This window comes from Dactylosporangium maewongense, from assembly GCF_039531485.1.
In the GTDB taxonomy this organism is placed as follows: domain Bacteria; phylum Actinomycetota; class Actinomycetes; order Mycobacteriales; family Micromonosporaceae; genus Dactylosporangium; species Dactylosporangium maewongense.
In genome coordinates, this window is sequence record NZ_BAAAQD010000026.1 from 1 (window position 1) to 171,480 (window position 171,480).

Annotated in this window: 164 protein-coding genes, 4 pseudogenes and 1 riboswitch; of the genes and pseudogenes, 62 read left to right on the forward strand and 106 right to left on the reverse strand. The window is 71.9% G+C overall.

Annotated features, from left to right (window positions below; genetic code table 11):
- The 3 genes and pseudogenes from ABD332_RS45640 to ABD332_RS45650 form a co-directional block, all read left to right on the forward strand.
- Positions 1-230 (forward strand): annotated as a pseudogene (locus ABD332_RS45640) (carbohydrate ABC transporter permease); the annotation flags it as partial.
- Positions 231-830: 600 nt separating this feature from the next.
- A pseudogene (locus ABD332_RS45645) lies at positions 831-1,171 on the forward strand (transposase); the annotation flags it as partial.
- A 179-nt stretch (positions 1,172-1,350) separates the two neighbouring features.
- Positions 1,351-1,983: a hypothetical protein gene (locus ABD332_RS45650; RefSeq protein ID WP_344510798.1), complete on the forward strand. Its 633-nt coding sequence runs from the start codon at positions 1,351-1,353 to the stop codon at positions 1,981-1,983.
- A gap of 301 nt (positions 1,984-2,284) precedes the next feature.
- Here the strand turns inward: ABD332_RS45650 and ABD332_RS45655 are convergent, their stop codons facing one another.
- The gene (locus ABD332_RS45655) at positions 2,285-3,133 is read right to left on the reverse strand and encodes a LysR family transcriptional regulator (protein WP_344510800.1); all 849 of its coding nucleotides are present in this window, start codon (positions 3,131-3,133) and stop codon (positions 2,285-2,287) included.
- Positions 3,134-3,203: 70 nt separating this feature from the next.
- On the opposite strand from ABD332_RS45655, the gene ABD332_RS45660 reads away from it, so the two are divergent.
- Together ABD332_RS45660 and ABD332_RS45665 are read left to right on the forward strand one after the other, a co-directional pair.
- On the forward strand, positions 3,204-4,172 hold the full coding sequence (locus ABD332_RS45660; protein WP_344510802.1) for a DMT family transporter: 969 nt from the start codon (positions 3,204-3,206) through the stop codon (positions 4,170-4,172).
- A 187-nt stretch (positions 4,173-4,359) separates the two neighbouring features.
- Complete coding sequence (locus tag ABD332_RS45665; RefSeq protein ID WP_344510804.1) at positions 4,360-4,929, forward strand: sulfatase/phosphatase domain-containing protein; 570 nt, start codon at positions 4,360-4,362, stop codon at positions 4,927-4,929.
- Positions 4,930-5,084: 155 nt separating this feature from the next.
- Here the strand turns inward: ABD332_RS45665 and ABD332_RS45670 are convergent, their stop codons facing one another.
- Positions 5,085-5,570 carry a hypothetical protein gene (locus ABD332_RS45670; RefSeq protein WP_344510806.1) on the reverse strand — a complete coding sequence of 162 codons (486 nt, stop codon included), beginning with the start codon at positions 5,568-5,570 and terminating at the stop codon, positions 5,085-5,087.
- Between the two features lie 426 nt (positions 5,571-5,996).
- Between ABD332_RS45670 and ABD332_RS45675 the strand changes: the two genes are divergently transcribed.
- Both ABD332_RS45675 and ABD332_RS45680 read left to right on the forward strand, forming a co-directional pair.
- Entirely contained in the window at positions 5,997-8,003 is a 2,007-nt protein-coding gene (locus ABD332_RS45675) for a hypothetical protein (RefSeq protein WP_344510808.1), read from the forward strand.
- Positions 7,984-8,883 carry a hypothetical protein gene (locus ABD332_RS45680; protein ID WP_344510810.1) on the forward strand — a complete coding sequence of 300 codons (900 nt, stop codon included), beginning with the start codon at positions 7,984-7,986 and terminating at the stop codon, positions 8,881-8,883. Before ABD332_RS45675 ends, ABD332_RS45680 begins: the two co-directional genes overlap by 20 nt.
- A gap of 51 nt (positions 8,884-8,934) precedes the next feature.
- Here ABD332_RS45680 and ABD332_RS45685 read toward each other — a convergent pair whose 3' ends face one another.
- A complete protein-coding gene (locus tag ABD332_RS45685) occupies positions 8,935-9,189 on the reverse strand; it encodes an ROK family protein (RefSeq protein WP_344511118.1) in 255 nt (84 codons plus the stop codon).
- Positions 9,190-9,435: 246 nt separating this feature from the next.
- Between ABD332_RS45685 and ABD332_RS60255 the strand changes: the two genes are divergently transcribed.
- Positions 9,436-9,570, forward strand: a complete 135-nt coding sequence (locus ABD332_RS60255; protein ID WP_354894683.1) for a hypothetical protein — start codon at positions 9,436-9,438, stop codon at positions 9,568-9,570.
- 437 nt (positions 9,571-10,007) lie between these two features.
- Here the strand turns inward: ABD332_RS60255 and ABD332_RS45690 are convergent.
- From ABD332_RS45690 to ABD332_RS45740, 11 genes and pseudogenes are all read right to left on the reverse strand, one after another.
- A pseudogene (locus tag ABD332_RS45690) lies at positions 10,008-10,448 on the reverse strand (acyl-CoA dehydrogenase family protein); the annotation flags it as partial.
- 1 nt (position 10,449) lies between these two features.
- Positions 10,450-11,700: an acyl-CoA dehydrogenase family protein gene (locus ABD332_RS45695; RefSeq protein WP_344511108.1), complete on the reverse strand. Its 1,251-nt coding sequence runs from the start codon at positions 11,698-11,700 to the stop codon at positions 10,450-10,452.
- 29 nt (positions 11,701-11,729) lie between these two features.
- The gene (locus ABD332_RS45700; protein WP_344510812.1) at positions 11,730-12,704 is read right to left on the reverse strand and encodes an NADPH:quinone oxidoreductase family protein; all 975 of its coding nucleotides are present in this window, start codon (positions 12,702-12,704) and stop codon (positions 11,730-11,732) included.
- A 12-nt stretch (positions 12,705-12,716) separates the two neighbouring features.
- The gene (locus ABD332_RS45705) at positions 12,717-13,505 is read right to left on the reverse strand and encodes an enoyl-CoA hydratase family protein (RefSeq protein WP_344510814.1); all 789 of its coding nucleotides are present in this window, start codon (positions 13,503-13,505) and stop codon (positions 12,717-12,719) included.
- A gap of 132 nt (positions 13,506-13,637) precedes the next feature.
- Positions 13,638-14,093, reverse strand: a complete 456-nt coding sequence (locus ABD332_RS45710) for a MaoC/PaaZ C-terminal domain-containing protein (RefSeq protein WP_344510816.1) — start codon at positions 14,091-14,093, stop codon at positions 13,638-13,640.
- Positions 14,090-14,563 (reverse strand): FAS1-like dehydratase domain-containing protein, encoded by a 474-nt coding sequence (locus ABD332_RS45715; RefSeq protein ID WP_344510818.1) that lies wholly within the window; start codon positions 14,561-14,563, stop codon positions 14,090-14,092. The genes ABD332_RS45710 and ABD332_RS45715 overlap by 4 nt, the downstream gene beginning before the upstream one ends.
- A 60-nt stretch (positions 14,564-14,623) precedes the next feature.
- Positions 14,624-15,418, reverse strand: a complete 795-nt coding sequence (locus ABD332_RS45720; protein WP_344510820.1) for an SDR family oxidoreductase — start codon at positions 15,416-15,418, stop codon at positions 14,624-14,626.
- Positions 15,411-16,286: an SDR family NAD(P)-dependent oxidoreductase gene (locus tag ABD332_RS45725; RefSeq protein WP_344510822.1), complete on the reverse strand. Its 876-nt coding sequence runs from the start codon at positions 16,284-16,286 to the stop codon at positions 15,411-15,413. Before ABD332_RS45725 ends, ABD332_RS45720 begins: the two co-directional genes overlap by 8 nt.
- A 2-nt stretch (positions 16,287-16,288) precedes the next feature.
- Entirely contained in the window at positions 16,289-17,398 is a 1,110-nt protein-coding gene (locus tag ABD332_RS45730; protein ID WP_344510824.1) for an NAD(P)H-dependent flavin oxidoreductase, read from the reverse strand.
- A complete protein-coding gene (locus tag ABD332_RS45735) occupies positions 17,395-18,222 on the reverse strand; it encodes a CoA-transferase subunit beta (RefSeq protein ID WP_344510826.1) in 828 nt (275 codons plus the stop codon). The genes ABD332_RS45730 and ABD332_RS45735 overlap by 4 nt, the downstream gene beginning before the upstream one ends.
- Complete coding sequence (locus ABD332_RS45740; RefSeq protein WP_344510829.1) at positions 18,219-19,079, reverse strand: CoA transferase subunit A; 861 nt, start codon at positions 19,077-19,079, stop codon at positions 18,219-18,221. The genes ABD332_RS45735 and ABD332_RS45740 overlap by 4 nt, the downstream gene beginning before the upstream one ends.
- Before the next feature lie 174 nt (positions 19,080-19,253).
- Between ABD332_RS45740 and ABD332_RS45745 the strand changes: the two genes are divergently transcribed.
- Complete coding sequence (locus ABD332_RS45745; protein ID WP_344510831.1) at positions 19,254-20,015, forward strand: enoyl-CoA hydratase-related protein; 762 nt, start codon at positions 19,254-19,256, stop codon at positions 20,013-20,015.
- A 4-nt stretch (positions 20,016-20,019) separates the two neighbouring features.
- Here the strand turns inward: ABD332_RS45745 and ABD332_RS45750 are convergent, their stop codons facing one another.
- On the reverse strand, positions 20,020-20,835 hold the full coding sequence (locus tag ABD332_RS45750) for a sugar phosphate isomerase/epimerase family protein (protein WP_344510833.1): 816 nt from the start codon (positions 20,833-20,835) through the stop codon (positions 20,020-20,022).
- A gap of 116 nt (positions 20,836-20,951) precedes the next feature.
- Here ABD332_RS45750 and ABD332_RS45755 point away from each other — a divergent pair, with 116 nt between their 5' ends.
- The gene (locus ABD332_RS45755; protein ID WP_344510835.1) at positions 20,952-22,028 is read left to right on the forward strand and encodes a phosphotransferase family protein; all 1,077 of its coding nucleotides are present in this window, start codon (positions 20,952-20,954) and stop codon (positions 22,026-22,028) included.
- 52 nt (positions 22,029-22,080) lie between these two features.
- On the opposite strand, the gene ABD332_RS45760 is transcribed toward ABD332_RS45755, so the two are convergent.
- Positions 22,081-23,697 (reverse strand): FadD3 family acyl-CoA ligase, encoded by a 1,617-nt coding sequence (locus ABD332_RS45760; protein WP_344510837.1) that lies wholly within the window; start codon positions 23,695-23,697, stop codon positions 22,081-22,083.
- Positions 23,698-23,881: 184 nt separating this feature from the next.
- Here ABD332_RS45760 and ABD332_RS45765 point away from each other — a divergent pair, with 184 nt between their 5' ends.
- On the forward strand, positions 23,882-24,697 hold the full coding sequence (locus ABD332_RS45765) for an SDR family oxidoreductase (RefSeq protein WP_344510839.1): 816 nt from the start codon (positions 23,882-23,884) through the stop codon (positions 24,695-24,697).
- A gap of 93 nt (positions 24,698-24,790) precedes the next feature.
- Here the strand turns inward: ABD332_RS45765 and ABD332_RS45770 are convergent, their stop codons facing one another.
- From ABD332_RS45770 to ABD332_RS45780, 3 genes are read right to left on the reverse strand one after another with little or no spacing between them, the layout of a single operon-like run.
- Complete coding sequence (locus tag ABD332_RS45770; RefSeq protein WP_344510841.1) at positions 24,791-25,912, reverse strand: acyl-CoA dehydrogenase family protein; 1,122 nt, start codon at positions 25,910-25,912, stop codon at positions 24,791-24,793.
- A gap of 10 nt (positions 25,913-25,922) precedes the next feature.
- Positions 25,923-27,071 (reverse strand): acyl-CoA dehydrogenase family protein, encoded by a 1,149-nt coding sequence (locus ABD332_RS45775; RefSeq protein ID WP_344511110.1) that lies wholly within the window; start codon positions 27,069-27,071, stop codon positions 25,923-25,925.
- Between the two features lie 37 nt (positions 27,072-27,108).
- Positions 27,109-28,008, reverse strand: coding sequence for an SDR family oxidoreductase (locus ABD332_RS45780; RefSeq protein ID WP_344510843.1), 900 nt, complete (start codon positions 28,006-28,008; stop codon positions 27,109-27,111).
- Between the two features lie 96 nt (positions 28,009-28,104).
- Here ABD332_RS45780 and ABD332_RS45785 point away from each other — a divergent pair, with 96 nt between their 5' ends.
- Both ABD332_RS45785 and ABD332_RS45790 read left to right on the forward strand, forming a co-directional pair.
- Positions 28,105-29,322, forward strand: a complete 1,218-nt coding sequence (locus ABD332_RS45785) for an MFS transporter (protein ID WP_344511112.1) — start codon at positions 28,105-28,107, stop codon at positions 29,320-29,322.
- Positions 29,323-29,365: 43 nt separating this feature from the next.
- The gene (locus tag ABD332_RS45790; protein ID WP_344510845.1) at positions 29,366-30,004 is read left to right on the forward strand and encodes a nuclear transport factor 2 family protein; all 639 of its coding nucleotides are present in this window, start codon (positions 29,366-29,368) and stop codon (positions 30,002-30,004) included.
- Between the two features lie 30 nt (positions 30,005-30,034).
- On the opposite strand, the gene ABD332_RS45795 is transcribed toward ABD332_RS45790, so the two are convergent.
- Together ABD332_RS45795 and ABD332_RS45800 are read right to left on the reverse strand one after the other, a co-directional pair.
- Positions 30,035-30,841 carry an SDR family NAD(P)-dependent oxidoreductase gene (locus ABD332_RS45795; RefSeq protein WP_344510847.1) on the reverse strand — a complete coding sequence of 269 codons (807 nt, stop codon included), beginning with the start codon at positions 30,839-30,841 and terminating at the stop codon, positions 30,035-30,037.
- Entirely contained in the window at positions 30,838-31,641 is an 804-nt protein-coding gene (locus tag ABD332_RS45800; protein WP_344510849.1) for a hypothetical protein, read from the reverse strand. The genes ABD332_RS45795 and ABD332_RS45800 overlap by 4 nt, the downstream gene beginning before the upstream one ends.
- Before the next feature lie 121 nt (positions 31,642-31,762).
- Here ABD332_RS45800 and ABD332_RS45805 point away from each other — a divergent pair, with 121 nt between their 5' ends.
- Both ABD332_RS45805 and ABD332_RS45810 read left to right on the forward strand, forming a co-directional pair.
- Positions 31,763-33,028 (forward strand): FAS1-like dehydratase domain-containing protein, encoded by a 1,266-nt coding sequence (locus ABD332_RS45805; protein ID WP_344510851.1) that lies wholly within the window; start codon positions 31,763-31,765, stop codon positions 33,026-33,028.
- A gap of 10 nt (positions 33,029-33,038) precedes the next feature.
- Complete coding sequence (locus ABD332_RS45810) at positions 33,039-33,992, forward strand: quinone oxidoreductase family protein (protein ID WP_344510853.1); 954 nt, start codon at positions 33,039-33,041, stop codon at positions 33,990-33,992.
- On the opposite strand, the gene ABD332_RS45815 is transcribed toward ABD332_RS45810, so the two are convergent.
- The 16 genes from ABD332_RS45815 to ABD332_RS45890 form a co-directional block, all read right to left on the reverse strand.
- On the reverse strand, positions 33,979-34,527 hold the full coding sequence (locus ABD332_RS45815) for a nitroreductase/quinone reductase family protein (protein WP_344510855.1): 549 nt from the start codon (positions 34,525-34,527) through the stop codon (positions 33,979-33,981). The genes ABD332_RS45810 and ABD332_RS45815 overlap by 14 nt on opposite strands.
- Complete coding sequence (locus ABD332_RS45820; RefSeq protein ID WP_344510857.1) at positions 34,524-35,999, reverse strand: MmgE/PrpD family protein; 1,476 nt, start codon at positions 35,997-35,999, stop codon at positions 34,524-34,526. Before ABD332_RS45820 ends, ABD332_RS45815 begins: the two co-directional genes overlap by 4 nt.
- Before the next feature lie 3 nt (positions 36,000-36,002).
- Positions 36,003-36,836, reverse strand: a complete 834-nt coding sequence (locus ABD332_RS45825; protein WP_344510859.1) for an ATP-binding cassette domain-containing protein — start codon at positions 36,834-36,836, stop codon at positions 36,003-36,005.
- Positions 36,836-37,903: an ABC transporter ATP-binding protein gene (locus ABD332_RS45830; protein WP_344510861.1), complete on the reverse strand. Its 1,068-nt coding sequence runs from the start codon at positions 37,901-37,903 to the stop codon at positions 36,836-36,838. Before ABD332_RS45830 ends, ABD332_RS45825 begins: the two co-directional genes overlap by 1 nt.
- Positions 37,904-37,930: 27 nt before the next feature.
- Entirely contained in the window at positions 37,931-38,905 is a 975-nt protein-coding gene (locus ABD332_RS45835; protein WP_344510863.1) for an ABC transporter permease, read from the reverse strand.
- Positions 38,902-39,843, reverse strand: coding sequence for an ABC transporter permease (locus ABD332_RS45840; protein WP_344510865.1), 942 nt, complete (start codon positions 39,841-39,843; stop codon positions 38,902-38,904). The genes ABD332_RS45835 and ABD332_RS45840 overlap by 4 nt, the downstream gene beginning before the upstream one ends.
- A gap of 170 nt (positions 39,844-40,013) precedes the next feature.
- Positions 40,014-41,591, reverse strand: a complete 1,578-nt coding sequence (locus ABD332_RS45845) for an ABC transporter substrate-binding protein (RefSeq protein ID WP_344510867.1) — start codon at positions 41,589-41,591, stop codon at positions 40,014-40,016.
- Between the two features lie 107 nt (positions 41,592-41,698).
- Positions 41,699-42,880 carry a lipid-transfer protein gene (locus ABD332_RS45850; protein ID WP_344510869.1) on the reverse strand — a complete coding sequence of 394 codons (1,182 nt, stop codon included), beginning with the start codon at positions 42,878-42,880 and terminating at the stop codon, positions 41,699-41,701.
- A 1-nt stretch (position 42,881) separates the two neighbouring features.
- Positions 42,882-43,307 carry a MaoC/PaaZ C-terminal domain-containing protein gene (locus ABD332_RS45855; RefSeq protein WP_344510871.1) on the reverse strand — a complete coding sequence of 142 codons (426 nt, stop codon included), beginning with the start codon at positions 43,305-43,307 and terminating at the stop codon, positions 42,882-42,884.
- Complete coding sequence (locus ABD332_RS45860; protein WP_344510873.1) at positions 43,304-44,419, reverse strand: acyl-CoA dehydrogenase family protein; 1,116 nt, start codon at positions 44,417-44,419, stop codon at positions 43,304-43,306. The genes ABD332_RS45855 and ABD332_RS45860 overlap by 4 nt, the downstream gene beginning before the upstream one ends.
- Positions 44,419-45,456 (reverse strand): bifunctional MaoC family dehydratase N-terminal/OB-fold nucleic acid binding domain-containing protein, encoded by a 1,038-nt coding sequence (locus ABD332_RS45865; protein WP_344510875.1) that lies wholly within the window; start codon positions 45,454-45,456, stop codon positions 44,419-44,421. Before ABD332_RS45865 ends, ABD332_RS45860 begins: the two co-directional genes overlap by 1 nt.
- A complete protein-coding gene (locus tag ABD332_RS45870) occupies positions 45,453-46,637 on the reverse strand; it encodes an acyl-CoA dehydrogenase family protein (protein WP_344510877.1) in 1,185 nt (394 codons plus the stop codon). The genes ABD332_RS45865 and ABD332_RS45870 overlap by 4 nt, the downstream gene beginning before the upstream one ends.
- Positions 46,638-46,692: 55 nt before the next feature.
- A complete protein-coding gene (locus ABD332_RS45875; RefSeq protein ID WP_344510879.1) occupies positions 46,693-48,333 on the reverse strand; it encodes an AMP-binding protein in 1,641 nt (546 codons plus the stop codon).
- Between the two features lie 145 nt (positions 48,334-48,478).
- Positions 48,479-49,627, reverse strand: a complete 1,149-nt coding sequence (locus tag ABD332_RS45880; protein WP_344510881.1) for a CaiB/BaiF CoA transferase family protein — start codon at positions 49,625-49,627, stop codon at positions 48,479-48,481.
- Between the two features lie 85 nt (positions 49,628-49,712).
- Complete coding sequence (locus ABD332_RS45885; RefSeq protein WP_344510883.1) at positions 49,713-51,353, reverse strand: AMP-binding protein; 1,641 nt, start codon at positions 51,351-51,353, stop codon at positions 49,713-49,715.
- 75 nt (positions 51,354-51,428) lie between these two features.
- Positions 51,429-52,997: an ABC transporter substrate-binding protein gene (locus ABD332_RS45890; RefSeq protein ID WP_344510884.1), complete on the reverse strand. Its 1,569-nt coding sequence runs from the start codon at positions 52,995-52,997 to the stop codon at positions 51,429-51,431.
- Between the two features lie 403 nt (positions 52,998-53,400).
- Between ABD332_RS45890 and ABD332_RS45895 the strand changes: the two genes are divergently transcribed.
- From ABD332_RS45895 to ABD332_RS45920, 6 genes are all read left to right on the forward strand, one after another.
- A complete protein-coding gene (locus ABD332_RS45895; RefSeq protein ID WP_344510886.1) occupies positions 53,401-54,048 on the forward strand; it encodes a PaaI family thioesterase in 648 nt (215 codons plus the stop codon).
- 83 nt (positions 54,049-54,131) lie between these two features.
- Entirely contained in the window at positions 54,132-55,007 is an 876-nt protein-coding gene (locus tag ABD332_RS45900) for an SDR family NAD(P)-dependent oxidoreductase (protein ID WP_344510888.1), read from the forward strand.
- Entirely contained in the window at positions 55,004-56,149 is a 1,146-nt protein-coding gene (locus ABD332_RS45905; protein ID WP_344510890.1) for a TIGR03617 family F420-dependent LLM class oxidoreductase, read from the forward strand. Before ABD332_RS45900 ends, ABD332_RS45905 begins: the two co-directional genes overlap by 4 nt.
- The gene (locus ABD332_RS45910) at positions 56,146-57,042 is read left to right on the forward strand and encodes a TIGR03619 family F420-dependent LLM class oxidoreductase (protein WP_344510891.1); all 897 of its coding nucleotides are present in this window, start codon (positions 56,146-56,148) and stop codon (positions 57,040-57,042) included. The genes ABD332_RS45905 and ABD332_RS45910 overlap by 4 nt, the downstream gene beginning before the upstream one ends.
- 53 nt (positions 57,043-57,095) lie before the next feature.
- A complete protein-coding gene (locus tag ABD332_RS45915) occupies positions 57,096-57,614 on the forward strand; it encodes a nuclear transport factor 2 family protein (RefSeq protein WP_344510893.1) in 519 nt (172 codons plus the stop codon).
- Between the two features lie 85 nt (positions 57,615-57,699).
- Complete coding sequence (locus ABD332_RS45920) at positions 57,700-58,578, forward strand: TIGR03619 family F420-dependent LLM class oxidoreductase (RefSeq protein WP_344510895.1); 879 nt, start codon at positions 57,700-57,702, stop codon at positions 58,576-58,578.
- 50 nt (positions 58,579-58,628) lie between these two features.
- On the opposite strand, the gene ABD332_RS45925 is transcribed toward ABD332_RS45920, so the two are convergent.
- Genes ABD332_RS45925 through ABD332_RS45935 form a run of 3 tightly spaced genes read right to left on the reverse strand, consistent with a single transcriptional unit; the run spans position 58,629 to position 60,852 of the window.
- Complete coding sequence (locus tag ABD332_RS45925) at positions 58,629-59,459, reverse strand: SDR family NAD(P)-dependent oxidoreductase (protein WP_344510897.1); 831 nt, start codon at positions 59,457-59,459, stop codon at positions 58,629-58,631.
- Positions 59,456-59,932: a nuclear transport factor 2 family protein gene (locus ABD332_RS45930; protein ID WP_344510899.1), complete on the reverse strand. Its 477-nt coding sequence runs from the start codon at positions 59,930-59,932 to the stop codon at positions 59,456-59,458. The genes ABD332_RS45925 and ABD332_RS45930 overlap by 4 nt, the downstream gene beginning before the upstream one ends.
- Entirely contained in the window at positions 59,929-60,852 is a 924-nt protein-coding gene (locus tag ABD332_RS45935) for an NAD-dependent epimerase/dehydratase family protein (RefSeq protein WP_344510901.1), read from the reverse strand. The genes ABD332_RS45930 and ABD332_RS45935 overlap by 4 nt, the downstream gene beginning before the upstream one ends.
- A 254-nt stretch (positions 60,853-61,106) precedes the next feature.
- Between ABD332_RS45935 and ABD332_RS45940 the strand changes: the two genes are divergently transcribed.
- On the forward strand, positions 61,107-62,213 hold the full coding sequence (locus tag ABD332_RS45940; protein ID WP_344510903.1) for a diaminopimelate decarboxylase family protein: 1,107 nt from the start codon (positions 61,107-61,109) through the stop codon (positions 62,211-62,213).
- A 13-nt stretch (positions 62,214-62,226) separates the two neighbouring features.
- Here ABD332_RS45940 and ABD332_RS45945 read toward each other — a convergent pair whose 3' ends face one another.
- Together ABD332_RS45945 and ABD332_RS45950 are read right to left on the reverse strand one after the other, a co-directional pair.
- The gene (locus tag ABD332_RS45945) at positions 62,227-64,038 is read right to left on the reverse strand and encodes a S9 family peptidase (protein WP_344510905.1); all 1,812 of its coding nucleotides are present in this window, start codon (positions 64,036-64,038) and stop codon (positions 62,227-62,229) included.
- On the reverse strand, positions 64,035-65,393 hold the full coding sequence (locus tag ABD332_RS45950; protein WP_344510907.1) for a M20/M25/M40 family metallo-hydrolase: 1,359 nt from the start codon (positions 65,391-65,393) through the stop codon (positions 64,035-64,037). The genes ABD332_RS45945 and ABD332_RS45950 overlap by 4 nt, the downstream gene beginning before the upstream one ends.
- Positions 65,394-65,520: 127 nt before the next feature.
- Between ABD332_RS45950 and ABD332_RS45955 the strand changes: the two genes are divergently transcribed.
- Together ABD332_RS45955 and ABD332_RS45960 are read left to right on the forward strand one after the other, a co-directional pair.
- Complete coding sequence (locus ABD332_RS45955) at positions 65,521-66,135, forward strand: TetR/AcrR family transcriptional regulator (RefSeq protein ID WP_344510909.1); 615 nt, start codon at positions 65,521-65,523, stop codon at positions 66,133-66,135.
- 213 nt (positions 66,136-66,348) lie between these two features.
- Complete coding sequence (locus ABD332_RS45960; protein WP_344510911.1) at positions 66,349-68,223, forward strand: GAF domain-containing sensor histidine kinase; 1,875 nt, start codon at positions 66,349-66,351, stop codon at positions 68,221-68,223.
- A gap of 91 nt (positions 68,224-68,314) precedes the next feature.
- Here ABD332_RS45960 and ABD332_RS45965 read toward each other — a convergent pair whose 3' ends face one another.
- Positions 68,315-68,707, reverse strand: coding sequence for a hypothetical protein (locus ABD332_RS45965; RefSeq protein ID WP_344510913.1), 393 nt, complete (start codon positions 68,705-68,707; stop codon positions 68,315-68,317).
- On the opposite strand from ABD332_RS45965, the gene ABD332_RS45970 reads away from it, so the two are divergent.
- The 4 genes from ABD332_RS45970 to ABD332_RS45985 all read left to right on the forward strand — a co-directional run bounded on the left by ABD332_RS45970 (position 68,706) and on the right by ABD332_RS45985 (position 72,106).
- Positions 68,706-69,086 (forward strand): hypothetical protein, encoded by a 381-nt coding sequence (locus tag ABD332_RS45970; RefSeq protein WP_344510915.1) that lies wholly within the window; start codon positions 68,706-68,708, stop codon positions 69,084-69,086. The two genes, ABD332_RS45965 and ABD332_RS45970, sit on opposite strands and share 2 nt — an antisense overlap.
- Before the next feature lie 124 nt (positions 69,087-69,210).
- Entirely contained in the window at positions 69,211-70,008 is a 798-nt protein-coding gene (locus ABD332_RS45975; protein ID WP_344510917.1) for a HEAT repeat domain-containing protein, read from the forward strand.
- Between the two features lie 292 nt (positions 70,009-70,300).
- A complete protein-coding gene (locus tag ABD332_RS45980; protein ID WP_344510919.1) occupies positions 70,301-70,930 on the forward strand; it encodes a hypothetical protein in 630 nt (209 codons plus the stop codon).
- Between the two features lie 456 nt (positions 70,931-71,386).
- On the forward strand, positions 71,387-72,106 hold the full coding sequence (locus tag ABD332_RS45985; RefSeq protein ID WP_344510921.1) for a hypothetical protein: 720 nt from the start codon (positions 71,387-71,389) through the stop codon (positions 72,104-72,106).
- 35 nt (positions 72,107-72,141) lie between these two features.
- On the opposite strand, the gene ABD332_RS45990 is transcribed toward ABD332_RS45985, so the two are convergent.
- From ABD332_RS45990 to ABD332_RS46000, 3 genes are all read right to left on the reverse strand, one after another.
- A complete protein-coding gene (locus ABD332_RS45990) occupies positions 72,142-72,486 on the reverse strand; it encodes a hypothetical protein (RefSeq protein ID WP_344510923.1) in 345 nt (114 codons plus the stop codon).
- Positions 72,487-72,829: 343 nt separating this feature from the next.
- On the reverse strand, positions 72,830-72,973 hold the full coding sequence (locus ABD332_RS45995) for a hypothetical protein (protein ID WP_344510925.1): 144 nt from the start codon (positions 72,971-72,973) through the stop codon (positions 72,830-72,832).
- 334 nt (positions 72,974-73,307) lie between these two features.
- Entirely contained in the window at positions 73,308-74,399 is a 1,092-nt protein-coding gene (locus tag ABD332_RS46000; RefSeq protein ID WP_344510927.1) for a hypothetical protein, read from the reverse strand.
- A gap of 787 nt (positions 74,400-75,186) precedes the next feature.
- Between ABD332_RS46000 and ABD332_RS46005 the strand changes: the two genes are divergently transcribed.
- Complete coding sequence (locus ABD332_RS46005; protein ID WP_344510929.1) at positions 75,187-76,794, forward strand: cellulase family glycosylhydrolase; 1,608 nt, start codon at positions 75,187-75,189, stop codon at positions 76,792-76,794.
- Positions 76,795-76,931: 137 nt separating this feature from the next.
- On the opposite strand, the gene ABD332_RS46010 is transcribed toward ABD332_RS46005, so the two are convergent.
- Positions 76,932-77,279 carry a DNA polymerase ligase N-terminal domain-containing protein gene (locus ABD332_RS46010; protein ID WP_344510931.1) on the reverse strand — a complete coding sequence of 116 codons (348 nt, stop codon included), beginning with the start codon at positions 77,277-77,279 and terminating at the stop codon, positions 76,932-76,934.
- Here ABD332_RS46010 and ABD332_RS46015 point away from each other — a divergent pair.
- Positions 77,244-77,657, forward strand: a complete 414-nt coding sequence (locus ABD332_RS46015) for a GNAT family N-acetyltransferase (RefSeq protein ID WP_344510932.1) — start codon at positions 77,244-77,246, stop codon at positions 77,655-77,657. The two genes, ABD332_RS46010 and ABD332_RS46015, sit on opposite strands and share 36 nt — an antisense overlap.
- Before the next feature lie 156 nt (positions 77,658-77,813).
- Here the strand turns inward: ABD332_RS46015 and ABD332_RS46020 are convergent, their stop codons facing one another.
- On the reverse strand, positions 77,814-78,848 hold the full coding sequence (locus ABD332_RS46020; RefSeq protein ID WP_344510933.1) for a hypothetical protein: 1,035 nt from the start codon (positions 78,846-78,848) through the stop codon (positions 77,814-77,816).
- A gap of 355 nt (positions 78,849-79,203) precedes the next feature.
- On the opposite strand from ABD332_RS46020, the gene ABD332_RS46025 reads away from it, so the two are divergent.
- The 3 genes from ABD332_RS46025 to ABD332_RS46035 all read left to right on the forward strand — a co-directional run bounded on the left by ABD332_RS46025 (position 79,204) and on the right by ABD332_RS46035 (position 80,223).
- Complete coding sequence (locus ABD332_RS46025; RefSeq protein WP_344510935.1) at positions 79,204-79,617, forward strand: hypothetical protein; 414 nt, start codon at positions 79,204-79,206, stop codon at positions 79,615-79,617.
- Positions 79,618-79,699: 82 nt separating this feature from the next.
- Positions 79,700-79,885 carry a winged helix-turn-helix transcriptional regulator gene (locus tag ABD332_RS46030; RefSeq protein WP_344510937.1) on the forward strand — a complete coding sequence of 62 codons (186 nt, stop codon included), beginning with the start codon at positions 79,700-79,702 and terminating at the stop codon, positions 79,883-79,885.
- A 2-nt stretch (positions 79,886-79,887) separates the two neighbouring features.
- Entirely contained in the window at positions 79,888-80,223 is a 336-nt protein-coding gene (locus tag ABD332_RS46035; protein ID WP_344510939.1) for a hypothetical protein, read from the forward strand.
- Here ABD332_RS46035 and ABD332_RS46040 read toward each other — a convergent pair.
- A complete protein-coding gene (locus ABD332_RS46040) occupies positions 80,200-81,168 on the reverse strand; it encodes an NAD(P)H-dependent flavin oxidoreductase (RefSeq protein WP_344510941.1) in 969 nt (322 codons plus the stop codon). The two genes, ABD332_RS46035 and ABD332_RS46040, sit on opposite strands and share 24 nt — an antisense overlap.
- Positions 81,169-81,191: 23 nt before the next feature.
- On the opposite strand from ABD332_RS46040, the gene ABD332_RS46045 reads away from it, so the two are divergent.
- From ABD332_RS46045 to ABD332_RS46055, 3 genes are all read left to right on the forward strand, one after another.
- A complete protein-coding gene (locus ABD332_RS46045; RefSeq protein WP_344510943.1) occupies positions 81,192-82,166 on the forward strand; it encodes a hypothetical protein in 975 nt (324 codons plus the stop codon).
- Positions 82,167-82,187: 21 nt separating this feature from the next.
- Positions 82,188-82,703, forward strand: coding sequence for a P-loop nucleotide/nucleoside kinase family protein (locus ABD332_RS46050; RefSeq protein WP_344510945.1), 516 nt, complete (start codon positions 82,188-82,190; stop codon positions 82,701-82,703).
- Positions 82,704-82,941: 238 nt separating this feature from the next.
- Positions 82,942-83,619: a GAF and ANTAR domain-containing protein gene (locus ABD332_RS46055; protein WP_344510947.1), complete on the forward strand. Its 678-nt coding sequence runs from the start codon at positions 82,942-82,944 to the stop codon at positions 83,617-83,619.
- 157 nt (positions 83,620-83,776) lie between these two features.
- Here ABD332_RS46055 and pyrF read toward each other — a convergent pair whose 3' ends face one another.
- Positions 83,777-84,484, reverse strand: a complete 708-nt coding sequence (pyrF, locus tag ABD332_RS46060; protein ID WP_344510949.1) for an orotidine-5'-phosphate decarboxylase — start codon at positions 84,482-84,484, stop codon at positions 83,777-83,779.
- A 27-nt stretch (positions 84,485-84,511) separates the two neighbouring features.
- Here pyrF and ABD332_RS46065 point away from each other — a divergent pair, with 27 nt between their 5' ends.
- The gene (locus tag ABD332_RS46065; protein ID WP_344510951.1) at positions 84,512-85,105 is read left to right on the forward strand and encodes an HIT family protein; all 594 of its coding nucleotides are present in this window, start codon (positions 84,512-84,514) and stop codon (positions 85,103-85,105) included.
- Positions 85,106-85,113: 8 nt separating this feature from the next.
- Here ABD332_RS46065 and ABD332_RS46070 read toward each other — a convergent pair whose 3' ends face one another.
- Positions 85,114-85,527, reverse strand: a complete 414-nt coding sequence (locus tag ABD332_RS46070; RefSeq protein ID WP_344510953.1) for an ASCH domain-containing protein — start codon at positions 85,525-85,527, stop codon at positions 85,114-85,116.
- Positions 85,528-85,590: 63 nt separating this feature from the next.
- On the opposite strand from ABD332_RS46070, the gene ABD332_RS46075 reads away from it, so the two are divergent.
- Positions 85,591-86,190 carry a hypothetical protein gene (locus tag ABD332_RS46075; protein WP_344510955.1) on the forward strand — a complete coding sequence of 200 codons (600 nt, stop codon included), beginning with the start codon at positions 85,591-85,593 and terminating at the stop codon, positions 86,188-86,190.
- Between the two features lie 26 nt (positions 86,191-86,216).
- On the opposite strand, the gene ABD332_RS46080 is transcribed toward ABD332_RS46075, so the two are convergent.
- Positions 86,217-87,455 (reverse strand): PP2C family protein-serine/threonine phosphatase, encoded by a 1,239-nt coding sequence (locus ABD332_RS46080; protein WP_344510957.1) that lies wholly within the window; start codon positions 87,453-87,455, stop codon positions 86,217-86,219.
- 118 nt (positions 87,456-87,573) lie between these two features.
- Positions 87,574-87,879 carry an STAS domain-containing protein gene (locus tag ABD332_RS46085; protein ID WP_344510959.1) on the reverse strand — a complete coding sequence of 102 codons (306 nt, stop codon included), beginning with the start codon at positions 87,877-87,879 and terminating at the stop codon, positions 87,574-87,576.
- 101 nt (positions 87,880-87,980) lie between these two features.
- Between ABD332_RS46085 and ABD332_RS46090 the strand changes: the two genes are divergently transcribed.
- Entirely contained in the window at positions 87,981-88,394 is a 414-nt protein-coding gene (locus ABD332_RS46090) for an ATP-binding protein (protein WP_344510962.1), read from the forward strand.
- Positions 88,395-88,590: 196 nt separating this feature from the next.
- Here the strand turns inward: ABD332_RS46090 and ABD332_RS46095 are convergent, their stop codons facing one another.
- From ABD332_RS46095 to ABD332_RS46110, 4 genes are read right to left on the reverse strand one after another with little or no spacing between them, the layout of a single operon-like run.
- The gene (locus ABD332_RS46095) at positions 88,591-90,168 is read right to left on the reverse strand and encodes a glycoside hydrolase family 43 protein (protein ID WP_344510964.1); all 1,578 of its coding nucleotides are present in this window, start codon (positions 90,166-90,168) and stop codon (positions 88,591-88,593) included.
- Positions 90,169-90,189: 21 nt separating this feature from the next.
- On the reverse strand, positions 90,190-91,080 hold the full coding sequence (locus ABD332_RS46100) for a carbohydrate ABC transporter permease (RefSeq protein WP_344510966.1): 891 nt from the start codon (positions 91,078-91,080) through the stop codon (positions 90,190-90,192).
- Positions 91,080-91,970: a carbohydrate ABC transporter permease gene (locus ABD332_RS46105; RefSeq protein ID WP_344510968.1), complete on the reverse strand. Its 891-nt coding sequence runs from the start codon at positions 91,968-91,970 to the stop codon at positions 91,080-91,082. The genes ABD332_RS46100 and ABD332_RS46105 overlap by 1 nt, the downstream gene beginning before the upstream one ends.
- Positions 91,967-93,280 (reverse strand): extracellular solute-binding protein, encoded by a 1,314-nt coding sequence (locus ABD332_RS46110; protein WP_344510970.1) that lies wholly within the window; start codon positions 93,278-93,280, stop codon positions 91,967-91,969. The genes ABD332_RS46105 and ABD332_RS46110 overlap by 4 nt, the downstream gene beginning before the upstream one ends.
- 145 nt (positions 93,281-93,425) lie before the next feature.
- Here ABD332_RS46110 and ABD332_RS46115 point away from each other — a divergent pair, with 145 nt between their 5' ends.
- Complete coding sequence (locus tag ABD332_RS46115; RefSeq protein ID WP_344510972.1) at positions 93,426-94,451, forward strand: LacI family DNA-binding transcriptional regulator; 1,026 nt, start codon at positions 93,426-93,428, stop codon at positions 94,449-94,451.
- On the opposite strand, the gene ABD332_RS46120 is transcribed toward ABD332_RS46115, so the two are convergent.
- From ABD332_RS46120 to ABD332_RS46140, 5 genes are all read right to left on the reverse strand, one after another.
- The gene (locus ABD332_RS46120) at positions 94,448-94,918 is read right to left on the reverse strand and encodes a hypothetical protein (protein ID WP_344510974.1); all 471 of its coding nucleotides are present in this window, start codon (positions 94,916-94,918) and stop codon (positions 94,448-94,450) included. The genes ABD332_RS46115 and ABD332_RS46120 overlap by 4 nt on opposite strands.
- Entirely contained in the window at positions 94,915-95,385 is a 471-nt protein-coding gene (locus tag ABD332_RS46125) for a hypothetical protein (RefSeq protein ID WP_344510976.1), read from the reverse strand. Before ABD332_RS46125 ends, ABD332_RS46120 begins: the two co-directional genes overlap by 4 nt.
- Positions 95,386-95,529: 144 nt before the next feature.
- A complete protein-coding gene (locus ABD332_RS46130) occupies positions 95,530-96,993 on the reverse strand; it encodes an RICIN domain-containing protein (protein WP_344510978.1) in 1,464 nt (487 codons plus the stop codon).
- Between the two features lie 199 nt (positions 96,994-97,192).
- Positions 97,193-98,923, reverse strand: coding sequence for a carbohydrate-binding protein (locus tag ABD332_RS46135; protein ID WP_344510980.1), 1,731 nt, complete (start codon positions 98,921-98,923; stop codon positions 97,193-97,195).
- Positions 98,924-98,979: 56 nt separating this feature from the next.
- Positions 98,980-100,593, reverse strand: a complete 1,614-nt coding sequence (locus ABD332_RS46140) for a ricin-type beta-trefoil lectin domain protein (RefSeq protein WP_344510982.1) — start codon at positions 100,591-100,593, stop codon at positions 98,980-98,982.
- Positions 100,594-100,724: 131 nt separating this feature from the next.
- Between ABD332_RS46140 and ABD332_RS46145 the strand changes: the two genes are divergently transcribed.
- Complete coding sequence (locus ABD332_RS46145; protein WP_344510984.1) at positions 100,725-103,487, forward strand: AfsR/SARP family transcriptional regulator; 2,763 nt, start codon at positions 100,725-100,727, stop codon at positions 103,485-103,487.
- A 65-nt stretch (positions 103,488-103,552) separates the two neighbouring features.
- Positions 103,553-104,326 (forward strand): hypothetical protein, encoded by a 774-nt coding sequence (locus ABD332_RS46150; RefSeq protein ID WP_344510986.1) that lies wholly within the window; start codon positions 103,553-103,555, stop codon positions 104,324-104,326.
- 61 nt (positions 104,327-104,387) lie between these two features.
- Here the strand turns inward: ABD332_RS46150 and ABD332_RS60260 are convergent, their stop codons facing one another.
- Genes ABD332_RS60260 through ABD332_RS46170 form a run of 4 tightly spaced genes read right to left on the reverse strand, consistent with a single transcriptional unit; the run spans position 104,388 to position 106,843 of the window.
- Positions 104,388-104,837 carry an SDR family NAD(P)-dependent oxidoreductase gene (locus ABD332_RS60260; RefSeq protein WP_425552395.1) on the reverse strand — a complete coding sequence of 150 codons (450 nt, stop codon included), beginning with the start codon at positions 104,835-104,837 and terminating at the stop codon, positions 104,388-104,390.
- A 46-nt stretch (positions 104,838-104,883) separates the two neighbouring features.
- Entirely contained in the window at positions 104,884-105,690 is an 807-nt protein-coding gene (locus ABD332_RS46160) for a DUF72 domain-containing protein (protein ID WP_344511114.1), read from the reverse strand.
- 20 nt (positions 105,691-105,710) lie between these two features.
- The gene (locus ABD332_RS46165; protein ID WP_344510988.1) at positions 105,711-106,181 is read right to left on the reverse strand and encodes a nucleotidyltransferase domain-containing protein; all 471 of its coding nucleotides are present in this window, start codon (positions 106,179-106,181) and stop codon (positions 105,711-105,713) included.
- Complete coding sequence (locus ABD332_RS46170; protein ID WP_344510990.1) at positions 106,178-106,843, reverse strand: LysR family transcriptional regulator substrate-binding protein; 666 nt, start codon at positions 106,841-106,843, stop codon at positions 106,178-106,180. The genes ABD332_RS46165 and ABD332_RS46170 overlap by 4 nt, the downstream gene beginning before the upstream one ends.
- 23 nt (positions 106,844-106,866) lie before the next feature.
- Between ABD332_RS46170 and ABD332_RS46175 the strand changes: the two genes are divergently transcribed.
- Positions 106,867-107,337, forward strand: coding sequence for a DUF5997 family protein (locus ABD332_RS46175; protein WP_344510992.1), 471 nt, complete (start codon positions 106,867-106,869; stop codon positions 107,335-107,337).
- 5 nt (positions 107,338-107,342) lie between these two features.
- Here the strand turns inward: ABD332_RS46175 and ABD332_RS46180 are convergent, their stop codons facing one another.
- The 6 genes and pseudogenes from ABD332_RS46180 to ABD332_RS60265 form a co-directional block, all read right to left on the reverse strand.
- A complete protein-coding gene (locus ABD332_RS46180) occupies positions 107,343-107,813 on the reverse strand; it encodes a DinB family protein (protein WP_344510994.1) in 471 nt (156 codons plus the stop codon).
- Between the two features lie 44 nt (positions 107,814-107,857).
- The gene (locus ABD332_RS46185) at positions 107,858-108,805 is read right to left on the reverse strand and encodes a cysteine peptidase family C39 domain-containing protein (protein ID WP_344510996.1); all 948 of its coding nucleotides are present in this window, start codon (positions 108,803-108,805) and stop codon (positions 107,858-107,860) included.
- Between the two features lie 12 nt (positions 108,806-108,817).
- Positions 108,818-109,618: a MerR family transcriptional regulator gene (locus ABD332_RS46190; RefSeq protein WP_344510998.1), complete on the reverse strand. Its 801-nt coding sequence runs from the start codon at positions 109,616-109,618 to the stop codon at positions 108,818-108,820.
- Between the two features lie 53 nt (positions 109,619-109,671).
- Positions 109,672-110,553, reverse strand: coding sequence for a UbiA prenyltransferase family protein (locus tag ABD332_RS46195; RefSeq protein WP_344511000.1), 882 nt, complete (start codon positions 110,551-110,553; stop codon positions 109,672-109,674).
- Between the two features lie 75 nt (positions 110,554-110,628).
- Complete coding sequence (locus tag ABD332_RS46200; RefSeq protein ID WP_344511002.1) at positions 110,629-110,766, reverse strand: hypothetical protein; 138 nt, start codon at positions 110,764-110,766, stop codon at positions 110,629-110,631.
- A gap of 131 nt (positions 110,767-110,897) precedes the next feature.
- Positions 110,898-111,173, reverse strand: a pseudogene (locus ABD332_RS60265) (hypothetical protein); the annotation flags it as partial.
- A riboswitch (ZMP/ZTP riboswitch) is annotated at positions 111,145-111,229 on the reverse strand. Its footprint overlaps the pseudogene before it by 29 nt.
- Before the next feature lie 114 nt (positions 111,230-111,343).
- Between ABD332_RS60265 and ABD332_RS46205 the strand changes: the two are divergent.
- The 3 genes from ABD332_RS46205 (at position 111,344) to ABD332_RS46215 (ending at position 113,241) form a co-directional block, all read left to right on the forward strand.
- Positions 111,344-111,892 (forward strand): SigE family RNA polymerase sigma factor, encoded by a 549-nt coding sequence (locus ABD332_RS46205; RefSeq protein WP_344511004.1) that lies wholly within the window; start codon positions 111,344-111,346, stop codon positions 111,890-111,892.
- Positions 111,889-112,680 (forward strand): hypothetical protein, encoded by a 792-nt coding sequence (locus ABD332_RS46210; RefSeq protein ID WP_344511006.1) that lies wholly within the window; start codon positions 111,889-111,891, stop codon positions 112,678-112,680. Before ABD332_RS46205 ends, ABD332_RS46210 begins: the two co-directional genes overlap by 4 nt.
- A 135-nt stretch (positions 112,681-112,815) precedes the next feature.
- Positions 112,816-113,241 (forward strand): hypothetical protein, encoded by a 426-nt coding sequence (locus ABD332_RS46215; protein WP_344511008.1) that lies wholly within the window; start codon positions 112,816-112,818, stop codon positions 113,239-113,241.
- On the opposite strand, the gene ABD332_RS46220 is transcribed toward ABD332_RS46215, so the two are convergent.
- Together ABD332_RS46220 and ABD332_RS46225 are read right to left on the reverse strand one after the other, a co-directional pair.
- A complete protein-coding gene (locus ABD332_RS46220; protein ID WP_344511010.1) occupies positions 113,213-113,911 on the reverse strand; it encodes an SDR family oxidoreductase in 699 nt (232 codons plus the stop codon). The genes ABD332_RS46215 and ABD332_RS46220 overlap by 29 nt on opposite strands.
- 54 nt (positions 113,912-113,965) lie before the next feature.
- A complete protein-coding gene (locus ABD332_RS46225; protein WP_344511012.1) occupies positions 113,966-115,402 on the reverse strand; it encodes an MFS transporter in 1,437 nt (478 codons plus the stop codon).
- A gap of 78 nt (positions 115,403-115,480) precedes the next feature.
- Between ABD332_RS46225 and ABD332_RS46230 the strand changes: the two genes are divergently transcribed.
- The 5 genes from ABD332_RS46230 to ABD332_RS46250 all read left to right on the forward strand — a co-directional run bounded on the left by ABD332_RS46230 (position 115,481) and on the right by ABD332_RS46250 (position 120,054).
- Positions 115,481-116,167, forward strand: a complete 687-nt coding sequence (locus ABD332_RS46230; RefSeq protein ID WP_344511014.1) for a TetR/AcrR family transcriptional regulator — start codon at positions 115,481-115,483, stop codon at positions 116,165-116,167.
- A 150-nt stretch (positions 116,168-116,317) separates the two neighbouring features.
- Positions 116,318-116,632 (forward strand): muconolactone Delta-isomerase family protein, encoded by a 315-nt coding sequence (locus tag ABD332_RS46235; RefSeq protein ID WP_344511016.1) that lies wholly within the window; start codon positions 116,318-116,320, stop codon positions 116,630-116,632.
- A 4-nt stretch (positions 116,633-116,636) separates the two neighbouring features.
- Positions 116,637-117,557, forward strand: coding sequence for a zinc-binding dehydrogenase (locus ABD332_RS46240; RefSeq protein WP_344511018.1), 921 nt, complete (start codon positions 116,637-116,639; stop codon positions 117,555-117,557).
- A gap of 44 nt (positions 117,558-117,601) precedes the next feature.
- Positions 117,602-118,444: an alpha/beta fold hydrolase gene (locus ABD332_RS46245; RefSeq protein WP_344511020.1), complete on the forward strand. Its 843-nt coding sequence runs from the start codon at positions 117,602-117,604 to the stop codon at positions 118,442-118,444.
- A 62-nt stretch (positions 118,445-118,506) separates the two neighbouring features.
- Positions 118,507-120,054, forward strand: coding sequence for a hypothetical protein (locus ABD332_RS46250; RefSeq protein WP_344511022.1), 1,548 nt, complete (start codon positions 118,507-118,509; stop codon positions 120,052-120,054).
- Here the strand turns inward: ABD332_RS46250 and ABD332_RS46255 are convergent.
- The 4 genes from ABD332_RS46255 to ABD332_RS46270 are packed head-to-tail and all read right to left on the reverse strand — an operon-like array spanning position 120,047 to position 124,211.
- Positions 120,047-121,102: an LLM class flavin-dependent oxidoreductase gene (locus ABD332_RS46255; RefSeq protein ID WP_344511024.1), complete on the reverse strand. Its 1,056-nt coding sequence runs from the start codon at positions 121,100-121,102 to the stop codon at positions 120,047-120,049. The two genes, ABD332_RS46250 and ABD332_RS46255, sit on opposite strands and share 8 nt — an antisense overlap.
- A gap of 10 nt (positions 121,103-121,112) precedes the next feature.
- Complete coding sequence (locus ABD332_RS46260; protein ID WP_344511026.1) at positions 121,113-122,108, reverse strand: LLM class flavin-dependent oxidoreductase; 996 nt, start codon at positions 122,106-122,108, stop codon at positions 121,113-121,115.
- Positions 122,105-123,148: a phosphotransferase family protein gene (locus ABD332_RS46265; RefSeq protein WP_344511028.1), complete on the reverse strand. Its 1,044-nt coding sequence runs from the start codon at positions 123,146-123,148 to the stop codon at positions 122,105-122,107. The genes ABD332_RS46260 and ABD332_RS46265 overlap by 4 nt, the downstream gene beginning before the upstream one ends.
- Before the next feature lie 4 nt (positions 123,149-123,152).
- On the reverse strand, positions 123,153-124,211 hold the full coding sequence (locus ABD332_RS46270; RefSeq protein ID WP_344511030.1) for a methyltransferase: 1,059 nt from the start codon (positions 124,209-124,211) through the stop codon (positions 123,153-123,155).
- A 138-nt stretch (positions 124,212-124,349) separates the two neighbouring features.
- Between ABD332_RS46270 and ABD332_RS46275 the strand changes: the two genes are divergently transcribed.
- Complete coding sequence (locus ABD332_RS46275) at positions 124,350-125,192, forward strand: NAD(P)H-binding protein (RefSeq protein WP_344511032.1); 843 nt, start codon at positions 124,350-124,352, stop codon at positions 125,190-125,192.
- Positions 125,193-125,361: 169 nt separating this feature from the next.
- Here the strand turns inward: ABD332_RS46275 and ABD332_RS46280 are convergent, their stop codons facing one another.
- Positions 125,362-126,879 carry an MFS transporter gene (locus tag ABD332_RS46280; protein WP_344511034.1) on the reverse strand — a complete coding sequence of 506 codons (1,518 nt, stop codon included), beginning with the start codon at positions 126,877-126,879 and terminating at the stop codon, positions 125,362-125,364.
- A 123-nt stretch (positions 126,880-127,002) separates the two neighbouring features.
- On the opposite strand from ABD332_RS46280, the gene ABD332_RS46285 reads away from it, so the two are divergent.
- Positions 127,003-127,302, forward strand: coding sequence for an antibiotic biosynthesis monooxygenase family protein (locus ABD332_RS46285; RefSeq protein WP_344511036.1), 300 nt, complete (start codon positions 127,003-127,005; stop codon positions 127,300-127,302).
- 46 nt (positions 127,303-127,348) lie between these two features.
- Positions 127,349-128,242 carry an MBL fold metallo-hydrolase gene (locus tag ABD332_RS46290; RefSeq protein ID WP_344511038.1) on the forward strand — a complete coding sequence of 298 codons (894 nt, stop codon included), beginning with the start codon at positions 127,349-127,351 and terminating at the stop codon, positions 128,240-128,242.
- A 61-nt stretch (positions 128,243-128,303) separates the two neighbouring features.
- Here the strand turns inward: ABD332_RS46290 and ABD332_RS46295 are convergent, their stop codons facing one another.
- Entirely contained in the window at positions 128,304-129,389 is a 1,086-nt protein-coding gene (locus ABD332_RS46295) for a glycoside hydrolase family 19 protein (RefSeq protein ID WP_344511040.1), read from the reverse strand.
- 315 nt (positions 129,390-129,704) lie between these two features.
- Between ABD332_RS46295 and ABD332_RS46300 the strand changes: the two genes are divergently transcribed.
- Complete coding sequence (locus ABD332_RS46300) at positions 129,705-132,791, forward strand: hypothetical protein (protein ID WP_344511042.1); 3,087 nt, start codon at positions 129,705-129,707, stop codon at positions 132,789-132,791.
- 45 nt (positions 132,792-132,836) lie between these two features.
- Here ABD332_RS46300 and ABD332_RS46305 read toward each other — a convergent pair whose 3' ends face one another.
- Both ABD332_RS46305 and ABD332_RS46310 read right to left on the reverse strand, forming a co-directional pair.
- A complete protein-coding gene (locus ABD332_RS46305) occupies positions 132,837-133,496 on the reverse strand; it encodes a response regulator (protein ID WP_344511044.1) in 660 nt (219 codons plus the stop codon).
- Complete coding sequence (locus tag ABD332_RS46310) at positions 133,493-135,457, reverse strand: histidine kinase (RefSeq protein ID WP_344511046.1); 1,965 nt, start codon at positions 135,455-135,457, stop codon at positions 133,493-133,495. The genes ABD332_RS46305 and ABD332_RS46310 overlap by 4 nt, the downstream gene beginning before the upstream one ends.
- Positions 135,458-135,651: 194 nt before the next feature.
- Here ABD332_RS46310 and ABD332_RS46315 point away from each other — a divergent pair, with 194 nt between their 5' ends.
- The 3 genes from ABD332_RS46315 (at position 135,652) to ABD332_RS46325 (ending at position 138,576) form a co-directional block, all read left to right on the forward strand.
- Positions 135,652-136,584: a septum formation family protein gene (locus tag ABD332_RS46315; protein WP_344511048.1), complete on the forward strand. Its 933-nt coding sequence runs from the start codon at positions 135,652-135,654 to the stop codon at positions 136,582-136,584.
- The gene (locus tag ABD332_RS46320; protein ID WP_344511050.1) at positions 136,581-137,531 is read left to right on the forward strand and encodes a septum formation family protein; all 951 of its coding nucleotides are present in this window, start codon (positions 136,581-136,583) and stop codon (positions 137,529-137,531) included. Before ABD332_RS46315 ends, ABD332_RS46320 begins: the two co-directional genes overlap by 4 nt.
- Before the next feature lie 103 nt (positions 137,532-137,634).
- Entirely contained in the window at positions 137,635-138,576 is a 942-nt protein-coding gene (locus ABD332_RS46325) for a septum formation family protein (RefSeq protein WP_344511052.1), read from the forward strand.
- A 6-nt stretch (positions 138,577-138,582) separates the two neighbouring features.
- On the opposite strand, the gene ABD332_RS46330 is transcribed toward ABD332_RS46325, so the two are convergent.
- From ABD332_RS46330 to ABD332_RS46375, 10 genes are all read right to left on the reverse strand, one after another.
- Positions 138,583-139,005: a nuclear transport factor 2 family protein gene (locus ABD332_RS46330; protein WP_344511054.1), complete on the reverse strand. Its 423-nt coding sequence runs from the start codon at positions 139,003-139,005 to the stop codon at positions 138,583-138,585.
- Complete coding sequence (locus ABD332_RS46335; protein ID WP_344511056.1) at positions 139,002-139,430, reverse strand: nuclear transport factor 2 family protein; 429 nt, start codon at positions 139,428-139,430, stop codon at positions 139,002-139,004. Before ABD332_RS46335 ends, ABD332_RS46330 begins: the two co-directional genes overlap by 4 nt.
- Entirely contained in the window at positions 139,427-140,335 is a 909-nt protein-coding gene (locus ABD332_RS46340) for an aromatase/cyclase (protein WP_344511058.1), read from the reverse strand. The genes ABD332_RS46335 and ABD332_RS46340 overlap by 4 nt, the downstream gene beginning before the upstream one ends.
- A 16-nt stretch (positions 140,336-140,351) precedes the next feature.
- A complete protein-coding gene (locus tag ABD332_RS46345) occupies positions 140,352-141,161 on the reverse strand; it encodes an SDR family NAD(P)-dependent oxidoreductase (RefSeq protein ID WP_344511060.1) in 810 nt (269 codons plus the stop codon).
- Positions 141,158-142,522: an acetyl-CoA carboxylase biotin carboxylase subunit gene (locus ABD332_RS46350; RefSeq protein WP_344511062.1), complete on the reverse strand. Its 1,365-nt coding sequence runs from the start codon at positions 142,520-142,522 to the stop codon at positions 141,158-141,160. Before ABD332_RS46350 ends, ABD332_RS46345 begins: the two co-directional genes overlap by 4 nt.
- 5 nt (positions 142,523-142,527) lie before the next feature.
- Positions 142,528-143,010, reverse strand: coding sequence for an acetyl-CoA carboxylase biotin carboxyl carrier protein (locus ABD332_RS46355; RefSeq protein WP_344511064.1), 483 nt, complete (start codon positions 143,008-143,010; stop codon positions 142,528-142,530).
- Positions 143,007-144,647: a carboxyltransferase subunit alpha gene (accA, locus tag ABD332_RS46360; RefSeq protein WP_344511066.1), complete on the reverse strand. Its 1,641-nt coding sequence runs from the start codon at positions 144,645-144,647 to the stop codon at positions 143,007-143,009. Before accA ends, ABD332_RS46355 begins: the two co-directional genes overlap by 4 nt.
- Positions 144,644-144,907 (reverse strand): acyl carrier protein, encoded by a 264-nt coding sequence (locus ABD332_RS46365; protein WP_344511068.1) that lies wholly within the window; start codon positions 144,905-144,907, stop codon positions 144,644-144,646. Before ABD332_RS46365 ends, accA begins: the two co-directional genes overlap by 4 nt.
- The gene (locus ABD332_RS46370; protein WP_344511116.1) at positions 144,904-146,151 is read right to left on the reverse strand and encodes a ketosynthase chain-length factor; all 1,248 of its coding nucleotides are present in this window, start codon (positions 146,149-146,151) and stop codon (positions 144,904-144,906) included. Before ABD332_RS46370 ends, ABD332_RS46365 begins: the two co-directional genes overlap by 4 nt.
- A gap of 80 nt (positions 146,152-146,231) precedes the next feature.
- Complete coding sequence (locus tag ABD332_RS46375; RefSeq protein ID WP_344511070.1) at positions 146,232-147,554, reverse strand: beta-ketoacyl-[acyl-carrier-protein] synthase family protein; 1,323 nt, start codon at positions 147,552-147,554, stop codon at positions 146,232-146,234.
- A gap of 107 nt (positions 147,555-147,661) precedes the next feature.
- On the opposite strand from ABD332_RS46375, the gene ABD332_RS46380 reads away from it, so the two are divergent.
- The 3 genes from ABD332_RS46380 to ABD332_RS46390 all read left to right on the forward strand — a co-directional run bounded on the left by ABD332_RS46380 (position 147,662) and on the right by ABD332_RS46390 (position 150,110).
- Positions 147,662-148,363, forward strand: a complete 702-nt coding sequence (locus tag ABD332_RS46380; RefSeq protein ID WP_344511072.1) for an SDR family NAD(P)-dependent oxidoreductase — start codon at positions 147,662-147,664, stop codon at positions 148,361-148,363.
- Positions 148,364-148,492: 129 nt separating this feature from the next.
- Positions 148,493-149,107, forward strand: a complete 615-nt coding sequence (locus tag ABD332_RS46385) for a TetR/AcrR family transcriptional regulator (protein ID WP_344511074.1) — start codon at positions 148,493-148,495, stop codon at positions 149,105-149,107.
- A gap of 202 nt (positions 149,108-149,309) precedes the next feature.
- Positions 149,310-150,110, forward strand: a complete 801-nt coding sequence (locus tag ABD332_RS46390; protein WP_344511076.1) for an AfsR/SARP family transcriptional regulator — start codon at positions 149,310-149,312, stop codon at positions 150,108-150,110.
- On the opposite strand, the gene ABD332_RS46395 is transcribed toward ABD332_RS46390, so the two are convergent.
- From ABD332_RS46395 to ABD332_RS46455, 13 genes are all read right to left on the reverse strand, one after another.
- The gene (locus ABD332_RS46395; RefSeq protein WP_344511078.1) at positions 150,088-151,710 is read right to left on the reverse strand and encodes a dipeptide ABC transporter ATP-binding protein; all 1,623 of its coding nucleotides are present in this window, start codon (positions 151,708-151,710) and stop codon (positions 150,088-150,090) included. The genes ABD332_RS46390 and ABD332_RS46395 overlap by 23 nt on opposite strands.
- A complete protein-coding gene (locus tag ABD332_RS46400) occupies positions 151,707-152,543 on the reverse strand; it encodes an ABC transporter permease (RefSeq protein ID WP_344511080.1) in 837 nt (278 codons plus the stop codon). Before ABD332_RS46400 ends, ABD332_RS46395 begins: the two co-directional genes overlap by 4 nt.
- The gene (locus ABD332_RS46405; protein ID WP_344511082.1) at positions 152,540-153,484 is read right to left on the reverse strand and encodes an ABC transporter permease; all 945 of its coding nucleotides are present in this window, start codon (positions 153,482-153,484) and stop codon (positions 152,540-152,542) included. The genes ABD332_RS46400 and ABD332_RS46405 overlap by 4 nt, the downstream gene beginning before the upstream one ends.
- A complete protein-coding gene (locus ABD332_RS46410) occupies positions 153,469-155,106 on the reverse strand; it encodes an ABC transporter substrate-binding protein (protein ID WP_344511084.1) in 1,638 nt (545 codons plus the stop codon). The genes ABD332_RS46405 and ABD332_RS46410 overlap by 16 nt, the downstream gene beginning before the upstream one ends.
- Positions 155,107-155,420: 314 nt before the next feature.
- The gene (locus tag ABD332_RS46415; RefSeq protein ID WP_344511086.1) at positions 155,421-156,278 is read right to left on the reverse strand and encodes a metallophosphoesterase; all 858 of its coding nucleotides are present in this window, start codon (positions 156,276-156,278) and stop codon (positions 155,421-155,423) included.
- 85 nt (positions 156,279-156,363) lie between these two features.
- Entirely contained in the window at positions 156,364-157,851 is a 1,488-nt protein-coding gene (locus ABD332_RS46420) for a family 43 glycosylhydrolase (RefSeq protein WP_344511088.1), read from the reverse strand.
- Between the two features lie 9 nt (positions 157,852-157,860).
- A complete protein-coding gene (locus ABD332_RS46425; protein ID WP_344511090.1) occupies positions 157,861-160,317 on the reverse strand; it encodes a glycoside hydrolase family 127 protein in 2,457 nt (818 codons plus the stop codon).
- Between the two features lie 74 nt (positions 160,318-160,391).
- Complete coding sequence (locus ABD332_RS46430; RefSeq protein WP_344511092.1) at positions 160,392-161,174, reverse strand: carbohydrate ABC transporter permease; 783 nt, start codon at positions 161,172-161,174, stop codon at positions 160,392-160,394.
- A 12-nt stretch (positions 161,175-161,186) separates the two neighbouring features.
- On the reverse strand, positions 161,187-162,113 hold the full coding sequence (locus ABD332_RS46435) for a carbohydrate ABC transporter permease (RefSeq protein ID WP_344511094.1): 927 nt from the start codon (positions 162,111-162,113) through the stop codon (positions 161,187-161,189).
- A 102-nt stretch (positions 162,114-162,215) separates the two neighbouring features.
- Positions 162,216-163,487 (reverse strand): ABC transporter substrate-binding protein, encoded by a 1,272-nt coding sequence (locus tag ABD332_RS46440; RefSeq protein ID WP_344511096.1) that lies wholly within the window; start codon positions 163,485-163,487, stop codon positions 162,216-162,218.
- Positions 163,488-163,525: 38 nt separating this feature from the next.
- Positions 163,526-164,557, reverse strand: coding sequence for a LacI family DNA-binding transcriptional regulator (locus ABD332_RS46445; RefSeq protein WP_344511098.1), 1,032 nt, complete (start codon positions 164,555-164,557; stop codon positions 163,526-163,528).
- An 18-nt stretch (positions 164,558-164,575) separates the two neighbouring features.
- Positions 164,576-167,884 carry a galactose-binding domain-containing protein gene (locus tag ABD332_RS46450; protein ID WP_344511100.1) on the reverse strand — a complete coding sequence of 1,103 codons (3,309 nt, stop codon included), beginning with the start codon at positions 167,882-167,884 and terminating at the stop codon, positions 164,576-164,578.
- Between the two features lie 26 nt (positions 167,885-167,910).
- A complete protein-coding gene (locus ABD332_RS46455) occupies positions 167,911-169,686 on the reverse strand; it encodes a glycoside hydrolase family 127 protein (RefSeq protein WP_344511102.1) in 1,776 nt (591 codons plus the stop codon).
- Positions 169,687-169,879: 193 nt separating this feature from the next.
- Here ABD332_RS46455 and ABD332_RS46460 point away from each other — a divergent pair, with 193 nt between their 5' ends.
- Positions 169,880-170,905 (forward strand): LacI family DNA-binding transcriptional regulator, encoded by a 1,026-nt coding sequence (locus tag ABD332_RS46460; protein ID WP_344511104.1) that lies wholly within the window; start codon positions 169,880-169,882, stop codon positions 170,903-170,905.
- On the opposite strand, the gene ABD332_RS46465 is transcribed toward ABD332_RS46460, so the two are convergent.
- The coding region (locus tag ABD332_RS46465) for an RNA-guided endonuclease InsQ/TnpB family protein (protein ID WP_344511106.1) at positions 170,895-171,480 on the reverse strand (586 nt) is incomplete at its 5' end. The two genes, ABD332_RS46460 and ABD332_RS46465, sit on opposite strands and share 11 nt — an antisense overlap.

Below are 171,480 nucleotides of genomic sequence, written 5' to 3' on the forward strand. Positions count from 1 at the left end.
TGCTCTTCTTCCTCGCCAGCTGGAACCAGTACCTGCTGCCCCTCGTCCTCGTCGACGACCCGACGAAGCGGACCGTGGCCGGCGGGCTGGGCGCGTTCCAGGGCCAGTACGGCACCGACATCGTGCTGCTCTGCGCCGGATCCCTGCTGATCATCCTGCCCTCGCTGGCGATCTTCCTGATCTTCCAGCGCAACTTCGTCAAGGCGCTGATGCAAGGAGCCGTCAAGTGACGGACCGAGTCCCGCCCCTGGAGGTTCCATCGCATCTGGCCGACCGACTGCTTCAACGACCCGGCAGGCCAAGCCGCCGCGGCCGTCGCCGCCTACGAAGCCGCCCTCGCTGCCGACTCCCAACCCAGGACCACAGTGATCGAGGAGAACTCGCCGACGGCGGATCTGTTGCCGGCCGAGCACCTCATGGACGCCGGTTACCCTTCCAACACGAACCTGCTGGCCTGCCGCACCGAGTACCAGGTCCGCCTGATCGCCCCGATGCGCGGCGACTCCTCCCGCCACGCCCGCACCAACAGCCCTACGCCCGAACCGCGTCCACCATCGACTTCGACCAGCAACGAGCGATCTGCCCGCGAGGCCACCACTCGGCCACCTGAAACCCCACCCGCCAAGACGGTCAGGACGTCATCGAGGTCAGCTTCCCCCTCAGCGCCTGCATCATCTGCCCGGCCCGCACCGAGCGCACCCGCTCACAGCAGCGCCGACGACAGTTGACGCTACGACCCGCCACCTGTACGAATCCCTCCGCGACGCTGCGGGTGCCAACAAATCATCCGGCCAGGTTACGGACTTTGATCGGCAATCTCTGGCATGACCGCCGACCGCCTGCTCGCCGTCGGCGACAACCCCGAACGCATGACCAGTGAGGCCCCTTTGCCGCCCTCTGCGGCGTCAGCCCGATCGAAGCCTCATCCGGCAAGACACAGCGCCGCCGCCTCAACCGCGGCGGCGGCCGCCGCGCCAACTCAGCCCTCTACACCATCACCCTCGCCAGACTCCGCTGGGACCAACGCACCCGCGCCTACGTCGAACGACGCACCAGCGAAGGCAAAACCCGACGCGAAGCCATCCGCTGCCTGAAGCGCTACATCGCCCGCGAGCTCTACCAACTCATCACCCGACACCAGCCCCTCAACCCCTTGACATCCATAGGGGCATCAAGCTCGCCACGCGCTACCAGGCCACCGTCACCATCACCGCGATCAACGAATGGCTCTGACCCGACCTACCAAACACGTCTTAGGTCCACCACAAACCTACATCGAAGGACCACCGACATTCGCGAACGCGCCGGAAAGACTGAAGCCCGTCAACGAAACGAGAAGGGCTTCGAATCATGAACCAGGCAGTCGTGCGTCGCGTCACCGGGCTCTGCGGGATCCTCACGGCGATCGCGCTCATCGTCGAGGTGCCCCTGTACTTCATCTACGACGGCCCGCCGCCGGACTGGAACGTGCTGACGCGCATCCTCATCGGGATCCTCGCGTTCGTCGCGTTCACAGGCCTCGTCACCGGCCTGCGCGAACTGGTCCGCCGGGCCGCTCCCGATCACGAATGGGCGGCGTCGCTCGTATCGGCGGCAGGCCTGATGTACATCACGGTCACGCTCGTCTCCATGGGCCTCGAGGCCGGTGCAGTCATCGCCGCTGACACGGCCATCGACCCGACGATCGACGTGTCCGGCACGTACATCCTGTATGGCACGATCGGCCGCACCACCCTGGCGCTGTTCCTGGCCGCGCTCGGCTCGCTCGTCCTGCGAACCGGCATCCTGCCCCGCTGGACTGGCGTCACCGCCGTGACGCTCGCCGTCGTCAGCGCCGCCTTCATCCCGTCCATCTACTTCGGCAACGACCCGGCGAACTTCTACGCCGCCAACGGTTGGGGGAGCACCGCCACCGTCGGCGCACTGCTGAGCTACTGGCTGCTCGCCTTCGGCATCAGCGTCACGCGCAGCGCGCGCCGGTAAGCCGGACACGCGGAGAACGACCGTTGCGCCAGCCGCAACGGTCGTCGCGTTCGTCGCCTGCGGCGGGCGGCACCGGCGGGGCTCCCGGCGTGCTCCGGCGGCGTCGGTCAGGCGTCGATGTTGCAGCGGCGCTCACCTTTCTACGAGTCCGTCGTCGGGCTCGACGCCGTCCATCGCGACGACGTCTCGGTCGCCCTGCGGTCCGTGCGACCAGACCGACGATTTGGTTGGCGGCTTGCCGACAGCGCGTCGCGTTGACCCGGGCGTAGTCGGTGCACAGAGTGCCGGCCACAAGGTTCGCTCATGCTGCGGCGTGCTCCACCAGGGCGGTCACTGCCGGATGCCACAGCCGGTCGATGGCGCCACGGAGCACCAGCCGCCGGGCCAGGACCGGCCGCAGCGGTACCAGCACCAGTCGCGGGTCGAGCATGGCGGCGGCGAGCCCGGGCACGATCGACACACCGATCCCGGCCCGAACCATCGCGAACAGGGTGCCCAGCTCCCGCACCTGGTGCGTCGGCGCGAACGGGACGCCGCTGCGGCGGTGCGCCTCGCGGACGTGCCGCTCGCAGCCGCCGCGCGAGAGCAGGAACGCGTCGTCCTGCAGATCGGCGACGCCGACGGCGTGCTCGCCGGCGAGGGGATGGTCGCGACGCAGTACCGCATGGAACGTATCCTCCGCGAGGACATGACCTGGTCCGGGTGGTGGGTCCACGACGACGGCCAGATCGACGGTGTGGTCGGCGAGCCATTCGGCGACCTCCTCGTCCTCACCCTCGAACAGTGCCACGTCGACGCCGGGCAGTTCGTCCCGCCAGCGGGCCAGCAGCCCCGGCATGAGGCCCTGGCACACCGTCGGTGGCGCGGCGAGCTTGATCGAGCCGGCCGGTCGGCCGTCACGCTGGGCGGCCAGCATCCCGATCGCCGCTGCGGCAACCACCGCCGCTCGGGCGTGCCCGGCGATCGCCGCACCGAAGGCGGTCGCACGAACCCCACCCTGCCGGATCAGCACCGGATGGCCGAGGGTCCGCTCGAGCGTGGCGATCGTGTGCGACACCGCTGACTGGCTGATGCCGAGCGTCGCCGCGGCGCCGCTGAAGCTGCCGTCGTCGAGGACCGCGACGAAGGCGCGGAGCTGTGCCAGATGCATGAGCACTCCTCATAGTGCACTGCGTGCCACTTGTTGGACTCATGATGTGGCGCGGACGCATGATCCGTCCATGCGCAACGTCCGCTGGCTGCCCTCATTCCTAGCGCTCTCCCTGATCTGGGGGTCTAGTTTCCTGTTCATCAAGGTCGCGGTCACCGCCGGCGTCGAGCCGGTGTGGCTCGCGTTCTGGCGCTGCGCCTTCGGAGCCATGGCCCTGGCGGTGTGCTGCCTGGTCCTGCGGGCGCCCCTGTCCCGGGACCCTGTCGTGTGGGGCCATGCCTTCGTCGTCGCCGCGCTGCTCAATGCCGTGCCGTTCGCGCTGTTCGCGTACGGGCAGACGCAGATCACCACCGTGCTCGCCGGCGTGTTCAACGCCACGACCCCGCTGACGACGTTCGTCTTCGCGCTGGTCCTGGTCCCCGCGGAGCGGCCGACCGCCCGCCGCATGGTCGGCCTGGTCGCGGCGTTTGCGGGAGTGCTCGTCGTGCTCGGCGTCTGGGACGGGCTCGCCGGGGCACCGCTGCTCGGCACGCTCGCCTGCCTCGGCGGGACCCTCTGCTACGGCGCCGGGTTCGCGTACACGCGCCGATTCCTCTCCGGCCGGGCGGAGTCGGCAGCAACGCTGTCGGTGATGCAGATCGGCACCGCGACACTCCAGCTGGCGCTGGTAGCCCCGCTCGTCGGCGGCGCGCCCAGCTGGCCCGGCCCGCAGGCGGCCCTCGGGCTCGTGACGCTGGGGGCGGTCGGCACCGGCGTCGCCTACATCCTGAACCTGCGCATCATCCAGGCCGCCGGCCCGACCGTGGCGGCGTCCGTCACATATCTCGTCCCGCTATGGTCGACGCTGTTCGGCGCGGTCCTGCTCGGCGAGCCGGTCGGGCCCACGACACTCGCGGGCGCGGCCCTGGTGATCGGCGGCGCGATGCTGACGGCCGCACGGAGGGACACCCCATCCACGGTCGGCGCCGACCAGGAGGCCCCTCCTCACCACGTGCCACCTCCGACGCCCGCTCCCGCCACGTCCCCCGCACAGCCGTGACGGGTGCTGCTTCAGCAGTGTCGGTGATCTGCTCGATGGCGTCGATCTGTTCGATCAGGGCGGTCAGCGCGGCCAGGGCGGCCAGGTAGGCGCGGTCCGCCGACCGGGGAACGGGCCGTTCGATATCGAGGGGTGTCAGCAGATCGGCGATCACCGTGTTCTCGCCGCGTTTGCCGGGGACCTGGCGTTGGCCCAGGACCACCCCGTGGTCGTGAGTGACCGCTGCGACGAGGAACACCTGCCCGGCCGGGGTGCGGGTGCCGTGCAACAGCTTCCCGTCGATCGCGGCGGCGGGCAGCAACCCAGCCGGGGCCGGGTGGGTCACCGCTCGCGTGGCGGCGCGGCGTTGCTCACGCTCGACCGGCACGCGGCTGATCTACCCCTTGTGGAAGGCAAGCAGACCGCGTTCGACCATGACGTCGTCGTGCCGCTGGTGATCGCCGGCCCCAGCGTCCCTGCCGGCACGAGCCGCCCCCAGATCGTGCAGAACATCGACCTTGCCCCCACGTTCCAGCGCATCGGAGACGCGCCCGTCGCAGGCGACGTCAACGGCCGCAGCCTTCTCACCCTGCTCACCGGCGGACAGACCGCACCGCGGCGCACCGGCTCGCTCATTGAGCACCACGGCCCAGGCACCAGCGTCGACGACCCTGACGTGCAGGATGCCCGCAACGGCATGCCGACCACCTATGAGGCGCTGCGCACGGCGACCTACACCTACATCGAATACGACAACGGCGAGCGGCCGGACTTGTAGGCAGTCCTCGTCACTGAGCACGGGATCTTCGCCGACCTCGGGTACCTCGAAGGCGCCGCACCGGGCCGCAACCGCCACACCGAAGGCACCGCCCCATGAGGGCGGTGCCGAAAGATTCGGACCGCCGGCCACCTTCGGGATCTGGGCCAACGGCGTCAACGGCTCGGCAGGGTCATCGAGGCTGAGCGCGACGGGACGTTTTCGTCATCATCCCCGGAGGCTCGGCGACGATACGGCGAGCACGCCTCGGCGACAGCACGTCGGCCCCGCTCTCCGTCGGCGTCAGGAACAGGGTCATCGGCCACCTGCTTAACCGAGCGGGCCCGTACTTCGTGCTCGGCAGGCTGGCCGTCCCGCAGCAACGGAACTTCGCCGGGCGTGACACGCTCACGCTGGCCGACCGTGGTGGTGAGCAGAACGACGTAGTCCGGGTCGTAGGTACGCGCGGCCTGCAGCAGCGCTGGCGCTACTTCACCTTGCACATGCGGTATGAGGAGGAATCCTCGCCCGCCCCACAGGTGGGTCGCCGCGTGAATGGCCAGCTGCGCCCAGTAGTGCCACGCGCCGCCTCCATCGAAGACGATGGCGACGCGGGGTGCGGAAAGCCCGATCTGGGCAACGATCGGCGCGGGTGTGGGCATCCTGAACACCCTAAAAGACAGTGATCTACCGGCGTGCCGAGGCGGGCCGGACGACCCGAGCCGCCGCGGCGGTGGGAGATGCTGAGCCGGCTGGTCCGGCGCTGGTTCTGCGCTGGTCGGCCATTGGTCGGCCGTCGACTTCCAGGCACGACGAGCGCCGGGCGCCTGCGACAACCCCGCTCGTCGTGAGAATGATTCGTGTCTACAGTCCGACAGCTGCGTTCCCGCTCCCGTCTGATCGGTACATGATCGGCGCCGCGGCGACCGGCAGCGGCCGCTTGTCCCGGCCCACCGGGACGGTGGTCCCTTACCGCTCGGGACAGGCGCGTGGTGTCCTGCTCGGGCCAGGCCGGATGCCGTCGCCCCGGCCGAACCGGCCGGTGCCTGGCCCGGGAAGCGTCGTGAGACCGTTGGTGAGGAAGTTCTTTGAGACGTAGCTCAACCGGCCGGCGTTGGCTGGCCCTGGCCGTCGTCGCGACACTGGCGGCGAGTGGCTGCACCGACGACAGCGACCGCGACGACACAGCCGCACGCGGCGCCGTCGACCGCAAGTCCGTCGCCGCCGCCGCCGCCGGCCTGCCCGCCGAGCCGGCGGCCGCGGCGGAGCAGCTCGTCGCGACGATCACCAGCGACCTGGCCGGCGCCCCGGCCGCCACCGCCGAGCTGCTGCGGCGCTCGGGGTTCGCGATCGTGTCCGCGAAAGGGCCGGTCGTCGCCGCCCCGGACGAGGTGACGCTGCTGGACGCGCCGATCTACGCCGAGCTGGTCCCGCTGCTCGCCGAGGCGACGCGGGAGGGCGACAGGTACACGCCGGAGCAGTTCTCGGCGCTGCTGGTGGCCGTCGGGCTGACCGACAAGGCGCCGACCTTCGCGCAGCTCGCCACGGCGATCGGCGGCTGGGGCAAGCAGCCCGGCGACGGCGCGGTGTTCACGACCGCGGGCGCCGCCGTGCGCGCCCTCGCCGCCCAGCACCGCCAGGTGATCCATCCCGCCGCCGACCCGGCCGAGGTGTGGTTCGACCCGTTGCAGACGATCCTCCTGCTCAGCCACGCGACGAGTCGGTTCGCGCTGGTAGCCAAGGGTGCCAAGAACGGCGCGGCCGCGCCCGCGCCCGGCCTGTTCGACCGGCTGGTCGGCGTCGGCGTGGCCCACGCGGAGGACCCGAAGGGCGCGTGCGGCGAGTTCGCGGCCCTGTTCGCCGCCCCGGACGACCCGGTCATCAAGGCCAACAGCGACTTCCTGAAAGGGGAGCTCAAGGACCGGCTGGCCGGCGCGATTCTCGGCGAGGGCGCGAAGGAGATCTTCGACAAGGCCAACGAGGCGTGGGGCAAGGCCGGCGCCACGGCCAGCGCGATCATGCTGATGCTCGGCACCCGCATCGACCTCACCGCCGACAAGTCCGCGACGCACTTCAAGCACGCCCCGGGCAGCCGCGGCGAGCATGTGACGCTGACCGCCACCGCGATCTTCGACATCAAGGTCGCCCTGGAGAAGCTCGAATGCTACGCGCTCGCCGGCGTCGAGATGCCGAAGGCCGGGCCGATGGAGGGCCTGACGGTCCGCTGGTCCAGCCAGCAGCCGCAGGTCGGTACCATCCAGAAGGGCGGCGGCCAGCTCTTGCAGGCGGTGGCCGCGGACAGCGCCAAGATGACCCGTGGCGAGAAGACCGGCAAGGACGGCAAGTCCACCCTGGAGGTCAAGCCGCCGGTCGAGGACCCGCCGGGCGAGGGGCCGGAGCTGCGCGGCAAGGCGACGTTCATCGCGGCGCTGGACAAGGAGAGCTTCCCGTTCGAGCTCGGCGACACCTACGGCCTGCTCGGCAACCCGGTCGGCTACGGCATCGGCAAGACCTTCGACCTGCTCCGCGACGTCCTGGTCAAGGCCGGGCTGCCGAGCCAGACGATCACGATCGCGGTCACCTACCACGGCTCGGACATCCTCGTCGCCAAGGGCAGCAACTCCGTGAACCTGATCCTCGCGTCGATTCCCAAGGTGTACGTCGACCTGGTGAGCTGCACCGGCCTGGCCGGGCCGTTCAAGGGCAAGGGCGGCTACAGCGGGGTCGAGTACAGCGAGTTCGAGCAGCTCGCCGGCGCCGTCGCCGGGATTCCCGTCCCGAAGAGCATCGGCGGCCAGGAGAACTCGAACCTCAGCGTCCTGACCAACGACCGGTCCGGCCCCAACCCGTTCTTCATCATGACCGGCGAGGGCGGCAAGCAGTTCCTGGACGGGGTCCTCGACCTCAACCCGGACCGCTACCTGAACACCCGCGCCGAGATCCTCGACGACTGGCGGGTCGGCCGCCCGGTCGGCGAGGTGGAGATCCTCCTGGCCGGCAACTCGTTCCCGCTCAGCGACCTCACCTGGCCCGTCCTGCGGGTCACCGAGGACCCGCGCTGCCCGAAGGTGACGTATGAGTACGACAACCTCTGACCACCGCCGCCGGGTGCTCACCGGACTGCTCGCCACGGTCCTCGCCACGGTCCTCGCCGCGTGCACCTCGGACCACACGCCCGCGCCGCGGCCGACGACCGGGGCGGGCGCGAACCCGCCGGGGGCCGCGCTGCCGGCCGGCTTCGCCGGTCTCTACGTCACCCCCGAGGTGATCGCGGTACCGCTGCCCGGCGACGGGCTGCGCATGGTCACGGCGCAGCGGTGCGACCGCCTCGTGGACATGCTGGGCGCCGGCCAGTGGTACGTCGCCGACGAACTGCGCTACCCCAAGGAAGCGGCGGCCTCCCAGGAGGTCTTCAGCGGTCTCGGCCTGATGCCCGCCCTCCTGCTGCGGCGCGGCGACCGGCGGGTGTTCGCCACGATCGAGGGCGCCACGGACTGCACGGCGACCCTCACCACCCTGCCGGCGCAGGAGATCACGGTCAGCGGTGCCGGGATGCCCGGCACCCGCCCGGGCTGGGCGGCCACCACCCGGTGCTACCGCAGCGGCGGCGACCTCAGCGTGTCGTTCTACTTCGACACGGACGCACACGTCGGCGCCATCGGCACCGTCACCATCGCCGCCGACGGCAGCGTCTCCGACGAGGACCTGAGCATCACCGTCGTCCAGCACACCGGCGCCCTCATGAACACCCTGTCCGGCCTCGACTGGTCCGCCCCGAAACCGAAGAAAGGGGTGACCCTCAGCGAACTGACGGCGGAGGACGTCGACGGCGCGAAGGCGTCGATGACCGGCCCGGCCGAGCGGCCCGCGGGCACACTGACCCTGCCGGCCCTCAGCGACGACGCGGGCAAGCTGGGCGAGGTCAGCATCACCGTGCCGTTCGCCTGCGCGGAGGTCGGTACCCTCGGCGCCTGACGCGTGCTGTCTCACGGGCGTGGCCGGCTCCGCCGGCCACGCCCGTCGCGGTCAGGCCTGCATCGCGAGCGGGATCGAGCCGAGCAGCGCGGCGTCCTGCGCGAAGTCGGACAGGACCACCTCGGGCGGGTACGGCAGCGCGTGGGAGAGCCTGTCGATCAGCAGCTCGCGCACCAGGTCGTCGCGGGCGACACCGCCGACGAGCACGATGCGCTGAGGGTCGAGCAGCAGGCAGCACGTGACGACGTGGCGGGCCAGGTCACCGACCCGGGCGACCAGCGCGTCGCGCACCAGCCCGGGCGACACCGCGGCCGCCGCAGGCCTGCAACGGGACCTTGCTGCGGTAACGGCCGGGCTGAGCCTGCCCTGGAGCTCCGGCGCGGTCGAAGGCCAGGTCAACCGCGTGAAGATGCTCAAAGACAGATGTACGGCCGAGCCAAATTCGACCTGCTGAGGCGGCGCATCCTCCAACCCAACTGACCGGCAGTCCCGACCGCCCCGCCACGCTTCGCGTGACAGAACCGAATTAGGTGATCGTCCACAACCAGAGGCTTGTCGTCCGTATTTGAGGGTGCAGGAGTCCGGGTCACGCTCACCACCGCCCGTTCGCATGACGTCGATTCGAGCGTGCCAGCCTTTCTGACAGTGGCGCGCTTGGCCGTCCGAGCTGCCATCGAACGCCGATGAAGGAGCTGAGGTTCGCTGCTCACGGCCATCGGGTACTGCGCAAAGCCAGTCCAACGTCTCGTCGAGGTCGAGGGTGGCCCGGTAGTGGCTGGCACAGTCGAAGCGGGTGGCCAGGCCGCGCCAGTGTTTGCGCCGGCAGATCGCTGGGACCTTGCCGAAATGCCTCGACGGCATTCCGACACTCGAGCAATTTTCGAGCAACTCAGGTCCACAGTGGACATTTAATTGAGGAGTTTCCGCAGCTCAGGCGCGTCAAGCAGCATTGAACTACACGCTGCCTGAGGATTAAAGACCTTGTTGAGGCTCGAACGCGCACCGACCTGGCGACCCTCGACGATGTCGGTGACCTGCGCGAGCGTGAACTGCTGGTGGGCGTGCGCCTGCATCCACGAGCGTGCCACACGGTCGCGGAGCAGATCGGTCGCCGACCCGGCCTGCTCGTCGCGCACCGCCCGGGATCGGATCCCCGCCAGGTCGCTGCCCGCGCCTGGCTCCGACCAGCCCTGGGCCCACAGGTCCTGCACCGCCGCCATCCGCGGCAGCAGCTCGTCCTGCTACTGCTTGGTGCCGAACTCGAAGATCGTCGGGGCCAGCAGGAAGATGCCGTTCTGCGTCACCCGCTGCGGCGCACCGGCCCGGTAGTACTCCTCCTCGAAGATGAGCCACTGCCATATCGACGCCTCGCGGCCGCCGTACTCCTTGGGCCACGACACGACCGACCACCGGTCCGCGTGCAGCGCCCGCTCCCACGCCAGGTGCGCGGCGAAGCCCTCCGCGGTGTCCCCCGAGGGCAGCGGCTGCCGCGGCACGTTCGCCGCCAGCCAGTTCCGGGCCTCCGCCCGGAACTGCTCGTCCTGCGCCGACCAGGTCAGGTCCATCTCAGCCCTGCCCCGCCTCGGCGGCGCCCGCTGGCGCCGTGTCACGGTAGCAGCGTAGTTGCGTGCGGGCCACCGTGCGCAGGTGCACCTCATCCGGGCCGTCGGCGATACCGAGGATCCGGGCGCTGGCCCACATCCGGGCGATCGGGAAGTCGTCGGTGACCCCGCCGCCGCCATGTGCCTGGATCGAACGGTCCAGCACGTTGCGGGCGACCCGCGGCGCGACGACCTTGATCGCGGCGATCTCGGTCGCGGCGTCCTTGGCCCCGCCCCGATCAATGAGCCACGCCGTCTTCAGCACGAGCAGGCGGGCCTGCTCGATCTCCATGCGGGACTCGGCGATCCAATTGCGGATCACGCCCTGCTCGGAGAGCGGGCCGCCGAACGCCTCGCGGGCCATCGTCCGGCGCACCATGAGCTCGAGGCCCCGCTCGGCCATGCCGAGGCAGCGCATCGCGTGGTGGATGCGGCCCGGGCCGAGGCGGGCCTGGGCGATCGCGAAACCGTCGCCCTCAGCGCCGAGCAGGCTCGTCACCGGCACCCGCACGTCGTCGAACCGGATCTCGCAGTGACCGTGCTGGTCGTGGTAGCCGAAGATCGGCAGCGAGCGCACGATCGTCACCCCGGGGGTGGCGACCGGCACGAGCACCATGGACTGCTGCCGGTAGACGGCCGTCTCCGGGTCCGTCTTGCCCATCAGCACGAGGATGTCGCAGCGCGGGTCCGCCGCGCCGGTCGTCCACCACTTGCGTCCGTTGATGACGTACTCGTCTCCGTCGCGCACGATCGAGGTGGAGATGTTCCGTGCGTCGGAGGAGGCCACGTCCGGCTCGGTCATCGCAAAGCCGGAGCGCATCGTGCCCTCGAGCAGCGGTGTGAGCCACTGCTGCTTCTGCTCGGGCGTGCCGAACATGTGCAGCAGCTCCATATTGCCCGTGTCCGGCGCGGCACAGTTGAGCGCCTCGGGTGCGAGGTAGGGCGAGCGTCCGGTCTCCTCGGCGAGGTATGCGTACTCGACGTTCGTGAGGCCCGACAGATCAGGCAGGAAGAGGTTCCACAGACCTAGCCTGCGCGCCGTGTCCTTCAGTCCTTCGACGACCGGCGGCAGGACGTGGGACACGCCCCCGTTCACGCGGGCCGCGGCACCGAGCTCGGCGGCGTACACCTTCTCGGCTGGGTAGACATGCTCGGCCATGAACGTGCGCAACGTCGCGAGCAACTCGCTCGAGCGCGGGCCGGGGCCGAGGTCCATCTGGGTCAGGTCGGTCGCGTCAGCCACCGTCACTCCTTGCCTGAGTTCACGCGGAGGGCGATCTTGCCGCGAGCGCCACGGTTCATCACCGTGGCGAGCGCGCGGGCAGCCTCCTCGAGCGGGAAGACTTCGCTGACGTGTGGCCTCAGCCGGCCAGCGGCGACCCACTCGAGCAGCGTCGTCATGTTCGCGGCGTTCGCCTCCGGGTTGCGCTTGGCCCAGGCGCCCCAAAGGACCCCCAGCACCGCGCCCTCGGTGAGCAACAGCCGGTTGAACTTGACCTGCGGGATCTCGCCCGCCGCGTAGCCGACGGTGAGGAACCTCCCAGCCCACGAGAGGGTACGCAGCGCCGCGGTGGCGGCGTCGCCACCGACGGGGTCGTAGACGACGTCGGCACCGGCGCCGCTGGTCAGCTCGCGCACCATCGCCGTCATGTCGTCGTAGCCGATGGCGTGGTCGGCCCCGTGCGCCAGGCACAGCTCACGCTTGTCCTCGCTCGAGGCGGCCGCGATCACGGTCGCGCCGAGGGCCTTGCCGATCTGCACGGCGGTGAGGCCGACGCCGCCGGAGGCGCCGAGCACAAGCAGTGTCTCGCCGGTTGCGAGGCCGGCCCGGTCGACGAGCCCGTGATAGGACGTGCCGTAGACAACGGGGATCGTGCTTGCCTCGACGAGGTCGATGCCCTCGGGCAACCGGTGGACCATACGGGCGTCGACGAGCGCCTGCGCGGCGTAGCCGCCGATGCCACAGAAGCCGATGACGCGGGTGCCGACGGGCGGGCCGGTCACCCCGTCGCCGAGCGCCGCGACCGTGCCGGCGACCTCACAGCCGGGCACGAACGGCAGCTCCGGCTTGGTCTGGTAGGTGCCGGCGACGATAAGGCCGTCGGGAAAGTTCACCCCGGCGCCGACGACGTCGACGAGCACCTGCCCGGGGCCGGGCTGCGGCTGCGGCCCGTCCGTCACCGTGAGCACCTCGGGATCCCCGAGCTTACGGACCACCATCGAACGCACGGCTCAGCCCTCGCTGCCCGAGCGCGCCGCCTTGTCGGTGCCGGCGAACTCGTCGCGGATCCGGTCGGCGACCCCGGTGAGGTTCAGCTCGAACGTGAAGCCCTGCTCGAAGCGGTAGCTGCGGTTGACGTCCCACAGGTCGATGCCGTTGAGCGAGGCCTTCGCGGCCCGGATGACGGTGGGGTTCTTCGCGGCGATCTGGGTCGCGACCGCGAGCGCCGCCTCGCGCAACTGCTCGCGGGGTACGGTGCTGTGGACCGTGCCGTACGCGTGCAACTCCTGGGCGGTGGCCGTGGCCGAGGTGTAGACCATGGCGCGCATCCGGTGTTGCGGCACTATCCGGGACAGGTGGGTCGCGGCACCGAGGGCGCCGCGGTCGACCTCGGGCAGGCCGAAGGTGGCGTCGTCGGAGGCGACGATGACATCGGAGTTGCCGACCAGCCCGATGCCGCCCCCGAGGCAGAAGCCGTTGACGGCGGTGACGACCGGGACGGGGCACTCGTAGACGGCCTTGAACGCGGCATAACAGCCGCGGTTGGCGCCGAGCAGCGCGGTGAATCCGTCGGTGTGCTGCATCTCCTTGATGTCGACGCCGGCGTTGAAGCCGCGGCCCTCGGCGCGCAGCACGACGACCCGCACCGACTCGTCGGCGCCGGCGGCGTCGAGGGCGGAGGCGAGTGCGAACCAGCCGGCCACGGGCAGCGCGTTCACCGGTGGGTTGTCCACGACGATCTCGGCGATGCCGTCGGTGTGGATGGTCGTCGTCACGGACGGGTGGGTGGTGGGGGTCATCCCTGCTCCTCGGTAGTCCCGGGCTGCTCGCTGGTCTCGGGTGTCGCGCCCGCGAAGGGTGGCGTCAATGCCTAGGGCGGCCTGTTGCACAAGGGGGCCCGCCGCAGCCGGCCATCCCTGATGGAAAAGGTCCTAGGGCAGCACGAACGTCGCCCATACGGTGACGGCCGTGTCGCCGGTCTGACGCCGGCAGGTCAGCTCGACGTCGACGCGGCCCTCACGACCGTCCTCGCCGTCGAGCACGTAGGTGCGCAGTGGAGCACCCTCGAGCGTGAGGGTGTCGCCCGGCCACACCTGGGCCAGGAACCGGATGCGGAAGTCCCGCACGTTGGGGCCGCCGAGCCAGTCGGTGGCGAAGGTGCCGAGCAGGCTCGCCTGCCACATGCCCACCGAGAAGGGGCTCGGGAACCCGGCGGCCGTGGCGAAGACCTCGTCGTGGTGGATCGGGTTCATGTCGCCCGAGGCGCCCTGGTAGCGGACGAAGTCGGTGCGGGTCACCGGGCCGTAGGTGCGCGCCGGAGGGGTCGCCGGGACGGGCAGGCCGGCCTCGGGCGGGCCGGGCCGGGCGGTGGAGGTCGTGTCGCTCACGCGGAGGCTCCGTCCTGTGTCGTGCCCTCGGTGTCCGGCGGGCGGGCCGTCTCGACACCGGTGAGCTTGGCCTGGGCGACGAGACGCCCGGTCTCGTCGCGGAAGTCGGTGTACATCACGGCGAAGGTCATCTCACCGCCGCGGCGACCCACCTTGGTGTAGATCTCGCCGATGCGCGACTGGCAGGTGAGCCTGGTCCCGGCGCGAGGCGGCTCGCCGAAGAAGGTGTACTGCTGCTCGGCGTGCAGGCCGCGCTGCTGGTCGAGGTCAACCGCGGACCACGGGTTGGAGTCCTCGTCCTGCCAGAAGAAGGTCGTCGTGAGGAACGTCGGCTGCACGACCGGGTGCTCCTCCTGCAGGTAGGCCGCGTCGGCCGCCCCGGTGGCAAGCGCGAATTCGCGGATCTTGCCGCGCTCGACGTCGAGCCGGAAGGGGGCGCCGGTGACGCCCTGCGCGTCGGGATTGGCCACGACGAGCTCCTTTCGCTGGTCAGGTGCGCGCTGGCGGCACCGCCGGCGCGCGCCGGGTCGTCACGGGTGCTGGCTCGAGACGGACACGACCTCGCCGGTCATGTACGACGAGTAGTCACTGGCGAGGAAGACGATGACGTTGGCGATCTCCCACGGCGTCGCCGCCCGGCCGAAGGCCTCCTGGGCCGAGAGCTGGGCGAGCAGCTCGTCACTGGTCACCTTGGCCAGGTGGGCGTGCATCGCGATGCTCGGGGACACCGCGTTGACCCGGATGCCGTGCTCGGCGACGTCGAGGGCCGAGCACCGGGTCAGCGCCATGACGCCGGCCTTCGCCGCGGCATAGTGCGCCTGCCCCTTCTGCGCGCGCCAGCCGATGACGGATGCGTTGTTGACGATGACCCCCTTGCCCGCCGGGATCATGTGCCGCAGCACCGACCGGGTCGCCTTGAACGTCGAGGTCAGGGTCACCGACAGGACGGAGTCCCACTGCTCGTCGGTCATGTCCTGCACGGCCGCGGTGCCGCCGAGGCCGGCGTTGTTGACCAGCACGTCGATGCCGCCGAACTCGGCGGCGACGGTGTCCATGAGGTGGTCGAGCTGGGCCTGGTCGGTGACGTCGCAGGGCACCGCGAGCGGCCGGTGCCCGGTGAGACGCTCGATCTCGTCGGCCGACTCGGTGAGGCGGCGCTCGTGACGGTCGCTGACGGCGACCCGCGCGCCTTCCTCGGCGGCGCGGCGGGCCGTCGAGAAGCCGATGCCGGTGCCAGCCGCGGCGGTGACGAGCACCGAGCGCCCGGAGAGCAGCCTGTGGGCGGGGCCGGCCCAGTCGGCGGTGGTGTGACCGGTGTCAGCCACGGGTGGCCATCTCCTTTGCGATCTCCTCGACGCTCCAGCGGGCGCCCTTGTCGACGGTCCAGTCGTAGCTCCATGGCGCGAAACGGCGGATCTCGCCACCCTTGGCGTAGTACACCTCGCCGGTCACCGGCGCGGCGGCGGTGAGCAGCCAGGCGACGAGCGGGGAGACGTTGCCCGGGTGGTAGACGTCGAACGCGCCCGCGTCGGCCGGGGCGGCGACCATTTCCCCGATGCCGGGCAGGTCCTGGGTCATCCGGGTGCGCGCGACCGGGACGATCGCGTTGACGCGTACGCCGTAGCGGCCGATCTCCTGGGCGAGGATGACGGTGAGGGCAGCGATGGCGGCCTTGCCCGCGCCGTAGTTCGTCTGCCCGACGGCGCCGATGAGTCCTGAGGTCGAGGAGACGTTGACGATCGAGGCGACCGGCTGGTTGCCGGCCTTGGACTCGGTGCGCCAGTGGTCGGCGAACACCCGGCACGGCGCGAACGTCGAGCGCAGTTGCCCACGGATCACGGCGTCCCAGTCGTCCTCGCTCATGTTGACGAACATCCGGTCCCGCAGGATGCCGGCGTTGTTGACGAGGCCGTCGACCCGCCCGTAGGTGTCGCGGGCGAGCGCGAGCAGCTCGCGGGCGCCCTCGGTGGTGGAGACGTCCGCGGTGCTGGCCAGCACCTGCCCGCCGGCGGCCGTGATCTCGGCGGCGACGGCCTCGACGACCAAGGGGTCGCTGCCGGTGCCGTCGGCGGCGGCGCCGGTGTCGGCGACGACGACCGAGGCACCCTCGGCGGCGGCGAGCAGCGCGTGCTCACGGCCGAGGCCCCGGCCGGCGCCGGTGATGACGACGACCCGTCCCTGCAGTGCTCCCATGACTAGTCCTCCTCGTGTGCGGCCGGGATCGACGCGACCGGCGCGGGCGCGCCGAGCCGGTCAAGGATCTGGGTGGCCTGGCCGATGATGCGGTCGATGAGCTCGGCGACGCTCGGGACGTCGTCGATGAGCCCGACGACCTGGCCGGTGGCCATGACACCGACGTCGGTCCTGCCCTCGAGCAGGGCCGACCGGTAGAGCATCGGAGCGTTGGCCGCCATGACGACCTGGCTCCACGTCAGGTCGTGGGCCTTGCGCATGGCCAGGCCCTCCCGGACCATGTCGCCCCACGGCGCGCAGGACAGCTTCCGGAAGGCGAAGGCGTTGCGCACCGCCCGCAGCAGCCGGCCGGGAGCGGAGGTGCGCTCCAGCGCCTCGACCGTGCCGGCCCGCAGCACGCGCTGCGGCACGCCGTCGACCTGCAGGGTCAGGACGGTGTCATTGACCGTCTTGGACAGGTAGACGTCCTTGACCGACGGCTGGACCGGCGAGTCGCTGGTGAGCAGGAAGCGGGTGCCCATGGCGATGCCCTCGGCGCCGTACGCGAGCGCGGCGACGAGGCCGCGGCCGTCGAAGAAGCCACCAGCGCCGATGACCGGGATGTCGACGGCGTCGACGACCTGGGGCAGCAGCAGGCTGGTGGGCACGCCGCCGGTGTGGCCACCACCCTCACCGCCCTGCACGATGACGGCGTCGGCGCCCCACGCGGCGACCTTCTCGGCGTGGCGGCGCGCGCCGATCGACGGGACGACGACGAGGCCGGCGTCCTTGCACTTGGCAATGAGCTCCTGCTTGGGGGCGAGCGCGAAGGAGGCAACCTTGACTCCGGCCGAGATGAGCAGGTCGATGCGCTTGACGACGTCGGGCTGGTCGGCGCGGATGTTGACGCCGAACGGCGCATCCGTGCCGGCCTGGATCTGGCTGACGGCCACGACGAGCTCGTCGTAGGACAGCAGGCCCGCCGCAAGGATGCCCAGCCCGCCGGCGTTGGCCGTCGCGGTGGTCAGGCGTACGTCGGAGACGTAGCCCATGCCGGTCTGGACGATCGGATACCGCACCCCGAACAGATCGGTCGCCCGGGTGCGCAACGTCGGATGCGATCCCTGGCTCATGTGCGGATCTCGCGGTCGCGCAGCGAGCGGGGGTCGATGACCTCGCGGATGAGGCGCAGCTCCTCAGCGCTCGGCTCGCGGGTGGCCGGGACCTCGTCCTCGACGTGCACGTCACAGCCGGTCGCCGCACGGAACTCCTCGAGCGTGACACCGGGGTGCAGGCTGAGCAGGCGCATCGCGCCGTCTGGGCCGCCGAAGTCGAGGACCGCGAGGTTGGTGACGACACGGCGCAGGTCGTGGTACGTGCTCGCGGCCGGGCCGGCGGCGCGGGCGTTGTCGGTGCCGACGCCGGAGACCATGTCGACGGTCGGGACGAAGACGCGCGTGGAGTGGTTGGGCACCCAGTAGCTGGTCGGGTGGTAGACGCTGTTGCCAGGGGCGCCGCGCACGCCGATCAGCTGGGCCTTGGGCTTGGCGTAGTCGCCGATGGCCGAGATGTTGGTGTTGCCGTGCCCGTCGATCTGGCTCGGGATCATCATGACATGCCGCTTGCCGTGCCAGACGAGGTCGAAGATCGTGCGGAACGGGCTCCAGCCCTCGACGACGACACCCTCGGTGGCGTGCGGGTCCGCGCCGATCTGCCAGCTGCCGGAGACGAAGCGGGCCTCACCGTCGGTGAGCAGCAGGTCGGGGGCGACGGTGAGCCGGGCGAGGCGGACGCCGATGGCCGGGATCGTGCCGAAGGCACTGGCGATGAACTCACCGTCGCCGGCGAACGCCTCCGCCACGGCGACCGCGCAGTACTCGGCGCGAGTCACCGGCGCGCCGGCAGCGGCGGCGCTGCTCGCGGGCTGGTCTGCGGATTCGGTCACGGTGCTGCTCATGCGGCCTCCTCGGCTCGGGCGGTCACGGCCGCCTGGTAGTCATCCTCGGTACCGGACAGGTACCGCTTCTCGAAGGCGGCCCAGGCCTGCCGGTCGCCGGCGGCCTTGACGTACTCACGCTGGAAGGCCTCGTCGCGCTCGTAGTCGGGGGCGCAGGAGGTGAAGTGCGCGCCGTTGGGGGTCTCGACGACGCCGGTGACGAGCTGACGGTTGATCTTGATGGTCGCCGGGTGCACGGTGGCGCTGAGCTCGGCCGTGGGCACGATCCGCTCACAGGACATGAAGGCCTGTTCGGCGGCGAGGCAGTAGAGGTCGTCGAAGTACGGGTCGGGCCCGAGGAACTGGCCGTTGCCCTGGGCGTCGGCGCGGTTCATGTGGACGAGTGCCACGTCGAGGCGCAGCGACGGCATGGCCACGAGCTGCTCGGTGCCGTAGGGGTCCTGGACGAGCTTGAGGGTCGGGTTCTGCTTCATCACGTCCGACCCGAGCCCGGCGCGGGTCGGCAGGAAGGGCAGGCGGATACCGGCGGCGTACAGCCCCCACTGGAGCATGCCCTCGTCGTACTCGGCGACCTCGACGGCGCCCTGCTGCCGCGCGGCGCGGAAGTGCGGGTCGAGGGCGATGCTGTCGAGCGAGACGAAGCCGAAGACGACCTTCTTGACCTTGCCTGCGGCGCAGAGCAGGCCGACGTCCGGCCCGCCGTAGCTGACGACGGTCAGATCCTTGAGGTCGGAGCGCAAGACCTCGCGGACGAGGGCCATGGGCTTGCGCCGCGAGCCCCACCCCCCGATGCCGACGGTCATCCCGGATTCGAGCCGCGAGACGACATCGCGGGTGGTCAGAGTCTTGTCGGCCATATGTCCCTCGTCGTTCCGTCTGTCGGGGCACTGCTCCAGCGCGGTGGCGAGCGGTGCGAGAGGTGAGTCACGTGCCGGACATCCGCAGTCGATACCGGCGAAGCAAGCGCTTGGTTGGTAGGTTAACAGCCGGCAGGAAAGGGTCAAGGCCCTGAGACGAAGGAGGATGCAACGATGGACACAGTCGTGTGCGAGCGCGTCGACGCGGTGGGTGTCATCAGGATCAACCGGCCACGGGTGCGCAACGCCCTCGACCCCGATACCCTCCTGGCGATGACCGACGCCCTGCTCGGGTACGACGCGGACCCGGGCGTGCGCACGGTCGTGCTGACCGGCACCGGCGAGCTGTCCTTCAGCGCCGGGATGGACCTGCGCGCCGCAACCGAGGGGCGCCTGGTCGACGTGGCCCGCTCCCCGCTGACGCTGCTGCGCGGCGGTTACCGCAAGCCGGTCATCGCCGCGGTGAACGGGCCCGCCGTCGGCGGTGGTTTCGAACTCGCCCTCGCCTGCGACCTCGTCGTCGCGGCCGAGCACGCCTACTTCGCACTACCCGAGGTGGGGCGCGGCATCGCCGCCTCCGAGGGCGGCACCGACCTGCCGCGTCGCCTGCCGCTCGCCGTCGCCCTTGAGATCGGGCTGACGGCCGAGCCGCTTCCGGCGGCCCGGGCCTATGAACTCGGCCTGGTCAACGCCGTGGTCCCCGCCGGCGAGGTCCTCCCGCGCGCGCTCACGCTCGGCGCCCGGATCGCGACCCACTCCCCAGCGGCGGTGCTGGCGACCAAGCGGCTCATGCACCTGAGCCTGGACACCCGCGAACACGACCTCGCCGCGGCCAACCGGATCGCGACCCTCGAGCTGCTCGCCGGCCCGGACGCCGCCGAAGGCGCGGCCGCGTTCGTCGCCAAGCGCCCGCCGCGGTGGGCGGACGTGCCCTGAACGTTCAGCGACGCGCCGCCGCGATCTGCTCGCGCATCCACGTGATCGAGCGGGTCACCGCCGGCTCGGCGCCCTCGGCCTCGATGGCCGGGCCGAGCAGCTCGACGTCGACGATGCCGAGGTAGCCGGCCCGCAGGACGGTTCCCAGCAGGTTCGCCATCGGCAGGTCAGCGTCCCCGGGCACCCACCGGTTCGGGAAGATCGAGGTGCCGACCCGGAAGTCGGACACCTGCAGGATCTCGATCTGCGCGACCCGCTCGCGGATCAGGTCGGTCAGGCCCCGCTCCTGCCAGCAGCAGTAGAGGTCGAGGCAGATGCCGATGCCGCAGAGGTCGGCCAGGGCGAAGGCGTCCCGCGCGGTGTGGGTGAAGCTGAGGTCGCACCTGACCGGCAGGGTGTTCTCCACGCCGAGGCGCACTCCGTGCTCGCGGGCGGTGGCCACGACCGGGGCGATCCGCTCGGCGAACCGGTCGGCCGCCTCCTCCCAGGTCAGGTGCGCCGACGTGCCCGACGTGAGGTAGACGAGGTCGGCCCCGAGCGTGCGGGCGTTGACGACGCCGGCCTGCAGCGCCGCGACCTGCTGCGCCCAGCCCGGCTCGTCGTCCGGGTGGGCGGTGAAGCCGTGGACGAGGTAGCCGAGCCGTACGTCGTGCTCGGCGAGCAGGTCCCCGAGGGCCGCCACGCCGAAGGCGGCGACCTTGCCGCACTGCAGGCCGACGAGGTCGGTGCCGGTGCGCCGGTACATCGCGATCTCCTCGGGCAGTGCCCAGGACATCGCGGCCATGCCGCTGACACAGGTCGGGTTGATCGTGGTGGACATCGGGCTCCTACCGGTTCGGGTGTCGGGCGTTCAGGTGTGGGGTCTGTCGAGGTGCACGGTACGCCAAAACCAACCAAGCGCTTGCTACGCTCGCCCGACAACGAGGAGGCGCTCCAATGACAGCAGCAGGCCAGGCGCAGACAGGTCCGGCCCCGAGCGGCACCACCCGGCCCGCCGGTCTCCCGGCGGGGGTCGACGCCTGGCTCGGCCGCGCCGTGCCCGAGCTGCAAGGGAACCTGCGGCACGAGCTCATCGCGGGGGGACGCTCCAACCTCACCTACCGGACCACCGACGCGGCCGGCCACGTCGTCGTGCTGCGACGCCCGCCGCTCGGGGACCACCCGGCCACCGCGCACGACGTGCTGCGCGAGGCGCGGATCCTGCGGGGGCTGCACGGTCACCTCCCGGTGCCGCGCGTGCTCGCCGTCGAGGAGACGGGCGAGGTGGCCGACGCACCTCTCGTCGTGCTCGAGCACCTCGACGGCACGGTCCTGCGCAGCCCCGCTGACGTCGAGCGGCACACCACCGAGGCTGACCGCGCGCGCATCGGCCCGACGCTGGTCGACGCCCTCGTGGCCCTGCACGGACTCGAGCCGGAGGTCATCGGGCTCGGGGGTCTGGCCCATCGCCGTGACTACGTCACCCGCCAGCTCGGGCGCTGGCACGAGAACTGGCACCGGACCAGGATCCGCGACCTGCCCGATCTGCAGACCGCGCACGAGCACCTCGTGGCCAAGGCTCCCGAGCAGTCCCGCTCGGGGATCGTGCACGGGGACTTCCGCCTCGACAACTGCATGCTCGACCGCCGGTGGCGGGTGCAGGGCGTGCTCGACTGGGAGCTGACCACGGTCGGGGACCCCTTGGCCGACGTCGGCCAGCTGCTCGTCTACTGGGCGCAGGCCGGCGACGCGGCGCGTGCGCTGCACGACCCGGCCACCGTCCCGCCCGGCTTCTCGACCCGCGACGAGCTGCTCGCCCGGTACTGCCTCGCCACCGGCACCGACGCGGCCCGGATCGACTACTTCGTCGCCTACAACTGGTGGAAGACCGCGTGCATCGTCGAGGGCGTGCACACCAGGGTCGCGCAGGGCGCGATGAGCGGTGGTGACCGCACAGCGGAGTCGTTCGCCGAGCAGGCGGCCGCCCTCGCCGGCCGGGCCGCGACCCTCGCGGCAGCGCTGCGCCGACGCTGACCCTCGCCCGGTCACGTTCGTGACCGGGCACCCGTCCGGGTGGGCGCAGGGCTCACCCGACCAGCTTGAACTTCTGGATCTTCCCGCTCGGGGTCCGTGGCAGGGCCGGCAGGATGCTGAAGCTGCGGGGGCGCTTGAAGTTGGCCAGCCGGTCCCGGCACCACTGCCCGAGCTCGTCGACGAGCACCGACTCGTCCCCGCTCCAGTCGGTCACGGTCTGCACGAAGGCCCTGCCGACCTCGCCCATCCGCTCGTCGGGAACCCCGACGACGGCGACGTCGAAGACCGCGGGGTGCTCGCGCAGCACGCGCTCGACCTCGGCGGGGTAGACGTTGAAGCCCCCGTTCATGTAGACGTCCTTGATCCGGTCGGTGATGCGCAGGTAACCGTCCTCGTCGACCCAGCCGACGTCACCGGTGTGCAGCCAGCCGTCCTCGTCGATGACCTCCGCGGTGGCGACCGGGTCCTCAAAGTAGCCCAGCATCACGTTGTAGCCACGCACGAGGACCTCGCCGGCCTCACCGGCCGGCAGCGTCCGCCCGTCGGCACCGGCGATCCGCAGCTCGGTGCCCGGGATCGCCCGTCCGCAGCTGGTCGAGATCCGCTCGAGGTCGGCGTCGGGCGGGCACACGGTCGCGGTGCCGCACGTCTCGGTCAGGCCATAGGCGGTGATGACGTCGCGGAAGCCGAGCTCCTCGCGCATCCGGTGCAGCAGCGGCACCGGCACGACCGTCGCCCCGGTGACGGCCAGCCGCACCGAGCTGGTGTCGTAGGCGCCGAACTCCGGGTGTTCGAGCAGGGTGGTGTAGATGGTGGGCGCGCCGGGGAAGACGGTGACGCGTTCCTGCTCGATGAGGCGCAGCACGGTCTCGACGTCGAACACGGCGACCGGGATGATCGTCGCGCGCATGAGGAGGCAGGCGAGGATGCCGGCCCGGTACCCGAAGCTGTGGAAGAACGGGTTGACCATGAGATAGCGGTCGCCGCGCCGCAGCCCGACCAGCCGGGCCCACTGCAGGTCGACGCGCAGGTTCGAGGCGTGCGAGACCATCGCACCCTTGGGGTAGCCGGTGGTGCCTGAGGTGAACAGGATGTCGGCCACGCCCTCGGGGTCGATGGCGGCGATCCGTCCGTCGATGACGCCGGGGTCGATCCGGTCGGCCGGCGCGGTGAAGTCGGCCAGGGACAACACGCCGTCACCGGCCTGCTCGCGGCCGGCGGCGGCGGACAGGTCGACAACGGTGCGCACCGAGGGCAGCGACGGCACGGGGTGCCCGGCGGCCGGTGGTGGCCCGTCGCCACGCAGCGTGGCCAGGTAGTTGGCGTCCAGGAAGGTGTCGTCGAGGATGACCATCGTGGCCCGGACCTTGGCGATGGCGTGCCGCGCCTCCTCCCCGCGGAAGCGGGTGTTGACGGGGCAGAGCACGCCCCCGGCGGCCAGTACGCCGAGGGCGCTGATGACCCAGTCGGCGCTGTTCGGGGCCCAGATGACGATGCGGTCCCCGGGCTCGAGACCGTGCGCGACCGCGGCCCTGGCGAACCGGGTGACGGCCGCGTCGAGCTCGGCGAACGTCATTCGCAAGGCACCGTCGACAAGGGCCTCGACCTCCGCGGCGTCCTGCGCGGCCTGCCGCAGCAGGGCAGGGATCGTGGTCAAAACGCCACTCACGGACATCTCCTCACGCTGAGCCGGCCACTGGTCAGGAACGGATCGTAGCCGACCAACCAAGCGCTTGCTAGACTCATCGCGGCGAGGCACCCAGACCCGACCGATCCGACGTCCGGCTCCGCGGCCCGCAGACGATGGGTGAGGGTGGCGGCCAGGCCAACGTCACGATCATTGAGAGGCTCTGATGACCCAGTCCCCCACTACGCCCGCGACGCACGGGGGCGTCGACCTGACCGGCCAGGTCGCCATCGTCACCGGAGGCACCCGTGGCATCGGTGCCGAGATCACCCGCGCCTTCCTCAAGGCAGGGGCGCAGGTGCTCGTGTGCGGCCGCAGCGAGCCCGAGCACCTGCCCGAGGCCGACGGACGCACGCCCGTCTTCGTCCAGTCCGACGTGCGGGACCCGGAGCAGGCCAAGGCCCTCGTCGCCGCGGCGGTGGACCGGTTCGGCCGGCTGGACATCCTGGTCAACAACGCCGGTGGCGCGCCGAGCGCCGACACCGCGACCGTCTCCCCGCGCTTCGTCTCGGCGATCGTCACGCTCAACCTGCTCGCTCCGTTCTACGTCGCCCAGCCCGCCAACGAGGTCATGCAGCGTCAGGGCGGCGGGACGATCATCAACATCGGCTCGGTCGCCGGTTCCAACCCGGCCCCGGACACCGCCGCGTACGCCGCCGCCAAGGCGGGCCTGACGATGCTGACCCAGTGCCTCGGCATCGACTTCGCGCCGGCCGTGCGGGTCAACCAGGTGACGGTGGGTCTCGTGCAGACCGAATTGTCGCACCTCTACTACGGCGACGAGGCGGGACAGCACCGCGTGGCCCGGACGATCCCCATGCAGCGGATGGCCACCCCGGCCGACGTCGCCGCGGCCTGCCTGTTGCTCGCCTCGCCGCTGGCCGGCTACATCACCGGCACGGAGATCGTCGTCGCCGGTGGCGGTGAGATCCCGTCGCGTCACCTGGCCGCCCAGCCGCCCGGCACCGGTCCGCTCGGCTGAGCCCGCAGGCCAGGCACGACAGAGGGGGTCCGCGCGTCGGTGCGGACCCCCTCGGTCGTGCGCTGCTGCCTGCCGTAGACGTCGGCGGCCGGCTCAGAGCCCGGCGAGCGCCGCCACCTCGGCGCGAACCGCCGACGGGTCACCGGCCAGCAGCTGGGCCGACTTCCCGCGTTTGAAGAACAGATGCGCGTCGTGCTCGAAGGTGAACCCGATGCCGCCGTGCAACTGGATCGCCTCGGCGGCCACGGTCATCAGCGTGTCGGTGCACACGAGCTTGGCCAGTGCCGCGTCGTGCGAGCGCGTGGCGGCGCCGGTGCGCAGCGTTGTGACCAGGTGGTCGGCCGTGGCCCTCGCCCCGGCGACCGCGACGGCGAGGTCGGCACAGCGATGCTTGAGGGCCTGGAACGACCCGATCGGGCGGCCGAACTGCTCGCGGACCTTGAGGTACTCGACGGTGCGGTCGAGGCAGGCGCGGGCGGCGGCGGCCGACTCCAGTGCGAGCATGGCGCGCACGTGGTCGAGCAGCACCCGGGTGCCCTCGCCGCCGGGGGCATCGACCCGGGTGGCGGCGGCCCCGCGTAGGTGCACCGTGCTCAGCCGCCGGGTCTGGTCGAGCGTCATGTGCGTCTGCACCTCCACCCCGTCGGCGGCCCGGTCCACGGCGTAGACGCCCAGTTCACCGCCCGCGTCCCGAGCGGTGACGAGGACGACCCGGGCGGCTTCGACCCCGACGGCGAGGGTCTTGGTCCCGGTGAGCGCCCACTCGCCGCCGGTGCCGCCGGCGCGGGTGGCGGTCTGCTCGAGGTCCCAGCCCGTGCCGTCCTCGGCGATGGCAATGGCCAGGGTCAGCTGCTCGTCCACGACGCGCGCCAGCAGGGGCTCGGCGCTCGCGCCGATGGCCCGGGCGGCGAGGATCGCGGTGAGGCTCGTCGCGAGCGCGCCGGGCACGAGCCGGGCCCCGAGCTCCTCGATGACGGCGGTCCCGGCGGCCACGTCGGCGCCGAGCCCGCCGAGGTGCTCCGGCACGACGAGTCCGAGCAGGCCCAGCTCGGCCGCGAGCAGCTCATGCAGCTGCGGGTCGTGGCCCGGCGCCCCGACCATGACCTCATGGGTACGGCGCAGGTCGGCCCGCTCGTCGAGGATCTCGGCGACGGAAACGCGGATCTGGGCCAGCTCCTCGGCCACCGGCTGAGGGTCGGCGTTCGCTTCGGGCATCGTCATCACCTCATCGCGGCAGGCCGAGCAGGCGCTCGGCGATGATGTTGCGCTGGATCTCGTTGGAGCCGCCGTAGATCGTGTTGGCGCGGCTGAAGAGGAAATGGGTCTGGGCGTCGTCCAGCTCGTACGCAGGCCCGGTGAGCAGCGCCCCGGCCCCCTCGACGTCGACCGCAAGCTCGCCGAGCGAGCGGTTCCACGTCGCCCACTGCAGCTTGGAGATCGACGCCTCCAGGCCGGACAGCCCCTCACCGGCGGACGCCAGCAGCCGCACCGCCGAGTGCCGCATCACCTGCAGCCCGATGTAGGCGTCGATCAAGCGGTCCCGCAGCGCCGGGTCCTGCCAGGCGCCGTTGTCGTGGGCCCGGGCGATGACGGCGTCGAGCCGCCGGCGGAAGCCGATCTGCTGACCGAGGGTGGACACGCCGCGCTCGAAGCCCAGCGTGCCCATGGCGACCTTCCAGCCCGCGCCCTCGGCGCCGACGCGGTGCTCGGCGGCGGCGACGGCTCCGTCGAAGAAGACCTCGTTGAACTCGCTCGTGCCGGTCAGCTGGGTGATGGGGCGCACCGTGATCCCGGGCTGGTCCATCGGCACGAGCAGGCAGGACAGGCCCGCATGGCGGGTCGAGTCGGGGTCGGTGCGGCAAAGGACGAAGCACCAGTCGGCCAGGTGCGCGAGCGAGGTCCACACCTTCTGCCCGGTGATGACGTAGGTGTCGCCCCGTCGCTCGGCGCGGGTGCGGACCCCGGCGAGGTCCGAGCCGGCGTCGGGCTCGGAGTAGCCCTGGCACCAGATGTCCTCGCCGCTGGTGATGCCGGGCAGGAACCGCGCCTTCTGCTCCGGCGTGCCGAAGGCGAGCAGGGTCGGGCCGAGCAGCTGCTCGGACATGTGCCCGAGCCGGCCGGGGGCGCCGGCGCGGGCGTACTCCTCGTGGAAGATGACCTGCTGGGCCAGGGTCGCCGGGCGTCCGCCGTACTCGCTGGGCCAGCCGAGACCGATCCAGCCGGCCCTGCCCAGGTGACGCTCCCACTCGCGGCGCAACTCGTGCGCCTCGTGCTCGCGCCCCTCGCCGCCGGTGCCGACGGCCTCGGCGAACGGCCCGGTGAGGGCCTCGTGGAGCCAGCCGCGGATCTCGGCCCGGAACTGCTCGTCGCTCACCGGTGCTCCGGTGGCCCGCGCCGCCTCCGAACCCATGTCAGGCGCCGTAGACGGGGGTCGGCGGCTCGGAGCGGGCGATGAGGTCCGCGATCGCGCCGGTGAGCTCCTCCGGCTCCCACCGCTCACCCTTGGTGGCGGCCAGCCCGTGGCGCCAGCCGTCGGCGAGCGAGACCTCACCGCCTGCGGCCTCGAAGACGGCGCCGGTCACGGCCCGCGCGGCGTCGGAACCGAGCCAGACCACGAGTGGGGAGACGTTGGCCGGGTCCATCGCGTCGAATCCCGTCTCGGGGGCGGCCATCGCCTCGGCGAAGACGGCCTCGGTCATCGGGGTGCGGGCCGAGGGGGCGATCGCGTTGACCACGATGCCGTAGCGGGCCCACTCGGCGGCCGCGATCTGGGTCAGGGCGGCGATCCCGGCCTTGGCGGCGCCGTAGTTGCCCTGCCCGACGCTGCCCATGAGCCCGGCGCCGGAGGACGTGTTGACGACGCGCGCGGCGACCTGGCGGCCGGCCTTGGCCTCGTCCCGCCAGTAGGCGGCGGCGTGGCGCATCGGCACGAAGTGGCCCTTGAGGTCGACCTGCAGGACGAGGTCCCACTCCTGCTCGCTCATGTTGACCAGCATCCGGTCGCGGTTGATGCCGGCGTTGTTCACGAGGGTGTGCAGCCCGCCGAAGGTCTCGACGGCCTCGCGCACGAGGCGCTCACCGTAGGACCAGTCGCTGACGTCGCCGGTGCTGACGACCGCTCGGGCGCCGGACGCGAGGATCTCGTCGACGACGGCCTGGGCCGCCGCCCGGTTGCTGTCGATGTCGTTGACGACGACGTCGGCGCCCTGCCGGGCGAACTCGAGGGCATGGGCCCGGCCCAGTCCCTGTCCGGCACCGGTCACGATCACCGTGCGTCCTGCGCAGAAGCCGCCCACCACACGTCCTTTCACTCGAGGTGCGGCCAGACAACCACACCCGCACTGGCGATGCAAGCAAGCGCTTGGTAGGGTGCGGAAAACGACCAGAAGGACGGCGATGACGTGGGAATGTTCTCGGCACTGCGATTCCGAGACTTCCGCTTCGTGCTCCTGACCCTGGTGCTGTCGCAGGGCGGCTACTGGGGCTGCAACATCGCCTTCCAGTCGGTGCTCTCCGAGGTCGACGGCACCCCGGCGACGATGGGCGCACTCTTCTTCTGCCTGCTCGTGCCGTACACCCTCTTCTCCATCCCGGCCGGGGTGCTCGCCGACGCCTTCGACCGGCGGCGGCTGCAGATCGGTGTGCTCCTGGCGGTCAGCGTCCTGGCCGGGGTCTGCGCGGCGACGGTCGCGGCCGAGATCGCCGACCTGCCCGTGCTGCTCGGGCTCGCCTTCCTCGCCGGCACCGGGATCAGCTTCCTGTCGCCGGTGACCCAGGCCCTCGTGGCCAACACCGTCCCGGCCGAGGCGCTCGGCACCGCCGTCCCGCTCCAGGCTGCCGGGCTCAACCTCGCCCGCTCGATCGGCCCTGCCGTCGCCGGGCTGATCCTCGTGGCCTGGGGAGCGCTGGGCACGTTCATGATGTACGCCACGCTCAGCCTCGCCTCGGTCGCGGCCGCGTTCGCCATCCGGACCCGTCGCGTCCCGCCGGCCGTCCCGATGGTCCGGGAGAGCCTGACCGCGCAGGTCAGCGCCGGCATCCGGCACGCCCTGCAGCGGCCACCGGCCGCCCTCTGCCTGACCATCGTCGGGGTGAACGCGTTCTTCGGGTGCGCCTTCACGACCCAGCTCGCCGTCCGGGCGGCCTCGACCTCGGACCACCCGGACACGGTCTTCCCCATGCTCGTGGCCCTGACCGGGCTGGGCTCGCTCATGGGGGTCCTCGTCGTCGCCCGGCTCTCCAAGCGCATCGCGACCGTGCGGCACGCCGCGATCATCCTCGGCCTGCTCGCCGTCAGCACCGCACTGCTCGGCACGGCACCGACAGTGCCCCTGCTCGCGGGGGCCGCGCTGCTGTGCGGCGCGTTCAGCATCGGCACCATGGTGACCCTGCAGACGATCGTCCAGCGGGTCGTCGACGACGCGCAGCGCGGCCGGGTGATGAGCCTCTACTTCCTCGGCTGGGGCGGTATGCCGTTCGGTGCCCTCCTGCTCGGCGGGCTGAGCACGTGGTTCGGCTCCGCGACCGCCTTCCTGCTGTACGCCGCCGCGTGCCTGGCCATGGCGGCCGCGGTGCTCGTGCGGTTGCGCCGCCGCGGGGACAGCGACCCCGTGCCCGCGACATGACCGACCTCCCCCGTTGTTCACCGCTCACTTCCAGGAGTTCGCCGTGACCGACCGGTCCCGCCCGACCACACCCGCGGCGACGCGGCCCGCGACCGCCGGCGTCCCCCAGCCCTTCCGGTCCGGCCCGGGCGAGCTGGACGTACTGCTCGCCGAGCGGGCCATCGAGCGGGCACTGCTGCGCTACGCGCGCGGGGTGGACCGGATGGACCGGGACCTGGCAGCGAGCGCCTTCCATCCGGACGCCCGGATCACCCTCGGCGGGACCGTGGCCGACCGGGACACGACGCTTGACGTGGTCTTCGCGCTCGTGGCGCGGCGCACCATGACGATGCACTACCTGACGAACGTCCTGGTCGAGCTCGACCCGGCGCAGCCGGACCGGGCCCGGGCCGAGACGTACGGCATCGCGTTGCAGCGCAGCACGTCCGAGCCGCCGCACGGCAACATCGTCAGCGGGTTCCGCTACGTCGACCTCGTCACCCGCCGCGCGGGTGAGTGGCGGGTGCAGGAACGCCTGACCGTCTCGGAGTGGCAGCGGGTCGACGACCTCGCCGGACAGTGGCCGATCCCCGACGCCTCGCTGCGGGGAGCCCGCGACGGGTCCGACCCGGTCAGCCGCCCGTGGCCGCCCGGCGGCCCGGGTCCCGGGGCCGGTGAGCCGGACCCGCACGGCGGGTCCTGAGTCGTCCGTGCGGGTCGTCGCCCCGGGCCGTCAGGTCGGGTCGGGGCTCGATCGGCCGAGCATCGCGCGCATCCCGCGGTAATTGCCGGCGACCAGGGCGGCCCGGTCCGCAGCGGAGCGCCGCGCGACGACCTCGGCCTGCTGGCGCACGACGTGCACCGGGCCGGCACCCATGGCGGCCAGCCCCTGGGCGGCGACATCGGCCGGGTCGGCTGCGCCGGTCAGGTCGAGGCCGGCCCGCTCCATGGCGGGGGTGGCGGTGAGCCCGAGCACGAGGTGCAGCACGTCGACGCCGACCTGTCCGAGCTCGAGCCACAGGCCCTCGGTGAAGATCCGGGCGAAGGACTTCGCCGCGGCGTAGATGCTGATGTCGGCGTGGCCGAGGTAGCCGGCCGAGGAGCCGACGACGAGGATGCCGCCGCGGCCACGCGCGGCGAGCCGGGCACCGAGCTCCCGGCAGAGCTCCAGCGGGCGGGTGACGTTGAGGTCGATGACGGCCTGGACCCGGGCGGGATCCGCCTCGACGAAGCGGCTGCGGTAGGTGTTCGCGCCGGCGTTGAGGACGAGCAGGCCGAGGTCGAGATCGGCGACGGCCTCGACGATCCTGGTGGTCGCGTCCGCGTCGAGCAGGTCCAGGGCGAGCGCGCGGCACGGGGCCCCGTGGGACCGGACCCGGTCGGCGACCTCGTTGAGGACCTCGGGCTTGCGGGCGACGAGCACGACGCCGAGGCCGGCCCGGGCCAGTTGGTCGGCGAAGGCGGCGCCGACCCCCTCGGAACCGCCGACGACCAGCGCCCATGGCCCGTAGCGCTCGAGCAGGCCGGTGACCTCGCTCATCCCCGGGCCACGCTGTCCGTCGCCGCAGCGGCGGGCTCGTCGAACCAGTCCCACACCCAGGGGGTGATGGTGGCCAGGGGCCCGGTGAGCAGCGGGCTGGCCGTGCCGGCGAGCGCCGCGGGCGGGGCGGGCAGCGGGTCCGCGGCCAGGGCCCGCGTGAACTCGACCGGGTCGGCCTCGAGGTAGATGAGCCGGATCCGCACGACCGGCCCGGTGGGGTTGCTGCCGCTCGGGGCGCTGCGGAAGGTCCACACGCCCGCAACGCCGTCGCGCGCGAGCAGGTCGGGCACCTGGGTCTCGTGCTCGAACTGGGACAGGTCGGCCACATCGGGGTGCTGCGAGGTCTCGACCCGGCTCACCTCGACGTGCACCCCGCGGTTGGGCCGGAACGGCAGCGCGGCGAGGGTGACGAGCGCACGAGGGGCCACGTAGCCCTGGACGGGGCGGAACATCCGGGTCATCGGCCGTTCGGTCCAGGCCAGCTCCGGTCGCCGGCCCTGGTGGATCGCCCGGTCGCCGAGGTCCTTCCACTCGCGGATCGAGTCAGCGGCCGGCTCGGCGAACCAGTACATCGCCATGTACTGACTGCCGGCGAGTGCGGCGTCGGGGTAGCTGCCGAGCCGCTCGCACGCGGGGGTGCGCACCCAGCGGTCACCGTGGACGACGCCGGGCAGGGCGAGGTTCTCGGGGCGGTGGTCGAGCTGGTGCCACGCGTTGTAGTCGCGGTGGCGGGCGGGGTCGGTCACCTTCGGGAACGAGAAGAACGCGCGGGTGGCGGTCTCTGGGGTGCTCGGGATCACTTCCGGCCCTCTCGCGGGTGGGCGGTGCGGCTCGTTCGACCGCTGAGCCTTGACCCTAGGGCGACCCCCTCCTACAGTCAAGCAAGCGCTTGGTTGACTGTATCGTCCGCGAAGGAGCCCCATGACCGCCAGCGACGCGGCCTTCCGTGCCCGGCTCGACGCCCTGATCGGTCTCGCTGACCCACCCCGCCGGGCCAAGGACCCGGTCACCGAGGCCGCCATCCGTATCTGGTGCGACGCCGTCGGCGACGAGAACCCCGCCTACCAGGACCCCCAGTGGGCCGCCCGCTCCGCCTGGGGCGGCATCGTGGCACCGGCGACCTCACTGAACATGTGGACCCTGCCGGGCAACCGGCGCAGCCACCGCCACGCCGAGAGCCTCGACCGGGTCAACGAGGTCCTCGCCGAGCGCGGCTTCACCTCGGTGGCCGCGGTGCAGACGGAGCACACCTACGTGCGCCCGCTGCGCGTCGGCGACCACCTCGAGCAGTTCCCCTCCATCGGCGCGGTCTCCCCGCAGAAGTCCACCCGCCTCGGCCAGGGCCACTTTGTCGACCTCGTCAGCGAGTACCGCACCGTCGAGGGCGAGCCGGTCGGACGCGTCGTCCTGCGGATGCTGCGCTGGAACCCGGCGACCCGCACCGAGGTCCCCGCGACACCCGGGGACCGCCTCGCCCGGCCGGTACGCCCGGTCGGCGCCGCCCCGGCCGACCTGCCGCCTGCCGGCACCACCGGCACCCTGACCGCGCACCTGCAACCCGGCTACGCCGCCGCCCCTCTCGACGAGCGCCCTTACCTCGTCGGCACCGCCGAGCTCGCCGACGGGACCCGCCTCACCGCAGACGTCGTGGACCTGCGCCCCGACCTCGTGCACGACGGCATGCCGGTCGTCGTGGCCCACCGACGCACCCGCGACGGCCAGGTCCTGCCGGTGCTCACCGCCCCGCGACCCGAACGCCGCACGGGCACCCGCACCGCAGCCGAGGTGAGCACCGGGCAGCGCCTCCCCCCTTGGCCGGTCCCCGTCACCCAGCTGTCCATCGCGGCACTGGCCACCGCGACCTTCGACTTCAACGACGTGCACCTCGACCGCGACGCGGCCCACGAACGAGGCGCCCGCGACGTCTACATGAACATCCTCGGCTCGAGCGCGCTGGTCAACTGCTACCTCACCGACTGGGCCGGGCCGGAAGCTCGCGTCGTCGGCTTCCGCACCCGCCTCGCCGCGCAGAACCACCCCGGCGACACCCTCACCCTCGACGGTGTCGTCACCGGCCTGCAGCGAGCGCCCGAGGCCAGCGGGGGAACGCACGTCACCGTCGACGTCCGCGGCACCAACAGCCTCGGTGACCACGTCATCGCCTCCGCCACCCTCGCCCTGCTCTGAGAGGAGCCCCGTGCTCGCCAGCTACGTCCTCGACTCCGGCTCCCCCGACAGCCTGCGTCTCGGCCGGCTCGAGGCCCCGACGCCCGGCCCCGGTCAGGTGCTCGTGAAGGTCCAGGCAGCGAGTCTGGACCGGGTCGACACCTACATCCGTCGCGGCACCCACGGCATGGCGGTCACCGGGCCGACGATCCTCGGCCGGGACGTCGCCGGCACCGTCGTACGGACCGGTCCCGGCGTCACCGGCTTCACTCCCGGCGACGCGGTCGTCGGGCTGACCACCGGCACCCACGCCGAGCTCGCCGTCGTCCCGGCCACGCACTGTTTCCCACGGCCGGTCGCGCTCGACGCCGTCCACGCCGCCGCGGTGCCCACCGCCGGACGCACCGCCTACGACGCGGTCATCAACCTCGCCGGGGTGCGCCCCGGCGACCGGGTCCTCGTCGTGGCCGCCGCCGGCGCCGTCGGCACCTTCGCCGTCCAGTACGCCCACCACCTGGGCGCGCGCGTCATCGGTACCAGCGCCCCGGCGAAGGCTGACGCCGTGCGCGCCCTCGGCGCCCTCGACGCCGTGGACCACTACCGCCCGGACGTCGTGGACGCCCTGCGTGCCGCCCTGCCCGGCGGCGAGGCCGACGTCATCGTCGAGTCGGTCGGCGGCACCTTGTGGTCCGACGTGCTTAAGATCCTCGCCCCCGGCGGGCGGCTGGTCACCTGCGGCGTCACCGCCGGCAGCCACGCCCACCTGCACCTGGGTCGGCTCATGGTCAAGGGCTGGACGCTGCGCGGCATCGGGCGGCCCGGGCCCGAGGCGGTGGCCCGCCAGCTGTGCGAGGCCCTCACCCTCTCGGCCGTCACCGCCGCCCCCGCGATCGCCGCCACGCACCCGCTCGATCAGGCCGCGGCCGCGCACGACCAGCTGGAGGCCTCCGACTTCGTCGGGCGGATCGTCCTCACGACCGCTTGAGACCCTGGGTGAGCGACTCACCCGACACGGCGGACAGCACGACGAGCGGGATCTGCCGTCCGAATCCCGCGGCCCGTTCGACGTAGCGCGCCACATTCGGCTTGTGCGCCACGACGTGCGCCAGCAGCTCCGGGTCGCGCTCCCCGTCGGTCACCCGCGCCCGCACCGCGATCGTCTTGCGCCGCAGGACGATCCAGCACAGTTCGTGGTGACGCGCATTGACCACCCAGGCCGGATCCGTCGGGCCGCCGCCCTTGGAGCCGACGACCACCAGGTCCGGCCCGTACGGCACGTACGGCAACGCCGCGTCGCGCAGCTGCCCCGACCGGCGGCCCACCGTCGTCAGCAGCAGCGTGGGGTTGTACGGGAACCTGCCCGCCAGCGCGTACTGCAACGACACGAGCGAGAACCCGGTCCGTCGCACGAGGAACCGGTCGAACGCCATCCCGCGCGGCCCACGGATGACCACCAGCCACGGCCGGCCGTAGGAGGCGAACGACCTCGTCTCCGCACCGATGCGGTCCCGGCGGCTCATTGCGCCGCCCGGGCCAGCAACGGTGACAACGTCTCGGCGACGTCGGCGACGTCCTCGATACCCCGGACCACCTCGACGAGCTGCTCCTGCGTGCCCGCATCGAGAATCCCGTCGCAGAACGTCGCCAGCTTGCCGGCCACGAAGTCCCAGTCCGCCCGGGTCGCCTCGTCCCACGGGTCGCCCTGGGCGAAGTCCGACTCGACAACGTACTCCCGGCCACCGGCCCTGATCGTCAGCGCACCCCGCGTCCGGCGGATCTGACCGCCCGGGTGCTCCTTGAGATCGGCCTCCCACTCCGCGTCGAGCACCGGGTCCGGCGCCGTCGTGATCCGGCGCGCCAGGTCCCACACCGCAGGGTCGGCCAGCCGCTGCGGGTCGTACCACTGCGGACCCGGGGCGTACCCGAGCAGCACCAGCGCCGCTGCGTACGGCATGTTGAAGGCGCCGTCCAGCGGCGCGCCGAGCGTGTCCGGAATCTGCTGGGCCGGCTCCCGGAACTGCAACGTCCGGTAGGCCGCCGGGCTCAGCCGGATCTCCATGGACTCGATCTGCGACACCGGCACACCGTGGGTGTTCGGGAACGCGCGGATCGCGTCGAGCGCGGCGTGGGTGAAGCGGCACGTCGGGTACGGCTTGAGCGAGGTCTCGCTGATCCACCACGTCGACCCCAGGCCGGCGACCATCTCGTGCCGCTCACCCCCGAGGAAGCCCATCGCCTCGATGAAGCCCGGAGTGCGGTCCAGCACGTCCAGGTCGCCGGTGTACCCCTCCTCGGCGAGCGCCGCGCCGAGCATCCCGGCCTGCGCGATCGCACCGTACGGGCCGTACTTGAACGCGTTGAACGAGCGCCGCTCGGCCAGGTAGGTGTTCTTCGCCGGCGGGGCCAGCCAGGCGATCAGGCCGAGCGCGTGCGCCAGGCGCTCCGGCTCCCAGCCGCCGACCACGGCGCACGCCGCGGCCGTGCCCATCGAGGCGTAGCCGTGCGACGACAGCGGCGACCAGCGGAACTGCCCGTCCTCGAAGGCCATGAGGGAGGTCGACAGGTTCAGCCGCGCGTTGATCTCGAAGGCGAGGATGCTCGCGCGCAACAGGCTCGCTCCGCCGGCGTGCAGCCGCTCGGCCTCGGCCAGTCCGGCCGCGACCCCGAACACCGCGAAGTGCGCCGAGTTGAAGAAGGTGTCGTCCGCATCCAACGCGTTCATCATGTCCGCGTTGGCGTGCACGGCGTTGATCGCCGCGACCCGCTGCCCCAACCCGAACACCGTCGCCTCGGCCGGGCCGCCGAACCGGGCGGCGACCTGCTGGACCATGCGGCTACGCCGTAACCGCACCGCCGCCAGACCACAGATGAGCGAGTCGAGCAGGACGAGCTTGCCGTAGTCACGCACCGGCGCGGGGATGTCCTCGTCGTGGGTCGTCGTCGCGAACCGCGCGAGCAGCTGCGTCCGCGTCGGTCCCGTCGTAGCGGTCACCGTTCAGCCCACCTTTCCCGGCGCGACGAGCCGGTTGCCCTGCGCGTCCCGCGGCAGCGGCAGCGGAATCGCCGCGAGCAGCTTCTTCGTGTATTCCTGCTGCGGATTGCCGAAGATCTGCGCCGTCGTGTCCGCCTCCACGACCTCACCGGACGCCATCACCATGACCCGGTCGGCGATGACCTCGACGAGCGCCAGGTCGTGGCAGACGAACAGGTACGCCAGACCCAGCTCCTCCTTCAGGTCCAGCAGCAGGTTGAGCACCTGCGCCCGCACCGACACGTCCAGCGCCGCGACCGGCTCGTCGCACACGATGAGGCTCGGCTTCATCGTCAGCGCCCGTGCGATCGCGACCCGCTGCAGCTGCCCGCCGGACAGCTCGGCCGGGTAGCGCCCCAGATAGCGTGATCCGATGCCGACCCTGTCGAGCAGCTCGGCCGCCTCCCGCTCACGCGTGGCACGGTCCTTGTCGGTGTGCACGAGAAGCGGCTCGGCGACCGCGTCCTTGATCGTCATCCGCGGATCGAGCGAGCTGTACGGATCCTGAAAGATCATCTGCATCCGCTGGCGCAGCTCGCGCAGCTGCTTCGGCTTCGTGGCCAGCACGTCGACCCCGTCGAAGGTCACCGATCCGGAGTCCGGCTCGATGAGGCGCAGCACCATGCGCCCGACCGTCGACTTGCCCGCGCCGGACTCACCGACGACCGCGAGGCACTCACCGCGCTCCAGGGCGAAGCTCACCCCCTTGACCGCGTGCGACCACTTCGTACGCCGGCCGAGCCAGTCCCTGCCGGAGCTGAACGACTTCGTGAGGTTCCTGACCTCGAGCAGGCTCATCAGACCGTCACTCCATCCAGAGAGAGCTCCGCGGCACGCACGCATCGCACGTCGTGCTCACCGGCGCCGTCCATACGGATCAGGCCCGGGTGGGCCACGTCGCACCGGCCCGGCTCGGCGAACGCGCACCGGCTGCTGAACCGGCACCCGTGCGGCCAGGCACCCGGGGCCGGGATACCACCGGGAATCGCGCGCAGCCGCCGGTCGGTGCTCAGGCCCGGCTTCGGGATCGACCCGATCAGGCCGGAGGTGTACGGGTGCCGCGGGTTGAAGAAGATCTTCTCGGCGGGCGCGTTCTCGGCCACCTCGCCGGCATACATGACCACCACCTGCTGGCACAGCTCGGCCACCACCGCGAGGTCGTGGCTGACGAACAGCAGCGCCACCCCGGTCTGCTCCTGCAGGTCGCGCAACAGCTCCAGGATCCGCTCCTGCACCGTCACGTCGAGCGCCGTCGTCGGCTCGTCGGCGATGAGCAGGCGCGGGTTGCACGCCATGACCATCGCGATCATGACACGCTGGCACATGCCGCCGGAGAACGCGTGCGGGTACTCGTCGACCCGCTGCGCCGCCCGCGGGATCTGCACCATCTCGAGCATCTCGACGGCGCGGGCCCGGGCCTGCTTGCGGTTCAGGCCCAGGTGCTTGCGCACCGACTCCGCGATCTGGTCCCCGACGGTGTAGGCCGGGTTCAGGCTGCGGATCGGCTGCTGGAAGATCATACCCATGCCGGGGCCACGCAGGTCCCGCCACTGCTTCTGCGTGCCTGCGGTGAGGTCCCGGCCGTCGAAGACGATCCGGCCCGAGGCGATCCGCCCGCCCGTCGCCCCGGTCAGACCCATCACCGCGACCGAGGTCACCGTCTTGCCGGAACCGGACTCGCCGACGAGCGCCATCGACCCGCCCGGCTTCAGCGAGAACGAGACGTCCTGGACGGTCGTCTGCCACCCACCCGAGGGGGAGCGGAACTCGACGTTGAGGTTCTCCACTCGCAGGAGGTCCGCCGCCGCGCCGGTGGCGTCGTTCCCGGTGTGGGCCATCACGCCGGCCGCCCGTTTCCCTGCCATGTCAGCTCCTGTTTGTTGCCGGACCGGTCAGTTGCCCGACCGGGTGCGCACGAGAGCGCGGCGGACACCGTCACCGACGTAGGTGAAGGCGAGGACGGTGAGGAAGATCATCATGCCGGGTGGCCACACGAGGTACGGCGCGAGGCGAATGTTCGAGGAGGCCGTGGAGAGCATCGAGCCCCAGCTGGCCGCGGGGGCCTTCACGCCCAGCCCGAGGAAGCTCAGGCTCGCCTCGGCCGCGACGGCGGTGCCCAGCGACACCGAGATGACGAGGATGATCGGCGGCAGCACGTTGGGCAGCACGTGCCGCACCGTCGTGCGCAGGGTGCTGCACCCCAGGGCGATCGAGGCCTCGATGTAGGTCTCGTGCCGCACGTCCATCGTGCCGGCGCGGGCCACCCGGAAGAAGCGCGGGGCCATGACCAGGCCGATGGCGAGCATCGCGTTGGTGATGCCGGAGCCGAGGACCGCGACGATGGTGATGGCCAGCACGAGCGACGGAGCGCTCATGATCGCGTCCATGATGCGGGTGAGGATCGTGTCGATCCAGCCGCCGCGGTAGCCCGCGATCATGCCGAAGGGCAGGCCGAGCACGAGCGCGACGGCCGCGGCCTGCAGCGCCGCCCACAGCGAGACCCGCGCCCCGAAGATGAGCCGGCTGAGCACGTCCCGGCCGTAGTCGTCGGTCCCCAGCCAGTGCTCGGCGCTCGGCGGCTTGAGCCGCAGCAGCAGGTTCTGCACGTCGGGGTCGTGCGGCGCCAGCACCGGGGCGAGGATCGCGATGAGCGTCAGCACGAGCAGGAAGGCTCCGGCCGCGATCGTCGTGGGGCGCCGCACGATGCTCTTGAGGATGCCGGGAGCCGCGGCCGGCTCCGGGTCGCCCGTGCCGATGTCCGCCGTGGGCACCTCGGCCGCGGTCCCGGCGAGGCCGTCCGCAGGCGTGCCGGCTCCGTGCGAGTCGTGCCCTGGCCCCGGGGACGTCGGGGTCCGCTTCGCGCTCATGAGCGTACCTTCGGGTTGAAGTAGCCGTAGGAGATGTCGACGATGAGGTTGACGAGCACGACGATCGTCGTGCTGAACAGGACGAAGCCGAGCAGGACCGGGACGTCGCGCCCCTGCACGGCCTCGACGGCGGTGCGCCCGAGGCCCGGCATGTTGTAGATCATCTCGATGGTCACCGATCCGGCGAGGACCTCCGCGACGCGGAAGCCGAGGACGGTGATGACGGGGATGCACGCGTTCTTCAGGGAGTGCTTGAACACGACGCTGGTGCGCGACAGGCCCTTGGCCTCGGCGTTGAGGATGTAGTCGGTCTTCATGACCTGCCCGAGCGCCGAGCGCAGCTGCAGGGTCACCTCGGCGGCCGGGAGCAGACCGAGGGCGAAGCCGGGCAGGATGAGGTGCGACAGCCACGGCCAGAAGCCGGCGGACAGCGGCTGGAAGCCGAACGCCGGGAACATCTGCAGCCCGACCGCGAACACCGAGACGAGCACGAGGCCGAACCAGAAGCCCGGGATGGCGATCGCGATCGAGGCGAACCAGTTGACGGCCCGGTCGACGATGCCGCCGGAGCGCAGCGTGGCCGCGAGCGCCAGGGCGGTCCCGAGCACGACGGCGAAGATCATCGCGACGAGCACCAGCGACATCGTCGTCGCCATCCGTCGCGTCAGCAGGTCGGTCACGCTCTGGTCCGAGACGAAGGACGTGCCGAGGTTGCCGTGCAGGACGCCGCCGATCCACTGGATGTAGCGGAGCAGGACCGGATCGTTGAGGTCGAGTTCCTCACGGATCGCCGCGATGCGTTCCGGGGTCGGTTCGTCACCGGCGAGGATGGTGGCCGGGTCCCCCGGGGCGAGCTCGATCAGAGCGAAGACGAGCAACGGGACGAAGAACAGCAGGGGTATCGCTGCGAGCAGTCGCCTGCCGGCGTATCGGAGCATCTCTTACCTCGGCTCAGAGCGTGGCACGCGGCGCCTGGTGGCGCCTGGGGTGTGAGTCCCGCACGGCCTGGTGCCGGCGAGGCCGTGCTGGGGTGTCGCCGCCGGCCCTGGCCACAGCGGGTGGCCCTGACCACCCGGCGGCGACACCACCGGGTGGTCAGGAGCGGCGGTTACTTCTTGACGGCGATGTTGCGCAGATCCCAGATGCCGATGTTCGACATGGGGATGTTGTCGATGCCGACGACGTTCGACTTCGCGACGTTCGCGATGGTCTGGTTGCACAGCGGCAGGAACCAGACCTGTTCGAGCGTCGTCTTCCAGATGTCCTGGTACAGCGGGGCGCGCTTGTCCATCGACAGCATGGGGTTGGCGGCCTCGGCTGCCTTGGCCTCGATGAGCGAGGGGTTCGCGGCGAGCTTGTAGGTGTTGAGCAGGTAGGTGTTCACCGTCGCCGCCGGGTCGGCCTTCGGGCTCCACGACGTGCCGACCATGAGCTCGAAGTCGCCTGCGATGAAGCGCGGCTCGTTCTCGGTGTTGGGCACGGGGTTGAGCGTCGCGTCGATGCCGACGGCCCGCAGCGACGCCTGCACGACGTTGGCCGGCTGCTCGGCGTTCGTGCCCGCGGCGAAGGTGACGGTCACCTTGGCGCCGCCGGCCTGTTGCACCAGGGCCTTGGCCTTGTCGACGCTGAACTCGAACGGGTAGGTGTAGTTCGGCACGCGGCTCGGGTCCGTCTCGGGGACGACCTGGCGCGTCGGCGTGCAGGTGCCGCTGAAGAGCGCGCTGATCGCCGCCGGGTCGACCGCGTGGGCGATCGCCTGGCGGACCTCGAGCTTGCTGACGTCGCCCTTGTTGGCGCGCAGGTAGATGCCGACGAGGTTCTTGAACTTCACCTCGTGCTTCTGCAGACCGCTGCCCGGGGTGACGATCTTCTGGACCGTGGCGATCTCCGTGGCCGAGCTGAGCGGGGCCAGGTCGATCTGGCCGCTCTGCAGGCCGTTGAGGCGGGCCGCGGCGTCGGGCACGCGCTGCAGCTCGATGCCGCCGAGGCGGCCGACGTTCGGGTCCCAGTAGCTGTCGGCCCGCTTGAGCACGAGCTTCTCCTGGGGCACGAGCTCGGTGGCGATGTACGGGCCTGAGCCGGCGGTGCCCGGCTTGGTCTTGATGTCGACGCCGTCCTTGATGGCCTTGGGGCTGACCATCATGCCGGCCGTGCCGGTGAAGGACGCGGGCAGCTGGACGCCTTTGCCCTTGACCAGCTTGAGGCGCACGGTCGTCGGGTTGGCGACCTCGACCGTCTCGATGTCGGCGAGGTCGCTCTTGAGGGTCGAGCCCTGGAGGGTCTTGCCCCGCTCGATGTTGGCCTTGACGGCCTCGGCGTCGAACGGCGTGCCGTCGTGGAACTTCACGTCGTCACGCAGCTTGAGCTCCAGGACGCTGCCGTTCTCCACGAAGTTCCACTCTTTGGCCAGACCCGGGACGACCTTGTCGTCCTTGTCCAGCATGGTCAGCCGGTCCCACACGAGGAACAGGTAGCCCCAGGCGCCGTAGCTCGTCTGGAGGGCCGGATCGAGGTCGCGTAACGGACCCGCCGACGCGAACTTGAGCACGGCCGATGTGTCGATCTCGCCTCCGGAACCGCTGCTGCTGTCCGTCGGGCTGGTGCTGGTGCAGCCGGCCACCATGGCGAGCGCCCCGGCGGCCGTCAGCGCGATGACGCGCTCCCAAGTTTTGTTGATGAAACCCATATCACCCGTCCAAAACACGAGCCGAATTGATCAAGAGGGGGTGTCCGCCCGGCGGTTGCCGGGCGGGATCCGTGGGGGGGGTGACCACCGGGCGCTCGCCCGGCGTTTCACCCGTCCGCGGACAAGATCAGGGCGCTGGTCGGTACTCCGACGCCCGCCGTCACAAGGACGTTGCGGACGCCGTCGGGCTGATTGGTCGAGGTGCCCCGGACGAGACGGACGCCCTCCGCGACGCCGTTCGTGCCGTGCAGGTAGGCCTCACCGATCTGGCCGCCGTGGGTGTTGGTCGGCAGCGAGCCGGTGACCTCGAGGTTGCCGTCGGCGATGAAGTCCTTGGCCTCGCCGCGGCCGCAGAAGCCGTACTCCTCGAGCTGGTTGAGCACGTACGGGGTGAAGTGGTCGTAGAGGATCGCCGCATCCATGTCGGCGGGTCCGAGGCCTGACTGGGCCCACAGCTGCTGGGCGCAGAGCTCGACCTCGGGGATCCGGGTCAGGTCCTCCCGGTAGTAGCTGACCATCTGGTACTGGTCCGGTCCCAGGCCCTGGGCCGCCCCGACGATGTACGCCGGGGTGGACGGCAGGTCCTTGGCGCGCTCGGCGCTGACGATGACCATCGCCTGGCCGCCGTCGGTCTCCTGGCAGCAGTCGAACAGGTGCAGCGGCTCGGCGATCCAGCGGGAGGCCTGGTGCTCCTCGAGGGTGAGCGGCTTGCCGTAGAACCACGCCTTGGGGTTGTTCGCGGCGTGCTTGCGGGCGAGCACGGCGACCCGGCCGTAGTCCTCGCTGGTCGCGCCGTACTTGTGCAGGTAGCGACGGGCGAACATCGCGGTGTGCTGGGCCGGCGTGAGCAGACCGTACGGGTTGACCCAGGAGCGGTACTCGTTGTCCGAGGTGGCCTGGGTCTTCGCCGGAGGCGGCCCCTGCCCGAAACGCACGCCGGAACGCTCGTTGAAGGCACGGTAGGCCACGACGACGTCGGCGATGCCGCTCGCGACGGCCATAGCGGCCTGCTGGACGGGGGCACAGGCGCCGCCACCGCCGTAGGGGATCCGGGAGAAGAACTTCAGCTCGGGGATGCCCAGGCTGCGGGCGACCATGTTCTCCGGGTTGGTCTCCATGGTGAAGGTCGTCATACCGTCGACGTCGGCGGGGCTCAGGCCCGCGTCGGCGAGGGCGGCCAGGACGGCCTCGGTGGCCAGCTGCAGCTCGCTGCGGCCGGAGTCCTTGGAGAACTCCGTCGCGCCGATGCCGACGATCGCGGTGCGACCCGACAGGAAGTTGTCCGTCACGTCACTGCTCCGTTCCGCGGGGCAGGCGCACGGTCACCTCGGAGATGGCGTGCGCGCCCTTGCTGTTCATGCCACGCACCGCGACCCGCACGGTGTCCTGCTCGACGCCGACGACCTCACCGGTCAGCCGCATCGTGTCGCCGGGGAAGTTCGGCACCCCAAGGCGGGTGCTCAGGCGCACCATGCGCGCGGCGGGGCCGGCCCAGTCGGTGACGTAGCGGCCGACGAGCCCGTTGGTGTTGTTGATGCTCATGTACGTGTCGGGGGTACCGCGCCGCTCGGCCTGCGCCGGGTCGTGGTGCACGTCCTCGTAGTCGCGGGTCGCGAGAGCGCCGGCGACGATGAGGGTCCGGGTCAGAGGGATCTCGAGCTCCGGCAGCGTGTCGCCGATGCTCACCTGCTCGATGGTGACCTGAGCCTCGCTCACAGCTGCTCCCCCGCGTCGACCAGGTCCGCGAGCTGCTGCAGGTGCCAGGCCCCGGAGCCGGCGGTGTTGGCCAGCTGGGTGGTCCAGAGCATGTAGCGGTGGATCGGGTACGTGACGTCGGCACCCATGCCGCCGTGCACGTGCTGCACGGTGCGTGCGACACGGTCGCCGGCCTCGCCGGCCCAGTACTTCGCGACATGCACGGCCGCACGGGAGGGCCGCTCGGTCGTCTCGCGCCACAGCGCGTTGAGGTAGGTGACCTCCATCGCCTCGGTGTCGATGTGGCAGTTGGCGATCTGGTGGGCGACGGCCTGGAAGGTCGCGATCGGCACACCGAACTGCTCGCGGCCCGAGGTGTAGTCGGCGGCCTGGCGCACAGCGGCCTGGCTGATGCCGCTCTGCAGGGCAGACAGGGCGATCCAGACCTGGCGCAGCAGCCAGTCGACCCGGTCGTCCTCGGGGCCCTCGGCGAGCAGTTCCGCGGCGGAGCCCTCGAAGTGCACGTCGGAGGCGAGTCCGCGGTCGGTGCGCTCGAAGGTGTCGAGGCGCACCCCGGCGCCGGCGGTCGGCACGAGATAGAGCCCGACCGTGCCCTCCTCGTCGGTGGCCGGGACGATGATCGCGTCGGCGAGGTGCGCCGAGCGGACCCCGACGGCGGTGCCGCTCAGGGTGACTCCCGCACCGCCGGACCGTGCGCGGACGCGGGCGCCGTACGGCCGGGCGTCGGACAGGTCGTCGACGGCCACGGTGAGGACCGCGTCCCCGGCGGCGACGCGGGGCAGCCATTCGGACTGCTGCTTGGCGTCGCCGTAGCGCACCAGCGGCAGGACGCCGCCGACGAGGGTCTCCCACAGCGGGACGGTGCCCAGCGTGCGGCCCTGCTCGACGAAGACCCCCGCGACGGCGCCCAGGGTCAGCCCGGCGCCGCCGTGCTCCTCCGGCACGAGCAGCCCGAGGGCGCCGGACTCGGCCAGGTCGCGGTGCAGGACGCGGTCGAAGCGCTCCGGGCCGGCCTCGATGTCGAAGAGGCGCTGCGGGTCGCCGTTGCGCGCGAAGATGTCGCGCGCCAGGTCGTTGACCGTGACCTGTTCCTCGGTGAGCTGGAAGTCCATCAGTTCCTCTCCTGTTCGGTGGACTCCGACACGGAGGTCGCGGCCCGGAAACGCGGGAGCGTGAGGTGCTCGTCGTAGTCGACCCAGTCGACCTGCACGGGCAGGCCGATCTCGACCTCGCCGGCGTCCCCGGCGAAGTCGGCGACGAGGCGGGTGCCCTCCTCGAGGTCGACGAGCACGACGGTGAGCGGGTAGTCGTACCCGGGGGCCTTCGGATGGTGGCTGACGACGTAGCTGTGCACCGTGCCCCGGCCGCTCGCCTCGACCTCGTGCCACGCGAACGAATGGCAGGAGGGGCAGACCGGGCCGGGCGGGTGGCGCAGTGTGCCGCAGTCGGTGCAGGCCTGGATGACGAGGCGGCGCTGTGCGGCGGCCTCGAACCAGAAGGCGTTGTCGCGCAGGATGAACGGCTTGTGCCGCAGCGCCGGGTCGGCCGGAGCCGGAGCCGGAGCAGCGGGCTTGGCGCCGGACGGGTCGAAGCGCAGGATGCGGAAGCGCTGGCGAGCCACGACCTCGTCGTGCTGGTCGGTGTAGGTGCGCAGGGTCGTGATGAAGTGGCCGGTGCCCAGACCCGTGGTCTTGCGCGGGGAGATGTCCTCGATGACCGTGGTCATCTTGATCTCGTCGCCCAGGCGCAGCTCGCGCACGTACTCGTGCTCGTCGTTGGTGGCGACGACCCCGACGTAGCCGGCCTCGGCGAGGATCGCGAGCAGCCGGGCCATGGGCGTGTCCGGCGCGGCGCCCGCGGCGGCGGCCATGTGGGCCTTGTAGCCGACCATGAGCCAGGTCGACAGCATCGGCGGCGGGGCGACGACACCCTCCCGGCCGGTGTCACGGGCGGCCTGCTCATCGACGTATATGGGGTTCTCGTCGCCCATCGCCTCGACGAAGTGGCGGATCATCGCCTGGTTGACGGCGTCCTGCGCGTAGCGGGTGGGCGTGGCCTCGAGGCCGCGGAACTCGAGCAGGCGGGCGAGGAAGGCCTCCTCGTCGGTGGTGCCGGGGGCCGGGGCCGGGGTCTGCGTCGTAGTGCTCATGCGGACCGTCCCTTCCTCGGCATGCCGAGGCCGGTGACCGCGATCATGTCGCGCAGCACCTCGTTGGTACCGCCGCCGAAGGTGTTGATGTAGGAGCCGCGGGTGTAGGCCTCCAGCTGTCCGCCGAGGACGGCGTCCGGGGCCCCGGGGCGCCGGGTCGCGCGGGGCCCGGCGACGGAGACGAGGCTGCGGCAGACCCGGTCGTGGGTCTCCGTGCCGTAGACCTTGGCGACCGACGCGGCCGCGGGGGCCGGGTTCTGGCCCTCCCCGACGACGGCGATCTTCCAGTTGAGCAGGCGCATCGCGGTCAGCTCCGCGTAGTCACGGGCCAGCTGCGTGCGCACCCACGGCCGGTCGAGGACGCGGACCCCGTCGGCGTCGGGCTCGGCGGCCCACGCGGCGATGTCGGTCCACAGCTGCTCCGTGCGCCCGCCCATGGCGGCCAGGCCCACCCGCTCGTGACCGAGCTGGCCGGTGATGAGGCGCCAGCCGCCGTTGACCTCGCCGACGAGGGCCTCGGGGCCGACGCGCACGTCCTCGTAGTAGGAGGCGTTGGTGTGGGTGATGCCGCTGGTGGCGATCGGCGTGCAGCTGAAGCCGGGGTCCGACGTCGGCACGATGAGGATGGTGATGCCCTTGTGCTTCGGGGCGTCGGGGTCGGTGCGCACGGCCAGCCAGACGAAGTCGGCCTGGCTGGCGCCGCTGGTGAAGACCTTCTGGCCGTTGATGACCCAGCCACCCTCGGGGGTGGCCTCGGCCCTGGTGCGCAGCGAGGCGAGGTCGGTGCCGGAGCCGGGCTCGCTGTAGCCGATGGCGAAGATGACGTCGCCGGTGAGCATGCCCGGCAGGTAGGTGCGCTTCTGCTCCTCGGTGCCGTAGCGCATGAGCATCGGGCCGATGTTGTTGATGGTGACGAACGGGAATGGCGCCTGGGCGCGGTTGATCTCGTCGAAAAGGATGTACTGGTCCAGCGGCGGGCGGCCCTGGCCGCCGAACTCCTTGGGCCAGCCGAGTCCGAGCAGGCCGTCCTTGCCGATCTGGCGGATGATCTCGCGGTAGGCCGGCCGGTCCTCGTTGGTGCCGCCGAGCGCCTCGCGGACCTCAGGCGTGAGCAGGCCCGCGAAGTACGCGCGCAGCTCCCGGCTCAGCTCTCGCTGCGCTGGGGTGTACTCCAGGAACATACATGTCCTCTCTCGGGGCATGGGGCGCCAGTCGGTGTTCGGCGGGCCGGCCGGGTCAGGGGGGCGGCAGGAGCGCGGTGCGCCCGTTGACGGCGAACTGCCGTTCGAGGTCGCTGACGTCCGCTGCCGTGAGCGGCCGGTACGCGGTGGACGCGCCGTCGCGGACGTAGACGGGGTCGGTCGTGGCCCAGGCGGCGCGGCGCAGGACCTGCTTGGCGACCTTGCTGTTGCCCGTGGTGGGGATCTCGGCGACGATGCGCACGAAGCGGGGCCGCCATTTGGTGCCGAGGTCGGCCTGCTCGTCGAGGAAGGCGGTGAACGCCTCGGGGTCGAAGCCGGCGCCGGCACGCAGCTCGAGCGCGCACATGACCTGGTCGCCGGTGCGCGGGTCGGGCACGGCGAAGACGGGGGCGACCGACACACGGTCCCAGCGCTCGATGATCCGCTCAACGGACGCGGCGGCGAAGTTCTCGCTGTCGACGCGGATCCAGTCCGAGGAGCGGCCGGCGAAGTAGAAGTACCCGTCGGCGTCGCGGTAGGCCAGGTCGCCGGACCAGAAGTCCTCGCCGCGGACCCGCTCGGCGGCGGCTTCGGGGTTCTTGTAGTAGCCCTCGAACCGGGCGGCCATGCCGACGCCGACGAGCTGCCCGATGGCCTGGTCCGCGTTGACGAGCCGTCCGGTCTCGTCAAGTTTGGCCGGCGGGCACTCCAGCCCGGTGACCTCGTCCATGACCTTGACCTCGGCGCCGGCGACGGCCACGCCGAGCGCCTCGTCAGGCGTCACGGGGGTGCGGTTGATCCGCATGACGCCCTCGCTGGAGCCGTACCCCTCGGAGACGACGGCACCGAAGCGCTGGGTGAAGCGGGCGATGTCAGCGGCCGAGGCCTCGGTGCCGACGGCGCGGCGCAGCGTGCTCGTCGCGTCGCGTGGGTCGACCGGCTGGGCCAGGACGTAGGCCAGGGCCCGGCCGACGTAGTTGAAGTAGGTGACGCCGTGCTCGTGCACGTCGCGCACGAAGCCGGACGCGGAGAACTTGCGGACCATGCAGATCGTCGCGCCGCAGACCATGGCGGGCCCGAGGTTGAGCATGACGGCGTTGCCGTGGAACAGGGGCATCGCCAGGTAGCTGACCGAGTCGCGGGTCAGCTCGGTGCGGGTCAGCAGCGCCTCGGAGACCGCGGCAAGGCGCCCGTGCGAGCAGATGACCGCCTTGGGTGCCCCGGTCGAGCCCGAGGAGAACATGAGCAGCAGGTGGGCGCCGGGGTCGGCGCTGCCGGTGGGCATCGGGACGCCGGCGTACCGGGCCAGCCAGGCGGCGTACTGCGGGGAGTCGATGTTGTGCACCTGCTCGGCGGGGATGCCCAGGTCGAGCCCGTCGACGAGGCCGGCGAGGCGGTCCTCGGTGATGAACAGGTCGCAATCGGTGTGCCGCACGTCGTGGGCCAGCTCGGCGCCGCGGCGGGTCGGATTGATCCCGACGACGGTGGCGCCGGACAGCGCGGCCGCGCAGATCCAGTACACGTAGTCGGGAGTGTTCTCCAGGAGCACACCCAGGTGCAGCGGCCTGTCCTCGGGCCGGGGCACGTCGGCCAGCGCGGCGGCGCGGTCGGCGGCTTCCTGCACGACTTGGCCCCAGGTGATGGTGCGACCCTCGAACAGCAGGCCCGGGTGATCGTCACCCGTGCGCCCGCGCACGATGTCAGCGAAGACGGCGGGTCCCGAGGTTCGGGCTGCCGGGGTCTGGGGTGTCATTGACGTTCCGTTCGTTCGTCGTCGAACACGGACCAACCGAAGCAAGCAAGCGCTTGGTTGAGATCGTAGGATGGGATGCGAAGGCAGGTCAAGGCCTGGCCAAGGCTTCCCAGGGGCGGTCCGTGGCGAGTGCCGAGCGCACCCGGTCGGTGTCCTCACCGCGGCGCCGCGGTGCCCGCGGGATCCCGGCCGGCGTCCGCGAGAAGCGCGGCACCGGGGCCGGCTGGGCGACGCCATCGACGTCGATGACGGCCCGCCGGGCACGCACCTGCGGGTGCGAGGCCGACTCCGCGACGTCCAGCACCGGGTGTACGCACGCGTCGACGCCCTCGTAGATGCTGGTCCACTCCTGCCGGGTACGCCCGGCGAAGACCGTCGCGATCCGCTCGGCCCAGCCGGCCCACCCCGACTCGTCGAACTGCCCCGGCCCGTCCTCCGGCTCGAGGCCGAGGGTGAGCAGGAACGTGCGGTAGAACTTCGCCTCGATGGCCGCGACGGACATGAACTTGTCGTCGGCGGTGCGGTACACCCGGTAGAAGTGCGCCCCGCCGTCGAGGTAGTTCGTCCCACGGGTGAGGTTCCAGGCGCCCCGCGCGAGCATCGAGCGGATCACGACGGTGAGCAGTCCGCTGCCCTCCAGCATCGAGGAGTCCACCACCTGCCCCCGCCCGGAGGAGGCGCGCTCGTGCAGGGCGGCCAGGACGCCGAAGGCGAGCACCATGCCGCCGCCGGCGAAGTCGGCCAGGTACATCGGCGGCACGACGGGGCCGGAGTCGGGCCGGCCGATCGTGTCGAGCACTCCGGAGACGGCGATGTAGTTGAGGTCGTGCCCGGCGGCCGCGGCGAGGGGACCGTCCTGGCCCCAGCCGCTCATCCGCGCCACGACGAGGCGCGGGTGCCGCTCGGTGAGCTCGGCCGGGTCCAGGCCGAGACGTTCGAGCACCCCGGGGCGGAACGGGTCGAGCAGCACGTCGGCGCCGGCGAGCAGGCGGTCCACCAGCGCCCGGTCGGCCTCGGACTTCAGGTCGAGCGTGACGGTCGTGCGGCCCCGGTCGATCGCGTTGACCTGCGCGCGCTCCCGCCGGTCGGGCTCGCCCGGCGGATCGACCCGCACGACCTGGGCGCCGAGGTCGGCGAGCATCATCGTCGCGAACGGCGCCGGCCCCTGCCCTCCGAGCTCGAGGACGCGCAGGCCCGCCAGCGGACCCTCGGACCGCGGGCCCGGGGTGGAGCTCACGACGTCACCTCCGCTGCGCTCCGGCGCCGGCCTGAGCTCCACCCTGCGCCCATGATTCGCAGCCCTCCGCTGCGCTGCGGCCCGCTCATGCCTGCTCCCCGGCGCCGGCCGCGCCCGAGGTGCCGGTGACGGCGCGGGGGTCCGTGCTCCACGTCTGCGGGGTCACGCCCTCGTCGCGCAGGACCCGCTTGAGGACCCGACCCACGGCGTTCTTGGGCAGCTCGGTGCGGACCTCGATGTGGGAGGGCACGGCATACCGCGGGACCCGCGGGTGCAGCCACGCGAAGAACTCCGCGGGGTCGATCTGCGCACCGGGCGCGGGCACGACCGTCACCTTGAGGTCGTCCTCGGCCAGGGGGGACGGGACCGCGTGCACGGCGACCTCGCCGACGGCCGGGTGGGCCGCCACGATGCCCTCGATCTCGAAGCTGGAGATGTTCTCGCCGCCGCGGCGCAGGTAGTCCTTGCCGCGGTCGACGAAGTAGAGGTAGCCGTCCTCGTCGAGGCGGCCGTAGTCACCGCAGTGGAACCACAGGCCCCGGAAGACCTCGAGGGTCTTCTCCGGCTGGCGCCAGTAACCGTTGAACATGATCGCCGGACGGGTGGGGCGGGCGACGATCTCGCCGACCTCGCCGACGGGCAGCGGGTTGTCGTCCTTGTCGACGATGCGCACCTCGAAGGACTCGTTGACCTTGCCGGCGGTCCCGGCGCGGTACTCCCCCGGCGGGGTGAACGTGATCAGGCTGGCCTCGGTCATGCCGTAGGCGCCCGAGCCGACCCGCTCGACGCCGAACCGCTCGGTCCAGCGAGCAGCGAGGTCGGCGGTGACCGGCGAGCCGGACACGACGCGCAGCTGGCCGAAGGCTTTGCGGGCTGCCTCGGACTCGGCAGCGCCGGCGATCATCGGCAGCATCGAGCCCATGAGCGCGGCCATCGTCGCGCGGGAGCGCAGGATCTCGTCCCAGAAGCCGCTGACGGAGAAGCGCTGCGCGATGTCCATCGCCGAGCCGAGCTGGAGCGAGCCCAGGACGTGCCCGACCGCGGCCATGTGGAACAGCGGCATCGCCGACCACAGGACGTCGCCGGCCCGGCGCTCGAGGTTCTCGTGCATCTGCCGGGCCATGTTCGCCGCGAAGCCGTGGCTGACCATGCAGGCCTTGGACGGTCCGGTCGTGCCGGCCGTGTAGATGAGGTGGCTGGTGGCGTACGCGTCGAGGTCCGGGGTCGTCGACAACGCCGAGCCCTCGGCGACGGCGGCGTCGAAGTCGATGACCTCGGTGGCCCAGGCGGGCACCGGGCCTGAGGCCGGCCGGCCGGCCTCGGCGGCGCCGACGAGCACCGGCACCCGCAGCCCTGTGCCGGCGAGGGCGTCGTCCATGACGGGCACGAACTCGTCCTCGAGGATCATCGCGATCGGATCGGCGTCGTGCACCTGGTGGGCCAGGATGGGGCCGCGGTTGCTCGTGTTGAGCGGGACGACGAATCCGCCGCGGAGCGTCGTCGCCCACCAGGCGAGCAGGGCCAGCCGGCCGTTGCGGGCGAGGACGACGACGCGGTCGCCGGGGGCGACCCGGTCGGCGAGGAACCCGGCGAGGCGACGCGACGCGGCATCGAGCTCGGCCACGGTGAACGGGGTGCCGGCGAGGGTGAGGGCGAGGTCAGGCTGCCGCTCGAGCGCGCGGGACAGCGCAACCAGGAGAGGGGCGGCTGCGGCGGGGCGGGTCACTGGCTCTGGCTACCTTTCTTCGGGCCGGCCGGTCGCGGCGGGCGACCGGCCGGCCGACGGGTGGGGTCCGGGCGCTCAGCGCTTCGTCATCGCGACGGTGCGCAGGTCGAACAGGCCGAGATTGGTCCACGGCAGCTGCTCGGCCCCGACCACCTTCGGGGAGGCGACGGTCGCGTTGGTGAGGTTGCAGATCGGGATGAACCACGCCTCGCTGAACAGCTGGTCCCACAGCTGGTGGTACTGCTTGGCGCGCTCCTCGACGCTGGAGCGGGGGTCGGCGGCCTTGGCCGCGATCGGGGCGATGGCCTCGGGGTCGGTGGCGAGCTTGTAGTTGCCGGTGAGGTAGTTGTTCACCGTCCCCGCCGGGTCGATGCGCGGGTTGAAGGTGTTGGACACCTCGAGCTCGAAGTCGCCGGCGATGAAGCGGGCCTCGGTCTCGGAGTTCGGCGTCGGGTTGAGCGTGGCGTTGATGCCGGCCTGGGACATGGCGGCCTGGATGGCGGTGGCGGGCTGCTCGGTGTTGGTGCCGGCGGAGAAGCTGATCGACACCTTGGCCCCGCCCACCTCGGCGATGAGCGCCTTGGCCTTGGCCAGGTCGAACTCGTACGGGTACTTCGCCGCCGGGTCCTCCCACGGGCTGCCCGGGTAGATGCTGCGGGTGGGCGTGCACGTGTCGGCGAAGAGCGCCTTGATGGCGGCCGGGTCGACCGAGCGCGCGATTGCCTCACGGACCCGCTTGTCCTTGAGGTCGCCCTTGTTGGCGCGCAGCAGGATGCCCAGGACGTTGCGGAACGGGCGGGTGGTCACCTTGAGCTGGCCGGCCTGGCCGAGCTGGCGGGCCTCGATGATCTCGTTGGCCGAGGAGACGAAGCTGAGGTCGGTCTGACCGTTGATGACGCCGTTGATCCTGGTGGCGCCCTGCGGGACGCGGGTGATCTCCATACCGGCGAGGCGCCCGGCGTTCGGGTCCCAGTAGGTGCCCGTGGCGCGCTTGACCACGTACTTCTCGTTGGGCACGAACTCGGTGGCGACGTATGGCCCCGAGCCGGCGTTGCCGGGGGCGAGCTTGAGGTTGACGCCGTCGGTGATCGCCTTGGGCGAGACCATCATGCCGGCGGCGGTGGCCAGGGCCGACGGGAGCACCGCGCCGGTGCCCGGCTTGAGGTTCAGGCGCGCGGTGTGCGCGTCGACGACGGTGACGCCGGTGATGTCGGCGAGGTCCTGCTTGACGGTGCTCGCCGGCAGCGTCTGACCGCGCTCGATGTTCACCTTGACGGCGTTGGCGTCGAACGGCGTCCCGTCGTGGAAGGTGACGTCGTTGCGCAGGGCGAGCTCGAGGTAGGAGCCGTCCGCGGCGAAGGTCCACGAGGTTGCCAGGCCGGGGACGATGTTGTCCTTGGCGTCGACCATGGTGAGCCGGTCGTAGATCAGCGTGAGGTACGGGTAACCGCCGGGAGCCAGTTGGGCCGGGTCGAGATTCTGGAACGGCGACGAGGCCGTGACCCGTAGGACGGCGCTGGGGTCGATCTCACCGTTCGCGGCGCTGGGGTCGCCCGCCGCGTCGCCGGAGCAGGCTCCGACGGCGAGGGTGGCGAGCGCAGTGACGGCCACGGCGAGGCGCCGGCGGTATGCAAGACGAGACACGGTCTTCCTTTCCGGACCTGCGGTCCGAGCCGGGAGCGCGCCGCGGCCGCGGCGGGGTCCCGGATGGCGGGGTTGCGGCCGGTCGCTCGGCGGCGGCCGTGAGGGCGCGGTGGTGCGGCCAGTGACGGATGGCGTCGGCCGCGTGGTGTGCATGCCTGGAGCTCATCGGTGGGAGCTCGTCGGTGCCCCGAGGGCTGCCGGCGCCAGGCTACATCACGAGCCAACCAAGCGCTCGTTTGGGTAACCATAGGGGGAAGTCGCGGAGCGCGTCAATGGGCGCGGCACCACCGCGACCAGTGGGGCGGCGATGCCGCGGCGCGACCGTTGTCAGCACACCACCGGGTCGCTAGGGTGTAGTCAAGCAAGCGCTTGGTTGACTAGATTGCCCGAAGGAGCCCGCCCGGTGGAAGTAGCCCTCGCCACGGCACAGCCCCGCGATTGCGGCATCGATGCGGTCGCCGCAGCCACCCGCCGGCTCGTCGACGCGATCACCCGCGCGGGCGCGGCCGTCGACGGCGACGCCGACCGGATCGTGGCCGACCTCGACGCGCTCACCGCCCGGATCGACGCCCACGCCCCGGACCTTGCCGAGCGGATCGCGACGATGTGGCGCCAGCCCGGCCCGGGGCGTTTCGACCCCACCGGCGGCACCGAGAACCCGCTGTCGCCGCCGGTGAGCCTCTGGGTCGAGCCGGACGGCTCAGTGCGCGGCGAGGTCACGCTGGGGCTGGCCTTCCAGGGACCCCCGGGGCACGTGCACGGCGGCACCTCGGCCATGCTGATGGACCACGCCCTCGGCATCGCCAACGCCCGCGCCGGGTACGCCTCGGTGACGGTCGGGCTCGACGTCTCCTTCCACGCGGCCATCCCCGTCGGCTCGACGATCACGATCCTGGCCCGGCACGACGGGCGCGACGGGCGCAAGGTGCGCAGCTCCGGCGAGCTGCGCATCGGGGACCTGACGTGCGTCACGGCCAGCGGCACCTTCGTGCTCATGGACGACCCGTCGACGCAGGACAAGTTCCGGCGACCGTCGGGGGGGCAGGCGTGAGCGGCCAGCGGAGCGGCTCGGGCCGCGAACCAGAGGCACAGCCTTGGCTCACGGCGGCGCCGGAGCGCAGCGGAGGTGACGTCGTGAGCACGACTGCCGACCCGGCCACCGCCTCACCCGGTCCGCTCGCCGGCCGCGGTGCGCTCGTCATCGGCGGGGGCGGCGGCTTCGGCCGGGCCATCGCCGCCGCGCTCGCCGCCGACGGCGCCACCGTGACGATCATGGGGCGCACCGAGGCGACGCTGCGGGCGGCCGCCACGACGATCGCCGCGGCCGCCCCGGGGGCGCTGCCCGTGCGGGTCAGCGTCGGCGACTCCGCTCTCGATCAGGACGTGGCCGCCGCGGTGCGCGTCGCCGACGAGACCCCTTTGGCGGCCGTCGTCACGACGGTCGGCGGCGGGACCTTCCGTCCCGTGCTCGCCCTTGACGCCGAGACCCTTGAGCACGACTTCCGGCGCAACGTCACGACGGCGCTGCATGCGATCAGACACGGCGGACAGGCTCTGGCCGCGCACGGTGGGGGTTCGATCGTGTGTACCTCCTCGAGCGCGGGCGGGCACTCCTTCCCGTTCATGCCGTCCTACTCGGTGAGCAAGGCCGCGCTCGAGGCCCTCGTGCGGGTCGCCGCCGACGAGCTCGGCCACCTCGCGGTGCGGGTCAACGTGGTGCGCCCCGGCATCGTGGCCACCGACGGGAAGAACCCGGGCCTGCTGCTGGCCGACCCCGAGCTGGCCGCCGCGACCGTCGCCGAGAAGCCCCTCGCGCGGGTCGGGCGCGCCGAGGACGTCGCCGCCGCGGTCCGCTTCCTGTGCGGTCCCGAGTCCTCGTGGATCACCGGCGCGTGCCTGCCGGTCGAGGGCGGGGCGCACCTGCGCCGCGCACCGCGGCTGGAGAAGCTCGCCCGGATCGTCAGCGGCGACGAGGTCGTCGACGCCGCCCTGGCCGGGCGCCTCCCATGACGCCACAGGTACCCACCACCCGGATGGAGCTGGCCACGACGCTGCCGCCGACGACGGCGCTGCGCGAGGTGCCCGCGGTCGTGGCGCGCATCGAACGGCTCGGCTTCGACACCGTGCACGTCCCCGAGACCACGCACGACTCGTTGTCGGTCGCCCTGCTCGCGGCCGAGCACACCAACCGGATCACCGTGCGCACCAGCATGACGCTGGCCTTCCCCCGCAGCCCGATGGTGACCGCGTACGCCGCGTGGGACCTCGCCCGGTTCTCCGAAGGTCGCTTCCAGCTCGGTCTGGCCACCCAGGTGCGCGGCAACATCGTCGGCCGCTTCTCGGTGCCGTGGGACCGGCCGGCCGTACACCTGCGCGACTACCTCGCCTCGATCCGGGCGATCTTCGCCTCGTTCGCCACGGGCGCGCCCCTGGACCACGAGGGCAGCCACTACCGCTTCACCCGGCTCCAGCCCTACTTCAACCCCGGCCCGCTGTCCACCACGCCCCCGGCGCTGTACACCGGCGGGGTCAACCGGCGCGTCTGTGAGGTGGCCGGCGAGCTCGCCGACGGCTTCGTCACCCACGCGACGAACTCGCACCCGAGCCACCTCCGCGCGGTCGTGCTCCCCGGACTCCGCGCCGGCGCCGAGCGGGCCGGACGCGCCGGGATCCCACGAGTCGTCGTCGTGTCCAAGTCGATCACCGGTCCGACGCAGGCCGCGCTCGCCGCGAGCCGCGCCGCCGCCCGCCAGGAGCTGGCGTTCCTCTTCTCGACCCCGGCCTACCGCACGACCCTGGACCGGCTCGGCCTGGGCGAGGTCGGCGAACGGCTCGCCGAGATGGCCGCCTCCGGGCGCTGGGCGGGACTCGCCGGCACCCTCGACGACGAGACCCTGGCCACACTCATCCCGCACGGCACCTACGCCGAGCTGCCGGACGTGCTCGACCGGGCGTACGGCGGGCTCGCCGACGGGCTCGGGCTCGGGCTGCCGCTCGACCCGGACGACGACGAGGACTTCGGCGCGCTGCTCGAACGCCTCCGGCGCATCCCGACGAGGGCCGCAGCCGGCGGCCCGCCCGCAGCCGGCGGCCCCACCGACGAGACCACCAGCGCGACGCGCAGCGACGCCGGATCGGAGACCGTGTCATGACCGCACGCATCGGGCTGCTCACCCCGGTCGTCGTCCAGCACCCGCGCACCGCGGCCGCCTGGGAACGCGACGTCCTGGCCGGCCCCGACGTCGGCGGTGCACTGCTGGCCGTCGCCCGCGCCGCCGACGACCTGGGATACCACCACCTGACGTGCAGCGAGCACGTCGCCGTGCCCACCCGGATCGCCGTCGAGCGGGGCGGCACGTACTTCGACCCCGTGGCCACGCTGTCGTTCCTCGCCTCGGCGACGCGCCGCGTCCGGCTCGCGACGAACATCGTCGTCATCGGCTACCACCACCCGCTGGCCCTCGCCAAGACCTACGGCACCCTCGACCTGCTCAGCGGCGGCCGCGTCATCCTCGGGGTCGGGGTCGGCAGCCTGGAGGAGGAGTTCGACCTGCTCGGCGCCGAGTTCGCCGAGCGCGGCGCGGTCGCGGACGAGGCGATCACGGCCCTGCGCGCCGCGTGGGGCAGGGCCGTGCCGCACCACGAGGGGCCCCGGTTCGCCTTCACCGACTTCGTCGTCGAACCGCACGCTCCGCGCACCGCGGTGCCATTGTGGTTCGGTGGGCGCACCCGCCGCTCGCTGCGCCGCGCCGTGGCGCACGGCACCGGATGGGCGCCGTTTGGCCTCGGGCCGCAGGAGCTGACCCGCCTGTGGACCTCCGTGGAGCGCCCGGACGACTTCGACCTCGTGCTGCAGATGCCGCCGCTGGACCCGATCGGGGACCCGGACGGCTCCCGAAAGCACCTGCGCACGGCCGATGCCGTCGGGGCGACCGCGGTCAACGCGAGCCTGGTGGCCACCTCGGCGGCCCACCACCTTGAGCAGATGGCCGCGCTGCGCGACCTCGCCCCGGAACGCTTCGAGACGACCGCGTCCGGGACCTGACCGGCCACAGCCGGATCGACCCGCGTGCAGCCCGATCCGAAAGGAACCCACCTATGACCGACTCCCAGCCCGACCGGCTCGGTGTGCTCGAGGCACGTCTCGAGCAGACCGAGCGGCGCCTCGCCGCCGCCGAGGACCAGCTCGCCCTGTGGCGGATCGTCGCCGGCTACGGCCCGGCCGTGGACAGCGGCTCGGCCGAGATCACCGCCCAGATGTGGACCGAGGACGGCGTGTACGACACGTACCCCGTCGTGCTCAACGGCCGCGACGCGCTGCGCGGCATGGTGCACGGTGAGCGGCACCAGGCCCTGATCCACGCCGGCGCCGCCCACCTCATGGGCCTGCCGCACATCGCCGTCGACGGCGACCGGGCCGTCGTGACGAACTACTCGCAGCTCGTGCTCAACGCTCCCGACCAGAACGGCTACCGGATCTGGCGCACGGGCTCCAACCGGTGGGAGTTCATCCGCACCGACGAGGGCTGGAAGGTGACCCACCGCTGGAACCGCCAGCTCGACGGCACCGACGAGGGGCGCGACATCCTCGCCCGCGCTGTCGACCCCGAGGCATGAGCGGCCCGCAGCGCAGCGGAGGGCTGCGAATCATGGGCGCAGGGTGGAGCTCAGGCCGACGCCGGAGCGCAGCGCAGGTGACGGCATGAGCGTCGTGCGCATCGGCCTCAGCTCCCCGGTCCTGGCCGACTCCGGGCCCCGCCCCGCATGGGAGGCCGAGGCCGGGGTCGCCGAGCTGCGGGAGGTCTTCACGACCGCCGACCGGCTCGGGTTCGAGTTCTTCACCTGCCCGGAGCACGTCAGCGTGCCACCGGGGTTGGCCCGGGGTGAGCGCTTCTACGACCCGGTCGCGACGTTCTCCTACCTCGCGGCGATCACCGAGCGGATCCGCTTCCTGCCGTACGTGCTCGTGCTCGGGCTGCACCATCCGCTCGAGCTGGCCAAGCGGTACGGCACCCTGGACCACCTCAGCGGGGGGCGGGTCATCCTTGGCGTGGGCGTCGGCAACCTCGAGGAGGAGTTCGCGCTGCTCGCTCGCCCCTTCGCCGATCGCGGAGCACGGGCGGACGACGCCCTGCGGGCCCTGCGGGCGTCGCTGTCGGTGCGGCTCGCGACCTACCACGGGGAGTACTACGACTTCACCGAGCAGGTCATCAGCCCGCACGCGGTGCAGGAGAAGGTCCCGATCTGGGTCGGGGGTCACAGCAAGCGAGCGCTGCGCCGCGCGGTCACCCTGGCCGACGGGTGGGCACCGGCCCCGGTGACGTATCGCGGTCCGGACCTGGAGACCTTGCCGCGGATGCTCGCCGAGCACGACCTGCCGGACGGGTTCGACGTCGTCATCACGCCTCCGGCCCGTCTCGACCCGATCGGCCGCCCGGAGGCCGCGCTGGACCTCATCGGCCGGATCGGCGAGGCGGGGGCGACCGTGGTCAACCTCGTCGTGCGGCACCGCGAGCTGGCTGAGTACCTCGACCAGCTCGCGGCGGCAGCTGATCTCTTCGGCCTCGACCGCCGCGACTGAGCACGGCCCCGTGCGCCCGGACTCCTGCGTGGGTCCGGGCGCACCCACGATCAGGCCTCGTTGGGCATGTTCGACCAGCCCTTGCGGTCCACCCGCGCGTACCAGCCCGAGGCGGCCAGGGTCCCTCCGTCGACGGGGATCGTGTGCCCGGTGACGAAACGGGCGTCGTCACTGGCGAGGAACTCCACGACGGCGGCGTAGTCGTCGGGCGCACCGAAGCGTCCGACGGGGATCCACGTGCGGATGAGCTCCGGGTCACGGCCGCGCAGCATCGCCGCCGCCGGCGTCTGCGGCGTGTCGGCGAGGTCGGGCGCGATCGCGTTGACCCGCACCCCGTGCCCGGCGACCTCCACAGCGAGGCTCTTGGTGAAGGCGCTGACCCCGGCGTTGTAGGCGGAGTACGGGGCGCACGCCGGGATACCCCGGAAGGCCTCGACGGTCGAGTTGTTGATGATGGCACCACGGCCTCGCTCGACCATGCCGGGCAGCAGCGCATGGGTCATCGCGAGCACGTGCCACAGGTTGATCTCGTAGAGCGCCTGCCACTGCTGCGGGGTCGAGTGCAGGAAGGTCTTGGCGGCTGGGCGGAAGTCGCCGACGTTGTTGACGAGCACGTCGACCCGCCCCGAGTCGAGGGCCGAAGCGGCGGCGACCGCGGCGGCGACACCGTCAGCGGTGCGCACGTCGGCGAGGAGGATCTCGACCTTGCCGCCGGTGCCGCGGATGTCGGCGGCGGTGTCGGCGGCGGCCTCGGCGTCGATGTCGACGAGGACGACGTGGGCACCCGCGGCGGCGAGACGGCGGGAGATGCCGCCGCCGATGCCGAGGGCACCGCCGGTGACGACCGCGATCTGGTCCTCGAGCCTGCGGCTGGCGCTCATCTGCCGGCTCCTTCCTCGTCGGCCCTGGTCACGGAGACCCGGTGGCGTTCGATCCAGTTGATGGTCACCGCACGGCGCGTGAAGGCCCATCCTTCGTCGGTGCGCGCGTACTCGTCGTCGTAGTGCAGGAACCAGACGAGGTCCGAGTGCCCTTCGCGACCGGGCAGCAGGTGGTGGGCCGTGCCGCGGACCCGGCCACGGGCCCCGGCCGGCGTCGGAAGGTAGCGCGCCCCGGCCACGACGTGGGTCGTGGCCAGGGTGCCGGCGAGTGCCCCGAGCGCGGCCACGACAGCGGGGCGGCCGACGTGGGACACGTGGGGAGCGAGGTGGGCCGGCGGGTCGGGGACGACGAGGACGCCGTCCGGGACGAAAAGCGCGCCGACCGCGGCCGCGTCACGATCGTCGGCGGCCGCGGCATACGTCTCCGACAACGCCCGCAGCGCGGCGAGGTCGGCCGCGTCGAGCCTGCTCACGCCGCAGGGGCGGTCGCCGCGCGCACGACCTGGACGAGTTCGGCGACGGCCCGCTCGCAGTCGCCGCGGGTGTAGCCGAGCAGCGCGGTCTCGGCCGGATCGGGTTCGTAGGCAAGGACGTTGCCGCGGCCCTGGACGATCATCGAGTCGGGCATGAAGGGGTGCGGCTCGTCGAGTTCGGCGATGGTGCGGTTGCCCCCGGCCGCGTCGACGAGCAACTGGAAGAACTGCGCGAACGTGAGGTTGGCGTCACCGACGAGGTACGCCGCGCCGGCCGCGCCGCGGTCGAGCGCGCCGCCGATCGCCTCGGCCAGGGACCGGGCCGACAGGTAGTTCGTGCCGCCGGCCGGTGCGTGGTCGGGGATCTGCGGCTCGTTGCCGGCCGCCCAGGACACCATGCGGCGGTACCGCTTGGCCGTGACGCCGGGGATGGCACCGATGATCGAGGGCGGGTTGAGAGCGCAGACCGTGAAGGAGTCGTCGGCCAGCGCCCGGGCGCCCTCGTCGGCGGCGCGGCGGGCCGCGACGTAGGCGTTCGAGTCGGCCAGGTCGGGTCGCAGGTGGTGGTAGTAGCTGCCGACCTGGACGAAGCGGGAGACGCCCGCGCGCTTGGCGAGCGCGGCGAAGGCCGGCACGCCCACACTCTGGGTCTCCTGCCAGAACTGCGTCTCGTCGACGTCGCGGGGCAGGTGGCGCACGTCCTGCCCGGCGGCGAAGACGACCGCGTCGAAGGGGGCGAGCTCCTCCCGGGTGAAGGTCTGGCGGGTGTAGTCCCCGCGCAAGACGGGCAGGCCGGCGACGGGCGAGTCCGCATCGACCGCCCCTCGGGCGGCGACGGTGACGTCGTCTCCCCGATCTCGCAGGTAGAGGGCAGTGTGGACCCCGATCATGCCGGTTCCACCAACCACGAGCACCTTCATCGTGAGGTCTCCTTGCGTAGTGAGGCGACTCCCCGGCGCGAATCAGGGAGCCAGCACGGCTTCTGAGCCTACCAATCAAGCGATAGGTTGGTACCCACGAGAGCACGGCTTTTGACTTGGCGGGCATCAGGGGTCCCTGGGTCGCGCCATGCCCGATCCCACCGCACGGGCTACGCGGCGTCGGCGACCGCCGCCGCAGGATCAACGAACGCACCGCCGACCGCACCCGCGTCCGCCAACCCCTGCTACCGGTCTTGGTCGCCCACGTCGACGCACGTCACGACCACGCCCGCGTGTCGCTCAACGGCACCAACAAGTCCGAGGCGGCGATCCGGCTGGCGATCGAGCGTGGCGTGCGGATCACGCTCGACAGTCCCGGCGAGGTCGCAACGGTCCTGGCACTGACCAGCAGCGGGAGCCGGCCGACCCTCGTGCGGTTGCGGCTTCGTCCGGGCGGCGAAACGCTCGCCGGGCCGAGCGACTTCTCCGACCGTGGCGAGTCCATCGCCGGGCTCGCCGCGGCGTACCGCCCAGGTTTCGCCCTGGCGGACGCCGAACGGGCGGCGCGTTCGATCGTGGACTCGGGCAGCGTGCGCCTTGTCGGGACCCATGTACACCTCGGCCGGCACACCACGAGCCTGTCGACCTGGTCCGGCGTGGTCAGCGATCATGTTCGCCAGATCGCGCGGATCTCAGCCGTCTGCGGCGGTTGGCGGCCGGCGGAGATCGACCTCGGCGGTGGATACGCGGAGCGCGGCAGTCCCGTCGGACAAGCGATCGCGGGTCGCGGAGCCGCGCCGGAGCCGCCGTCGCCGGAGCGGTACACACAGGTCATCGCACAGGCCCTGCGTGCCGGCCTGCGGCAACACGGCTTCGACAGCAAAGGCGTCGCGCTCCAACTGGAGCCCGGACGGGCCGTCTACGGGCCGGCCGGCGTCCACCTGACGCGGGTGGTCAGCGTCCGGCGTTCACCCGAGCGTCCCGATCGGCGGTGGGTGGAGCTGGACACGACGGAACAGTTCCTCGCCGATGTGGTGCTGGAGCACGCCCGCTATCCCTTCGTCCTCGCCGGTCGCGGGTCGGCGGCCCCGTGCGTGCCGGCCGACCTGACCGGATCCAGCTGCGGGTTCGACATCATCGCCGCCGGCGTCACCGTGCCGGAGGACGTCGCGCCCGGCGATCTCGTCGCGCTGCTCAACACCGGCGCCTACGTCGAGACGCAGACGACGAACTTCAACGCGTTTCCCCGGCCCGCGACGGTGCTGGTCAGCGGTAATCTCGTCGAGGTGATCCGCCGGGCCGAGACCCCGGCGGAGGTGTTCGCCCGTGACCGGGTCCCCGCCCGGCTGACGGGCCGCTGACCCGGCTTCTCGCTCAGCCGCCGACGGCGGTCCGGGCGAAGGCGATCGCTCGTTCGAGGTGCGCGAGGTGCCCGCCCTCGTCGCCGAACCCGTGGCCGCCTTCGAACCAGTGCAGCTCGCACGGGTGGTTGCGAGCGGCGAGCCGTTCGGCGTACACAACGACCTGTCCCGGAGGCGTGCGGGTGTCGCTGCTGCCCTGCCACAACAGGATCGGTGCGCGGACCTCGTCGACGTACGTGAGCGGGGAACGCTCACGGTAGAGGTCGCCGTGGGTCTCGGGCGGCCCGCCGAAGAGCATCTCGTCGAGGCGCCGCATCGCCAGCGGGCTGTCGTGGTGGGTCAGCTCCCAGTCGGCGAGGACGACCTCCCCGATGCCCGCGGCCCACAGCTCCGGTTGCCGTCCGAGCGCATAGAGCACGAGGAACCCGCCGTAGGACTCGCCGTTGATGAGGATCTGACCGGCGGCCGAGATTCCCTCGTCGACGAGCCACCTGTGCGCGGCGGCGAGGTCTTCGAGCTCCCAGCGGCCGACGTCTCCGTGGATCTGCTCCTCGAACGCGCGGCCCCGCCCTGACGAGCCGCGATAGTTCACCGTGAGAAAGGCGAAGCCGTGGTCGACCCAGGCTTGGGCGGCGGGTGTGAACTCGTCGGCGACGCAGATGTGCGGGCCGCCGTGACAGTGCACGACCGCCGGGAACGGGCCGGTGCCGGTCGGGCGGGCGAGCCATCCCTGGATCTGCGTACCGTCGCTCGACGGGAACACGACGTGCTCGAAACCGGCGCGGTCCGGCGAACCGTCTCCACCGAGCACCACCCGGTGCCGGGACGGCGCGTGCCAGGCGATCAGCGTGAGCGGGGACATTCCGTGCTCGTGGGACGCGAGCACCGTGCCGTCAGTGCCGAACTGTGACGTGCGCAGGTATGGCGAGCGGAAACTGCCGGCCGGGAGGTCGAGTCGCTCCCGTTCGCCGGTCAGGACGTCGACGCGCTCGAGCCACTGGGCGGCGAGCAGTTCGAGGCAGAGCAGGACGTGGCGCCCGTCCGGTGACCAGTCGAGCGGGACCACCGTCGCCGTGGTCTCCTCGAGGAGCTCGACGGTGGTGTCGCTGACGGGATCCCAGATGAGGACGCCCGACCGGTCGCCGGCTCGCTGCGTCGCGACAAGCACCCGCTGATCGCCCGGGTGCGGCGAGCAGCAGACGGCGGTGGCCGCGCCGGGCGACGGCAGCATGAGGCGTCCGACGACCGCGCCGGTCACGGTGTCGTACGCGGTGACGGCGAAACGCCGGGTGCCGGGCGCGTGGTCGGTGGTGTCGAGCGTGGCGACCGTGCCGTCGGCCGAGATCCGGCAGTTCCACGCCTCGTGCACGGTGCGGACGACGCGCCGGGGCGAGGTCGCGGGCGTGCCACGGGCGGGGAGACAGACCAGGTCGTAGCCCTCGTCGGTGACGATGTCGAGCACGAGCGTTTCGCCGTCCGCGCTCACGTCCGCACCGCGCAGCGTGTAGTCGGGCAGGCCCGGCGTCATGTCCTCGATCACGCTCGGGTCGCCGGGCAGCACGCGATGGACGTGCCCGAGCTCGTTGCCTCCGTCGTCGGCGAGGAAGAACGCGGAGGTCGCGTCGGCGGCGACCCACGCCGAGTCGATGAACCCGTCGGTGGGCACGCCGATCCGGCGGACCTCCCCGGTGGTGAAGTCGCACGCCGCGAGCTCGAGCCCGTGCTCGTCCTGCAGCGCCGCAAGCCCCCGCGACCGCGTGGCCTTCGCCACCTGTACCCACCTGAGGCGGGGCGCGAGGAAGCCCTGCCGCCAGTCGCCGGTCATCGGACCCTCACCCTCGACAGCTCGGACAGCAGCGCCGCGGCGATCTTCGGCGCCGACAGGTACCGATGCAGCTCGATGTTCTCGTTGGGAGCGTGGTTGGCCTCGTCGGCGTTGGCGAACGGCACGCCGATCGACGGCACGCCGAGGATCTTCGTGAACACGTAGTCCGGAAGGCTGCCGCCCATGGCCGGCACGAGGTACGGATCCTCGCCGTGCACGAGTCGCAATGCCCGTCGGATCGGTTCGACGAACGCCGAGTCGAGGTCCGTGCGGGACGGCTCCATCGCCGCGCGCAGCGTGCAGCGCACATCAGGGGCGTGGCGCCGCACGTGGTCGGCGATGCGTTCGTACGTGGTGTCGACCGTCATCGCGTCGACCAGCCGGACGTCGCAGACGGCTCGCGCCATGGCCGGGATCACCGCGCGGTCCCCGCCCGAGGCGCCGGTCTCGAACCGGCTGATCGTGAGGGTCGGATGTGCCGCGAGACGGTCGTAGAACGGCCGCTCGGCGGGTTCGTCCCAGCGGCCGATGCCGAGGGCGGCAAGCTGTTCGTCGTCGACGGGCAGGGCTTCGAGCGCGCGTGCCTCGGCGGCGCTGAGGGGTGTCACGTCGTCGGTGAAGCCGTCGATCGTGACCAGCCCATGGGCGTTCTTCATCGACGCGAGCAGGTGCACCAGCTCCCAGGCGGGATTCGGCCCGACCCCGCCCCAGTTCCCCGAGTGCAGGTCGATGGCCGCGCCATGCGCGATCAGCTCGAACTGGACGATTCCGCGCACCCCGAAGTTCATCGTCGCGCGTCCGCTCTCGTGCACCGGGCCGTCGCTCCAGACGACGAGATCGCAGGCAAGGAGTTCCGCGTTGCGGCGGACCAGATCGGCGAGGTTCGGGCTGCCGACCTCCTCCTCACCGTCCAGCAGCAGGGTGACGTTGCAGGGCGGCGAGCCATGAAGACGGATCCATGACTCGATGGCCAGGAGGTGGGCGAGATGCTGACCCTTGTTGTCGGCGGTGCCGCGACCGTAGACGCGACCGCCGTGCACCGTCGTCCTGAACGGATCGAACAGCCAGTCGCCGGCGCTGCCCGCGGGCTGCACGTCGTAGTGACCGTAGATCAGCACGCGGGGCGCGTCGTCGACCCGCGGCCCGCGCAGCAGCAAGGCGGGCTGACCGCCGGTCTCCAGCAGCGCCGTCTCGAGGCCCCAGGCAGCCGCGCGGCCGCGGATGTGCTCGGCCGCTTCACGCATGCCCCGGTCCTCGGAGCTGACCGAAGGAATCGAGACGTACCGGTCGAGCTCGTCGAGGTGGACGTCGTGACGTTGGTCGAGGTCGATGAGCACGCTCTGGAGATCAGTCACCGTCGGCACACCTCCACGGGTCGAGTCGTGGAGTGGACTCTAAATCTCCTCTCAACTACAGTCAATGTTCCGTTGCGACCGAAGGATTTACTCGGCCGCGAGTTCGTTTCGATTCGACAGGATGGGCATGGAAGAAGCTGGCCTGCGCGAGAGGCAGAAGCAGTTGCGCCGGCTCGCCGTGCTGGATGCGGCGCGTCAGCTGTTCGCGGAGCGCGGGGTCGACATGACGACGATCGAGGAGATCGCCGGGCGCGCCGTGGTCTCCCCCGCCACGATCTACAACTACTTCGTCTCCAAGAACGACCTTCTCGTCGCGCTGTTCGAGCATGAGTGGTCCGACGTCGAGGTCCGGCTTGCGAAGATCACGGTGCGGGCGGGTGACGACGCGGCCACCGCGATGACCCGGTTCGTCGAGGGGTACAACCGCATCGACGAGTCGTTCGGACCCCCTCAACTGTGGCGGCAGCTGATCGCGGCGTCGTTCACCGCGTCGGCCGAGGTGCGCACGTCCTACCAGCAGATCAGCGACCGCTTCGAAACCATCCTGGCCGAACGCCTGCGGCACCTCGTCACAGCCGGCCTACTGCGCCCCGACACCGACATCGAGGCGCTCGCCCGGTCGCTCAGCGCCATCGCCGACGCCGACTTCCACCACCGGGTGCGCGTCCGCGAACGCTGGACGCGAACGGCCTCGGACCTTCTTCGGCGACAGATCCGCCAGATCCTGCAGACCTCGACCTGAGGCACGAGACCAGCGCCGTGTATCGGGGCTCCACGCGGCCGGTCGCGCGTCGGCCCGATCGGGGCGGTCGTCGCGGCAGCGTCGTTCCGGCTCAACCAGTACATCCGCGGCGCCACGGTTGTGCCGGTTGGCCCGGCGCACACGGGTAGATCGGCCACCCGGCACCGACACCGGCGGTGAGCTGGAGCGAGTGAGTCGAGCTAGGTTTGGAGGGTGCGCGTCGGTTCGCGGTCACGGCTGGTGCGGCTGGCACCCCCGTCCCGCGCGGTCGGGATCACCGTCGCCGCTCTGATGATCGCGGTGGAGACGGTTCTGCTCTACCCGCTGCGATCGATCGTGACACCGCTGTCCCCGGGCATCATCTACATCATCGGCGTGCTGGTAGCCGCGATGGTGTGGGGGATGTGGCTGGGCATCGTCACAGCGGTGGCGAGTTCGCTCGCCTTCGTGGTCTTCCACGTCCCGCCCTTCGGCAGGATCGCCGTCTCGAACGCGCAGCAGCTGGCCGAGGTGTTGGCCTTCTTCGTCGTCGCGATGGCCACGAGCGTCATCGCGAACGTGTTCCGGCTGCGGATCGTGCAGGCGGAGGAGTCCGACCTCACCGCCGACATGGCCCGGCTGCTGCTACACGCGAACGACCTTCCCGGCGTCCTGCCCAAGGTCGCGCAACGCATCGCGGAGACGCTTGAGCTGCCGGATGCCGTCATCGATCGCGGCACCGTCGCCGGCGACGACCGATACTGGGCGTTTCCACTGCGTGTCGGCGCCACCTCGCTGGGCACCCTCCGCGTGCCGCGCGGGGTGCCTGAGCCGACCGTACAGCGCCTGCGGGAGCGCGTCGCGCCGTCGCTCGCGTCCCTGCTGCAGGCCGGGCACGAACGCGTGGCCATGGTGGACTCGTTGAAGGCGAGCCGGAAGCAACTGCGCCGGCTGGCCACCGAGCAGGCCGCGTTGCGGCGGGTGGCGACGCTCGTGGCGCGAGGCGGCCAGCCACCCGAGGTCTTCGAGGCGATCACCACGGAGCTGCACCGGCTCCTGGCCAAGAACACCCTGCAGGATCAGTACACGACGTGGCTGCTTCGCTACGAGGCCGAGGGCATGGTCACCGTCGTGTCGGCCAGCCTCGCCGATCTGCAGCCCGAGCAGACGCACTGGTCGTCCGAGGGCCAGAACGTCCTGGCACTGGTATGGGACACGGGCCGGGCCGCCCGGATGGACAGCTTCGAGGGTGCCATCGGCCCAGCCGCCGCGCTGGCACGAGAGCTGGGCATCCGCTCCGCGGTCGGGGTCCCGATCATTGTCCAAGGGCAGCTGTGGGGCGTGGCCGCCGTCGCGTCGAACCGGCCCAGTCCACTGCCACCCGGCACGGAGCAGCGCGTCGCGAACTTCGTGGACCTCGCCGCCACCGCGATCGCCAACGCCGACAGCCGGGCCGAACTCGTCGCATCGCGCGCCCGTCTGGTCGCCGCCGCGGACCAGGCGCGCCAGCGGATCGAGCGCGACCTGCACGACAGCGCACTGCAGCAGGCCATCGGCATCGGGCTGCGGCTGGGCCTGGTGCAGGCCGGCCTGCCGCCCGAGCTGGAGCAGACCAGAGCGGAGCTTTCGAGCGCCGTACACGGCCTGAACAACGTCGTGGACAACATGCGAGAGATCTCGCGGGGCATCCATCCGACGCTGCTCGCCGCGGGCGGGCTACAGCCCGCGATCAGGTCGCTCGCCCGCAAGTCGCCGGTACCGGTCGAACTGGACACCCACGCCGACGGGCGCCTGCCGCCAGTCGTCGAGATCGCCGCCTACCACGTCGTCTCCGAGGCGCTGACGAACTCGGCCAAACACGCCCACGCCACCGTCGTGCACCTGCGGGCGGCCACCCAGGACGGCACCCTGCGCGTATCCATCCGCGACGACGGTGTCGGCGGCGCCGACCCCGGTCACGGATCCGGCCTCACCGCACTGCGGGACCGAGTCGAAGCGCTGGGCGGACAACTGACCATCACCAGCCCCACCAACGGCGGCACCACGCTTCAGGCCACCATCCCGGTCGCGCCCCCGGAGTTCAGCCCGCTCGGCGTTCGGCCTTCCTGAGAAGCACACCGCCATCCTCGCGGGCGCGGCACGCATGCATAATGCCCGTGTGTCGCATGCTGACCTGACCGTGGACGCGTGGCTGGCCCTGTCAGCCGACGCGGCCGAGCGGACCGCGGCCGCCATCGCCCGCGACGTCGACGCCGAATTGCTCAGTGTCGCGGCATGCAGCTATGCCGGGCGGGCCGGTCGGGTTGCGCTGTTCGAGCGCGACGGCTTCCGGTTCGCCCTGGTGCCGGGCGGAACGGTGCACGTCGGCCACGACCCCGACCGTTTCGTGCCCACCCGCCGCCAGTTGGACGACTTCGCCGAGGCCGTCGACCTGTACTCGGTGCCCGCGCCGATCCACCGGTTCCTGGCCGAGGCGTTGTCGCCGCCGCGCCGGGCGGAAACTGCCGGCGCGGCTGGTCGCCGTCCGGTCGGTCGACGCCGACACGCTGCTGACCGCCGAACACGACGGCACCGACGACCACGACTCGGTCATGGCGCGGCTGGCCTGGCGAGGTCTGCGGCCGCCCACGCCGGACGAGTGGGAGCACGACTGCGGTGCGGGAGCGACCACGCTGTTCCGATGGGGTGACGAGTATCCCGACGGCGAACCGTACGGCGACGTGCCGCTGATCCAGCAGCCGAACTTCTTCGGACTCGTCATCGGCGACGACCCGTACCGGGCGGAGTTCACGACCGACCCGTCCGTGCTCTGCGGCGGCGACGGTGGCAGCGCGCTCTGCGGCGGGTCCGGAGCGTTCCTGTCCTGGGTAACGCTGGCCACCGCCTACCGCGACCCGACGCTGGCCGAAGTCGTCTACGACGGCTCCCTCGTCGGCGAGACACCGCTGCGTCCGGTCCTGCCACTGCCCTGACCAGCGTTCGGGGGCATCACGCTGCCATCGCCGGCTCGGAGCGCGGTCACGCAGATGGCATGATCAGCGTGAACGCCTCACGTCAGGCGTTGATCCTCTGTCGGAGTATTCGGGAGGCGTGCAGATGACGCTCGCTGAGGTGTTTCGTCATGTCGAGACACTGGACGGTGACCCGTGGCCGTCAGTGCATGCGCTGGCCATGAGCGGAGACCGCTCGCTGGTCCCGCCCGTTCAGGCCGCGCTGGAACGGTATCTCGACGAGGACGACTGGTACGGCCGGGATTTAATGGTGTACATCCTGGCCGGCCTTCGCGGGGTTGCCGCGTTCCCGCTGCTGCTGCGCGCCTTCGCCCGTCCCCTGCGCGGCGACGACCGCGACAATTTCTGCGCATGGCTGGCCGACATCATGGAGACGGACCCAGCGGCCTGCCGTCCCATCATTCTGTCGTTCATCGCTACCGGGCATCACGACCTGCGCAGTGCCGGGCTATGGGCACTCGGTTATGTTGTCCAGTCCAACGATGTCGAACTGCTGCGAGAGGCGCTGGCCGATCCCGACCCGAGAATCCGTCAAGATGCGCTTGGTGCGCTGTCGAGCCTTAAGGGTGACCGACGCGCCTACGAGCTGGTGCTGTCCGCCGTGCACGATCCGGACGCTTTGACCCGGGAATCCGCGGTCCTGCATCTGCGCTGGTTTGCTGACGCGGCTGCCGTCGAGCACCTGGCACGGCTGATCCAGGATCCCGACGTACGCGTGCGGTCGATACTGGGCGAGACGATCGGCACCCTGGCTGTCGGTACCGATCGTTCGGCAATGGCGGTCGATGCCCTGCTGTCGTTGTTCGCCGACGATGCGCCGCAGGTGCGCGCCGGAGCAGCCCGTGGTCTCGGCATGCTGGGAGCGCTGCCGGCGTTAACCTGATGACCCGCTGGGCGCGACGAACAGATCTTCCGCGGGTGCTCGGGCAAGCCGCAGAACGACGCAATCCGGCAAGGGCAGACCCTGCTGACACATCCCCGACGTCCAGTCAGTCACGGTCAAGTGCGCGGATCTGGCCGCCGTTCGTGCGCGGAGCGACGGACCAGCGCCCGTCACGGTCAGCGACCGGGCTTCGGCGCTGCTCGTGATCGGGAACAAGTAGCCGATGTGCGCGCGTCGGCGCGATGACGAAGACTCAGCTCCGTGGCACGTCGACGAGGTAGTCTCTCGGGTCGTGGCGGTAGAGACTGCTCAGCAGGGTGATGGCCGCCGTCTCGGTCAGGAAGCGATGCGGCGGTTACGGCTCAGGTCCGTCTGTGTGGTCGACCCTGGACTGACGGACTCGGAACTTGACCGGATCGAGCGGAAGTTCGGGTTCCGGTTCGCCGCCGACCACCGCGGCTTCCTGTCCGCAGGACTTCCGGTGAACACCCGGCCCCAGCCACGCGAGCCGGGCGTGATCCATACGCATCCGGAGCCATGGCCCGACTGGCGTAACGGGAAGCGTGACAAGCTGCGCAGCCTGCTGGACTGGCCCCGCAAGGGAGTGCTGTTCGACGTCGAACACAACGGTTTCTGGTACGACGGCTGGGGTTCACGCCCGAGCGGCACCGCATCGGCCGTGGCGACAGCAACGTCGATGCTGGCGCAGGTCCCGAAGATGGTGCCGGTGTACGGGCACCGGTATCTCCCTGGTGAGCCGAGGACCTTTGGTCACCCAGTGCTTTCGATCTGGCAGACCGACATCATCTACTACGGGTTGAACCTCGCCGACTACATCGACCGGAAGTTCAGTCGCCTCGGCCCAGGTGAAGGCTCGTGGGAGCCAGAAGCGAGCGTCGAGTTCTGGCGCGACCTTGTCTGAGCCGTACTCACTCCGGTCGTTTCGTCTGCAGGCATCCGCAATCAGGAACTGCGCGACTTCCGCGCGGCGGGACTGATCTCCGCCACCTGGTCGGGTGCGCATGTTCGCCGCCGTTGGTGCGCGCCCGGCCAGCGCTCATCACGGCAGCGGGCCCGCCTGTCCCGTCGGACAAGGCGCGACGGTCCTGCTAGCGGCACCGTGAATCACCAACCCTGTCTCAGCTGATCGGCTGGGTGCTCGGCGTGCGCGACGCACGCATCACTTCCGCTGAACCGGGGTTTCAGTCGGGGTGCGGCGGTCGGTGAGCAGTTCGACGCAGGCGGCGGTCAGGGTGCCGAGCAGTGCCGCGTCACCGGTTGCGGGCCTCGGTAGTCCGCCGAGAGCTCACCGGCGGGTCGGCGGACCAGATGTGGAAACGTCGGTGCGCGCGCCGCGCTCGCGTTGACGTGCGCGATCGTGACGGTGGCAGTCACCGGGAACAATGGGCTGATGTCGCAAGCGCACGTCCTTGTCTCCCCATCACCGCTGGGCGCGCGTGCGCAGGAGTTCCTGACCATGCACGCGCGGGTGGCGCCGCTCGAGCCGGGGCCGAGTGATGACGAGTGCCGGGCTGCGATGCGTTCGGTGCTCGGATACAGCGATGAGGGCATCCTGGCCACGTTTCAGCGCATTCAGCATCGATACTCGGGATTGACCTACTTCAGCGTGTTTCGTCAAGCCGAGATCCTGTTCGAGCCCACATTCGAGGTCGATCTCGATGGAAACGTCGTCTTTGCGTACGCCGTCATGGACGCCACGCCCGACGGCTGCCGCAGTGGATCTGTGCGCCCCGACGAAACGGTGTGGTTCGGCTTCCTGGACCGTGACGCGCCGGCGTTTCCCTCACTCGATCACTTTCTGGAGTGCGACGCCCTGCTCCACCACGCCCACCAACAGCGGCTCCTGTCCACGGAGACACCGCCGGACGCCAATGCCTACCTGACCGCCCTACGTGCCCGTCATCCACGCCTACGGCCGATGAACTCGGCGAGCGGATTCTCGGTGGGGTGGTGGACCGATGATGAGAGGCTCGTGTGCATCAACGGACTCGAGGCGCGGCTGGCGGCCGACGGACATGGCATGAGCCCGACGCCGACCGTCGTGACGACCTGGCTCATCGACGAATCCTCCCGATAGGAGGTCATCCTCAACGAGCCGCGGCCGCTGCAGGACTACGGCTGCTTCCCCGCCTGCAACCCGTTCGGCCGGGGGTCGGACGCCGGGTCGAGTTGACCGGCCTCCAACGGGCGCGCCGTCCGCGCCGCCCAGAACGGGCGCAGCTGCGGTACCAACGCCGCCAGGTAGGCACGCGCGTCGCCGGGGCCGCGTAGCGGCAGCCTCACGCCCACCGAGAACACCCCCCATGTGTACTCGTCCGGCCCGCACACTTCATCGCAGAACTGCGGATGCCCGGCCCGGAAGTACCCCGCTCCCTCGGCCGTCCAGACCAGCCCCGCACGCCCGTCGTCGGGTGCGATGACGTATCCGTCGCCCTCGACCCCGAAGCCGGTGATCATGCCGAGCCGCCACCCGTCGACCTCGGACTCCGCGACGACCGGAAACCCGTGGTACGCGGGCGCGTCCTCTGGCGGCGCCAGGAACGCAGGCAGCGCCGGATCGATCGCACGGCATCCTCGTCGACCAGCACCTCTCGGACCACGGGCGGCATTTGCTCCTCCGACACGCCGTCGATCCTCGCACTGACCGACTTCATCGAGCGACGGCATCCTCATCTGGCCGCGATCCGCTCGGCACGCACCTTGGCCTCCGGAAGCCGCGGTGCGCTCGTTGCCGAACGCGCTGCGGGCGCAGGGCCGACAGCTTCGCGCTCGTGTCGACGATCGTGGGCCCGACCAGCTGTCAGCACGAGGCGTCGCGGCGGACGCCGGCGCGGTACCGGAACTCGAGCACGTCCATCGCATGGGGAAGCTTGATGGGCGGATCGGCTTCCCGCATCGCCAGGATGCCCAGTATGTTGCCGCGGCGGATGGCGCCGTCGATCATCTCCTGAGCGTCGGCCGGCAACTGCCTTCAGGTCACGGCAGCGGCGCAGAGACCGCACAGCGTGTCGACACGGTCTGCGAGGCTCGTCGAGCAACGTACGTCGCAGCCGGGACACAACCAGTCCAGCAGGGTCATCAGTTTTTGGCTTCTCGTCCTCGACCGCCAACCGGCTGGCGCGTACTGCTGCCCTCTTGGCTGCTTGATCACGTTTCCGGTCATTCCGCGGGTCTCGCGGCAGATGACACGAAGATCGTCACACTGTGTGGCAGCGGCTCGGCGCGCTGATGCTCGCTCGTAGCCGATGTGCGGATGCGCAGGTCGGGCCTGAGGTCGGTCATGCCGGGCCGAGCGCGCGGAGGGAGGCGAGCCGGTCGGGCGGCAGGCAGTCGGTTAGGTTCCGCTCTAGGTCGACCAGTTCAAGGTCGACCGCGTACACCACGAAGTCGTCGGTGACTGGCAGCGTGGCCGACCAGTCGCGGAGGTTGAGCCGAGCGGCCGCCGAACACAACAGTCGACGCCCGATCTCGGATCCGGCGCCGGGGTCGGCCGCATCGAGCAGGGCGAGCTCCTGCCACACCAGCCGCACCGGTCCCGCCTCGGCAAGGTCGAGGTCGGTACCGGTCTCGAAGTCGGCCGGCGACCATGCGGCATGCGGGTCGATCGCCGCCAGGGCGGCGCGCTCGTCCGCGGTGCACGCGTGGACCTCGACGGACAGCGCGCGCGACTGGTGATAGCTCAGCGCGACGCAGGCGGCGGGGCCGTTGACCGTCAGGCGCGCCACGGCGTCCGGGATGAACGCGACCAGGGCGTCCTCGATTGCCCGGCATGCCACGTCGAGGTCGAACCCGGCCGGCGGCCGCTCGTAGCACACTTCGGACCAGTGGCCCATGACCTCGACGAGGCGGACCAGGCCGTCGTCGTCGTGTTCGGCCATCAGCGTTGAACGTGGCCGACCGTCGTGCTCGATCTCGACACGGCTGATCCGCCCATGGGTGTACGTATACGACTCTCGCCCCGAGCCGCGCCGCGCGACGGTGTCAGCCGAGCGCATCAGCCCACCCACGAACCGGTACTCGTGTAGGTAGATGGGCCCGTCCGTGTCGAAATGCGCCACCTCCACCACGTCGCTGCCGTGGCGGACGAACGTCTCGTAGTACAGGCGGCCGCGCAGGAAGCCGGAGTACTCCTCGGTCACCACCGCGCGGCCCTCGGCGTCGAAACCGATCCGTAGGACATCCCGGTCCGCCGGCGGTCGCGTATCCAGCCTGCGGCCGGGCCTGAGCAGGTCCCGTTCGAAGTGCAACGGACGCAGATCCAGGCCCGGCCAGCTGTACCAGTCCCAGCGCTCGACGAGCGCGGTCGCCGCCCGCTTGCGGGCGCCGTATTCGCCAGCGAGCTGGGCAAACCGGGAAGCAAGATCGGACACGTCCTGGATCCTACGAGTCGCCTCGCCGGCCCGGCGCCGGCACATCCGGATCTGGCCGCGATCAGCGCGGCACCTCCCAGCGACGGACGACCGACTCCGCCGATGTGCGTGCAGTCGGTCGGCGCTGAGTCGCGAATCCGCGCCCCGGTTGTGGTTCGGGACCACTGTCCGGAGCCGGAGTGTTACGCCGTCCCTGAGGGCGCGCCGCAGGTCGGGCAACGACCCGAGTCGGTGTGGACCGGCCGGCCACCTGACGACAGCCGCCCCCGCGCCGCGATGGTCAGCGGCATCGAAACCTCGGCCGCGGCGGCGAAACGGCGTTCCACCCTTCGCTCCTACGCTCACCGGCGTCCCGCGACCCACAGATCGTCGCCGCCGAGGCAAGCGTGCCACCGTGCGCCGCCGCCTCCCGGGCCGCGATCGAGGTGCCACCCGACATCGACGGGCGCTGAGCGCCGCCTGCCGCTCGTGCCCCACTGCGCGGGACGTCAGTGCGGCGCCGGACGGTCCGCTGGAACCCTCGCGCCAGCTGACCACGGCGACGGCGAGTGGCGGCGGCCGGCCCGCTGGTCAGGCAACCAGGATATCGACAATTTCCGAAAGATGCAGAGCCGGTTTCGCGGTCTTCGACGGAAAACCGCTGTTCAGCGGCCTGCGGCGGCCTAACGAACATGTTCGTCGAAGCGCATCGATTGACACCCGTCGCGGCCGTGGCAACACTCCTCGCCAGGTTCGGACCGGAGACGCCGTCACGTCCGGCGCTCGAGACCGTACGAGAGGAAGCCTCATGAGTTCGAGAGTTAGGAGGGCCGGGCTCGCAGTCTTTGCCGCCGGCCTGGCCCTCACCGGAGCCGTGTACGGCGTGGCGAGGTCGACCGCGGCCAACGCCGCGGCGCAGCTGACCGCTCCCCAACTGGTCGCCGACATGGGCGCCGGGTGGAACCTCGGCAACCAGCTGGAGGCCAACGCCAATGGCATTCCCAGCGAGACGGCCTGGGGCAATCCGGTCATCACCCAGGCTCTCATCGACCGGGTGAAGGCATCGGGCTTCAAGACGATCCGCATCCCCGTGTCGTACCTGGGAAAGATCGGGGCCGCCCCGAACTACACCGTCGACTCGGCCTGGTTGAGCCGGATCCAGGAGGTCGTCAACTACGCCTACAACTCCGGCCTGTACGTGCTGATCAACATGCACGGCGACGGCTACAAGAGCGTGACCGGCTCCTGGCTGGTCTGCGACGCGTCGGACCAGACCACGATCAAGGCCAAGTACCAGAAGGTGTGGCAGCAGGTCGCGACGAAGTTCGCGAGCTACAACGACCACCTGATCTTCGAGTCGATGAACGAGGAGTTCGACGGGCAGTACGGCAACCCCACCCAGCCGTGCTACTCGAACATCGTCGCCTACAACCAGATCTTCGTCGACACCGTCCGGCGGACCGGCGGCACCAACGCCTCGCGCTGGCTGCTCATCCCGGGCTGGAACACCAACATCGAGTACACGACCGGCAACTACGGCTTCTCGCTGCCCACCGACACCTATCGGTCGTCCTCCATCCCGAGCGGCGAGCAGCGACTCATGATCTCCGTGCACTACTACGACCCGTGGGACTTCGCGGGTCAAGAGGACGGCAACATCACGCAGTGGGGTGCGGCCGCGACCAACCCGGCCAAGAAGTCGACCTGGGGTCAGGAAGACTACATGGACCAGATGCTGAAGAAGATGTATGACACCTTCGTCACCAAGGGATATCCGTTCTTCGTCGGTGAGTACGGCTCGGTCGACAAGACGTCGGCCGACGCGGCGAACAACACCTACCGTGCGAACTTCGCCAAGGCAGTGGTCGCCACCGCGAAGAAGTACGGCGGGGCGAGCGCCTACTGGGACAACGGATACAACGGCCAGTACGGGCTCGGCCTGTTCAACCGCAGCTCCAACACGGTAACCCAGCAGGGCATCGTCAGCGCCATCATCAACGCCGCCGGCGGCACGTCTCCCACCACCCCGCCCATCTCGCCGTCGCCGTCCAAGACACCCGGATCGCCGTCGCCCTCGCCCTCGAAGAGCAGCCCGGGCGGTGCCGGCACCTGCCGGGTCGTGAACGCGGTCAGCGCGTGGAACACCGGCCTGACCAACAACATCACGATCGCCAACACGGGCAGCACCGCCATCAACGGCTGGAACCTGGTCTTCACTCTGCCCGCCGGGCAGACCATCACCGGCGGCTGGAGCGCGACCTATTCCCCGTCCAGCGGCACGGTGACCGCGACCAACGTCAGCTACAACGGCACGCTCGCCCCGGGCGCCTCCGCCACCATCGGCTACCAGGCCAACCACACCGGCAACGCCGGCGCCCCCACCGGCTTCAAGCTCAACGGCTCCACCTGCAGCTGAACCCCGGATCTCCGGCACGAAGCCGGAGTGGTTCTGCGCCCCGATCGGGCCGGACGGTGCACCATCCGGCCCGATCGGGCGGATCGCGCTCGCCGCGCCGATGACGGACGGCGGGTCCACTCAGTTCGAACCGGTCGCTAGGCCTTCATGAGGTGCAGCAGCCAGTCCGAGTCCGTTCTGATCAGCGCGTACGTTCGCGGGGCGCCCCGGCCGTGCAGTGTGAAGACGATGCGCTTGTCGTTGCGGTCCACCTCCTGCCACCAGCCGATGTCGGCAATCGACTTGTCGGCGTCGGTGTAGGTCAGGTGCTCGAGGTCATGGTCCGGCACCGCGACCGCCAGACGGTTGTGCCTTGGGTCGTCCGGCAGGCCGCGGGGAACCGCCCACGAGCGCAGGACCCCGTCCTCCTCCAAGCGCAGGTCGAAGTGGTGCCGCGGTTTGGCGTGCTCATGCAGCACGAACGTCGCCCGCCCCTGATCGTCCACGCCTCCCAGTCTGCCCTCTACGGGCGTTCGGAAATCCCTTGCGGGTGGTCGGCACCGAATGTCAGGGACGCCGACGGGGCGTTCCTCGGGTGGTGCGGCATGAGCCGGTTGAATCCGGTGTACCGCAGTGCATCGCTCGGCTACTGCTTCCACGATGCCGCGTGGGGCCACGGCTACGCGACGGAGGCCGCACGCGCGTTGCTGCGGTGGACGTCCGACACGCTGGACCTGAATCGAGTCCAAGCCGTGGTCTACGGGCTGATCAGGCAAGAGCGGCGGCCGTCGTCCGAGCCCGTACCTGCCCGCTGGGTGGACGTCGCCCGGCATCCGGGTGCATCGCTCCGCAGCGTCGAGGGCCCGGCGCGGGCACGCTCATAAAGTAGCCGCCGCAGGCGGCCGGGCAGGCTTCCAGCCATGCCGTGACCGAAATTGCAGTCGAGCGGAGACGGCTCGGCGCGCTTGTGGCGGATTGCGCGGACCGGATCTTGTTCGGCGGCTCGGTACCCGAATCGACCAGTTTCATCCGCCGAACTCTTACTGCTGGTCGAGCGTGAACGGGGCGTCGGGGCACGTCAGGCACGCGAATATGCGCAGGGCGCCCCACCTGCCAACGAGCAGGCCAGTCGGTTGCTGCGCCGCGGTCGGCTGGGGATCTTTCGCGGGCTGCCACCGCTTCTGCGTGCCGCCGTCGTATTCCTTCGAGTCGATGACGAGCACCAGGGAGGTCGGCCCGGTGCATTGGCGGCACCGCGTGTCGCGCAGGTCCGTCAGGCTCCAGTTCGCGTAGCCGCCAACCTTCCATCCCGGCGCCATGGCCACCTCGACATAGCTCATCCCGTCCTCATCCTCGTCGACTCGTTCGTCCCAGGCGTCGACCCGCTTGGCCAACCCGGCCGGCAGTTCCTGCCGGAACGGATATTCCAACACCTGCTCCGGGTACAGGCGGCACGGGACCGGGACGAAGTCGTTCCTGCCGATCCACGAACGCGGCGGGTCGGCGAATGGCCCGTTGACGTCTGTCTCGCGCCGCCAGCGCAGTGCGACGGTGGGACCGACCGGTCGGACGGCATGGTGGTCCGGGCACCACAGCACCTGCAGCATGTCTGCGCCGCCGGGCCGAGGCAGGTCCGGGATGTCCGCCGCGCGGAGCTGCGCCACCGCCACCATCGGGTTGGGCTGCGAATGGGGCCGCTCCCGCGTTCGATATCCGACGACCGGGCCGTCACCGGCTGAGCCGAACCCGGTGTAGCCCGGCCCCACGGTCCGGGCGATTTCACGATGCAATTCCATCTCGCCCTCGGCCATCACATGCTGCTGGGTACGGCGGGACTCCACGACCCGCAGCCGGTCCAGCAGTTCGGCCGGGATGGGGACCTCCTCGATCCCCCAACGCGGCGCGACGCACGTGGGCCAGGGCTCGTCCAGCGGCCAACGTAAGGGTCCGCCGATGTGGCTGTCGGCGGCCGTGACGTCACCGGGGCGCGGATGCAGGCGGGTGGCTGTCCGGCCGTACCGCACAAGCTCGGGAACTTCCGCGATCAGCTCAGGCGGCAACGGCGGTGTGATCACCGCGCAATCGTAGGGGCGACGCTGTAGCTGTTCTCGCGGGTTCCTGCGCACGAGACGACCTTCGCGCTGTCACCGCGGACCACGCCACGGCACTCGGCGACTCTCCACCCCACCCGCCGGGTGATCGACGGTGCACGCTCATAGCCGCTGGTCCGGCGCGGCGCCGGCACCATGGTCGTCGCAGCGAGCGACGCGCCTCGGCGACGCTGCCGACGCTTCCTGCCGTGCAATGAGCAGCACCTGGCCACGCGAGCATCGACCGATCGCGCTTGCCCAAGGCGGTCCCGTGCGAAACCTCCGCGGTTGCGGAACGTGGTGGTGACTTGCTGCCGAACTGTTGGCGTACGGTGCGCCGGTGGGTTTCTTCGGGACGTTCGTGTTGGCGCGGTCCGGCTGTCTCCTCACCGATGAGGAGGCGACTCTCGGTTTCGGGTATCAGCATGAGCACCTGTACGAACTCGGCAAGGGCTGGCAGTTGCTGGAGACCCGGGGTGTGCTGGACCCGCAGGATTTCGCTGTCGCCAGCGAGCGGTTGGTCGCCGCCACCGGTGCTGGTGTGCTCGCCTTGTACGTGAACGACGGCGGCTGCATCGCTGGCGCAGCTGAACTCCCAGCCGACATCCCGTCGCCATCGAACGACCGCAGCAATGTGCCGCCCGGCACAATTCGACCTTCAAGACCATCGAACACGGCGGTGTACGTGTGGATGCGGTGCCGGGACATTGTGGCGCCGTTCCTCTCAGTGGCTACCGTGGAGCACCGGCGGTAGGACGCGTCGCGGCCGACCGACAGAAGGGCACTTCCTTGGTGCCTTTCGACGAGACCGACGCTCGGGGGTGCAAGTGTCGCCGGTGGTGCTGGACGTCACCGAGGAGGACTGCGCGACGCGGCAGGCGTTGGAGCGCCTCGCGTCCGTGCTCAAGCCGCCGCAGCACGTCGAGTACGTCCTGACTGTGCTCGGCAAGACGCTGCGGGAGCCGCTGGCCGTGATCTGCGCCTGGGCCGTCGAGCACCGCAGCGACGACGCGCGGGGCTGACGGTGGAGCTCGATCTGGACGCGCCCGCCGCCGAGGTGCTGGCGGCCGACGTCGTCACGACGGCGAAGGCGGGACGGTGGGCGGTCATACGGTTGTTCGCGGCGGCCGCCGTGCAGTCGCTGTTCGACGACAGCACCGGCCCGGGCGGCCCCGGCACGCCGACCGTGTACGGGCACCTGGTCGTCACCCGGCGGGACACCGGTGAGGTCGTGCTCGCCGTGCCGCTGGAGCTCAAGCCCGACCTGGAACACGGGGACGCCGACTACCTCGGGTACGTGCGGCGCCAGCTCGACGAATTGACCGCCGGCGAGTTCCTAGAACGCTGGGGCGGCACCTGAGCAGCGGGCCAGCGCGGCCTCGGCCTGGGCGGCGAGCGCCGGGACGAGCGAGGCGGCCGACGGCAGGTCGGTGATGAGGTCGACGCCCTCGCCGGCCCAGATCGGCAGCGGCGGGACGGCGCCGCCGGCCACGTCGTCCTGGTAGTCGCGCCGGGCCTGCTCGTCGGCGGCGAGCTCGGCCTCCCGGTCGCGCCAGCGGTCGATGTACGGGTGGCGCAGCGTGCGGGCCGCGAACCGCGACGGCCAGCGCGAGCCGCGGGCGATGTCCAGCACCCGGTTGCGTTCGGTGTCGTCGCCGCGGGCCGCCACCAGCGCCGACGCGGTAGCGGGGGCCACCAGCGCCTCGATGGTCGCCTGGAACCGGGTGCCGATCACCGCCCCGGCCGCGCCGAGGACCAGCGCCGCCGCCACGCCCCGGCCGTCGGCGATGCCGCCCGCGGCGAGGACCGGCACCTGCCCGGCGAGGTCGGCGACCGCCGGCACGAACGGCAGGGTCGAGCGTCCACGCAGCGCGCCGTGGCCGCCCGCTTCGGTGCCCTGCGCGACGACGACGTCGGCGCCGAGGTCCAGCGCCTGGCGGGCCTCGTCGAGGTCGGTGACCTGGAGGATGAGCAGGGCGCCCGAGTCGCGGACGATGCGGGTGAACGGGCGCGCGTCGCCGAACGACAGCATGACGGCTCGCGGCCCGTACCTGAGCGACCGCCGCACCGCGTCGACGGTCGTCATCCAGGTGAGGAAGCCGATCCCCCACGGCAGCCCGGTGGCCGCGACGACCGGCGCCTCGCGCGCCAGCCACGCCGGGTCGCCGTCGGCCGCGCCGAGCATCCCGAGCCCACCGCCCCGCGAGACGGCCGCCGCGAGCGCACCGCCGGCGGAGCCGCCCATGGGCGCCAGCATGATCGGGTGCCGTACCCCTGCCAGGCTCGTGAACCGCGTCGACAGCATCCCCGCACGGTACTGTCGCCGCCATGCTGTTCGTGTACCGGACACACTACGAAGGACCACTGAGCAAGCGCGTCCGCCGGTTCCCGGACTTGACCGTGCTCGACTGGTTCCGCCGCGGCTGGGACGCCGACGACGCGTGGGAGTGGGTCGCTGACGAGCTCGGCGGACGGGTGTACGGGCTGTCGTCGGTGTTCGAGGCGGCCCGGGAGCACGGCCTTCCCCGCCCGGAGACGACCGACGAGCTGCGGGCGCTGCTGGACGAGCACCTGTACGTCGAGGGCGAGGTCCGGCGCGACGGGCGTGGAGTGCGGGCCCGGACGGACGACGACGAGGTCGAGCTGGCGTACTTCTTCGTCGAGGAGGAGGACGACGACCGGCTCGCCTACCACCTGCAGGAGTGGCCGCTACCCGGCGACGCGGGCGCGCCCGCACCGTTCGACCCGGCCTGCGACGTGACGACCCTGCCGCCGCGGGGTACGGGCGAAGCGACGACCTACGCGGTGCTGCTCACCCACTACGACGGCGAGACGCTCGCCCGGATGGCGCCGTTCGCATTCCCCGGCGTCGACCTGCCCGCACTCGCCGGGCACCTGCGCGCCGCGACGCCCGGCGACGACACCTGGCCGCCGGAGCTGCTCGTGCTCCGCGCGCTCGTCGCCCCCGGCGACACCACCGTCGAGCCGGCGCTGCGCCGGTGCAACCAGTGGCCGGGCTTCAGCCTCAACGAGGAGCCGTGGCCCGCGAACATGCCCGGCCCGCACGCCGAGGTCCACCGTGAGGCCCTCGAACTGATCGCTGTCGGTGACAGTACCGGCGACCGCAGCCCCGACGGGACACTCCTGCGGGTCGACGAGCACCTCGCCCAGATGGCGATGCACACGAACGAGACCTTCGGCTTCCAGCAGTGGTTCCTGTTCGACACCGCCTGGGTGGCAGCGCATCCGGTCCTGGCGCGGTCGCTGCTGCGGTACGCCGGACACTGGGACCCGTTCGACTGAGGTTTGTGGCAGCCTGTCTGGGTGCTGATCGTGATGTGCGGCCTGCAGGGGACCGGGAAGAGCACCATCGCCGGGCAGCTGGCGCGGGAGCTGCCGGCGCCGGTCCTGCCCGTCGACCCGGTCGAGGTCGCGCTGTGGGCCGCCGGCGTCGACCGGGACCAGCCGACGGGGCTCGCCGCGTTCGTCGTGGTCGGTGCCCTCGCCGGGGTGATGCTCAAGCTCGGCCAGACCGTGATCGTCGACGCCGTCAACGACGCTGAGGTCGCCCGCCGGCAGTGGCGCGACCTGTCCGCCCGGCACGAGGTGCCGCTGCGGTTCGTCGAGGTGATCTGCTCCGACGAGGCCCTGCACCGCCGCCGCCTCGCCGAGCGCGCCGACAACGCGATCGCCGGCGACGCCGAACCCACCTGGGAGTCGGTCCTGGCCCGGCGGGACGGATTCGCCGGCTGGACCGACGACCGTCTCGTCCTCGACTCCGTCGACGACGTCCCGGCCAACGTCGCCCGCGCGCTCGCGTACGTGCGAACCTCTCGATGAGGAACACCGCCGTCAACCGCCTGGACCGGACCGGCGACCGCTGCCCAATGACGTGGTGAGCGGGTCGCCAAGGACCATCCGCGTAACCGGCGCAGATTGAACCACGGCTGAGCGAGTAGGGTGCGGCAGATCTGGGCAATACAGCATAGATCAGAGAATTTCAGTGCCGACCTCAGGAAGGCGGCCCGTCGTGATCGAGCAGCCGCACTCGACCGCCGCGCAGCTGCTCGGGCTGCTCGTGCAGGCGCACGACCTGGACGACTTTCTCGACCGGCTGGTGCATGTCGCCGCCGCGGCGGTGATACCCGCGGTGGCGTGCGGGCTGACGGTGCGGCGGGACGGGCGGCCGTTCTCGGTGGCGGTCAGTGACGCGCTTGCCGGTCAGGTCGACGAGATCCAGTACGGCGCCGACGAAGGGCCTTGTCTGGATGCCATGCGGGGCGCCGAGGTCGTTGTCGTCGAAGATCTCCGTCGGGAGCGGCGCTGGAGCGCGTACCGGCCGCACGCGGTCGCGCACGGTATCGCGAGCTCACTGTCGATGCCGCTGATCGTCGAGGGGCAGAGCCTCGGCGCGATGAACCTCTACGCGGCCGCCACACAGGTGTTCACCGCGCCGGTCCGCAAGCAGGCGGAAGGGATCGCGGCGCAGTGCACCGACGCACTCACGCTCACCGTCCGCCAGTTTCGCCAGTCCCAGCTGCTGGATCAGCTCGCCGAGGCCATGGTCTCCAGCAGCGTCATCGACCAGGCCATCGGCATCCTGATGGCGCAGCAGCGCTGCACCGCCGCCACCGCCTTCGACCTGCTGCGCCGGGCGTCGCAGAGCCGCAACCGCAAGCTCCGCGACGTGGCCGGCGACATCGTCACCAGGGTCAGCGGCGCACCGCCCGAGCCCCGGACCGACTTCAGGAACTGACGGATCGGGTCACCCGGGAGTCTTACCAGGGCGACGATCGGCAGTCCGCGCAGGATCCTTCTCATCTACGTACCTCGCTGTCGACGGCATTGACCGCCACAGTGTCGGCGACCCGCGTACAACCGACACGCGGCCGCGATGCGAACGCATACATCGCTCAGGCCGCAGCCGCCCGCAGGTCGTCGACGATGGCGGCGAGCACGGCGGCCGGGTCCGGGGCCCGGGTCAGGGCGCGGCCGATGACGACGTGTGACGCGCCGGCACGGAAGGCGTCCGCCGGGTGTGCGGGGCGGGCGTGATCGCCGGCGGCCGGGGCACCGGGCAGCGTGACGCCGGGCGTGACGATCAGCCGGTCCGGGCCGAGCAGCCGGCGCAGTGCGGCGGCGTCGTGCGGGGAGGCGACGACGCCGTGGCAGCCCGCCCGCCGTGCCAGTGCGGCGAGGCGGGTGACCTGCTCCTCGGTGGTGGCGTCGATGCCGACCTCGGCGAGGTCCGCGGCGGTGAGACTGGTGACGACGGTCAGCGCGACGACGCGCAGCCGCGGGAACGGCGCGGCCGCCGCCACCGCCGCGGCCAGGATCCTGGACCCCGCCGTCGCATGGACGGTGACCATCGTGGCGCCGTGGCAGCCGGCCGCTCGTACGGCGGCGGCGACGGACGACGGGATCTCGAAGAGCTTCAGGTCCAGGAAGACGTCCTTGCCGGCGGCGGCGAGCGCGGCGGCCAGGGACGGGCCCGCGGCGGTCAGGAGCTCCAGTCCGATCTTGTACGCCTGACCGGCGTCGCCGAGACGGTCGACCATCGCGACGGCGTCCTGGGCGTTGTCGTGGTCGAGCGCGACGATGACGCGACGGGACAGATCCATGGCGAGCATCCTGGCATGATCGGCGGCATGACCGATCGTTTCGTGCGGCACCTGCCCGTCGGTGAGCCGTCGACGCCGTTCGACGGCAGTGGGATTCCCGGGTGGGACACGTTCCCGTTCGACGGCGACCTGCGGGTGCGCTCGCTCGATCCGCCGGTGCTGCCGGAGCCGCCGCGCAACGGCGAGGACGGGCCCGAGTCGTGCATGATCTGCAAGGACGAGACCGCGAGGACGGTCTGGGCGGACGAGCACTGGATGCTCCGGCACGCCGGCGGGCCGAGCGCGGTGCCGGTCGTGGTGCTGCTGTGCCCGATCGGCCACTACGACCTGGGCACCCTGCCGCCGGAGCGGGCCGCCGAGCTCGGGCCGATGCTGCAGCGGGTCGAGCGGGCCATCATGTCCGTGGGCGGGATCGCCAGGGTGCACGCGTCGAAGATCGGCGACGGCGCGGCGCACCTGCATCTGTGGTTCATGGGCCGGCCGGCCGGCTTCGAGCAGCTGCGCGGCAGCTGCCTGGTCCTGTGGGACGACGTGCTACCCAAGCAGGACGAGACCCAGTGGCGGGCGGTCCTCGCCGAGGTGGCCGAGGCGCTCGCGGCCGACGGCGGCACGGTGTACTGACAGCGAGGTCAGAGCTTCTCGACGACCCGGAAGCGTTGCAGGACGGCGGGCGTGTCGTCGTCGACGGTGAACCCCGGGTCGCCGAGCCAGCCGCGGTAGTCGGCCCCGTGCCAGAACTCCTCGTGCCCCGCCCGCCAGGCGGCGACGGTGGCGTGGCCCTCGCCCTCGTCGCGGGCGTGCCGGGCGTCGACGTCGCCGAGGCGGCGGACCTCGACGCCGGTCAGCTCGATCACCGCGACAGGACGCTCGGCGGAGTCGACCACGGCCGACCGGTCGCCGGCGGCGGGCAGCGGCTCACCGTCGATCTCCCAGTCCTGGAGCAGCCCGGTCGTGGTCGTCTTCGTGCCGTTCAGGACCGCGGCGACGAGCGCGTCGCGCAGCGGGCCGGGGAACGCGAACTGAAACGTGGGGAGCTCGGTCACCGGGCCAACACTACGGCTACTGTCGGGCGGGTGAGTGGTCGCTCGTACATGGTGGCAACGCGGATGCCGATGTCCAGGGCCGGGTTCGACGGCTGGCTGGCGGCGCCGCTGCCCGGGCTCGACGTGATCGCCAATCCGGCGGCGATGTGGACCGGCTGGGCGATCAACGGCGCCGGCACCGACTGGGACCTCACGGAGCTCGCCGGCTACCCCGCCGCGGTGGCCGGGATCCGCGCCGCCCGGGCCAAGACCCCGCGGGAGCTGCTCACGGCCCGCGCGGCCGGCGGATTCACGCTCGCCCGGCACCGCGACGACGCGCTGGAGATCTACCTGTACGACTACCACGGTGACGTCTACAGCACGCAGACCGACCTGCTCATGCTCGCGGGCGCCGGACGGTTCGCCGACACGGGCGCCCCGGTCATGCACTGGGGTGGCGACGTCTACCCGGACCTGCCGCTCGGCGGCGACCAGCCGCTCGCCGTGCTGCTGGTCGACCGGGACGGCGCCAGGTTCACCGACCGTCACCCGGTCGGCGCGCTGATCGAGTCGCTGCGCCCGGTCGAGGCCGCGTTCCTCGCCGCCGCGCCGGCCGACGACGGGGACACCGGCTGGGACCCCACCGACGTCCTGGACCCGGCCATCCGCAACCACGTGGCGTAGCCGTCACGCACGGTAAGGACCGTGTGTCAGGTGCGGCGGACCGCGAGGACGGCGACGTCGTCGGTCGGGGCGGCGTTGTCCAGGAGGGTCATCGCCGCGTTGCAGGTGGCGTCGGCGGAGGCCACGGCGGCGAGCACGCTGACCATCCGCTGCAGGCCCGGGGTGATCCCGCGGGCACGGCGCTCGACGAGGCCGTCGGTGTACAGGAACAGGCCCTGGCCCGGCTCCAGCGGCAGCCGCGTGTTGCGCCGGGCGGCGTCGCGGTACGCGCCCAGGGGCAGGTCCGGGGGGATGCTGAGCAGCCGGCTCGGCTGGTCGGCGTCCCCTCCGGCCAACAGGACCGGTGGCAGGTGGCCGGCGTTGGACAAGGTCACGGTGCCGAGGTCCGGATCCAGGACGGCGTAGACGGCGGTGGCCATGGCGTCGGGCTCGAAGCGCTGCACCTTGCGGTCCAGGCGGGTGAGGACGTCCGCCGGGTCGTCGGTCTCCATCGCGTACGCGCGCAGCGCGCTGCGGATCCGGCCCATCACCACCGCCGCGTGCAGGCCGCTGCCGGCGACGTCGCCGATGACGATGCCGACGTGCCCCGACGGGAGGTCGAAGACGTCGTACCAGTCGCCGCCGACGCCGACCTGGGCACCGGGAACATACCGGACGGCCACATCCAGGCCGGGAACCGCCGTCGGGCGGGCCGGGAGCAGGCTGCGCTGCAGGGCGACGGCCGCGGCCCGGTCCAGGTGCGACCGGCGCGCCTCGGTGGCGAGGCCGGCCCGGTCGGCGACGAGCTGCAGCAGCTCGATGTCGTCGGCATTGAACGAGCGCTGCTGCAGGGTGCCGACGTGCAGCACGCCGATGACCCGGCCGCTGCTGAGCATCGGCACGCCGAGCACGGACGTGGTGCGCGCTGGTAACAGCGCCGTGTCGAAGTCGGCGCCGCCGCTGCCGGCCCGGTCCAAGCGCTCGACGGCGACGGCGGCACCGCGGACGGCGACGCCGCCGGCGAAGCCGTGGCCGAAGGGCACCCGCACCTCGTGCCGGGGCTCCCGGTCGAGACCGGCGGTCGCCATGGCGACCAGCTCGGTGCCGTCGTGGTCGAGCAGCAGCAGGGCCGCACTGTCGGCGCGCAGGATGTCCAGGGTCCGCTCCAGCAGCTCGTGCAGCAGGTCCTCGAGGCCGAGCTGTGACAGGGCGGCGTCGGTCACCGCCTGCAGCCGGCGCAGCTTCTCCTCGCTGACCGCCAACGCCTTCCCGCCGCGCCTCGGCACCCGTGCCCCTGCCTCTCGCCCCTCCGCCCGCTCGAACCCGCCCAGTGTCGCATCAGCACCGCGCCGCACCCCTCCGACACCGCGGTGCGACCCGACGACGAACGCCGCGACCGGAGGCTCAACCGGACAGGTGCGCCAGGACTCCGGTCATCTCGAGCACGTCGCGCACGACGCCGGCCGCGTTGGCGATCCGGAGCTGCCGGCCCTGTTCCCCGGCGTGCCGGCGGGCCTTGAGCAGCGTGTTGATGCCGGCCGAGTCGATGAAGGTCACCTCCGCCAGGTCCACCACGACCGTGGCGGCGCCGCTGTCGACGGCGGCGAGCACCTCACGGTCCAGGTCACCGGCGGTGGAGAGGTCCACGTCCCCGGCGATGCTGACCGTGCAGGTGTCATCGTCGCGGGTGGTCGACATCGACAGCGTCATGGCCCCTCCCGGCGCGAAACGACAAGCACCTGCTGACCCTATATGGTGGCTGCGACGGGGGCGCGACGGCGCCGCGGCAACACACGACCTGTGGATGCGACATGCGGGACGACCCTGACTCATCACCGGTGATGGTGGCCCTGCCATCGGTGACGGTGGCCGGCGTCGGCGACGTCCGGGAGCGGGTGGCGGACGCCGCCCGCGAGGCCGGTCTATCACCCGAACGGGTGAACGGATTCATCATCGCCGTCAACGAGATCGTCATCAACGCGATGGAGCACGGCGGCGGCACGGCCGCGGTCACCCTGATCTCGCAGGCCGGCAGGCTCGTCGTCGAGATCGCCGACACCGGCACCACGCCGTGGCGGTTCCTCGTCCCGGCGCAGGCTCCCCCGCCCGAGCAGATCCACGGCCGGGGGCTGTGGCTGGCCGAGAAGCTCTCCGACGACCTCACGGTCGACACCACCGCCGGCCGGCGCCTGGTCCGCCTGACCGTCAACGCCCGCGCCACGTAGGCCGGCGCCGCCACCGGTCTCGCGTGGATGCCGACCGCCGGGTGGCCGCAAGACGTGCCGGCCGGCGCCGTCGGGCTCCTCGGCATGCGGAAACCGCAGCGGCGAGGAGCCCAGCGAACGCCGGCGTCCGGGCCCGGTCAGGGGCGTCGAACCCTGCCGGTGGAGCATGGCCCGGGCAACCTGATGCCCGGTCCGGTCAGGGCTGCGGCTTGTAGGTCGCCGCGGAGAAGTCCGCGGGCAGCCCACCGCCGGTCATGTCCTGCACCCACAGGCCGAAGAACGCACCGGTGAAGCCCCACGCGCGGGGCACCCCGTTGTCGGACTCCTGGGCGTACTCGTCGGAGAGGATGCTCGCGTCGAACGGGCCCCACTCCACGTCGCCGTACGACGCGCGCAGCACCCCGCCGTCGAGGTCCAGCCGGAGCCGGACCGGACCGTCGACCGGCACCGCGGGACCGTGCGCGGTGACCCGCCCCCGGTCGCTGGAGAGCACGTCGACGAACGGGCCGCCGGTCTCGTCGTAGCCGACCCGCAGCAGGAACCAGTTACGGCTGTTGTAGTACGCGGTGATGCCCGCCAACTGCTGGAAGTGCACCGGCGCGAACTCGACCGTCGCCTCGAACGTCGCCCGCGCGTGCTGGACCCGGCGCCCGACGAGGCTCTCGCCGGACAGCGCACCCGGCGAGCGGCCACCGTGGATGCGCACGTGCCCGGGGCGGGCGTGGGTGGACACCCAGTTGCTGGTGGCGGGCCGGCGCAGGGTGCTCCACTGCGGGCCGAGCAGCGCGCCGGTGAAGTCGTCGGTCTCCGGCTCGTCCGGCCACGGGTGCGCCGGCAGGGCCGGGCCGTCGACGACGTCGTGCGGGACGCCGCCGTCGATGCGCGGCCAGCCGTCGTCGGTCCAGGTGACCCGCTGGATCGCGGTCTCCCGGCCGAGGACGCACCGCCCGCGCGGGCTGAGCGGGCGGCCGGTGAGGTGGGCGAAGAACCACTCACCGTCGGGGGTCTCGACGAGGCTGCCGTGGCCGGCCTTCTGCAGCATCAGGTCGGGACGGTGCACGGCGGTGATGAGCGGCCCGGCGGGGTCGGACTCGTAGGGGCCGAGCACGTCCCGGGAGCGGGCGACCGTCGCCTGGTGGAACCATTCGGTGCCGCCCTCGGCGGTGACGAGGTAGTACCAGCCGTCCCGCCGATACAGGTGCGGCCCCTCGGTCATGCCGGCCGCGGTGCCGGTGTAGACGTCGACCGGGTCGCCGACGAGCTGGCGGAGGTCGCGGTCGTACCGCTGGGCGATGATGCCGTTGGCCCAGGCGTGCCCGGGCCGCCAGTCGGTGCGGTTGGACAGCAGCCAGCTCTGCCCGGTGGCGTCGTCGTGGAACATCGACGGGTCGAAGCCCTGCGCGTGCAGCGGCACGGGCGCCGACCACGGGCCTTCGATCGACGGTGCGGTCACCAGGTAGTTCGGGGTGTCCCAGAAGCCGGAGTAGGACTTCACGTCGGTGAACACGAGGTGGAACAGACCATCCACATAGGACAGGCAGGGCGCCCAGACGCCGCCGGAGTCGGGGTTGCCGGTCATGTCGAGCAGCCGGACGCTGTCCAGCGCGCCGCCGAACGGCCGCCAGTGCACGAGGTCCTTGGAGTGGTGCAGGCGCACGCCCGGATACCACTCGAAGGTCGACGTGGCGAGGTAGTAGTCGTCGCCGACCCGCAGGATCGACGGGTCGGGGTGGAATCCGGGCAGGACCGGGTTTCGGATGGAGCCGGCAGTCATTGGTCGTCCCTCGTGAGTGTGTTACTTGCCGAAGCCCGCGGCGAGTCCGCTGAGCAGATGACGGCGGCCGAACAGGTACAGCGCCAGGACCGGCAGCGCGGACAGCACGACCGCGGCCATCAGGCCCGGCACGTTCGTCCCGAACTGGCTCTGGAAGTTCCACAGGCCCAGCGTCAGCACCCGCTGCTCGTCGCTCTGCGTCAGCACCAGCGGGAACAGGAACCCGTTCCAGGCGCCGAGGCCGACGAAGATGCCGACGCTGACCAGCCCCGGCCGGGACAGCGGCAGCACCAGCCGGCCGAAGACCCGCGCCGCGGTGGCGCCGTCGACGGTCATCGCCTCGTAGAGCTCGTTCGGGATGTCGCGCAGCGTGCTGGTGAGCACGACGATCGCGATCGGCAGCGAGAACGCCGCGGTCGGCAGGACGATCGCCAGCAGGGTGTCGTACATCTGCAGGCGGGTGATGATCAGGTAGATCGGCACGATGACCGCCTGTGCCGGCACGGCGAGGCCGAGCAGGAACACGTTGAACATCGAGCGGACCGTGCGGTTCGGGTTGCGCACGATCGCGTACGCGGCCGGCAGCGCCACCGCGAGCACCAGCGCCACGGTGCCGAACGCGACGATGAGACTGTTGGTCAGGTAGCTGGTGAACCCGAGGTCCCACAGCGACGTGAAGTTGTCCAGCGTCGGGTTCGTCGGCAGGTCCAGCGGGCCCTGCTCGATGTACTGGTCCGGCGTGCGGAACCCGGTGATGACCACGAAGTACACGGGCACCGCCACGATCAGCAGCCACACCGTGGCCGCGATCCCGGCCAGGAAGTTCGGCCGGCCGCGCCGGCGGGCGCCGGGCGGTGGCGGCGGCACGGACCGGGTGCGGTGCACCGGCCGTCGGGCGAGGTCGAGGCTCATCAGGCACCTTCCCGGTCGCTGGCCATCCGGTGGTAGCCGGTGAGCCTGACGACGACGATCGACAGGGCGGTGCCGAGCGTGACGAGGACGACGGCCAGGACGCTGGCGTAGCCCATGTCGAAGCCGACGAAGCCCTTGATGTACATGTGCAGCGGCAGGACCCGGGTCGAGGTGCCGGGGCCGCCGTTCGTCATCAGCAGGATCATCTCGAAGTAGGTGAGCGAGCCGACGAGGATGAGCACCGATGAGGCGACGATGGTGTTGCGCAACTGCGGCAGCGTGATGGAGAAGAACTGCCGCACCCCCGTCGCGCCGTCCAGCGCCGCCGCCTCGTAGAGCGACGCCGGGATCTGCCGGGTCGCCGACTGGTACAGCAGGGTGTGGAACGGCACGAACTGCCAGGCGATGACGAACGCGATGACGTACAGCGCCTTGTCGGGGTCGCCCAGGAAGTTGCCGTCCGGCGCGCCGAAGTACTTGCCGTAGTCGGCGGCGAGGCCGAAGTTCGGGTCGAGCAGCGACACGAAGGTCACCGAGATCGCGGCGGTGGACAGCAGCAGCGGCAGGAAGAACAGCGTCGACAGCACCGCCCGGCTGCGCTGCGGCCCGGCCGCCCACACGCCGATGAGCAGCGCGAGGGGCGTCTGGCCGAGCCACGAGACGACCGTCAGGATGAGGGTCTTGCCGACGCCGTTGAACAGTTCGGCGTCGTCGGCCAGTGCCGCCCAGTTCGACAGGCCCGTCCAGACCGGGTCGCCGAGCCCGTTCCACTTCGTGAAGCTGAGGTAGACGACCGCGATGACCGGCAGGATGCCGAACGCGGCGAAGAACAGGACCGCCGGGGCGGCCCAGATGACTCCGGGCCGCGCCGCCGCTTTCGACGTCGTCACTTCGCTTTGGCCATGTTGGCGACGAAGGCGTCGGGTGTGACCTGCCCGAGGAACAGCTTCTGCAGGTTGGTGAGCAGCTCGGTGCTGACCGACGGGCTGAGCGCCTGGTCCCAGGACTGGGTGAAGCTCGGGGCGTTGGCGACCAGGTCGTAGGTGAAGCCGGTGAAGTCAGCGTTGGGCTTGGACTTCAGGGTGGTCTCCACGCCCTTCACGGCGGGCACCTGACCGGCGTCGATGAGGCCGTTGATGTACTGGTCGGACGTGAGCGACTTGGCCAGGAAGTCGATCGAGGCGTCCTTGCTCTTCGACGCGGCGTTGACCGAGTAGTAGTTGCTCGGGTTGCCCACGACCGACTTCGGGTCGCCGGCGCCGCCCTCGTACGCGGGGAACGCGGTGAAGCCGAGCTTGCCGTTCTTGATGAAGTCCGGGTTCGCGTCCTTCTGCACCGAGAAGTCCCAGGTGCCCATCAGGTGCATCGCGGCCTTGCCGGTCGCGAAGAGCTTCGAGGCGCCCTGGTTGTCGTAGTTGACGCTGGCGAAGTTGGTGCCGAAGGCGCCACGCTTGACGAGCGTCTGGATCTCACCGAGGGCCTTGACGACGGCCGGGTCCTGCCAGGCGCCTTCCTTGCCGGCGGCGATGTTGGCGAACTTGTCGGCGCCACCGATGCGGTCGAGCAGGTACTCCAGCCACATCAGCTCGGTCCAGCCCTGCGAGCCGGCGAGGGCGATCGGGGTGATGCCCTTGGCCTTGAACGTGTCGACGAGCGAGAGCAGGTCGGCGTAGGTCTTCGGCGGCTGCACGCCGGCGGCGGCGAAGACGTCCTTGTTGATGAACAGCACGACCGGGAGCACGCCGAGCATCGGCAGGCCGTACTGCTTGCCGTCGACCTTGCCGACGTCCAGCACGCTCGGCAGGAACTTGGCCTTCAGGTCGGGGTTCTTGGCGAGGGCGTCGTCGAGCGGCGCGACCTGGCCGGCCTTGACGAACTCGGCGAGGTTGCCGCCGCCCCAGTTGAAGAAGACGTCCGGCGCGGCGGGCGAGCCCATCGCGACCTGCAGCTTCTGCTTGTAGGCGTCGTTGACGTAGGTGACCAGCTCGATCTTGGTGCCGTTCGCCTTGTTGTACGCGTCGATGCTGCTGGTGGCGATCGGGTTGACCGCGGCGTCCTGGAGGGCCCAGACCTGGACCTTGCTCGGCTCGCCGGCCTTCGAGGTGCCGGGGCCGGAGCTGCCGCAGGCGGTCAGGGCAACCGCAGTGGTGGCGGCGAGTATCCCGGTCATGACCCGGCGAAGCTGCGTTGAACGGCGCATGCGCCGAACCGTCCTTCCATCGAAACAATCCGCACATCTCCGAATATTTCGGGAAATGTTTCGGAATGGGGGTGTGGGGTGTACGGTGCCGATCACAAGCCACGCCCCGATGGTTCGACAATCGTTTTCGAAACACAGGTGAGCCATGACGATGAAGACCGGCCCCACGATGGCGGAGATCGCGCAGGAAGCGGGCGTCGCGATCTCGACCGTGTCGAAGGTGCTCAACGGTCACACGGACGTCGCCGCGAAGACCCGCGAAACCATCGAGCGGCTCATGTCCGAGCGCGGCTACCAGCGGCCGCGAGCGGCGAAGAACGGCCGCCGCCGGCGCAACGACCTCGTCGACCTCGTCATCAACGAGCTCGACAGCGTGTGGGGGCTTTCGATCCTCACCGGCGTCGAGGAGGTCGTCGAGGAGGCGGGGCTTGCCCTGGTCGTGTCGGCCGTGCACAACCGGCAGTCGCTGACCCGCCGCTGGGTCGAGTCCCTGCTGGCCCGCGGCTCCGAGGGCGCGATCCTCGTGCTTTCCGAGCTCGCCGAGCGCCAGCACGAGGACCTGACCCGCCGCAACCTGCCGTTCGTCATCGTCGACGCGGTCAACCAGCCGCCGCCCGGCACGCCCGCGATCGGCGCCACCAACTTCGCCGGAGGTTACAGCGCCGCGGAGCACCTCGCCGCGCTCGGACACCGGCGGATCGCCGCGATCGGCGGCCACGAACAGTTCCAGTGCACCCGCGCCCGCATCGCCGGCTTCCGCGCGGCCCTGGAGTCGGCGGACCTGCCGGTCGACCGGCGGCTCATCCGCTACGGCAACTTCCACCACGACGGCGGCCTGCACGCCGCGCAGGCGCTGCTGGAGCTGCCTGACCCGCCGACGGCAATCTTCGCCGGCAGCGACCAGCAGGCCACCGGCGTCTACGAGGCGGTGCGCCGCGCCGGGCTCACCATCCCCGGCGACATCAGCGTCGTCGGCTTCGACGACCTGAACTTCGCGCAGTGGACCGCCCCGCCGCTCACCACCATCCGCCAGCCGCTGCACGAGATGGGCGTCGTCGCCGCCCGCACCCTGCTGCGCATCGTCAACGGCGAGCGCCTCGAGTCCACCCGCATCGAGCTCGCGACGGACCTGGTCGTCCGGGAGAGCACGGCACCCCCGCGGGCCGCCTAGCCGGCCGGCGGACGCTGCAACCAGTCGTCCTCGATCCGCATCATCAGGACGTGGCTGGCTTCGGGGTGCGTCGGCATGCAGGCCCAGAGCTTGACGGTGCGCTGCTCGACCCGCGTGTCGTCCGTGTCGAGCAGCTCGTCGAAGGTGAGCACGGCCGCGCGGGCGATCGGCGTCGCGATTTCCGTCGGGTCGTCGAGCTTCCACTGGCCGTGGCCGTGGAACGGGCCCACCCGGCCGGTGCGCTCATGAAGGGAGCCCAGGTGGGCGACCGGCACGCCGGTCGCGGTGAAGGTGCCGTCGGGCTTCAGGTCGTAGCGGACCGAGCTCTGATGACCGGCCCAGACACCCACGTAGGAGGTGGCCTCCAGCGCCACCGACGCCGTGGGTCCTTCTTCGAGGATGTCCCCGATCGCGCAGCCCGCGGTCAGGACCAGCGCGGCGACGGCCAGTGCGATGCGCCGCTTCATCGCTTCGTCATCCCGTCCTTGCCGTGGCCCAGCGTGATCGGTTCCACGGGGTCGTCCGGCGGATCGCTGACCCACTGCGTCGCGGTGAAGGTCACCTCGCGCGGCTGCGGATACGGCTGCTTGTCGTGCTCGTCGCGGACCGAGGTCATGCCGAGCACGAGCAGATGACGATCCTCGGCGATGCGCCAGGAGCCCTTGCACCGGAACGGCCCGAACGGCCCGCCGACGTGGAACGCCTTGTCGTCGAAGGTGGCGGTCGGTACACCGGAGGCGTCGAACGTGCCATCGGGCCTGAACGTGTACGTGGCGCCGCTGACGTGGCCGACCCAGACGCCGGCGACGATGTCGGTGGTCAGGACGACGTCGCGCTGCTCCGAGTGGCGCGAGGCCGCCAGACGGTCCAGGAAGCACGCGCCACCGAGCACCGCCACCACGACCCACGCCGCCGTCCGCAACCCCCGCCGCACGTGACGAACATAGGCGCCCGTCGTCGCGCCCCGCCATGCCCTTTGCACGATCCTCACAGGCCCCGCGCCTGATCCTCACGTTCAGCGGGGTCGGTCATGGGCCGGACCGGATGACCGGCCCATGACCGACGTCAATACCACGGGTCAGCGCACCGACCACTGCTGGTTCGGCAGGCCGAGGCAGTCCCAGATGATCATTGGGGTGCCGTTGGCGGTGCCGCGGCCTGAGGCGTCCAGGCAGCGGCCCGACGGGGGGTTGAAGATGGAGCCGTCGGAGCGGATGACCCACTGCTGGGCGGTGTTGCCGTAGCAGGTCCACAGCTGGACCTTCGAGCCGTTGGCGGTGGCCGCCCGGTCGATGTCCAGGCACTTGCCCGACTGCGGGTTCACCAGGGCGTTGCCGTCCTGGCGCCACTGCTGGGCGCCGTTGTTCAGGCAGTCCCACAGCTGCACGACGGCGCCGTCGTTGGTCCGGCCGCCGGAGACGTCCAGGCACCGGTTCGAGCCGACGCCGACGATCGTGCGGATCGGCGACTGGCCGCCGCGGATCAGGAACAGGTTGTCCGCGACGTTGAAGTTGTTCGCCAGGTAGGAGCCGGATGCCGGGGCGGTCGAGTAGTAGTCGTTGTGGCCGCAGTCGAGCCGGTTCTCGTGGTTGCGGTCGGTGCAGATGTACCGCATCGGCGGGTGGTTCGGCTCGTCGGAGTAGCACATGACGTCGTACTCGTCGGTGCAGTGCGCGCCGCCGGACGCGTTCGGTGCGTTGTTGTTGACCGCGCCGAGGTTGTGGCCGAGCTCGTGGGAGGCGACGGCGGCGTTCCAGCAGCCGTTGTCGGACCGGCCGAACTCGGGGCCGAAGTTGGAGCGGTTGTCGTCGCTCTTGCGGGTGTCGCCGGCGAAGCCGCCGATGCCGCAGTACACGTTGGCGTCGGTGAGCATCATGTACTTGCGGTCGGTGCGGTTGTAGCCCAGCGCCTTGACGGCGTTGACGCTCGCGCCGAAATCGCCGAGGGTGGAATCCGCGACCCGCACGTTGCGCACGACCGGACGGCACTGCCCGTTGACCGACTCGGTGACGAAGCGGACGTGCCGCTCGCCGCCGGTCTCCTTGGCGCTCTCGTTGTAGATGACGTCGACGCCCTCGCCGATCTGGCGGAACGTCTCCAGGAACTGGCCGTACCGGTCGGTGTTGCCGTGCACGTACAGGATCTCCACGCGGCGGCCGGAGACGCCGTCGCCCTCGCAGACGGGCAGCGCGGCGACGGCGGCGGCAACCGTGGCGGGAGCGGCGGCGACCGGTGACTTCACGCTGAGTCCGTTGGGCGGCGCGTCGGGGCCGTGGGTGCACATGACCGGGTTGACGGCGGTGACCCGCAGCCCGCCGACGCAGGCGCCGGCCTTGTCGGCGACCAGGCCGCGGTGCACGAGCCCGCGCGAGGCGTCATCCGACGGTTGCGCGACCGGACGGGCGTCGGCACCGAACACCGACGGCTCTGACAGCGCTACGGGAACGTGCGCGGACGCCGCGCTGATCTGGCCGGTGAGAGCCATGAGCAGCGCGACGCCCGCGATGAGGAACGGCCGCCGTTGGCGGACGGTTGCCTTCATCGAACCTCCTTGGGGGTCTTGGGGCCCTCAAGGTAGGTATGAACGGTGCAGGACACCGAGCGGTTTCGATGTTTTTCGGTTGTTTACATGGGCCTTTCCCACGCAGGGACCGGCGGCGGTGGGCACCCCTGCTCACCGCCGCCGGGTTTGGGCGTGGCAGCCGACGCCGACGGCCACCACGGGTCCTGCGGCTGGTCCGCTACTGGAAGCGGAACCAGTCGATGTCCATCACGTCGGCGCTGTCGCTGCACCGGATCACCGCGGTGATGGAGGTGGTGCCGGCCGGCAGGTTGCTGACGTTGAAGGCGATCTCCTTGTACGTCGTCCAGCTGCCGGTGCCGAGGATGCCGGGTGCGGCGATGACCGGGCCGGTCGCCGAGCCCGCGTGGAACTCCAGGGTGAACGCCTGGCTCGTCGGGCGGGCCGAGGAGTAGCGGAACACGACCTGGTTGGGGTTGCGGCCGCCGAAGTCGACGCCGTCGAACTTGATCCAGTCACCGTTGTTGGTGTAGCCGACCTCCTGGCCGCCGCTGGCGCCGGACGTGGTCACCTTCTGGATGCCGCTCTGGCTGTTGTACGACTCGGCCTCGATCGTGGCGAACGCGTTGCGGTTGCCCGGGTTGCCGGTCGGCCCGCTGGAGGTCGGCGGGTTGCTGGTCGGCGGCTGGGTGGTCGGGCCGGTGCCGCCGCCCCAGTTGGCGCCGCGGCCGGTCAGGGTGCCGTTGACGAACAGCGAGTTCTGCAGCTCCCGCTTGAAGTTCGACTTGATGTTGGCGTTGTCCTGGATGCGGCTGTTGCCCCAGTACCCGTCGGAGCAGCCCGGCTGGCCGGAGGAGGCACCGGGCGGGCAGGCGAACTGGGCGATGGCCTCCCAGTTGCTGTTGATGTACGCGGCGCCGCGCAGCACGTCGGCGTTGCTGTTGATGTAGTTGAAGTACTCGTTGTACCAGGTGCCGATCTTCGTCCAGTCACCGTTGAGCGAGACCCGGTTGTTGACGTTGGTGCAGCTGGCGTCCAGGTTGGCGGTGCGGTACGCCTGCGGGGTCGACTCGGAGATCATCGCCGGCTTGTTGTGGCTACGCGCGAAGTTCAGGACCCGGTCGTAGAGGACCTTCGGGCTGCTCGTCGGGTTGTCGCAGGCCCACTGGTACTGGCGGTAGTTCGCGTCCCAGTAGAAGGTGCTCAGCGCGACCCAGTCCACGACGTCGTCGCCGGGGTACCAGTCGGACAGGTGGCTCGGGTTGCTGAAGTCGAACTTGTACTGCGCGTCGCCGTCCTTGGCGTAGCTGGCGCTCTGCCACACCGTCGCCACGTTGGTGGCGCCGAGGGCGTCGATGCGCTGCTTCACCACGCGGAACGCGGCCTTGTAGAAGTCGTAGTTGTAGCAGTTCCACGGGCCGTCGAACTCGTAGCCGACCCGCAGGTAGACCGACCGGTTCGTGTTGCGCAGGTAGACGATCAGGTTGTCGAGGTTCTGCCGGTACTGCTGGCCGAGGGCGCCGGCGATGTCCGCGTCCTGCCGGCCGATGATCGCCCGCAGCGGCTGGTTGGCGCAGCCGGGGTTGTCCGCGAGGTACAGACCGACCGCGAGCGCGGCGCCGGGGTACTCGGCGAGGGTCTGGTTGAAGTTGAAGATGTTGCCGTTCAGGTTGCAGGTGGCGGTCAGGCCGTTGCACGCGTTCGGGGAGATGTTGGTGTACAGCGTGACGCCGCCCGGGCGGGGGAAGGACGCGTCGACGTCGAGCACCTGCTGCTTGTACGCGGTCAGGTCGGGGGTGGTCTGACCGGCGAGGAACATGACCTTGCCGTTGGGCGGCAGGTTACGGCCGGCCACGGCGCTGGCGGACTGGGTGGTGACGGCGGTGATGAGGGGCACGGCGACGACGGTCGCCGCGAAGATGCCCAGGCCGATCTTGAATCTTCGGGACATTTGGCGGATTTCCCTTTCGTACTATTCTCGGGGGTGTCGTCCTACTTACACAGGTGCTAGGCCAGGCGCCAGTTCTGGTTGGACTGACCGGCGCCGCAGGTCCACAGCTGCAGGCGGGTGCCGTTGGCGGTCCCCCACGCGGTGGCGTCGATGCACTTGCCGGAGGCGGGGTTGGTGATCGTGCCGTTGCCGTTGACCACCCACTGCTGGGCGCTGTTGTTCAGGCAGGTCCACAGCTGCAGGACGGTGCCGTCGGCGGTGCCGGCGCCGGCTGCGTCGAGGCACTTGCCCGACTGCGGGTTGACGAACGTGTTGCCGCTGCGGCGCCACTGCTGCGCGCCGTTGCCGAGGCAGTCCCACAGCTGGACGGCGGCGCCGTCGGTGGTCCGGCCGCCGCTGACGTCGATGCAGCGGTTGGAGCCCTGTCCGATGATCCGGTTGACGGTGCCGGTGCTGCCGCCGGAGCAGGTGGTGACGAAGCCACGGTCGGTGAGGCCCTGGCAGAAGGAGGCCTTCGCCGCGCCGTACCGTGACAGCCGGCCGTCGACGAACCAGGTGGAGTTGACGGGGAAGTCGAAACTTCCGTCCTGGATGCCGTCCCAGCCGTAGCGGAAGTCCAGGTCGATGTAGACGGCGGCCTTGATGACGTCGCGCAGGTCGTAGCTGCCGGACAGGTTCGGGATCGGGCCGCTGTAGTTCATCAGGCCGAACAGCCGCTTGACCCACATGTCGCCGCGGGTCTCCTCCATGCCGGCGGTGTCGCCGCCGTTGTCGGTGAAGTTCATCATCCCGGACTCCGACACGATCATCGGCTTGCCGTGGTCCTTGCTGAACTTCATCATCTTGAGCACGTTGCCGTCGTAGTCCCAGTTCTTCCACACCGCGGCCTGGTTACCGCCTGCGTCGGTGCCGATGTAGGCGTTGCGGCACTGCAGGGCACCGGTGTCGTAGTTCTGGGGCGGGGTGCCGTTGTACAGGTATCCGTTGTCGTAGATCGGCATGCACAGCTCGTGGGCGAACACGGACACGCCGACCCAGTCGGTGACGGCGTCACCGGGGTACATCTGCTCGTACTCGCCGCGCACCGGGTGGAACACGTAGGTGACGTTGTCCTGCCGCTTCTGGCCCTCGATCAGCGAGCGGATCCGGGCGAACGCGTTCTTGTACGAGGAGCACGAGGCGTCGGTGCAGTGGTAGAAGCTGGACACCTCGTAGTCCAGGCGCAGGAAGAACTTCGCGTTCGGGTACTGGTTGATGAACGCGATGAGCTGGTTGAACTGCGCGGCGTAACCGCCGGCGGCGAGCTCCGCGGTGACCGCCCGGGACCGGGCCGCCTTGGTGTTCTCGTCGCCGCCGTTGAAGCCGGGCGGGTTGTCCTTCCACGACACGCCGACCTGGATCATCTTGCCCTGCTGGGCCAGGAACGTGGCGTAGTCGCGGTGCCCGGCGTTGACCCAGGTGCCGGACTTCACTTCGTAGTAGACGGAGCCGCCGCTGGGCGCGGCGGCGAACGACGTGTAGTCGTCCCACGACACTTTCGTGGACTGGCCGGCGAACATCAGCCGCCCGCCGGCGGGCGCGAAGGTCGAGGCGCCGGCCGGCGCCGGTGCCGCGAAGGGCACCAGCAGCGGCGCCAGCAGCGCCAGGACGGTGAGGAGTCGTCGCAACATGCCGACACGGTATGGACCCGTACCGATGATCCCGAAGCCGTTTCGAAATGTGTCGTTCACAAGACCGACACGCCCACCGCAGTGGCACCCGTGTGGCACCCTCGACGCCTCGCACCACCGCAAGGAGTCACATGGAGTTTCGGATCCTGGGTCCGCTGGAGGTCATCGCCGCGGGCAGGGTCGTCGCGCTCGGCGGGCCGAAACCCCGGGCGGTCCTCGCCACCCTGCTGCTCGACGCCGACCAGGTCATCAGCGTCGACCGGCTCATCGACGGCGTGTGGGGCGAGGACCCGCCACCCAGCGCGAAGAACGCCCTGCAGACCTATCTGTCGCGGCTGCGCCGGGTGATCGGCCCCGAAACGCTCGAACGGCACCAGCGCGGCTACCGGGTCGTCGCCAGCGCCCGGCAGATCGACGCGCAGCGCTTCGAGCACGGGGTCGCCCGGAGCCGGGAGGCGCTCACCGCGGACCCGGCGGCGGCGCTGCGCAGCGTCGACGCGGCCCTCACGCTGTGGCGCGGGCCGGCGCTGATGGACCTCGCCGACGACCCCGCAGCGCAGGCGGAGATCGCCCGCCTCACCGAACTGCGCCAGGTCGCCGCGGAGCTGCGGGTCGACGCCCTGCTCGGGCTCGGCCGCACCGCGGAGGCCGTCGCCGCGGCGTCGGCGCTCGTCGCGGAGCACCCGCTGCGGGAGGGCAGCCGCGCGAGGCTGATGCTGTCGCTGTACCGGGCGGGCCGGCAGGCCGAGGCGCTCGCCACCTACCACGAGGCGCGCATCATGCTCGCCGACGAGTACGGCCTGGACCCGGGCGGGGAGCTGGCCACCCTCGCCCAGTCGATCCTGCGGCAGGAGCCGCACCTCGGCCCGGCGGTCCCCGCGCTCCCCCAGCCGCCTCAGCCACCCCAGGCGCCGGCGCTGCCCCAGCCGCCGCCGTTGCCCGCGGACCGGTTCCTGGGCCGCGACGTCGAGGTCGCCGAGGTGCGGGCGCTGCTGCGCGACCACCGGCTGATCACGCTCGTCGGGCCCGGCGGCAGCGGCAAGAGCCGCCTCGCGGCCGAGGTGTGCCGCGGGCTCGGCCGTGACGTGTGCGTCGCGGAGCTCGCCGGGCTCGCCGACGACACCCTGCTGGAGCCGACCCTCGCCCAGGCGTTCGGCCTGGCCGTCTCCACCGACCTCGCCGGCGTCGCCGCGGCCGTCGGCGACCGGCGGATCGTCCTGCTCGTCGACAACGGCGAACACCTCGTCGACGCCCTCGCCGGCGTCGTACCGCGGCTGCTCACCGGCCTGCCCGGCCTGCGGATCCTCGTCACCAGCCGGGTGCCGCTGAGCATCGGCGGCGAGCGGCGCCACCCCGTGCCGCCGCTGCCCGCCGCGACCGCCGCGGTCGAGCTGTTCCTGGACCGGGCCGCCGCCGTCGCCCCCGACTGGCGCTGCGACGCCGCCGAGCGCGCCGTCGTCACCCGGATCTGCGAACGCCTCGACGGCCTGCCGCTCGCCGTGGAGCTCGCCGCCGGGCAGCTCGTCGCGCTGTCCCCGGCGCAGATCCTGGAGCGGCTCGACGACCCGGCGGCGCTGCGGACCGCCCGCCGCGACGTGCCGGCCCGGCACCGCAGCCTCGACACCGCGATCGACGTGACCTACCGGCTCCTCGACCAGCCGCAGCGGGACACGTTCGCGCGGCTCAGCGTCTTCGCCGGCACGTTCGACCTCGACGCCGCCGAACGAGTCGCCGGCGACGTGCTCACGCCGCTGACCGGGCTCATCACCGCGTCGCTGGTCACGACGCTGCCCGACACGTCACCGCGGCGCTACCGCATGCTGCAGACGCTGCGGCAGTACGCCGGCCGCCGCCTCGGCGACGACGAGCGCCGCGCGGTCCGCCGCCGCCACCTCGCCCGCGCCGCGGAGCTCGCCGCGACCGCCGACCGGGAGCTGCGCGGACCCCACGCCCGCTGGTGGTTGCGCGCCCTCTCGGCCGAGCAGGACGACACCCGCGCCGCGCTCGCGTTCGCCCTCGGCGGCGAGGACCCGGCGGCCGGGCTGCGGCTCGCCGCCGACCTCGCCTGGTTCTGGTACCGCACCGGCCACATCACCGAGGGGCTGCGCTGGCTGCGGGCCGGCCTCGACGCCGCCCCGGACGCGCCCGGCGACGACCGGGCCAGGGCGCTGACCGGCATCGCCTGCCTGCAGTACCTCGCCGGGGACGTCGCCGCCAGCACCGAGGCGATCCTCGTCGCCCTGGAGCTCGCCCGTGCGGCGGGCCACCCCACGACCCTGGCCCGCGCGTCGGCGTACCTCACCCTGTCGCTGGGCCTGCGCGGTCAGCTGGAGGAAGGGGCCAAGATGGGCGAGGAGGCCCGCGAGCAGGCCATCGCCAGCGGCGCCGACTGGGTCCTCCCCGAGGCGCTGATCAGTATCGGTCTGATCGCCGGTGCGAGCGGCGACGCGGAGACCGCCGCGGCCGCCCTCGACGAGGCGATCGAGGTCGGCACCCGCTGCGGCTTCGTCTGGTCGGCCGGCTCCGCCCGCTGGATCCGCGCCAAGCAGGCCGCCGTCAACGGCGAGCACGACGAGGCCTACACGCTCACCCGCCGCGCCACCCGCGACCTGGACGAGGAGGACGACGTCACCGGCTGGCTCGCCACCACGCACCTGCTCGCCGGCACGCTCGCCCTCACCGGCCGGCCCGGCGCCGGCGCGGTGCTGCTCGGCGCGGTCGACGCGCTCGGCGGGCAGGTCGGCTACTCACCGCAGCGCATGGACCCGCTCAACGGCCCGCGCAACGTCGCCGCGGTCACGTCCCGGCTCGGCCCGGCCGAGTACGACGCGGCGCACCGGCGCGGGCAGCTGATGGACCGGGCGGCGGTGCGCGCGTACATCGACGGGCTCTGACATTGCACGTGGATTGCACGCGGCGGGCCGCACGATGGTCCTCCGCTACAACCACGGAGTATTCGATGAAGTCCTTGACCAGAGCCACCGCGGCGGCGCTGCTCGCCCTGGCCGGCGCCATAGCCGTGCCCGGGGCGGCGCACGCCACGCCGCTGTGCAACCAACCGGTGCCGCCGCCCGCGTGCGGCGACCAGGACCCCGACCCGGACCCCGGCCCGATCGACACCCCGCCCCGCGGCGCCCTCGACGCCGTCACGTTCACCGGCAACGGCGTCCGCGTCGAAGGCTGGGCCGCCGACGGCGACACCGCCGCGGCGCTGCAGGTCCACGTGTACATCGACGGCACGTACGCCGGCTCGACCGTCGCGAACACGTACCGGTCGGACGTCGCGGCCGTGTACCCGTACTTCGGGGCGTACCGCGGCTACGAAGCGGTGATCCCGGCGAAGCACGGCTCGCACACCGTCTGCGCCTACGCCATCAACGTGACGCCGTCCGGCGCCACCCCCACGGGCAACCCGCAGCTCGGCTGCCGCACCTACAACGCGCCGGCCATCTCGAACATCGTGTCGTTCCACAATGGCCAGCAGTGGATGATCTCGTTCGACGACAACGTCATCGGCGAGACCGGCTTCACGGTCCGCTGGGACTACTGGGTCTGGTACACGATCCCCGGCACCCACGAGCGGGTGCAGACGCCGCGGTCCTGGACGTACACGCTGCCGGCGCACGAGGGCACCGGCCGGGTCACGATGCCCGACCAGCGCACCATCAACGCCACCCGGCTGACCGTGACCGCGCCGGGCTTCGGCGGCGCCAGCACCACCGACCTCTACTGAGAGGTCCCACCTGACCGCACCGGCCCCGGCAACACCGCGCCGCCGGGGCCGGTGCCTCACGTCATCCCTTGCGGGCCTGCCCGACCCAGTCCTCGCTGCGCTCCCACAGCTCGGCGGCGCGCTTCGGGTCCCGGGCGTACGGCATGTACCCGCGGAACGGCCCGCTGCCGCCGTACTCCGCGGCGACCGCGCAGTCCTCGAGGTACTGCCCGCCCCGCTCGGCCAGGTCCGGCGACACCGCCGCGTAGACCGACGTCGCCGCGCCCTGCCCGGTCGTCTTGAAGTCCTGCAGCGGCCGGCCCTGCTCGGCGAACTCCGCCTCGACGACGCCCCTGGCCTTCGCGACGTCCCGGACGGCGACGATCACCCGGGCGCCGGCGGCGGCGAGCGCCCTGGTCGTCTCGGTGCCGATGCCCGACGCGCCGCCGGTCACGATCGCGGTCCGTCCGCGCAGGTCGACGCCGTCGATCACCTCGGCGGCGGTGGTCTTCGCTCCATGGTTCGCGTTCATACCTCCCACCCCTGCACCTTCGAGCGCGCTCGAAGGCAAGTCGTCCTCAGAACAGGGTGAGGGGCTCCGCCGGCTCGGGCTCCGGCAGCGGTGCGAGCTGCGGCAGGCGGGCCCGGACCTCGTCGTGGAAGCGACGGGCGAGGGCGGGCGCGTCGGCGTTGTCCGGCGTGTGTACGAAGACCGTCGGCGACCGGCCCTCCCGCAGCCAGCCCGTCACGACGTCGAGCCAGGCCTGCCAGCCGTCGACCGTCCGGTCCGGGTCGTCGCGGCCGAGGTACCGCACGATCGGTGTCCCGGTCAGCGCTCTGGTCCGCCGCGGCACCCGCGGCTTCTTCGTCCACGCGTCGCGCTCCGCGTCGCTGGTCGGCGGGCTGGTGAAGAACGCGGTCGTGTCGAACGGCACCCACTCCGCCGCCACCGTCTCCAGGGCCGTCTCCAGCTCGCGGGCCGCCGCCCGGTCGGTGAAGAAGTCCAGGTGGCGGACCTCCACGGCGCACCGCAGCGACGGCGGCATCCGGCGCAGGAAGCGCTCCAGCACCGGCACGTCCCCCGGCCCGAACGACGCGGGCAGCTGGATCCACACGGCGTGGGTGCGGGGGCCCAGCGGCTCGATCGCGTCGAGGAACGCGCGCACGTCGGCGCCGGCGTCGGTCAGGCGCCGCTCGTGGGTGACCCGCTTCGGCAGCTTCACCACGAACCGGAAGTCCGGCCCGGTCTGCCGCGCCCACGTCTCGACGGTGTCCCTGGCCGGTGTGGCGTAGAACGTGGTGTTGCCCTCGACCGCGGTGCACCGCTCGGCGTACGCCCTGAGCCGCTCCTTCCCCGGCCACTGCCACGCCTTGTGCGTCCACATCGCGCACCCCACGTGCAGCTTCACGGGCAGTCCCCCAGCTGCCGCAGGTCCGCCCGGTCGACCTCGCGGGGCTCGTAGCCCTGGTGGAAGACCTGCTGAAGCCGCTTCGAGATGCACGGCACGGCCCGGCCGCCGATCGTGCCGATGGTGAGGTCGGCGCGCGGGTAGTCGAACCAGCCGCCGTCGAGCCCCGCCTGCCGTCCTTCACCGTCTCCGGTGAAGGCCACCGGGTGCAGGTCGACATACCCGCCGCCGGGGCCGGCGACCTCGACGCGGACGGGGCGCCAGTCGGTCTCGACCCGGTAGCCGAGCGCCTCGAGGGCCAGCAGCGCCTCGGCCTCCCGGGCGGCGTCGACGGCGAGGTCGAGGTCCCGGTGCTCCCTCGTCTGCCGGCCGACCAGGGCGTCGATGCCCCAGCCGCCCGAGATCCAGTGCGGACAGCCGGCCGCCTCGAGGGCGTCGAGCACCTCGCGCACCTGGGCCTCGTTCATCGCCGCTTGCGGGCCTTGGCGCCCGGCTGCTGCTGCCTGGCGGGTCTTCTCCCGGCGGGTTGCTCCGGAGCGCGGCCGCGGGTGCTGTTCGCGGTGCGGCCACGGACGATGCCGATCATCTCCTCGACCAGGTCGGTGTGGCGGTCCCGCACCCAGGCCAGCCCGACGGACGACGTCGGGGCGTCGGTCAGCACGCGGTAGGTCAGGTCCTTGCGATGGTGCGCGCGGGCGAGGGACTGCGGCACCACCAGTACACCTGCCGAAGACGCGACCCATTCGACCGCGGCGGCCGTCGTCTCCGGCCGCTCCGCCAGCACCGCCGCAGGCATCGACGGCCAGGTCAGGGTGTCATCGAGCGGGCTCAGGAGGGTCTCGTCGGCCAGGTCGGCGACGGTCAGCTCCTCACCCGCGGTGAGCAGGTGGTCCTTCGGGACGACCACGACGGTGGTCTCGGTGTACAGCGGGATGGCGTGGAACGCGTCCGGATCGACCGGCAGGCGGACCAGCCCCGCGTCGGCACCGTCGAGCAGCAGCCCCGGCGCGTCCTGGGCCGGGACGGGCTCGACCAGCAGCTCCACGTCGGGCAGCCGCTCGGCCCACAGACGGGTCCACTTGTCCACGGTCACCCCTGGGACGACGAGCAGGCGAAACGGCGTGGGCATCCGGCCAGGGTACCCTTGGCCGCGTGAGCCCGAAGAAGTCCCAGGTGATGAAGCCCGCCACGGCGGCGCTGAAGCTCGACGTGTATCTGCCCGCGACCCCGCAGGAGTTCCAGGACGGGATGGTGTCCCGCGAGGAGCTCGACGAGCTGCAGCGCAACCCCCCGCAGTGGCTCGCCGACCTGCGCAAGGACGGCCCGCACCCGCGCAACGTGGTCGCGGCCCGCCTGCGGGTGTCCAACAGCGGGCTGGCGCGCGGGGGCATCACCGACCCGCTCACGACCGCGCAGATCGCCGCCCTCGCCGCGGACCCGCCGGAGTGGCTGGTCAAGGAGCGCGAGATCCACGCGGAGAACAAGCGCGAGGAGCGTCGCCTGCAGGCCGCCCGCGAAGAGGCCGCCGCCGCGCCCGTCCAGCAGAAGGCGCCCGCCAAGAAGGTGGCGTCCGCGAAGAAGCCCGCCCCGAGGAAGGCCGCCGCCGCGCGCCGCGGCCGGTAGCGCGGCTACGCGTCCAGCAGCTGCTCGCGCAGGATGTCGGCGTGGCCGCAGTGCTGGGCCAGCTCGCGCAGCACGTGCAGGTAAACCCAGCGCAACGGCAGCGGCCCCCGGCGGTTGCCGGGCAGCAGGTCGTCCAGGTCGAGCCCCGCCGTCGCCCGCCGGGAGGCCGCACAGGTCTCCCGGAACGACGCACGCACGGTGGCGATCGTGTCCGTGTCGTCGAGGACGAAACTCTCGTCGGGTGTTTCCGGGATCCCGATCTCGGCCCGGGGGCGGCCGGTGACCGCCTCGTCGAACCACACCTTCTCGACGAACGTGACGTGCTTCACCAGCCCGAGCAGCGTCGTGCGGGACCGCACCAGCGACCGGCGCGCCTGCTCCTCGGTGAGCCCGTCGAGGCACGCGGCGAGCGCCTCGCGGTGCTCGTCGACGAACGCCTCCAGCTGCACCCGCATCGGGTCGTGAAAACCGGTCATCACACGACCTCCAGGCGGCACGGGAACGACGTCACGTCACAAGATCATAGCGGCGTCCCGGTCGTCCGGGGTTCCATGAGCGCCGCGCGGAGCCGGTCGTAGGTCGGGGCGAGCGCGCGCAGCAGGGCGGCGGCCGCGGGCAGGTCGCCGGTGACCATCGGGTGTTGCAGGGCGCCGACGAGGCGGGCCTGGCCGGCGGCGATCCCCGCCGCGTCGGGGTAGCCGGCCAGGCGCAGGCAGTCGGCGGTGTCGCTGAGCCGGCGGGCGCCGACCCGGATCGCGAAGTGGATGAGGTGCTCGCGCAGCCCGCCGCCCGCGCCGGCCGCGACGAGCTCGGCGCACCGCAGCGCGGCCGCGGCGTTGGCGAGGCTGCCGGGCGGCATGCCGGCGCCGGCCCGCGCCCCCAGCCACTCGACGGCGGCGGGGATGACGGCGCGGATCGCGTCGGCGTCGGTCACGTCGGCGACCTTCGTGAAGCCGGTGCGCATGGTGTACGGCTCGCCGTAGTCCACCGTCTCCGCCCGCCAGGCCGCCATGAAGTCGGCGACCGGCACCTGCGCGTACGGGTGGCCGTGCGGGTCGTGGACCAGGACCCGTTCGCCGTCCACGTCGAGGACGACGACGAAGTGGTCGGCGCCGATCGGCCCGGTCGTCTCGGGCTGGTGCCGCAGGTGGCCCATCTCCAGCGGCCCCGCCCACACCGGGCCGTCCTCCACCGCGGCGGCCAGGCGGGCCAGCGCGGTGGCGGCGTCCCCTCCACTGTGGACGGCCGAGGTCCAGCCGAGCGCGTCCAGCGCCCGCCCGCAGCCGATGCCGGGGTTCCAGCCGTACGCGTCGAAGAACACCATCGTGCCGACGACGAGCTGCATGCCGAACGGGCCACCGGTGGTGACCTCGATGACCGCGGTCGGCGGCGCCGCCGGCCCCATCAGCATGGCCAACGAGTTGCTGTAGCAGTACGGGCCGTTGCCGACGTAGGGCACGTGACGCATGGATCGGTGCTCCTATGGTGAGACTGGGTATGCGACGTCGAACCGCGCGCCGGCGGTGCCCGGGTGGACCTCGTACGGGCGGCCGGTGGTCACCATCCCGGGCCGCGCGTCCGTCCACGCCTCGACGGCGTCGTACACTCGCAGGATCAGCGGATAGTCCTCCATCGGCGCCGGCACGGGCAGGTACGCCTCGGTGTGCGCCGGGATCAGTCGCACGTACAGGTCGTCGACCGGGTCGACGGGGCCGGTGCAGGCGACCGACACCTCCACCGGCGCTTCGCTGTCGGGCGTGACCAGCTCGTGGAAGCAGACCCGCCGCAGGCCGTCGGCGGGCAGCCCCGAGTCGCGCAGGTGCGCCCGGATGTCCCGCTCCGCGGTGCGGATCAGGTCCTTCAGCCCGCGGATGTCGACCTGCCGCCGGCGGCAGACGGCCCTGGTCGCGGCGACGTCCCGGAGCCGGACCGCTCCGGCGAGCGCGAGGTCCTCGCCGGAGCGGTCGACCGCCTCGACCACCGCGGCGCGCTCGTCGAGCCGGTCGCGCTGCGTGCGCAACCACCCCCGTAGCTCCAGCGCCCGCGCCTGCGGGGTGAGGTCGAGCAGGGCACCGATCTTCGCCAGCGGCAGCCCGAGCGACCGGAGCCTGGCGATCAGCCGGGCCCGGGGCAGCTGGTCCGGCCGGTAGTAGCGGTAGCCCGTCGCCGGGTCCACCTCGGCCGGGATGAGCAGCCCCTGCTCCGCGTACAGGCGCAGGGCCTTCGGCGACAGCCGCGAGGCCGCCCCGAACTGCCCTGCCAGCAGGTGCTTTCCGTCCACGCCCCCGAGTCTGCGGCCTTCCCTTGGGGCAAGGTCAAGGACCCGCCGCCGCGTCAGCCGATGTACGCGAGCGCGAAGCCGATCGTGGGGATGCCGAACAGGATCGACACCACGGCCATCTTCGTGATCGTCGGGCGGCGGGTCAGGACCGCGTAGGCGGCGAGCAGGACCGGTGTCATCAGCAGCTGCGGCACGAGCGTCGAGCGCGGCACCAGCACGTCCAGCCATGCCAGCAGCACGCAGAACGCCAGCGCCGCCGCCCACAGCGCGACGCCGAGCCGGTGCGCGGACCGTGGACCGAACCGCACGGCGAACGTCGTGTCGCCCGCGCCCGTGTCGGCGGCCAGGTCGGTGACGGTGGTCGGCACGTACAGAGCGGCGGCGAAGAGCAGGCCGATCAGCCCGAACTGCCACGGGAACTCCCACGGCGGCCGGGTGATCGCCCAGCCCGCGGCCGGCGACACGACCCCGACGACCAGCGCGTTGACCGCGACGTCCCAGCCGGGCCGGGTCTTCAGCCGCAGCGGCGGCACGCTGTACGCCCAGCCGAGCAGCAGCACCCCGGCGACGCCGAGCACGAACAGCGGACCCACGTACAGGGCGGCCGCGACGCAGGTGACCGCCAGCCACCGGTACCACACCCGCAATCGCCTGGCGGAGACCGCTCCGGTGACCAGTGGGGCCGTCGCCTTGCGCGGGTTGTCGCGGTCGCTGCGTAGGTCCTGCAGGTCGTTCTGGGCCAGCACCGCGCCCCAGATGAGCGGCCCGAGCACCAGCAGCGCCACGAGCGCGCGCCCCCGGTCGGCCGGCGCGGGCAGCCAGTTGTGACCCGCCAGCACCGTGCCGAGGTACGCCGGCACCCACGACACCGGCCAGAACCATGGCCGCGAGACCGCGACCAGTACCGCGGCCGGACGTTCCAACACCGCCGTCATACCCCGATCATCGTCCTCGATCCCTGTGTCCGCACTGAGAGCCGCGTCATGCCGGGGGCCGCCGTGCCTCCGGGCTCAATGGCAGAACAGCCGGATTCCCGTCCGGACGAGGGTGATGCCGCGGCGGTCGCACTCGGCGGACACGTCGGTGGAGCGGATCGAGTCGCCCGGTTCGGTGATGTACCGCGCGCCGTGCCGGGCGGCGTGCTCCACGTTGTCGGCGAAGGGCAGCGCCCCGTCGGAGACGAACGCGATCCCGTCCCTCCCGGCCAGCCAGGCCGCCCGGTTGTGGCGGGATTCAGCCGGTACGTGGCGGCCATGACCCCGTCGAGCGGACCCGCGGTCGCGGCCCCGGCGGGCGACACGTGTTTGAACGACGCCGCGACCGGCCCGCCGAGCGCGGCCGCCGCCTCCCGCACCAGCTGCCAGGCCCCGGCCGCGTCGAGCACGTTCACGAACGACGGCGCCCCGTGCAGGAACCGCAACGGCGGCCGCCCCGGGTCGAGCGATGTCATCTTCGCGGGTCGCTGGTGCGGGTTCATGCCATGGCGCAGGTCCACCGTGCCTCCGTTTCGCAGGACGTCTGCTTCCCGGAGGCGCCCAGGCGGACGGCGCCACACCCATCGATCCGGCCGGTCCCCGGTGGTGTCCACCCGCGCCAGTAGCGGCCACCCGCAGCCTACCGGCCCTCGGCGGTGCGTTGTCACGGGCGAACTCGCCAGAGGCGTGAGCGTGACCGCCTGCCCGAGCAACCCATTTCCGCGTGCTGTACGTGTCTATCGCGATGATGATGCGAATTCTGAGGCGCGGCCGGCGCCCGCACGACGACGAGTTCGTCGCGTACTACGCCGCCCGCGCCGGACACCTGAGAAACACCGCCTTCCTGCTGTGCGGGGACTGGCACCTCGCCGAGGACCTGACCCAGACTGTGTTCACGAAGCTGTACCGCGCGTGGGGCCGGATCGACCGGCACGACGTGCTCGACCAGTACGCGCGGCGGGTGCTGCTGCGGGCCTTCCTCGACGAGCGCCGGCGTCCGTGGCGGCGGGAACGCCCGACGCCCGACGACGAGGTGCTCGACGCGAGCGTCCCCGACCAGCGGGGCGTCGAGGACCGGCAGGTGCTCAAGCGGGCGCTGCTGCGCATCCCGAAAGGGCGGCGGGCGGTGCTGGTCCTGCGCTTCTGGGCGGACCTGTCGGTCGAGCAGGTCGCCGACGTGCTCGGCTGCTCCACCGGCACCGTGAAGAGCCAAACCGCCCGCGGCCTCGACAACCTGCGCGAGGTGCTCGGCGACACCCTCGAAGACCTCAGACCGACCAGCCCCGGAGGACTCCAGTGAACGACGTGAAGATGCTCTGCGACCTCGCCCTCGACGACGCGCCGCCGCTGCGTGAGGCGGAGCGGGTCCTCGCGGTCGCCGCCCGGGCCGCGAGGACCCGCGACCGGGTCGTCGCCGCCACCGCGGGTCTCGCCGGCGTGACGGTCGCGGCGGCCCTGGTCGCGCCCGCGCTGCTGCCGTCCCGCCCGACGGCCCCCGCGCCGTTCGTCGCCGTGCCCGCCGCGCAGCCCACCGCTTCTCAGGTCGCGTCCGCGGCGCCGGTACCGTCGGCGCAGGCGCTCCCGACGCACGACCGCGCCGTGTACGACCTGCTCGTCGCGGCCCTGCCGGCGGGGTACTCGGGACACACCCAGTACCCGTTCGCCGGTCCGAGCACGCCGGCGATGCGCCTGGACTCGCCGACCGGTTCGGCGCTCGTGGTGATGTCCGCCCACGTCGTCGTCTCGGACGGGCACGGGGAGGGCTACCTCGGCGCGTACCTGGCGCAGACCAGCGAGACCGTGCCGCCCGGCGGCCTGTGCGCCCTGCCTGACGCGGGCCGCGACTGCCGCATCGTCGACGTCGCCGGCGTGCCGGTCGTGGTCTGGCTGGAGGACCACGGCGACGGCGGCGACGTCATCGTCGCCCGCCGCTACCTGCAGGGCGGCCACTTCAGCGTGACCGCTCAGCGCACCGTCCCCGTCTACCCCCACGACACCGCCACCGACCGCAAACCCGCCCTGGACAAGGCGTTCCTCACCGCGGACCAGGTCGCGGCGCTGGCCGGCAACCCGGCGATGCTGCCCTGATGCCGTCCTAGCGAGGCAGACGCGTGGCGTCGGCGACCAGCCGGCGCCACGCCAGCTCCGCCGGCCTTCCCACGGCCTCGGCGCCGGTGCGGTCGCGCTCCCCGCAGCGCCGCCGGTCGTCGGTACAGTGGCGGCATGCTGCGGCGTGAAGGTGACGTGCTGCTGGCGCCGTGCGCCCAGTGCGGCGGCATCAGCCGGAGCTGGCCGGAGGAGTCCGTCATCTACGGGCGCATCGAGTCGTCCGTCTCGATGCAGTGCGACTGCGGGGCCGAGGGTGTGGCCTGCGACTGGGGTCCGCTTATCGGAATCGCCCGGGAGGCGTTCATCGCCCGCGTCGGGCTCGCCCGGGTGCACGCCGACCCCGAGGTCAACCGTCCGGTGCGGGTGCGGCTGCTCGCGGTGTTCCGCCGGGATGGGATGACGATCGCCGAGGCCGTCGACGCCTACGCGCGCCTGACGGGCGACGGCATCATCGACACCCCGGCCGTGACGCAGTTGCTCGCCGACCGGCTGGCCGCGGCGGGTGGGGCGGTCACGACAGCTGCGGGTACACCGTCCTGAGGTCGGCGGCGAGGGCCTGCTTGGCGCCGGTGGCGGCGTCGTCGACGAGGATCTCCAGGTCGCCCCGGGCGACGCCGTCGGCAACGGCGGTCGCGACGGCCGCGGGGTCGAGCTTCGGCACGTCCCAGCGGGACATCATGTCGGTGTCGGCGGCGCCGAGGTGGGCGCCGGAGACCTGGGTGCCCTGGGCGGCGAGCTCGAGGCGGATGCCGTTGGTGAGGCTCCACTCGGCCGCCTTCGCCGCGGCGTAGGACGTGGCGTTGAGGAACGTGATCCACGACAGCACCGACAGGAGGTTGACGACGGCGCCGCCGCCGTTGGCGGCCAGGATCGGGGCGAAGGCGCGGACCACGCGGAGCGTGCCGAAGAAGTGCGTCTCCATCTCGAGGCGGATGTCGTCGAGGTCGCCGTCGACGAGGTTGGCGAACGTCGCCACGCCGGCGTTGTTGACCAGCAGCGTGACGTCGCCGGCCGCGGCCGCGGCGGCCTCCACCGATGCGGCGTCGGTGACGTCGAGCGGCAGGACTATCGCTCCGGGCAGGTCGACGGATCGCGGGTCGCGGGCCGTCGCGTACACGGTCGCGCCGCGGGCGAGCAGCTCGCGGGCGATGTGCAGGCCGAGGCCGCGGTTGGCGCCGGTGACCAGCGCGACGGATCCTTCGATCTTCATGGTTACCTCCTGAAGTGGTCCGATCACGGTATGGCATCGACGCGCGGCTGGAGATCAGCCTTTGCGGCTACGGCGGATCGCCCAGAGGACGAGGGCGGCGCAGACGGCGGTGAGCGTCAGCGTCGCGACGGTGATGGCGTTCTCGAAGCTGTGGGTCGCCGCGGCGCGGGTGCCGACGTCCGTCAGCGGACCGACGAGCGCGGCGGCCACGATCGTGCCCGTGACGGCCATGCCGACGCTGCTCGCGACCTCCTGGCTGGTGTCGTTGAGCGCGGCGCCGATGGAGGTCTGGTCCTCGGGCAGCCCGCGCATGACCGTCACGGCGGCGATGATCATGACGACCCGCATGCCGGCGGCCGTCAGTACCAGCGCGGCGGCGATCCAGGCGTAGTGCTGCCGGCCGAGGAGGCCGTAGATCAGCAGGCCCGCGATGACGGCGGCCGCGCCGACCGGGCCGGCCAGGCGGGCGCCGATCTTCTCGACGAACTTCTCCACGAACGGCCCGACCGCGAGCATGGTGACGATCTGCGGGAGGTTGCCGAGCGCGGCCTGCGCCGGTGACCAGCCCCAGACGAGCTGCAGCTGCAGCGAGACGCTGAAGGTGAGCACGGCGAGCCCGAGGCCGATCGCCGCCTGGTACGCGAGGCTGGCCGACACCGACGGGCGCTTGAGCAGGGCGAAGTCGAACATCGGGTGGGCGGTGCTGCGCTCCCGGATCACGAACCCGAGCGCGCTGAGCACGGCGCCCGCGCCGGCGAGCCACGGCTTCGCGTGACCCCAGCCCTCCTCGACCGCCAGGGTGGCCGTCCACAGGGCGAGGATGATCGTGGCCGTGCCGAGCAGGGCGCCGGGCAGGTCCAGCGGCGAGCGGTTGCGGTGCATGGGGTCGTCGGCGGGGACGCCGAAGCGGATGCACGCGATCGCGAGCGCCGCGATCGGCACATTGAGCAGCAGCAACGCCTGCCACGGCAGCACCTGGATCACCAGTCCGCCGACGGTCGGCCCCACGGCCAGGCCGACGAGGCCGACCGAGGAGATCAGGCCGGTCGCCCGCATCAGGAGGTTCTCCTGGTCGAACAGCCGGAAGCACAGCGCCATCGTCCCGGGTGCGGTCATGGCCGCGGTGACGCCGATGACCGCCCGCACCGCGACGAGCTGGCCCGGCGTGCGGACCGCCAGCACGGCGAGGCTGGCGAGCGCGAACAGGCCGAGTCCGATGAGCATGACCCGCCGGGTCCCGTACCGGTCGGCGATGGAGCCGAACGCGATCATCAGGCCGCCGAAGAGCAGCGAGTAGCCGGAGGTGATCCACTGCAGGTCGGCGGCGGAGGCGTGGAGGTCCCGCGTGATGGTGGGCAGCGCCACGTTGAGCACGGAGTTGTCGAGCATCTCCACCAGGAAGACGACCGACAGCCCGAGGATGGCTGGCCAGACCGCCCGCAGGGAGGTGGCCTGCCCCGGCTTGCGCACCTCGATGACGTCGACACTCATCTCGCACCCCCTTCTGGAATGTCATTCCATTACTCTCCGATTCTGGAATGACATTCCAGTCCGTGTCAAGATGGAGGCATGCCACAGACACCCGCCAAGGGCCGCACCGCACGACTGTCGAGAGAGGTGGTGGCCGCCGCCGCCGTCGAGCTGCTCGACGAGCACGGCGAGCGCGGGCTCACGTTCAAGCTGCTCACCGAGCGGCTCAAGACGGGTGCGGGCGCGCTGTACTGGCACGTGGCGAACAAGGACGACCTGGTCCGCCTCGCCGCCGACCGGGTCATGGGCGACGCGCTCACCGGCGGCGCCGACGCGTCGCTGCACACGCTGGCCCTCGCGATCTACGACACCTTCGAGCGGCACCCGTGGGCCGCGTCCCACATCGGCGTGGTCCCACCGCAGCCCAACGCGCTGCGCCTGCTGGACCGCATCGGCACGCTGGTCGCGAAGACCACGCTGCCGCCCGAGCGCCACTTCGTGACCGCCACGGCCATCTTCAACTTCGTCACCAGCGTCACCGCGCAGGAGAGCAGCAACGCCGCGACCGCCGCCGCCGGCGTGAGCCGGGACACGGTCCTGGCCGAGCTGGCGGCGCAGTGGGAGGCCCTCGACCCGGCCGCGTTCCCGTTCCTGACCCGCGCCGCCGCCGACCTGCGCGACCACGACGACCGCGACCAGTTCGTCGCCGGCCTCGACCTGCTCCTGGACGGCCTGCGCCTGCAGGAGCTCAAGCTCGACACCGCGACGGACCCCGACCGCCCCTGACCGCTCCCCTGACCACTCCCGGACCACTCCCGGACCGCGACGGGGACGGTGTCGCGGGGCTCCAGGAGCGCTCCAGTCCCGCTGCACCGGCCGCGAACAGGCTGGTCCGTGAGCCCGCGCCACGCGGGACGCTCACCCTGGAGGGCATCCATGGCACTGTTCGCCGTCTTCACGCACCAGAACCCCATCGGGATCAGCTCCGACGAGTTCCGGCACCGGCTGCCGGAGGGCTTCGGCTACATCCAGGGCCTGATCGACAAGGGCATCATCAAGCACAGCTGGATCGTCGTCGGCCAGTCCGGCGGGCTCAACATCTACGAGGTCGCCTCGCACGAGGAGCTCACCGACGTCCTGTACGGCAACCCGCTCTCCTCGCACCTGCGCCTCGAGGTGCTGCCGCTGTCGACGCCCGGCGGGTTCGACGTCGACGCGTTCGCCAACCGCGACCTCGCGCCCGCGGGCTGAGCCCGTGCGGGCGCTCGTCACGACCGGCGGGGGCGACGCCGCCCCCGCCGACGTCGGCGAACCGGACCCGGCGCCCGGGGAGGCCGTCGTCGCGGTGCACGCGGCCGGGCTCAACCGCGGCGACCTGACCGTGGCCGCGAGCCTGCCCGCCGGGTCGCGGCTCGGCTGGGACGTCGCCGGGGTCGTCGAGCGGGCCGCCGACGACGGCTCCGGCCCGCCCGCCGGCGCGCGGGTCGTCGGGCTCGCGGGGCGGGACGGGTTCGCCGAGCGGGTCGCGATCCCCGCCGGCCATCTCGCCGCGCTGCCCGACACGGTCCCCGACACGACCGGCGCGGCGCTGCCGGTCGCGGGCCTCACCGCCCTCTACGCCCTCCGGCACGCCGGCTGGCTGCTCGGCCGGACGGTCCTGGTGACCGGCGCTGGCGGCGGCGTCGGCCGGGTCGCGGTGCAGCTCGCGGCAGCCGCCGGCGCGCGGGTCATCGCCCGGGTGGGCACGGCGGGCCGCGGCGACGGCCTGGCGAAGCTCGGTGCTGCGGCGGTCGGCCTGTACGGCGACACCATCGCCGAACCGGTGGACGTCCTGCTCGACAGCGTCGGCGGCGCCGCCCTGGAACAGGCGTGGACGTCGGTCGCCGAGGACGGGGTCGTGGTCAGCTACGGCAACACGACCCGCGAGCCGCTGCGGCTCCCGCTGGACTGGGGCCGGCTCCGGCCGGGGGTGTCGCTGCGGTACCTGCACCTGTTCCAGGAGACGCGCCGGCAGCCGGTCGGCCGCGACCTCGCCACGCTCGTCGGCCTCGTGACGCAGGGCCGGCTCGACCCGCAGGTCGCGCTCACGACGCCGTGGTCCGACCCGGCACCGGCCTGGGACGCGCTGCGCGACCGGAAGGTCAACGGCAAGGCGGTCCTGCGCCTCGCGCTGTAGCGGGACTGCAGCGGGCGTCGACCGGCCGTTCGTAGCGTCGCTGCATGGCTACCTTCACCAGCTACGACGGCACGGTCCTGCACTACGAGTCGATCGGCGACGGGCCGCCGCTGGTCCTGGTCCCCGGCGGTCCGCGGGCCGCCGGGTACCTCGAGGACCTCGGCGGCCTGTCGGCGTCGCGGACCCTCATCCGCTACGACGCCCGCGGCACCGGCGCCTCGCCCCGGCCCGCCGACCCGGCCACCTACGCGTACCCGAGCCTCGCCCGGGACGTCGAGGCGCTGCGCGCCCACCTCGGCCTGGACCGCCTGGACCTCCTCGGCCACTCCGCCGGCTCGGTCGTCGCCAGCGCCTACGCCGCCGGGCACCCCACCCGGATCGACCGCCTGATCCTCGTCTCACCCAGCCCGCAGCTGTACGGCAAGGGCGGCGACGACGTGGGCGACATCCTCGCCACCCGCACCGACGCCCCCTGGTTCTCGTCGGTCAGCGACGCCGCGGGTGAGCTGCTGAGCCTGCCGCCGGACACCCCACCCGCCCAGGTCTTCGACGTCCTGGACCGCTACACCCCGGCCGCGTACGGCCGCTGGGACGCCCACCAGCAGGCCCACGCCGCGACGCAGCGCACCGAATTCGCGCTGGACGCCTGGGCCGGTTTCTGGGCCGGCACCTCCACCGGCTGGCTCGACGACTTCGCCACCGTCCCGGCCCCGGTCCTGGTCCTCACCGGCGACCGCGACGCCCTCACCGGCGTCCGCATCGGCGACGTGGCCGCCGCCGGCCTCCCCCACGCCCGCCACGTCACCATCCCCGGCGCCGGCCACTACCCGTGGGTCGACGAACCCGCGGCGTTCGCGGCCGCCGTCGCCGGCTTCCTCGCCGCCTGACCGGTCGAGGGGTCGGCCCGAAACTGGTCGCGTCGGGCAGGGCCGGGCGGAACACTGCACGGGTGGGACTTCTCAACGGCCTGGCGGAGAACCCGGCCCTGCCGGCGGACCTGCTCGACGCGCTCATCGCCGCCGGTGACGACGAGCTGCTCGACGACCTGGCGTGGCGGGACGACCTGTCCGCCGCCCAGGTCCGCGCCATCGCGGCACGGAGCACCGACGCCGCCGTCTGTCTCGTCCACCATGGACACCTGCTGGCCGCCGACGTCGACGGGCGCGACGCGCGGATCGTCGCCGCGCTGCTGGACGCCACCGGGGCGCCGCCGGAGTGGGCACACGCGCACGCGGCGTCACCCGATCCCTGGATCCGCCAGCTGCTCGCGTCCGCCGCACACACGCCCGCCGAGGTGGTGGCGCAGCTCGCGGACGACCCCGAGAAGGACGTCGTCGACGAGGCCGCGAGGTCGCCCGCGATGACCGCGACGCTCGCCGAGCGGCTGGCCCGGCACCCGCACACCCGGGTCCGAATGGCATTGGCCGCCAACGAGGCCACACCGGGCGGGGTACTGGCGGCCCTGGCGCGAGACGGTGCCCACCCGCCCGCCGAGGCCTGCCCGGGCTGCGACGGAACTCATCAACCCGCGGACTGGGAGGCCTGCGACGGCGGCCACGAGAGCGCGGTCCGCGGCATCCAGAGCATGGCGGCCGGGAACCGTTCCACGCCCGCGCCGGCCCTCGTGCTCCTCGCCCGGCATCCGGACTCCTGGGTCCGGTGGGCTGTCGCGGCCCGGCCGGACCTGCCGCAGGACGAGTACGCCCGCCTCGCCACCGACCCCGTGCCCGAGGTCCGCCACGCGATCGCCGCCAACCCCGCCGTCGACGTCGCCACGCTGCGGAGCATGGCCGCCGACCCGACGCCCGGCGTGCAGCAGTGCCTCATGCACAACCCGAACGTCCCGCTCGACATCCTCACCGGCCTCGCCGCCACCACCCGGACCGGACCGACGCCGCTGTCGCGCCTCGCCGCCGAGATCGAGGCGACACCGCCGCAGGCGCTCACCGCCGCAGGCGGGACCGGTCCGGCGGTCCTGCCGCGGATCGCCGGCGCCACGGCCGGCGAGCTGCGGGAGCTCGCGACGTCCAGGGTGCCGGCCGTCCGGATGCTCGCCGCGCGGCACCCCGGGCTGCCCGGCGACCTCGTCGACGCCCTCGCCGCGGACCCCGACGCGGCGGTGCTCCAGGCGGTCGCGCGCAACCCCCGCGTCTCCCCCGCCCGCATGCACGCCATGCTCACCGCCCACGGCGTACGGGTCGCCGGCGCGCTGGCCGGCAACCCCGCCTGCCCCGCGGACCTGCTGCTGCGGATCGCGACGCTGCGGCCGCCGGCGAAGCTCGCCCTCCGCGAGATCGCCAGGCATCCCAACGCCACCGGGCCCGCGCTCGCCGCGTGCCTGGCCGACGGGAAGGCCCGGCGGGCCGCGGCCCGGCACCCCGCCCTGGATGCCGGGACGCTCATCGCGCTCCTCGACGACGGGGTCGCCGAGGCCGCGGCCAACCCGTCCCTGCCGCGCGACGTCATGCGCGCGCTGATCCAGGCGCCGGTCAGCTGAACTTGGGCAGGACCTGCTCGCCGAAGAGGCGGATGGTGCGCTGCGACTCGGACAGGGGCATGTTGCCGGAGACGACCTGCAGGCTGATCGTCACGTCGCCGAACCAGTCGCGGATCGTGGTGACCCGGTCGACGACCTCGGCGGGGGTGCCGACGAGGGCCTTGTTGTCGCGCAGCGAGCTGTCGAAGTCCGCCGACGACACCTTCTGCACGATGTTCTCGTAGCCCTCGTAGCCGGAGCTGCGGGTGACGCCCCACGCCGAGACCGCCTCCAGGAGGCGGGCGTTCGTCCACTCGGAGTAGCGGCGGCCGTTGCGGTACGCCTCGCCGGCGTCCTCGGACAGGTAGCAGTTGTAGCTGAGGTGGATGTCCTCGCCGGCGGGGTCCAGACCCGCGGCGGCGCGGGCCGCGCGGTAGCCGGCGATCATCTCCTGGACCTTCTCCCGCTTGTTGATCGACGGTACGAGCAGCAGCCCGTAACCGTTGGCACCGGCGGACGCCGCGGACGACGGGGTGATCGCGGTGGCGACGAGGATCGGCGGGTGCGGCCGCTGGTAGGTCAGGGGCAGCAGCGTGACGGGTCCGAACCGGTGGAACTGTCCGTCGAACACGAGATCGGTCGTGGTCCACAGTTGACGGACGGCGGAGACGCCCTCGTCGAAGCGGGGGCGGCTCTCGTCCAGGGGGATGCCGAACGCGGCGAACTCGTCGGGCAGGAACGCGCGGCCGAAGCCGACGTCGAGCCGGCCGTGGGAGATGTTGTCGAGCATGGCCAGCTTGCCGGCCAGCTTGATCGGGTGCGTGAACGCCGGGATGACCGCGCCGGTGATGAGCCGGATCCGGGAGGTGCGGGCGGCCGCGGCGGCCAGGAAGGTGACCGGGTCGGGGCTGTAGCCGCCGTAGGCGAAGAAGTAGTGCTCGACCGTCTTCACGTGGTGGAAGTCGAGCTGCTCGGCGAGCTCGACCAGGGCGAGCGCGTCGTCGAAGTACTCGACCGCCGCCTTGTCCGACGGGCCGACGGTCGGGAACAGGTTGATACCGAAACGCATCGGAATCCTCTCAGGCGAGAGCGGGTTGCAGCGCGAACGCCGAAGCCAGCAGCTCGTAGGAGCGCAGCCGGTCGGCATGGTCGTGGATGGTGGCGAGCGCGATGACCTCTTCGGCGCCGGTCGCCTCGGTGATGGCCAGGATCTGGTCGCGGACACGGTCCGGTGTGCCGTGGACGTAGCGCGGGAACTCGAAGCGCTCCGCGCCGAGCGGGTCGTCGCCGTCGGCGAGCTCCAGCAGCGACTGCTCCGGGGTCGGCACGGGGCGCACGTCGTTGCGGGTGAGCCGCTTGCGGAACGCCCGCTGGGTGGCGTAGATGCGCTCGGCCTCGGCGTCGGTGTCGGCGCAGTAGACGCCGATGCCCAGGATCGCCTTGCCGGTGCCGCCGGTGCGGGCCTGGTGGTCGGCGAAGACGGCGCGGGTCGGGGCCGGGTTGATGAAGTGGGCGTAGGCGTAGGGCAGGCCCAGCTGGGCGGCGACGGCGCCGCTGCGCGGGCTGGAGCCGAGCAGCCACACCTCGGGGCGTCCGGTGCCGGTCGGGGTGACGACGATGTCGTGGAACGGGTGCCCGGGCGGGAAGCTCCCGTCGAGAAACGCGAGCAGCTGGACGAGCTTGTCGTCGAAGTCGTCCGGCAGCGACGACGCGCCCCGCAGCGCGTAGGTCTCGATCGGGCTGGACCCCGCGGACCGGCCGATGCCGAGGTCGATGCGGCCCGGGTACAGGGCCTCGAGGGTACGGAAGACCTCGGCGACCTTGAACGGGCTGTAGTGGCTCAGCAGCACCCCGCCGGAGCCGACCCGGATCCGGCTGGTGCGGGCGGCGATCGCGGCGACGAGCACCTCGGGGGCGCTCCCGCCGTGGGAGTGCATCGCATGGTGCTCGGCGACCCAGTAGCGGGTGTAGCCGAGCTGGTCGGCGAGCTCGGCGAGCTCGACCGTGTTGCGCAGGGCCTGCGCCGGTGACTGGCCGGTCCCGATCGGGGACTGGTCCAGGATGGACAGTTTCAAGTGCCGACCTCCTTGAGTGTGGTCGCGAGCAGGCGCGTCGCGTTGCGGTGCAGGGGGAAGTCGGCGGGGACCAGGCGGTGCCCGGTCAGCAGGGCGGTGACCCTGGCGGTGACGGCCGCGAACCTGACCGCGGCGAGCACCCGGTGGAAGTCGAGCGCGTGCGGCACGCGGCCGGCCCGGCGGGCCCAGTGGGCGACGGTCGCGGCGCGGTCCGGCAGTCCGGGGAGGCGGTCGGCGCCGATGCCTTCGCTGAGGTGCCGATCCAGGTGCAGGAACCAGGCCAGGTCGGCCTCGGGTGCGCCGAGCCCGGCCGTCTCCCAGTCGAGGACGGCGGCCACGGACGCCCCGTCGAAGACGATGTTGCCCAGCCGGGCGTCACCCCACAGCAGGACCGGCGGCCCGGCCTGCGCAGGCACGGTCGCCCGCAGCGCGCCGATCCCGGCTCGGATGTGCGGATCCGTTGCGCAGCCGTAGAAGTCGAGGTCCGCGGCGAGCTCCTCGACCTGCGCGGCCGGCTCCGACGGCCCCAGGTCGAGGGGCGGGAGGTTGACGCGGTGGATGCGGGCGAGGACGTCGACGGCGTGCCGCCACACCGCCGCCCGCATGGGGGCAGGCGCGTCGTGCAGCCAACCTTCGCGATGGTACGAGGGGAGGTCCGCCGGGACGACCCCGGCGACGTGGCCGAGCACGCAGAACGGCGCGCCGAGGACCTCCGGGTCGGGCTCGAAGCCGAGTGCTGGCGCGACCGGCACGTCGGTGCGCTCACCGAGGAGTCGCTGCACGTGGTACTGCTGCCAGAACCGCGGCCGGGGGTGCAGCTGATAGGTGGTGGGCGCGACGCGCACGACCAGCCGTCGCCGGGCCGGACCCCCGGGGCCGGTCCAGGTGGCGTCGACGACCAGGTTCTCCGCGGAGAAGCCGGTCGACGGCGGCACGGTCACCGGCCCGAGCCGCAGGTCGGGCGCGCCGAACCGGCCGGCGAGCCACCTGGTGAGCGCCTTGCGCGTGACGTCGGGGTCACGGGCGACGCGGACGGCCACCGCCTCACTCCTTCCGCGCCGTGAGCAGGCTCGTGGTCGCGACCAGCGGGGCGTGCGACACGGTGGCGAACCCGGCGTCGGTGAACCAGGTCGCGGCGTCGGCGAAGGTGTACTCGGCGCCGCCGGCGGACCAGACGAGCATGTTGAGGCTGGCGAGGACGTTGGGCAGCTGCGGGCGGTCGGGGTCGAGCATCGGGTCGTAGACGAACGCGGCGCCGCCGGGCCGCACGGCGCGGAAGGCCGCCTGTGCGAGGAACCGGCGCCGCTCCACGGGCCAGTTGTGCAGCACATGTCCGAACAGCACCGCGTCGGCGGCCGGCAGCGGGTCGGTGAAGAAGTCCCCACCGGCGAAGGTGACCCGGTCGTTGTCGACGACGTGCGCCTCGAAGGCCGGCCGCACGTCCGGCAGGTCGAACACGGTGACCCGCAGGTGCGGGTGCGCCTTGACCAGGTGCACGGCGATGTTGCCGCGGGCGCCGCCGACGTCGACGACGTGCTCGAAGCCGCTCCAGTCCAGCTCGGCGAGGGCCGCGCCGATCGGCGCGTTGAGCACGTCCATCGCGTCGAAGAACGCGGTCCGCGAGGTGGGGTCGGCGTGCACCGGCGCGTAGGGGTCGCCGGCGCCGGCCTGCGCGTTCGCGGGTTCGCCGGAACGGAGGCTGGTGGCTAGGCCGTCCCAGGCCGGGTGCAGAGTGTGGTCGAGGAAGTCCAGGAACCCGCCGAGGAACTCGGGCCGGCCGGGCACCAGGTAGCGGCCCGCGGCGGGACCGTTGTGGTAGCGGCCGTCGCGGCGCTCGACGAGCCCGAGCGCCTCCAGCCCGGCGAGCAGGTCGCCGGCGCCCTCCCTGTGCAGCCCCAGCCTCGCGCGGACCTCCTCGGCGGTCGCGGGTGCCTCGGCGAGCGCGCCGAAGACGCCGACGTCGGCGGCGGCGAACAGCAGCCGCGCGCGGCGGGCACCCGACGCGATGTCGAGGATCGGGGCGGGATTCAGCTCCACTGTGGACTCCCAGGTGTCGTCGGACGCGGCTCCCCCGACGCTAGGAGCGGCCACTGGAGCTGCCATGGAGCCCGGCTCCACTCCAGCCACGCCGCGCGAGTCCCCAGCCACGCCGCACGAGACTCCGGCCGCGCCGCACGAGACTCCGGCCGCGCCGCACGGGGCTCCAGCGGAGCTGGAGGGGGTGCGGTTAGACACGGACGCATGACGATCCTGTTGACCGGTGCCACGGGCACCGTCGGACGCGCGGTGGTGCGGCAGTTGCTGGAGGCGGGCGAGCCCGTGCGCGCCCTGACCCGGGACCCGGCACGGGCGGCGACGCTGCTGCCGGATGTCGAGCTCGCCGCCGGCGACCTGGGCGACCCGGACAGCCTCCCGTCCACGTTGGACGGTGTGGACCGGGTGTTCCTGCTGTCGGTCGGGCCGCGCAAGGCCGAGCACGACGCCAACCTGGCGCAGGCCGCCGCGAAGGCAGGGGTGACCCGGCTCGTCGCGCTCTCGTCCCTCGCCGCCGAGGAGGCCCCGGACGGGCTGCTCGGCCGCTGGCACGCCGATGGGGAACGCGCCGTGCGGGACGCCGGGCCGGCCTGGACGATCGTGCGGCCCGGAGGGTTCATGTCCAACGCGTCGGAGTGGGCGCCGTCGGTGCGGCAGGCCGGCGTCGTCCGTGCGCCGTTCGGGGACCTGCGCGCGTCCATCGTGGACCCGCGGGACATCGCCGCGGTGGTGGTCGCGGCGCTCAGGGGCGGGCACGACGGTGCGGTGCTGCCGCTGAGCGGCCCGGCGGCGATCAGCCCCGCCGAGCAGGTCGCTGTCCTCGCCGAGGTCCTGGACCGGCCGCTGCGCTTCGAGGAGCTCAGCCTTGAGCAGGCCCGGACGGCGATGGCCCGGCGGGTGCCCGCGGAGGTGGTCGACGCGGTGCTGTCCGCACGCGCGGTGGCCGGCCCGTTCCGCGCAAGAGTCCTGCCGACGGTCGAGGACGTGACAGGCCGGGCGCCGCGCAGCTTCCGCCAGTGGGCCGAGGACCACGCCGACACCTTCCGTTAGAGACGGCCGTTCAGGGATGGCGGTGCCGGCCGGCGAGGCACGGCCGGCACCGGGCTGTGGAGCGATGGCACCGGGCACCCGCGTGCCCCGCCGGTCGCGGGCTGTCGCGGCCGGCAGGACCCGGCCCGGGCAGGCCCGGCGGGACCCGGCCCGGGCAGGCCCGGACGGGTCAGGACGCGGACTTGGCCGCGGCGGGCTCGGCGGCGGCGGGCCCGGAGGCCGGTTCGGCCGCCGGTTCGGGGGCCGCGGCAGGCGCCGGGGCCGGGCCGGGGGCCGCGATCGACGTGAGCGCGCCGACCACCGCGAACGCCGCACCGACCAGAAACGCCAGGCGGTACCCGGAGACGACCGCGTCGGCCTGGGCCGTGCCCGCGGCGAGCAGGTGCTGTGCCCGGGTCGCGCCGATCGTGGCGAGCACCGCGAGGCCGAGCGACCCGCCGACCTGCCGGGTGGTGTTGATGACGCCGGAGGCGAGGCCGGCCTCGTGCCGCGGGATGCCCGACGTGGCGGTGATGGCGAGCGGGGTCATCGCGATGCCCGCGCCGAGCGTCACCAGGATCATCGGCACGAGCAGGTCGGCGGCGTACGAGCCGCGGACCGGGATCACCGACAGCCAGGCGAGGCCGATCCCGGACAGCAGCGGCCCGCCGATCAGCAGCGGCCGGACGCCGACCCGCTTGAGCAGCACCGGCCCGGCGTAGGCACCGGCCGTCATCGCGATCGCGCCGGGCAGGAACGCCAGCCCGGCGGCGAGGGCGTCGTAGCCGAGGACGTTCTGCATGTACAGCGACAGGAAGAAGAAGTGGGCGATGACGGCGCACCCGAGCCAGAACATGACGAGGTTGGCCACGGTGATGCCGCGGGAGGCGAACAGCCGCAGCGGCACGACCGGGGCCTCGGCGACCTTCGCCTCGTGCAGGACGAACCAGGCGAGCAGCACGACGCCGACGGCGAGCGGGCCGAAGGTGACCGGGTCGCCCCAGCCGTGGGCCTGGCTGTTGACCGTGCCGTACACGACGGCGACGAGACCGGCGGTGACCAGCAGCGAGCCGAGCAGGTCGAGACGGCGCGGGCCGGCGGCCGGGTCGGGGCGGCCCAGGGGCAGCACCCGCAGCGACGCGACGATCGCGGCGAGGCCGATCGGCACGTTGACGAACAGGATCCAGCGCCAGTTGATGAGGTCGGTGAGCACGCCGCCGAGCAGCGAGCCGATCGCGGCACCGCCGCCGGAGACCGCGCTCCAGGCCGCCATCGCCCTGGCGCGCTTCGGCGCCTCGACGAAGGTGGTGGTGAGCAGCGTCAGCGTGGCCGGCGACAGGATCGCGCCGCCGAGGCCCTGCGCGCCGCGGGCGATGATGAGGGTGAGCTCGTCCTGGGCGAGGCCGCCGACGAGGCTCGCGACGGTGAAGAGCACCAGGCCGGTGATGAACATGCGGCGCCGGCCGAAGAGGTCGGCGGCCCGTCCGCCGAGCAGCAGGAAGCCGGCGAAGGTCAGCGTGTAGGCGTTGACGACCCACTGCAGGCCGGAGTCGCTGAAGCCGAGGTCCGCCCGGATGGCGGGCAGTGCGACGTTCACGATCGACACGTCGAGCACCACCATCACCTGCCCGAGGCAGAGCAGCGACAGCACGGCCCAGTCCGGTCCACGGTGCCCGGTCTCCCCCGGTGGGGCCTCGGCGACTGCCATGATCACTCCCGTTGGTTCAGTTGGACTTGATAGTCCATTACGTTAGACCTACGCGTCTAGTAGGGCAAGCATGGTGCAGCGTGACTCCAGGGCGACTGGAGGAGAACGGTCCAGGGTCGGTCCATGACCACCGTCGTGTTCGTCAACACGTTGCGGCTCACCGGGCCCGCCGAGGACCTCGAACGGCTCTACGCCGGCGTCGCCGCGTTCTTCCGTGCCCAGCCGGGCCTGGTCCGCTACCAGTTGGTGCGCTCCACCACCGACCCCGACGTCTACGTCAACATCGCCGAGTGGCGCGACCTCGCCGCGTTCCGGACCGCCACGTCGCAGGAGGCCTTCCGCACCGCGCTGCGGGTCTCCACCGTCTCCACCGGCGACCCGCACGTCTGCGAGGTCGTCGCCGCCGGCACAGGGCCGGCGTGAAGCGGCCCGATGCCGGACCTGGGGCCACCACGGCGGAGGTGACGGCATGACGCTGATCGAGGTGGGCGACGGCGTGCACGCGTACGTGCAGCCGGACGGCGGCTGGTGCGTCAACAACGCCGGGCTCGTCCACGACGGCACCGCCGCGCTGCTCGTCGACACCGCCGCGACCCTCGCCAGGGCATTGGCGCTGCGCGACGCGGTGCGGCGGGTCACCCCGGCACCGCCGGGCGTCGTCGTCGACACCCACCACCACGGCGACCACACCCTCGGCAACGCCGTCTTCGCCCCGCCCGCCACGATCGTCGCCCACGCCACGGCCCGCACGGACATGGCGGCCCGCGGCACCGCGCTGCGTCAGGTCTGGCCCGGCGTCGACTGGGGCGACCAGCCGCTGCTCCTGCCGGACCTGACGTTCACCGACCGGCTCACCGTCCACGTCGGACGGACCGAGGTGCGCCTGTGGCACCCGGGCCCGGCCCACACCACCGGCGACGTCGTCGCGTGGCTGCCCGCGCAGCGCGTGCTCTTCACCGGCGACGTGGTCATGCCGGGGCACACGCCGTTCGTGCTGATGGGCTCCGTCCACGGCAGCCTGCACGCCGTCGCCGCCCTCGCCGCACTGGAGCCCGAGGTGGTCGTCGGCGGGCACGGCCCGGTCGCGGGCGCCGCGGCCCTCGACGCGACGACGGCCTACCTGCGCTGGCTCGACGACCTCGCCGACCGAGGCCTCGCCGCAGGCCTCACCCCGCTGGAGGCGGCCCTGGAGGCCGACCTCGGCGAGTTCGCCGGCTGGGGCGAGCCGGAGCGTCTCGTGGCCAACCTCCACCGCGCCTACGCCGAACGCACCGGCACTCCCGCCGGCGCCTACCTGCCCTCCGCCCCCGTCTTCGCCGAGATGGTGAGCTGGAACGGCGGGCCCCTTCCCTGCGCCGCCTGAGGCGTGCCTGCCGGGTGGGGTCCGCTGCGGCTCGACCCCACCCGGCAGACGCGCCCGGGTCTCAGCAGGTGAGGTTGCTGCCGGCGGGGACGCCGAGGATGGCGGTGAACTGGTTGTACAGGTTGACCCGGCTCTGCACCTGACCCGGGTTGCCGCCGTTGCACTCGATGCTGTTGATCGCCCGAATCGTGGTGCCGAAGCCCTGGCCGTTGACCATGGCGTTGTGCGAGGTCGTGCCGGCGTTGCCGGTGCCGGTCATCCAGTACCAGAGGCCGGTCTGCCAGGAGATCGACGAGTTGGTGGCGACCAGGTCCGGGTTGTTGAGCAGGTCGACGCCGAGCGCGTCGCCCGCCGCCTTGTAGTTGAAGTTCCAGCTGAGCTGGATCGGACCGCGGCCGTGGTACGCGGACTGGCCGGCCGGGCAGCCGTAGGGCTGGCTGTAGTCGCAGTAGTGCGGCCAGTTGGCGGTGTTGATCTCGTTGATGTAGACGAGGCCGCCGGTCTCGTGGCCGACGTTGGCCAGGAACGCGGCCGCCTCCTGGCGCTTGACGGTGTCACTGCCGGTCTTGGCGAAGGCGGGGTACTTCGCCATCGCGTCGGTCAGGCCGGCGTAGGTGTAGAAGCCGTTCCGGCTCGGGAACATCTGGTTGAACTGCGCCTCGCTGACCACGAACCCGGTGGTGCCGCCACCACCGCCACCGCCACCGCCGGAGCACGCGTACGGGCTCCAGAACCACGTGCTGATCGTCGGATCGTAGCCGGGGTTCTCATGGGTGGCCTGGTAGTAGAGCCCGTTGGTGTAGCGCACGATCGCGCCGACCGCGTAGTACTGCCCGGCGACCCAGGCGGGGTAGTTGCAGGCCGTGCCACCACCGCCACCGCCGCCGGACCCGCCGCACGAGCCGTTGTCGGCCCACACGCCGGAGCCACCGGTGCTCGGCGCCTCGTACTGCGTCCACCACTTGGCGGTCCAGTTGTGGCTGTTGTACGAGACCTGCATGCCGCCGGTGTAGACGGCGGAGTTGTTGTACGCGGCGGCGCAGGCGGTGGCCGCGTTGGACGCGGTCGCCGGCAGGATCGCGGCGCCGGCGGCGGCCAGCGCTATGCCGGCCGCGGCGAGGAGCGCAAGAACACGTGGTCTGGGCATGGGGGGTCACCTTCCGACCATGGGGCTACCACAGATGGACGTCCGTCCATGCCTATTTGTAAACAAAACTTCTTCAGTTGTAAATACTGTTGCCAGAAGCGTCTATGGTTGCCTGCGATTCGTGTCCGCCAGCCGACAGCGGCGGTCCGGGGTGGCAGGGACAGCCGTCCCTGGTGCCCGGGCCCACTCCCCGCTCAGGGTCGGGCTGGCCTGCGGCGAGCGGCGCCCGACCGGGCACGCCGCCGCGGCCGGAAGGGAAACACGATGGTCAGAACACGACGGCAGCGGCCGCGGTCGAGATTGTTCACCGGGCGAATGCGGCTTCTGCTCGCGGCGATGCTGACGCTGGTGACGGTCGCCGGTGGCAGCGTCGGGGACGCCGGTGCCGCGTACGCGGCGGTCCAGGTACAGATCGACCCCCTCGCACTGAGGGATCGGCTCTTCTCGGCGCACATGCGCAACCGGGCGCAGGGCGTGCAGGGGCTGGAGCACATGTTCCTCAGCGCCGAGATGGTCGGCTACCGCCAGACGCACCCCAACGCCACCGCGAAGGACCTGATGGACCACGCGGTCATCATGGGCAACTGGTACGACAGCCAGCTGCGGACGGAGGACCTGGAGCGGCCGGCGTACGAGTTCGTCGTGAAGCTGATCGAGCTGTCGGCGAACCACCCGGCCGGGGAGGTCACGGCGCCGATCATGCAGGCGCTGATCGAGTCGACGCTCGGCCCGCAGCTGAGCGTCCATGGCAACATGGTCGACCAGGTCGCGGCGTCGCAGTTCATGTACTCGTTCTTCGACCAGGTGTACGCGGTCGAGGACCGGGTTTGGGGCGCCGTGGCCCGGCTCGGCATGGACGATCCGACGTTCGCGGCGGCCTGGGACGGCCAGTTCGGCGTCAGGTACAACGTGTCGTCCAAGGCCGGCTCGGACCAGTTGCAGGCCGACCCGGTCATCGCGACCTACATCAACGTCAAGGGCCTGCTGGACCACGGGTACAACGCGCAGGACTACGTCAACGACGGCAACGGCCAGCTCAAGCAGCTGCTGGACAAGATCAACGCCCGGCTCGCCGAGTCCACCGCGGCGGCCAACGCGCTGAACGCGCAGTTCCCGATCAACGGCGGCAACCCGACGCAGGCGGCGCTGGACCAGGCCAAGGCGCAGGCGGCCCAGCGGCAGCAGTGGATCCACGGCGCCGCCGGTGCGGTCCAGCTGCTGTCGACGCTGATCGGGTTCGCCGACTATCGGGCAGGTCGGATCGCCGCCGTCACCGGGAAGGCGGCGGTCCAGATCGCCACCGCGGTCAACGCCTGGCTGCCGACGATCGCGTCCAAGGGACTCGTCGCGGCGCTGACGTCGATGAGCGCGCTGATGATGGCGGGCAACGTGCTCGGCGCCATCCAGACGCTGGTGCCGCTGTTCGGCGGGTGGCCTTCGCCCGACGAACAGATCTGGGACGAGCTGCGGCAGCTCCGCCAGGAGGTGGTCACCATGTCGAACCAGATGAGCGAACGGTTCGACCGGATCGAACCCGCGCTCACCGAGATCTACAGCCAGATGCTGTCGCAGTTCGGAATCCTGCTGCAGCTGCACGACGCGACGAGCCAGCAGCTGGCCGACATCACCAGCCAGCTCGCTGCCCTGACGTACAAGGTCGAATTCTGGGGACTGGCGATCTTCGAGGCGGAACGAGCCGAGCGCTCCATCCCGGTCGCCTACTGGTTCAACGATGCGGTCGGCTTCAAGCCGATGCACGGGTACGACCTGCCGTGGAATGACAAGAAGCCCGCCACCTATCTGGGCGCTGCCACCGACCTCTTGACGTCGGCCGACACCGTCGCCAAGAACGAGCCGATGGCCCGCACGATCCCACTGAACCTCGAGGCTCCCGACACGGACGCCAACACGGTCCTGGACGGCTACCACGCCTCCGGAGCGATCCAGTACCTCAACGCCTATGCCCGCCAGTATCTGGGCATGCCCGGCACCGACGAGGTGGGCCTGACGCCCAACGCGGAGTTCTGGCTGGGGGCCACGGAGCCGTACAAGATGCTGATGGCGCAGAATCCGGGCCATTCCAGGACCCAGCCGGGCCTATCGGACGGATTCATCAAGTCGGGCAACGCCATCCTCAGCGGTGCGGCGACGTTCAGCAAGCCGCGCACGCCGACCGGCGACAACCCGGCCCGGCTGAACCCGATCATCGAGAGCCTGATCAAGCGGTACCGAGCTGGATCGGACGGGCTCCTCACCGAGCTCGAAAAGCTGCGGGACGTGCCGCGGGTGGGGCACCCGGCGTACAACCAGTTCGGCCCGGCGAACCAGGCGGTGCCGAACAAACCGACGGCCGAGCCGACCATCGTCGAGGACTGCACGCGGGCGGGCGCCCCGAAGCGGAACCGACCGGCCAACGTGCAGCTGCTGGCGCTTCCGCAGGAGCTGTGGGTCGCATCGTACGCACGGGCGAACACCTCGGTCCGCGTGTGCTACGACACCAACTGGGAGAACATGGTCCAGCCGGAGGAGCCGGGCGGCGACAAGCCGTACGCCATCTACGCGGACCTGAAGGTGACCATGCGCATCCAGCAGGGCTGGGACGGTCAGTTCAGCACGGTCCGGCAGTGGGAGAAGGTGTTCCCGTACGGCAGGATGGGCCAGTACTACCCGCCGCGGTCGGGACAGACGTCCTGGCAGACGTCGCCCGACCAGGCGCTGAGCGAGAAGTGGGACCCGACCTACAAGGCGCAGTTCGAGACGTCGGCACCGATGACGGTCTCGGCGGACGCCGCCGCCATCACCCGGGTCCGCAACTGGCACAACTCGGTCGCCGGCAACTACTACGCCGAGGTCGAGCGCAGGATGACGACGGCGGGTGATCAGCTGAACACGTACGTACGCCAGATGACGACGGCGGCCCGGCTGCTCGACGCGTACGTGCGGCTCGGGTTCGGCCGCTCGCTCCAGCAGGACGAGCAGCTGGCCCTGTACCTGGTCGGCGTGGACAAGCTGCCGTCCGAGTACCGCTGGTCGCAGGTCGTGGCGCCGTTCAGCAAGGCGCGCAGCACCTACTGTTCGGCGGTCCAGAACAACCAGTGCGTCGTGCGGCCGGACGGGACGTTCGACCCGCGTACGGGCCAGAACGAAGGCAGGTACAAGCTGCTGTCGTGCGGCTGGACGACCAACCCGGACCGTCCCGTGGTCAACCCCGACCCGGTGGCGGACTGCGTCTGGTGGCTGTCGGCCTTGCGCTCGAACCGCGTCCGGGACTCGCTGGAGGCCGCGAGCGTGCGCCTGGCCACGCATCCCGGCTACACCGAGGGCATCCCGGCCGTGGAGATGATGATGCAGAGCCTCGAAACGGCAAAGGCCATCGCTCAGCACGCCGCACCCAGTTCCTGAACGGCACCGCGTGGGGCGGGCGAGCGCCCGCCCTACGCGGTGGGACTACGGTCCGCCGAGACCGGCCTCGCGGGCCCGGATGATGGCCTGGCCGCGGTCGGGGGCCCGGATCTTCGTCAGTACCCGCGACAGGTGGTTGCGCACGGTCTTGGTGCTCAGCGCCAGCCGCCGGGCGACCGCCGTGTTGTCCAGCCCGGCCGCGACCAGGTCGAGGATCTCCAACTCGCGCTCGGTGAGCTGCGGAAACGCCGCCGGCGCCCGGTGCGCGGCCGGGCTGAGCAGCCGCACCGCCCGCGCCGCAACCCCGCGGCCCAGCAGCACCTCGCCGTCCGCGACCGCGTGCACCGCCCGCTCGATCTCGGTGGGTGAGGCCGTCTTCAGCACGTAGCCGCGGGCGCCGGCGCGGAGCGCGGCGAACACCGAGTCGTCATCGTCGAGCATCGTCACCACCAGCACACCGAGCTGCGGGTCCGCCTGCACGGCGGCCCGCGTCGCCACCACCCCGGACCCGTCGCCCAGCCGCAGGTCCATCAGCACCACGTCGGGCCGGTGCTCGGCGATGACCGCCGCGCCGGTCGCCGCGCCGTCGGCCTCCCCCACGCAGCTGATGCCGTCGAGCGTGGACAGCAACGCGACCATGCCCATCCGGAACACCGGGTGGTCGTCGACGACGACCACCCGCACCGGCGAGCTCACCGCGGTCATGGCCGCCGCACCGGGATGGTCAGCCGGACGGCGGTGCCGCCGGCTCGGCCGTCGACCGTCAGCACGCCGCCGAGGCCTTCCGCCCGTTCACGCATCGACTGCAGGCCCACCCCGGCACGCGCCCGCGTCCCGAAACCGTTGCCCTGGTCGAGCACCGACACCTCCACACATTCAGTCTGCCGGTGTACCGCGACCGTGCACGCGTCGGCACCGGAATGCCGGTGCACGTTGCGGACCGCCTCCGTCACCACCGCATAGATCGCCACGACAGCGTCCTCCGGGAGCGGCACCGCCTCCGCCTCCACCCGGACCGTCAACCCGACGGCGGCGTACCGGTGACTCAGCTCCTGCAGCGCGGGCAGCAGCCCATCCGTGTCCAGCACCGGCGGGACCAGGTCACGGGCGAGGTCCCGCACCTGTCCCGCGTAGCGGGCGGCCTCGTCGCCCAGCCCCGCGAGCAGCCTGTCGGCCGCCGCGACTGCGGGCCGGTCCAGGTCGGCCCGCAGGAGGTTGCGCGCCCCCGCGAGCGCGAACCCCATCCCGCTCAACGCCGGGCCGAGGCCGTCGTGCAGGTCGCGGCGAAGCTTCCGCCGCTCCGAGTCGCGCGCCTGCGCCACCCGGGCCCGCGACCGGGTCAGCTCGCGGTCCAGCCGGGTCAGGTCCACGAGAGCGGCCACGACCGGCGCCAGGCCGGCCAGGGTCGCCGCGGACCGGCCGTCGAGCCGCTCCCCGGCCGGGGGCCACGCCACGAGCTCCCCGATGGCCCGCCCGTCGCGGGTCAGGGGCACGCTCATCGGTTCACCGGCCAGTCCCGTCACCAGGACGCCCACCGCCGCGCCGTCCACCGTCACGACGCACCCGACGAGCCGCATCGACGCCGCGATCCCCTCCGCGACGTCGCGGAGCTGCCGGCCGGGCTCCGCCGCGCCGTGCAGGCCGTCGCTGACGGTGCGGATCAGGTCGGCGGTGCGCTCGCCGTACACCAGCCGGTCGACGCGACGCTGCGCCCACTGGCGCACCGGAGAGAACGCGATCGCGACCGCGGCCGTCGCCAGGATCTGCGGCGTCGGCGCGCCGGTGGCACCGACCAGCGCGACCGAGCCGGCGTAGCCCGCCACGACGAGCGTGGTCATCAGCAGCCACAGCATGGTGCGCCGCACGGCGATGTCGACCCGCCACAGCCGCAGGCGGAGCACGACCGTGAAGACCGCCGCCGGGAAGAGCGCCTGGGAGGCGAGCATCAGCAGCGGGGGCGCGACCCCGCTGGCCGCCGGCGCGACCGCGAGCGGCAGGAACGCCAGCGACAACAGCACGGTCGCCCACGCGAGCCAGCCCAGGCCGCCCTGCTCGGTGGCCGGGGCGCGGTGCCGGCGCAGGAACACCCCGGCGGCGGCGGCGAGACCGAGCAGCACCAGCACCGGCTCGCTCCACCCGAACACCGCCCGGCGAAGCCCTTGCGGCACCGCACCGCCGGCCCGGGCGGTCCACGGGTCCGTCGCCACGACCACGGTGACGATCCCGATGAACGCGACCCCGAAGGCCAGCAGCGCCCGGACCCCGGCGGTCGGCCGCCGCGGCGGCAGCAGCCACGGCAGCAGGATCAGCAGGCCGAACAGGCCGGGAATCCAGGCCCACGACCAGGCGTCGGTCAGCAGGCGATGGGTCCACAGCCCCGGCATTCCGGCGGCGAGCAGCCCCCAGGTGCGGCTGAACCCCGACACCGCACCGCCGACCCCGGCCGCGACGAAGATCCAGCCCGCCGCGTGGGAGGCCCGGCGGAGCACCACCCATGCGGCGGCGCCGTAGACGGCACCGTCCAGCACATCGACGAGGACGTAGAGCTGGACCGTGTCCAGCGGCGGCCGGGCCACCGACCAGGCCGCCACCGTCGCGGCGGTGAGGCCGAGGGTGAGCACGAGGACGGCCCAGGCCAGCGCCGGGCGGCGTCGAACGATCGCCATGTACGGCAGCGCCTCCTGCGGACTGTGACTCGATCCGGCGGCCCGAGCGTAGACCGCGGCGCAAAACCGTCGCGGGCACGGCGATCTCTTCGGCGGCGACATCGACCCGCACGGCTGTTGACATCCCGGCCGGCGACCGCAGACAGTCATCATCTCCACCGTCCGGGTGGAGATCCACGGGGGAACGAGAGTCGATGAAGCGTGCTGTCCGGGCGGCTGCCGCCGCCGTCCTCGCCGGGCTGCTGCTCGGCACGTCCGGCTGCGGCCTGACCGCCGCCGGCGTCGACGGCGAGCTCACCGACGACTGGCCGCCGCTCGCCGCGCCGAAGTTCGACCTGCCGGCCGTCGGGGCGTGCCTGAGCACCACGACGAAGACCCCGTTCGACCCGGCCTACACCGTGGCCACCCCGATCGAGTGCGACCGGGCCCACACGCTCGAGGTCGTCCTGGTCGGCACCGTGGAGGGCAGCGCCGCGCAGGCGCCGGCGCCCCCGAAGCCGGGCAGCGAAGGCTTCCAGGCGTCCTACACGGCCTGCGGCAAGGCGGTCGCCGGCTACGTCGGCGGCGAGTGGCACACCGGCCTGCTCGGCATCGATGTGCGGCAGCCGACCAGCCAGGCCTGGCAGGGCGGGCTGCGCGACTACGTCTGCTCCGTCGTCGCGCTCAGCGACGCCTACGGCGTCATGCAGATGAACACCGGGTCGCTGAAGGGCTCGCTGACCGGCGCCGCGCCGAGGGCGCTGCGCTGCCTGGCGGCCACGGGCACCACCAGGTCCGACGGCTGGTGGGAAGACATGTCGACGCTGACCCCGATCGACTGCGCGCAGCCGCACGAGGCCGAGTTCGCCGGCACCATCCAGGTGGGCCCGGCCACCGGCTCCCTTCCCGCCTCCGACGTGCTGCGCAAGCGGTCGCTCGGCCCGTGCTGGGACGTCGTGGCCAGGTTCGTCGGTCTCAGCGGCAACGAGCTCGACGCCCGCGAGGAGTTCTGGGCCGCCTGGGACGGCATGGGCAGATACCAGTGGGAGGCCGGCGACCCGTACCAGCGCTGCTTCGCCCTCTTCCGCCCGGGCAAGAAGGCCCGCGCCACGGTCAAGGGGCTCGGCAAGAAGGGATTCCCGGCATGACGGCACGTACCCGGGCGGCGATCGCCGCCGTGCTGGCCGGCGTGCTGCTCGGCGCGTCCGGCTGCACCCTGCCGCCCGCCGGCGCGGACGGCGACCTGATCGACGACTGGAAGGCCCTCACCGCGCCGAAGTTCGACCTGCCGGCCGTCGGGACGTGCCTGGAAGGCAGCGCGGCGACGACGACCTTCAGCCCGTCGACGGTGCGCGACGCCGAGACCCCGTGCGACCGCGACCACACGTTCGAGGTCGTCCTGGTCGGCACCGTCGACGGCAGCGCCGCCCAGCGGGCCGTGCCACCCGAGCCGGGCGGTGGGCCGGGCGGCGAGGCGTACCGGGCGGCGTACAAGACGTGCAGCGCGGCGGCGGACGCCTACGTCGGCGGCGACTGGCACACCGGCCTGTTCGGCGTCACCATGCAGATGCCCGCGCGCCGCTCCTGGGAGGGCGGGCTGCGCTCCTACGTCTGCTCGGTCCTCGTCCTCAGCGACTTCTTCGGCCGGATCGGGTCGTCCACCGGCTCGTCGAAGGGCTCGCTGACCGGCGCCGCGCCGAAGGCGATGCACTGCCTCGACGTCAACGGCGACAAGGGCTCCGACGGCTGGTGGGAGGAGGTCCGTGCGATGACCCCCGTCGACTGCGCGCAGCCGCACGAGGCCGAGTTCGCCGGCACCGTCCAGGTCGGCGCGGACATCTCCGGCGAGCTCCCCTCCACCGATCAGCTGCAGAAGCTGGCGGGCGAACGCTGCTGGCCCGCCGTGGCGAAGTTCATGGGGCTCACCGGGGCCCAGCTGGACTCGCGCCGCGACATCGGGGTCTTCTGGGACGGCTTCGACAAGGCGATGTGGGACGCGGGCGACCGCACCCAGCGCTGCGTCGCCCTGTCCTACCCGGGCAAGAAGCTCCGCGCGTCCATCAAGGGGATCGCGACGAAGGCACTTCCGGTCTGACCTGGGCAGGTGTGACCGGATCGGCATTGACATCCCGTCGCGCGGCGAAGACAGTCGTGGTCGCCACCGGACGGTGGCGCTGCAACGGGGGAAACGAGAGACGATGTTGACGCCTGCCCGGACGGCGATCGCCGCTGCCCTCGCCGCCGTGCTGCTCGGATTGTCCGGTTGCGGCGTCAAGGTCCCGGGAGTCGACTCCGACCTGGTCGACGACTGGCAGCCCCTCGCCGCGCCGCGGTTCGAGCTGCCGGCCACCGGGGCGTGCCTGGACCGGGACGCGCAGCCGTCCTACAACCCGTCGTCGCTGCTCGGCGCCCGGGTCGCGTGCGACCGCCCGCACTCGCTCGAGGTGGTCATGACCGGCACCGTCGAGGGCGACGCCGCGCAGGCCTCGGAGCCACCCGCAGCCGGCAGCGAGGACGCCAAGGCGGCGTACGCGGCCTGCGGCAAGGCCGTCAGCGACCACGTCGGCGGCGACTGGCACACCGGCATGCTCGGCATCAACGTCCAGATGCCGAACCGGACACCGTGGAGCGGAGGCCTGCGCACCTACGTCTGCTCCGTCTACGCGACAAGCGACGTCTACGTCTACAGCTCCGGCTCCCTGGTCAGCTCGTCCCTGAAGGGTTCGCTGACCGGCGCCGCACCGAAGGCGCTGCACTGCATCGAGGTCAACGGCGACAAGGGCAAGGACAACTGGTGGGGTGACATCCGGGCGCTCACCCAGATCGACTGCGCGCAGCCGCACGAGGCCGAGTTCGTCGGCACCGTCCAGGTCGGCGCCGGCGTCGGCGGCGCGCTGCCCTCCCACGACCTGCTGAAGAAGTGGACGACCGACCGCTGCTGGCCCGCCATCGCGAAGTTCATGGGCCTCACCGAGTCCCAGCTGAACACTCGCAGCGACATGGGCATGGCCTGGGACGGCTTCACCAAGGCCGGCTGGGACGCCGGCGAGCGCAACCAGCGCTGCTTCGCCCTGTTCAACCCCGGCAAGAAGGCCAAGGCCTCGATCAAGGGCCTGGGCAAGAAGGCCCTGCCCGTCTGATCACCGTCAGCTGACGGCGTCGTGGGTGATCCGGCGGGCGGCGACGAGCCAGCCGCCCGGCGCGGGCACCAGCAGGTCCTCGCCGGTGGTGCTGTTGTGGACCACCGGGCGGCCGGCGGCGGGCGTCTCGACGTTAAAGGCGGCGAACCTCGTCCGCAGCGCACCGCCCGGCGCGGGGTCGACGACGAGCATGTCCAGCCAGTACCGGCGGACGACGGCGGAGCCGGCGCGCTTCGCCACCGCGGCCCGCAGCGCACCGGCGATCGCCGCCCGCCCGCGACGCTGCGCCGGTGCCCCGCCGGCGAACGTCCTGCCGGCGGGGGCGACCTGGGTGAAGACCGCGTCGACGGTGAAGGTGGCCGCCCACGCGTCCACCTCCCCGGCATCGAGCAGGTGCAGCTGCCGCACGTAGAAGGGGAGCAGCGTCACGGGGTCCAGCCGTCGTGCACCACGTAGCGGCGGCGGACCAGGAAGGTGTCGCCGTCGGGGACGAGGACGTCGTCGGCCGCGGTGCTCAGGTGCAGCGCCGACTGCCCGCCGGCCGGGGTCTCGATGACGAGCGCGTAGTAGCGGGTGGTGACGGTGCCGTCGGGCTGCGGCTCGACGGCGAGCATGCCGAGCCAGTGCCGGCGGACCACGCCGCGGGCGGCCAGCGCGTCGGCGGCCTTGCGCAGCCGCCCCCCGATCTCCGCCCGGCCCTGGCGCGGTGCGGGGCGGCGGTCCTGGCCGAACTCGCCGTCCTCGGTGAAGGTGTCCGCCCACTCCTCGGCGCGGCCCTCGTCCAGCAGCCGCATCTGCACGGCGTAGAACTGCTGCACCCGCTGGTAGAGACCGGTGTCGACGGCGGTCGTCATGCGGTCACCCCGGCGACGTGCCGCAGGGTGGCGAGGCTGTTGGCGCCGAGCGCCTCGCGCACGAAGGTGCGGGCATCCGCGACGGTCCTGCCCTCACCGAGCACGGGGACCACGGCCGACGGCCGCAGCACCACCCGGTGCTGGGACGTGGCGGTCACGAGGCCGTCGCGCTCCTCGAACGTCCATCGTCCCGTGTGGACGCTCAGCAACGCCGGCGGCCGGGTCTGCTTGTAGACGATGCGCAGGCCCGGCAGGCTGACCCGGATCGACTCGGTCGTGTGGCTGGAGCCGTCCTTCGCCAGGGTCTCCATCCGCAGGCGCTGCACGCCGGCCGGCTCCTCGCCCAGCTCGACGCCGACGACGTGCGGCAGCCGTGCGGGCCAGTGCTGCGCGTCCCAGATGAAGGCGTGCGCGTCCCGCGCGGAGCCGGCGAACTCGACGGAGTCGGAGAACGTGAAGTCGATGCCGGGGTCGGCGAGCGCACCGGCCTCCAGCGCGGCGAGCTCGGCGACGCTGTTGCGTTCGACCGCCTCGGCGATCCACGCCAGGCCCGACGGGTCGTCGTCGATCGCGCGGTACGTGTGGGTGAGCACGACCCGGCTGTGCCCGTCGGCGGCTTCCTCGACGTGCCACTCGCCGCCCATCGACGCCACCGGCGGCGCCGACACCTCCTGCCGGAACGTGATCCTCCGGGCGACGGGGTCGAGGATGCGCAGCGAGGTCCACGACTTCACCGCACCGTTCGCGGTCGCCCACAGCTGCAACCGCTCCTCACCGTCGGACAGCGGGGTCGCCACGGCGTGCACGGTCGGCGGGAACAGCGCCGGCCATCCGGCCGCGTCGGCGAGCAGCGCGTACACCCGGTCCGGCGGCGCGGCGACCGTGATCTCATGGGAGACAGTCATCGTCGGTCCTCGTTTCCTAGTAGTTGCCGAGCCCGCCGCAGACGTTGATCGCCTGGGCGGTGATGGGGTCCGCGGCCGGCGTGACGAGGTACCCGACGAGCGCCGCGACCTCGTCAGGCGTCGAGTACCGCCCGAGCGGGATCTTCGCCTGGAACCGGTCCAGGACGTCGTCCTCGGTGGTCTGCCACGCGGCGGCGTAGCCGGCGCGGACGCGCTGCGCCATCGGCGTCTCGACGTAGCCGGGGCAGACGGCGTTGACGGTCACCCCGGTGCGGGCCAGTTCCAGGCCCAGGGCCTTGGTGAAGCCGATGACGCCGTGCTTGGAGGCGGAGTAGGGCGCGCCGAGCACGACGCCCTGCTTGCCACCGGTGGACGCGATGTTGATGATGCGGCCGCCGGGGCGCCCCTCGAGCCCGCCGGCGGTGAGCGCCTCCCGGGTCACGTGGAAGACGGCGGTGAGGTTGGTGGCGATGACGTCGTCCCACAGCTCGTCGGCGATCGCGGAGGTGACCCCGCCGCCGCTGCGGCCGGCGTTGTTGACGAGCACGTCGACGGGTCCGAAGCGTTGCACGGCGCCGGCGACGAGGGTGCGGATCTGGCCGGTGTCGCGGACGTCGGCGGCCTGCCCGTCGACGTCGAGGCCCTCGTCGCGCAGCTCCTTCACGGTGAGGGCGACGGCGTCGGCGTCGCGGGCGCACAGGTACACGCGATGGCCGGCTCCGCCGAGGGCACGGGCGACGGCCAGGCCGATCCCGCTGGTGGCCCCGGTGACCAGCGCATGCCGGGGCCCGGCGGGCGCCTTCGGCTTCGCCGCTGTCTCGGTCATGAATCCTCCTGAGTCTCGGGCTGGGACTGCAGCCGGGCGACGAGCCCGGTGTCGTGGGTGCCGGCGCGGAACGACGCGTCGGCGAGGACGTCGCGGAGAAAGCCGGCGGTGGTGTGCACGCCCGGCCCGTCGACCCGGAAGTCGGCGAGGGCCCGCCGACTGCGCGCGATGGCGGTGTCCCGGTCGGGCGCCCACACGATGAGCTTGGCGAGCAGCGAGTCGTACGCCGACGGGACGCTGTAGCCGGGGTACGCGTGCGTGTCGACCCGCACGAACGGCCCGCCGGGCACGGTGAACGCGTCCAGGCGGCCAGGTGCGGGCGCGAAGTCGCGGGCCGGGTCCTCGGCGTTGACGCGGCACTCGATCGCGACGCCGCGGGGCGCGACGTCGGCCTGGGTGAGGCCGAGCGGCTCCCCCGCGGCGATCCGCAGCTGCTCGGCGACCAGGTCGAGGCCGGTGACCGCCTCGGTGACCGGGTGCTCCACCTGGATGCGGCAGTTCACCTCGAGGAAGAAGAAGTCCCCGGCGTCGTCGAGCAGGAACTCGAAGGTGCCGGCGCCGACGTAGCCGGCCGCGAGCGCGCCACGGACGCTGGCCTCGCCCATGCGCGCGACGACGTCCCGCGGTACACCGGGCGCCGGGGTCTCCTCGATGAGCTTCTGGTGCCGGCGCTGCACGGAGCAGTCGCGCTCGCCGAGGTGCACCGCGTTGCCGTGGGCGTCGGCGAGGACCTGGATCTCGACGTGGCGGCCGTTGGGCAGGTACCGCTCGATGTAGACCCGGTCGTCGCCGAACAGCGCCTGTGCCTCGGCACGGGTGCGCAGGTAGGCGTCGGCGAGGTCGGCCGCGCGCTCCACGACCCGCATGCCGCGCCCGCCGCCACCGGCCGCTGCCTTGATGATGACGGGGTAGCCGACACCGCCGGCGACGGCGGCGGCCCGCGTGACGTCGTCGACCGGCTCGCCGGGCAGCAGCGGCAGGCCCGCCGCCGCCATCAGCGCCCGCGCCGCGGTCTTGTCGCCGAGCGCGGCGATGACCTTCGGGGGCGGACCGATGAACGTGAACCCCGCCGCCTCGCACGCCTCGGCGAACGACGGATCCTCGGACAGGAAACCGTATCCGGGGTGGATCGCGTCGGCGCCGACCCGTTCGGCGGCGGCGAGCACGGCGGCGTAGTCGAGGTAGCTGCGCCGCGCCGGCCCGGGCCCGATCTGGACTGTCTCGTCGGCGTACCGCACGACCGCCGACTCCCTGTCCACTGTGGAGTGCACGGCGGCGACGCGGATGCCGAGCTCCCGGCAGGTCCGGGCGACCCGCAGCGCGATCTCGCCACGGTTGGCGACGAGGACGGTCCCGAACACCGCCGTCACCCGCCGTCGAGGGCGAAGAGCGGCTCGCCGTACTCGACCGGCGCACCGTCGGCGGCGAGCGCCTCGGCGATCCGGCCGGCGCGCTCGGCGTGGACCGGGATCATCAGCTTCATCGCCTCCACGATGCCGATCTGCTGCCCCTCGGTGACGGTGTCGCCGACCGCGACGAACGGTGCGGCGTCGGGCTCCGGCGCCCGGTAGAACACGCCCACCGCCGGCGAGGTCAACGCCGCTCTTGCCGGCGTTTGCGGCGTCGGTACGACGGAACCAACGTTGCGGTCCGCGGTCGGCACGGCGGCCGGGACGGGCGGCACGGCGCCGAACGAGATCTCCACCGCGACGTCACCGACGGACACCCGCACCAGCTCCGGTCGCGCCCCTGCCTCGTTGGCGAGCAGCAGGACGGTCCGCCGGACGGCGTCCAGCACCCCTGCCGCATCCGGCCCGGCGCCGTCCCGGGCCTCCGCCAGGGTCGTCATGCCGCGACCTGGTCGACCGGGGCGCCGAAGCGGCGGAAGCGGGCGTGGCGGCCGACGATGAGCCGCGGCGCGTTCAGCGGCAGGAGCGACCGCAGCTCGGTGACGAGCGCGGCCCGCAGCAGCCGCGCCGCCTCCGCGTGGTCGGCGGCCGCACCGCCGGGCGGCTCCGGCACGACGCCGTCGACGACGCCGAGGCGCAACAGGTCCGCCGGGCGCAGCCGCAGCGACCTGGCCGCCCGCGGTGCCTGCGCCGGGTCGTTCCACAGGATCGCCGCGCACCCCTCGGGGCTGATGACGGAGTAGACGCCGTTGGCCAGGACGAGCACCCGGTTCGCCAGGGCCAGGGCGAGCGCCCCGCCGCTGCCGCCCTCGCCGGTGACGACGGCGACGACGGGCACGGGCAGGCCGGCCATGAGCCGCAGGTTCTCGGCGATCGCGACCGCCTGCCCCTGCTCCTCCGCCTCCGGACCCGGATACGCGCCTGGCGTGTCGACGAGCGTCACCACGGGCAGCCCGAGCTTGGCGGCGAGCCGCATCAGCCGGGCCGCCTTGCGGTAGCCGGCGGGCGTCGGCATGCCGTACCGGCTGCGGGACAGCTCCTTGGCGGTGTGCCCCTTCTGGTGGCCGATGACGACGACCGGGATCCCGTCGAGCCTCGCCAGTGCGCCGATGACGGCCGGGCACTCGCCGGAGATCCGGTCGCCGTGCAGCCGCACGACGTCGGTGAAGATGCGGTCGAGGTAGTCGGCGGTGCTGGGCCGGCCGATGTCCCGCGCCAGCCGCACCGTGTCCCACGCGTCGCGGTCCTCCAGGTGGTCGGCGTCGCGGATCACGACGTCGCCGGCGGGCACCGGGTGCGGCGGCCCTTCGCGGCGGCTGCCGACGGCGACGATCCGGGCGATGGTGTCGCGCAGGGTAGCCCGGGGCCGGACGGCGTCGACGAGGCCGTGCTCGAGGAGGAACTCCGCGGTCTGGAAGTCGGCGGGCAGCCGCCGGCCGATGGTCTGCTCGATGACGCGCGGCCCGGCGAACCCGAGCCTCGCCCCCGGCTCGGCGATCGTGACGTCGCACAGCGAGGCGTAGGAGGCGGCGACGCCACCGTACGTGGGGTCGGTGATGAGTGCGACGGTCAGGATCCCGGCCTCGTCGAGCTGACCGATCGCCTGGCTGGTCTTCGCCATCTGCATGAGCGCGACGGCGCCCTCCTGCATGCGGGCGCCGCCGGACGCGGGCACCAGCAGCAGCGGACAGCGCTGTGCCAGGGCGGTCTCGGCGGCCCGGGTGACGAGCTCGCCGACGGCTGAGCCGAGGCTGCCGCCGAGGAACCGGAAGTCCATGACGGCCGCGACGACGGCGACCCCGCCGATGGTGCCGCGCACGCAGACGACGGCCTCGGCGAGCCCGGACGCGGCGCGCGCCCGATCCACCTTGCCGCCGTATGAGGGGAACTGCAGCGGGTCGGCGTCGGACACCGGCGCGTCGAGCGCGTGCATGCTGCCCGGGTCCAGCAGCTGGGCGATCCGCTCGTGGGCGGTGAGCCGGTGGTGGTGCCCGCATTCGGGGCACACCCCGAGGTTGCGGGCGAGCTTCGGCTCGTACAGCGGGATCCGGCAACCGGCGCACAGGGCGAAACTCACCGCGCACCGGCCCGGGCCTGGTTGACGATGCCGACGAACTCGTCCGGGGTGCGAGCCTGCACGACGGTGTCGTCGGCGAGCCGCACCCGGTAGTCGCGTTCGACCCGCCCGGCGAGCTCCAGCAGCGCCAGGGAGTCGTAGCCGAGGTCCTCGAACGGCACGGCGCCGATGTCGCCGTCGAGGCCGCCGGTCTCGTCCTCGCCGGCGACCTCGCGCAGGAGCTCGCGGACCCCGTCGACGGTCAGTTCTCTGCTGCTCATGCTGCTGCTCCTTGTCGGTGCGCTGCGGTCGGGTGGTGCAGGACGACGGCCGCGTTGAAGCCGCCGTACCCGCGGGCGACGACGAGGGCCGTGCGCAGCCGCGCCGGGCGCGCCGACGTGACCAGGTCCAGGTCGTGGGCGAGGGCCGGGGCGTCGACATTGACGGTCGGCGGGATGACGCCGTCGCGCAGGGCGAGGGCCGCGGTGGCCACGTCGAGCGCGGCGCCGCCGGAGGCGAGCCGGCCGGTCATCGTCTTCGGCGCGGTCACCGGGGTGCCGCGCGGGCCGAACACGGCGGCGAGCGCGTCTGCCTCGGCCCGGTCCAGGGCGGGCACCCCGGCCGCGTCGGCGAAGACGACGTCGACGTCCGCGGCGGCGGCACCGGCGTCCGCGAGCGCGATCTCGATGGCGCGGCGCAGCGTGCCGGGCCGCCCGCTGTCCTGCGGCGGGTCGAAGGTGGCGGCGTACCCGGCGACGACGGCCAGGGGTGCGGCGCCGCGGGTGGCCGCCGCGGCCGCGTCCTCGACGACGAGGATCGCGCCGCCCTCCCCCGGCACGTAGCCGGCCGCGTCGCGGTGGAACGGGCGGAACGCGGTCGCGGGGTCCTCACCGGTCGCGACCCGGCCGTTGGCGACCTGCGCGATCCAGCCCCACGGGCACAGCGCGCTGTCGACACCGCCGGACAGCACGACCGGGATCCCCTTGCGGATGTGCCGGCGGGCCTGCGCGAGCGCGTCGAGGCCGCCGGCCTGCTCGGTGACGAGGACGCCGCTGGGGCCGCGCAGGCCGTGCCGGATCGAGATCTGGCCGGTGTTCACCGCATAGAACCACGCGAACGACTGGTAGGCGCTGACGTGCTCGCCGCCGAGGCTCCACAGCTTCTCCAGCTCTCGCTGGCCGAACTCGAAGCCGCCGGAGGCGCTGGCGGTGACCACCCCGGCCGCGTACGCGGGCAGGGCGGCGGGGTCGAGTCCGGCGTCGGTGAGGGCGAGGTCGGCGGCGACGAGCGCGAGGCGGGTCATGTGGTCGGTCTGCGGCAGCAGCCGGCTCGGCAGGTGCCGGCGCGGCTCGAAGCCGCGGACCTCGCCGGCGAGCCGGGCCGGGTAGCGCTCCGGGTCGAAGCGGGTGATCCGGCCGATGCCGTTGCGCCCGTCGAGGGTCGCCCGCCAGTAGTCCTCGGTGCCGAACCCGTTCGGCGCCACCACACCGATCCCCGTGATGACGGCGCCCCGGCCTCCCGTGATGCCGGCGTCCCGGCCTTCCGTGATGCCGGCGTCCCGGCCTTCCGTGATGCCGGCGCCCCGGCCTTCCGTGGTGGGCGCGGTCACGGCCGCACCAGGACCATGGCGCTCTGGAAGCCGCCGAAGCCGCTGCCGACGGACAGGACGGTGTCGGTGCGCTGCTCCCGGGCGTGCAGCGGCACGTAGTCCAGGTCGCACTCGGGGTCGGGCTCGTGCAGGTTGGCGGTCGGCGGAATGACGCCGTGCTCGATCGCGAGGGCGCTCGCGGCGATCTCGATGGAGCCGATCGCGCCGAGCGAGTGCCCGACCATCGACTTGATCGAGCTGACCGGGGTGCGGTACGCATGCGCGCCGAGGCTGAGCTTCGCCGCCGCGGTCTCGTGCCGGTCGTTCTGCTTGGTGCCGGAGCCGTGCGCGTTGAGGTAGTCCACGGCGGTCGGGTCGAGGCGGGCCTCGTCGAGCGCGACCCGGATCGCCTCGGCCATCTCGACCCCGTCGGGGCGCAGGCCGGTCATGTGGAAGGCGTTGGCGCGCCCGGCGAACCCGGCGATCTCCGCGTACACGCGGGCGCCGCGGGCCCGTGCGGCGGACAGCTCCTCCAGGACGAACACCGCCGAGCCCTCGCCGAGCACGAAGCCGTCGCGGCTGCGGTCGAACGGGCGCGACGCGTGCTCGGGGTCGTCGTTGCGGGCGGTGGTGGCCTTGATGGCGTCGAAGCAGGCGACCGTGATCGGGGAGATCGGTGCGTCGGTCGCGCCGCCGATGACGACGTCGGCGGAGCCCTCGCGGATCAGGTCGGCGGCGTGGCCGAGCGCGTCCAGGCCCGACGTGCAGCCGGTGGAGACGACCGCGGCGGGGCCCTCGGCGCCGGCCGCCCAGGCGACCTCCGCGGCCAGGGAGCTCGGCACCAGGTAGTCGTACAGGTGCGGCACCGCGTACCGGGGGTCGACGTGCCAGTGCCGGCCGGCGTCGCTGACCACGGCGTACTCGCGCTCGAGGCTGGTGGTCGCGCCGACGGCGCTGCCGATGACGGTCGCGGTCCGGCCGGGGTCGCGGGCGTCGAAGTCGAGACCGCTGTCGGTGAGCGCCTCACGGGCCGCGACGACGGCGAACTGCGCCGCCCGGTCCATGCGGCGGATCTCCTGCTGGGTCAGTCCGGCGGCCACCGGGTCGAAGTCGCACTCGGCGGCGACCCGGGAGCGGAACGCCCCGGCGTCGAACGCGGTGATGGTCCGGGTCGCGGTCCGCCCGCTGGTGAGCAGCGCCCAGAACGCCTTGGTGCCGACCCCTCCGGGGGCGACCACGCCGATGCCGGTGATCGCCACCCGGCGCCGGTCCCCCGCCGCATGCGCCCCGTCACGTGGAACGCCGGCGACCCGGCGCCGGTCTCGCCTCGCATCTGCCATGCCGAGAACGTTGACAGCGGCCGATGGAGCGGCGACCACGACCGGCCTGGAGGCGGGCTCCAGGTGTTGTGTAGCACCCGTGGACGGGGGCTGCGGAGGCTGTCCGCATGAGTCTGGACGGGCGGGTGGCGGTGGTGACCGGGGGTACCCGGGGCATCGGCAGGACGATCGCGGCGGCGTTCGCGGCGCGGGGCGCCAAGGTGGTGGCCGCGGCGCGGTCCGCGGAGCCGCCGGACGAGCGGGTCGACGTGACGGACCCGGGCTCGGTCCGGGACCTCTTCGACCGGGTCGAGGCGCGGTTCGGCCGCGTCGACATCGTCGTGGCGAACGCCGGGGTGAGCCGCCCCGGGCCGGTCGCCGGGCAGGCGCCGGAGGCGTTCGCGGACGTGCTCGCCACGAACGTGGCCGGCACGTTCCACACCATGCAGGCGGCCGTCCCGGCGCTGCGGCGGGCCGGCGGCGGCCGGATCCTGACGCTGTCGTCGGCGCTCGCCACCCGGGCGACGCCGGGGGCGGCGGCCTACAGCGCGTCGAAGGCGGCGATCGAGGCGCTCACCCGCACCGCGGCGGTGGAGCTGGCGCCGCACGGCATCACGGTGAACTGCCTGTCCCCGGGGATCATCGCGGAGGGCATGGGCGAGCAGCTCATCGGCAACGCGGCGGTGTGGGCGAGGTACGGGCCGCGGCTCGCCGCGGGGCGGCCGGGCACCGGCGAGGAGGTCGCGGCGGTCGCGGTGTTCCTGGCCGGCGCGGGCGCGGGGTACGTCAACGGCAGCGTCGTGGACGTGCACGGCGGTCTGGACTGGTAGCGGTCTGGACTGTACCGTCTAGTATGATCGACGGGCGACGGAGGGGTGGTACGCGTGGCGGGTTCGAGCACGACGGTGGCACCCTCCGAGGTCGCGCCCCGCGGACTGCCCGGCAAGCGCACCGCCATCATGCGGGCGGCGACCCGGATCTTCATCACCGCCGGCTATGAGCGGGCCAATCTCGACACGATCGCGGCCGAGGCGGGCGTGTCGAAGCAGACCATCTACAACCACTTCGGCGACAAGGAGCGGCTGTTCGTCGCGGTGGTCGACGAGGCGCGCACCGGCGCCGACCGTGACACCGAGCTCGACGAGTCGCTGCTGACCGACCCGGCCGCGCTGGAGCAGGACCTGCTGCGGCTCGGCCGGCAGTTCCTCGCCGCGACGCTCGACCCCGAGGTGTCGGCGCTGCGCCGGCTGATCATCGCCGAGGTCTCGCACCACCCGCAGCTGCACCGCTCCTGCGGCGCGGACGAGCCGCAGTCGGGGCCGAAGCTGCTGGGCTGGCTGATCCAGCGGGTGGCCGTGCTGACCGCCCAGGGCGTGTTGAGTGCGGACCGCCCGGACCGTGCGGCGGCGCATTTCGTGTCCCAGCTCACCTATGAGGGACAGCAGCGGTCGAAATATGGCACGCTCGCTTTGGCGTCCTGGGAAATCGACGAGATCTGCGCCGACGCCACCGATCTTTTTCTCCGCGCGTATCGGGTTGCACCTGCTCAGGGGCGCACGAAGAGCCGCAGATAGCGTCTGATTTCCTACCTTGACCGTAGTATTTACCTACGATACGCTTCAATGTAAGCGGTAAAAGCCGCAGCGACGACCGCGCCCAATCCCTGCAATGACGCAAGCGGCGAAGTCGGACCAAAATCCTATTAATCCGATAGGAGACGCAGTGAAACTGGGAGTTCTTGGCCCGCTCCTCCTTTGCGCTGACGGGGCGATCCAGGTGCCGACCGCACCGAAGCAGCGGCAACTGCTCGCGCTGCTGCTGCTCAACGCAAACCAGGTGGTGCCGGTGAGCCAGTGCATCGAGGAGCTGTGGGAGTACAACCCGCCGGCGAGCGCCGTGTCGACGCTGCACACCTACATCATGCAGCTGCGCCGCATCCTGCGGCTGGGCAACGAGCGGGACGCCACCTGCGCCGGCCGCCTCGTCACCCGCGACCGCGGCTACCTGTTCGTGTCTCGGCAGGGCGAGCTGGACGTCGACGCGTTCGAGGACCGGCTCCGCGACAGCCGGCAGGCGCTCGGCGACGGCGACGACCCGGCGGCCGCGGCGGCGCTGCGCGACGCGCTCGCCGTCTGGCGCGGCCCGGCGCTCGTGGACGTGCAGCCCGGCCCGGTGCTGCGCACGTGGCTGGCCAGCCTGGAGGAGAGCCGGCTGTCCACCATCGAGCGCCGCATCGAGGTCGACCTGCGCCTGGGCCGGCACCAGGAGCTGATCGGCGAGCTCAGCGCGCTGGTCGAGCGGCACCCCGTCCACGAGAACCTGCACGCGCACCTGATGCTGGCGCTGTACCGCTCCGGTCGCCAGGTGCACGCGTTAGAGGTCTTCACGCGGCTGCGGACGGTCCTGTCCGACGAGCTGGGCCTGGAGCCGTCGCCGGCGCTGCGCCGCCTGCACCAGGCCGTGCTCTCCTTCGACCCGGCGCTCGACGCGCCGCCGGTGCACGTGCCGTCGCGCTTCTCCATCGACCTGGACCTCGGCCGGATCCGCCGCGTGCTCAGCGAGCCGTGCCGGGTGTGACGACCTCCAGCCGCGGCACCGCGTCCAGCAGCTGTCGGGTGTACGGGTGCCGCGGCGCGGCGAACACGGTCTCGACCGGCCCGTCCTCGACGATCTCACCGGCGCGCATGACGGCGACGCGGTCGCTGAGGTGGTGCACCACCCCGAGGTCGTGCGAGATGAACAGCATCGCCACCCCGAGCTCCGCCCGCAGGTCGGTGAGCAGGTCCAGGACCTGCGCCTGGATCGACACGTCGAGGGCGGACACGGGCTCGTCGCAGACCAGCAGCGCCGGCCCTGGCGCAAGGGCGCGGGCGATGGCAACCCGCTGCCGCTGCCCGCCGGACAGCTCGACCGGCCGCCGGTCGAGCACCGCGGCGCCGAGCCCGACCTGGTCCAGCAGCCGCAGGACGCGGCGGCGTCGGTCGCGCCGGGGATGGCCGATGACGCCGAGCGGCTCGGCGACGATGCGCTCGACCGGGTGCCGCGGGTCGAACGAGCTCAGCGGGTCCTGGAAGACGACGCCGATCCTGCGCCGCAGCGGCCGCCGGTCCCGCTCCCGCAGCGCGCTCCACGGACGCCCCTCGAGGAGCACCTCGCCGCCGTCCGGTGCCAGGAGCCCGAGCGCGACCCGGGCGACGGTGCTCTTGCCCGACCCCGACTCGCCGACGAGGCCGAGGATCTCGCCGGCGCGCAGCGTCGCCGACACGTCCCGCACGGCGTCCCGGGAGCCACCACCCGGCAGGCGGAACCGTTTCGTGACGCCGCGGAGCTCGAGGACGGGCTCCCCCGGTACCGACGCCGCCGACGCCACCTGAGCGGCCTGACCGCCGGAGAGCCTGGTGCCGCGGGGGTGCGCGCCAGGGACCGCGGCGAGCAGCTGGCGGGTGTAGGGGTGCTGCGGATCGCCGAGCACCTGCGCCGTGGGGCCAGACTCGACGATCACGCCGTCGCGCATCACCGCGGTGCGGTCCGCGAGGCCGGCGACGACGGCGAGGTCGTGGCTGATCAGCAGCAGCGCGGTGCCGGTCGCCTTGCGCTCGGCGAGCAGGGCGAGGATCTGCGCCTGGACGGTGACGTCGAGCGCGGTGGTCGGCTCGTCGGCGACGAGCAGCGACGGCCCGGCCGCGATCGCCGAGGCGATGAGGGCCCGCTGCCGCAGCCCGCCGGACAGCTCGTGCGGGTGCTGCCGGGCGCGCTGCTCCGGCTCCGGCACGCCGACCTCGCGCAGCAGCTCCAGCACGCTTCCCCGGCGGTCCTTGACGTCCGCGCGCAGGGCCTCGGCGATCTCGGCGCCGACGGTGCGCAGCGGGTCGAGCGAGACGAGCGCGTCCTGCAGCACGAGACCGATCCCCCGGCCGCGGACCTCCCGCCAGCCGCGAGGCCTCAGCCTGCGCAGATCCCGCCCGGCGAACTCGATGCGGGCGGCCTCCACCTCGGAGGACGGCCCGGTGAGGCCGACGAGGGTGCGGGCCGTGACGCTCTTGCCCGACCCGGACTCGCCCACGACCGCCAGGCACTCCCCCGCCTCGATCTGGAACGACACGCCCCGCACGGCCTCGACCCGCTCGCGTCCACTGTGGAACGTCACCCGCAGGTCGTCCACTCGCAACAGTGTCATCGGAGCCCTTCGAATCGTCGTTGCCAGCGGCGGCCGAGGACGGTCACCGCTACAACTGTCACGGTGATGGCCAGGCCGGGGAAGACGCCCACCCACCAGGCGGTGGACAGGAAGTCACGGCCGTCGGCGAGCATCGCGCCCCATTCCGGGGTCGGCTGGCGCGGGCCGAGGCCGAGGAAGCTCAGCGACGAGCCGATGATGATGGCGCTGCCGGTGCCGAGCGTCGCCAGGACCAGCACCGGGCCGAGCGAGTTGGGCAGCACGTGCCGCCAGACGAGGCCGATCGGGCGGACGCCGACGGCGATGGCGCTGGTGACGTAGTCGGCGCGGCGCACCGACAGCGCCTGCCCGCGGATCATGCGCGCGTACCCCGGGACCGCCGCGAACGCGATCGCGACGAGCTCGCTGACCGGGCCGGGTCCGAGCACCGCGATGACCAGCAGGGCGAGCAGGATGCCGGGCAGCGCGAGCAGCACGTCGACGGCGCGCATGAGCACCTCGTCGACCAGCCGCCCGCCGAGCGCCGACAGCAGCCCGAGCAGCGTGCCGGCCACGACGGCCAGGGCGGTCGCGGCGACGCCGGTGACGAGCGAGATGCGGGCGCCGTGGACGATCCGCGCGTAGACGTCCCGGCCGAGCTGGTCGGTGCCGAGCCAGTGCGTGCCGTCCGGCGGCCGCAGCGCGATGAGCGGGTCGACCTCGTCGGGCCCCGCGGCCAGGCTGTCCGGCACGAGCACCGCGACGAGCAGCGCGGCGAGGACCACGCCGGCGACGACGACGCCCGCCGCCGGCACCCGTGGCCTTGCTTTCGCGGTGACCGCGATGTCGGTCATGGAGCCGCTCCCCGCAGGCGTGGGTCGATGACCCGGTACAGGCCGTCGACGAGCGTGCTCACCACCACGAACACCACCGCGACGAACAGCACCATCGCGATGACGACCGGGAAGTCGCGGCTGCTGATGGCGGCGAGCGTGACCCGCCCGAGGCCCGGGCGGGCGAACACCGTCTCGACGAGCACCGCCCCGCCGAGCAGGTGCCCGACGAGCCAGCCCGACAGGGTCACCGCCGGGCTCAGCCCGTGCCGCAGCACGTGCCGCGCCCGCACGCCGAGCTCGCCGACGCCCCTGGCCCGCACCGACACCACGAACGGCTGCCGCAGCGCCCCCTCCATCCCGTCGCGCAGCACCTGGGTGAGGATCGCGCCGACGGGGACGGCGAGGGTGACGGCGGGCAGGATCAGCGCCGCGGGGCCCTGGTCGACGCCGACCGGGACCAGCCGCAGCCGGAACGCGAACACCGAAAGCAGCAGCAGCCCGAGCCAGAAGCTCGGCGTGGACACCGCGACCAGCTCGACCGCCTGCGCGACGCCACGGGCGACCCGCCACCGGCCGGCGGTGAGCGTGGCGACGAGCACCGCGCCCGCGAAGGCGAGGAGCGTCGCGGCGAGCGCCAGCTGCACGGTCGGCCACACCTGCTCGCCGATGATCGCCGACACCGGTTGCTGCAGCTGGTACGAGCGGCCGAGGTCACCGCTCGCGAGCCGGGCCAGGTAGTGCCCGTACCGCACCGGCAGCGGCAGGTCGAGGCCCATCTCGTGCCGGATCAGCGCCATCGTCTGCGGCGTGGCCGGCGCGCTGCCCACCAGGGCGCGCGCCGGGTCACCGGGGATGAGCTCCATCGCGAGGAAGGTGACGGTGGCGGCGCCGAGGAGCACGCCGAGACCACCGGCGAGCCGGCGCAGCAGCCACCGCACCCTGCTCACTTCGTCAGCCACACGTCGTAGAGCAGCGGGAACGAGGCCGGGTCCGACCGCAGGCCGTGCACCTTCGTCGACGCCGCGAGCAGGTACGCGGGCACGTAGACGGGGAACGCGGCGGCGTGCTCCTGCACCCACAGCTGGGTGCGGCTGTAGGCGTCCTTGCGCTTGGCGTCGTCCGCGGTGGCGGACGCGCCGTTCACCCAGCCGTCGACGGTCGCGTCGTTGACCCACGAGATGTTCTGGCCGGTGAGCGGCTTGCTGGTGGAGGCGAAGAAGATGCGCAGCAGGTCGGGGTCGGCGCGGGTCCAGCTCTCGTCGAAGATGTCGTACTGGGCCTTCGCGACGAGCCCGAACAGCTCGGCGGTCTGCACGCTGGTCCGCACGACCTCGATGCCGATCTTCTTCTCCGCCGCCTGCACCGCCTGGGCGAACGTGCCCCGCTGCTGGACGGCGGCCTGCTGCTGCGTGTACGGCCAGACCACGGCGAGCCGTTTGCCGTTCTTCGTGCGGTACCCGTCAGCGTCGCGGGTGGTCCAGCCGGCCTCGTCGAGGAGCTTGTTCGCGGCCGCCTCGTCGTACTTCGTCTTCTGCTCCAGCGACGGCTCGTAGTACTTCGTGTTGGGCGACAGGACGCCCCACGCCCGCTTGTACTGTCCGAAGTAGACGCTCTTGACGAGGGTGTCGACGTCGAGCGCCTGTTGGAACGCCTTGCGGACCTTCTCGTCGTCGAACGGCGCCCGCGACGTGTTCGGGTACAGCGTGTAGACGGCCCCCTGCGCGTCGGTGCGGACGAGCTGGAGTGCGGTGTTCGCCTGCACCGCCGCGACGTTGGGCACCGGCACGGCGCTGATCCCCTGGACCTCACCGCTGGTGAGCGTGCCGAGCCGGGTGGCGCTCTCGGACAGGAACCGGATGACGACCTTGTCCAGGTGCGCTGGCCCGGTGTGCTTCGCGTTCGGCGGCGCCGAGGTGTAGGTCGCGCTGCGCGTCAGCGTCACGTTCTGCTGCCGGGTGTGGCTGGTGAACACGAACGGTCCCGACCCGACGACGTGCTCGCACAGCGCCCCCGCGTAGTCGGTGAACGCCTTCGGCGACTGGATGCCGAGGTACGCGGTGCTCGCCGCCTGCAGGAACGGCTGGAACGGCGCGCTGAACCGCACCTCCGCGGTGTGCTCGTCGACGACGGTGGTGCCGGTGTACGGCCCGATCAGGGTGCTGGCGTACTGCGACTTGGTCTCCTTGGCCACGATCCGGTCGAAGTTCGCCTTCACCGCCGCCGCGTCGAACTTCGTCCCGTCGTGGAACGTGACGTCGGTCCGCAGGTCGAACGTGTACGTCTTGAGGTCGTCGGAGACCTTCCACGACTTCGCCAGCCACGGCTTGAAGCCGCCGTCGGCGTCCTGCACCACGAGCGAGTCCACGACCCCGCGGGTGATGAACGCGGTGGCGTCGGCGAGGCTGACGTGCGGGTCGAGGCAGCTGGGCTCGGAGTCGATCGCGTAGTTGAACGTCCCACCCGCGACCGGCGCCCCCTCCCCTGCGGCGCCCTCACCGGACGCGGGCGTGGACCCGCACCCGGCGGCGGCTAAGAGACTGAGCGCGGTGGCGGCGGCCGCCAGAGTACGGAGCTGTCGCATATCGGGAGGTCCTGTCGTCGATGCCAGCGGGGGACGCGATGTCGCCCAGCGTGATCGAACCGGGTAGATCTTCCGCACAGTTCCGCTACAGTCCGCGTGGAGCCTCGCTGGAGGAGCCTCCCAGCCGCCGCGGTACCGCCACTGCATCGACCACCGTCAAGCTCCGTGGCATGGACTTTCTCCGTCGCCTCGGCGCCTACCTCCTGCGCGCCATCGTCGACCTCGGCCACGACATCAGCCCCGTCCCCCTCCCGCGCAGGGAAGACCTCGACGACGCACCGTGACCATCGCCCCGTCCCGCACAGCGCTGAGCTTCAGGTGCGATGCACCGGCCGGGCGCCGGGGTGCAGCCGTCGCAGGCCGTCGCGGGCGACCTCGGCGGCGCTGCCCGCCGGGCGGGCCAGATCCCACTCCAGGTACACCTTGTCGCCGTCGTAGCACCCGAAGCTGCTGGAGACGCACAACAGCGGCTCATGCTCGATCCAGTGCCCTTCCCGCACAATGTCGTGGCCGAACACCGCCACCTTGCACCCGACGTGCAGGGCACGAAGGAACGCGAGGCCCCGCTCGGCGGGCGTGGTCCGGGCCCACAGCAGCGCCCCGAGCGGCCCGGTCGACGCCATGTCGGCCAGGGGCACCGATTCGTACCCGGCCAGCGCCAGGTCGTCGAGGTCACGAGGCCCGGCGATCTGCGCGTGCGGCGCGGCGTGGGTGAAGGCGATGCCCGCGCCCGGCGCGACGGCCGCGAGCGGCCAGCCCGCCATCCACCGCCGGACCGGGGCGAACCCGCCCGGGGCGTACTGCCGCTCCAGGTGGGCCGCCTCGTCGGCATGGAACTTGTCCAACCGCGGGCCACCCAGATGGGCGTGCTCATGGTTGCCCAGCAGGAAGTGGACCTGTTGCGGGTAGGCCTCCTGCAGCCACCGGGCCTCGGCGAGCAGCCGCGGCGTCTGGTCGACATAGAAGTCGCCGAGATGCTCCGGCCACGCCTGCGGAGCGATGGCCGGCCCGTGCACGAGGTCGCCACAGAACAGCAGGTGCGGCCGCGGCCCCCCAGCGTCCACGATGGCCCTGAACCGGGCCACGATCGCCTGGAAGTCCGCGAGGTTACCGTGCAGGTCGGTGACGGCAAGCAACCTGCCCACCGCCGGCAACGTCACCACCCGTGACATCCGCCCACGATGGCACACCGGCCACCCGCAGTCCACCGCGAGACGGGCGGGACCGGCCGGTCCCGCCCGTCGTGGGCGCGGAAGGTCAGGAGGCGGGTTCGCCTGAGGGGACGGGGAGTTGGGTGCCCAGGGCGACCGGGACGCCGAAGTTGGGGGTGCCGTCGGCGTTCCAGGTGAACTTCTGGGCGCGGGTGCTGCGGTTCATGTCGCAGCCGCCGCTGGTGGAGCTGTTGGCGTGGTAGACGATCCAGTCCTCGGTGCCGTCGGGGGACTTGAAGAAGCCGTTGTGGCCGGGGGCGTAGACCGAGTTGGCGTTGGAGCGCTGGAAGACCGGGTTCGGGGACTTCACCCACGACGACGAGTTGAGCGGGTCGCCGCCGTTCCAGGTCAGCATGCCGAGCTTGTAGTCCGGGGTGGAGCAGTGGCTGGCGGAGTAGATGATGAAGGTCTTCCCGCCGTGGGTGATGACCTCGGCGCCTTCGTTGACGGCGCCGCCGACCGTCTCCCAGCTGTAGGTGGGCGTGGAGAGGATGCGACGGGTGCCGCTGGCCGTCCACGGGTTCGACAGCGGGCGGATGAACATCGGCTGCGAGCCGTTGTAGAACGTGCCGAGCAGGTACAGCTGGCCGTTGAGCTGCAGGATGCTCGGGTCGAGCTCCCACGTGTTGTCAGAGGTCGGGTCGAGCAGGTCGGCCTTGAACGTGTACGGGCCCATCGGGTCGAGGCCCGCGCTTTCGAGGACGTGGATGCGCTGCGTGCCGAGGTTGTACGGCTCGGCGCCGGCGGTGTAGTAGAAGTACCAGCGCTGCCCGTTGGGGCCGTTCAGCAGGTGGAACTCGGGCGCCCACATGGTGCCGGCGCCGTTGGGCCGGGTGAGGTTGAAGATGACGGTCTCCGGCGCGGTGGCCAGGCCGCCGAGCGTGCGGCTCTTGCGCATCGTGATCGTGCGGTTCCACGTCGTGGACGCCAGGTAGTAGTAGCCGCTGTAGTACGTGAGCCACGGGTCCGGGCCCTGCGGGTCGAGCGGGTTGGTGAAGGTGCGCGTGGTCGTCGTGCCGCCGTTGTACGACGGCAGCCGCCACACCTGCGTCGCCGCCGTGGAGCAGGTCAGCTGCACGAGCCCGGCCGACGCCGGCGCGACGCACTTGCCGGACTCGACGGCGACGAGGTTGAACGTGTTCGTGGCGCCGGAGACGGTGACCGCCTGTAGCCGGAACTGCTGGTTGGTCTGGCCGTTGCAGGTGTACTGGATGATCGTCGCGTTGTCCGCGGTGGACCGGCCGGTCACGTCGACGCAGGAGCCGGAGGTGAGCGTGTTGACGGTGTAGGTGCCGGTCGCGTTCGCCACCGGGACGAAGGTGAAGTTCTGGCTGGTGGCGCCGTTGCAGGCGGCCTGCACGAGCTGCAGGACGTTGGTGGGTGCGCCGCCGGGCACGTTGGCGCACTGCCCGCTGGACTGGTTGACGACGGTGCTGGCGAAGGTGACCGGCGCGGCGGCGGCCACGCCCGGCCAGTTGAGCACGGAGACGGTCGTCGCCGCGAGCACGGCGAGCACGACTGGTCGATGCAACATCAAAACCTCTCAGGTTCCGTTGGCGGCGAAGCCGGCGACCTCGGCGGCGGTCAGCGCGCGGCTGTAGATGCGGAGACTGTCGACGGCGCCGTCGAGGTACGGGTCGGCGTACTGGGATCGGCCGACCCAGTTCTGTGTGGTGGCGCCGAGGCTCGACGGGCTGAGCGTCAGCCCGGTGTTGCGGGCCACCTCGGCGCCGTTGACGTACAGCACGCCGAGGTTGCCCTCGCGGGTGACGGCGACGTGCGTCCAGGCGCCGGCCGGCAGCGCGGACGGGGCGTCGATGTGCTGCTCGCCGCCGGCGCCGGTGGCCGTGATCGCGAACCGCGCGGTCCCGGAGCCCGACCTGGCGACGAGGAACATGTTGACGCCCGTACCGCTGCCGAAGTCGAAGACGCGGGCCCAGTTGGTGATCGTGTCGACGCGGACCCACAGGGCGACGGCGAAGTTCGTGGCGCCGGCCAGGATCCCCGACGGCAGCGCCACGTATCCGTTGGTGCCGTTGAGGTTGACGGCGCTGCCGGTGCGGCCCGTCACGTAGGTACCGTTGGTGACCGTGGCGGTGCGGCCGTTGCCGGTGGCGTCGGTGCCGTTGTTCTCGAACTGGTAGTGCGCGACGAACTGCGGCAGCGGCGGGGTGGTGTTGACCGACCAGTAGACGCTGTAGCGCTGGCCGTGCACCTTGTAGAACGGCTGGAGGGTGACCCCGCCGGCGGTGTACTGCAACGGGGTCGCCGTCGCGGTGAGCGTGGCCGGGTTGAGTACGGGTAGTGCGCTGAGATTGTTGGTGCCGAACAGCCCGCCGAGGACGATCGGGCCGACCTTCACCGCCTGCACGCTGCTGTTGTCGTTGGCGGACTCGCGGGTCAGCGCCATCGGCAGGGTCACGTCGATGACGTCGCCGGAGGCCCAGGTGCGGGCGATCGTGGCGAACGAGCCGGGTGCGGGCGCGGCCTGAGCGGCACCGTTCACCCGTACCGACGCCGAGGACGCCCACGACGGGATCCGGACCTTCACGGTGAACGTGCCGGACCCGGTGACGGTCAGCTTGGTCGAGCCGGCCTCCGGGAAGCCGGTCTCCTGCCGGATCGTGACGCCGCGCGCGGACCACGTCAGCACCGACGGGATGAACAGGTTCACGTACAGGGTGCTGGCGCCGTCGTGGAAGTAGATGCTGTCGCCGAACTTGGTGCTGCTCTCCATGCCCGTGCCGTGGCAGCAGACGAAACTGTTGTAGTCGTTGCTGTAGGTCTTGATCCCGCCGGCGCGCAGCGGCACGTAGTAGCACTGGAAACCGTGCGCGGAGTTCGGGTCCTGCGAGGCGAGGATGTGGTTGTAGAGCGCCTTCTCGTAGTAGTCGAGGTAGTCCACCCGGGACGGGTCGGTGAAGAACAGCTGCCGGGTCAGCTTCAGCATGTTGTGCGAGTTGCAGCACTCGGCGGTCGTGTCGGACAGTTCGCTGGCGATGCGGTCGGGCGCCTTGAAGTACTCGCCGTTGGAGTTGCCGCCGATCGCGTACGTGTGCCGGCGGGTGACGATGTCCCAGAAGTTGACCGCGATCGTGCGGTAGCGAACGGTCCCGGTCGCGTGGTACTCCCGGATCGCACCGATGATCTTCGGGATCTGCGTGTTGGCGTGGTAGTTGTTCAGGCTGTCGGTGCCGGCCGCGAGCGGGTCGAAGATCTCGGCGTGGTCGAACTGCTGCGCGGCGGCCAGGTGCGCGGCGTCGCCGGTCAGCTGGTAGAGGTTGGTGAGGACCTCGTTCATCCCGCCGAACTCGGTGTCGAGCATGTTCTGCCGCTGGGTCAGGGTCAGCCGGTCGTTGCGGAACTTGACCCACGCCGCCATGCCGGTGAGCACGGTCAGCGCCTGCGCGTTGCCGGCGAGCTGGTGCATGTCCAGCAGACCGGCCATGAGCTTGTGCAGCGTGTAGTAGGGCGCCCAGACGGACTGCCGCGCCTCGACCCGGTCGATGAAACTTTCCGGGAACGCGCTGAGGTAGCCGGTGTTGTAGCCGGCGGTGGCGGCGCGCGACTGGCACTGGGCGAGGACGGTGACGAGCTGGTCGCCCTTGGTCTTGAAGGCGGTGTTGCCGGTGCTCGCGTACGCCTGGGCGAGGGCGGACAGGATGTGGCCGGTGGAGTGCCCGCGCAGCTCGGTGGTCGGTGACTCCCAGCCGCCGCATGGGGTGGCGGAGGAGGAGAGCCCGACGTTGAGGCGGAACGTGTGCAGCAGCCTGTCGTTGTCCAGGAACAGCAGGTAGGAGTGGATGCGCCCGGCCGCGGCGGTGAACGGGCTGGTCAGCAGCTCCACCGCGGTGAGCGGGAACGCGTAGGCGGAGACGCCGGTGTCCGGGCGGGCGGCGCCGGCCGCCTCGGAGAACAGGAGCGGGGCGACGGCGGTGGCGGCGCCGGCGACGGCGGTGGTCCGCAGCACGCTGCGGCGGGTCACCGGTGGTGAGGACATGGGTCCCTCCCGAGGGTATGGGGTGTCCGCGGACCGTCCGTCCGTGGACGGTCCGCCGTGGTGCCGAGGAAGCGCTAGCCGCGCAGCGCGCCCGACATGAAGCCTCGGACGTAACTGCGTTGCAGGACGAGGAAGAGCAGCAGGCAGGGCACCGCCATGAACGTCACGCCGGCCTCCAGGGCGGCGTAGTCGATGGCGCCGAACGAGGCGGTGCGCATGTTGACCACGGCGAGCATGACGGTGAACTTGTCCGTGGAGTTGAGCAGGATGAGCGGGGCGAAGAACTCGCTCCACGAGGTGAGGAACGCGAACAGCCCGACGGTGATCAGGCCCGGCCGCACCGCGTGCAGCATGATGCGGGTGAGCGCGCCGAAGCTGGTACACCCGTCGATCAGGGCGGACTCCTCCAGCTCCTTCGGGATCGCCTCGAACGCGTTGCGCATCATGAAGATCGAGAACGGCAGCTGGAACATGATCAGGACGAGGCTGAGCCCGAGCAGGGAGTCCTGCAGCCCGATCCACCCCAGCAGCACGTACAGGGCGATGAGGATGGTCGCGTAGGGCACCATCAGGATCGCGAGGGTGAGCAGGAACAGGGCGTTCTTGCCCGGGAACTGGAACCGGCCGAACGCGTAGCCGCCGAGGGTGGCGACCAGCAGCGTGCCGCCGACGGTCAGCGCCGACACGGTGACGCTGTTGACGATGTGCTCGAAGCGGATGCCGTTGTCCGAGGTGAACAGCCGGCTGTAGTTCTCGAGGCCGAAGCCGGACGGGGTGCGCACCGACGCCCACGCGCTCCACAGCAGCGGGAACAGGAAGAGGACGGCGAGGGCGGCGGCACTGATCTTGCGGGGCATGAGCACGGGTCCCTACTGCGATCGGCGGCGCAGGACGCCGAGCTGGATGGCGTTGAACACGATGAGCACCCCGAGCAGCACGACCGAGATCGCCGCCGCCGAGCCGAGATCCAGCTCGATGAACGCCTCCCGGTAGATCACCATGACCAGCGACGTGGTGCCGTTGTCGGGGCCGCCGCGGGTGAGGATCCAGAACTGGTCGAAGGCGAGCAGCGAGCCGGTGATCATGAGCGTGAGCACCAGCGCGATCGTCGGGCGCATCAGGGGCACGGTGATCCGCCGGAAGATCTGCCAGCGGGTCGCGCCGTCCAGGCGGGCCGCCTCGTACACGTCCAGCGGGATCGCCTGCAGGCCGGTGAGCAGGATCAGCATGTTGAAGCCGGCGAAGCGCCACAGCACGAGCACGACCGCGGAGCCGAGCGCGGAGTTGGGGCTGCCGCTGGTCCACGACACGTACCCGTCGACCAGCCCGACCTTCTCCAGGACCCGGTTGACGGGGCCGATCTCGTCGCTGAGCAGGCCGAGGAACAGCAGCGACGCGCTGGCGAAGCCGACCGCGGCGGGCAGGAAGAACGCGGTGCGCAGCAGCCCGACACCGCGCCGGCGGTGCTGCACCATGAGCGCCAGGCCGAACGACAGCACGAACAGCAGGACCGTCACGACGACCGTGTACTTGAGGGTGAACCACACGGCGGTGCGCAGCAGGTCGTCGTCGGCGAGCCCGGCGTAGTTCTCCGGCGCGTTGATCGTCGGCGCGCCGAGCAGCGGCCAGTGGTGCAGCGACATCCACACGACCAGGCCGAGCGGCACGACGAAGAACATGCCCACCACGAACGCGGTCGGCGCGGCGTACAGGGCGCCGATCCACTGCCTGTTGCGTTTCCTTCGCGGCGACGCCGACGGCAGGACCGTCGGTCGCGTTGGCGCCAGCAAGGTCATCATCTTCTCCGGTGCGACCGTGTTCGAGGGGTGTCCTGGTTCGAGGGGGTATCGGTGGGGCGGGCGGCCCGCCCCCGCTCGCGCAGGGGCGGGCGGGCACGGCTACTTCTTCAGTGAGGCGGTGAGGGCGGTGGCGCCGTCACCGAGCGACTTCTGCGCGTCGCCGAACAGGGCACCGCGGAACGCGGTGTTCCACGGGCTCTGCGGGTCGTTGTAGGTGGCGTTGAAGTTCTTCGCGTACGGCGTCTTGCCCTTGCCCATCAGGTTGTTGATGGTCACGATCCGCGGGTCGGCCGAGGAGTACTTGTTGGAGGCCAGGTCGGTGCGGGTCGGCACGCCCTTGTTCTTCGCGACGACCTCGACCTGCGCCTCGTCGCCGAGGGTCCAGGCGAGGAAGTCCCAGGCCTGCGCGGCGTGCTTGCTGGTGGCGCCGATGCCGATCGAGTCGCCGCCGACGAACGTCGACTCGCCCCCGTTGATGCCGCTGATCGGCGCGATGCCGACCTTGAAGGTGGCCTTCTCCTCAATGATGCCGAGCCACGCCGACGGCGCCGGGGCGATGCCGATCTTGCCGCTCTGCAGCGCGCCGAGCCAGGTCGGGCCGGCCTCGTCCTTCGACGCCGGCGCGGCGACGCCCTCGTCGTACAGCTTCCGGTAGAGCGCGAAGACCTCCGACATCTCCTTGGAGTCGATGGTCGAGGCGGTGCCCTCGGCGTTCATCACGTCGCCGCCGGCGGCCCACACCGACGGCCACAGGGTGAAGACGTTGCAGCCGCCACAGTTGCCGCCGAAGTAGGTGCCGTTGATGTCGCCGCCGAGCTTGTCGATGGCGCGGGCGGCCGCGGCGAACTCGGTCAGCGACGCCGGCGGCTTCTCCGGGTCCAGGCCGGCCTTGGTGAACAGGTCCTTGTTGTACAGCATGACCGACATGTCGATCGTGTGCGGGACCGCGTAGTTCTTCTTGTTCCAGGTGCCGTTGCGCACGTGCGCCGGGGCGACCTTGTCCTTCATCGGCAAGGCGTTGAACTTGTCGGTGATGTCCAGCCACAACCCCTGCGAGGCGTACTGCGGCGCGAACACCACGTCGGAGGCGAACAGATCCGGCAATGCCTTGGCCCCGGCGGCCGAGGCGAGCTTCGCCGGGTACTCCTCGTTCGGATAGGCGGTGACCTGCACCTGGTTCTTGTGGGTGGCGTTGTAGGCGGCGGCGTACGCCTTCGACACGGACTCGGTGGCGGCGCGGGTCCACAGGGTGAGCGTGGCCCCGCTGTCCGCGGCCTCGCCGGTCGCCGCCGGGGAGTCAGCGGAGTCGCCGCAGGCGCCGAGCGCCAACAACAGGGTGGCGGCGACGGTGCCGCTCAGTAAACGCTTCAAGGTCGGTCCCTTCCTGGACACATTGTTTGTGAGCGCTATCAAAGAGCAAGAGCGGAGGTGCTTTCACGCACGACGAGGTCGGGAGCGGACCGGTGCTGACCGGTCTGCCGCACGCCCGCCGCGATCTGGGTGACGAGCAGGTGCATGCTGCGCCTGCCGAGCTCGGCGAAGTCCTGCCGGACGGTGGTCAGGGGAGGCTGCAGGTAGGGCGCCTCCGGCATGTCGTCGAACCCGACGACGCTGACCTCGTCCGGCACCGCCCTGCCGGCCTGGTGCAAGGCGCGCAGCACGCCGATCGCCATCTGGTCGTTGCCGCAGAACACGGCCGTCACCGACGGGTCGGCGGCGAGCGCCCGGCCGGCGGCGTAGCCGGACCGGGCGCTCCAGTCGCCGGGCAGCGGGACGGGCACCGGCAGACCGACGTCCTCCAGCGCTGCCTGCCAGCCGACGAGCCGTTCGCGGGCCTCGGGCCACTCGGGCGGGCCCGCGACGTGGTGCACGGTGCGGTGACCGAGCGCGATCAGGTGCCGGGTCGCGAGCCCGGCACCCGCCGCGTTGTCCACGGCCACCATCGGCACCTCCGGCATCGCCGCCACGTCGATGCCCATGCCGACGATCGGCACGTGCGCGGGCACGTCGAGCAGCGAGCGGCCGAGCGCCGTCCAGGCCGCGGCGACCGGGGCGAGGGTGATGATCCCCTCGACCGCCTGTTCCCGCAGTCGGCGGATCGCTTCGGACACGGAGGGCACGTTCAGCTCCCTGGCGCTGGCGATACTGACGAAGTAGCCCGCTTCCCGGGCCGCGCGTTCGATGGCGTGGACCATGAACGACGGCCCGAACAGCGTGGTGTCGAAGGTGACCAGGCCGACGGTCTGCGACCGGTTCGTCGCCAGGGTCCTGGCCGCGACGTTGGGCTGGTAGTCCAGCGCCCGCATCGCGGCGAGGACCCTGGCTCGGGTCTCGGACCGCACACTCGGGTGGTCGTTGACCACCCTGGACACGGTCTGGTGGGACACCCCGGCGAGGTGGGCGACGTCCCGCATCGCCGGGGGCCTTCGTACGCTGTGCACGGGCGGACCTTTCTGGGGTTACGGGCCGGTCACCTTGACTTCCAGCAGACCGACCGACGCGGTGCCGCTCTGCAGGAGCACCCGGAGCCTGGTGGTGCTCACCGCGGTGAACGTCACGTGGTTGTACTGGTTGATGCCGAGCGGGTAGCCGGATGCGCCGGCGACGTCCACGTAGGCGGTGCCGTTCCAGTACTGCAACTTCCACGACGCGGGCAGCCGCACCCCGCCGTTGTCGTCGAAGAAGTAGACGTCGGCGGCGTTCACCGTCTGCGCGGAGGACCAGGTCAGCAGGCCCCACTGCTCGCCCGTGTTGGGCCAGGTGCCCCAGCGCGGGTTGACGGTGTCGTTGGAGCTCGGCGGGTCGATGCCGTCGTTGAGCGCTGCCACGCTCTCCCACGACGAGGTGTAGGACGCGCTCGGGGTGGCGCTCAGGGCGAGGTTGCCGCCCGTCGGCGGGGGCACGGTGCCGCCGCCCCGGTTGTACACCTTGACCTCGGTCAGGGCGGTCTTGAAGCCCGACGCGTGGGTCACCTGTACCCGCAGCCTGGTGGTGTTGACGGCGGTGAAGTTGACGACGTTGTAGTTCGCCCGTGGCGTGCCCGGCGTCTTCACCGGCGCGGCCACGTTCACCCACGCGCTGCCGTTGTAGTACTGGATCTGGTACGAGCTGGGCTGCCGGTACCGGTTGGTGGCCCGGTCGTTACGGAACCACAGCCGCACCTCGTCGACCGTCCGCGCCTGACCCAGGTTGAGCTCCAGCCAGTCGGTGGCGTTCGGCGAGCCGTAGGTGCCCCACGTCGGTTCGTTGATCGGGAACCCGTCGACCGCGTTGGCGCCGGCGGTGCCGCTCGCCGTGTAGGACGCGGAGGTGGCCACGCCCTGCGCGTAGTTCGGCAGGGTCGAGGTCAGGTCGACGCCGGCCTTGTTGAACATGTCGACCATCTGGGCGCTGGTCTGGCTCACCTGGGCCGGCGCCTGCAGGCCCGAGTACGCCGCGCTGAACTGCACGGTCGCGCCGCCGCCGGCCGGGAACGTGACCGCGCCGGTGGCCGGGTTCCACACCAGGCGGACCAGCTTGTCGACGGTCGCCACGCGGGTGCCGTTGACGAAGATGGAGTAGCCCTGCGGGATGCCGCTGTACTTGACGACGCCGTCGGCCGGGTCGTCCCACACGACGCTGAGGTCGGCGTTGCGGTAGCGCAGGTTGTTGGCGGCGAAGTTGGGCCAGCCGATGTTGAGCGGGCTCAGCTCGACCTGGTTGTCGTTGCGGGGCCGCAGGCCCATCACGTCCTCGATGACGGTCCAGTTGCTGCTGCCGAGGATGTTGTGGTGGATCCAGGACCGGTAGTCGATGTTCTTCGTGCCGGCGTTCCAGTCGGCCCAGAACTCGTTGGCGTCCGGCCACTGGGTGTTGCCGCCGATGTACTGCGCCCAGGCGTTCCAGTACAGCAGCTTCTTGTAGTCCTCAGTGGACATCCACTGGTTGGGGTAGTTGCGCAGCACCGAGGAGTACAGGCGGAACTGCACCGTGGAGTTGATGGTGGAGAAGTTGTTGCTGCCCGGCTGGCCCGCCGCGGCGGCCGCCGCCTTGTCCTTCTGGTTGGCCGTGAAGAACGGGAAGACCGGGTACTCGGCGGGGTCGGCGAAGAGCCGCAGCGCCTGCTTGTACTCGTCGGTGTTGGGCATCGCGCCGACCGAGTACGGGTAGTAGTTGTTGATCTCTTTCCACGGCACGAGCGCGTTGGTGGAGACGTGCCGGTGCTCGATGAGCTTGTTGGTCGAGTCCCACAGCGTCGACACGATGGCGTTGCGGATGCGGTCGGCGATCGCCTGCATCTCGGCGGCCTTCGCGGTGTTGCCGATCGCCGTGTACGCCTGGACCGCGGCGAGCGCTCCACTGTAGACGTACGCGGACTCGGCCCGGTCCATGTTGCCGGAGCGCCAGTGGAAGGACACGGCGTCGGCGTCGTTGCCGGTGAGCGCGCCCCAGTCGTACTCGATGAGGCCGTTGTTGTTGTGGTCGTAGTACGACAGCTGGCCCTTCACGTCGCCCTCGGCGTACTTCGCGAGGTTACCGGCGATCGCGGGCTGCCCGCCGTGGATCTGGTAGCTGCGCCAGGCCGCCTCGGCGATGTACTGGGTGTAGCTGTTGGACCAGTTCTCCGGGTCGCCGGGGTTGTCCATGAAGCGGCCGCCCTTGGACGTCTGCCCGACCGACAGCCACGGCCCGTAGGAGAAGGCGGCGTTGCGCAGGTACTTGAGGTCGTCGATGTGCATCGGCTGGGTGAGCGCGATCGCGTTGTTGTAGCCCAGCGCGCCCTCGACCGAGACCGGGAACTGGAAGTCCTGCCCGGGGATGTCGACGTCGAGGTAGTTGAAGCGCATCAGCCACCAGCGGTAGTAGATGTTCTTCTTGATGGCCGGCTCGGGCACGTCGAGGTACGGCACGTTCACCGCCCACCAGCGGTTGTAGTCCCGCACGTGGGTCGAGAAGGCGGTCGCCGCGCTGTAGCCCTTGTAGGCGTTGTACTCCGTGAGCGAGTCGGGGATCTCGTTGGCGACGAAGCCGAGCAGCACCTTGGTGGTGACGGTGGCGCCGGCCGCGATCGTCACCGACCGGTTGAGCCCGCCGCTGGTGGCGGTGAACCCGTCGGCGGACAGCCGCGGGTACAGGGTGGTGAGCGCGTTCTTCACGCCCACCTGGCCGGTCAGCTCGTCGCCACTGCCGGACGTGGCGTAGGGCGAGGTGACCCGCAGCGCGATCGTCTGCGAGGCGGTGCCGGTGTTGGTGATCGCCAGGTTGTCGACGGCGACGTTGTTGTGGGTGATGAACTTCGTCTGGTTGATCCGCAGGGATCCGTTGGTGTGGACGCTCTTCCAGTGGCTGGGCGCCTGCCAGCGCTGCGACACCTGCTCGGTCCAGGTGCCGGTGCCGGCGGTGACGGTGAACGCGCCCTGCCCGTTGATGCTCTCCCAGTACGCGACGTCACCGCCGAAGCCGAGCGTCGACGGCGTGTGCGTCTTCATGAACACGCCCCGGCCGCGGGTCATCAGCCAGGTGCCGGCGGGGTCGTTGCCGGGCCGCGCGAGCAGCCGGTCCATCCAGAAGTCCGTGCCGCCGCTCTCCGCGTCGAAGATGGCCTGCATGGTGTTGCCGGTGCTCATCGCGACCGGTGGTGCGGGCACTGCCGGCCCGTTGAACGTCGGGTAGCCGATCGTCTGTGCCGCGGACGCCGGGTTGGCGGCCAGCGTCGCGGCACCGATCGAGCCGGTCAGGGCGGTCGTCAACGCGATTGCCAGCCTGAGTTTCCAGCGGGGGTGTGGCATCGCGTCACCTCCATTTCGGGTGGGGGTCAGGTGGTGGGCAGCCAGATCCGCATCGTGGAGGGCCCGCGCCGGGCCCAGCGGTGGTAGGGCACAAGGGTGACCACGATCGGATCGGAGCTTTCGGGACTGTCCTCGCGGCTCTGGTACGGCCAGCCGCGCTCGGCCCGGTGCAGCAGCCGCCCCTTGACGGCGGTGGCCTCGGGGGCGACCGACGTGTCGACCTGGAGGTCGTCGAGGGTGACGCCGTCCTCCTGGTCGACCGACTCGGCGCACATGACGACCGGGCCGACCTCGACGGCGGCACAGCCACGGGTCGCGTCGACCCGCTGGTCGGGGAACGTCCAGCGGGGTTTGACCGGCAGGTCCAGGCGGACCTGGTCGCCGTCGCGGGTCGGCGTGGCGCCGTCCGCCCAGGCCGGCACCCGCACGGTGACGGGCCGGTCGGCGGTGACGACGACGGTGCCGCCTTCGGGGTAGTCGGTGTCGACGGTGACCCGCTCCCCGTCGACGGTCATCGGTGCGTAGTGGTGCACCTGCACGCCCGTGTCGTCCTCCGTCACCAGGTAGGTGCCGAGCGAGGCGACGAGCCGGGCGACGTTGTTGAGGCAGCAGGAGACCTCGAACCACGGGGCGCGCGGCCCGCCGCCGAAGCGCAGCTGCTCCCGGTCCGGCGGCACCGCCTCGGTCGGGGTCCGCTGGTGCAGGGTGTTGGCGTAGAAGAAGGACTGCCCGTCGTCGGCGACCGCGGTGGCGATCACGTTGTGCAGGACCCGGTCGACGATGTCGCCGTAGCGCAGGTCACCGGTCGCCAGCAGCAGCCGGTGCGCGAGCATCACGGTGGCCACGCCGGCGCACGTCTCGGAGTACGCGCGGTCCGGCGGCAGCACGAAGTCGTCGCCGTAGGACTCGTCGAGGTGCCGCGAGCCCATCCCGCCGGTGATGTAGGTGCGCCGGGCGAGGGTCCGGTCGAACTGCCGCACCACGGCGCCGAGCAGCGCGTCGTCGCCGGTCTCCACGGCCACGTCGACGGCGCCGGCGGCGAGGTAGAGCGCGCGGACCGCGTGGCCGGCGAACGCCTCGCCGTCGCGGACCGGCACGGCGTCCTGGAAGTACCGCCAGCCGAACTCGTGCTCGGGCAGGCTGCGGTGCCCGCGCCGCTCGACGAACCGGGCCGCCTGGTCGAGGTAGCGCTGCTCGCCCGTGACCCGGAACAGCTCCACGAGGGCCGTCTCGATCTCCGGGTGGCCGCACAGCCCTTCGTCGCCGAAGGTCGCGCAGACGTGGTCCGCGACGCCGCGGGCCACCTCGAGCAGGCCGCCGGCCAGGCCGGTGCGGGCCGCGGCGACGCCGGCCTGGATGAGGTGGCCGGCGCAGTAGAGCTCATGGCCGAAGTTCAGGTCGCTGTACCGCTCGGGCTGGCCGGGCCGGCCGAACGCGGTGTGCAGGTAGCCGTCGGGGGCCTGCGCGGCGGCGATCATGGCGGTGAGCTCGTCCAGCCGCGCCGAGTAGTCGGTGCCGCCGGGGCGGACGGACTCCCAGCACATCGCCTCGACGTGCTTGTAGATCTCGGAGTCGGAGAACTCCCGGCCGCGGCGGCGCTCGGTGCCCGTGCCCGTCGTGGCGAAGTTGCCGGTCCAGCCGAGCCGGTCGAGCCAGGTGCGGCAGTGCTCGATCGTGGCGGTGCCGTTCACCGCCTGGCGCTGCGCCCAGAACCCGCCGGTGATGCGTACCCGTCGCGGATCGACGGGCCGCAGTACCCCGCGGGACGGGAGCACCGGCCCTCCGCTGGCGTCCGACGTCACTGCGGTACCCACCTTTCTGTGTTACGAAAACCTTTTCGGAAGGATGGCAGCATGGCCTCGTCGTGTCAACGGTCGATTTCCTGCGCGCGGCGATGCTGATCTGACCCGAATGTCGGTTTGTGACAGTTGTGACACGCAACCGAGCATGTGTATGCTCGCCGAAAAGTTTTCGGATGCTTGAGAAGGGCCGCTGGTGAGCAGGAAACGCGCGCAGGTCACCCTCACCGACGTCGCTAAGCTGGCCGGCGTCTCGGTCGCGACCGCCTCCAAGGCGCTCAACGCCCGCGACGAGGTGGCCCCGGCGACCCGGCGCCGGGTCCAGCAGGCCGCGGAGGAGCTGTCCTTCCAGCCCAACGTGCTCGCGCGCGGCCTGATCTCGGGCAACACCCGCACGATCGGCCTGCTCACCGACGAGCTGTCGGCCGCCCGCTTCGCGATCCCGGTCCTGCTCGGCGCCGAGAACGCCCTCGGCAACGAGCAGATGAGCGTCCTGCTCTGCGACGCCCGCGGCGACGCCATCCGCCGCCAGCACTACATCCGCACGCTGCTCGCCCGGCAGGTCGACGGGTTCATCATCCTCGGCGACGCCAACGACCTGCGCCCGTCACTGACCCGCAGCATCCCCGTGCCGGTCGTGTACGCGTACTGCGAGTCCGACGACCCCGCGGACCTGTCCGTCGTCGCCGACGACGCCGGCGGCGCCCACCTCGCCGCCGAGCACCTCGTCTCGCTGGGCCGCCGGCGCATCGCCCACATCACCGGCGACCACGGCTACCGCGCCGCCCGCGACCGCGCCCTGGCCTTCGCCTCGGGCCTCTCGTCGGCAGGCCTCTCCCTGGTCGGCGAGCCGCTCTTCGGCCAGTGGTCGCAGCGCTGGGGCCGGCACGCCACCTCGCGGCTGCTCGCCTCGCACCCCGACATCGACGCCATCTTCTGCGGCAACGACCAGATCGCCTCCGGCGTCACCGAGGCCCTGCGCGACCTGGGCCGCACCTGCCCCGACGACGTGGCCGTGGTCGGCTACGACAACTGGGAGGTCTTCGCCACCGAGTGCCGCCCCCCACTGACCACGGTGGACCTCAACCTCGAGCAGCTCGGCGCCACCGCCGTCCGCCACCTCTTCGCCGCCCTCGACGGCGACCACCACTCGGGCGTCGTCCGCCAGCCCGGCCGCCTGGTCGTCCGCGAGTCCACGGGCGTCGCCCCGGTCACCCGCTGACGGCGCCGGCACCGTGACGAGCGTCTACGACAGCGAGCGGCTCGCGGCGGCGTACGCGTTCGACCGCCCGCCGGTCCACCAGCAGATCCTGCGATCGGCCCGCCTCGACCGCCGCGCCCGTCGTCGCTGACGTCCGCGGGATCGAGGAGCCATTGACATCCTCTCCGTCCTGAAGGACGGAGATTCCCGCCACGCTGCGCGTGGACCGCGCGGCGTCCGGGTGGGTTACCGCTTCGCCGCGCGGTGCCGGGACGAGTCCCGGTCTTACCCGCGCTCCACGGTCGTTTCCGTTGTCCGCCTGTCCAGCGGCCAACACGTTCAGCGCCGCATTCACGTCCCGGTCGTGGGCCGCTCCGCAGGGGCAGTCCCACGCTCGGACGTTGAGCGCCATCTTCTCGTTGATGCGTCCGCAGTCGGAGCACCTGCGGGTGGACGGGAAGAAGCGGTCCACCCGGGCGAAGGTGCGCCCGTACCGGGCGGCCTTGTACTCCAGCATGGCTGTGAAGCCGGCCCACGCTGCGTCGTGCACCGACTTGGCAAGCCGGGTCCGGCCGAGACCGGCGACGCACAGGTCC

What these genes read in the sequence shown, in the direction of transcription:
- ABD332_RS45705 (WP_344510814.1), bottom strand. Translation starts at nt 13,505, where the DNA reads ATGACCCCCACCACCCACCCGTCCGTGACGACGACCATCCACACCGAC.
- ABD332_RS46110 (WP_344510970.1), bottom strand. Translation starts at nt 93,280, where the DNA reads ATGCGCCGTTCAACGCAGCTTCGCCGGGTCATGACCGGGATACTCGCC.
- ABD332_RS45860 (WP_344510873.1), bottom strand. Translation starts at nt 44,419, where the DNA reads ATGGACTTCCAGCTCACCGAGGAACAGGTCACGGTCAACGACCTGGCG.
- ABD332_RS45755 (WP_344510835.1), top strand. Translation starts at nt 20,952, where the DNA reads ATGACAGCAGCAGGCCAGGCGCAGACAGGTCCGGCCCCGAGCGGCACC.
- ABD332_RS46005 (WP_344510929.1), top strand. Translation starts at nt 75,187, where the DNA reads ATGAGTTCGAGAGTTAGGAGGGCCGGGCTCGCAGTCTTTGCCGCCGGC.
- ABD332_RS45840 (WP_344510865.1), bottom strand. Translation starts at nt 39,843, where the DNA reads ATGCTCCGATACGCCGGCAGGCGACTGCTCGCAGCGATACCCCTGCTG.
- ABD332_RS45695 (WP_344511108.1), bottom strand. Translation starts at nt 11,700, where the DNA reads ATGGACCTCGGCCCCGGCCCGCGCTCGAGCGAGTTGCTCGCGACGTTG.
- ABD332_RS46225 (WP_344511012.1), bottom strand. Translation starts at nt 115,402, where the DNA reads ATGAGTGTCGACGTCATCGAGGTGCGCAAGCCGGGGCAGGCCACCTCC.
- ABD332_RS46305 (WP_344511044.1), bottom strand. Translation starts at nt 133,496, where the DNA reads ATGACCGCGGTGAGCTCGCCGGTGCGGGTGGTCGTCGTCGACGACCAC.
- ABD332_RS45680 (WP_344510810.1), top strand. Translation starts at nt 7,984, where the DNA reads ATGAGTACGACAACCTCTGACCACCGCCGCCGGGTGCTCACCGGACTG.
- ABD332_RS46280 (WP_344511034.1), bottom strand. Translation starts at nt 126,879, where the DNA reads ATGGCAGTCGCCGAGGCCCCACCGGGGGAGACCGGGCACCGTGGACCG.
- ABD332_RS46100 (WP_344510966.1), bottom strand. Translation starts at nt 91,080, where the DNA reads ATGAGCCTCGACCTCGCCCGACGGCCGGTGCACCGCACCCGGTCCGTG.
- ABD332_RS46120 (WP_344510974.1), bottom strand. Translation starts at nt 94,918, where the DNA reads ATGAAGCGGCGCATCGCACTGGCCGTCGCCGCGCTGGTCCTGACCGCG.
- ABD332_RS46130 (WP_344510978.1), bottom strand. Translation starts at nt 96,993, where the DNA reads ATGAAGGCAACCGTCCGCCAACGGCGGCCGTTCCTCATCGCGGGCGTC.
- ABD332_RS46215 (WP_344511008.1), top strand. Translation starts at nt 112,816, where the DNA reads ATGCTGCGGCGTGAAGGTGACGTGCTGCTGGCGCCGTGCGCCCAGTGC.
- ABD332_RS45700 (WP_344510812.1), bottom strand. Translation starts at nt 12,704, where the DNA reads ATGGTGGTCCGTAAGCTCGGGGATCCCGAGGTGCTCACGGTGACGGAC.
- ABD332_RS45725 (WP_344510822.1), bottom strand. Translation starts at nt 16,286, where the DNA reads ATGGGAGCACTGCAGGGACGGGTCGTCGTCATCACCGGCGCCGGCCGG.
- ABD332_RS45830 (WP_344510861.1), bottom strand. Translation starts at nt 37,903, where the DNA reads ATGGCAGGGAAACGGGCGGCCGGCGTGATGGCCCACACCGGGAACGAC.
- ABD332_RS46270 (WP_344511030.1), bottom strand. Translation starts at nt 124,211, where the DNA reads ATGGCAGCTCCAGTGGCCGCTCCTAGCGTCGGGGGAGCCGCGTCCGAC.
- ABD332_RS46450 (WP_344511100.1), bottom strand. Translation starts at nt 167,884, where the DNA reads ATGCCACACCCCCGCTGGAAACTCAGGCTGGCAATCGCGTTGACGACC.
- ABD332_RS45785 (WP_344511112.1), top strand. Translation starts at nt 28,105, where the DNA reads ATGTTCTCGGCACTGCGATTCCGAGACTTCCGCTTCGTGCTCCTGACC.
- ABD332_RS45920 (WP_344510895.1), top strand. Translation starts at nt 57,700, where the DNA reads ATGAGCGTCGTGCGCATCGGCCTCAGCTCCCCGGTCCTGGCCGACTCC.
- ABD332_RS46295 (WP_344511040.1), bottom strand. Translation starts at nt 129,389, where the DNA reads ATGCCCAGACCACGTGTTCTTGCGCTCCTCGCCGCGGCCGGCATAGCG.
- ABD332_RS45925 (WP_344510897.1), bottom strand. Translation starts at nt 59,459, where the DNA reads ATGAGCGCCAGCCGCAGGCTCGAGGACCAGATCGCGGTCGTCACCGGC.
- ABD332_RS46285 (WP_344511036.1), top strand. Translation starts at nt 127,003, where the DNA reads ATGACCACCGTCGTGTTCGTCAACACGTTGCGGCTCACCGGGCCCGCC.
- ABD332_RS46325 (WP_344511052.1), top strand. Translation starts at nt 137,635, where the DNA reads ATGTTGACGCCTGCCCGGACGGCGATCGCCGCTGCCCTCGCCGCCGTG.
- ABD332_RS45670 (WP_344510806.1), bottom strand. Translation starts at nt 5,570, where the DNA reads ATGCCCACACCCGCGCCGATCGTTGCCCAGATCGGGCTTTCCGCACCC.
- ABD332_RS46435 (WP_344511094.1), bottom strand. Translation starts at nt 162,113, where the DNA reads ATGACCTTGCTGGCGCCAACGCGACCGACGGTCCTGCCGTCGGCGTCG.
- pyrF (WP_344510949.1), bottom strand. Translation starts at nt 84,484, where the DNA reads ATGGATCTGTCCCGTCGCGTCATCGTCGCGCTCGACCACGACAACGCC.
- ABD332_RS46255 (WP_344511024.1), bottom strand. Translation starts at nt 121,102, where the DNA reads ATGCGTTTCGGTATCAACCTGTTCCCGACCGTCGGCCCGTCGGACAAG.
- ABD332_RS46165 (WP_344510988.1), bottom strand. Translation starts at nt 106,181, where the DNA reads ATGAACGAGGCCCAGGTGCGCGAGGTGCTCGACGCCCTCGAGGCGGCC.
- ABD332_RS46015 (WP_344510932.1), top strand. Translation starts at nt 77,244, where the DNA reads ATGCAGCACGAACGTCGCCCGCCCCTGATCGTCCACGCCTCCCAGTCT.
- ABD332_RS46410 (WP_344511084.1), bottom strand. Translation starts at nt 155,106, where the DNA reads ATGCGACAGCTCCGTACTCTGGCGGCCGCCGCCACCGCGCTCAGTCTC.
- ABD332_RS45795 (WP_344510847.1), bottom strand. Translation starts at nt 30,841, where the DNA reads ATGAGCGAGGTCACCGGCCTGCTCGAGCGCTACGGGCCATGGGCGCTG.
- ABD332_RS46220 (WP_344511010.1), bottom strand. Translation starts at nt 113,911, where the DNA reads ATGAAGATCGAAGGATCCGTCGCGCTGGTCACCGGCGCCAACCGCGGC.
- ABD332_RS60260 (WP_425552395.1), bottom strand. Translation starts at nt 104,837, where the DNA reads ATGAACGCGAACCATGGAGCGAAGACCACCGCCGCCGAGGTGATCGAC.
- ABD332_RS45905 (WP_344510890.1), top strand. Translation starts at nt 55,004, where the DNA reads ATGACGCCACAGGTACCCACCACCCGGATGGAGCTGGCCACGACGCTG.
- ABD332_RS46150 (WP_344510986.1), top strand. Translation starts at nt 103,553, where the DNA reads ATGAAGTCCTTGACCAGAGCCACCGCGGCGGCGCTGCTCGCCCTGGCC.
- ABD332_RS46185 (WP_344510996.1), bottom strand. Translation starts at nt 108,805, where the DNA reads ATGCGTCACGTGCCCTACGTCGGCAACGGCCCGTACTGCTACAGCAAC.
- ABD332_RS46180 (WP_344510994.1), bottom strand. Translation starts at nt 107,813, where the DNA reads ATGACCGGTTTTCACGACCCGATGCGGGTGCAGCTGGAGGCGTTCGTC.
- ABD332_RS46090 (WP_344510962.1), top strand. Translation starts at nt 87,981, where the DNA reads ATGCGGGACGACCCTGACTCATCACCGGTGATGGTGGCCCTGCCATCG.
- ABD332_RS45935 (WP_344510901.1), bottom strand. Translation starts at nt 60,852, where the DNA reads ATGAAGGTGCTCGTGGTTGGTGGAACCGGCATGATCGGGGTCCACACT.
- ABD332_RS45735 (WP_344510826.1), bottom strand. Translation starts at nt 18,222, where the DNA reads ATGAGCAGCACCGTGACCGAATCCGCAGACCAGCCCGCGAGCAGCGCC.
- ABD332_RS46385 (WP_344511074.1), top strand. Translation starts at nt 148,493, where the DNA reads ATGCGGGCGGCGACCCGGATCTTCATCACCGCCGGCTATGAGCGGGCC.
- ABD332_RS45805 (WP_344510851.1), top strand. Translation starts at nt 31,763, where the DNA reads ATGACCGCCAGCGACGCGGCCTTCCGTGCCCGGCTCGACGCCCTGATC.
- ABD332_RS45660 (WP_344510802.1), top strand. Translation starts at nt 3,204, where the DNA reads ATGCGCAACGTCCGCTGGCTGCCCTCATTCCTAGCGCTCTCCCTGATC.
- ABD332_RS46300 (WP_344511042.1), top strand. Translation starts at nt 129,705, where the DNA reads ATGCGGCTTCTGCTCGCGGCGATGCTGACGCTGGTGACGGTCGCCGGT.
- ABD332_RS45865 (WP_344510875.1), bottom strand. Translation starts at nt 45,456, where the DNA reads ATGAGCACTACGACGCAGACCCCGGCCCCGGCCCCCGGCACCACCGAC.
- ABD332_RS46380 (WP_344511072.1), top strand. Translation starts at nt 147,662, where the DNA reads ATGAGTCTGGACGGGCGGGTGGCGGTGGTGACCGGGGGTACCCGGGGC.
- ABD332_RS46245 (WP_344511020.1), top strand. Translation starts at nt 117,602, where the DNA reads ATGGCTACCTTCACCAGCTACGACGGCACGGTCCTGCACTACGAGTCG.
- ABD332_RS46400 (WP_344511080.1), bottom strand. Translation starts at nt 152,543, where the DNA reads ATGACCGACATCGCGGTCACCGCGAAAGCAAGGCCACGGGTGCCGGCG.
- ABD332_RS46430 (WP_344511092.1), bottom strand. Translation starts at nt 161,174, where the DNA reads ATGCCCCGCAAGATCAGTGCCGCCGCCCTCGCCGTCCTCTTCCTGTTC.
- ABD332_RS45655 (WP_344510800.1), bottom strand. Translation starts at nt 3,133, where the DNA reads ATGCATCTGGCACAGCTCCGCGCCTTCGTCGCGGTCCTCGACGACGGC.
- ABD332_RS46395 (WP_344511078.1), bottom strand. Translation starts at nt 151,710, where the DNA reads ATGACACTGTTGCGAGTGGACGACCTGCGGGTGACGTTCCACAGTGGA.
- ABD332_RS45870 (WP_344510877.1), bottom strand. Translation starts at nt 46,637, where the DNA reads ATGTTCCTGGAGTACACCCCAGCGCAGCGAGAGCTGAGCCGGGAGCTG.
- ABD332_RS46340 (WP_344511058.1), bottom strand. Translation starts at nt 140,335, where the DNA reads ATGACTGTCTCCCATGAGATCACGGTCGCCGCGCCGCCGGACCGGGTG.
- ABD332_RS45750 (WP_344510833.1), bottom strand. Translation starts at nt 20,835, where the DNA reads ATGTCCACCACGATCAACCCGACCTGTGTCAGCGGCATGGCCGCGATG.
- ABD332_RS45770 (WP_344510841.1), bottom strand. Translation starts at nt 25,912, where the DNA reads ATGCCCGAAGCGAACGCCGACCCTCAGCCGGTGGCCGAGGAGCTGGCC.
- ABD332_RS46170 (WP_344510990.1), bottom strand. Translation starts at nt 106,843, where the DNA reads ATGCCCACGCCGTTTCGCCTGCTCGTCGTCCCAGGGGTGACCGTGGAC.
- ABD332_RS45730 (WP_344510824.1), bottom strand. Translation starts at nt 17,398, where the DNA reads ATGAGCCAGGGATCGCATCCGACGTTGCGCACCCGGGCGACCGATCTG.
- ABD332_RS46345 (WP_344511060.1), bottom strand. Translation starts at nt 141,161, where the DNA reads ATGACCGAGACAGCGGCGAAGCCGAAGGCGCCCGCCGGGCCCCGGCAT.
- ABD332_RS46065 (WP_344510951.1), top strand. Translation starts at nt 84,512, where the DNA reads ATGACCGATCGTTTCGTGCGGCACCTGCCCGTCGGTGAGCCGTCGACG.
- ABD332_RS45915 (WP_344510893.1), top strand. Translation starts at nt 57,096, where the DNA reads ATGACCGACTCCCAGCCCGACCGGCTCGGTGTGCTCGAGGCACGTCTC.
- ABD332_RS45995 (WP_344510925.1), bottom strand. Translation starts at nt 72,973, where the DNA reads ATGATCGACGGCGCCATCCGCCGCGGCAACATACTGGGCATCCTGGCG.
- ABD332_RS45815 (WP_344510855.1), bottom strand. Translation starts at nt 34,527, where the DNA reads ATGAGCCGCCGGGACCGCATCGGTGCGGAGACGAGGTCGTTCGCCTCC.
- ABD332_RS46420 (WP_344511088.1), bottom strand. Translation starts at nt 157,851, where the DNA reads ATGTTGCATCGACCAGTCGTGCTCGCCGTGCTCGCGGCGACGACCGTC.
- ABD332_RS46230 (WP_344511014.1), top strand. Translation starts at nt 115,481, where the DNA reads ATGCCACAGACACCCGCCAAGGGCCGCACCGCACGACTGTCGAGAGAG.
- ABD332_RS46310 (WP_344511046.1), bottom strand. Translation starts at nt 135,457, where the DNA reads ATGGCGATCGTTCGACGCCGCCCGGCGCTGGCCTGGGCCGTCCTCGTG.
- ABD332_RS46205 (WP_344511004.1), top strand. Translation starts at nt 111,344, where the DNA reads ATGCGAATTCTGAGGCGCGGCCGGCGCCCGCACGACGACGAGTTCGTC.
- ABD332_RS46290 (WP_344511038.1), top strand. Translation starts at nt 127,349, where the DNA reads ATGACGCTGATCGAGGTGGGCGACGGCGTGCACGCGTACGTGCAGCCG.
- ABD332_RS46365 (WP_344511068.1), bottom strand. Translation starts at nt 144,907, where the DNA reads ATGAGCAGCAGAGAACTGACCGTCGACGGGGTCCGCGAGCTCCTGCGC.
- ABD332_RS45910 (WP_344510891.1), top strand. Translation starts at nt 56,146, where the DNA reads ATGACCGCACGCATCGGGCTGCTCACCCCGGTCGTCGTCCAGCACCCG.
- ABD332_RS45975 (WP_344510917.1), top strand. Translation starts at nt 69,211, where the DNA reads ATGACGCTCGCTGAGGTGTTTCGTCATGTCGAGACACTGGACGGTGAC.
- ABD332_RS45965 (WP_344510913.1), bottom strand. Translation starts at nt 68,707, where the DNA reads ATGACCGAGTCGTGGTCGTCGGTGCCGTCGTGTTCGGCGGTCAGCAGC.
- ABD332_RS46355 (WP_344511064.1), bottom strand. Translation starts at nt 143,010, where the DNA reads ATGACGACCCTGGCGGAGGCCCGGGACGGCGCCGGGCCGGATGCGGCA.
- ABD332_RS46315 (WP_344511048.1), top strand. Translation starts at nt 135,652, where the DNA reads ATGAAGCGTGCTGTCCGGGCGGCTGCCGCCGCCGTCCTCGCCGGGCTG.
- ABD332_RS45845 (WP_344510867.1), bottom strand. Translation starts at nt 41,591, where the DNA reads ATGGGTTTCATCAACAAAACTTGGGAGCGCGTCATCGCGCTGACGGCC.
- ABD332_RS45740 (WP_344510829.1), bottom strand. Translation starts at nt 19,079, where the DNA reads ATGGCCGACAAGACTCTGACCACCCGCGATGTCGTCTCGCGGCTCGAA.
- ABD332_RS46275 (WP_344511032.1), top strand. Translation starts at nt 124,350, where the DNA reads ATGACGATCCTGTTGACCGGTGCCACGGGCACCGTCGGACGCGCGGTG.
- ABD332_RS45955 (WP_344510909.1), top strand. Translation starts at nt 65,521, where the DNA reads ATGGAAGAAGCTGGCCTGCGCGAGAGGCAGAAGCAGTTGCGCCGGCTC.
- ABD332_RS46335 (WP_344511056.1), bottom strand. Translation starts at nt 139,430, where the DNA reads ATGACGACCGCCGTCGACACCGGTCTCTACCAGCGGGTGCAGCAGTTC.
- ABD332_RS46140 (WP_344510982.1), bottom strand. Translation starts at nt 100,593, where the DNA reads ATGTTGCGACGACTCCTCACCGTCCTGGCGCTGCTGGCGCCGCTGCTG.
- ABD332_RS46045 (WP_344510943.1), top strand. Translation starts at nt 81,192, where the DNA reads ATGCTGTTCGTGTACCGGACACACTACGAAGGACCACTGAGCAAGCGC.
- ABD332_RS46375 (WP_344511070.1), bottom strand. Translation starts at nt 147,554, where the DNA reads ATGGCAGATGCGAGGCGAGACCGGCGCCGGGTCGCCGGCGTTCCACGT.
- ABD332_RS46095 (WP_344510964.1), bottom strand. Translation starts at nt 90,168, where the DNA reads ATGACTGCCGGCTCCATCCGAAACCCGGTCCTGCCCGGATTCCACCCC.
- ABD332_RS46160 (WP_344511114.1), bottom strand. Translation starts at nt 105,690, where the DNA reads ATGTGGACGCACAAGGCGTGGCAGTGGCCGGGGAAGGAGCGGCTCAGG.
- ABD332_RS45835 (WP_344510863.1), bottom strand. Translation starts at nt 38,905, where the DNA reads ATGAGCGCGAAGCGGACCCCGACGTCCCCGGGGCCAGGGCACGACTCG.
- ABD332_RS46195 (WP_344511000.1), bottom strand. Translation starts at nt 110,553, where the DNA reads ATGACGGCGGTGTTGGAACGTCCGGCCGCGGTACTGGTCGCGGTCTCG.
- ABD332_RS46235 (WP_344511016.1), top strand. Translation starts at nt 116,318, where the DNA reads ATGGCACTGTTCGCCGTCTTCACGCACCAGAACCCCATCGGGATCAGC.
- ABD332_RS45745 (WP_344510831.1), top strand. Translation starts at nt 19,254, where the DNA reads ATGGACACAGTCGTGTGCGAGCGCGTCGACGCGGTGGGTGTCATCAGG.
- ABD332_RS45945 (WP_344510905.1), bottom strand. Translation starts at nt 64,038, where the DNA reads ATGACCGGCGACTGGCGGCAGGGCTTCCTCGCGCCCCGCCTCAGGTGG.
- ABD332_RS45970 (WP_344510915.1), top strand. Translation starts at nt 68,706, where the DNA reads ATGGCGCGGCTGGCCTGGCGAGGTCTGCGGCCGCCCACGCCGGACGAG.
- ABD332_RS46425 (WP_344511090.1), bottom strand. Translation starts at nt 160,317, where the DNA reads ATGTCCTCACCACCGGTGACCCGCCGCAGCGTGCTGCGGACCACCGCC.
- ABD332_RS46415 (WP_344511086.1), bottom strand. Translation starts at nt 156,278, where the DNA reads ATGTCACGGGTGGTGACGTTGCCGGCGGTGGGCAGGTTGCTTGCCGTC.
- ABD332_RS45825 (WP_344510859.1), bottom strand. Translation starts at nt 36,836, where the DNA reads ATGAGCCTGCTCGAGGTCAGGAACCTCACGAAGTCGTTCAGCTCCGGC.
- ABD332_RS45765 (WP_344510839.1), top strand. Translation starts at nt 23,882, where the DNA reads ATGACCCAGTCCCCCACTACGCCCGCGACGCACGGGGGCGTCGACCTG.
- ABD332_RS46075 (WP_344510955.1), top strand. Translation starts at nt 85,591, where the DNA reads ATGCCGATGTCCAGGGCCGGGTTCGACGGCTGGCTGGCGGCGCCGCTG.
- ABD332_RS46145 (WP_344510984.1), top strand. Translation starts at nt 100,725, where the DNA reads ATGGAGTTTCGGATCCTGGGTCCGCTGGAGGTCATCGCCGCGGGCAGG.
- ABD332_RS45990 (WP_344510923.1), bottom strand. Translation starts at nt 72,486, where the DNA reads ATGATCACCGGCTTCGGGGTCGAGGGCGACGGATACGTCATCGCACCC.
- ABD332_RS46085 (WP_344510959.1), bottom strand. Translation starts at nt 87,879, where the DNA reads ATGACGCTGTCGATGTCGACCACCCGCGACGATGACACCTGCACGGTC.
- ABD332_RS46040 (WP_344510941.1), bottom strand. Translation starts at nt 81,168, where the DNA reads ATGCTGTCGACGCGGTTCACGAGCCTGGCAGGGGTACGGCACCCGATC.
- ABD332_RS46320 (WP_344511050.1), top strand. Translation starts at nt 136,581, where the DNA reads ATGACGGCACGTACCCGGGCGGCGATCGCCGCCGTGCTGGCCGGCGTG.
- ABD332_RS45650 (WP_344510798.1), top strand. Translation starts at nt 1,351, where the DNA reads ATGAACCAGGCAGTCGTGCGTCGCGTCACCGGGCTCTGCGGGATCCTC.
- ABD332_RS46115 (WP_344510972.1), top strand. Translation starts at nt 93,426, where the DNA reads ATGACGATGAAGACCGGCCCCACGATGGCGGAGATCGCGCAGGAAGCG.
- ABD332_RS46135 (WP_344510980.1), bottom strand. Translation starts at nt 98,923, where the DNA reads ATGTCCCGAAGATTCAAGATCGGCCTGGGCATCTTCGCGGCGACCGTC.